Origin of the sequence: Enterobacter cloacae complex sp. P1B (genome assembly GCF_014982345.1) — a bacterium.
GTDB classification, from domain to species: domain Bacteria; phylum Pseudomonadota; class Gammaproteobacteria; order Enterobacterales; family Enterobacteriaceae; genus Enterobacter; species Enterobacter bugandensis.
Genome location: NZ_JADCLF010000006.1, coordinates 282,195 through 507,798 on the forward strand (window position 1 = coordinate 282,195; position 225,604 = coordinate 507,798).

Here is a 225,604-nt window from a genome sequence, read left to right on the forward strand (position 1 = left end):
TGTTTATTACTGCATCTTTTATTTATGTTGAAGCATCATATTCAGCTTTAGTGGTTTACGCATTAATTATGAAAATGCGATTTTCGATTAAGCTTATGCCGGATTTGATATATATAAGCAGCAGAAGGAATAGCGGTTAATTGCTTGCGCTCACAACGTTAAACGCTTCACAAATCTCCTGCTACACTGCCTCAACACATCACTAAAAAGGCAGGCCAACATGTCAGACAACACATATCAGCCACCAAAAGTATGGGAATGGAAAAAGAACGGCGGCGGCGCGTTCGCCAACATCAACCGTCCAATTTCCGGCGCAACGCATGAGAAGGATTTGCCCGTAGGCTCTCACCCGCTGCAGCTCTACTCGCTGGGCACACCGAACGGCCAGAAGGTGACGATCATGCTCGAAGAGCTATTGGCACTGGGCGTGACGGGCGCGGAATACGATGCGTGGTTGATCCGCATCGGCGAGGGCGACCAGTTCTCCAGCGGGTTTGTCGACGTGAACCCGAACTCGAAAATACCGGCGCTGCGTGACCACTCCACGAACCCGCCAACGCGCGTCTTTGAATCCGGCAATATCCTGCTCTATCTGGCGGAGAAATTCGGCCACTTCCTGCCGAAAGATCCGGCGGGACGCACCGAGACGCTGAACTGGCTGTTTTGGCTCCAGGGCGCGGCACCGTTCCTCGGCGGCGGCTTTGGCCACTTCTACAACTATGCGCCGGTAAAAATCGAGTACGCGATTGACCGCTTCACCATGGAAGCCAAGCGCCTGTTCGACGTGCTGGATAAACAGCTGGCGCGCGGTCGCTACGTGGCGGGTGAGGAGTACACCATCGCGGATATGGCGATTTGGCCTTGGTTCGGCTGCGTGGCGCTGGGCAGCGTCTATAACGCCGCCGAGTTCCTGGACGCGGAGAAGTACACTAACGTCCAGCGCTGGGCGAAGGACGTGGCGAACCGCCATGCGGTTAAGCGCGGTCGCATCGTTAACCGCACCAGCGGCGAGCTGAACGAGCAGCTCCACGAACGCCACGCGGCGAGCGACTTCGATACCAATACGGAAGACAAGCGTCAGGCGTAACGTTCCGCCGGGCGGCTCCCCGCCCGGCAGCCGCGATCCTTGCCCAGGGCATGATTAGCCTAAAGGTTGAGTGGCTATTGCTGGCACTATCTGGACGTTTTTCTCACCTCAGAATGAGAAACGCCGTATCAACTGACAGCAGTCACAAAGGATCTGTTATGAGACTTATTAAAACAACGCTGGTTATCAGCGCCCTCATTTTTTCCACCTCTGGAATGGCCATCGACAAAACCGCCGCCGGCGCGGTAGCAGGTGCTGCTATTGGCGCAGCCACGGGCAAAGATCTGAAATCAACCGTGGGTGGTGCCGTGGTTGGCGCAGGCACGGGTGCAATGTTCAAAAACGGCGAAAAAGGCAAAGACGCACGTAAGGGCGGTGCCGTGGGTGCCGTCGTTGGCGCGGGCGCGGCTGCGGTGACGGGCAATAGCGTGCTGAAAGGCGCGGCCGTGGGTGCCGGCACGGGCGCGCTGATTGGTGAAGCGACGCACTAACAGCATCGGGAAACGAAAGAAGTAAGGCCGCATCAGGCGGCCTGTTGTGTTATGCCGTCAGGCGGAACTTCTGCACCGAGCGTTGAAGCTCTTCGGTCTGGCGTTCCAGCGCTGCGGCTGCCGCGGAAACCTCTTCGACCAGCGAGGCGTTCTGCTGGGTGACGCCGTCCATCTGCGTAATGGCAATCCCGACCTGCGAAATGCCCTTACTTTGCTCCTCAGAAGCCGACGCGATTTGCTTCATAATGGTCGTCACCTCCGTCACGTCGCGCAAAATCGCATCCATGGTGGTGCCGGTGTCGCTCACCAGCTGCGCACCCTGCTCGACGCGGGTCACGGAATCGGTAATCAGACCCTCAATTTCTTTTGCCGCATTGGCGCTGCGGCTTGCCAGGTTGCGGACTTCACCCGCCACCACGGCGAATCCACGCCCCTGCTCGCCCGCGCGCGCCGCTTCTACGGCCGCATTGAGCGCCAGAATATTGGTCTGGAAGGCAATGCTGTTGATGACGTTGGTGATTTCAGCAATTTTCTTCGAGCTTTCCGAAATACCGCTCATGGTGGTGACCACCTCTTCCACCAGCGAGCCGCCGCGGCTGGCGGTGGTTGAGGCCACATCGGCAAGCTGGCTGGCCTGACGCGCGCTTTCGGCGTTCAGCTTCACGGTAGCGGTCAGCTGTTCCATGCTGGCCGCCGTCTCTTCCAGCGCGGCAGCCTGCTCTTCGGTACGGGAAGAGAGATCGTTGTTGCCGCTGGAGATCTCCGTCGCGCCGCGCCAGATATTCTCACTGCCGGAGCGAATGGTGCTGACCGCTTCACGCAGGCTGTCCTGCATGGCGCTCAGCAACGGCACCAACTGTCCCACGCAGTTGCGGCCGAAAGGCGCAATGGGCTGGCTGAGATCGCCCTGGGCAATCTGGCGAAACTGCTGGCGAATGCGCTCCAGCGGTTTGACCAGCATCGCCACCAGGTAGCGGTCGGTAAAGAGCAGGATCAGCAGGCCGATAATGGTGGCGACGATAATAACCGTGCGGGTCATGCTGGTCAGGCCGTCGACCACCATGCGGGTGCTGTCGAGCGTCTTCGCGGCGGCATTATTGAACTTCTCGGCGGCGGCACCGAACGCACGGCTTAGCGGCGGCGTAACGTTGTTGGCCTGCTGGCGGTAGCCGTCCAGGGTCGCCTGCTTCGCCTGCTCCATTTGCGGCGTCACGCCCTGTTCAAGCAGCGCCTGCCAGGCACCGATCACCTGTGCAGAGACCTGCTCATCCATTGGGCCAGGCGAGATCGCCTTCATTTCGGCCAGTTTCTTACCCATGTTGTCCAGCGCCTGTTGGGCAGAGGACAAATCCGGCGTGCCGCCAGCGGCTTTGACCTCCATGGCGCGGCTCAGACGGGTCACAAAGCGGAAATACTGATCGTTGCCCTGGCTGAGCACCATCATCTGTTTAACCAGCTGGCGATCGACTTCATTGCCGTCTGATACCCGTGACAGGGACCAGGTGCTGTACAGCCCGACGCCCGCCCACATTAAACAAAAAATCCCGAGGATCGTCAGCATGACGAAACGGATCGTGAAATTACGGAGCATATTCATAAGTCTTCCTTGCCGTGAGGGTGAATTCGCCCAGAGGCGAGTGCTACTCTCGTTATCGGCAGGGTGCAGGGAAATTATAACCTTTTGTGATTATTTTTAGTTAGCGTGGCTTCACAGGTCGCACAGCCACCGTTAACCCTTATCTTCGCACGACATCATGTGATAAGTTCAGAATGAAAACGACGTTTCAAAAAATCATCTATAAGAAAAGGAGACATCATGTCCTGGTACCCTGACGCTACCCGCTACGAGAATATGCAGTACCGCTACTGTGGCAAGAGCGGCCTGCGCCTGCCCGCGCTGTCGCTGGGCCTGTGGCATAGCTTCGGCCACGTTCAGCCCCTTGATTCCCAGCGCGCGCTGCTGCGTAAAGCCTTCGACCTCGGTATTACCCATTTCGATCTTGCCAACAACTACGGACCGCCTGCGGGAAGCGCGGAAGAGAACTTTGGCCGCCTGCTGCGTGAGGACTTTGCCCGGTATCGCGACGAGCTGATTATCTCCACTAAAGCCGGTTACGACATGTGGCCAGGCCCGTACGGTTCAGGCGGCTCACGCAAGTATCTGCTCGCCAGTCTCGACCAGAGCCTGAAACGTATGGGCATCGAATACGTGGATATTTTCTATTCCCACCGCGTGGATGAAAATACGCCAATGGAAGAGACGGCCTCCGCGCTGGCTCATGCTGTTCAGAGTGGGAAAGCGCTGTACGTGGGCATTTCCTCCTACTCTACCGAGCGCACACAAAAAATGGCCGCGCTGCTGCACGAGTGGAAGATCCCGCTGCTGATCCACCAGCCGTCCTATAACCTGCTTAACCGCTGGGTCGATAAAACCGGCTTGCTGGATACGCTGGAAGCAAACGGCACGGGGTGTATCGCCTTTACCCCGCTGGCGCAGGGTCTGCTGACCGGAAAATACCTGAACGGTATTCCGGAAGGTTCTCGCATGCAGCGCGAGGGGAACAAAGTGCGCGGCCTGACGCAGAAAATGCTGACGGAAGCTAACCTGAACAGTCTTCGTCTGCTTAATGAGATGGCGCAGGCGCGCGGGCAGACAATGGCGCAGATGGCGCTGAGCTGGCTGCTGAAAGATGCTCGCGTGACGTCGGTGCTGATTGGCGCGAGCCGCCCGGAACAGCTGGAGGAGAATGTTCAGGCGCTGGGTAATCTGCGCTTTACTGAAGATGAACTGACGCGGATTGACCAGCACGTGGCGGACGGGGAACTGAATTTGTGGCAGGCGTCGTCGGATAAATAGTGTGGTTCGTTGCTTTCTCCCCTCACCCTAACCCNNGGGTTAGGGTGAGGGGAGAAATGTGTACCTTATTTCTTACTGATCTTATCCAGATACCCCATCACAAACGCCGACAGCACAAACGTCAGGTGGATAATCACATACCACATCAGCTTATTATCCGGGACGTTTTTCGCGTCCATAAACACGCGTAACAGGTGGATAGAGGAGATTGCCACTATAGATGCCGCAACTTTATTCTTCAGCGACGAGGCGTCCATTTTCCCCAGCCAGCTGAGCTTTTCTTTATGCTCGGCGATATCAAGCTGAGAGACGAAGTTCTCATAACCGGAGAACATCACCATCACCAGTAAGCCGCCCACCAGCGTCATATCCACCAGCGACAGCAGAACCAGAATTAAATCGGCTTCCGCCACGGAGAAAATGTTCGGCAATACGTGGAAAATCTCCTGGAAGAACTTGATCGTCAGGGCGACCAGCGCCAGGGAAAGACCGAAATAGACGGGTGCGAGCAGCCAGCGAGAGGCATACATTGCGTTTTCAAAGAAGCGTTCCATAAAATCCTGTCTGCAAACGAAACCAGCGCTCAGTATATCTCAACGGCGCTGACTGTTTGCAAGAACTAACCAGTACGCCACTCAGACGTCGTCCGGGTTAACCTCAGGACGCGCATACTCCGGCCAGACCAGCACCACCAGCTCCGGGTAGGCTTCCAGGCTAAACTCGCGAAAACACTGGCGAAGGTTTAATACGTCCAGGTCGGAATACGAGACCTTCTCACCGTTAAGACAGCGCTTTTTGATGTTGTCGTAATATTTATAAACCGCTGAATTCAGATCGCTACAGCGACGCTGCGCCTCAAACAGACCGGGCGTGTCATTAATTTCCGACATTTTCATGCGCTTAATTGTCGCGTGTAAGAAGTCGATATATTCATGATTCACCCGCCAGTACCAGACAGGCGTAACGGAGTTCATCAAAACAGAGAAATGATCTTCTCCTTCCTCTTTTGTCATCAGTTCAGGTTGTGGCGGTTCACTGGTGTCTTTCGACACTTTCGTTTTATTGAACTCCTGCATCAATAAAAGCACACCAGCGGTCAGTAATAGTAATGTGATGACCGTAAAAAAGATGCTATTCATGGGTTGGCTCCATTTTTTTTGATTTTAAAATTGCCTCATGATATTGTCAACGAATCTCACGCCTTTACCAACCCCACCCTGTTGAAATTAAAGGAAATTAAAAATGCTGCCCGACTATCTCGTCCCGGCTAAGTACCACATTACGCCTGTGGAACAGCAACCGACGGAAGAAGAAAAAAAGGCCAGTTTCACTCAGGGGAAAAGAAAGCTCTCTGATTTCGAGCCTGATATATTAATTGGAGTTTCTCACACTGGCAAATCCCGTAATATGCTGCTGGAAGAGCACGATCGCCATATAAAAGACCGCTTATTTCGCGCTATAAAAATTGAAGCCTTCGTCCACCTGCTGAATGACCTGCAGGCAGAAGGCGAAATAGATGCGCAGAAACTAAGTCAAATAATGGCTGAAAAAACGAAAGAAATAAATGAGGCCGGCAATGAAATTTGGCTTAATCTAATTACGCGAGAAAAAAACAACCCTATTTTTTATACCCTGGGGGAAGATTAACGTGAAAGAAGTTAAAGACAATAACGTTTATTTGACTTTAGATGATAAAAAAAGTGATGAATTTATCTTAAAGCAAAATCTCGAAGCATTAAAAAAGAGTAAAAATGAAGAAATGACACGTATTACCCAGGATCTGGTATCGATCCCGGCCACGCTCGTGCGCCTGAAATGGCAGAACCGCCGCGAAATATACCCGTTACAGGTGAAAGAAGAGATCTACGGTGCCGTGATGAATGCCATCATTGAGCAGCGCCCGGAGCTGAAAGAGAAGCTTCTGGGACGTCTGGAGGCAAATTATCAGTATCTGCTGGCGAGAGAGACCGCGACGCTGCGCCTGACCCGTAAACTGTCTGAGGGGGATTATCACACCTCAAACGTCACCCACGTCGCGCTTGATGAAGACGCGCTGGCAACCCGCCCCCCCGAAACTAAAAGCTAAATACTCTTTTCTTCTTCCTGTTCGCAGAAAATCACAACTCCTGCGCGCTTGTTGTAATACGATTGCGCGCAGAAAAAATCACCGACTTAAATGATGTGTATCAATGTTCAAGGATTGATCATGGGTAAATATCCCCAAAAATCAAACTGCAAGGATGCAATTATGGCTGTACTGCCTCTCATGCCGACCAGAGGAACGAGCATTGTTTTAGACAACATGCGCGAAGCCAGCACGCATAGCGTGGGACGTAATATGGCGCTACCGCAAACCTATTACTGGTTTTATCAACAGGTCAGAAATCATGGTCCGTGGGATTACAAACAACAGCGCCGTGACCTGGCTAATTTTGGTAATTTTAATTATGGTGCTACCGGGTTTGCAGCGGGTATACCAGAAAAAATGCTTTATATGGGCGCAGGTTTCGCGCAAAGCAGGGCTGGAACATCAAACCCACAGTGGGGAGCATGGTACGGTGAACTACCTTATGGGGATGACCCGCACGACCAGTTTTGGATTAAACAAGGAATTGATTATGCCAGGCAGCACGGTTATTAAATGGTTGCATCGCGCGCTGACTGTCGCACTACTCGTTTTTGTGGTATTTCAGTATTACGCCAGCCAGCCGCCAGATGATGAACTTTATTCAGAACAACAAATTACATCTGATATGTATTTATACATCACTAAGTACAAGGGCGGAGGAGCGACGGTTTCAGACGTGTACCGCTATTATCTTGACGCTAAGCATCAGGTAAACCCGCTTAACCATCTGAAAAAGAGGACACCGTTTATGGTTGCTGATACCGGCAGCGCCAGAATCACTGGGTACGGTTCGCACGTCAACGCAACCATTACCGGACGTATTTATTCGTTTACTAATTCAGATCTCTTTTACGCCGGTAATGTGGCTATCATGCCCGTTATCAACCTCAACGCGACCGGAACACGTTGAGAGGAAACCATATACGCTATTACTCGTTAGATTGACCGTGCTCCCTCACACACAATGAAAAAAGCTGGCTTTCGCCAGCTTCCTTATCACTTCGCGGCCGCTTTTTCTTCGCCGACCAGACCAATCTTCAGGTACCCCGCCTGATGCAGCGTGTCCATCACCCTCATCATGGTTTCATAGTCGACGGTCTTATCTGCACGGAAGAAGACGGTGGTGTCTTTCTTGCCGCCGGTAAGCTGATCCAGCGCCGGAATGACTGACGCATCCGTGACCGGGTCGTTACCCAGGAACATGGATTTATCCGCTTTCACCGACAAATAAATTGGCTTTTCCGGGCGCGGCTGCGGCTGGCTGGATGAGGCCGGGAGATTCACCTTCACGTCGACCGTCGCCAGGGGTGCAGCCACCATAAAGATAATCAGCAGAACCAGCATGACGTCGATAAACGGCGTCACGTTGATTTCGTGCATTTCGCCGTTATCGTCCAGATTTTCGTTTAGACGCATTGCCATACAATCAACCTACGCGCAGTTTAGACGCCGCATGCACCGGCTTCACGGCGCTGGCATTCAGGTCGAGATCGCGGCTTTGCAGCAGCAGAACCTGAGCGGCAACGTCGCCGAGCGTGGCTTTGTAGTTGCCGATCATACGCGCGAAAATGTTGTAGATAACCACCGCCGGAATTGCCGCGACCAGACCGATTGCCGTCGCCAGCAGCGCTTCCGCGATACCCGGGGCCACTACCGCCAGGTTGGTGGTTTGGGTCTGAGCAATGCCGATAAAGCTGTTCATGATGCCCCAGACCGTACCGAAAAGACCGATGAACGGTGAAATCGCGCCGATGGTCGCCAGATACCCATTGCCGCGTCCCATGTGTCGGCCAACGGCCGCAACGCGACGCTCCAGACGGAAACCGGTACGCTCTTTAATGCCTTCGTTATCTTCACTGCCGGCGGAGAGTTCCAGCTCGTTCTGAGCTTCATTCACTAACAGGGTGGTCAGGCTTTTCGGGTGGAAGGATGAGGTCATCTCAGAAGCCTGATCCAGAGAGCGGGCGTCTGCCAGCTGCTGCTGTTCCCGCTTGAGGCGACGCTTCTGCGAAAGCAGCTCGGCGCTTTTGCTGAAGAAGATAGCCCAGGTGACAACGGACGCCAGAATCAGGCCGATCATCACAATCTTAACCACGATGTCAGCATGATGATACATGCCCCAAACGGAGAGATCCGTCTGCATCAAATTATTACCCACTCTGTATCTCCAGGACGCAAATCACAAAATCTGAACGTAATAATATCAAAAAGCCGTCGAATTGATAGTCGTTCTCATTAGTATTTACATGGTGCCGTAATTTTCGCTCAGTTTCCTTGCGCTTACGCAGTAAAAATTTCTTATGCGCTTTTTTGCTAATATTTTCTGCTTATTCGATAAGCATGCGGGTGCAGTTTTTTACAATCGTGGTAGTCTGGACGTCCAGACGTATAAAAACAGGGTTAGCGAACATGACCAAGAAGCATCTTGATACCACGCTGGTGCAGGCGGGACGCAGCAAGAAATACACTCAGGGATCGGTCAACAGCGTGATTCAACGCGCCTCCTCGCTGGTGTTTGATACCGTTGAGGAGAAAAAAATCGCCACGCGTAACCGCGCAAAAGGTGGGCTGTTCTACGGTCGCCGCGGCACGCTAACCCATTTTTCGCTGCAGGAAGCGATGTGCGAGCTGGAGGGGGGCGCAGGCTGCGCGTTGTTCCCGTGCGGTGCGGCGGCGGTCGCCAACACCATTCTGGCGTTTGTGGAACAGGGCGACCATATCCTGATGACCAACACCGCCTATGAACCCAGCCAGGATTTCTGCACCAAAATTCTCAGCAAGCTCGGCGTGACCACCAGCTGGTTTGACCCGCTGATTGGTGAAGGCATTGCTGAACTTATCCAGCCAAACACGCGCATTGTGTTCCTGGAATCTCCTGGCTCCATCACCATGGAAGTGCACGACGTTCCGGCTATCGTGAAGGCCGTGCGCAGCAAAGCGCCAGAGGCGATTATCATGATCGACAACACCTGGGCGGCAGGTGTGCTGTTTAAGGCGCTGGAATTCGATATTGATATCTCGATTCAGGCGGCAACGAAATACCTGATTGGACACTCTGACGGGATGATTGGCACCGCGGTTTCCAACGCGCGCTGCTGGGACCAGCTGCGGGAAAATGCCTACCTGATGGGCCAGATGGTGGATGCAGACACGGCATACATGACCAGCCGGGGCATTCGTACGCTCGGCGTGCGTCTGCGTCAGCATCATGAAAGTAGCCTGAAAATCGCTGAATGGCTGGCGCAGCATCCGCAGGTTGAGCGCGTGAACCATCCGGCGCTGCCGGGTAGTAAAGGCCATGAGTTCTGGCAACGTGACTTTACGGGCAGCAGCGGGCTGTTCTCGTTTGTGCTTAAAAAACGGCTAAGTAATGACGAGCTGGCAAGCTATCTGGATAATTTTGCCCTCTTCAGCATGGCCTACTCCTGGGGCGGTTTTGAATCTCTGATCCTGCCGAATCAGCCGGAGCAGATCGCGGCCCTGCGCCCCGGTGGTGAAGTGGACTTCAGCGGCACCCTCATTAGATTGCATATCGGTTTAGAAAATGTGGACGATTTAATTGCGGATTTATCTGCAGGCTTTGAACGTATCGTGTAGAGTGCGGGCTGAAAATGTACTCCCCGGACGCATTTGTGAACACTGCAAGCAGAAAAGTCTGCATGAGTTGCGCCTGCGATCAATCCCGACAGGTGAAATTGGGAGTACAATAGCGTTATCTCTGCTGTTCCACAGGAAAGTCCATGGCTGTTATTCAAGATATTATCGCGGCGCTCTGGCAACATGATTTTGCCGCCCTGGCGGATCCCCACGTTGTAGGCGTCGTCTATTTCGTGATGTTCGCGACGCTGTTTCTGGAAAATGGATTACTGCCAGCCTCGTTTTTACCCGGTGACAGTTTGCTTTTGCTTGCCGGGGCGCTGATCGGCAAAGGCGTCATGGACTTTACGCCAACGATGGTTATCCTTACCTCCGCCGCGAGCCTGGGCTGCTGGCTGAGCTATCTGCAGGGCCGCTGGCTGGGGAACACGCGCGTGGTGAAGGGCTGGCTGGCGCAGTTACCGCATAAATATCACCAGCGTGCGACCTGTATGTTTGACCGCCACGGCCTGCTGGCGCTACTCGCCGGGCGTTTCCTGGCGTTTGTTCGCACCCTTCTGCCCACCATGGCGGGTATTTCCGGGCTGTCTAACCGCCGCTTCCAGTTCTTCAACTGGCTGAGCGCCCTGCTGTGGGTTGGCGTGGTCACCACCCTCGGCTACGCGCTGAACATGATCCCCTTTGTGAAGCACCATGAAGATCAGGTGATGACCTTCCTGATGATCCTGCCGATATTCCTGCTGGTTGCTGGGCTGGTGGGTACCATTGCGGTGGTGATTAAGAAAAAGTATTGCAGTGCATAAACAAAAGCCGGGTGGCGCTACCGCTTACCCGGCCTACGTTTCCCCTCAGGCGCCCTGCATCGTTCTTATACGTGAGGCATCTTCTCCCGGCGTGACGCCGAAATAGCGCTTAAACTCCCGACTGAACTGCGACGCACTTTCGTAGCCGACGCGCATGGCCGCCGCGCTGGCCTTCATGCCGTCGTGGATCATCAACATCCGTGCCTTATGCAAACGGTAGGTTTTGAGGTACTGCAGCGGCGAGGTACTGGTCACCGACTTAAAGTTGTGGTGAAACGCCGAAACGCTCATGTTCGCTTCCGCCGCCAGCTGGTCAACGCTGAGGTTCTCCGTGTACTGGCTTTCAATACGCTTGAGCACGCGGCTGATCAGGCTGAAGTGGGTCTGTCGGCTCACCAGCGCGAGTAACGCCCCGCCGCCCGGCCCCAACAGCACGTGGTAAAGAATTTCGCGGATAATCTGCTTGCCGAGAATACGCGCGTCCAGCGGCCTTTCCATGACGTCCAGCAGGCGCTCAATGGCGCAGAGGATCTCTTCCGACAGCGTCGCCGAGTTAATCCCGCTGGAGGCCATCGACGGCTGGAAAAGCTCGTCTTCGCCAATCTCCATCAGCAGCTCCTGCAGTTGAAGAATATCGACGTTGACGCGAATACCCGCCAGCGGGACCGCCTCTGTCGCGAAGGTTTCACATTCGAAGGGTAAAGGTACCGTCAGGAGCAGATATTCATTGGTGTCGTAGCGGAACACCCGCTCGTTGATATAGCCAATCTTATGGCCTGAAAAGAGAAAAACGATGCCCGGCTGGTACATCACCGGCGTGCGCGTCCCGGGCTGCGTGCCGTAGAGCAGGCGAATGTCCGGCAGCAGGTCGCCAACATTATTTTCTTTATCTATCAGCCTTTTAATCTGCGAGGTAAGCTGAAGGCAGATCGCTTCACGGTTCATTTTACGTTACTCCGGGTACGGTTTCCGACCCTCACAGTCTGCGCATTTTTACGAAGTTTCTCCAGCGCTCTGTAGAAATGGGCAAGACATCGGCAGGAATGTGCATTGAGAGCCTGGCCCCGGACGGCCACAATGAGCAGCATCAGGTAGCCATCAGCGCCACCACGGTTTTTCACCCACTAAAGGGAACGAGCAATGAACAACTTTAATCTTCACACCCCAACCCGCATTCTGTTTGGTAAAGACGCTATCGCCGACCTGCGCGCGCAGATCCCTGCTGACGCCCGCGTGCTGATCACCTACGGTGGCGGCAGCGTGAAAAAAACCGGCGTGCTGGATCAAGTTTACAGCGCTCTGGACGGACTGGACGTGCGTGAGTTCGGCGGCATTGAGCCAAACCCGTCTTACGAAACGCTGATGAACGCGGTGAAAATCGCCCGCGAAGAAAACATAACCTTCCTGCTGGCGGTCGGCGGCGGCTCCGTGCTGGACGGCACTAAATTCATCGCGGCAGCAGCGCACTACGCTGATGGCATCGATCCGTGGCACATCCTGGAAACCCGCGGCAGCGACATCAAAAGCGCTATCCCGATGGGATCCGTATTGACCCTGCCAGCGACGGGTTCTGAATCCAACAAGGGCGCGGTGATCTCCCGCAAAACCACCGGCGACAAGCAGGCCTTTATGAACGAACACGTTCAGCCTGTCTTTGCCATTCTGGATCCGGTTTACACCTACACCCTGCCCGCGCGTCAGGTGGCGAACGGCGTGGTCGATGCCTTTGTACACACCGTCGAGCAGTACGTGACCTACCCTGTTAATGCCAAAATTCAGGATCGCTTCGCGGAAGGCATTCTGCTGACGCTGATTGAAGACGGCCCGAAAGCGCTGAAAGAGCCGGAAAACTACGACGTGCGTGCCAACATCATGTGGGCCGCGACGCAGGCGCTGAACGGCCTGATCGGCGCTGGCGTGCCGCAGGACTGGGCAACCCATATGCTGGGCCACGAGCTGACGGCGATGCACGGCCTGGACCACGCCCAGACGCTGGCCGTTGTGCTGCCTGCGCTGTGGAACGAAAAACGGGATACCAAGCGCGCCAAACTGCTGCAGTACGCCGAGCGCGTGTGGAACATCACCGAGGGTTCTGACGATGCGCGTATTGATGCCGCCATTGCAGCGACCCGTAACTTCTTTGAAAGCCTGGGCGTGCCAACGCGTTTGTCCGGCTACGGCCTGGACGGCAGCTCCATCCCTGCCCTGCTGGCAAAACTCGAAGAGCACGGCATGACCCAGTTGGGCGAGCACGGTGACATTACGCTGGACGTCAGCCGTCGGATCTACGAAGCGGCACGCTAAGCGTTTTTGGCATCCTGACTTTCGTTTTTTGACATTTCGTCCAGACTTAATGCACACCCCATCGCCGGAGTCCCCCTCCGGCGATGCGCACCTGAAGGAGGAAAAATGGCAAACCAAACCGTAATCAAGCTGCAGGACGGCAACGTGATGCCCCAGTTGGGGCTAGGTGTATGGAAAGCCGGTAACGACGAGGTCGTCTCCGCCATTCATAAAGCACTCGAAGTCGGCTATCGGTCGATTGATACCGCCGCCGCGTACAAAAACGAGGACGGCGTGGGGACCGCGCTGGCCAGCGCCGGCGTCCCCCGCGATGAGCTGTTCATCACCACTAAACTGTGGAACGACGATCAAAAGCGCCCCCGCGAAGCGTTGCAGGAGAGCCTGGAGAAACTCCAGCTTGATTTCGTCGATCTGTACCTGATGCACTGGCCGGTTCCGGCCATCGACCATTACGTTGACGCCTGGAAAGGGATGATTGAACTGCAGAAAGAGGGGCTGGTGAAAAGCATCGGCGTCTGTAACTTCCAGGTGCATCACCTGCAGCGCCTGATTGACGAAACGGGCGTCGCTCCGGTGATTAACCAGATCGAGCTGCACCCGCTGCTGCAGCAGCGCCAGCTTCACGCCTGGAACGCCACCCACAAGATCCAGACCGAGTCCTGGAGCCCGCTGGCGCAGGGCGGTGAAGGCGTGTTCGATCAGAAAATCATCCGCGACCTGGCGGATAAATACGGCAAAACCCCGGCGCAGATCGTCATTCGCTGGCATCTGGACAACGGCCTGGTGGTGATCCCGAAATCGGTCACGCCGTCGCGCATTGCCGAGAACTTCGACGTCTGGGATTTCCGACTGGACAAAGACGAGCTGGGTGAAATTGCGAAGCTGGATAAAGGTAAGCGGCTTGGGCCGGACCCGGATCAGTTTGGCGGGTAATCGCGTTAAAACGCCGGGTGGCGGCTTCGCCTTACCCGACCTACAAAAAACCCCGGCAAGCCGGGGTTTTCTTTTACGCTTTACGCTTCACAGGTTTCTTCACACTGGAATTACCGTTCGAACGCTGATGCACAATCGGCGTATGTTTGGTCAGCGCCGGGCGCGTATTGCGGTTCTGGCGACGCGCTTCGCGCATCTCATCCAGCGTAGGAGCCGGAACCAGGCAGTCGCGGCGCGAGCCAATAAGGTGTTTTTTGCCCATATCTTCCAGCGCCTGGCGGATCAGCGGCCAGTTTTTCGGGTCGTGGTAACGCAGCAGCGCCTTATGCAGACGACGCTGTTTATCCCCTTTCGGCACCACCACCTCTTCACTCTTGTAGCCAATCTTACTCAGCGGATTTTTGCCGGTGTAATACATGGTCGTCGAGTTGGCGAGCGGTGAAGGATAGAAGTTCTGCACCTGATCCAGACGGAAGCGACGCTGCTTCAGCCACAGCGCCAGGTTCACCATGTCTTCATCGCGCGTGCCAGGGTGCGCGGAGATGAAGTACGGGATTAAATACTGCTCTTTGCCCGCCTGCTTCGAGTAGGTGTCGAACAGCTGCTTAAAGCGATCGTAGCTGCCCATGCCCGGCTTCATCATCTTCGACAGCGGGCCTTCTTCGGTGTGCTCCGGCGCAATCTTCAGATAACCGCCGACGTGGTGCGTCGCTAGCTCTTTGATATAGCGAGGATCTTCCACGGCGATGTCGTAACGCACCCCGGAGGCGATGAGGATCTTTTTGATGCCCTTCAGGTCGCGCGCGCGGCGGTAGAGGTTGATCGTCGGCTCGTGGTTAGTATCCATGTGCTCGCAAATGCTCGGGTAGACGCAGGAGAGACGACGGCAGGTCTGCTCCGCGCGCGGCGACTTGCAGCGCAGCATATACATGTTCGCGGTTGGGCCGCCGAGATCGGAGATCACGCCGGTAAAGCCCGGCACCGAGTCGCGAATGGCTTCGATCTCATTGATGATCGAATCCTCAGAGCGGCTCTGGATAATACGGCCTTCGTGTTCGGTAATGGAGCAGAAGGAGCAGCCGCCGAAGCAGCCGCGCATGATGTTGATCGAGAAGCGGATCATCTCATACGCCGGGATACGGGCGTTGCCGTACGCCGGGTGTGGCACGCGCTTGTACGGCAGCGCAAAGACGCTGTCCATCTCTTCGGTGGAGAGCGGGATCGCCGGTGGGTTGATCCAGATGAAGCGCTCGCCGTGCTTCTGCATTAGCGCGCGGGCGCAGCCCGGGTTGGTTTCATGGTGCAGAATACGGGACGCGTGCGCGTAGAGCACCTTGTCGGCTTTCACCTTCTCGTAGGACGGCAGCAGCACGTAGGTCTTTCCCCACGGCTTCGGACGCGGCGGCTGCACAACGATAGCCTTCGCTTCCGCTTTCTTCGGTTCAACCGGCTTGTTATCGGCACACGGCAGATCTTCACCGTACGGGTGCGGGATCGGGTCGATTTTGCCCGGCATATCAATAATGCGTGAATCCACCCCGCTCCAGCCCGGCAGCGCTTCTTTCACCATGATCGCAGTATTGCGCACGTCGCGGATGCTGCTTACCGGCTCGCCCTGCGACAGACGGTGCGCCACTTCCACCAGCGGACGCTCGCCGTTACCGTAAATCAGCATGTCGGCCTTGGAGTCCACCAGCACCGAGCGGCGCACGGTATCTGACCAGTAGTCGTAGTGCGCGGTGCGGCGCAGGCTCGCCTCGATGCCGCCGAGGATCACCGGCACGTCTTTCCAGGCTTCTTTGCAGCGCTGGGTATAAACCAGGGTCGCGCGGTCCGGACGTTTGCCCGCCACGTTATCCGGCGTGTAGGCGTCGTCATGGCGCAGCTTACGGTCGGCGGTATAGCGGTTGATCATCGAGTCCATGTTGCCGGCGGTCACGCCGAAGAACAGGTTTGGTTTTCCCAGACGCATGAAGTCGTCTTTGCTGTTCCAGTCGGGCTGGGAGATGATCCCCACGCGGAAGCCCTGCGCTTCGAGCATACGGCCACAGATGGCCATGCCGAAGCTCGGGTGGTCAACGTAGGCATCGCCCGTGACCAGAATGATATCGCAGCTGTCCCAGCCCAGTTGGTCCATCTCTTCCCGGGACATCGGCAGGAACGGCGCCGGTCCAAAGCAGGCCGCCCAGTACTGGGGCCAGGAGAAGAGGTCACGATCCGGCTGGATCAGGGAAATTGCGCTCATAGTGCTTCCGAAGAAAAAATAGACAAAAGGGCGGGGATTATACGCTGGAACATTGTGGGAAATGAAGGGGTATTATGCGGGCTGTTGCCCTCACCCCAACCCTCTCCCACAGGGAGAGGGAGAAAAGCACGTTACGGCGCCGGATTCACCAGCATCTGCCCCACGGAACCCCTGTCCATCATCTCCAACGTCTGGCTGTGGAACAGGAACGGGAAGTGCGGCCACGAAGGCTGACCATAGTAGACAAGCAGTTCAACCTGGCCGTCCACCCACACGGTATCTTTCCAGCCGCGATCTTCCGGGAACGGCATCGCGCCATTAACGTTGCGGATCAGGAATGACACACCTTCAATATGGAACGACTGCGGCATGTCTGACCGGACCGTCCAGCGCTCCCAGGTGCCCTGCTGAGCGGTGATATCAATGCGATTTACATCCCACAGCGCGCCGTTGATGCCCGGATCGTCGCCCAGGCTGATATCACGGCTGCGCACCGGCGAGCCGCTCATGATCTCCTGCGGCAGCAGGCGCATCGGCAGGCTATCGGTGACCAACGGCAGCAGGCCGGTTGGACGCAGAGTAAGCACCAGCGTGGAGACCAGAATGCTCGACGGCTCAAAGAACCCGCGAATACGGTCAACGATGCTCGCGGCTTCACCACAGGTGACGGAGACTTCGTCCCCGTTGGTCATATCCACCAGAATTTCACGACGTTCACCCGGCGCCAGCGCAAGCTGTTTAACGGAGACCGGCGCAGGTAAAAAGCCCTGGTCGCCGGAGATCACGTGCAGCGGGCGGCCATCGCTCATCTGCAGCTGATAGCGACGCGAGTTAGAGGCGTTGAGCAGGCGCAGGCGCACCCAGCCGCGGGACACTTCCACGTACGGGCTCTGCGCGCCGTTAACCAGCAAGGTATCGCCGACGAAGCCACCGCTGCCCGGCTCGCTGTACTCCGGCGTGCCGAAGTTATCCAGACGTTTGTCCTGAATAATGACCGGGAAATCGTCCACGCCGTAGTGGTTCGGGATCGGCAGAGATTTACTGACCTCATCTTCCACCAGCCACATGCCGGCCAGACCGTTATAGACCTGCTGCGCCGTACGGTTAGGGGTATTGGCGTGATACCACAGGGTTGCCGCGCTCTGGCGAATCGGCAGGACGGGCGCCCAGTCGGCGTTGGGGGACATCATTCGCGCCGCGCCGCCAATCAAAGGGCCAGGAACCTGTAAGCCGCTGATGGTCATGGCAACATTTTCCGCCGTACGGTTGCTGTAAATGAGCTTAACGTCATCGCCGTTCCACACGCGGATGGTCGGCCCGAGGTAGCGCCCGTTAATGCCCCACACCGGCGCGCGCGTGCCCTGGGTAAAGGACCAGTGGCTGCGCTGAAGCGTGAGGAAAAGCGGCTGCCCGCGACGGGATTCAATCAACGGCGGAATGGGCAGCGGCTGCTGCTGCCCGGCGGCGCTGGCTGTCAGCGGCATCGCACCCGCACAAAGGGCAATCCCCGAAGCCTGAATAAACTGACGCCGACTGAGTGACATATAAGCTCCATCTGAAACGACTAACAACGCGGGAATTCTTTTTCCCTTTAACGCCGAATTAAACCTTACCGGCGGCTTCTCTTTCTGCGACTTCTTTATCCAGCAGCGCAATATGCTGAGCCATGAGCTCGCGGCAGTGTGCTGCCAGTTCGCGCACCTGGTCTTTACCGTATTTGCTGGTATCGACGGGTGGCAGCATTTCGACAATCACCAGACCATTATTCAGGCGGTTAAGATTAATCTTATTAGAAGTATTGGAAACGCACACGGGAATAATTGGAACACCTGCCGCAATTGCGGCATGAAACGCGCCGGTTTTAAACGGCAGCAGGCCGCGGCCGCGGCTGCGCGTCCCTTCCGGGAACATCCAGATTGAGATCCGGCGCTTTTTAAAATGATTCACCACTTCTGCAATGGTGCCGTGCGCTTTTGCACGGTTGTTACGGTCGATCAGCAGGTTACCGGTCAGCCAGTACAGCTGGCCAAAAAACGGGATCCACAGCAGGCTTTTTTTCCCCACCGTCACGGTCGGAGGCAGAACAATATTGGAGGCCGTCACCATATCGTAGTTGTTCTGATGGTTGGCGATATAGATGGCGTTACCGAAGTTCTCCGCTCCTTCAGGCAGGCGTTTTTCAACCTTCAGACCAAACAGCGGCGCAAGGCGACCGAACATATGGCCAAAGGTGGCAACATGCTTCGGATTACGCGGGCTGAACAGGCAGTAAATAGAGCCGAAAATACAGACCAGAATGCAGTAAATAACGGTAAGAATGAGACGAACAATGTATAGCATAGCGACCTCTGAAGCCCTGACAGCTGACAATTATACTTCACCTGTGGCCAGGTAAGGACTTTATTACGAGCGCGTATTGTTAATCGCAACGCACGAATTAACAACGATTTTACGGGAAATTTTATTGAAATACCCCCTCCGGACAGAGGGGGTGTTATGACATTACTCTTCGCTGTCGCCCGCGCTGCTGCGCGCAGGCGAATCAATATCCACGCGGTCGATACGCTGCAGGCCGCGCATCAGCGAACCGCGGCGACCGCGCTCGCCCACCACTTTCTGCAGCTCCTCCGGGCGAAGCTTGATTTTACGCTTGCCAACGTGGATGGTCAGCGTGCTCTGCGGCGGCAGCAGGAAGAGGTGCGCCAGGCCATCTTCACCTTTCGCGGCTTCCGCCGACGGGATGTTGATGATCTTGTTGCCCTTACCTTTCGACAGCTCCGGCAGATCGCTGACCGGGAACATCAGCATGCGTCCGGCAGAGGTGATCGCCAGCAGCATGTCGCTCTCGTTCTCAATCACCAGCGGTGTCATCACGCGGGCATTGTCCGGCAGGCTGATCAGCGCTTTACCGGCACGGTTACGCGACACGAGGTCGTTAAAGGTACAGATAAAGCCGTAGCCCGCATCGGACGCCATCAGCAGCTTCTGGTCGTCGGCCTCCATCAGCATGTGGTCAACCGTTGCGCCCGGCGGCAGCGTCAACTTACCGGTGAGCGGTTCGCCCTGGCCGCGCGCGGAAGGCAGCGTGATCGGGTCGATAGCGTAGCTGCGGCCCGTGGAGTCGATAAACGCCACCGGCTGGTTGCTCTTGCCTTTCACCGCCGCTTTAAAGCTATCGCCCGCTTTGTAGCTCAGACCCGGCGCGTCGATATCGTGGCCTTTGGCGCTGCGCACCCAGCCGCTCTGGGACAGGACAATGGTCACCGGCTCGGACGGCTGCATGTCGTGCTCGTTCATCGCCTTCGCTTCTTCGCGCTCGTGCAGCGGAGAACGACGGTCGTCGCCGAAGGCATCGGCATCCGCCTGCAGCTCTTTCTTCAGCAGGGTGTTCATCTTGCGTTCGGAGGCGAGGATCGCCTGCAGCTGATCGCGCTCTTTTTCCAGCTCGCTTTGCTCGCCGCGGATCTTCATCTCTTCCAGCTTAGCGAGATGGCGCAGCTTCAGTTCGAGGATCGCTTCGGCCTGGGTTTCGCTGATGCCAAAGCGCGACATCAGCGCAGGCTTCGGCTCGTCCTCGGTACGGATGATCTCAATCACTTCATCGATATTGAGGAACGCCACCAGCAAACCTTCGAGGATATGCAGGCGCTTAAGCACTTTCTCCAGACGATGGTTCAGACGACGGCGCACCGTATCGCGGCGGAACGTCAGCCACTCGCTGAGGATCTCCAGCAGGTTTTTCACCGCCGGACGACCGTCCAGACCAATCATGTTCAGGTTGATACGGTAGCTTTTTTCCAGATCGGTAGTGGCGAACAGGTGGTTCATCACCTGCTCCATGTCCACGCGGTTAGAGCGCGGCACGATCACCAGACGGGTCGGGTTCTCGTGGTCCGATTCGTCGCGCAGATCGTCCACCATCGGCAGCTTTTTATTGCGCATCTGGGCGGCGATCTGCTCCAGCACTTTGGCACCAGAAACCTGGTGCGGCAGCGCGGTGATCACCACGGCGCCGTCCTCTTTATTCCACACCGCGCGCATGCGCACGGAGCCGCGACCGTTCTGGTAGATTTTGCGGATTTCTGCACGCGAGGTGATGATCTCGGCTTCGGTCGGGTAATCCGGCCCCTGCACGATATCCAGCAGGTCGTCCAGCGAGGTTTTTGGCTGCTCGATCAGGGTGATGGCGGCTTTCGCCACTTCACGCAGGTTGTGCGGCGGAATGTCCGTCGCCATGCCGACCGCAATACCGGTGGTGCCGTTCAGCAGGATGTTCGGCAGACGCGCAGGCAGCATCTTCGGCTCCTGCAGCGTACCGTCGAAGTTTGGCACCCAGTCAACGGTTCCCTGACCCAGCTCGCCCAGCAGCACTTCGGCGTATTTGGACAGACGGGATTCGGTATAACGCATCGCTGCGAAGGATTTCGGATCGTCCGGCGCACCCCAGTTCCCCTGCCCGTCCACCAGCGGATATCGGTAAGAGAACGGCTGGGCCATCAGCACCATCGCTTCATAGCAGGCACTGTCGCCGTGCGGATGGTATTTACCCAGTACGTCACCGACGGTACGGGCGGATTTCTTGAACTTAGCGGTGGCGTTCAGCCCCAGTTCGGACATCGCATAGACGATGCGGCGCTGAACGGGCTTCAGGCCATCCCCGATAAACGGCAACGCCCTGTCCATGATGACGTACATGGAATAGTTCAGGTAGGCGTTTTCCGTGAATTCATGTAGCGCGAGGCGCTCTGCCATATCGCTCATTACGTGTGATTCCTCAACTCAGAAACCGAAGGGTTTCAGGCAATATTGCCGCAGATACTACCTCATCTGACGAATTGAGTCACAAAGAAAAAGGGCCGCATACGCGGCCCTTTTCGGGTTATTTGTTCAGCTTGATAACCTGCTTCACGTCGATTTCAAACTCGTTCCAGTCTTTGTCGACTTTACCCTGCAGTTCTACTTTATCCTGCGGGGTGACGGTCACGCCGTTCCAGCGCTTGTGGTCAATCTCAACCACCACCGTGCCGGACTCGTCGCGGAAGGTGTAGCGGTCATCGGACAGGCGCTCGGTAATGTTCCCGCGCAGCTTCACCCAGGCATCGTCCTTCAGATCTTTCACTTTAGCCGCGGTGGTGAGGTTGGCGTTGTTATCGACAAAACCGCCCTGCTGGGTTTGCGTCTGGGTCTGTGTCGCAGATGGGCCAGTAAAGCCGCCCTGTGCAGCAAAGACCGGCGCGGTGGTCATCATCATGATGGCAGCAATTGCAGCGAATTTTTTCATCTTCATCTCTCCCTTTAATGTCGTTTCGCAATCCATTAAACAGGGTAAACCTTAACAACTTCTTAAGGGGAAAATTTATTTATTTTTACTGTACAGCAGGCGCTTGCAGAGGGTTTACTGACGGCATCAAGGAGGGAACATGCGCATTTTACTGGTAGAAGACGACAGGTTAATCGGCGATGGCATCAAAGCAGGCTTAAGCAAACTGGGCTTTAGCGTGGACTGGTTTACCGACGGGAAAACCGGGCAGGCCGCGCTCGCCTCAGCGCCCTATGATGCCGTGGTGCTTGACCTGACCCTACCGGGAATTGACGGTCTGGAGATCCTGCGCGCCTGGCGCGAAAGCGGCCGCAGCGAGCCGGTACTGATCCTGACCGCGCGGGATGCGCTGAACCAGCGCGTTGAAGGGCTGCGCCTCGGTGCGGACGATTATCTCTGTAAGCCGTTCGCGCTGATAGAAGTGGCCGCCCGTCTGGAAGCGCTGGTGCGCCGCAGCCACGGCCAGACCCGCAGCGAGCTGCGCCACGGCAAGGTGACGCTCGATCCGGCAAGCCTTGTCGCCACGCTGGAGGGCGAAACGCTGACGCTTAAACCGAAAGAGTTCGCCCTGCTGGAGCTGCTGATGCGCAACGCGGGCCGGGTGCTGCCGCGCAAGCTGATCGAGGAAAAGCTTTATACCTGGGACGATGACGTCTCCAGCAACGCCGTCGAAGTCCATGTCCATCATTTACGCCGCAAGCTCGGGAGCGAGTTTATCCGCACCGTGCACGGCATCGGCTACACCCTGGGTGACGCATGAAGCTGAGCCTGAAGCTGCGCCTGACGCTCCTCTTTTTAGCGCTGTCTCTGACGGCCTGGTTTGCCGCCAGCCTGGTGGCGTGGCAGCAGACCACCCACAAGCTCGATAAGCTGTTCGACACCCAGCAGATGCTGTTTGCCAAACGGCTGCTGACGATGGATCTGGACGAGATCCGCGCGCCGGAGCGCATGCGCGAGGTGCCGAAAAAGGCCAAACACGGGCATCTGGACGATGACGCACTGGCCTTCGCTATTTACGCTTCAGACGGCACGATGCTCCTTAACGACGGCGAAAACGGGCGCGATATCCCGTATCACTATCGTCGTGACGGCTTTGATGACGGACGGCTTCAGGATGACAACGATGAATGGCGCTTTTTATGGCTGACGTCGCCAGACGGAAAATACCGCGTGGTGGTCGGCCAGGAGTGGGAGTACCGGCAGGATATGGCGCTGGACGTGGTCAGCTCGCAGCTGACGCCGTGGCTGGTGGCGCTGCCGGTGATGCTGCTGTTGCTTATTGTCCTGCTGAGCCGGGAGCTGAAGCCCCTTAAAAAGCTGGCCCAGACCCTGCGCTCCCGCTCGCCGGACGCCACCGACGCCCTGCCCACTCAGGGCGTGCCGGCGGAAGTGCGCCCCCTGCTCGACTCGCTGAACCATCTTTTTACCCGTACCCAGGAGATGATGACCCGCGAGCGCCGCTTTACCTCCGACGCCGCCCACGAGCTGCGCAGCCCGCTGGCGGCGCTGAAGGTGCAAACCGACGTGGCGCAGCTTTCTCAGGACGATCCGCAGGCGCAGGAAAAAGCGCTGGCGCAGCTGCACGCGGGTATCGACCGCGCCTCCCGGCTGGTGGATCAGCTCCTCACCCTGTCGCGCCTGGACTCGCTGGATAGCCTGGACGGCGTAGAACAGATAGCGATGGCTGACCTGCTGCAGTCTGCGGTAATGGATACTTATCCTTCGGCACAGCAGGCGGGTATTGATATTCGCCTGCACATCAACGCGCCGGAGGTGACCCGAACGGGTCAGCAACTGCTTCTGAGCCTGCTGGCACGCAACCTGCTGGATAACGCCACCCGCTACAGCCCGCGCGGCAGCGTGGTAGACGTGACGCTGAACACCCGTAGCGTTACCGTGCGCGACAATGGCCCGGGCATTTCGCCCGATGCGCTGGCGCGTCTCGGCGAGCGCTTTTATCGTCCACCGGGTCAGGACGCCACGGGCAGCGGGCTGGGGCTATCCATTGTGAAACGCATTGCCGCGCTGCACGGCATGCGCGTCTCACTGGGCAATGCGCCAGAAGGCGGCTTTGAAGTGAAGGTTAACTGGTAAGGGATTATTGCATTTAGCGCAAAAGACTTTGCACATTTTGCTTATTTTTCCGCTCCGTCCTCGCGCGTAGAATACCCGGCATACTCTCATCACCGAGGACAAATAATGAGCAATATTCTGATTATCAACGGCGCGAAAGAGTTCGCGCACTCTAAAGGCCAGCTGAATGACACCCTGACCGAGGTCGCGGACGGTTTCCTGCGCGACGCCGGGCATGATGTTAAGGTCGTGCGCGCGGACAGCAACTATGACGTGAAGGCCGAAGTGCAGAACTTCCTGTGGGCCGATGTGGTTATCTGGCAGATGCCGGGCTGGTGGATGGGCGCGCCGTGGACTGTGAAAAAGTACATGGACGACGTCTTCACTGAAGGTCATGGTTCGCTGTATGCCAGCGACGGACGCACCCGCTCAGACGCCTCTAAAAAATACGGCTCCGGCGGCCTGATTCAGGGCAAAAAATATATGCTCTCCCTTACCTGGAACGCCCCTCTGGAAGCCTTCACCGAAAAAGATCAGTTTTTCGAAGGCGTGGGCGTAGACGGCGCGTATCTGCCGTTCCACAAGGCGAACCAGTTCCTGGGGATGGATCCGCTGCCGACCTTTATCGTCAACGACGTGATTAAAATGCCTGACGTCCCGAGCTATATCGCAGAATATCGCAAGCATCTCGCGAAAATTTTTGCTTAACTGGTAGCCTGGAATTAAAGGAGTAGTAACCATGCTTACAGTAATCGCAGAAATCCGTACTCGTCCAGGTCAACATCACCGCCAGGCGGTGCTGGATCAGTTCGCGAAAATCATCCCAACCGTACTGAAAGAAGAAGGCTGCCACGGCTACGCGCCGATGGTGGACGCCGCTACCGACGCAAGCTTCCAGGCCACTGCGCCAGACTCCATTATCATGGTTGAGCAGTGGGAAACCGTCGCGCACCTTGAAGCACACCTGCAGACCGCGCACATGAAAGCGTGGAGCGATGCGGTGAAGGGTGACGTGCTGGAGACCCACATCCGTATTCTGGAGCAAGGGGTTTAAAACCTGCCTTCCCTCTCCTTCCGGGGAGGGAATTCTCTCTGACCTGCTATGCTTATTCTGACTTCATGATTAACAGGAGGATGGAATGGGTCTTTTTAACTTCGTGAAAGAAGCAGGCGAAAAGCTATGGGATAACCTGACCGACCACAAAGGTCAGAGCGACAAAATCACCGAGCACCTCAAGAAACTCAACATTCCCGGTTCAGACAAAGTTCAGGTTAACGTTACCGACGGCAAGGCCAGCGTGACGGGTGACGGGCTGACCCAGGAGCAGAAAGAAAAAATCCAGGTCGCCGTCGGCAACATCGCCGGCGTCAGCGAGGTGGAGAACAACATCACCACGACCGATGCCAAAGATGAAGCCACCTACTACACGGTAAAATCCGGCGACACCCTGAGCGCTATCTCCAAAACCGTGTACGGCGATGCCAACCAGTACAACAAGATTTTTGAGGCTAACCGCCCGATGCTCTCCAGCCCGGATAAAATCTACCCCGGCCAGACGCTGCGTATTCCTAAAGCGTGATCCGCGAGTCGGGGGTCGCCCCCCGACCGTTTTTACCAGTACAGTTTCCAGCTCTGCGTAAAGCGCACCAGCGCCTCCACGTAGAAGTAATCTCCCCAGCTCGCACACTCGTCCACCCCTTTGTTGCTCGCCAGGTGATAGACCGAGTGCTTCAGCAGCCCGGTGCCCTTCTCCTCTTTGCCCATCAGGTAGAGCTTCGTCAGCGACGACATAATGCCTTTGGCCCATTCCAGATAACGCTCCCGGTCCGGATCCGTCACGGGCAGGTGCTTCACCAGCTCCAGCAGCCCGCACACCGCAATCGCCGCCGAGGACGAATCGCGCAGCGCGTCGGTCCCCACCAGCGCCAGATCCCAGTGGCAGACGTAGTCTTCCGGGAGGCGGTTGAGGAAGTAGTTCGCCAGCCGCTTCGACAGGGCGATCATCGTCTCGTCGCCGGTATAGATATAGCTCAGCAGGAAGCCGTAAATCCCCCACGCCTGCCCGCGCGACCAGCAGGAGTCATCGGCATAGCCCTGCTGGGTATTGCCGTAGCGCGGCGCGCCGGTTTGTACGTCCATATAATAGGTGTGGAACGTGGAGGCATCGTCGCGGATGAGATAGTTTGCCGCCTGCATGACGTGCGCTTTTGCGGCGTCAGCAAAGCGCGGATCCCCCGTCTGCTCCGTCGCCCAGTAGAGCAGCGGCAGGTTCATGTTGCAGTCGATGATCATCCGTCCGGCCTGCTCCGGGTCTGAAAGATCGCCCCACGCCTGAATGATTTTCGCCTTCTCATGAAAGCGCTCCAGCAGGGCTTCAGCCGCCAGCAGGGAGAAACCGCGCGCCTCGCGGCTGCCGGTAAGTCTCCAGGCCGCCACACAGGAGAGCGTGTACAGGAAGCCCAGATCGTGAGTGTTGGTGTCGCTGCGCCCGGCGATGCGCAGGCCGAAGGTGCGCACGTGTTTTTCCGCCATCGAGCGGAATTTCTCCTCGCCGCTCATCTCCCACGCCAGCCACAGCTGGCCGGTCCAGAAGCTGGTTGTCCACTCTACGTTGTCGGTCAGCGGGTAATAACCGTTCCGGCAGGTTTCCGCCGGGAACTGCTCTCCGAATGCCGTTAAATGACGGCTAATCAACTCGAGGACGTGGCTACGCGCAGAGATCAGTTCATCGCTAAACAGGCGCGAGTCTACGGGAGCAGGAATGGCAGACAGGCGTTCCTCTCTGATACGACTTAACATATTTCGGTTCCTTGTGGTCAGCGTGATGAAGGTTCTGCTACGTTCAGCGGGCGGGGGCCGCGCCATTTGCTCTGGCAGGCGGATAACGTAAAGGCAGAAATAAAGGTAAAGATCAGCGCCGTCGCCCCCATGATGATATAGGTCTGTTCAAAGCCGATGCGGTCATACATATATCCGGCAGGCGAGGAAACCACCACGTTCCCCACGTACAGCATCGCCTGATAGCCCAGTAAATACATGGTGGCGTTCACGCGCTTGTCGAAATGCTCCGCAATATATTTAAAGACCGACACCAGCAGCAGGCAAATTTCTATACCGTATAGCGGCTTGAGCACGGAAATTAACAGATGCGAGTCGCACATCCCGGAAATAATCAAACGCGCCCCGACGATCAGCCCGACAATTAATAGCCCGCGCCTGGCGCCAATAAAGTTAACGAACAGCGGGACAACCATATACATGACGAATTCTATGCCCGACTGCACGGTACCGAGATAGCCAAACACCGCGTTGCCCTCATGAATATCGTCAAAGAAGGTAACGAAATAGCGCGAGAACTGCTGCTCGGCGATAAACATCATCCACGCCACGCCCGCCACGTACAGGCAAAAAGCCCAGAATTTACGGTTACGCAGCAGGGCGTACACATCTGCGGAGGCAATTTTCTCTTTGGTCAGTACCGCATCGGCATGAACGGAGTTAGTGTTCACTTTCAGGCTGAGCAGGACAACCAGCATCACGATCGACGTCACGCTGCCCATAATGAAGTTATAGGTCGGTGAGAGGTTGAACAGCAGGCCGGAGAAGGACGATGCCACCGCCCAGCCGAGCGAGCCCCACATACGAATTTGCCCGAACTCCATGCCGTTTAAGCGGCTGAAGCGGTCGGAATAAGATTCACACGCCGCCACGCCCGCATACCAGGCAAAGCTTAAATAGAGCGCGCCGATAACAATCCCCAGCAAGGTGCTGGACATTAACAGCGGCTGATAGACGTAAATAAAAAACGGCGCCATCAGGGCCGACATGGCGACCACAAAATAGAGCAGGTATTTGCTCATGCCGATTTTATCGAGAATATAGCCGTAGATGGGTTTGAGGATAACGGAAAATATTCCGTTCACCGCGAACACGGTTCCAATTACCGTCCCGCTGAGATTCGCTTTTTGACCCAGCCAGATCGCCAGCAGGCCAATACTCGCGGACCAGGTAAAGAAATAGAGAAAAATAAAGCTGCTGATTTTGTAATATTCGGTTCTGTTGGTTGTCGATGTATTTTTCATACCATCCTCGCCGAGGTGTAGGGTCAGAATTTTATAACGTGAACGACAGCAGACGTTCGCCTCCAGGGTCGCGGATTACGACCCGGTTATGGTTCATATCCAGCTGCGGCGCGGCCGCAACGTTCTGTTTTTCACTGGCAATGACGGCGCAGCAGAGCCAGCGCTCTCCCGGATGGAGATCGGTTTTTAACAGCGGAATGGAGGCGCACTCCGGGAACATGATGCTGCTGTTCGGCGGCGTGACGATGCTATCCGGGGTGCGTTCAATGAAAGGCGATAGATCGACAATCGCACTGCTGCCGTTCTCAGCCGCCAGATAGCTGCCGCGCGCGCGGATTTGGTGCTCCGTTTTCATCACGGCGAAACCGCCCTCCGCCGTTTGCAGCGTGCGCGCGCTGTTGATGCGGTGCAGGCGCAAATGCCACTCGCCGAAGGGGATTTGCCAGGTCTCGATGTGCACGTCGTGCCACGGCGACCAGCGTGAATAGATGTAGTTTTCATCCACCCGCACCGCGGCGCACTCGCGACGTCCGCGGAAATAGTTATCCCCGTCCGCCAGCAGCAGCATGGAATCACAGGCCGCATGCTTCAGGCCAAAGCGCCCGCGCTCAATGGTGAAGCCAAAGCGGCTGGAGTAGGCAAATTTGGTGTATTTCGCTTCGGTGTTGACGTAGTTGTTCAGCTCCAGCTGACCGGCGGTGAGCATGGTGACGTGCTGAGAGTTCGTCGAATGCATCAGGATCTGCTGCGCGTGCGGGATGACGTGCTTCTCCGCCAGCGTGGGCAGCGGCTGTTCTTCTGCCTGCCAGAACGGATGCGTCTCCGGCAGCGCCAGAATCAGGTAGCTTTTTAGCGCCCAGTAGGGCGAGCCGGGAGAGTTATAGTCCTCACACATGGCGAGGTTCGGACAGGCAAAACCGAGGGTCAGAATGCCGTCCCGGTCGGTAATTGTCCGCTGCTGCCACCAGCGGAGATGGCGCAGGATAATGCCCTTCACAATACCCGGCGTGAACACGTCAAGTTCAGAGAAGGCAACCGCGCTCCAGAAGGCGACCATCGCAAAGCGGTAGGTCAGGCTGCGGCCAAACGGTACCGACGCGCCGTCCGCGGCGGACCAGTAGATAAAGTCTTCCGCAAACAGACGCGAGCGCTCGCGCAGCACCTCCGCCCTCGCCTCGTCGCCGCTTAAAGTGGCGTAAATCAGGCCGTAGAAGTGGAACGCCATGGAGATGTAGTAATCTTTCGGGCGACCCGCGCCGTCGGAATACCAGCCGTCACCCAGGTAATAGGCCTCCATCAGCGCAAACCGATGGTCGATGGCGGCCTGGTCGTACGGCAGCCCGGCGCGTTTGAAGCCCAGCTGGACCATAATGGCAAAGTAGTTCCAGTTGCTGTCGGGCATCTGCGCGTCGGCAATCTGATTCAGCCACGCGCGCAGGTTCATCACCTCGCGCTCGCTGAAGCAATCGGTGAGTTTATTCCCCAGCAGGGAAAGCCCCAGACCGTAGGACGCCATCTCGACCAGACGCTGATCGTACGGACCGGTTTCGCCCCAGTAGCCCGGACTTAGCGGATCGGTGCCGATCCTGATGGCCTGCATGTACTTCTCGCTAAACGGCGAAGCATCGCCCGAAGCCAACAGCGGAAACAGCCCCCATAGCGCGCGGGAGAGCCCCTCCATCTGCGCGATATCCGTCGCGTAGTGCGCGCAGGTATCACCCAGCGAGAACCGCGAATGATTTACCGGAAACTGCTTATCCAGCGCGCCAAGTAAGGTATTCAGAGACGCCACGACGTCCTGGCGTGAAGACAACAGATTTGATTTTTCTTCGCTTTCCGCCCGCATAGTTCCACCCTCGTCATCAACTGCGGCCAAGCATAGTGAATGCGTAAGGTGGAGAAATGTTAGCCACGTCACAGGTGAGAACGTTCGACAAACCTGCGGTTGATAAAATTTAAAAAGGTGGTTTATAAATCTCTTCTGACGGGGAAAAGTTGAGTTTTATTGCACTATGCATGACGCGCCCATAACCGATCGTCTTGAACTCATTACCTTAAACGACACCGTAGCGTCGTTCAGCCGCCTGTTTGCTAACACGGTGCGTTACCACCACTGGCATCAGTGTCTTGAAATTCTCTATGTGGAAGAAGGGTTTGGCGTCGCGATTGTCGATAACCGTCACTACACCATGCGCCCCGGACGCCTGTTTTTCTTTCCGCCGTTCACCCTGCATAAAGTCAGGGTGGACGAACAGGCGGAAGCGATTTACCGGCGCACGATTATTCACCTCGACCACCACGCGGTACTGAAGTGCCTGCGTGATTTTCCGCACACGCAGCAGCGGCTGGAGAAACTCTCGCGTCGCGGCTCAGAGGCGTGGGTGGTTGACCTGGCACACTGCCACAGCCATGTCGATCATCTGTTCAGCTGTTATCCGCCGCCGATGAGCAGCGAAAGCATCGCCGGGCTGCTGATTAGCCTGTTTGCTATGTTGCCTGACGATCGTACCGGCGCACCGGGCAGCAGCTCGGGGATCGCCAGCCAGGTGATGTTCTGGCTGGACGAGCATTATCAGGAGAAATTCCGCCTCGACGCACTGGCAGCGGAACTGGGCAGATCGCGCAGCTACGTGTCGCGAAAATTTCATGCGGAGACGGGGGAGAAAATCCACCACTACCTGGACACGCTCCGCCTGCGTAAGGCGTGCGAATGCCTGTTGCACAGTGACGCGAGCGTGCGGGAGATTGCCGCGCGGGTGGGATTTTCTGACGTGACCTGGTTTATCAGCGCGTTTAAGAAGGGGATTGGTGAGACGCCGCTGCAGTACCGGAAGAACCATCGTGCGGTATGACACCCTCACCCGCCCCTCTCCCGCGGGAAGAGGGAGACAATCAACTGCTTTTCTTGCCCGGCTTTAGCCCACGGTGAAGCTCGTTGATGCGCTTCATCGACTTGATGGTGCGCTGCGGCTCGGTGGAGGCGACGGATAAAACAATCATCTCCAGGCACAGCAGCACCGTGCCGTGGAGCGGGATTTTACCCTTCTCGCCACCGCGCGGAACGTGGATCACCACGCTGGCCTCTTTGCTGAATCGGGAGTCGGTGGCATTGGTGAGCAAAATGGTGGGGATCCCCAGCCGTTTCGCTTCGCGCAGCGTGGTCTGTCCTTCCCGATGCGCGGATTTTTGCGCCATCATGATCAGCACATCCCCGCGCTGGAGACCTATCAGCTGCTCGGCCAGCCCTATTCCGGTGCGGTTAAGCGGCGTGGCGGGTAGCCCCATCCGACTGAACAGCCTGGCGGTGTAGTCGGCCAAAATCCCGGACGCGCCAATCCCAAATATGGCAACCTGCCTCGCCTGCGCCAGCAGCGAGACCGCCTGCGCCATCGCGAAGCGGTTGTGGGGTTCAGACAACACTTCACACGTATGCTGATGCCCCTCCAGCACGAAATCAATGCTCGCATTGACGTCGCTGGTCAGCGTATTCACCGTGGTGGAGATCTTTTCGCTGGAGGTCACAACCGGGCCAAACCACTGCTCCAGCGTCTGCTTGAGATCGCGCAGCCCGGCGAAACCCAGCGCCTGGATGGCGCGAACGACGGTGGCGTCCGACGTTTTGAGCAGCGTCGCGATCTCCATTGCCGTCTGCTCCATCACCGCTTCACGATTTTCATTGATATAGCGCGCCACCTGCAGCAGGCGCGGCGTGAGCTGGTGCGACCGGGAGCGGAGGCGGTCACCGAAGAGATCAACTTTACGGCTCATCGTGACGCCTCCGGCAGCGGACGTCCGGCAATCTGCGACTGGACCTGCGCGGCCATCAGCCCTAACGAGGCGAACGAGTTCGAGATGGCCTCTTCACGCGAGATCAGCACGTAATGTCCGGTGCGACAGGCATTCAGGAACTGACACCAGCCCGGCATCACCGCATCCATCGCCGCCAGCTCATCCTGCGGTTTGCCGCCCGTATCCCCGCGCCAGGTGGCGAAAACGAAATCCGCATCCAGCTCCGGCAGCCGCTCGGCGCTGACGTCAATGCGTCCCCCTTCCGGGATGGACTCAATCAGCGGCGGGAAGGTGAACCCGGCATCACGCAGCACGCGGCCCAGCGAGTGATAGCTGTGCATGGCGTTGATTTTCCCCTGATTGGCCTGAATCACCGACACGCTCACTTTGCGGGTATCAATAGTCGCTTTCAGCGCCTTAATTTGCTCCTGATAGCGCCGCTCCAGAACCTTGAGCCGCGCCTGCGTGCCCGTCAGCTGCGCCAGCTTGCGGTAGATCTCCGGCGCGCCGCCATCGAGATGATCGATACTCACCGTCGGGGCAATTTTCTCCAGCTGTTCCACCGGGGTATTTCGCGTCGGCTCGGTAATGATCAGGTCAGGCTTTGCGGCGGCGATGGCTTCAATGTCGATATCCGCAGTGCCGATAAACTTGATGTCGGAATTATCGAAGTCGACGCCGGTCAACATGCCGCTGGAGCGCAGAAAATGGCTGCCGTCCGGCCGGGTGCGGCCATGGCTCGCCACCGGCGGTACGCCAAGCTCAATCAGCGGAATAGTAATGTCCAGGTCGTGTAGCGAGACGATCCGTTTCGGATGCACCGGCACCGCCACCTTACGGTTCAGATCGTCAGTAAACGTCTGCGTCGGCTCGGTCGCGCTCGCCGCAAATCCCACCAGCAACAGCAATGAAAACAGTATGCGCATGTTAATCCCCTAAAATCTGTCCCGACGCTGCCAGAGCAGCAGCAGGAAAAACGGTCCGCCAATTAGTGAAATCACAATTCCCGCCGGTAGCTGCAGAGGGAGGAATGCCAGCCGCCCGACGTTATCCGCCAGTAGCACCAGCAGCGCCCCCAGCACGGCGCTACCCGTCAGGAGCGCCGTTTGCCCGCCGCGGAGCAGCAGGCGCGCCATGTGCGGCGCAATCAGCCCGACAAAACCAATGCTGCCCACGCAGGAGACGCAGGCCGCCGTCAGCACTACCGGGGCGAGAACCCTTAGAAGCGCCAGCCGGTTTGTGCGCACGCCAAGGCCCGCTGCGGTGTGGTTACCAAGCAGCGCCACGTCCGCAGCGCGGGCGGTAAACAGCAGCAGCGCAAACGCCGGAAGCGCCCAGGCAGCGGCAATGCAGACCAGCGTCCAGTTTGCCGCGTGGAGGCTGCCCGCCAGCCATAGCATCGCCGTCTGCACGTCGCGCACGTCCGCCGTGGTCATAAAGACGCCCATTGCGGCGGCAAAGACCCACGACACGCCGATGCCGATCAGGATGAATCGCGGACGTGAGATATCGCGCGCCAGGGCCACCACCAGCAGCGCGGTGAGCAGCCCCCCGGCCATGCCAACCAGCGGCCGCCAGGCCAGGCTCAGCGCCGGGAACTGAAATATCAGCAGCAGTACCGCCGCGCTACAGCCCTCTTTCACCCCGATAAGCCCCGGATCGGCCAGGCCATTGCGGGTTATGGACTGCATTGCTGCCCCCGCCATGCCGAGCATCCCACCGCACAGCGCCGCCATCAGCAGGCGCGGCAGGCGGATATCCATCACGATGTAGCGCGTCTCTGACGTCAGGGTTTCTGGATAAAACAGCGCGCGCCCGATGGCGGAAGTGGGGATGGGCAGAGAGCCGTGCGTCAGGCCAAACCCCGTCAGCAGGCAGGCGGCCAGCGTCAGGATGACCAGACATACCAGCGCCTTTGGGCGGACCAGCGCCGAGAAGGCGCCAACGCGTAGCGCACGCAGTCCGGCGCGGTTCATTTAAACATCCTCGAGGCCATGAAGATAAAGACCGGGGCGCCAACCAGCGCGGTCATGATGCCGGTTGCCAGCTCCCAGGGCGAAAACAGCGTGCGGGCAGCGATATCCGCCAGCAGCAGAACCAGCGCCCCGCACAGGGCGGACAGCGGCACCATCACGCGCAGATCGACCGACACCAGACGGCGAACGAGCTGAGGCACCACGAGCCCAATAAAGCCGATCGGCCCGGCGAGGGAGACTGCCGCACCGCAGAGCAGCGCGATAGCCATCAGGGCAAGCAGCCGCGTTTTCAGCAGCGATACGCCAAGCCCCTGCGCCATTCTGTCGCCCAGCGCCAGCATGTTGAGCGAGGGCGACAGCCAGAGCGCCAGCGCAAAGCCCACGCCAGCCACCCACAGGGCAGCGGCAATCGTTTCACCGCTGACCCCCGCTAAATCCCCCGCCAGCCAGGTGCGCATGGCAAGCAGCGTCTGTTCATCGAGGATGAGCACCGTGGCGGTAATCGACGAGGCAAACGCCGACATCGCCACGCCGCACAGCGTGACCTTCATCGGCGTAAGCCCGGTGCGTCCGGACGAGGAGAACGTGAGCACCAGCAGAAACAGCGCCGCGGCTCCGGCGGCGGCAATCAGCGGGCGCCCAAACGGCAGCGTCATCCCCAGCGCGCTCGTCAGCACCACCGCCAGCGCCGCCCCGGCGTTGAGCCCCAGAATATGCGGTTCGCCGAGCGGGTTGCGGATCGTGGATTGCAGCAGCACGCCCGCCACGCCGAGCGCGGCCCCCGTCACCATCGCGGCGCAGAGGCGCAGCAGTCTGAGCTTGATGATGATGTTATGGTCGAAATTGCGCGGATCGAAGTGGAGGATGGCCTCCACCACCGTTTGCGGGGCGATAAAGCGGGCGCCGATCCCCAGATGGGCAATCGCGCCGGTTGCAAGCAGCAGGGCGAACATCAGGAAAGCCAGAGAGGTGCGCATCATGGCTGTTTTGCGACCTGGCGAAACGGCATAAAGAACGGTTTACCGGTCAGCGGATTGATGGACATATGCACGTCGACATCAAACACCGCTTTAATCAGCTCCGGCGTGCAGGCGTCCCCTTCATGCAGTACGCCCTCGACTTTTCCCTGGCGTAAAAAGACCAGCGAATCGCCGTAGCTCACGGCGAAGTTGAGATCGTGCAGCACCACCACCACGGTACGTCCGTGCTCGCGCGTCAGCGTATGCAGCAGTTCGAGGATCTCCACCTGGTAGCGGAGATCGAGGAACGTGGTGGGTTCATCCAGCAGGATATAGGGCGTTTGCTGCGCCAGCGCCATGGCGATCCAGCAGCGCTGACGCTGGCCGCCGGACAGGCTTTCGACGGGCATGTGGGCAAACTCGGCCGTGCCGGTCAGGCGCAGGGCCTCCTCCACCGCCTGCTCGTCCTCGTCGCGCCACTGGTGCATGACGTTCTGCCAGGGAAAACGCCCGCGCGAGACCAGTTCAAAGACGGTTAACCCTTCCGGCAGCAGCGGAGACTGCGGCAGGATGCCAAGCTGGCGGGCGACGGCTTTCGTCGGCTGCGCGTGGATCGCCTTGCCGTCGAGAACCGCCGCGCCGCCAAGCGGCTGAAGCAAACGTGCGATGGTACTCAGCAGCGTGGATTTTCCGCAGCCGTTCGCCCCCACCAGAACGGTGATTTTCTGCTGGGGGATCGCAAGGGAAATATCATCAACGATGATTTTTTTCTGATAACCGGCAGAAAGATTCTCCAGAACCAGACCCGGTTTTGTCGTGTTGTGAGCCACGTGCATGCCAACGTAATAAAAAAGGGAAACAAATATAAATAAAAATCATTCTCTTTTGAGAGTTTGAGGCCGAGCCATGTAGTAGTCAAGGGAAGAAACACCCTGAAAAAAACAGGGGTAACGGTGTGCTACTACACTGGCCGGTAAAACAATAAAGACTTAATTTTCAATTGATTAATTGATTACCCCTGTGCTTTTCCGTTACGTTTCAGAGATGTAGTCGATTTTTAGCTTTTTTCATTTACTACTACATTTCCGCATGATTGAATGATTCTCAATTACATGTTCGATGCCAGTTTTGGCTAACGGGCAGACCATAAAGGGCAATGACTCACAGGTTCTTCCGTGAAGGTGCTTCACGGATATTTTGGGATAACAGTTGTAATGGCTACGTTCACACCTTCACTCTCTGGGATAAAAGGGCGCGCGCTCTTTTCACTGCTGTTTATGGCGCCGCTGTCGCAGGCAGCAGACACCACGGCTAAAGACGGCGAAACGCTTACCGTCACCGCCGATCCAAATGCTACGGCGGAGGCCACCAACGGCTACCAGCCGCTGAATACCTCCACCGCCACGCTGACCAACATGCCGATGCTGGATATCCCGCAGGTGGTGAATACCGTCAGCGATAAGGTGCTGGCGGATCAGCACGCCACCACGCTCGATGAAGCGCTCTATAACGTCAGCAACGTGGTGCAGACCAACACTCTGGGCGGTACGCAGGATGCCTTCGTACGCCGCGGGTTTGGCGCAAACCGCGACGGCTCGATCATGACCAACGGCCTGCGCACCGTGCTGCCGCGCAGCTTTAACGCCGCAACCGAACGCGTGGAGGTGCTGAAAGGCCCGGCCTCAACGCTGTACGGCATTCTCGATCCGGGCGGCCTGATTAACGTCGTCACGAAGCGCCCGGAGAAAATCTTCGGTGGCTCGATTTCTGCCACCTCTTCCAGCTTTGGCGGCGGCACCGGACAGATCGATGTCACCGGTCCGATTGAGGGCACGCGCCTGGCGTATCGCCTCACAGGCGAGTATCAGGACGAGGATTACTGGCGCAACTTCGGCAACGAACGCAGCACCTTTATCGCCCCGTCGCTGACCTGGTTCGGCGACGATGCCACCGTGACCGTGCTCTATTCGCATCGCGACTATAAGACGCCGTTCGATCGCGGAACGATCTTCGATCTCAACACTAAAAAGGCCGTCGACGTCGATCGCAAAACCCGCTTTGACGAGCCGTTTAACGTGACCGACGGGCAGTCCGATCTCGCTCAGCTTAACGCGGAATACCGCCTCAACAGCCAGTGGACCGCGAAGTTCGACTACAGCTACAGCCAGGATAAATACAGTGACAACCAGGCCCGCGTCATGGCCTACGATTCAAAAACCGGCACCCTGACCCGCCGGGTGGATGCAACCCAGGGCTCGACCCAGCGCATGCACAGCACCCGTGCGGATCTGCAGGGCAACGTGGATATCGCGGGCTTTTATAATGAGATCCTCACCGGCGTGTCGTATGAAAATTACGATCTGCTGCGCACGGACATGATGCGCTGTAAGAACGTCAAAGGTTTCAATATCTATAATCCGGTTTACGGCAAACTCGACGAGTGTACAACCGTCTCCGCCGCTGACAGCGACCAGACGCTCAAGCAGGAGAGCTACTCGGCCTACGCCCAGGATGCCCTGTACCTGACGGATAAATGGATTGCCGTCGCCGGGCTGCGCTACCAGTATTACACCCAGTACGCGGGCAAAGGTCGTCCGTTTAACGTCAATACCGACAGCCGCGACGAGCAGTGGACGCCGAAGCTGGGGCTGGTTTACAAACTGACGCCAGCAGTCTCGCTGTTTGCCAACTATTCGCAGACGTTTATGCCGCAGTCGTCCATTGCGAGCTACATTGGCGACCTGCCGCCGGAAACCTCAAACGCGTACGAAGTAGGCGCAAAGTTCGATCTGTTCGACGGCATAACCGCCAATATCGCGCTGTTTGATATTCACAAACGCAACGTGCTGTACACCGAAAGCATCGGGGGCGAAACCATCGCCAAAACCGCGGGCCGCGTGCGCTCTCAGGGCGTGGAGGTGGATCTCGCAGGATCGCTGACGGAGAACACTAACATTATCGCCAGCTACGGCTATACCGACGCGAAGGTACTGGAGGACCCGGATTACGCGGGTAAACCGCTGCCGAACGTGCCGCGCCACACCGGCTCACTCTTCCTCACCTACGATATTCATAATGCGTTTGCCGGGAATACCCTGACGCTCGGCGGCGGCGGGCACGGCGTAAGCCGCCGCTCGGCGACCAACGGCGCGGATTATTATCTGCCGGGCTATTTCGTGGCGGATGCGTTTGCGGCGTATAAGATGAAGCTGCAGTATCCGGTGACGCTGCAGGTGAACGTGAAGAACCTGTTTGATAAGACCTACTACACGTCGTCGATTGCGACCAACAACCTGGGCAACCAGATTGGCGACCCGCGCGAAGTGCAGTTTACGGTGAAGATGGAGTTTTGATGTAAAAAAGCCCGGTGGCGCTAATGCTTACCGGGCCTACGATCCATTCCCTCTCCCTGTGGGAGAGGGTTAGGGTGAGGGCATCAGGCCTCAATATCCGCCATATCCCCTTTCTCCTGCAGCCAGTTACGTCGGTCTTCCGAACGTTTCTTGGCGAGGAGCATATCCATCACGGCGTTGGTTTGCTGTTCGTCTTCGTCGCTGATCGTCAGCTGCACCAGGCGGCGCGTGTTCGGATCCAGCGTCGTTTCGCGCAGCTGCATCGGGTTCATTTCGCCCAGCCCTTTAAAGCGCTGCACATTTGGTTTGCCCTTCTTACGCTTAAGCTGCTCCAGCACGCCCGCCTTCTCTTCTTCCGTCAGCGCGTAGTACACCTCTTTGCCGAGGTCGATACGGTAGAGCGGCGGCAGCGCCACGTGGACGTGACCGTTTTTCACCAGCGTGCGGAAGTGCTTCACAAACAGCGCGCACAGCAGCGTGGCGATGTGCAGACCATCGGAGTCCGCATCCGCGAGAATACATATCTTGCCGTAGCGCAGCTGGCTCAGATCCTCGCTGTCCGGATCGATGCCGATCGCAACGGAGATGTCGTGCACTTCCTGCGAGGCCAGCACTTCGTCTGAAGAGACTTCCCAGGTGTTCAGGATCTTTCCCTTGAGTGGCATGATCGCCTGATATTCACGATCGCGCGCCTGTTTGGCCGACCCACCCGCCGAATCCCCTTCCACGAGGAACAGCTCGGTGCGGTTGAGATCCTGCGCGGTGCAGTCTGCCAGCTTGCCCGGCAGCGCAGGGCCGCTGGTCAGCTTTTTACGCACCACTTTCTTCGCGGCACGCAGACGACGCTGGGCGCTGGAGATGGCCATTTCAGCCAGCATCTCAGCCGCCTGAACGTTCTGGTTCAGCCACAGGGTAAACGCATCTTTCACCACGCCGGAGACGAACGCCGCGCACTGGCGCGATGACAGACGTTCTTTGGTCTGACCGGCAAACTGCGGATCCTGCATCTTCACGGAGAGCACGTAGGCGCAGCGGTCCCAGATATCTTCCGCCGAGAGCTTCACCCCGCGCGGCAGAATGTTGCGGTATTCGCAGAACTCACGCATCGCGTCCAGCAGTCCCTGACGCAGGCCGTTGACGTGGGTTCCGCCGAGCATGGTTGGGATCAGGTTGACGTAGCTTTCGGTCAGCAGCTCACCGCCTTCCGGCAGCCACAGCAGCGCCCAGTCCACCGCTTCGGTATCACCGCTAAAGTTACCGACGAACGGTTTTTCCGGCAGCGTTGGCAGGCCGTTTACCGCTTCGCACAGGTAGTCGTTCAGGCCATCGGCGTAGCACCAGGTCTGCTCGGTGTTGTTGACGTGATCTTTAAAGGTAATTTCCACGCCCGGGCACAGTACCGCTTTGGCTTTCAGCAGGTGCGTCAGGCGAGAAACGGAAAAACGCGGGCTGTCGAAGAAGCTTTCGTCAGGCCAGAAGTGGACGCTCGTGCCGGTGTTGCGTTTAGCGCACGTGCCGACAACCTGCAGATCCTGCACCTTCTCGCCGTTTTCAAACGCGATGTTGTAGACCTGGCCGTCGCGACGGACGTTCACTTCCACGCGTTTGGACAGGGCGTTCACCACGGAAATCCCCACGCCGTGCAGACCACCGGAGAACTGATAGTTCTTGTTGGAGAACTTACCGCCCGCGTGCAGTCGGCAGAGAATCAGCTCAACGGCAGGCACGCCCTCTTCAGGGTGGATGTCCACCGGCATGCCGCGACCGTCGTCGATGACCTCCAGCGACTGATCGGCGTGCAGGATGACGTCAACGCGTTTGGCATGGCCCGCCAGCGCTTCGTCCACACTGTTATCAATAACTTCCTGGCCCAGATGGTTCGGGCGCGTCGTATCGGTATACATCCCCGGGCGGCGGCGAACCGGCTCAAGCCCGGTGAGTACCTCAATGGCATCAGCGTTATAGGTTTGCGTCATGATTTAAACTAGCAATTCGCATTGATTGTCAGTGGCTGTGCAGTCCAAGAAAATCGACAATCTGGGTGAAATGATCCTCAAAGCCCGTGAAAGCATGGTTTCCGCCCTCTTCTATAGTCTGGCGGCAGGAGGCGTAATACGCCACTGCCTGGCGGTAATCCAGCACTTCATCACCCGTCTGCTGCAGCAGCCAGATGAGATCCGGCGCTTCAAGCGGGTCGACCTGCATAACTTTGAGATCGTAAATATGGCGTGACTCTAGCACATATTGCTGCCCGGTGTAGGGGTTCTCGTTTTCGCCAAGAAAGTCCCTCAGCAGCTCAAATGGCCGTACCGCCGGATTAACCACAACGGCGGGCAGCATAAAGCATTGTGAGAGCCAGGTGGCATAGTACCCGCCCAGCGATGAGCCGACTACGCCAAAGGATTCACCGCCGTGTTCAAGCACGATCGATTCGAGCATTTCCGCCGCCTCCGCCGGGTACGGCGGCAGCTGCGGGATAATCATCTCAACGTGGGGGTGATGCTCGCTCAGCCACTGGCGAAACTGCGTCGCTTTTGCGGAGCGCGGCGAGCTGTTGAATCCGTGCAGATAAAGGAGCGTAGACATCAGTAGCCTTCTGAAGCGGTATCCGGGCGGAACTCTGCGCCTGCCAGACGGCAGACTTCCGTGGTCAGCGTGCCGTCGGCATGCAGTTCCAGCCAGCGCCAGCCTGGCGCGATGGTATCCAGCGTAAAGTTGGCGCAGTGCGGCTTAAACTGCACACAGGTTGACGGCGTTGCCAGCATGCGACGTCCGTTCCAGTCGAGATCCTGTTCCTGATGGATGTGTCCGCACAGCAGGTGTTTCACGCGCGGGTATTTCGCCAGCACGCTATCCAGCGCCGCGGAGTTACGCAGGCTGTGCTGATCCAGCCAGCTGCAGCCCGCCGGCAGCGGATGATGATGGAGCAACAGCAGCGTATGACGTTCAGGTTCGGCAGCCAGTTTGGTCTCCAGCCAGTCGAGTTGAAACTCGCTTAATTCACCGTGCGGGACGCCAAATACCTGGCTGTCCAGCAGCAGGATCTGCCACTGTTCACCCGCAAATACGCACTTCGCCGGAGAAATCCCCGCATCCTGAAGGGAGCTGTACATTGCGGGCTGGAAATCGTGGTTTCCGGGCAGCCAGACGCAAGGCACGCTAAAGCTCGCGATGCCTTCAGCAAAATGCTGGTAGGCCGCGGAGGACTGGTCCTGCGCCAGATCGCCCGTTGCGACAATCAGGTCGCAGTCGCGATGTTCAGCGTGAATGGCGCTCAGTACCGCCTGATAACTCTCCCAGGTATTAACCCCCAGCAAAGTTTCATGCTTTTCGGCAAAAAGGTGGGTATCGGTGATTTGTAATATCCTGACTGGCGCCCCACCAGCAACAGTCAGGTTCAACAGGCTTTCCAAATGGTGTCCTTAGGTAGGTTTATGACGCTAACAAACCGGAATCGCCATTGCTCCATGTGCTAAACAATATCTTAGCCAGTCGGCTAAAAACTGGTTAATTTGATGCTTTTCGTCGCGTTGATGCAACTTTTTATTCGGATAATCATACCGCGCCTTGAAGCGAAAGATCTGCTGACTTGAACACACTTCAGCGACCATCGCGTCATGATAGAGACGCACCGTCATCGACGGCAGGCTCCAGTAGCTGATGCTGGGCGCTGTTTGTTCTATTTCCACCAGCGTAGTGTAGCGCGTTGATTCTGTTATCGTTAACCGATACTGCGCGTTGCTCACCTGATAGCTTACCGTTTCGCCGGGTGCGTCGTTTCTCGGCAGCAGGCGGCGCAGCTGTGCGAAATTGGTTTCGCACAGGCGCATCATTTCTGGGAAGTCAGGCGTATAGCGCTTCATTTTTTCCACTCGTTTCGTAATGTCTGATAATGCAGCTGCAGCCATTGCAGGGCGATGACAGACGCTGCGTTGTCGATTTTCCCCTCTTCTACCCACTGATAAGCCTGTTCCCGGCTCACCACATGAACCCGAATATCTTCGTTTTCATCAGCCAGACCGTGAATACCTTCTGCGGTCGTGGCGTCCACTTCGCCCACCATAATGGATAAGCGTTCGCTGGTGCCACCCGGACTCGCCAGATAGCTTAACACCGGTTTTGTGCGGCCTACCACCAGCCCGGCCTCTTCCAGCGCCTCGCGACGGGCGACGTCTTCAACCGACTCGCCCTCTTCGATCATCCCTGCCACCATCTCCAGCAACCACGGGCTTTCACTGGTGTCATACGCGGCAATGCGGATCTGCTCCACCAGCACGACTTCGTCACGCACTGGGTCAAAGGGTAGCAAGACAGCCGCATGCCCGCGCTCAAAAATTTCACGTCTGATTTCGCCGCTCATTTCACCGTTGAACAGGCGATGCCTGAAACGGTAAAGATCCATCGAAAAAAAACCGCTATAAAGCGTTTCTCGTGCAATAATTTCTACATCGTTTTTGGCGAATGTCACGGGCAACTTTTCTGGTTTTTGCATGAGTCGAGTCCTGGTAGCAATGGTGATGAAATTATGAATTTCAAGGCTGTTTGGCTGCCGTTTGTAAGGCTATATGGTAGATTGGTGCAAATTACCGCCAGATGGCACGTAACGCCAACCTTTTGGTGTGGATGATTCTGTTAGAATCGGCAATTATTTTTTAATTAGATCAGCGCTAATACTGCTTCACAACAAGGAATGCAAATGAAGAAATTGCTCCCCATCCTTATCGGCCTGAGCCTGACGGGCTTCAGTGCAATGAGCCAGGCGGAAAACCTGTTACAGGTCTACCAGCAGGCACGTCTGGGCAACCCTGATTTACGTAAATCAGCGGCCGATCGTGATGCTGCGTTTGAAAAGATTAACGAAGCGCGTAGCCCACTGCTGCCGCAGTTAGGTTTAGGTGCAGATTATACCTACAGCAACGGTTTCCGCGACGCTAACGGCGTTAACTCCAATGCTACCAGCGCCTCACTGCAATTAACACAGACGCTGTTTGATATGTCCAAATGGCGCGCCCTGACCCTGCAGGAAAAGACCGCAGGCATCCAGGATGTGACCTATCAGACCGACCAGCAAACGCTGATCCTGAATACTGCCACCGCGTACTTCAACGTGCTGAGCGCCATTGACGCGCTCTCCTACACCGAAGCGCAGAAACAGGCGATCTACCGTCAGTTAGATCAAACCACCCAGCGCTTCAACGTGGGTCTGGTGGCGATCACCGACGTGCAGAACGCCCGTTCACAGTACGACACCGTGCTGGCCAACGAAGTGACCGCGCGTAACAACCTCGACAACGCGCTGGAATCCCTGCGCCAGGTGACCGGGAATTACTACCCTGAGCTGGCTTCCCTGAACGTCGACAGCTTCAAAACGGATAAGCCGCAGGCCGTTAACGCCCTGCTGAAAGAGGCGGAAAACCGCAACCTGACGTTGCTGCAGGCGCGTCTGAGCCAGGACCTGGCCCGCGAGCAAATTCGTCAGGCGCAGGACGGCCATCTGCCAACCCTGAGCCTGAGCGCGTCCACCGGCGTTTCTGACACGACCTACAGCGGCTCTAAAACCAATTCTGCCCAGTATGACGACAGCAATATGGGTCAGAACAAAGTGGGCCTGAGCTTCTCTCTGCCACTGTACCAGGGCGGTCAGGTCAACTCTCAGGTGAAACAGGCGCAGTACAACTTTGTTGGCGCGAGCGAGCAGCTGGAAAGCGCGCACCGCAACGTGGTGCAGACCGTGCGTTCGTCCTTCAATAACGTGAATGCTTCCATCAGCAGCATCAACGCCTATAAACAGGCCGTGGTGTCAGCTCAGAGCTCCCTGGACGCGATGGAGGCCGGTTACTCCGTTGGTACACGTACTATCGTTGACGTGCTCGACGCGACCACCACGCTGTACAACGCGAAACAGCAGCTCTCCAGCGCACGTTACCAGTACCTGATCAACCAGCTGAACATTAAGCAGGCTCTGGGTACGCTGAACGAGCAAGACCTGCAGATGCTGAACAGCGCGCTGGGCAAACCGGTCTCTACCTCTCCGGACAGCGTTGCACCGGAGAACCCGGAGCAGGTTGCCGCCGTTGATAACTTCAACGCTAACGGCAGCGCCCCTGCCGCACAGCCAGCGGCCGCGCGTAGCACGGCACCTGCAAGCAGCGGTTCTAACCCGTTCCGTAACTAAGAGTGTTATCACGCCCTCTCTCACCGGGAGAGGGCGCAGCTGAATCACACCCGAACGTAAGCCAACGTAAAGATCCCCCTGATTCCGCCCCTCTTCGCTTCATTTTCAACCACTCATCCACTATCCTGAGCGTTATTACCACTGGGTCCTGGAAGACAAACATGAAACGGACAAAAACGATCAATCACGCGTCGTTCCGCAAAAGCTGGAACGCACGTCATCTCACCCCTGTTGCGCTGGCAGTAACCGCGGTCTTTATGCTGGCAGGCTGTGAGAAAAACGACGAAACGGTTTCGCTGTATCAAAACGCGGACGACTGCTCCGCAGCAACCGGCCAGGCAGCAGAATGTAAAACCGCCTACACCAACGCCCTGAAAGAAGCGGAACGCACCGCGCCGAAATACGCCTCACGCGAAGACTGCGTGGCGGAATTTGGTGAAGGACAGTGTCAGCAGACGCCAGCTCAGGCAGGTACTGCGCCGGAAAATCAGGCGCAGGCGCAGTCCAGCGGCAGCTTCTGGATGCCATTAATGGCAGGCTACATGATGGGACGCCTGATGGGCGGCGGTGCGGGCTATCAGCAGCAACCGCTGTTTAGCTCGAAAAACCCGGCCAGCCCGGCTTATGGTCAATATACCGATGCCAGCGGCAAAGGTTATGGCGCAGCGACCCCGGGCCGCACCGTGACCGTCCCGAAAACCGCGATGGCGCCGAAGCCTGCGACCACCAGCACCATCACCCGAGGTGGGTTCGGTGAGTCTGTGGCGAAACAGACCAGCATGCAGCGTAGTGCAACAGGCACTTCCACTCGCTCAATGGGCGGCTGATCATGGAACGAGTCGGTATTACCGAGCGCCCGGACTGGCGCGAAAAAGCCACTGAATACGGTTTTAACTTCCACACCATGTACGGCGAGCCGTACTGGTGTGAAGATGCTTACTACAAACTGACGCTCGACCAGGTGGAAAAACTGGAAGAGGTGACGGCCGAGCTGCACCAGATGTGCCTGAAGGTGGTGGATAAAGTCATCGACAGTGACGAGCTGATGACTAAATTCCGTATTCCGAAGCACACCTGGAGTTTCGTCCGTCAGTCGTGGAAAACGAATCAGCCTTCGCTTTACTCTCGCCTCGATCTGGCATGGGATGGCGTGGGTGAGCCGAAGCTTTTAGAAAACAACGCGGATACGCCGACCTCTCTTTACGAAGCGGCATTCTTCCAGTGGATTTGGCTGGAAGATCAGATGAACGCCGGAAACCTGCCGGAAGGTAGCGACCAGTTCAACAGCCTGCAGGAAAAGCTGATTGAGCGTTTCGCCGAACTGCGGGAACAGTTTGGCTTCAATCTGCTGCATCTTGCCTGCTGTCGCGACACGGAAGAAGACAGGGGCACGGTTCAGTATCTGCAGGACTGCGCGGCCGAAGCGGAAGTGGCGACTGAATTCCTCTATATCGAGGATATCGGCCTGGGTGAAAAAGGTCAGTTTACGGATATGCAGGATCAGGTGATCAGCAACCTGTTCAAGCTCTATCCGTGGGAATACATGCTGCGTGAAATGTTCTCCACCAAGCTGGAAGACGCGGGCGTGCGCTGGCTGGAACCGGCGTGGAAGAGCATTATCTCCAACAAAGCCCTGCTGCCGATGCTGTGGGAGATGTTCCCGAACCACCCTAACCTGTTGCCAGCTTACTTTGCCGAAGATGAGTTCCCGCCGATGGAGAAATACGTCGTTAAGCCTATCTTTTCCCGCGAAGGCGCGAACGTCTCCATTATCGAAAACGGTAAAACGCTGGAAGCGGTTGAAGGGCCATACGGTGAAGAAGGGATGATCGTCCAGGAGTTTTATCAACTGCCTAAGTTTGGCGACAGCTATACGCTGATCGGCAGTTGGCTTATTAATGATAAACCTGCCGGGATTGGTATTCGCGAAGATCGCGCGTTGATTACGCAGGATCTGTCACGGTTCTATCCGCATATTTTTGTTGAATAAAACTTGCCCGGTGGCGCTACGCTTACCGGGCATGTTTTTACCCCACCTGCACCGACAGCATACTCAAACTGCCCATCTCAATGCCGTCAACCGGAATGGTAACCGGCTCCTGACCGTCCCATGCACCTAACACATACAGCAGCGGCAGGAAGTGTTCCGGCGTCGGGTTAGAGAGCGAACCGCCTTCGTGATCCAGATAGTTCACTAACGGATGCTTCTCAACCGGGCCTTGCCAGGTCAGGTTCGCTTTGACGTAGGCGTTAAAAGCGCTCGCCCACGGATATGGCGTGTTCTCACCGTGCCAGCGCGCCGTACGCAGGTTATGCACCACGTTGCCGCTTGCCACCAGCATGATGCCCTCATCACGCAGGGTCGCCAGTTTGCGGCCCATTTCCAGATGCCAGGCCGCCGGTTTAGTGCTGTCGATGCTTAACTGCACCATCGGAATATCTGCATCAGGGTACATCTTAATCAGTACGCCCCACGAGCCGTGGTCAAATCCCCAGGCTTCTTTATCCAGCGTCACTGGAACAGGTGCGAGCAACTCTACCAGCCGCTGTGCCAGCGCAGGCGAGCCGGGAGCCGGATAATGCGTATCATACAGCGCCTGCGGGAAGCCGCCGAAATCATGAATGGTTTTAGGCGTTTCCATGGCCGTCACGCCGGTACCACGGGTAAACCAGTGCGCAGACACCACCACAATCGCCTTCGGACGCGGCAATGTCTCCCCCAGATGACGCCAGGCGCGGGTATAAACGTTGTCTTCCAGAACGTTCATTGGGCTGCCGTGGCCTAAAAACAGTGCAGGCATACGAGAAGAAGACATGGTGGTATCCTTAGAGAAGGTGTCAATTTGATGGTTCTACATTACGCGCATTCAGGTGAAGATAAACGCAGATAACCGTGAAGATCATCATCAGGAAATTTGAACGTAAGATATCGCTTAAGGAGAGTGCATGTCAGTACCCTTAATTTTGACCGTGCTTGCGGGTGCCGCGACCTTTATCGGTGCGTTCCTCGGCGTGCTCGGGCAAAAACCGTCTAATCGTCTTCTGGCGTTCTCGCTGGGCTTCGCCGCTGGGATCATGCTACTTATCTCGCTGATGGAGATGCTGCCAGCAGCACTTCACACCGAGGGAATGTCTCCGGTTCTGGGCTACGGCATGTTCATCGGTGGTCTGCTGGGCTATTTTGCGCTCGACCGTATGCTGCCCCACGCCCACCCTCAGGATTTGATGCAAAAAAGCGTTACTCCAATCCCCGGCAACATCAAGCGCACGGCGATCCTGCTGACGCTGGGTATCAGCCTGCACAACTTCCCGGAAGGTGTCGCCACGTATGTCACGGCCAGCAGCAATCTGGAAATGGGATTTGGTGTCGCGCTGGCCGTAGCCTTACACAATATTCCTGAAGGACTTGCCGTGGCCGGGCCGGTTTATGCCGCAACGGGTTCAAAACGTACTGCCGTCTTCTGGGCGGGGATTTCCGGGATGGCCGAAATTCTCGGCGGCGTGCTGGCGTGGCTGATCCTTGGAAGCCTCGTTTCCCCTGTCGTGATGGCGGCGATTATGGCTGCCGTGGCCGGGATTATGGTTGCGCTCTCTGTCGATGAGCTGATGCCGCTGGCGAAAGAGATCGATCCTAACAATAATCCCAGCTACGGCGTGCTGTGCGGCATGTCGGTGATGGGGCTAAGCCTGGTTCTGCTGCAAACGGCAGGTATAGGCTGACACGGATGCCCTCATCGATGAGGGCAATTCTTTGATGCGCCCCAGCGCAGCCGTTGCATTTTACACTGTCTGCGGCTCTGTATTTACAATTGGAAAATCAAGAGTTTTTATGAATATTTTTAATCGCAATATTTCCCAATTAAATTGCGCTTAAAAAACCGCTGCTGCATGAAATATTAATCGGTTACGATAATAATAAATTATATATTAACCTCCTCTAAAAATATCTTTAAGCCTCATTAATCGTAAAAGCCGCCCTCAACCCGTTATACTTTGCGAGTATTCTGAAAATTAATATTCAGATTATGAATTCAATTGAAAAAGGATATTTTCATGTATATGGGTAAAAAAGTATTGTTAGCGGTTGCGATGGCTGCCATCGTTTCGGGTTCTGCTTTTGCTGATGACCAGGGTTCCGGCAAAATCAAATTCAAAGGCGTGGTCATTGATGCACCGTGCAGCATTGCACCAGACAGCGTTGATAAAGAAGTGGACCTGGGTGAAGTTACCACTGCCGTGATCAACGCTAACAAAAAGTCTACCGCTGTTCCGGTTGATATCAATCTGGAGAACTGCCAGCTTGACGATCCGGCGGACGAAACGGATACGCCAGTGACCAAAGTTGACGTGACCTTCACCAGCGCAGCAACTGACGCTACTGACACCAGCCTGATGAGCAACACCTATGCTAGCGGTGCTCAGAACGTCGGTGTTCGTCTGCTGGATAACAACGAAGCCAACATCACCCTGGGTTCGGCTCAAACGGTCGATCTGCTGGCGGGTTCCACCACTCAGACTCTGCACTTCAAAGCATTAATGGAAGTTGCTCAGGGTAAAACTGCCACAGCGGGTCAGGTTGAAGCGACTGCCAACTATGTGCTGATGTACAAATAAGGCAATGCATCACGATAAAACCGGCTGGCATTATTTGCCAGCCGGTATGTGATATTATTTTGGTAACAGGATGATGACATATAAATTACAATCTAAAATCATCATTGCGTCCCTGTTAATGACGAAGATTGCCTCTGCCACCGAGTTTAATATCAATGCCATTGATAAAGACCAGCGGGGCAGCGTTGACCTCTCCCTTTTTAAAAATGAAATAGCGGTTACCCCTGGCAGCTATTTTGTTACCGTATCCATTAACGACACACCACTGGCTAACGGCTGGCAGCTTAGCTGGAAAGAGGTAAATAACACGGTACAGGTGTGTATTCCTCCTGAACTGGCGGATACGTTTGCCCTGAAAGAGGAAGTCCGCGACGCCTTACCTGAAAAAGAGGGATGCGTCGACTTTTCCTCCAGACCGGATATCACCTTTAATTTTGAACAAGCGACCCAGACGCTGAAGGTCACCGTACCCCAGGCATGGTTGCAGTACCGCGCCGCCGACTGGATGCCACCCGCAACGTGGGACAATGGCGTACCGGGCGTGATTCTGGATTACAACCTGTTCGCCAGCCACTATCAGCCCAGCGACGGCAGCAGCACCAACAACGCCAACACCTATGGCACGGCAGGCGCGAATATGGGCGCATGGCGCCTGCGCAGTGATTATCAGTACAGCCAAACGCATACCGATGCAGGTTCGGATCATGACGGACGCTTTTCGCGCGTCTACATGTTCCGCCCTCTTCCTTCGCTTGGTGCTAAGCTGACGCTGGGTGAAACGGACTTCCAGTCCTCAATCTTTGACGCTTTTACCTATACCGGCGCCTCCCTGATCAGCGATGAGCGCATGCTCCCCTGGTCGCTGCGTGGCTATGCGCCACAAATTACCGGTATCGCGCAAACCAACGCGACCGTCACCGTCAGCCTGGCCGATCGCGTAATTTATCAAAGTAAAGTTCCGCCTGGCCCCTTTGTTATTCAGGATCTTAACCAGTCCGTTCAGGGGACGCTGGACGTAAAAGTGACGGAGGAAGACGGGCGCGTCAGCACCTTCCAGGTCTCGGCGGAATCGGTGCCTTTTTTAACGCGTAAAGGGCAGGTTCGCTACAAGCTGGCGGCGGGTAAAGCGCGTAAAGACGCCTCTCATGACGTCGAAGACACCGGTTTTATGAGCGGTGAATTCTCATGGGGAATGCTGTCAAACACCTCGCTCTATGGCGGGACGCTTGCCGACGGGGATCATTACCGTTCCATTGCCGCCGGGGTCGGGCAAAATATGGCGCATCTGGGTGCTCTCTCTTTTGACGTCACGCAGGCCACCAGCCAGCTCCCCTTCCAGGATAGCCAGACGGGTTACAGCTACCGTTTTAACTACAGTAAGCGTTTCGATACCACCGGCAGCCAGCTTACGCTTGCCAGCTACCGCTACTCCGATCGGAAATTCCTGAGCTATGCCCGCTTCCTTGATTATGACGACAACGATCGTCAGACAGAAAAGCAGACGCTGAGCGTAACCGCCAGCCAGTACATCAGCTCGTTATCGCTCAACCTCTACGTCAACGTACTGCGTCAGACCTGGTGGAACGAAGCCCCGTCCACGACCGGAAGCATTACCGCAGGCTATAACTTTGATCTGGGGCGCTGGAAAAACCTCGGCGTCACCCTCTCCTGGAGCAAGACGCATTACGAAGATGAAGACGACGATACGCAGTTTTACCTGTCCCTGAGCGTACCGATCGATCCGGATCATCGCCTCAGTTACGATCTGCACAACAGCGATAGCCTGAGCCAAAATGTCTCCTGGTACGACACGTCCGATCGCAATAATACCTGGGGCGTCTCCGCGGGAACGGAGAGTGAACACGCGGACGCGGGCGCACAGATGAGCGGCAACTATCAGCACTATTCACCGTTTGGCGATCTGAATATCTCCGGAAGTTATAAAGCTGATGAATATAACTCCCTGAGCGCCAGCTGGAATGGCTCGTTTACCTCAACGGCCAAAGGCGCGGCGCTGCACCGTCGCAGCTACGGAAACGAACCGCGCGTGATGGTCAGCACCGACGGCGTCGGCAACATTCCGCTGAACATGTCGCGGGATGAAACCAACCGCTTTGGTATCGGCGTTTTACCGTCGGTTTCCAGTTACTCTCCCGCCAGCGTACAGGTCAATCTGGATAACCTGCCTGACGGCGTCGATGTGGACAACCGCATTACGACCACCACCTGGACCGAGGGGGCGATTGGCTATCGCCAGATTGCGACGCGCGCAGGCAACGATATTGCCGGCATTCTACGTACGCCAGCCGGCACCCCGCCGCTGGGCGCGATTGTTCATCTACTGGAAAGTGACCAGCAAATCGGCATGGTCGCCGACGAAGGCCACGTCTGGCTGGGTGCGGTAGAGCCTGAACAACAATTCCGGGTAACGTGGGGTGACAATCAGCAGTGTCGCTTCTCGCTGCCTTCACACCTTGAAAACAGTATGCAGTTGATACTGCCATGTCAGTAAGAAACCATGATGAAACTCACCTCTTTTACCAGCCTGTGCCTGATGTTAATCGGCATCGCATTTACCACCCACGCTGCCGTTAACCTGGACCGCACCCGCATTGTGTTTCCGGAAAGCGATAAGGCCAGCAGCCTCAAGATTGATAATCAGAGCAAAACGTTGCCTTATCTGGCGCTCTCCTGGATAGAAGATGAAAACGGACGCAAGGAGGACAGCCATTTTATGGCGCTTCCGCCGATCCAACGTCTTGAAGCGGGCGCCTCGTCTCAGGTCCGGATTGTGAAGCAGGCCGCGACCGCCCGGTTGCCGAAAGACCGGGAATCACTGTTTTATTTCAACCTGCGCGAGGTGCCGCCGAAAAGTTCCAGCGCGAGCGAGGAACGCAGCGTAATGCAGGTCGCGATGCAGAGCAGGATCAAACTGTTCTGGCGTCCCAAAGCGATCGCCAAAAAGGCAGGCGATCAGGCAGAAATGCGTATGGAAGTCACCGCAAACGCGAAAGGGCTCACCGTGCATAACCCTACGCCTTATTACATCACGCTGGCGTGGCTGAGCAAAAATGCGAAAACCATGCTGCCCGGTTTTGACAGCCTGATGATCGCCCCGTTTGCGACGGCAACAACCTCTACCGGTGACTATCACGGCAGCTACTACAGCATCGGCTACATCGATGATTACGGTGCGCTGAAAAAGGTCGACGCGCAATGTTCAGGCACGGCGAAATGTACGCTCAGCGAGCATAAGGTCGATAAAAATGCGCAAGCTCGCTAATCTGCTGTTCCTGCTGCTGATATCCGCTCTGCCCGTAAGAGAAGCGCTGGCGCTGGACTGCTATCTTGGTGCTTCAGGCGGGCCGGTTGAAGAGACAAAAACCATCTCGCCCTTTGCTATCCCCAGCAACGCGCAGGTGGGGCAGAAAATCTGGGAATCAGATGACATTAAAATCCCGGTTACCTGCGATCACAACGTCACCAGCGGCTTTCAGCCGGAAGACGTTTACGCCTGGGTCAACCCTTACCCGGCCGCAACGGACCCTTACTATGAGCTTGGCGTAACCTACGAAGGTGTGGACTACGATGCCACGGGCCAGCCGAATGGCGTGGATACCCGCCAGTGTCTCGATAACAAGAACATCCTCATCTATACCCCGGCTCAGATCCGGCAGATGGGCTGGGAAAACCTGATCTGCTCCGGTAACCCGGATGACGTCCATACGACACGCACGTTTATTGCCCGCTTTCGCCTGTTTGTAAAAATTAAGGCGATTCCGCCTCACGGCTACGTGAGTTCCCTTGGCGATTACATCGTGGTGCAGTTTGACGGTAAAGGCGGGGTCAACCAGATGGCCGACGCGAAAAACCTGAAGTATCACATCAACGGCTTGCAAAACATTACCGTTCTGGACTGCGGGGCAACCTTCAGCATCTACCCTGAAAACCAGGAGATCGATTTTGGCACCTTCAGCGCTCGCGACATTGTGAACCAGAAAACGCGCGTTCGTGAATTTACGGTTAAAACCACCAAGGTGCAGGACGCGCAGTGCTCTGATGGATTCAAAATGGACTCGTCATTCTACACGAACGAAAAGCTCAGCGCTGACGATACGGCGCTGTTGATTGGCAACGGGCTAAAACTGCGTATTCTGAACGGAACGGATCCGTTTACCTTCAACCACTATCAGGAGTATGCCGACTTCACCGGGAGTACGTTGCAGTATGAGCAAAAGTACACGGCAGAGCTGTCGTGGGATGAGGGAAAAGCGATCCAGTCCGGACCGTTTGAAACCGTGGTGCTGTTTAAAATTAACTACCACTAGCGACAAAAAAAGCCGGGTTTCCCCGGCTTTTTCACATCAACGGTCTCAGCTGGCCTTGCGCTCGTGCGCCTGACGGTATTCCACCAGATCTTCAATTGTGACAACCGGCATGTTGTGCAGACGCGCAAAGGTGATGCACTCTGGCGCGCGGGCCATGGTGCCGTCATCGTTGGTCAGTTCACACAGCACGCCCGCAGGCTTAAAGCCCGCCAGGGTCACCAGGTCGATCGTCGCTTCGGTGTGACCACCGCGGGTCAGCACACCGCCCGCCTGCGCGCGCAGCGGGAAGACGTGGCCTGGACGATGCAGATCGGAGGGTTTCGCATCATCAGCAATGGCGGCACGCACGGTGGTCAGGCGGTCAGCCGCCGATACACCGGTAGTCACGCCATGCGCCGCTTCAATGGTCACGGTAAAGCCGGTACCAAAGGCGCTGGTGTTGTTCTCAACCATCATCGGCAGCTCGAGCTGCTTACGACGATCTTCGGTAATACACAGGCATACGATGCCGCTGCCGTGACGGATGGTCAGCGCCATCTGTTCAACGGTCATGTTTTCGGCGGCGAAAATCATGTCGCCTTCGTTTTCACGGTTTTCATCGTCAAGCACCATCACACCGCGGCCTTCGCGCAGTGCATCCAGTGCATGTTCAACACGTTGAGTTGAAGTGCCAAAAGAGGAAAGTAGCGTCTGATTCATGGTAAAAAAACCTCATTAACATTATGGTTACCAGAATCAGGGCAGTCTTAGGAGCGCCGTATAAGCGGCAAAAAGATAACGTGAGCGGGCCCATGCCCGACTGGATCGTTACTCTCTCCCATCCGGACTTTAACCGTCGGCCCCGGAATTACACCGGATCTGCTGACCTTTGAGAATTCACCCAAAGCGCTCGCGGGCTTTCAGCGCTAAGCTGATTTACCGCCGGTGGGGAATTTCGCCCCGCCCTGAGAATAAGCGAGATAACTATAACGCTATTGATTAACCTGGGCAATGCATAAGCTTCAAACAAATCTGCTTTATCCTGGGTCATGACGCGCTACAATGTTCATCAACACCGACTTATCAAGGGAAGCCATTATGATTGACCCGAAAAAAATTGAGCAGATCGCGCGTCAGGTTCATGAGTCCATGCCGAAAGGCATTCGTGAATTTGGTGATGACGTTGAGAAGAAAATCCGCCAGACGCTGCAGGCGCAGTTGGTTCGCCTTGATTTAGTCAGCCGCGAAGAGTTTGACGTGCAGACCCAGGTTCTGCTGCGCACCCGCGAGAAGCTGGCGCTGCTGGAACAGCGTCTGAGCGAGCTGGAAAACCGCAATGCGCCGGAAGAAGTGAAGCCGGCACCGGCCATTCCACCGGTGGACGACCAGGAGTAAGTGCGGCCTGATGCCCTCTCCCACAGGGAGAGGGTGAAAAAAAACGGGCCAACTGGCCCGTTTTTTACTGACTGTCTTTCTGGATCTTCTTGATGATGTTGGTGGTTGAACACCCGTCCTCAAAATTGAGCACCATCACCTCACCGCCGTTGGCCCAGACCTCTTCGCTACCTGCGATTTGCTCTGGCTTGTAATCGCCGCCCTTCACCAGCAGGTCTGGCAGGATCCCGGCAATCAGGCGCTGCGGGGTATCTTCTTCAAACGACACCACCCAGTCCACCGCTTCCAGCGCGCCAAGCACAATCATACGTTGCTCGAGCGGGTTCACCGGGCGCGTTTCGCCCTTCAGGCGTTTGGTCGACGCATCGCTGTTCACTGCCACAATGAGGCGATCGCCCAGCTTGCGCGCATTCGCCAGATACGACACGTGGCCCGCGTGCAGGATGTCAAACACGCCGTTGGTCATCACCACTTTTTCACCGCGCTTGCGCGCGGCGGCAACGGCCACCTTCAGCTCGTCTTCGGTCATCACGCCAAAACCGGTATCCGCACGCCCGCGCACCGCGTTTTCCAGCTCGATGGGCGAAACGGTTGAAGTACCCAATTTACCGACGACCACGCCCGCCGCGGCGTTCGCGAAGTAGCACGCCTCTTCCAGGGAGTTACCCGCCGCCAGCGTTGCCGCCAGCACGCCGATCACCGTATCACCGGCACCGGTCACGTCGTACACTTCCTGCGCCTGGGTTGGCATATGCAGCGGTGCCTTGCCCGGCTGCAGCAGAGTCATACCCTGTTCGGAACGGGTGACCAGCAGCGCGGACAGCTCGAAATCAGCGATGATTTTCATGCCGCGCTCAACCAGTTCTTCCTCGGTTTTACACTTGCCCGCCACCGCTTCGAACTCAGAAAGGTTTGGCGTCAGCAGGGTTGCGCCGCGATAGCGCTCAAAATCGGTGCCTTTCGGATCGATCAGCACCGGCACGCTGGCTTTACGCGCCAGCTGAATCATCGTTTGCACGCTCGCCAGCGCGCCTTTGGCGTAGTCAGACAGCACCAGCGCGCCGATGTTGCCCAGCGCCTGGTTAATGCGCTCGTGCAGCGGCTCGGGATCAACGCCTTCGAATCCTTCTTCAAAATCGAGGCGGATCAGCTGCTGGTTACGCGACAGCACGCGCAGCTTGGTGATGGTTGGGTGTGTCGGAACAGAAACGAAGTCGCACTTCACGTTCACGTCCGCCAGCGACTTGCTCAGCGCACGCGCCGCATCGTCAATGCCGGTCAGGCCCACCAGACGCGAGTGCGCGCCCAGCGAGGCTATGTTCATCGCCACGTTTGCCGCGCCACCTGGACGCTCTTCAATGGTGTCGACCTTAACCACCGGTACCGGCGCTTCAGGAGAGATGCGGCTGGTCGGCCCATACCAGTAGCGATCCAGCATCACATCCCCGACAACCATTACTCCAGCACGTTCAAACTCTGGCAGTGTTACTTTCATTCCTGACTCCAGAAAGATTCACAATTTGCGCGCGATAATATCACACTTGTTTTGTTACGCACGGCTCCACCAGCCATTTCTGCCAGCTTGCCGTCACCTGGGCGCGCTCTGCGGTAAAACAGTCCAGCGCCACGTGGCCCGGCTGTTCCTGCAACGCCAGGTGATGAAGTTCATCGCGCAGCGTGGTGTAGGCGCGGGTTAAGGCCTGCGCCTCCTGCTCGTCCATAATGTCGTTTTGCGCCAGCAGTTCCAGAATGCGCACGTTATCGGACCAGCGGGTTAACTTCGGCTTGTCGTGGGCATGCAGTAGCACCAGGTACTGAGTGATGAACTCAATATCGGTAATCCCGCCCTCATCGGCTTTGATATCAAAGCGATCGCGATGTTTATTACCCAAATGCGCGCGCATTTTCTCACGCATTTCGCGCACTTCAGTTTGCAGGGTGCTGCCCTCGCGCGGGGTCGTCATGACTGACTTGCGGATCGCATCGAACTGCGTTTTGAGCTGCGGATCGCCGTACACCACGCGGGCACGCACCAGCGCCTGATGTTCCCACGTCCAGGCTTCGTTCTTCTGATAATCGGCAAAAGCGTCCGTCGAGGTGACCAGCATGCCTGCCGCGCCGGACGGGCGCAGGCGCGCGTCCACCTCGTACAGAATGCCCGACGAAGTGCGGGTGCTGAACAGGTGCATGATGCGCTGGGCCAGGCGCAGGTAGAACTGCCGCCCGTCAATCTCACGTTCGCCGTCGGTCATCACGTCAACCGGGCAGTCGTGCAGGAAAATCAGATCCAGATCGGAGCTGTAGCCCAGCTCCCAGCCGCCCAGCTTGCCGTAACCGACCACGGCAAACCCTCGCCCCTCGCGGTCAGCAAGATGCTTCGGCTGGCCATAGCGGGCCACCACCTGCACCCACGCCTGGTGGACTACCGCGTCGATGATCGCCTCCGCCAGCCAGGTTAAGTGATCGCTCACTTTCATTACCGGCAGCGTACCGGCGATATCCGCTGCCGCCACGCGCAGCATCTGCGCCTGCTTAAACTGACGCAGCGCCTCGAGCTGCTGCTCTTCGTCCTCTTCCGGCACGCGCAGCAGATACTGGCGCAGCTCGTCGCGGTAGGCATCCGTCGCCGTCGGCTGATAGAGCGTGTTCGGGTCAAGCAGTTCGTCCAGCAGCAGCGGGTATCGCGCCAGCTTGTTGGCTACCATCGGCGACGCGGCACAGAGGGAAATCAGGTGCTTCAGCGCGCCGGGAAACTCGCTCAGCAGTTCCAGGTAGGTGGTACGCGTGATAATCCCGCTCAGCAGCGGCATCATGCGCGACAGCGGCACTGGCGCATCCTCGCGGGAGCAGACCTCGCTCAGCAGGTGCGGCATCAGATGATCCAGCACCTGACGACCGCGCGGGCCAATGGCGCGCTTGTTCAGTTCGAGACGAAAATCGGCAATCAAGGCCACCACGCGATGGCGGGCGTCGTCGCTTAAGTGCGCCAGCACCGGCGTGGTGTCATCTTCCTGGAGCGCGTCCTGCCACAGTTCGCGCCAGTGCTCGGAGAGCGCATCGTCCGGCGATTCACTTTCGTCGTCACCAATAAGATCGTTAAAGATGCGGCGCACGTCTGCCATATGGGCATCCAGCCGTTCGGTCAACGTTGACCAGTCATCCGCCCGCATGCCCCAGGCCAGACGCGCCCGGTTAAGGTCATCGCCCGGCAGGGTCTGGGTCTGTTCGTCGTTGATGCTTTGCAACAGGTTTTCCAGACGACGCAGGAACAGATAGGCGTCGCGTAGGGTTTGCGCGTCGCCGTCCGGCAGCAAATGCAGTTGCTCAATGGCGCTCAGCGTCGGCAGCAGCGAGCGGGACTGCAGCGACGGCTCGCGCCCGCCGCGGATCAGCTGGAAGACCTGAACGATAAATTCGATTTCGCGGATGCCGCCCGCGCCAAGCTTGATGTTGTCCTTCAGGCCGCGACGGCGCACCTCGCGGGCGATCATCCCTTTCATATTGCGCAGGGACTGGATCACGCTAAAGTCGATGTAACGGCGGAACACGAACGGGCGCAGCATGGCGCGCAGCTCATTGGCGTAAGCGTCGTCGCTGTCGCCCATGATCCGCGCTTTGACCATCGCGTAACGCTCCCAGTCGCGCCCCTGCTCCTGGTAATAATCTTCCAGCGCGGCGAAGCTCAGCACCAGCGGGCCGCTGTCGCCAAACGGGCGCAGGCGCATGTCCACGCGGTAAACAAAGCCGTCCTGCGTAGGCTGATCCAGCGCCTTAATCAGACGCTGCCCGAGTCGGGTAAAGAACTGGGCGTTATCCAGCTCGCGACGACCGCCTCGCGTGGCGCCATTCTCCGGCCAGGCAAAGATCAGGTCGATATCCGAGGAGAAGTTCAGCTCGCAGCCGCCTAGCTTGCCCATCCCCAGAATCAACAGCGGCTGCGGAACCCCTTCTTCGCTGCACGGCGTGCCCCACTCTTTACAGCAGGCGGCGTAGAGCCAGTCCCGCGCGGCGACAATCAGCGTCTGCGCCAGTTCGCTCAGCTGCTGCAAGGTGCTCTCTTCACTCACCAGCTCCAGCGCCTGCGCCCAGGCAATGCGCACCATCACCCGGCGACGGAACTGACGCAGAACGCGCATCAGCGTGGCTTCATCCGCCACCTCTGCCAGCGCGGTTTGCAGCCAGCCAGCATAGTGCCGCCACTCATCAGCCTGCGGCGGCGCGCTTTCCAGCTCTGCCAGCCAGTCAGGATTGGCGCTGACGCTCTCCTGCACAAAATCACTGAACGTGAGCACGCTTTTCGCCTGCTCGCTTAACGATGACGCGGGTAACGACTCGGGCAGACGTTCGCAAACGGTCTGCCAGTGCTGCTGTAACTGCGAAGAAAGCGGCATATCAGGGGTTCCTTGCCAGAATTAACGTTTTCCGCTGTGCAGCCAGTACGGATCCTGCGAAATGGCCTCGTTGCGGAAATGCTCGATTTCGATCTGCTGACGGGTCTCTATGGCATGCTTCAGCCCCTGCCAGTTCTCCAGCCAGGCCTGCGCCTTCACGCCCTCATACGCACCTGACAGCAGCAACATGCTGTCGATGTTACGCGCCAGCCGGGGAAGCTGATCGCCATACTGGTCGCCCAGCGGATGCGCAAAGGTGGTTCTCAGCTCGGCGGCGTGACGGGAGAGGTGGATATCCGCAAAACGTTTGAAGTTTTCCGCGATTTTGGTCTGCCCTTTCGCATCGAGGAACGTGCGCCAGCCGCGCGTCACCAGAAACTCGGTCAGCGCCAGTTTCGCGCCGGCGTTTTGCGGGCTGTAGATCGCCGTTTGTGCCGACACGTCGGAAAGCATCAGCGTTTCGGTTTGAGTGAGCAAATCACGTAAGTGAGTGCTGGCTTTACGCGGTACGATACCGCCAAATAGCGTCAGGGTATGACGCACCAGTCCAATAGCGGCCAGCACCTGTTTTTTGGCATTTTTGACGTTACGCGCCCACAGTTCTTCATGGTACTGCCATTGGGAGAGCGCCAGCTCCAGCGCCGCTTCCATGCCCTGCTCAATGCTGGCTTTCGGGACGACGCGCAAAATCGGAGTCTCTCTCAGCACGCGTGGCGCATTTCCGGCAGCCAGGTGGTAGCCGCGCGCCGCTTTGCTCAAGCTGCCCTGACGTAAACCCGGCTGGCTTACCAGCTTGCGCGCCAGCTTCAGCACGTCGCTCGCATCCCCTTCCAGAAGTTCCAGCTCCAGCTCGCAGATCGGTTCCTGGAACTCACCCGCCTTCACCTCGCCTAAATCCAGCGCGATTTCAATGCGGCTCTTGCCTTCCGTCACCAGCCATTTCTCGCGAGCGAAATCGGTGCTGAACAGCGGCTGCACCTGCCCAGCCAGCGTGGCGGGCAGTTCGCCTTCCGGCCAGACTTCCGCCGGGAAACGTTCCAGCTCAAGTTCTGGCTTACTGATGTCGATATTGTATTCCGGGCGCTGATGCAAACCGCCGACCACGCGGCCGGCGATTTTCATCGTCATCTCGTAGCGTCCGTTCGCGCCGCGGATGCGCAGCCCCATATCGTGGTTGCGCAGCCAGTTGTCCGGCGTTTCGTAGTAGATGTTGAGCAACGGTACGGGTTCATGGTGCTCGCCGGAGAGCGTATTCAGATGCTGACGGAGCGCGTCAACGCTGTCTTTTTCGACGATAAATTTTAATTCGATTTCCTGAGCCATAGCCTTGTACTTTTGCGGGCGTCACAGACGCGTCAATGAGGGCGAACTTCCTCGCCATTTATTTGTCAGTACATAGTATTTTGCGCCAAATTGCCATGCAATGAGCAATTTGTCGGGCGTAAATGTGTAGAGTCGTGACACAGATGATTCTGATTGCTGATGAATGCTTTGCGTAGAGACACTGTTGCCACTACTATCGTTCCACTTTTTATGAAAATAACGACTAATGATGCTTAAATTACGCCTGATTGGACTTACTTTACTCGCTTTTAGCGCCGCAACCGCAGTGCACGCTGAAGAGAAGCGTTACGTTTCTGACGAACTTAACACCTGGGTGCGCAGTGGCCCCGGAGACAATTATCGCCTCGTGGGCACGGTGAATGCCGGCGAGGAAGTCACCCTGTTGCAGACCAACGCGGAGACCAATTACGGTCAGGTTCGCGACAGTTCCGGCCGTACCTCCTGGATCCCAATGAAAGAGCTGAGCACCGTGCCAAGCCTGCGCACCCGCGTGCCGGATCTGGAAAACCAGGTGAAGACCCTGACCGACAAGCTGAACAACATCGACGGGACCTGGAACCAGCGCACCGCTGAAATGCAGCAGAAAGTGGCGCAGAGCGACGGCGTGATCAACGGTCTGAAAGAAGAGAATCAAAAGCTCAAAAACGAGCTGATCGTCGCGCAGAAAAAAGTGAACGCCGCGAACCTGCAGCTTGATGACAAACAGCGCACCATTATTATGCAGTGGTTTATGTATGGCGGCGGCGTGCTGGGCGTTGGTCTGGTGCTGGGCCTGGTTCTGCCACATCTGATCCCAAGCCGTAAGCGTAAAGATCGCTGGATGAACTAATTCGTCTTCTCTGCCAGACTTACGTATCATTCTGGAAAAGAGAAAACGGGAGAGTTGGGCGTGAAGAGTTATCTGGTCGGTGGTGCGGTACGTGATGCGTTGTTAGGTCTGCCGGTCAAAGATAAAGACTGGGTGGTGGTGGGCGCCACCCCGGAAGAGATGCTCGACGCGGGCTACCAGCAGGTAGGCCGCGATTTTCCCGTGTTCCTGCATCCGAAAAGCCGGGAAGAGTACGCCCTGGCGCGTACCGAACGGAAATCCGGTTCCGGTTATACCGGCTTCACCTGTTACGCCGCGCCGGATGTGACGCTGGAGCAGGATCTGCTGCGCCGCGATCTCACCATTAACGCCCTGGCCCAGGACGAAAACGGCCATATCATCGACGCCTACGGCGGGCAGGACGACCTGCGCGATCGTCTTTTGCGTCACGTCTCCCCGGCATTTTCTGAAGATCCGCTCCGCGTGCTGCGCGTGGCGCGTTTTGCCGCGCGTTACGCGCATCTGAGCTTCCGTATTGCGGATGAGACGATGGCGTTGATGACAGCCATGACCGAGGCGGGCGAGCTGGAACACCTGACGCCGGAGCGCGTCTGGAAAGAGACGGAAAATGCCCTCACCACCCGCAACCCGCAGGTCTTTTTCCAGGTTCTGCGCGACTGCGGCGCGCTGAAGGTGCTGTTCCCGGAAATCGACGCGCTGTTTGGCGTGCCCGCACCGGCGAAATGGCATCCCGAAATTGATACCGGCGTGCACACGCTGATGACGCTGAGCATGGCCGCCATGCTCAGCCCTGAGGTGGACGTACGTTTTTCCACCCTGTGCCACGATCTCGGCAAAGGCTTAACGCCGAAAGAGTTCTGGCCGCGCCATCACGGGCACGGTCCGGCGGGGGTAAAGCTGGTTGACGGGCTCTGCCAGCGTCTGCGCGTGCCGAATGACATCCGCGATCTGGCAAAGCTGGTCGCCGAGTTCCACGACCTGATCCATACCTTCCCGATCCTGAAGCCCGCCACCATCGTGAAGCTGTTCGATAATATCGACGCCTGGCGCAAGCCGCAGCGCGTGGAGCAGATCGCACTCACCAGCGAAGCGGACGTGCGCGGCCGCACCGGGTTTGAAGCGTCCGATTATCCCCAGGGGCGTTTGCTGCGCGAAGCGTGGGAAGTCGCAAAAGCGGTGCCAACGAAAGACGTGGTTGAGGCAGGATTTAAAGGCCCGGAGATTCGCGAGGAGCTAACCAAACGGCGGATTGACGCGGTTAACGCGTGGAAGGAAAAGCGTTGCCCTCAGCCGAAAGAGTGAGGGCAATCGGTTATCAGAAGAAGACCACGTACACCGCAGCCGCGACGATAAAGCGGTAGATCGCGAACGGAATAAACGAGATACGCTTAATCAGCTGCAGGAAGGTTTTGATGGCAATCAGCGCCACGATAAAGGCGGTGATAAAGCCCACGGCAAACATCGGAATATCGCCTGTGGTCAGGAAGCCAATGCTTTTGTAAAGGTCCAGCGCGGTGGCGCCCATCATCATCGGCACCGCCAGCAGGAACGAGAACTCGGACGCCGCATAGCGGCTCACGCCCATCAGCATCCCGCCTGAAATGGTCGCACCTGAACGGGAGAAGCCCGGCCACAGCGCCAGACACTGGAAGCAGCCAATGATAAACGCCTGACGATAGGTCATATCGTCCAGGCCTTCCGCACGCGGGACTTTTGGCTTCAGCACTTCCGCGGCAATCAGCAGGAAACCGCCCACCACCAGCGCGTACATGACGTTAATCGGGTTAAACAGCGATTTAATGGTGTCGTGGAATACCAGCCCCAATACCACCGCCGGGATCATCCCGAGCAGGATGTGAATCAGCGTCAGGCGGCCTTTGCCCTCTCCTTCACGCTGCGGCAGACGGCCAAAGTGGATGCCGATCAGGCCAAACAGGCGACGCCAGAACATCACCACCACCGCCAGAATCGAGCCCAGCTGAATTACCACCTCAAACGTCTTTGCGGTATCGCCTTCGAAGCCCAGCAGATGGCCAACGATAATCATATGGCCCGTACTGGAAACCGGCAAAAACTCCGTCAATCCTTCGACCACACCCAGAATTGCCGCCACCAGCAGCGAGTGCATATCGCTCATCTATAAACCCCTAAAAAAGATATAAAAAAACGGTCGCCCCTAACGGCTACCGTGAAAGATACAGCCTTAAGACCGATATAACCTAAAATGGTTTAGCAATTATGACGTTAAATCTTTCCTTTCAGATTTGTGCCACGCTCGATAATCACGCCTACGTTGGCCGCGCGCGCCACTGCCCCCGGCTTGCTCAGCTTAATGCGTACCCACGGTGAGTTGAATTTGGTCAGCAGCAGATCCGCCACCTCTTCCGCCACCCGTTCCACCAACGCAAAACGCTGTCCTTCCACGTGGCCGATCACCGCTTCGCTGATGTCGGCATAGCTCAGACAGTCATTCACGTTATCGCTTTTTGCCGATTTGCGGTTATCCCATCCCATTTCGATATCGAACACCAGTTTCTGCTCGATGGTCTGTTCCCAGTCGTAAACACCAATTGTGGTGATTACCGAAAGTTGCTCTATAAATACAATATCCATCACGACCTGCCTGCTTTTTGGCTAAACCGGATACCACTTCCGGCGAATTATGCGTATTATCCACAGATGCTGAGAATACAGATACATTTTCAAAACGGAACAGCGTTATGAGTGCAATCGCGCCTGGAATGATCCTCCTCGCCTATCTTTGCGGCTCAATCTCCAGCGCCATTCTGGTCTGCCGCATTGCCGGGTTACCTGACCCGCGTGAAAGTGGTTCCGGGAATCCGGGAGCGACCAACGTGCTTCGAATTGGCGGCAAGGGAGCAGCCGTAGCGGTTTTGATTTTTGATGTTCTGAAGGGGATGCTACCCGTCTGGGGCGCGTATGCGCTGGGCGTCACGCCATTCTGGCTGGGGCTCATCGCCATCGCCGCCTGCGTCGGCCATATCTGGCCCGTATTCTTCGGCTTTAAAGGGGGCAAAGGGGTGGCGACCGCCTTTGGTGCCATCGCGCCCATCGGATGGGACTTAACCGGCGTCATGGCCGGGACCTGGCTGCTGACCATTCTGCTGAGCGGCTATTCGTCGCTGGGTGCCATCGTCAGCGCGCTGATTGCCCCGTTTTACGTCTGGTGGTTTAAACCCCAATTCACCTTCCCGGTATCGATGCTCTCCTGCCTGATCCTGCTGCGTCATCACGACAATATCCAGCGCTTGTGGCGACGCCAGGAAACGAAGATCTGGACGAAGCTCAAGCGAAAGAAAAAAGATCCCGAGTAGGCGGTTAGTTATGCCTTATAACCAAATGTGATTTTTGTCACCTTCTGCCTGTGGTAACTGTTAGAGACACAACACAACCACACAAAAAGAAAATGGCAGAAATCACAGACACCACTCCCCTTTCAACGGCAGGAATTCCCCCTGATGGCGACATTCAGTGGGTGCGCAGTGCATCGGACGTTTCACGTCTCGTTAATGACGGCTCACAGGGCCGGGCTAACGCCCGGATCGTGGTGGGTATCGCTCTGGGCGGGATTTTCCTCGATGCCTACGATCTGGGCGCGCTGGCGTTCGGCATTAAAGACATCACACGCGAATTTAACCTGACGCCCGCCGGTACCGGCATGGTGGCCTCGGCGATTACCTTTGGTGCGATTGTCGGGGCGCTGCTTGGCGGTTACCTCACGGATAAAATCGGGCGCTACCGCGTCTTTATGGCCGACATGGTATTCTTTGTCGTCGCCGCTATCGCCTGCGCGCTGGCCCCGAATGAATATGTGCTGGCGGGCGCGCGCTTTGTGATGGGCCTTGGCGTGGGGATCGACCTTCCCGTGGCGATGGCGTTCCTGAGCGAGTTTGCCAGGCTGAAAGGGCCGGGCAATAAGGCCTCCAGCGTCGCGATGTGGTGCCCTACCTGGTATGCGGCGATCAGCATCTCTTACCTTCTGGTTCTCTTTTTCTACGCAGTGCTGCCGGAAAGCCACAGCGACTGGCTCTGGCGTTTGATTCTCGGCTTTGGTGCAGTACCCGCACTGGTGATTATCGCCATCCGCAGCCGCTATATGAGCGAATCGCCGGTCTGGGCGGCGAATCAGGGCAACCTGAAAGAGGCGGCGTCCATTTTGCGGCAGTCGTACAATATTAACGCTCACGTCCCGCAGGATGCGCTCACCCAGCCTGCGCCTGTCGTGAATAAAGCCAAATGGTCGAACTATCTGAACCTGTTCCGCGGCATCTATCTGCGGCGTACCACGCTCGCCACGCTGCTGTCCGTCGTCTCCTCGTTCGCCTATAACGCCGTGGCCTTTGGCCTGCCGGTGATTATTTCAAGCTTCTTCGTGCAGTCTATGCTGACCACTATTGTGATCTCGCTGGCGCTGAACCTGCTTTTTGCGTTTATCGGCGGATTACTGGCGGTGCGCTACGTGCCGCGCTTCGGCGCGTGGCGGATGTCGCTGGCGGGTTACGCCTGTCAGCTTGTGGCGCTGCTGGGGCTGGCGCTGATTGGTCGACCGGACGGTGCCTCTGAAGGGGTGCTTGCCGTGGCGATGCTGGCGCTTTTCCTGTTCGGTCAGGGATTTGGCCCGGGCGCGCATACCATGACGTTCGCCTCGCTGAGCTACCCGACCTCGCTGCGCGGCGTGGGCGTGGGTCTCAACCAGACGCTGATGCGCAGCAGCTCCACGCTGTCGCTGTTCCTGTTCCCGCTGCTGGTCGCGTCTCTCGACACCGCCGTGTTCTGGGTGATTGCGCTGGCGCCGTTTATCGGTCTGGCATCATTGCTGGCGATCCGCTGGGAGCCGTCCGGGTATGATGTGGATGCGGAGGACTACCGGTAACGACACATCGCTTCGGTGGGTTGACCCCCACCGAAGTGCGCTTACAAATCTTCCAGCAGCGTTCGGGAGAGTTTTTTTAGCATTTCCAGCTCATCATCATTCATCCGCATGCTGCAACGAATCTGGTCCGGCAGCGCCATCACCTGCTTTTTCAGTTCATTCGCCTTATCGGTCAATACGACATTTTTCATCCTTTCATCCCCCACAACCGCGATACGGTTGAGAAAACCTTTTGCCTCAAGCTTCTGAACCAGCGGGGTCAATGTGCCTGAATCAAAATAGGTTTTATCGCTGAGATCGCGAAGCGGGATGTTGTCTTTCTCATAAAGAGCCATCAAAACAACAAATTGCGGATAGGTCAGATCCATCTCCTGCAGCAGGGGGCGATACTGGCGCACGAACGCATTGGTGACCGAGTACAGCGAGAAGCACAATAAATCATCTAGTGTTTTGTTTTCTTTCATTTTTCTATCAACCCTGAATCTGTTGTCTAAAAAAAATTATAAATAATGTTTGACTAAAAGTATCTTGCGCGCAAGTATTATATTAGCAACTAAGTAGCGCACTATTTAGTTATCCAATCAAATACGTTAAAAGGGGTACCACCATGAAAACATTAACCGCCATCCTGATTTCTTCCGTCTTCGCGTCAGCCGCGGCATCCGCTCAAACCACCAATACTCCAGCCCCGACCGCAGGCGTACAGGCATTTCTTGATGTCCTGAATGCTGGCAAAGGGAAACCGATGGAACAGATGACCCCGCAGGAGGCCCGCCAGGTACTGATCGGCGCACAGCAAGGAGCAAAATTGCCGCCCGCTCAGGTGACTGAAAAAACGATCCAGGTCAATGGCCAGACGATCGCCCTTAAAATTGTGAAGCCTGAACATGCTGCCGGTACGCTCCCGGTATTTATGTTCTTCCACGGTGGCGGTTGGGTGCTGGGTGATTTTCCAACCCACGAACGTTTAATCCGCGATCTGGTTCGTGCATCTGGTGCCGCAGCGGTTTACGTTGATTACACACCGTCACCTGAAGCCCATTTCCCGGTGGCAATCAATCAGGCCTATGAAGCGACAAAATGGGTAGCCGAGCACGGCCAGGAAATTGGCGTGGACGGCAGCCGTCTGGGCCTGGTTGGTAACAGCGTGGGCGGCAACATGGTGGCTTCAGTGGCGTTGCAGGCCAAACAGTTTAATGGGCCAAAAATTCGCTACAACGTGATGCTCTGGCCAGTGACGGACGCCAGCTTTGATACGGCTTCCTATCACCAGTTCGAAAATGGCTACTTCCTGTCAAAAAACATGATGAAATGGTTCTGGGACAACTACACCACCAGCGCTGCCGACCGTAACAATATCCTTGCCTCTCCGCTTCGCGCCAGCACTGCACAGTTGAAAGGCTTCCCGGAGACGCTGATTCAGACAGCTGAGCTGGACGTTCTGCGGGATGAAGGTGAAGCATTCGGGCGTAAACTGGATGCGGCTGGCGTCCCGGTGACCGTCACGCGCTATAATGGTATGATCCACGATTACGGCCTGCTTAACCCGCTGAGCCAGGAGCCAACGGTTAAAGTCGCCCTTGAGCAGGCAGGTGCAGCATTGCATGACCACCTGAAATAGGATCGTCATGCTTCACACAGAGCACGGCCCCGGGCCGTGCTTTTTAATTTCCTCTATCCATAAGCGACTCATATGACAGCCTTCATTTCCGCCAGGGCATACTGAAACGACCCCGATGATGCGCAGATGGAAGCAGCATGTTAGCAACTCAGGTCACTGATAATACGTATAAAGGCTGGCAGGCGTCGCTTGCCCTGCAGTTTTGTCACACCCCTGAGAAAACCCTCCTGCGTTCCGCTCGACACGTCGGGCCGCTCACCGTACAACGTCCGTTTTATCCCGAAGGAAAAACCTGCCACCTCTATCTGCTGCACCCGCCCGGCGGCGTCGTGGGCGGCGATACGCTGGATATTTCCGTTCGGCTCGATGCCAAAAGCCACGCGCTTATCACCATGCCCGGCGCCAGCAAGTTCTACCGCAGCAGCGGCCCGCAGGCGCGTCTGAGCCAGCACTTTTATCTTGATGAAAACGCCACGCTGGAGTGGCTGCCGCAGGACACCATTATCTTTCCCGGCGCGAACGCCGCGCTGCGTTCCGTCTTCCACCTTAAGGCCTCCAGCACGCTGCTGGCGTGGGAGCTGTACTGCCTGGGCCGCCCGGTAATCGGTGAGACCTTCAGCCACGGCACGCTGGAGAGCCGCCTTGAGGTGTGGGTGGATGACGAACCGCGCCTGATAGAGCGCCAGCACCTCTGCGATGGCGATCTCACGCCCGTTGCCGGACACCCGTGGATCGGCACCCTGCTGTTCTATCCGGCCCGGGAAGAACATCTCGACACGGTGCGCGCGCTGCTCGCTCCTCTGGGCCATTTTGCGGGGGCAACGCTCACCGACGATCTGCTGTCGGTGCGTTTTCTCTCCCACGACAACCTGATTTGCCAGCGGGCGATGCGCGACATCTGGCAGTCGCTTCGCCCGCTTCTTACTACCAAAACCGCCTGTTCGCCGCGCATCTGGCAGACATAAGAGAAACGTTATGGAACTGACCCCCAGAGAAAAAGACAAGCTGTTGCTGTTTACCGCCGCGCTGGTTGCCGAACGCCGCCTTGCGCGCGGGGTAAAGCTCAATTACCCGGAATCGGTCGCGCTGATCAGCGCCTTCATCATGGAAGGCGCGCGCGACGGCGAAACCGTCGCCGCGCTGATGGAGGCGGGCCGCCACGTCCTGACGCGCGATCAGGTGATGGAGGGCGTGCCGGAGATGATCCCGGATATTCAGGTGGAAGCCACCTTCCCGGACGGCTCCAAGCTCGTCACCGTCCACAACCCGATCGTGTAAGGAGCACGTGATGATCCCAGGTGAATACCAGATCCAGCCCGGCACTATTGCGATCAACGTCGGGCGAGACACTCAAAGCGTGATTGTGGAAAACCACGGCGACAGGCCGATCCAGGTCGGATCGCACTACCACTTTTACGAGGTCAACCCGGCGCTGAAGTTTGATCGCGAAGCCACCAGGGGCTACCGGCTGAACATTCCGGCGGGTACCGCCGTGCGCTTCGAGCCAGGCCAGAAGCGAGAGGTGACGCTGGTGCAGGTGACGGGCGCGCAGCGCATTTTTGGCTTTCGCGGCGAGGTAATGGGCGAGGTGAAACATGGCTGAAATTTCACGTCAGGCGTATGCCGACATGTTCGGCCCCACTACCGGGGATAAGGTGCGGCTGGCGGACAGCGAGCTGTGGATCGAAGTGGAAGACGATCTCACGGTCTACGGCGAAGAGGTCAAGTTCGGCGGCGGGAAGGTGATCCGCGACGGCATGGGCCAGGGGCAGATGACCGCTGACAGCTGCGTGGATCTGGTTCTCACCAACGCGCTGATCGTCGACCACTGGGGGATCGTGAAAGCCGATATCGGCGTTAAGAACGGTCGGATCTTTGCCGTCGGTAAAGCCGGCAACCCGGACATTCAGCCCGGCGTGACGATCCCGATCGGTGCCGCAACCGAAGTCATCGCCGCCGAAGGGAAGATCGTCACCGCAGGCGGGATCGACACCCACATCCACTGGATCTGCCCGCAGCAGGCGGAAGAGGCGCTGGTCTCCGGCGTCACCACCATGATTGGCGGCGGCACCGGACCGGCGGCGGGCACCAACGCCACCACCTGCACGCCGGGGCCGTGGTATATCGCCCGCATGCTGCAGGCCGCCGATACGCTGCCGGTGAATATTGGCCTGCTCGGCAAAGGTAACGGCTCCAACCCGGATGCCCTGCGCGAGCAGATCGCCGCCGGCGCCATCGGGCTGAAGATCCACGAAGACTGGGGCGCGACGCCCGCGGCGATCAACTGCTCGCTGGAGGTGGCCGAAGAGATGGATATTCAGGTGGCGCTGCACAGCGACACGCTGAACGAGTCCGGGTTTGTCGAAGACACGCTGGCGGCCATCGGCGGGCGCACCATCCACACCTTCCACACCGAAGGCGCGGGCGGCGGCCACGCGCCGGATATCATCACCGCCTGCGCGCACCCGAATATTCTGCCCTCTTCCACCAACCCGACCTTGCCCTACACGGTGAACACCATCGACGAGCACCTCGACATGCTGATGGTTTGCCATCACCTCGACCCGGATATCGCCGAGGACGTGGCGTTTGCCGAATCCCGCATTCGCCGGGAGACCATCGCTGCGGAAGACATGCTGCACGATATCGGCGCGTTCTCGCTCACCTCGTCAGATTCGCAGGCCATGGGCCGCGTCGGGGAAGTGATTATCCGCACCTGGCAGGTGGCGCACCGCATGAAGGTCCAGCGCGGCGCGCTGCCGGAAGAGACGGGCGATAACGACAACTTCCGCGTGAAGCGCTATGTCGCCAAATACACCATCAACCCGGCGCTGACCCACGGCATCGCCCATGAAGTGGGCTCGATTGAGGCGGGCAAGCTGGCGGATCTGGTGGTCTGGTCCCCCGCCTTCTTTGGCGTAAAACCGGCCACCATCGTCAAAGGCGGGATGATCGCCTGCGCGCCGATGGGCGACATCAACGCCTCGATCCCCACGCCGCAGCCGGTGCATTACCGCCCGATGTTTGGCGCGCTGGGCGCAGCACGTCACGCCACGCGGCTGACGTTTGTTTCTCAGGCGGCCCACGCGAACGGCATCCCACAGCAGCTCAGCCTGCAGAGCGCCACGGCGGTGGTAAAAGGCTGCCGGACGGTGAAAAAGGCCGACATGATCCATAACGCCCTGCAGCCGAATATCACCGTTGACTCGCAAACCTACGAGGTGCGCATCGACGGTGAACTGATTACCAGCGAACCGGCTGACGTTCTGCCGATGGCGCAACGCTATTTCCTGTTTTGAGGAGTGAAGATGCTCTATTTGACCCAACGCCTGGACCACGCGCACCCGATCACCGCCAGCGTCACGCTGCCGATTGACGTGCGGGTGAAAAGCCGCGCTCGCGTGGCGCTTAACGACGGGCGCGAAGCCGGACTGATGCTGCCGCGCGGCCTGCTGCTGCGCGGGGGCGACCTGCTCAGTAACGAAGACGGCAGCGAGGTGATTGAGGTGATCGCCGCCCCGGAGTCGGTTTCCGTGGTGCGCTGCGCCGATCCGTTCCTGCTCGCCCGCGCCTGCTACCACCTGGGCAACCGCCACGTGCCGCTGCAGGTCATGCCCGGCGAGCTGCGCTATCACCACGATCACGTTCTCGACGACATGCTGCGCCAGTTCGGGCTGGAGGTAACCTTCGCCAGCCTGCCGTTTGAACCGGAAGCGGGCGCTTACACTAGCGATGCCCACAGTCACTCTCACGCTCATTCACATTAAGGATCAATCATGCGTAAGTATTTACCGCTGTTACTGCTGGCTTTTTCCGTTCCCGCGCTCGCGCATCCCGGCCACGGCGCCGACAGCTTTCAGGCTGGTTTTTTCCATCCGCTGACCGGGCTGGATCACCTGCTGATGCTGACCGGGGCTGGCGTGCTGTCTGCCCTGAGCGGCCGCAAGCTCCTGCTGCCGTTTGCCACCCTCGGCATGATGCTTGTCGGCGCCGTCGCGGGCAGCCTGCTCGGCGGCTTTAGCGGCATGGAGATGCTGATTATCGCCTCGCTGGCGGTCTGCGGCGTGATGATGTTTAAAACTGAAAACCGCCTGCTGCTGGCGGTGCCTGCCCTGGCGATGTTCCACGGCTGGGCGCACGGCGTGGAGATGTCCGGCCACAGCTTCTGGCTGTTCACCAGCGGTTTTATGCTGGCCAGCGCGACGGTGCTGTGCGCCAGTTTCGCCGCAGGCTTGCTGCTGCGCCGCCACGACGGGCTGCGTAAAACCTTCGGCGGCGGGCTGATCGTCTCCGCCCTGCTGGCGCTGATGAGCTGATGGAGCACGCCCGCCAGTGGCTGCGCCTGATGCAGCTCTCGAGCAGCAGCCTGCCGGTCGGGTCGTTTACCTGGTCGCAGGGGCTGGAGTGGGCCGTAGAGGCGGGCTGGGTTACGAGCACCGACGCCTTCAGACGCTGGCAGATCCAGCAGATGGAGCAGAGCTTTTTCTGCGTCGATCTGCCGATGTTTATCCGGCTGTTCCGGGCCTGCGAACAGCAGGACATCGCGGCAGCAAAACGCTGGACGACATATCTGCTCGCCTGCCGGGAAACGCGCGAGCTGCGCGAAGAGGAGCGCAACCGTGGTGCGGCCTTTACGCGCCTGATTAAAAGCTGGGAGCCGAGCTGCCCGCCAGAGTGGCAGCCGCTGTTTGCGCAGAGCCAGCTCTGCGGCATGGCGTGGCTCGGCGTGCGCTGGGGCATTGGCGCGCGCGAGCTGGCGCTGAGCCTCGGCTACAGCTGGATAGAGAGCGCGGTGATGGCGGGCGTCAAGCTCGTCCCCTTCGGACAGCAGGCGGCGCAGCAGCTGATTATCGAGCTGAGCGACCATTTTGCCGCCGGGTTTGAACAGGCATTTTTACGTGGCGACGACGCGCTGGGGGCAGCTACGCCACTGTCGGCCATCGCCTCCGCGCGCCACGAAACACAATATTCACGACTATTCCGTTCCTGAGGAGTCAACATGGCTGATTACAAACATCCCCTGCGCGTGGGCGTGGGCGGTCCGGTAGGATCGGGCAAAACCGCGCTGCTGGAAGCGCTCTGCAAGGCGATGCGCGACACGTATCACCTGGCGGTGGTGACCAACGATATCTACACCAAAGAGGATCAGCGCATCCTCACCGAAGCGGGCGCGCTGGCGCCGGAGCGCATCGTGGGCGTGGAGACCGGCGGCTGCCCGCATACCGCCATCCGAGAAGACGCCTCGATGAACCTGGCGGCGGTGGAAGCGCTCAGCGAGAAGTTCGGCAACCTGGATCTGATCTTCGTTGAAAGCGGCGGCGACAACCTGAGCGCGACCTTCAGCCCGGAGCTGGCGGATCTGACCATTTACGTGATTGACGTGGCCGAAGGGGAAAAAATTCCGCGCAAGGGCGGGCCGGGGATCACCAAATCCGATTTTCTGGTGATCAACAAAACCGACCTCGCGCCGTACGTGGGGGCCTCGCTGGAGGTTATGGAGCGCGATACCAACCGCATGCGCGGCGAGCGTCCATGGACCTTTACCAACCTGAAGGCGGGTGACGGTCTGGGGACGATTATTGCGTTTCTGGAAGAGAAAGGGATGCTGCGGGTGTAGTCAAAGGATCCCCTCTCCCTGTGGGAGAGGGTGAGGGATTACGCCTCAGGCAGTTCCGCCAGCGGCCAGCGCGGACGCACGGACACGCTCAGGTCAGCCGTGGCGCCAGCGTTCAGGCGCACCATGCCGGCGTAGGCGATCATCGCCCCGTTATCGGTACAGAATTCCGGACGCGCGTAGAACACTTCCCCGCGACGCTTTTGCATCATCTCCGCAAGCTTCGCGCGCAGCGTGCGGTTGGCGCTGACGCCGCCCGCCATCACCAGGCGCTTAAACCCGGTCTGATCCAGCGCGCGCTTGCACTTGATCATCAGCGTATCCACTACCGCATCTTCGAACGCGCGGGCGATATCGGCGCGGGTCTGCTCGTCGTTGTCGTTATTGCGGATAGTATTCGCCGCGAAGGTTTTCAGCCCGGAGAAGCTGAAATCCAGCCCCGGACGGTCGGTCATCGGGCGCGGGAAAACAAAGCGCCCTTCCGTTCCCTGCGACGCCATTTTAGAGAGCATCGGGCCGCCTGGGTAATCCAGACCCAGCAGCTTGGCGGTTTTATCGAACGCTTCGCCGGCGGCGTCGTCGATCGACTCGCCCAGCAGCTCGTACTTGCCAATACCCGTTACGCTAATCAGCTGGGTATGCCCACCGGAGACCAGCAGCGCCACAAATGGGAACTCAGGCGGATTGTCTTCCAGCATCGGCGCCAGAAGATGCCCTTCCATGTGGTGAACCGGAATGGCGGGAACGTCCCACGCGAAGGCCAGCGAACGCCCTACCGTTGCGCCGACCAGCAGCGCACCGACCAGACCCGGCCCTGCGGTATAGGCTACGGCGTCAATATCGGTTGAGCTTAGTCCGGCCTCTTTCAGTGCCGCCTGAATCAGAGGAACCGTTTTACGCACGTGGTCACGAGAGGCCAGTTCAGGTACGACGCCGCCGTAGTCAGCGTGCAATTTCACCTGACTATACAGCTGGTTGGCCAGAAGCCCTTTTTCGTCGTCGTAAATGGCGATGCCGGTTTCATCGCAGGATGTTTCAATACCCAGTACACGCATGACTTGTTTTACCTCGTTTCAATACCGCGCAGTGTAGAGCCTGGGCGGGTTGATGTAAAACTTTGTTCGCCCCAGGAAGAAGGCTCGTGTATACTCCTCACCCTTATTAAAGTCCCTTTCAAAATCGCATCGGTGCTTTACAAAGCAGCAGCATTTGCAGTAAAATTCCGCACCATTTTGAAATAAGCTGGCGTTGATGCCAGCGGCAAACCGAATTTATTAAAGGTGAGAGTTACATGCCGGTAATTAAAGTACGTGAAAACGAGCCGTTCGACGTAGCACTGCGTCGCTTCAAACGTTCATGCGAGAAAGCAGGTGTTCTGGCTGAAGTTCGTCGTCGTGAGTTTTATGAAAAACCAACGACCGAACGTAAGCGCGCTAAAGCTTCCGCTGTGAAACGTCACGCGAAGAAACTGGCTCGCGAAAACGCACGCCGTACTCGTCTGTACTAATCTGTTGAGGGCCAACGCCCTCAATTGACAGACAGAGTAGTAGTCGTAAGGCCGTGCTTCCGGAAGGAATGCGCGGCTTGTTTTCGTTTATAAGTCGCTTAAATTTTTGGGGCATATGGCCGGAAGAATCCCACGCGTTTTCATCAATGACCTGCTCGCCAGAACCGACATCGTCGATCTCATCGACGCGCGGGTAAAGCTGAAAAAGCAGGGCAAGAACTACCATGCGTGCTGTCCGTTCCATAACGAAAAAACCCCCTCCTTCACCGTAAACGGTGAAAAGCAGTTTTACCATTGCTTCGGCTGTGGCGCACACGGTAATGCCGTCGATTTTTTAATGAACTACGACAAGCTCGAGTTCGTTGAAACCGTCGAAGAACTGGCGGCGATGCATAATCTTGAAGTGCCGTATGAAGCAGGCAGTGGGCCAAGTCAGATCGAGCGCCATCAGCGGCAAACGCTGTATCAACTGATGGATGGCCTGAATTCGTTTTACCAACAGTCTCTTAAGCACTCTGCGGCTGAGCCTGCGCGTCAGTATCTGAACAAGCGCGGACTGAGCGACGATGTGATTGCGCGTTTCGCTATTGGTTACGCCCCGCCCGGCTGGGACAACGTGTTAAAGCGTTTTGGCGGCAATAGCGAAGATCGTAAATCCCTCATCGACGCAGGCATGCTGGTCACTAACGACCAGGGACGAAGCTACGACCGCTTCCGTGAACGGGTGATGTTCCCGATCCGCGACAAGCGTGGCCGGGTAATTGGTTTTGGTGGTCGCGTGCTGGGTGATGCCCTGCCGAAATACCTCAACTCTCCGGAAACCGATATTTTCCATAAGGGCCGCCAGTTGTACGGTCTTTATGAGGCGCAGCAGGACAATGCGGAACCTCCGCGTCTGCTGGTCGTCGAAGGCTATATGGACGTCGTTGCGCTGGCGCAGTACGACATTAACTACGCGGTTGCGTCGTTAGGTACGTCCACCACTGCCGATCATATTCAACTGCTGTTCAGGGTGACCAACAACGTCATCTGCTGTTACGACGGTGACCGAGCCGGACGCGACGCCGCCTGGCGAGCGCTGGAAACCGCGCTGCCGTATATGACCGACGGACGTCAGCTACGCTTTATGTTCCTGCCCGACGGTGAAGACCCGGATACGCTGGTGCGTAAAGAGGGCAAAGCGGCATTCGAAGCGCGGATGGAGCAGGCACAGCCGCTCTCGACGTTTCTGTTTAACAGCCTGATGCCGCAGGTGGATTTGAGTACCCCTGACGGGCGCGCGCAGCTCAGTACCCTGGCGCTGCCGTTAATCAGCCAGGTGCCCGGCGAAACGCTGCGCATCTACCTGCGTCAGGAGTTAGGCAACAAGCTCGGCATTCTGGATGACAGCCAGCTTGAACGTTTAATGCCTAAACAGGCTGAAAACGGCACGGTTCGCCCCGCGCCTCAGCTAAAACGCACAACCATGCGTATACTGATAGGGTTACTGGTGCAAAACCCCGAGCTTGCTCCGCAAGTGCCGTCGCTGGCGGGTTTGAACCACGAAAAGTTGCCCGGACTTGGCTTATTTTCAGAACTGGTCAACACTTGTTTGTCTCAGCCAGGTCTGACCACCGGACAACTTTTAGAGCATTATCGCGGCACAAAAGAGGCCGCTACCCTTGAAAAACTGTCGATGTGGGACGATATAGCAGATAAGGAAATTGCAGAAAAAACGTTCACCGACTCGCTCAACCATATGTTTGATTCGATGCTTGAGTTGCGCCAGGAAGAGTTGATAGCTCGCGAGCGCACCCATGGCTTAAGCAGCGAAGAACGCCGGGAGCTCTGGATGATTAACCAGGAACTGGCGAAGAAATAAAAAATTTAACGGCTTAAGTGCCGAATATCGATCGGGAAGCCCCCGGCAGCCGCACTGAGAGGCAGCGGCAAAAATATAAGTACGCCCTCGCTTTAAAGGTTGGCAGCACCATCGCCGACACCAATCAAACGAATTAAGTGTGGATACCGTCTTATGGAGCAAAACCCGCAGTCACAGCTGAAACTTCTTGTCCAACGCGGTAAGGAGCAAGGCTATCTGACCTATGCCGAGGTCAATGACCATCTGCCGGAAGATATCGTCGATTCAGACCAGATCGAAGACATCATCCAAATGATCAATGACATGGGCATTCAGGTGATGGAAGAAGCACCGGATGCCGATGATCTGTTGCTGGCTGAAACCTCCAACAACACTGACGAAGATGCGGAAGAAGCTGCTGCACAGGTCCTGTCCAGCGTGGAATCTGAAATCGGGCGTACCACTGACCCGGTCCGCATGTACATGCGCGAAATGGGTACCGTTGAACTGTTGACCCGCGAAGGCGAAATTGACATCGCAAAACGCATCGAAGACGGGATCAACCAGGTTCAGTGCTCTGTTGCCGAATACCCGGAAGCGATTACCTATCTGCTGGAGCAGTACGATCGCGTTGAAGCGGAAGAAGCGCGCCTGTCTGACCTGATCACCGGTTTTGTCGACCCGAACGCTGAAGAAGATATGGCGCCTACCGCCACTCACGTCGGTTCTGAGCTGTCTCAGGAAGAGATGGATGACGACGAAGATGAAGATGAGGAAGAAGACGACGACAGCGCGGACGATGACAACAGCATCGACCCGGAACTGGCGCGCGAGAAGTTTGCCGAGCTGCGTACCCAGTACGAAGTAACGCGTGACACCATCAAAGCGAAAGGCCGCAGCCATGCTGCCGCTCAGGAAGAGATCCTGAAGCTGTCTGAAGTATTCAAACAGTTCCGCCTTGTGCCAAAACAGTTCGACTACCTGGTAAACAGCATGCGCGTGATGATGGATCGCGTACGCACCCAGGAACGCATCATCATGAAGCTGTGCGTTGAGCAGTGCAAAATGCCGAAGAAGAACTTCATCACCCTCTTCACCGGCAACGAAACCAGCGAAACCTGGTTCAACGCGGCTATCGCGATGAACAAGCCGTGGTCTGAAAAACTGCACGACGTGAAGGACGATGTCTATCGCGGTCTGCAGAAGCTGCAGCAAATTGAAGAAGAGACCGGCCTGACCATCGAGCAGGTCAAAGACATCAACCGTCGTATGTCCATCGGTGAAGCGAAAGCCCGCCGTGCGAAGAAAGAGATGGTTGAGGCGAACTTGCGTCTGGTTATCTCTATCGCCAAGAAATACACCAACCGCGGTCTGCAGTTCCTGGATCTGATTCAGGAAGGCAACATCGGTCTGATGAAAGCGGTAGATAAGTTTGAATACCGTCGTGGTTACAAGTTCTCTACTTACGCGACATGGTGGATCCGTCAGGCGATCACCCGCTCTATCGCGGACCAGGCTCGCACCATCCGTATTCCGGTTCATATGATTGAGACCATCAACAAGCTCAACCGTATCTCCCGCCAGATGCTGCAGGAGATGGGCCGCGAGCCGACGCCGGAAGAGCTGGCCGAGCGCATGCTGATGCCGGAAGACAAGATCCGTAAAGTGCTGAAGATCGCCAAAGAGCCAATCTCCATGGAAACACCGATCGGTGATGATGAAGATTCGCATCTGGGGGATTTCATCGAGGATACCACCCTCGAGCTGCCGCTGGACTCGGCTACTACCGAGAGCCTGCGTGCCGCCACGCACGACGTTCTGGCTGGCCTGACCGCCCGTGAAGCGAAAGTGCTGCGTATGCGTTTCGGTATCGATATGAACACCGACCACACGCTGGAAGAAGTGGGTAAACAGTTCGACGTGACCCGCGAACGTATCCGTCAGATCGAAGCGAAGGCGCTGCGTAAGCTGCGTCATCCAAGCCGCTCTGAAGTGCTGCGTAGCTTCCTGGACGACTAAACTGTCGTGACCGTGAAAAAGCTCCCTTCGGGGAGCTTTTTTATTGCCTCTTGCTGTGGGAGAGGACCAGGGTGAGGACATCAGGCCGCAGAGGCTCCTAAAGCCCCCGCACCATCAGCGCCTCATCCAGCTCCCGATACGCCTCTACCAGCTTATCCAGCGTTGCCCTGTTGAGCCCGCTCGGATTCGGCAACACCCACACCTGCGTAACGCCGATGGTGATGTTCTGCTTACCCCACTTAGCCCCGCGCTGGCTAAACGCCTGCTCGTAGGCCTGCTTACCGAGGATCGCCAGCGCGGCGGGCTGATAGTCTTCAATCTTCTTTACCAGTTCCCGCCCGCCGCTGCGCAGCTCATGCAGGTTGACCTCGCTTGCCTGTACCGTCGGCCTCTCGACCAACATGGTAATTCCGCAGCCCGTGTCCAGCAGGTGCTGCTCCTCTTCCGGCTTGAGTAACCTGTCGGTAAACCCGGCCTGATAGATCACCTTCCAGAAGCGATTGCCCGGATGGGCGAAGTGAAAGCCGGTGTGCGCCGAGGACTTTCCTGGATTGATTCCGCAAAACACCACCCGCAGGCCAGGGGCCAGAATGTCGTTGATCATCTTTACTCCCGCTGATACGTCGTAATGGAAGTATAAAGGATTGATAATGCGTTGTTTATAAAAACAGCAGGCAGGTGTGAATGGCTGGATTGCTGCGGGGAGTTACTTTATAATTCACCGCCACGGCCCCTTAGCTCAGTGGTTAGAGCAGGCGACTCATAATCGCTTGGTCGCTGGTTCAAGTCCAGCAGGGGCCACCAAATTTTAGCTATAGAATCATATAATTAAGTCACTCGCAAGAGTGGCTTTTTTGTTTTCTAATTCTGGAGTAGCAATAAAATGGCGGTAGGTATTGCAGCGCAGTGTGATTGGTTCAACCTTTTGACTAACGGTTCACTCATTCCTTTGTCCGCATTAGTTGCGATTTGTCTTTTCATTATAAGAGAATTGTTGGATTGTTATCGTAAGTCACAATCCAAGAAAAATGAGATCAGGGCTCTAAAAAAGATTTTTGCTAGAGAGTGTCAACTCGCCTGGAGTGTATGTGTAACAATTAAAGAACTATGTGAGCAGTTTGCGCCCTACGAAGCACGTCCTATGAACGAGTGTCCGCTCAACTTCAGCATCACGAGAACGACAGCTGGTAAAACGCGTTATGCCGTCAAAGAAAATGATAATTTGAGTTCAGGAGGAGTTCTTAACAAGCCATCTGTAGAAACTTTCAAAAAACACCTCTACGATATCCTGAAACTTGATTCTTCCTTCTATAAAGAGGCAAACTCAGCCTTTTCAGCTGTGATAGAGCTGCAACATTTTTACGAATCTTTAGTCGATAATGATGATACTGCTCAGCTATTGGGACTTAATAGCGTAATGTATGGCTTTTCAGGGTATGCCATTGAAGAAATCGTGTGGATTGAAAGAGATATTAAGGGGCTCTATCAATACTGTACTGATGAAGAACTGACTGAAGGCCTTTTACGTTAAAACCCGCCGAAGCGGGTTTTATCAGAGCCACAATGACCGCTGACCACCAATAGTCGGGTGAGGTGGGGCTGGAGTTATAGTTCCGGGTGTAACAATAAAACGCTCTACCGACTCCATCGTCACAAACGTACAACTGCAATTTATATTTTTGCATTGATGGTAGCGCTCTTTGGTATTCTCACTTAGATATCTACTGGTTCGAGCATGCGCCCCGTGCTGGCATTTCGGACATAGAAAAATTATTACGCTCTCAATTCACAATTTGTGAATAAATGATACGCCACATCTCACAAACTGAGAATGGTTTATATTTATTCACCTCTTCGGTAAAATACCCCACATCCGAAACCTTAAGCTCTAAGCCCGTCGTGTAGCTGTTTCCGTTAAGGTTATGCACCACCCGGCTGATTATCCAAGTCTGTTCGTCTATAACGCGCTTAAAGTCTAAATAGACCCGTTTTAGTTCCAAGAGTTTTTTGAGATCCTGGCCAGATAATGGTGCTGTCGGTATTCCTCCGGTGTCATATTGTTCAGCGATTCATGCGGGCGTTCACAGTAGTATTCTGATAACCATTTATCTGTGATTTCCTGCACCCCATTCAGCGTTCTGAGCAGATAAAAATCGAGTATTTCTGTAAGGTATATCCGGTTAAAAAGCTCAATGAAAGCGTTCTGCGTTGGCTTACCCGGCTGGATAAACTCCAATTTTACTGCATGTTTATCTGCTCATTCAGCCAGTTAAGGTTGCGGATCGCGCAAGCGATATCCTTCAGAGAAGTTAGATTGTTCATGGAGGGCAGGATGCCGTCGGGGTAGAGATAGGGCAATAAAGCGGGGTTTTATGAAGGATGAAACAACAATCATACCCTAAGTTTTAACCAACGAATTTGGCGAACTCAGTTTGACAAAAGTGGTGACTAGAATGGTAAGTTGTGATGAGGTTACTAGCATGACCTACGCTATTGATTCTAAATTCAATTAGACTTACATTAAAGTTATCTGAGTAGAAACAAGGGACGTAAAATGAATGGTCTGCAAAAAATAGAATTATTAGAAGAAATCGGCACAAAATTACAATCACGGATGACATTTTCGGATATTGATATTTATTTCCGCGGACATGGAGTACCAACTCAGGATAATTACCCAAATAATAGCAAAAGATCCTATGCAAAAGATATGCTGGCTAATGCAAATGAAAATCTATTATTGGTCATTGCGAGCGAATTGGGGCTTCTGGAGCAAGTAAATGATCATGAAACAAAGGATGTCGAAGTTAGTTTTTGGCAGCCAGGCTATTTCAGGTTGTTTTTAAGTCATTTAGCTTCATTCAAAGTTCAAACCTCACACCTCCAGTCCGCATTACGAAAGTTTGCAATATCAAGTTTTGTAGCACATGAAGATATTGAGCCAACTAAAGAATGGCAAAATGAAATTGAAGCTGGCCTTAAAACCATGGATGCTTTAGTGGCAATTTTAATGCCTGGATTCCCTGAGAGCAAGTGGTGTGATCAAGAGGTTGGAGTTGCAGTGGGGCGTGATATTTTAATAATACCTGTTCGCAGAGGACTTGACCCATACGGTTTCATTGGAAAATATCAAGGCATTCAGGCTCAGGGAAAGAAAACGGGAGAAGTTGCAGAAGCTATCTTCAACACCCTTGTGAAATCACCTAAGACGAGGAATAAAATCCTTCTCGCCCTCTCTGGTTCACTCTCAAATGCAATCACAGTAAAGGATGCAATCGAGAAAATAGAAATTTTCAATTCTCTTACATTGGTACCTCCTGACATTTTGGAAAGTCTTAAACAACAAATCATAAAGAATAAAAGACTAGTCGATTCAAAAGAACTCCTAAATAAGTTAAATTTAATGTTAGAAAAATTCAATGTTGAAAAACTTAAAACAGGAAATATCGAACAAGAAACTCATTGGGACGACATTCCTTTTTAACAAAACCTTATCGAATCACATTTTTGATATTATATAGCAAATAAAAAACTCCAGCGAGGATTAAATATGAGTTCAATGGATTATGATTCCTACATGAAAAAATTAATGGCCGAATCTGGGGTCAAAAGCACATTGGAAATATTGACGATGAAATCTCTGTTTATCGAAATGTTCTTCGATGAACAAAAACTTAGCTCGGGAACCGCTTTTTTAGCAGCAAATGATACGACTTCCCATTGTGCCTTGATAACTAACAGGCATAACGTTACAGGCAGAAATCAAGAAACAGATTAATGCCTTAGCAGGCTAGGCGCCATTCCTAATAACATTGTTATCCATTTTCATAAAAAAGGTTCAATAGGAGAATGGCATAAAGTTAACTTGCCATTATATAGAGAGAATGGCGAACCATATTGGATAGAAGATCCACTTCATGGAAAAAAGGCAGATGTAATAGCTTTAAATCTAAATTGGGGAAGTGATGTAAACAAATTACCTTACTACATGAAAACCACCTTAGACCGAGACAACTTATATGTTGGCCCGTCTGACACTGTAAGTGTGATAGGGTTTCCTTTTGGGATAAGTAGTTCTGGGAAATTCCCTGTATGGGCTACGGGTTTTATGGCTCAAGAATTACTTCTGATAACAAAGGAAAATCCAGTTTTTTTAATTGATTGCAGAGCAAGGCAAGGTCAATCAGGTTCACCTGTAGTTGCATATCGGTCAGGCGGATTTAGAAAAATCGATGGGGATAAAATAACCTCGATTCTATCCGCCGCACCGAAATGGGAGTTTTTAGGGATTTACAGCGGGCGAATTAATAACGAATCAGATTTAGGGAGGGTATGGCATGCATCTGTTATTGAGAGGATTTTAAATGCAGCAGAAAAAGACTTTCAAGATAGAATGACCAAATCAAAAGAAAAGAATTAAACCCATTTCATAGACCTACGAGCCTTTATCACAGAAAATGATTAAGGCTTCTATTCCTGAAAGCATTTCCACCACACAAATTATCAAAAAAAACCAACACCTTTTAAATTAACCCGGCACCTCTTCAAGGCCAATCCATTATATCTAACGTGCAATTTAGTATTTTTAATATCTCAATTGGAATATTTCATAATTACCTCCTCAATAAGCTGCGGCCGTCATCGAACGTGCAGATATCCGGCTGATTTTCCCTGAGCCATACGGCCACCGGCACTAAAATCAAGTCAGGGTCGCCCACGCAGTCACACACGAGCACATTCAGGATGTAAATTTTCTCATGCGACAGCGAGGCCGTGAGCCGCGCATCGATATTCCCCTCATCGGCAAAGATGCGCATCATTTCGGGATTTGTTTCAAGCTGCGGGACGGCTTTAATCAGCGCTTCGCTCAGGCTGCGTGCTTTCTTCATCGAGTACCTGACAGTCTTTGACGGTTTCAACCTGCAGCGCGCAGGCGGCGAGCGCGTGCTCAAGCCTGCGAATATCGGCGCTGAGGTCGTTATTAGTGGCTGGGTCACTTGTCGGCATCGGGCAATAGCTCACCTTCGGGCAGGCGCTGTAAACAATGACCGGCGCGGGTGTGCAGCCTGCGCACAACATCAGGCAGCTCAGCGCTATACCAGCGGCGTAACGTTTCATTCCAATTTATCAGCCTCGTAATGGTTTCTTCACTCCGCACGACCATCGCACCAGCGGCCAGCAGTTCGCCGCATAAACTGACCTGCGCGGTTTCATTTCGCTTGGCAATTCCCTGCGAAACGGAAAGCTGATTTTTCAGTATCCCGATCACGTTTTCCTGTTCACCTGCGATCTTGTTTGCCCGTTCAAAAGAACGCGTCAGGTTCCCACGTTGAATGAGAAGCAGACCAGCGCGTCGTAAACGTACTGCGGCATTTTAACCGGCGCGCATACCCAAACGGTGCAAAAGGCAAACGTATCAGAAAGAAATTCGCTACAAAGGGCGAGGCTCTGGCGTTTGAACAGTACACCGTTCAAAACCCGTGGCTGAAGAAAAGTAAGACAGGCGCACGTTAAAAGAACTCGTTGATTCATGGTATAGGGCTCATGGTATTACATTGAAAGACGGCTTGAAGTGCCAGCTAACCATGCACCATGCTTTTGAGTGTATGGGCGAACCACTTGCACGCGATTTCGATGCCCAGATGTTTTCCCGCTACCGAGAAAAACGGTTAAAAGGTGAATACGTCCGTTCAAACAGAGTGAAAGACGTTTCGCCTCGCACGCTTAATCTTGAACTGGCCTACTTCCGGTCTGTATTCAATGAGCTAAACCGCCTCGGAGAATGGAAGGGTGAAAACCCACTGAAAAACATGCGCCCATTCCGCATATAAGAAATGGAAATGGCCTGGCTAACTCACTACCAGATATCGCTACTGCCAGGAGAGTGTAAACGGCATGACTACCCTGATTTAGAAACTGTGGTAAGAATTTGTCTCGCCACTGGCGCACGGTGGTCTGAGACCGAGAGCCTGAGAAAAAGCCAGCTTGCGAAATACAAAATCACATACATCAACACGAAAGGCAAAAAAAAACCGCACCGTTCCAATTAGCAAAGAGCTCTATGAGTCTCTGCCTGATGATAAAAAAGGGAAATTGTTTAGTGATTATTATGGCGCGTTCCGGTCTGCGCAGGAAAGAACAGACATCGAATTACCGGCAGGGCAACTTCCCCATGTTTTACGCCACACCTTCGCCAGTCACTTTATGATGAATGGAGGTAATATTCTGGTCTTGCAGCGCGTGCTCGGTCATACCGACATCAAAATGACAATGCGTTACGCACATTTCGCACCAGACCATCTGGAGGATGCTGTGAGGCTAAACCCACTGAACAACAACAGAGATTAGCTCCATTAAGTCATTTGCCGAGCATCTCTCTTAAATCTTGAGCCCAATGCGTATCGTCAGATTTGATCGTTCCTTCAACATCAGTAAGCAGTTTTTGCTCAAGAATTGTCTCGGCATTTCGACTCTGGCTAAAGTATCTTACTGTTTCGGCAAAGTCCCAATTCTCATCTGCAAGCAGGCGCGGCTGGAAAGAATGACAGTAGATTGCAGCTATATCTTTACCCATAAAGTTAAAATCAGAAATCAATTCGCAAATTTTCATATCACGTGCAAATTCGACCTCAGGGCCATGCAAGGTTTCATATCCAATATGAATTATTGTTGATTCTCCAATCGGTGCCTGCTTTACAGCCTGAACAAGTACCCTTTTTATATCTTTTGCTTTTTTATCGACAGACTCATCAGCGAGACAAATCCATTTTGCGCAGAAAGGCATTTCTATCTCATCAATGAATACGTTTATTGTACTAAGTTCATCATTGCTAAAAGTGCATAACTTGGCGTTGCAAACCATTGTATAACTTCCAAACGGGTCATACTGGTCATCTAATAAGGAATTTAACTGAGGAGAAGGATATTTCACATGCCACTTTCTTAAATGATTATCCACCCGTTCCATATCAATTAAGTTAGCCTGGACCAAAATAACATCGCTCTCACATACTGCAACCTTACCTTTCACAAGATGATCAGAGCCGTAAATTTTTGCTACAGCACCGAGAAGCACATCGATACGTGTTTGTACTATTTCAGTTTTAAAAATCACATCAAAAAAAACTGGCTTATGGTATCGAGTAATCAATGGTCGAGCCATTTCCCACCGCTTCAACCACTCCGCCCTTTCTTCTTCTGAATACTGAGTCACCTTTGCTAATCGCTTGCACTCAACATAAAAAATATCAGCGCCTTTAACAACTTTGAGGTCTGGTGTTTTATGAGCACCTGTTTCTGGAATGAACTCAACTTGCCAGCCATTTTTCAAATAGCAGATAGCCACAATCAACTCAAACAAAATGGAATCAGGTTGATTAATTGTCTTAACAAGCAAGTCATTTAATTTGGATTCAATACCTTTGACCTGCTTCAACTTTTCGCTATGTTCACCGATAACTGCGAAAAAATGCCAAATTCTTGACGATTGAGCTGGCTCATCTACTGTTGGGCGATCAGCCAAAGATTCAACTAAGTACAAATACCATGCAATCCAGTCATCATAGAATGCCAGCCGTGCATCTTTCTCATGGAAAGAAACGTCAGATTTTCCTGTGAAAAGGCGCTCCGACATTTCGCGGAAGTAAGCCAAAACAGCCCCACGACGCTCAACCCATTTATCTTCACCCATTACATCAATAAACCAACGGTATGCTGTTTTTATCTCTTTGACTAATGGTGCATCATGTCTATGATTGAAGCGTTCAAAAAATGCAGCATACTCATCTTCAACATTTTGATTTTTAATATTTTTTTCACCCACCGTGATTCCACCTAGCTTATGCGGTTTATGCATTCAAGATTAACTAACTTGCATGTTATCATTTTTGATATCAGGCAAGTGTTAGTCACGCTATAAAGGCTAGGTTGTCGCTTAAAGGCAATTTGATAAGTGGCGATAAAGTGGCGGTAGAAATAGCTGATAATGTCTAATCACTGGCAAACGCTGGCAATTTATGTCAATAATAAATAACGCAAACTATTGATTTTCTATTGTTCAGGTAGGAACTCATAATCGCTTGGTCGCTGGTTCAAGTCCAGCAGGGGCCACCAAATTTTAGTTTTAGAATCATATGATTAAGCCACTCTAGCGAGTGGCTTTTTTGTTGGCTGAATAACGGGTACCATCTTGTTGTCCCCTGAGTTTTCCCCCAAGCATTCGCCAGGCTGTATCCCTCCTTTGATTTTGCTGCCCCCTATGCAAGCACATACGGAATCAATCACACGTAGCCCGGCCTGCAGCTCACCCTCACAAACTGCAAATCTAAAGAAATCCCCCATCGCGCCGATCATCATCCGTGTGTATTATTTCCTGTAGCTTTTACAACAACTACCCTTAACTCAAATACTTAAGCGCCAAAGCGAAAGGCATCATGAGCACACCGATCAAACGGCTAGAAATCATTAAAAATGCCATTGAACTGGAAGATGACGACATCATCCAGAGCCAGCTGACACGCCTGAAAAATGAAGCGTTTGACGATGAGCTACAGGCAATCGTCGTGGCGCTTGAGGAAAAGAACTATACCTCGGCCATGGCGGCCATAACCGCCTGGCTGCAGGGCCAACGCGCCGTGACCCAGTGGCGTGACCCACAGGTAGCCGCCAGCAAGCTGGAGCTGAAGGCGCTGGAAGAGCGTCTGCGCGATCTGATTGACCGCCGCAACGCGCGCGTGCAGCAGCTTGATGAGTTCAACGATCTCTATTTCTCCCGCCTCGGACCGCTGATGCAGCAGATCCTCGCCCTGCGTAAAACGCTGGCGGAGCTGAACCTGCGTCGTCAGCAGGCGGAGGCACGTCGTCGCGAGGAGGATTACCGCCGCTGTCAGCGCTATATGGCGCAGGCGGTGGAGGTGCTGGCGACGCTTACCCAGCGCTGGCGCGATCTCCCGGCTGACTCCGTCCAGGCCGCTCAGGCGCGTAAGCATCTGGAGCAGCAAAGCAATCTGATTGCCAACCTGCTGGCCGAAGCGCTCGAACTGGAAAGCGGCTTAACGCGCGAAGAAGAGCCCGCGCGTCAGGCGCGCGACGAGGCCAACGAAGAGTACGAGAAGTATCGCGAACAGCATCACGATGCCGAAGTGCGGCTGCGCAAGGGCAAACATCTCTCGGAAGAAGATCAGAACGAACTCAAGCGCCTCTGGCGGCAGGCGAGCAAGCTCTGCCATCCGGATTTAGTCGCAGACGATCTGAAAGAGGAAGCCAACGCGATGATGGTGCAGCTCAACCAGGCCAAACAGCGCGGCGACGTCAAAACCATTCGCTCGCTGGTGGCCCGCCTGCAGCAGGGGTTCGAGCCATTGATGGCGAGCGACAGGCTGAACGATCTGGAGCGTATCCGCAAAAAAATGGCGCAGGTCCGCGAGCAAATCGACACCTTAGTGAACGAGCTGGCGGAGCTGGAAAAAGAGGAGTCCTGGCTGCTGGTATCGTCGCTGAGCAATATGGAAGCGTACTTTGCTCAGCAGGAGAAAGCGCTAAAAGAGGTATGCGCCTCGCTCGAACACCAGGTTAACGAAGCGCAGATGGATTCGGCAGCCTGATTATTTAGCGTGCCAGTATGCGCTGGCACGCACCAGATGCTGGTCAATCGCGTTGGTTTCAAACTGGCGGCTCAGGCTTTTTACCACCTTCCCTTCTCCGGTCAGCCAGATAAAGTAATCCTCCGCCGGCACGGCCAGCGCCGCCAGACGGTCAGCCACTGCCTGCTCGCTGTGGCCCACCACCCAGGTGATGTTGAAATCACTCAGGTGCGCCAGATAGTCCTTATAAGATTCGTCACCTACGGTCACCACCGCGTGAATCTCCGGACAAACCGGCAGTTTAGCAATGCTCTCTAAACGTCGACGCAGCGCCGGCATGCCGGACTCGTCGCACACGTACAGCTGCCAGGCGTAATCCTCCGGCACTACCAGCGAACCGCGCGGGCCGCCGATCGTCAACCTGTCGCCCACCTTCGCCTCGACTGCCCAGCCGCTGGCAATCCCGCCGTCATGAATGAAGAAATCGAGCGCCAGTTCATGATTTGCCTCATCGTACAGCGGCGTATAGTCGCGCGCCTGTGGACGTACGCCGTCGCCCCAGTCGATGCCTTCATCGGTGACCTTCGGCGGGACAAACGTGGTGCCAGGTGCAGGGAAAAAGACTTTGGTGTGGTCGTCGAAGCCGCGGGAGCTAAAGCCCTCCAGCGCCTCGCCGCCTAAAACAATGCGCTGAAAGCCTGCGCTAACGCGTTCAACGCGGCGCACCGTCAACTCGCGAAAGCGCAGGTCATTACGCACGCGCTGTGGGTAACGGGTAGATGCCATTTTTAGCCTCTTCTCTGGTAAATACGATATATCGGAATTGATTTTTAAATGATAATGATTACTAATCAGTAAAAAAGCAAGATTTTTTAGATTGCATCTGAATATATCTTAGATATAGTTTAGATATATCAAATTAAGAGACACAACATGCGACATGAACACGACGGCGGCGGACGCCGACCGCGCTTTTTCGGCCACGGCGACCTGCGACTGGTGATTCTGGATATCCTGACCCGCAGCGCCAGCCACGGCTATGAGCTGATTAAAGAGATCGAGAACCTGACCCAGGGGAACTACACGCCGAGCCCCGGTGTGATCTACCCGACGCTGGAATATCTGCAGGATCAAACCTTTATCACCATTACGGAAGAAGAGAGCGGTCGTAAGAAGATTGCGATTACCGCTGAAGGACAGCGCTGGCTGGACGAAAACCTGGAACAGCTGGAACAGATCCAGGTGCGTATTAAGGCGCGCAGCGTCGGCTTTGAGCTGCGCAAAAACCCGCAGATGAAGCGGGCGCTGGATAATTTTAAAGCGGTGTTAGACCTGAAGGTAAATCAGGGGGAGCTCAGCGACGCGCAGCTCAAGCAGATTATCGGCATAATCGACCGCGCGGCGCTGGAGATCTCCCAGCTGGATTAAGCCGGCGCGTGCTCGCTCACTCGAAATACGCGTACCAGCTCTTTCAGGTGCATCGCCTGCTCGTTAAGGGATGCCGCCGCCGCGACGGACTCCTCCACCAGCGCAGAGTTCTGCTGGGTGGTGGCATCAATCAGGCCAATCGCGCTGTTGATCTGCGAGATCCCCTCCGTCTGCTCGTGGCTGGCCTGGCGGATCTCGCGCAGGATCGTGTCCATCTCCTCCACGTTGCCGACCATGCCGTTGATCAACGCGCTCGCTTTTTCCACCAAATTCATCCCATCCTGGGTCTGGCTGGTGGAGCTCTCGATCAGCTCGCGAATTTCACTGGCAGACGACGCGCTCTTCTGGGCAAGCTGGCGAACCTCACCGGCAACCACCGCGAAGCCGCGGCCGTGCTCGCCCGCACGCGCCGCTTCCACCGCCGCGTTCAGCGCCAGAATGTTGGTCTGGAACGCAATAGCGTCGATCAGGTCGATAATGTCGGACATCCGGTTCGACGTCTCGTTAATCAGGCGCATTTTGCTGGTCACCTGCTTCATCATCTCCCCGTTGTTTTTGACCACCGTGGCGGCATCTGCCGAAAGATTAGTCGCTTCCCCGGTGTGCGAGGCAGTGTTTTTCACCGTCGCGGTGATCTGCTCCATCGAGGCGGCGGTCTGCTCAACGGAACTTGCCTGCTCCTCGGTGCGCGCGGCAAGATCCTGGTTACCAGCGACAATCTGCGCGGCTGCGCTGGAGATATTCTCCGAGCCCGTTTGCACCTGCTGCACAATATCCAGCAGGCGGTTTTTCATCTCCATCAGCGCGTGCAGCAATAGGCCCGTTTCGTCTTTGCCGTGCGGCGTGATGCTGCCCGTCAGGTCGCCCTCTGAAATGGCATTGGCAAAATTCACCGCCTCGCCGAGTGGGCGGGTAATAGCGCGCACGATAAACCAGCCAATCAGGCTGCCAGCGGCGACGCTAAAGAGGGTGATCAGGATCAGCAGCAGTCGGCTAGACCTGAAGTCTCCTTCCACCTGCGCCCCCGCGCTCTGCATCTCATGGTTCTGAATCGCAATCAGCTCCTGCACTTTAGCTTTATAGGCCTGCTGCACGGTGAGGGTATGGGTCATCATCTCCTGGATAGCACCCGCACGGTCATTATTCTGCACCGCCTGCAAAATGCGATAGCGCGAGTCCAGATACTGCTGACGAACGTCGCGGATCTCGGCAAGGACCTGCTGCGATTTCGGGTCCTGCAACACCGTATTCAGCTCGCCCAAAATCACCGTGATATGCTCGCTGATCTCTTTAAGATGCTGCTGCGACTGTGCCGTGTACGTTCCCTGTTCATCCAGCAGCATGAGCTGCTGAGTGCTAATAAATTCCTGGAAGTTGTCGATTAACTGGTTCGCTTTTACCGTGGTGGGATAATCATGGGTAATGATGGATTGCATCCCGTTGTTAGCCCGGTTCAGGCTCAGTAAGGACATACTGGCGCTGATCACCATCAGGACAATAAAGAATCCAAACGCCAGAAATAATTTCGTGCCGATCTTTACGTCATGTAAGAACATATTTACTCCATCGATGTGATTATTTCTCAGACGATCGCTGTTATCGGTAACGAATCCGCTAACTTTATGACTTTGATCGTTTTTTTATTTCATAACCATCACAATGGATAGGTAGAGACTATTAATTCCGCCCCATCGATCGTTACCAGACCACCAGAACAGGGTTTTGCAAAATAGCATCGGGGAAAACTGACTTAGGCAGGGATAAATAACTGAGACACTTTCTTTAGTTATTTAATATCTCATTAACAATAAAAAACATTAATAGTCACAACCACAAATAAAAAAGCCGTTTATTCCTTACGGTATAAACGACTTTTCCGGAACATTACTGGCTCAATGGAGCACCGTCACCGCATCCTTAAGACGCCCGGCGCGGTGTTTCACCATGGCAGAGATGTGCGCGCTCTCCTCGACCAGGTCGGCATTTTTTTGCGTAATGCTGTCCAGTTCCGCCACCGCGCGGGTTAGCTCTGACAACCCGGTCGCCTGTTCGGACGTCGAGTGGCTGATCTGCGCGATGAGCTGCGTGACGTTTTTCACCTGCTCGACAATGTCATCCATCGTGCGGCCTGCGGCGTGCACCTGCTCCGAGCCGGACTGTACCCTGCTGGCGCTGGCATCAATCAGCTTGCGGATATCGTTAGCCGCATTCGCGCTGCGGCTGGCAAGGTGGCGAACTTCCCCCGCGACCACGGCAAAGCCTTTCCCCTGCTCGCCGGCTCTTGCCGCTTCAACGGCCGCATTCAGCGCCAGGATATTGGTCTGGAAAGCGATGTCGTTAATCAGGGAGGTAATCGAGCCGATGCGCTGCGTGCTATCGGCGATGTCATCCATCGTTTTCACCACGGTCTGCATCGCGTTGCCGCCTTTCGTCGCCGCGCTGCTCGCGGCGACGGAGAGTTTGTCCACTTCGGCGGCGGTTTCTGAGTTGCTCTGAACGGAAGCGGCCATCTGGTTCATCGTTGCGACGGTCTGCTGCACGTTCGCCACGGTCTGACGCGTACGATCGTTCAGCGCTTCGTTCCCCTGCGCCAGCCTGTCGCTGCCGTCACGGACGCTCATCACCTGGCTTGAGACGTCATTGATGAGCCAGCGGCACATCAGCCCCAGCTGTCCTACCGCGCGCAGGGTCAGCCCCAGCTCGTCGCTGCGGTTCAGATGCTGCACGCTGTTGCGCTCGCCGGTCGCCACCTTCAGCGCCTGATGCGCGACGTTTTCGATCGGGCGGACTATTTGCTGCTCAAACAGCAGCGTTCCCAGCAGCGTTATCACGGCGGCCGCTGCGAGCGGCACCCAGCCTGCGGAGGTGGTCACCAGGGTAGCGGCAAGCGCGGCAAAGAGCGCCGCCATCACGCTGCGTACGCGCCAGCGTAGCGGCATGGAAGGAAGTTTACCCAACCAGCCCTTGCGCACCACCAGTCCTTTATGGATGCGTTTTTTACAGCTCCCGTCATTCAGCGCCCGGTAGAGCGGCTCTACGGCAGCGATCTCTTTCTCCGTGGCTTTGGTGCGGATCGACATATACCCCGTCACCTGCCCATTCCGCACCATCGGTACCGCATTCGCGCGCACCCAGTAATGATCGCCATTTTTACGCCGGTTTTTGACAATGCCGCTCCACGGCTCACCCTGCTGCAGGGTGTACCACATATCGGCAAACGCCGCTTTTGGCATGTCGGGATGGCGCACCAGATTGTGCGGCTGGCCCATCAGCTCATCAAGCTGATAGCCGCTCACCTGCACAAAGGTGTCGTTTGCATGGGTCATATAGCTGTGGACGTCGGTGGTCGACATTAAGGTGGTGTCATCGTCCAGAGGATAATTATTCTGGGTGACAAAGGAAGGAGAAGACATGACGGGCATTCCTTGCAGGTTATTCGAATGTTAATTTTGTGGTTTATTGTTTTTTCGGCGGTAAACAATTTATCTTTAGTTGTTAAACTTGATGGAGATCGCAGATTTCACTTAAACCGCACTTTTTGTGAGATTTTATAATTCATTGATTCCAAATACTTTCGTAAAGAAATTACCTATAAAGCATGACCTGTTAACGCCCACTTAAGCCGCAAGCCATGCACTCCTTTAGTGCAATTGCCTTTTTGTGCACCTGAGAATGCGGGTTGCCCTGTCCCCCTAAATCCCGTTTCGATTGCTCCGGCATGATTAAATATTGCGCAACATAATTTTAACCTGGCGTTTATCCCGATTTTCGTTAAGTCATCTGAAGTGGCGTAATCCCTGCAATACTTAACTCAGTATCATGTGATACGCGATCCCCGGGAGCATATTTTGAACAGGTTACCTTCCAGCGCCTCGGCTCTTGCCTGTACCGCGCACGCACTGAATCTCATTGAGAAGCGAACGCTCGATCATGAGGAGATGAAACAACTTAACCGAGAGGTCATTGATTACTTTAAAGAGCATGTGAATCCTGGTTTTCTGGAGTATCGCAAATCTGTTACCGCCGGCGGGGATTACGGAGCCGTAGAGTGGCAAGCGGGAAGTCTCAACACGCTTGTCGACACCCAGGGACAGGAATTTATAGATTGCCTGGGTGGTTTCGGTATCTTTAACGTGGGGCACCGTAATCCAGTAGTGGTTTCCGCCGTACAGAATCAACTTGCGAAACAACCTCTCCATAGTCAGGAACTGCTCGACCCGCTTCGCGCCATGCTCGCGAAAACGCTGGCGGCCTTAACGCCCGGCAAGCTGAAATACAGCTTCTTCAGCAACAGCGGCACCGAGTCGGTCGAGGCGGCGATCAAGCTCGCCAAGGCGTACCAGTCGCCACGCGGGAAATTCACCTTTATCGCCACCAGCGGCGCGTTCCACGGGAAATCCCTGGGGGCACTGTCTGCGACCGCCAAATCCACCTTCCGCAAACCGTTTATGCCGCTGCTGCCGGGCTTCCGCCACGTGCCGTTCGGCGACATTAACGCCATGCGCACCGTGCTGAGCGAATGCCGTAAAACCGGCGATGACGTGGCGGCGGTGATCCTCGAGCCGATTCAGGGTGAAGGCGGCGTGATTTTGCCTCCACAGGGCTACCTGCCCGCCGTGCGTCAGCTGTGCGATGAGTTTGGCGCGCTGCTGATCCTCGACGAAGTGCAGACCGGGATGGGGCGCACCGGCAGGATGTTTGCCTGCGAGCACGAGAACGTTCAGCCGGACATACTGTGTCTTGCGAAGGCGCTCGGCGGCGGCGTGATGCCGATTGGTGCGACGGTTGCCACCGAGGAGGTGTTCTCGGTGCTGTTCGACAATCCGTTCCTGCACACCACCACCTTTGGCGGTAACCCGCTGGCCTGTGCGGCGGCGCTGGCCACCATCAACGTGCTGCTGGAGCAAAACCTGCCTGCGCAGGCGGAGCAGAAAGGCGACATGCTGCTGGACGGCTTCCGCCAGCTGGGGCGTGAGTACCCGGATCTGGTGCAGGAGGCGCGCGGCAAAGGGATGCTGATGGCAATCGAGTTTGTCGACAATGAAATCGGCTACAGCTTCGCGAGCGAGATGTTCCGCCAGCGGGTGCTGGTAGCCGGCACGCTCAACAACTCGAAAACCATCCGCATTGAGCCACCGCTGACGCTGACCATTGATCAATGTGAGCAGGTGCTGAAGGCGGCGCGCAAGGCGCTGGCAGCGCTGCGGGTAAGAGTAGAAGAAGTATGATTTAATCCCTCCTCTTATGGAGGAGGGAGTTATATCCACTCTAATTTCATTTCAATTTGTAATTAAACATGGCATATTGAAAATTACTCTTACATTGCCCTAAAGAACAATTCCCGTTTTAAATTAATATTTAATTTTAATAAAAGGATAGCGTTCAATAACAATGCAGAAATATCACTCTCGGCGATTGCACCTTACTAAATCAGGCTAAATAGCGCATCAAACATACCCTCCCATTCTAAAAACTAATAAATTTTTAATTAAAACCCATTTAAGAATTTCTAAGCAAAAATCAACCAGCAATAGATTGATATAATATGCCTCGCCTCATAAAATACGCTTTCGGAACATCACGAGAATGTGCAAAACACAGCGTACTGTATGATTCTGTATATTCATGATTTTTAATCTGAATAGTCTTGTATTAAGTCACCTTTAATTTTGTTTCAACTTGACAGAAAACTGTTTATTTAAAAGGATTTGTATGAAAAAGCATGTTTTAGCAATGGTTGTTGCTGCATCTATGGCAAGCGGCGTGATGATGAACGCACAGGCAGACACCACCACAGTAAGCGGCGGTACCGTTAATTTCGTCGGTCAGGTTGTTAACGCTGCCTGTTCAGTTGCTGCCGATTCTGTTGACCAGACCGTTATCCTGAGCCAGGTTCGTACCGTGAAGCTGACTCAAAGCGGAATGCTGGCGAATCAGAAAGAAGATTTCAACATTAAACTGGAAGATTGCGACACCACTGTCAGCCAGAACGCAGCGGTTATTTTCAACGCGCAGCAGGATGCAACTCAGCCGGGCGCTATGGCGAATACCGCAGGTGCAGGTTCCGCACAGAACGTGGCTCTGCAGCTGTTTGGACCGGACGGTAAAAACCTGGATCTGGGTACCACCTCTTCTGCAATCGGCCTGATCAACGGTGAAAACATTATCCCACTGAGCGTTGACTACATCGCTACAGGCGCAGCAACACCAGGTAACGTAGCATCTACCGCTACCTTCCAGATGGTTTATTCCTAATCGAATTAGGATGCTGTCATCCCTCCTTCGTACGCCTGTACGAAGGAGGGATTTTTAATATAACTGACCGTTTTATATAGATTAAATACATAGGCTTAAACGGCATGTTTTATTCTATGTATTTGATTATGTATTCAATGAAGTGATATATAAATGAAACGAATTAATACTGTATCTTTGATAACGAAGCTGATTACGCATTCTTTTTTATTCGCAGCTACGGTGCTGACTACGGCTCACGCTGGGGGGATAGGCCTGGGCGCAACGCGTATTATTTACCCTCAGGGTGATAAACAGATTTCGTTACCTATTACGAACTCGTCTCAAAGCAATGCTTTCCTGGTGCAATCGTGGGTTGCGAACGCCGATCAATCGAAGTCCACAGACTTTATTGTTACGCCTCCACTTTTTGTTATGCATCCTAAAAAAGAAAACACCATCAGGATTATGTACGCTGGCCCAGATTTGCCGAAAGACAGAGAAAGCGTTTTTTATTTCAACAGCAAAGCTATCCCGGCCGTGGATAAAAGTAAGTTGCAGGGAAATACATTGCAGATTGCGACGCAGAGCGTCATTAAGCTTTTTATTCGCCCAAAAAAATTGCCTACCCCGTCAATTGACGCGCCAAAGGCGCTGCGCTGCACGGTCAGTAACGGCAAGTTGACCATCAAAAACGCGTCGCCTTATTACGTGTCGCTGGTGCAATTCAAAGCGGGAAACGCAAAGTTAACCAATAACATGGTTCCGCCAATGAACAGCCTGGTCGTTGATCTACCTGCCGGTAGCGGGAGCCAGGTGACGTTCCAGACCGTTAACGATTTCGGTGCTACCACCCCTGTTCAGACATGCCCTGGAGCATAATTTTCCCGGAAAAATACCGAACATAGCGCGTTGAAGCAGGCAGAGAAAAATGAAGTTTCGCAAGTATCAGACAAGGATAGTCAATCATCGTTTGGCCCCTCTCACGCTGGCCATGCTCGGCGCATTCGCATCCGTTAATGCGGATGCGGGCTATTATTTCAACCCTGCCTTTCTTTCAAGCGATCCTGCGGCGGTTGCTGATTTATCACGTTTTAGTAATGCTGGTCAGGCGCCAGGGGTCTATCGCGTGGACGTATGGCTGAATGACAATTTTTTAGCCACGCGCGACGTCACGTTTAACGTGCGCAAAAATTCAACACCTACGGATGACGATACGGGGCTGACGCCCTGCCTCTCGCGTAAGTCACTTGATGCGATGGGGGTAAATGTCGATGTCTTACCCGGTCTTAAGGACGAAAAAGCGGGCAACTGTGTCGATTTGCCGGCAGCCATTCCCGCTGCCACCACATTTTTTGATTTTGAACACCAGCGCCTGAATATCAGTATTCCGCAAGCGGCGCTGCGTAATAACGCGCGCGGGTACATTCCCCCTGAGCAATGGGACGAAGGCATTAACGCCCTGTTGCTGAATTATGACTTTTCGGGTTCGCATAGTCACAATAGCGGTGATTACGGTTCGACGACAGACAACTATTTTCTGGGACTTAACAGTGGATTAAACCTGGGGCCGTGGCGGCTGCGGGATTTCTCTACATGGAGCTACAACAGCAGCGGCTCAGAGACCTACACCAACTGGGAACACATTAAAACCTATGTTGAACGTGCCGTTATCCCGCTAAAAAGCAAGCTAACAATCGGCGAGAACTATACCACTTCGGATGTCTTCGACAGCCTGCCATTCCGCGGGGTGCAGATCAATTCTGATGACAACATGCTGCCTGATAGTATGAAAGGTTTTGCGCCAACCATTCATGGGATCGCTAAATCCAACGCCCAGGTCACCATCAAACAAAACGGTTACACCATTTATCAAAGCTATGTGCCGCCCGGGGCGTTTGCCATTAACGATCTGTACCCCACCTCCTCCAGCGGTGACCTGAATGTAGAGGTCAAAGAATCTGACGGAACGATCAGCAGCTACTCTGTGCCCTATTCCGCGGTTCCGGTTTTGCAGCGTGAAGGCACCGTAAAATATGCCGCCACCGCGGCCCGCTATCGCAGTAACAGCGATCAGCAGGAGGACACAAACTTTGTCCAGGGAACGCTTATCTGGGGGTTACCAAAAGGATTTACCGTCTACGGTGGTACGCAGCTGACGGAAAAATACTCTGCCTTTGCGTTGGGTACCGGGATGAACCTGGGGAATTTTGGCGCCGTATCGGCCGATCTCACCTCCGCACAAAGCGAACTGAGCGACGGTAGCTCACATAACGGGCAGTCAATACGTTTCTTATATGCAAAATCGTTGAACGGCATGGGCACCAATTTCCAGCTGTTAGGCTATCGCTATTCCACATCCGGTTTTTATACCCTGGATGAAACCACCTATAAGCAAATGAAAGGTTATGTCGGCCAGGACGATCCCAACGACCACACCGACGACAATCAGCCCGTGTGGACCGATTATTACAATTTGTACTACACCAAACGCGGCAAGCTGCAGGCCAATATTTCCCAACAGCTGGGCACTGCCGGGTCGATTTTCCTCAACGGCAGCCAGCAAACGTACTGGCATACCGATGAAAAAAATACGCTTATTCAGCTGGGTTATAGCGGAACGGTTGCGGGCGTAACCTATAACCTGACCTACAACTACAATAAATCCCCTGGCATGAGTGAAAGCGATCGTATTTATTCTTTAACGCTCTCCTTCCCGCTCAATCTGTGGCTTCATCCAGGTGGAGATGTGACCAAACGTTTAAACAGCATTTACGCCACATACGGCATGAGCACCGATAACGACGGCAGGGTCAATAATACTGCCGGCATCAACGGAACACTGCTTGAAGACAATAACCTCAGCTACAGCGTTCAGCAGGGGTATCAGAACCAACACACTGGCGCCAGCGGAAGCATCAGCACGGAATATGATAGCGCCTACGGTAATGCGAGCCTGGGGTACAACTACAGTAACAATGGCGATTATCAACAGATCAACTACGGCCTCAGCGGCGGTATCGTCGCGCATCGCAACGGCATCACCTTAAGCCAGCCGTTGGGGGATACCAATGTCCTGATCGCCGCGCCTGGCGCAAGCAACGTGAAGGTCGAAGACGGCCCAGGGATCCACACCGACTGGCGTGGTTATGCGGTTGTGCCGTATGCCAGCGCATACCACCGTAACCGCATGGCGCTGAACACCAACTCGCTCAGCGACGATCTGGACATTGACGAGGCTGTAACCCACGTTGTTCCAACCCAGGGCGCCCTGGTTCGCGCCACCTTTAAGGCGCGCTCCGGAACGCGCGCGATGATTGCACTCATGCATAACGGGCGCCCTGTGCCCTTTGGCGCGGTTGTTACGCGCAGCGATGAAGGTGGGGACACCATCGTAGGCGATAACGGCGAAGCGTATCTGTCTGGGCTGGGCGAGACAGGGAGTCTGACAGCGCAATGGGGCGACACAGATGATAAAAAATGTGTTGCCGTTTACAAGCTAAGTGAAACAAAGCAGTCCCTCGTGCGTTTAAAAGCGGAGTGCCGATAAGTGAAAGTACGCATTATTTTTTTATTACTCAGCCTTACGGCTTCTACGCAAAGTCTGGCAGCGGTCTGCCATAACTTTGATCACAGCATTACGAATGTGAATTACGATCTGACGGCCACGCTGACAAAAGAACAAAACCAGCTGGGGCAGGCAGTTGAACTGGTTAAATCACAGGATGTGGGCGTAAACGCCATATGTGACTATCATCCTGATGGCGATTCCCGTACCTATCGCTCATACAGGAATACCTACCCGGTGATTTTCACGGAAGACCAGTGGCAGTATATGAATCTTGACCCGATCTATATTGCAGGGGCGATGCGGATAACCGATTCCGAAATTGGTGAATATTTTCCGCCTGGAGACTATATCCATATGGGTAAAGATTACAGGGTGGATAAAGAGGATATGAACATACCTTTCCCGGTATATGACTCCAACCTGGTATTCCGGTTAAAAATTATCAAACCTTTTATCGGCACGGTCATTATCCCCAGTAAAGTGATGTTTAATGTTTATATCACCACCGAAAATACCGACCCGTTGAATGATATTGTTTATCAAATAACATACAGCGGCGCGGTCACGGTGCCGCAAAACTGCATCATTAATGCGGGACAAATCATTACGGTTGACCTGGGAAAACTCAACAGTTCTTCATTCACGAAAGCGGGTGAGAAACCTTCTAATGCGCCGGTAAAAACCTTTAATGTTCCCATCGAGTGTAATGCGGACGTGATTTCGCCTGCGCATCTTACGCTTCGACTGGTCGCCAACGCAGACAGCAACGTCGGCCAGGCGATCGCTACGGATAATAAAGATGTCGGCGTGGTGGTAACCAACGAAAATGGCACCGTCATGATACCTAACGACGCCTCCAGCACCGCTGATTTTATTACTGATAGTTCGGGCCATGCTGATGTCACGTTAAAAACCTACCCCATCAGCACGACAGGGAAGGCCCCGGCAGAAGGTCTGTTTACTGCGTTGGCCTGTTTACGTATCGATTTTGCGTAAAGGTGAAAAATGAGAGTCTTGTATTTTGTCGCCCTGGCGACGCTGTTCTCTGGCATAGCAACAACGTACGCCGATGAGGGTTTTACAGTTAACCTCCAGATATACGGCACAATTATCGGCGAATCGTGTGAAGTTGATGTGAACAGTAAAGAACAAACGGTTGATTTAGGCGCATTCGATATATCTGAATTTCCCGCAACCGGAACAACGACGCCGGAAAAAGCGTTCACGATCGATCTTAAAAATTGTTCACGCGCCATTCAGGGTACAAAAATCTGGTTCAGCGGTATGCCGGATACCAATAACTCGGACCTGCTGGCGCTCAGCGACACGGGTAAAGGAACGGCTGGCGAAATGGCGACGGGCATTGGCGTAGAGCTTCTCAATGCCGGAATGAATCCGATTAAAATAAATAATACGGAATCCGAAATTTATCCCTTAAAGCAGGGAGATAATAGCCTGACGTTTAATTTACGGTACAAATCGACCCTGCCCGAGGTTACGACAGGGAATGCTACGGCCATCATGTATTTTGATCTGCTCTATCAGTAGGATGCGGAAATGAAAAAGTTTTTCACAATAATATTCACCGCGCTTTTTCTGGTGCCATTTTTTTCAGCGCGTACACTGGCGCACGACGGTACAATTTATATCACTGGCGTGATCCATAAAAAGACGTGCAGTATCGCGCCTGATTCTCAGAACCTGACCGTCACAATGGACAGCGTGCAAAGTAAATATTTCACCCAGTCAGGTATGGGCGCTGATTATCATCCGTTTGCTATTAATGTGGAAAACTGTGCCGGAACAGAAGGCTCAGTCAGTATTACCTTTGACGGCACACCCGATACAGCAAACCCGGATTTACTGACGCTCATCGGCGGTGAAGGCTACGCAACCGGTATCGGCGTAGGAATTTACAACCAGGACAAGTCGCTCATCTCTATGGGAAGTAAAAGCCAGAAGACGATGATTATTCCTAATCAAAGCGACGCGACTCTTCAGTTTTACGCCCGCTATGTTGCCACCGCAAACAAGGTCACCACGGGAACGGCAAATGCGACGACAACCTTTATTCTCAATTATGCGTAAGTGTGTTTATCCGGCGAAGATCCTGCTTCTCTTTTTTCTCTCCACCATCATGCTTCAGGCGCAAGCTGGCGTGGTGATCGGCGGAACGCGGTTTGTCTATCCGGAACGTGAGAAATCGATCAGCTTTTCCGTGCGTAACCCTTCTGACGAATCGTATCTGATCTACACCAAAGTCGAGCCGGGTGGCCTGTGGACTGGGGCGGATGCCCCACACGGGGTTCAATCCGCATTTGTGGCCACGCCGCAGCTGTTCTCATTGCGTCCGCAACGCGAAAACACGATTCGGCTGATATTTACGGGAGGAAAGTTACCCGAGAACCGGGAAACGCTGTTCACGTTAAACGTTGCGGCGATCCCTTCCGCTAATCCGCACACCACGGGTGTGCAAACGGCGGTACGTTCACGCTTTAAACTTTTTTATCGGCCCACCGGGCTCACCGGCAATCCTGATGATGCTTATCAGGCCTTACGCTGGTCACGAAACAAAAATAACGTCGTTGTGAATAATCCGACGCCTTACTACATCACGCTTTATCAGCTCAGCCTCGGCGGTAAGCGCATCGCTGATGGCGGCCTTGTCGCCCCTTTTAGCGAGCGAGCGCTCGAGGGTTGTCCAGACCCAGGGGTATGCCAGGTGCGCTGGCAAGCGATTAATGACTATGGACGCATTATGCCTGTTCGTACACAGGCACTGGCGTCCTAGTCCCGTCTCTCTCTTTTACGGAATAATATCAATGGAAGTTTCAACCTCCCTTCGTCGCCTTTCGCTTCTGCTGGCTGCGACTCTGACTTTCTCAGCCGCAGCGCAGGCAGAGCAAGCAACGCCACAGCAGATTGAACAAACAGGAAAAGCCGCCGAAGCGTATTTCGCCGCCCATCCTGAAAAAATGGGTGAAATTGTCTCTACCTATCTCGCTGAACATCCTGAATTTTTAGTTGCGGCAGGGGAAAGCCTTCGCCAGCGTCAGGAGATAGCGCAGCAACAGGCCATGGTGCAAAATGTCATCCTCCATCGCGAGCAGCTGCTTGCTGGCGGCGATCCTGTTGTCGGGCCCGCCAACGCAAAAGTCGCCGTGGTGTCTTTTGTGGATGAGCAATGCGTGAACTGCAACGTCACAGAAACGCTTATCCATGCCAACCCGGATATCCGTTTTATCTTTAAAAAATTGCCTTCGGCCGGGTCGGCAAACAAAGTGTTACAGGACAATGTGAAGCTCGTGAAGCAGATCGGTTTTGCCAACGCGCCGGCGTTTGTGGTTTTACCTCAGGAAAAAGATCCGGTCATTCAGCGCATTAGCGTGATGTCAGGAAACGTCTCTTCCGATGCATTAATCATGGCGATCCAGAAAGCCAAAGGATAAGCCAGGATGCCCGATGACGCGCATGAGTGCGTCATCGGGCATCGAATTACTCCGGCAACAGCCCCACAAAACTGCGTTTTTTGCGCGGCTCCGACATCAGCTCCTCAAGCTTGTCCACGCACGCCAGATAGTGCGGGGTTTGCTTATGCGCCAGCACCGCCGCTTCGTCCTTATAAGCCTCGTAGATAAAGAACCGGGTTTTCACCCTCGGGTCCTGCAACACGTCAAAGCGCAGGTTCCCCGGCTCCCTGATGGCTCCCTCATGGTTGGCGCGAAACACCTCAAGAAACTCGTCCACCCGCTCGGGCTTGATGTTAATCTCAACCAGCGTCACGTTCATTTTGCTTCTCCCTGTTTCTCTTCCTGCCAGAACTGAAACGCCTCCCGGGCGCTCACGTTCTCGTGAACCACTTTTTTCACCGCTTTCAGCATGGCGAGCGGCGCGCTGGACTGGAAGATATTGCGCCCCATGTCCACGCCGGACGCCCCCTGATCAATCGCCCGCCAGCACATCTCCAGCGCCTCAAGCTCCGGCAGCTTTTTGCCCCCGGCGATGACGATCGGCACCGGGCAGCTGGCGGTCACTTTTTCAAAGCCCTCGTCCACGTAGTAGGTTTTGACAAACTGCGCCCCCATTTCGGCGGCGATGCGGCTGGCGAGCGAGAAGTAGCGCGCGTCACGCGCCATCTCCTTGCCGACGCCCGTTACCGCGAGCGTTGGCATGCCGTAGCGCGCCCCTGCATCGACAAGCTTGATGATGTTGTTGATAGACTGATGCTCAAACTCGCTTCCGATGTACACCTGCGCCGCTACCGCGCAGACGTTCAGGCGCAGGGCATCTTCCATCGCCACCGCCACGCACTCGTTCGAGAGTTCCCCCAGAATCGAGTTACCTCCGGAAGCGCGCAGCACCACCGGTTTGTTTGTCGCGGCGGGCACCTGGCTTCGCAGAATGCCGCGGGTACACATCAGCACGTCGGTTTCGCCAAACAGCGGGGCGATGGAGAGATCAATACGCTCAAGGCCGGTGGTCGGCCCCTGAAAGTAGCCGTGGTCAAAGGCCAGCATTACCGTGCGGTTGCTCTGCGGGTTAAAGATGCGCGCCAGGCGGGACTGCATGCCCCAGTCCAGCGAGCCGCAGCCCTTCAGCGTGAACGGCACATTCTGCTGCGGCGTGCCGATGCCAAAATCCTTGCCGTCTTTGATGTCGTCTAAATCAGCCATTTGCTCCCCCGTCAGAAATCGTATTTGCTGATGTTTTCTTTGGTGAACACCACCCGCTCCGGCAGCAGCACGATGCCGTTGCCCTTCGCCTCATACTGATAACCCTGCACGCTGTTCGGCTCCACCTTCAGGGCGCCGATACCTTTTACGTCCACGCTGTCGCCAGGGTTAAGATCGCCTTTTTTCAGCAGACGATCGGCGACATTGACCGCAATTTTGCCCTGTTGTACGACATCCCACAGGCCGAAGGCTTTCACCGTCCCGCGCTCAACGTACGGACGCATGACGTTCGGCGTGCTGAAGCCGACAATCGCCACCCCTTCCCGCTTCAGGTTTTCCGCCGCCTGCGCCGCCGCCGGCAGGGCATTGGCGTCCGGCGCGATGATCGCGTCCAGATCCGGATACGCTTTTAAGATCCCCTCGGCGGTCTGCAGAGATTTGGTGGCGTCGTTATAGCCAAACTGGGTGGTCACGATCTGCCACTGGGGGTGATCTTTCTCGATTTTCGCCTTCGCCTCTTTCACCCACTGGTTCTGGTCGGTGACGGTTGGGCTGGAGTAGAAGAACGCCACTTTGGCATTCGGTTTGGTGACCTGCTTGCCCGCCATCTCTACCAGCAGGCCGCCGAGCTGTTCCGGCGTCCCCTGGTTGATATAAATGCTGCGGCACTCCGGTTTGGTGTCGGAATCCCAGGTCAGCACCTTCACGCCGCGCTGCATCGCGCGCTTCAGCGCCGGGCAGAGACCGTCCGGCGACACGGCAGAGACGATAATGGCGTTATAGCCCTGGTTGACGAAGTTATTGATGAGCTGCACCTGGCCGGAAACGCTCGGCTCTGTCGGGCCGTCGTAGGTCACGTCCACGCCAAGATCTTTCCCCGCCTCTTTCGCGCCGTTGCCGCCGCTGGTGAAGAAACCCACGCCCACCAGCTTGGGGATAAAGGCAATGCGGTCCGCCGCCTGCGCCGAAGCGAAGCTGAGGGCCATTGCCAGGACGAGCAGTTTTGTTTTCATCTTACGCTCCGGATAGTTTTCTGAAGAGAGATCGCACCCATTCGCGGTGCAGACTTAGCGAACGTCCCATCACCACCACAACCAGCAGCGCCCCCGACAGCGCGCTCGACACTTGGTTGGGGATGCCGACCATCTGTAATCCCTGCTGGAGATACCCCACCAGCAGCGCCGCCAGCGCCGTACCCAGCACCGACCCTGACCCCCCGTAAATATTTGCCCCGCCGAGTACGGCGGCGGTGAGTGCGGGCATCAGCAAATCGCGCCCCAGATCCGAACGCGCAGAGCCGAAATAGGAGACCATCACCAGCGCGGCCACCGCCGACGCCACGCCCACCAGACCGTACAGCGCGTAGGGCATGCCGTTCACCGACAGCGCCGCATAGCGCGCCGCGCGCGGATTCTGGCCGATTAAAAACAGATGGCGGCCAAAGCGCCCGCGATGGGTAATCAGCCAGAAGAAGGCGGTAATCACCGCGAACAGCACCAGCGGGATCGGCAGCCCCAGCACCGTGAGGTTAGCGAACGCGGTAAAACCGTCCGGGAAGCCGCTGATGCCCTCGTAGCCCGTCGCCCCCGCCATGCCGGAGAGCAGCAGCGCGCCGCCGCCGTAGAGGTAGAGCGTGCCGAGGGTAATGACTAAAGGGCTAATGCCGGTGTAGTGGATCAGCGCCGCATTCACCAGCCCACACAGCAGGCCAAGCAGCAGCGTCAGCGGAACGGCGATCGTCATGGGCCACCCCGCTTGCATCATCACCCCCAGCGCGATGGCGCACAGGCCGATGGTGGAGCCCAGCGAAATGTCGATCCCGCCACTGATAATCACCAGCGTCAGCGGCAGCGCCACGATGCCGATGCAGATGAAATCGCTGGTGCTGAACAGCAGCATGTTAACGTCGAGCATGCGCGGGTTAATGGCGCCGAAGAGCAGGATCTCCAGCACCAGCAATATCAGCAGCGCGATTTCCCAGTTGAGCCTCATTTACGCCACCTCTTTGTTGCGTTTGGGAAAGGGGGTGACGTGCTTTCCCCCTCTGTTGCCAGGCTGGAACCGGCCGTACTTCAGCGCCCGCTGATGGCGTGACAGCGCCTGGCGCAGCCGCCCGTCGAGCACCAACACGCCCAGCAGCACCAGCCCGGCGATGAAGTCGTTCCACCACGCCGGTAGCCTGAACAGCACCAGCACGGTGTCGATTTGAGTAAGGAAAAACGCGCCGAGGAACGCACCGACCAGCGTGCCGGTGCCGCCCAGCAGCGAAATGCCGCCGAGCACGCAGGCGGCAATGGCCTTCATCTCCAGCCCGCTGCCGGTCTGGTTGGGCACAAAGCCGATCTGCGCGGCAAAGACAATCCCGGCGCAGGCTGCCAGCATGCCGTTGAGGGTGAAGGCGATCATGCGCGTGCGGTTCACCGCCACGCCCAGCTGGCGCGCGGCGGCGAGGTTATCCCCCACCGCGTAAAAATCACGCCCGAACGAGGTGCGCGATAGCCCCCACGCGCCAACGACAACGAGAATCAACACTCCCACGCCGAGCGGTGAAATGCCGATGGCGGCAGGCTCGGAGAGAGATTTCAGCCCCGGCGGCAGCCCCTCAATCCACTTTCCGCCCGTCCAGAGCAGCATCGCGCCGCGGTACAGCCCCAGCGTGCCGAGGGTGGCGACAATCGCCGGAATGCGCAGCCCCACCACCAGAAAACCGTTGAACGCCCCCGCCAGCGCGCCAATCGACAGTGCAAAAAGTATCGATACCGGCAGGCTGTAGCCACCGTTGAGCGCCACGCCGACGGCAATCGCGGACAGCCCGACGGTCGAGCCCACGGAGACGTCGATATTGCGGGTCAGCATCACCAGCGCCGCGCCGATGGCCAGCAGGATCAGGATCTGCGCGCTGGCGAAGATCATCCCCAGCGTTTGCAGGCTGAAGTAGGACGGATTCAGCGCCACCAGCACGGCGAACAGCGCCAGAATGGCAAGAAACGCGCTCAGCTCGCGGTTTTTGAGTAAGATCTTCATGATTGTCCTCCAAACGCCAGCGCCATCATCCGATCGAGACTGACGGCGTGGCGCGGCAGCTCGCCGCTGAGTACGCCCTGATGCATCACCAGCACGCGGTCCGCGAGGCCGGGGAATTCATCGAGATCGCTTGAGATCATCAGCACCGCAACATTCTGCGCCGCCACGCTTTTAATGAGCTGGTAGATATCGGCGCGCGCCGACACGTCCACGCCGCGCGTCGGCTCATCGACGATCAGCAACAAAGGATTGGCCTCCAGACAGCGCGCCAGCAGCACCTTCTGCTGGTTGCCGCCGGAGAGCGTGCGCACGGTTTGATCCGCATGATTGAGCTTGATCCCCAGCGCCCGGTGATAGCGCTCCACCACCGCAGACTCCCGCTTTCGCTGCTGCCAGAGCGACGGCTCGTTCAGTGCCACCGTGTTCCAGCGGACAGGCGCGTCGAGAAACAGGCCGGACACCTGCCTGTCTTCCGGCAGATAAACCAGCCCTTTTTCCAGACGTGAACCCACCGGATCGGAGGTGATCTCCCGGCTCTCCAGCCACACCCGCCCGCCGCGTACGGGACGCAGGCCGTAGAGCGTTTCGGCAAACTCGGTGCGCCCGGATCCGACCAGTCCGGCAAGGCCAACGATCTCCCCGGCGTAAATCTCCAGGCTGAGATCGATAAAGCCCTCTCCGGTGAGATCTTCCACGCGCAGCACCGGAAAATCCTGCGGCTGGGTGCGGCGATTGCCCGGCAACGCCAGCCACAGCTTTTGCGCATCGCTTAAGCCTTTCTCGCGGCTGACCGGCGTCATGGCGGCGATCAGGGCGCTGTCGTCAAACTGGACGGTTTCGCCGCTGAGCACCACCGCGCCGTCGCGCATCACCGAAACGTGGCTCGACAGCGTGCGGATTTCCGGCAGCTTATGCGAGATAAAGACAATCCCGACGCCGAGCGCCTGTAAGGCGCGGATCTGGCGAAACAGCCGTTCAGTTTCGCCGGGCGTCAGCGAGGCCGTGGGCTCGTCGAGGATCAGAATTCTGGCGTTGCGCATCAGCCCGCGCAGGATCTCAACCATCTGCTGGTCCGCCACTTCCAGGGTGCTGGCCGTTGCGTCGAGATTAAGCTGACATTGCAGCTGCTGGAGTTTCTCCGCCAGCCGCTTTTCCCGATCGCGCTCGCGCGGCAGGCGGAACAGGATGTTTTCCCGCACGGTCAGGTTGGGGAAAAGCAGAGGCTCCTGCGGCACCAGATAAATGCCTAACCGATGCGCCTGCGCCGGGGTAAGCCGTGCAAAAGACTCGCCCGCAACCGAAAGTTCACCGCTATCCGGCGTTTCCACCCCAGCGATGATCTTCATCAGCGTCGATTTTCCCGCGCCGTTACCGCCCATCAGCGCATGCACCTGCCCCGCAAGCAGCGTGAAATCAATGCCTTTTAAGACCGGCACGCCTGAGAACTGCTTGCTGATATTTCGCGCGTTGAGAAGTGGTGTCATCATCGCTCCGCTATTGAACAAATGATTTTTAGATTTAATAATGTTCAAAAGCGTAGACGGTGAACTATATTTACAACCGTGCAGGGATCACAGTTTTATCGATTGAGATTCAGATTAACCAGAAACGATCTAAAAGATCCGTTTTGCCGCGTGGCTCACATTTTCACGCCGCGCCATTACGAACATATGATCTAAATTTTTATAAGAGTTCAATTATGAGCGATAAACGCACTGCGGAAGAAGGACGGTTTGCCGGGCTGGCGCTGGCGGAAGAGGAGCTGGTGGCGCGCGTCGCCTGGTGCTACTACCACGACGGGCTGACTCAGAATGATATCGGCGAACGGCTCGGTCTGCCGCGCCTGAAGATCTCCCGCCTGCTGGAGAAAGGCCGCCAGTCGGGGGTGATCCGCGTGCAGATCAACTCCCGCTACGAGGGCTGCCTGGCGCTGGAAACTGAGCTACAGCAGCGCTTTGGGCTGAAGCTGGTGCGCGTGATGCCTGCCCTAAATACCCCGCCGATGAACGTGCGGCTGGGCATTGGCGCGGCGCAGTCGCTGATGGGCGTGCTGGAGCCCGGCCAGCTGCTGGCGGTGGGGTTCGGTGAAACCACCATGAGCAGCCTGCAACACTTAAGCGGCTTTATCAGCTCGCAGCAGATCCGCCTGGTGACGCTTTCCGGCGGCGTGGGGCCGTATATGACCGGTATCGGCCAGCTGGATGCGGCCTGTAGCGTCAGCATGATCCCCGCCCCGCTTCGCGTCTCATCTGCGGAAGTCGCCGGGATCTTAAAACGTGAGACCAGCGTTCGGGACGTGATCCTCGCCGCGACCGCCGCTGACGTGGCGGTGGTCGGCATTGGTTCCGTGAACCAGCGCCGTGACGCGACCATACTGCGCTCCGGCTATATCAGCGAAGGTGAACAGCTGATGTACGCCCGTAAAGGGGCGGTGGGCGATATCCTCGGCTATTTCCTTAACGCCGAAGGGGAATGCGTCGAGGAGCTGGAGATCCATAAAGAATTACTCGGCGTCACGCTCGATGAACTGGCGCAGCTGCCCACCATCGTCGGCGTGGCCGGAGGGGAAGAGAAAGCCGATGCGATTTATGCCGCACTGAAAGGTCGCCGTATTAATGGCCTGGTGACGGAAGAGACGACAGCCCGCGCGGTGCTGGCTCTGGCCGAATAAGAGTCGCCCTGCGCTAATAGCGAGGCAAGCTCATGAGTTACCTTTTAGCGTTAGATGCAGGGACAGGCAGCGTTCGCGCCGTGATTTTCGATTTACAGGGCAACCAGATTGCCGTCGGCCAGGCCGAGTGGAAGCACCTGAGCGTGGAGCACGTGCCGGGGTCGATGGAGTTCGATCTCGACACCAACTGGCAGCTGGCCTGCCGGTGCATTCATCAGGCGCTGTCGCGCGCGAATCTGACCGCGGCGGATGTTCAGTCCGTCGCCTGCTGTTCGATGCGCGAAGGGATCGTGCTGTACGACCGCAGCGGCGAGGCCATCTGGGCCTGCGCCAACGTTGACGCCCGCGCCAGCCGCGAGGTGGCTGAACTCAAAGAGATCCACGACTACCGTTTTGAATCCGAAGTGTATGACGTTTCCGGCCAGACGCTTGCCCTTAGCGCCATGCCGCGCCTGCTCTGGCTGGCGCATCACCGTCCGGACATCTACCGCAAGGCCGCGACCATCACCATGATCAGCGACTGGCTGGCGGCAAAGCTCTCCGGCGAGCTGGCGGTCGATCCGTCTAATGCGGGCACCACCGGCATGCTGGATCTCTTTTCACGCGACTGGCGTCCGGCGCTGCTCGACATGGCCGGGCTGCGCGCCGATATTCTCTCGCCGGTGAAAGAGACCGGCACCGTGCTGGGGGCCATCACGAAAGAAGCCGCACAGCAGAGCGGTTTACGCGAGGGCACGCCGGTAGTGATGGGCGGCGGCGACGTGCAGCTGGGCTGCCTGGGGCTGGGCGTTGTCCGCGCCGGACAAACGGCGGTGCTGGGCGGCACCTTCTGGCAGCAGGTGGTTAACCTGCCGCAGGTGCGCACCGACCCTGAGATGAACATCCGCGTGAACCCGCACGTTATCCCCGGCATGGCGCAGGCGGAGTCGATCAGCTTCTTTACCGGGCTGACCATGCGCTGGTTCCGCGACGCCTTTTGTGCCGAAGAGAAGCTGATTGCCGAGCGGATGGGGATGGACACCTATTCCCTGCTGGAAGAGATGGCGGGCCGCGTACCCGCTGGCTCCCACGGCGTAATGCCAATCTTCTCCGACGCGATGCATTTCAAGCAGTGGTACCACGCCGCGCCGTCGTTTATTAACCTCTCTATCGACCCGGAAAAGTGCAACAAAGCGACGCTGTTCCGCGCCCTGGAGGAGAACGCGGCAATCGTCTCGGCCTGTAACCTGACGCAGATTTCGCGCTTCTCCGGCGTGACGTTTGATAGCCTGGTGTTTGCGGGCGGCGGCGCAAAGGGCGCCCTGTGGAGCCAGATTTTAAGCGACGTCACCGGCCTGCCGGTGCGCGTGCCGGAAGTCAAAGAGGCAACGGCGCTCGGCTGCGCCATTGCCGCCGGAACGGGCGCGGGGCTGTTTGCGGATATGGCCTCGACGGGCGAGCGGCTGGTGAAGTGGAGCCGCGAGTTTACGCCAAACCCGCAGCACCGGGAGCTGTACGACGGCATGATGAAGAAGTGGCAGGCGGTGTACGCGGATCAGCTCGGGCTGGTGGACAGCGGGCTGACCACGTCGATGTGGCAGGCGCCGGGGTTAGCGCGTGCAGCGACGCCGTAAATAACGCCGGATGGCGCTGCGCTTATCCTTCCTGGGGTTTTGTAGCCCCGGTAAGCGTAGCGCCACCGGGGAAGTTCTTTGAGATCTATCACAATCATTCGATCCCGCTTTTACCTTTCTGCTGCCGCTGGCTAAATTAGTAACTCATCCGACCACATAACAATAATTTTACACTGGAAGAGACTATGAGCCGCTACCCGTCGCTATTCGCCCCCCTCGATCTGGGGTTTACCACCCTTAAAAACCGCGTGTTAATGGGCTCGATGCACACCGGGCTGGAAGAGCGTCCGGACGGGGCCGAGCGCCTGGCGGCCTTCTACGCCGAGCGCGCGCGCCACGGGGTGGCGCTGATTGTCACCGGCGGCGTAGCCCCTGCCCCTTCAGGTGTGACGATGGAGGGCGGCGCAGTTCTGAATGATGCGACACAGCTGCCGCATCACCGCATTGTCACGGACGCGGTGCATAACGAAGGCGGTAAAATCGCCCTGCAAATTCTGCATACCGGGCGCTACAGCTATCAGCCAAAGCTGGTTGCGCCATCGGCTATTCAGGCGCCGATTAACCGCTTTACCCCTCACGCCCTCAGCCACGACGAGATCCTGGCGCTGATCGACGATTTTGCCCGCTGCGCCGCGCTGGCGCGTGAGGCGGGCTACGACGGTGTGGAGGTGATGGGCTCTGAAGGCTATCTGATTAACGAATTCCTCGCCGCACGCACCAACCAGCGCGACGATGAATGGGGCGGTGACTATGCCCGCCGGATGCGCTTTGCCGTGGAGGTGGTGCGCGCGGTGCGCGAACGTGCGGGCGCGGACTTTATTATTATCTTCCGCCTGTCGATGCTCGACCTGGTGGAGGGCGGCGGCACGTTCGACGAAACCGTGCAGCTGGCGCAGGCGATTGAAGCCGCAGGTGCCACCATCATCAACACCGGGATTGGCTGGCACGAAGCGCGCATCCCGACCATCGCCACGCCGGTGCCGCGCGCGGCGTTCAGCTGGGTAACGCGCAAGCTGAAGGGCAAAGTCTCCGTTCCGCTGGTAACGACGAATCGCATTAACGACCCGCAGGTGGCGGACGATGTGATCTCACGCGGCGACGCCGATATGGTATCGATGGCGCGTCCGTTCCTCGCGGACTCCGAACTGCTCTCCAAAGCGCAAAGCGGCCGTGCGGATGAGATCAACACCTGCATCGGCTGTAACCAGGCCTGTCTGGATCAGATCTTCGCCGGCAAAGTCACCTCATGCCTGGTGAACCCCCGCGCCTGCCATGAAACGAAAATGCCGGTCGTCCCCGCGGTCAGTCAAAAACGCCTGGCCGTCGTGGGAGCCGGCCCCGCTGGGCTGGCGTTTGCGGTGAATGCCGCCTCACGCGGGCACAGCGTGACGCTGTTTGATGCCGCCGGTGAAATTGGCGGGCAGTTTAATATCGCCAAACAGATCCCCGGCAAAGAGGAGTTCTATGAAACCCTGCGCTACTACCGCCGGATGATCGATCTGACGGGTGTTGATCTGCGGCTTAACCAACTTGTCAGCGCGGCGGATCTGATCGGTTTCGACGAGGTGATCCTCGCGAGCGGGATCGCACCGCGCACGCCTGCAATCGAGGGTATCGATCATCCGAAGGTGTTGAGCTATCTGGACGTATTGCGTGACAAAGCGCCCGTTGGCGAGAAGGTGGCGATTATCGGCTGCGGCGGGATCGGCTTTGATACCGCGATGTATTTAAGCCAGCCGGGCGAGGCCACCAGCCAGAACATCGCCGAGTTTTGCGTAGAATGGGGCATTGATACCAGCCTGAGCCAGTCCGGCGGATTACGGCCGGAAGGGCCGCAGCTGCCGAAAAGCCCGCGCCAGATCGTGATGCTCCAGCGTAAGGCCAGCAAGCCGGGTGAAGGGCTGGGCAAAACCACGGGCTGGATCCACCGCGCCACCCTGCTCTCGCGCGGAGTGAAGATGATCCCGGGGGTGAGCTACCAGAAGATCGACGACGACGGGCTGCATGTGCTGATCGGTGGTGAACCGCAGCTGCTGCGCGTGGATCATGTGATTTTGTGCGCCGGACAGGAGCCAAAGCGCGATCTGGCCGATCCGCTGCGCGAAGCGGGTAAAACGGTGCATTTGATCGGCGGGTGCGACGTGGCGATGGAGCTGGATGCGCGGCGGGCGATTGCGCAGGGCACCCAGCTTGCACTGGTTATTTAGCGACGGCGACCCAGCTTCACCGCTTTCAGCACCACAAACTTGTTATTGGTCGCAATGGTGACGCAGTTGCCGAAAATCTTTTTCAGCTTGTGGAAGTAGTCCAGGTGGCGGTTCGCCACGATATACAGCTCGCCGTTGATTTTCAGGCAGCGGCGCGCGTGGTGGAACATCTCCCACGCGACGTTATCCGTCAGGGCGTGCTTCTGGTGGAACGGCGGGTTGCAGAACACGGCGTTGAAGCGGAAAGGCTCAACGCCGGAGAGCGCGTTGTTGATCATAAATTCGCAGCGATCCACCGCTTCCGGCATGTTGGTTTCTACGTTAAGACGGCTGGAGGCCACCGCCATCGGCGACTCGTCGCTGAACACCACGCTGGCTTCCGGATTCTTCGCCAGCAGCGTCAGGCCAATCACGCCGTTGCCGCAGCCCAGATCGACAATCTCCCCTTCCAGGTTTTCCGGCAGGTGCTCCATAAAGAAACGCGCCCCAATATCCAGCCCGGTGCGGGAGAAAACGTTCGCATGGTTATGGATGGTCCAGTCGGTGCCTTCCAGTTTCCAGCTCAGCGTCTCCGGCGCGTCGGCCAGCTCCGGTGCGCTGAAGGTGCAGTTGATCAGGCGCGCTTTTTTCCAGGCAAGCGTGGTAGTGGTCGGGCCGAGGACCTTCTCGAACAGCTCCAGCGTCGACGTGTGAATATCGCGCGCTTTGGCACCCGCAATGATGCGGGTTTCCGGCGTGACGACTTTGCGCAGCGCGCACAGCTGCTGCTCCAGCAGTGCCATGGTTTTTGGCACCTTGATCAATACCACGCCCGGCGCCTGCGGGTAGTCCGCGGTGCTGTCGAGGAACTTCACGCTGGACTCGTCGATGTCGTTATGGCGCAGGTTTTCACGCGTCGCCAGTTCGCTCAGGTAGGAATCGCCAATGCTGTACGGCGTGTGCTCTGCCAGGGCGCAGCCCAGGGCACCAAACGCGTCATTCAGGATCAGAACCGGGCCGCGGATTTCAGTCTCATCCAACTGCTGCAGCAGATATTCATCCGCCGCTTCCCACGCCTGAAGCGGGTTTACGTCGTCCGTTTCCGGGAAACGTTTAAGGTTGAGTGAACGGAAACCGTTGTCTAAGTGGCTCATCGGCCCTCCTGAATGGTAAAATTTGGCGTATCCCTGAAAAGGGTGCGTGAGTATACCCGTTTTCGCATTAATTTGGGCTTTTGATGAACCAACTTACTTATCTCCAGGGCTACCCGGAGCATTTACTGACTCAGGTTCGCAGCCTGATTGCCGAGCAGAAGCTCGGCGCGGTGCTGGAAAAACGCTATCCCGGCACGCACGATTTCGCGACCGATAAGGCGCTCTGGCAGTATACGCAGGATCTGAAAAGCCGATATCTGAAGAGCGCGCCGCCGATCAACAAGGTGATGTACGACAACAAGATCCACGTGCTGAAAAATGCGCTCGGCCTGCACACCGCCATCTCCCGCGTACAGGGCGGCAAGCTGAAGGCTAAGGCGGAGATCCGCGTGGCGACGGTTTTCCGTAACGCGCCGGAAGCCTTTCTGCGGATGATCGTGGTGCATGAGCTGGCGCACCTGAAAGAGAAAGAGCACGACAAAGCGTTCTATTCCCTGTGCTGCCACATGGAGCCGCAGTATCACCAGCTGGAGTTTGATACCCGCCTGTGGCTTACGCATTTATCGTTAAATGGTAATGCGGAATAGCGCACTGGTTTTGCAATAATCCCGTGCTACAGTGGCTAAAGGTTCCCCGCTACGGAGTACGTAAACGTTTATGATACGTTTCGCAGTCATTGGAACGAACTGGATCACGCGCCAGTTCGTCGACGCCGCCCACGAAACCGGCAAACTTAAACTCACCGCAGTCTATTCCCGCAGCCTTGAGCAGGCGCAGAGCTTTGCTAACGATTACCTCGTCGAGCATCTCTTCACCTCCCTGGATGAAATGGCGCAAAGCGACGCCATTGACGCGGTTTATATCGCCAGCCCGAACTCCCTGCACTTCCCGCAAACGGCGCTGTTTCTCGGCCACAAAAAGCACGTAATTTGCGAGAAGCCGCTGGCCTCGAATATTGAGGCAGTGGAAGCGGCCATTGCGCTTGCCCGCGAAAACCAGGTGGTGCTGTTCGAAGCGTTCAAAACCGCCAGCCTGCCGAATTTCCTTCTGCTGCAGCAGTCCCTGCCGAAAATTGGCAAAGTGCGCAAAGCCTTTATCAACTACTGCCAGTATTCGTCGCGCTATCAGCGCTATCTGGACGGCGAGAATCCGAATACCTTTAATCCGGCCTTCTCAAACGGCTCGATTATGGATATCGGTTTTTACTGCCTGGCCTCTGCCGTAGCGCTGTGGGGCGAGCCGCACGGCGTTACGGCCACCGCCAGCCTGCTGGAGAGCGGCGTGGATGCACACGGTTTGGTGGTGCTGGACTACGGTGATTTTAGCGTCACGCTGCAGCACTCCAAGGTGAGCGATTCCGTGTTGCCGAGCGAAATTCAGGGCGAAGCCGGGTCGCTGGTCATCGAGAAGATCTCCGAATGCCAGAAGGTGAGCTTCGTGCCGCGCGGCGGCAAAGCGCAAGAACTGACGCAGCCTCAGCATATTAACACTATGCTCTATGAGGCAGAGGTCTTCGCCCGTCTGGTGGAAGATAACGAAGTGAATCACCCAGGCCTTGCGGTAAGCCGCACCACGGCGAAGCTGCAAACCGAGATCCGACGCCAGACCGGCGTGGTGTTCCCGGCAGACGGCGTCGGCGCGGAAGCGATCGCGTAAAGCTGTGTAATGAAACGGCGCAGACCATTGACGAAACCGATGGTCTGACATATTTTGTTACCTGCAAAGGGGAGTAACTTCTTCGTCGGTGGATCGTCATTACGATGCGTAAAATATGCATCCGGTCGCCGGGCAACCTTCGTGGTTGTAAGTGAGACCTTGCCGGAAGGCGAGGTCTATGCATAAAAAGCTAACGGCTATCGTCTTCTGACCATGGCCGTTTTTGTTTTTTATGTGTAAGGAAAATAGTATGCATTCTGTCGGCACTCCAATGCTGTGGGGCGGATTCGCGGTTGTCGTGCTCATCATGCTGGCGATCGACCTCTTTTTGCAGGGTCGTCGCGGCGAGCACGGCATGAGCGTTAAGCAGGCCGCCGTCTGGTCGCTGGTCTGGGTTACCCTCTCGCTCCTCTTTTGCGCCGCCTTCTGGTGGTATCTGGCCTCGACTGAAGGCCGTGCGGTGGCCGATCCTCAGGCGCTCGCCTTCCTCACCGGTTATCTGATTGAAAAAGCCCTGGCGGTTGATAACGTCTTCGTCTGGCTGATGCTGTTCAGCTACTTTGCTGTGCCTGCAGCATTGCAGCGCCGCGTGCTGGTCTACGGCGTGCTGGGTGCCATTGTCCTGCGTACCATCATGATCTTCGCCGGCAGTTGGCTAATTACCCAGTTCGAATGGCTGCTGTACGTGTTCGGCGCGTTCCTGCTGTTTACCGGGGTCAAAATGGCGCTGGCGAAAGAAGACGATACCGGTATCGGTGATAAGCCGCTGGTGAAGTGGATCCGTGGTCATCTGCGCATGACGGACAAGATCGAGAGCGAGCACTTCTTCGTGCGTAAGAACGGCCTGCTGTTTGCTACCCCGCTGCTGCTGGTGCTGATTCTGGTCGAGCTGAGCGATGTGATTTTCGCGGTAGACAGCATCCCGGCAATCTTCGCGGTGACGACTGATCCGTTCATCGTGCTGACTTCTAACCTGTTTGCGATCCTCGGTCTGCGCGCGATGTACTTCCTGCTGGCAGGCGCGGCAGAGCGCTTCTCGATGCTGAAGTATGGTCTGTCGGTGATTCTGGTGTTTATCGGTATCAAGATGCTGATCGTGGATTTCTACCACATCCCGATCGCCATTTCGCTTGGCGTGGTGTTCGGCATTCTGCTGGTGACGCTGGTTATCAATACCTGGGTTAACCGCCAGCACGATAAAAAGCAGCAGGCGGAGTAATCCCCTCACCCTAACCCTCTCCTCAAAGGGGAGAGGGTTAACACACTTTTGTGACTCAATAGTTAAAAAATATGATGTGACACGTAAAATCCAGCATTTTACTCTTCCGCCTTTCCCCGCTTTCCTTGATACTCAACCAGGCAAACAAATATTTACATCCTGAAATAAATGTGACTTAGAGCACATCCAGGATGGAACACAATTTCACTTAGGAATTTAGTATGAGCACACAATCTAAGGGCCTGCTTGCGCGTCTGACGCAGGGTAGCCTGGTTAAACAAATCCTGGTAGGTCTGGTTCTGGGTATTCTGCTGGCCCTGGTGTCAAAACCTGCCGCGGAAGCGACGGGGCTTCTCGGAACGCTTTTCGTGGGCGCGCTGAAGGCCGTTGCGCCGGTGCTGGTACTGATGCTGGTCATGGCTTCTATCGCCAATCACCAACACGGACAAAAAACCAACATTCGCCCGATTCTCTTTTTATATCTGCTGGGCACGTTTTCTGCTGCGCTGACCGCAGTGGTCTTTAGCTTCCTCTTCCCCTCCACGCTACATCTGACCTCTGCGGCGGGCGACGTCACGCCGCCTTCAGGCATTGTGGAAGTGCTGCGCGGCCTGCTGATGAGCATGGTTACGAACCCCATTGATGCCCTGCTGAATGCCAACTACATTGGCATCCTGGTGTGGGCGATCGGCCTGGGCTTCGCCCTGCGTCACGGCAACGAAACGACGAAAAACCTGGTCAACGACATGTCCAACGCCGTGACCTTTATCGTTAAGGTCGTGATTCGCTTTGCACCCATCGGTATCTTCGGCCTGGTGTCGTCTACCCTGGCCACAACCGGCTTTGACGCGCTGTGGGGCTACGCGCAGCTGCTGATGGTGCTGGTCGGCTGTATGCTGCTGGTGGCGCTGGTGATCAACCCGCTGCTGGTGTTCTGGCAGATCCGCCGTAACCCGTATCCGCTGGTGCTGACCTGCCTGCGCGAGAGCGGTGTATACGCCTTCTTCACCCGCAGCTCGGCGGCAAACATTCCGGTCAACATGGCGCTGGCGGAGAAGCTGAACCTGGACCGCGATACCTATTCCGTGTCGATCCCGCTGGGTGCGACCGTGAACATGGCAGGTGCGGCGATCACCATCACCGTGCTGACCCTGGCGGCCGTGCAAACGCTGGGTATTCCTGTGGATCTGCCAACGGCGCTGCTGCTAAGCGTGGTGGCGTCGCTGTGTGCCTGTGGCGCATCCGGCGTGGCGGGCGGTTCGCTGCTGCTGATCCCGCTGGCGTGCAATATGTTCGGCATCCCGAACGAGATCGCCATGCAGGTTGTGGCCGTCGGCTTCATCATCGGCGTGCTGCAGGACTCCTGCGAAACCGCGCTGAACTCCTCTACCGACGTGCTGTTCACCGCAGCGGCCTGTCAGGCGGAAGACGCGCGTTTAGCGAAGAATGCCCTGCGAGGTTAACAGCAAAACGGCAACCCTGAGGTTGCCGTTTTTAGTGTTTGTACCCTCTCCCCGTGGGAGAGGGTCAGGGTGAGGGCATCAGGCCGCACCGATTAAAGTTCAGTAGGTCGGGTAAGCGCTAGCGCCACCCGACAAAACACTTAAAGCGTCACACCACTCTTAAAGATCGCCAGCTCGCGGAAGTCGTTCTTCTCGTTACAGGTCTGCCTGCCGTTAGCAAACTCCACGATAGTTTCCACGAACTCCGTCAGCAGCTGCGGCATCGCTTTGCCGTGGATCAGCTGGCCTGCGTCGAAATCGATCCAGTGCTTTTTCTTCGCCGCCAGCTCGCTGTTGGTGGCGATTTTCACCGTCGGCACAAAACCGCCGTACGGCGTACCGCGACCGGTGCTGAACAACACCATGTGACAGCCCGCCCCCGCCAGCGCGCTGGTGGCGACCGCATCGTTACCCGGTGCGCTCAGCAGGTTCAGGCCGTGGGTTTTCAGGCGTTCGCCGTAGCGCAGAACGTCCACCACCTGGCTGGCCCCCGCTTTCTGGGTGCAGCCGAGGGATTTCTCCTCCAGCGTGGTAATTCCGCCCGCCTTGTTCCCCGGCGATGGGTTCTCGTAAATCGGCTGATTGTGGGCAATGAAGTACTGTTTGAAGTCGTTCACCATGGTGACGGTCTTCTCAAACGTCTCTTCGTCGCGGCAGTGGCTCATCAGAATGCGCTCCGCGCCAAACATCTCCGGCACTTCGGTGAGCACCGTGGTGCCGCCGTTGGCAATCACGTAATCCGAGAAGCGGCCCAGCATTGGGTTAGCGGTAATGCCGGAAAGACCGTCAGACCCGCCGCACTCCAGGCCAAACTTCAGCTCGCTCAGCCTGCCCGGCTCGCGCCTGTCGTGGCGCATCACCTCATACAGCTGATGCAGTTGCTCAACGCCCGCTTCCACTTCGTCGTCCTGATGCTGGCACACCATGAAGTGAACGCGCTCAGGGTCGAATTCTCCCAGCGTCTCGCGGAAGGCGTCGACCTGGTTGTTCTCGCAGCCGAGGCCGATCACCAGCACTGCGCCCGCATTCGGGTGGCGCACCATGTTTTGCAGCATGGTGCGGGTGTTAATGTGGTCGTCACCCAGCTGGGAGCAGCCGTAGGTATGGCTGAACAGATGTACCCCGTCGATGCCCTCGGCATCGTGGGTCTCCTTCAGAAAGCGGGTCTGGATCTGACGCGCAATGCCGTTCACGCAGCCGACGGTCGGCAGGATCCACAGCTCGTTGCGGATCCCCACATCACCGTTTGCGCGACGGTAGATTTGCACCTCACGATCCCCCGCCTGCACGCCTGCCTTCGGTAGTTCAGGCTGATAGCTGTACTCGTCCAGATCGCTGAGATTGGTGCGGGTATTGTGGGAATGAATATATTCACCCGGCGCAATATCCGCCAGCGCATGGCCGATGGGCAAACCGTACTTCACCACGTTCTCCCCTTTTGCAATGGGGATCAGGGCAAACTTGTGTCCACGTCCAATGGCCTGGCGCAACGTGACCAACTGGTTATCGAAGGCCACTTCCGTGCCTTCGGTTAAATCTGCCAGCGCGACGGCCACGTTATCCAGCGAATGGATTTTGATGTATTGCATATCAACCTCAGACGGCCTTAGTTCAGTTCAATGGCGAAGTAGTCACGCGCATTGTTAAAGCAGATGTTTTTCACCATTTCGCCCAGCAGCTGGATATCCGCTGGCGCTTCACCCGCGTGCACCCAGCGGCCAATCATCTGGCACAGGATGCGGCGGAAATATTCGTGGCGAGTGTAGGAGAGGAAGCTGCGGCTGTCGGTCAGCATACCCACGAAGCGGCTTAACAGACCGAGCTGAGCCAGCTGCGTCATCTGACGCTCCATGCCGTCTTTCTGATCGTTGAACCACCAGCCGGATCCGAACTGCATCTTGCCCGGCATACCTTCGCCCTGGAAGTTGCCCACCATGGTGCCCAGCACTTCGTTATCGCGCGGGTTCAGGCAGTAGAGAATGGTTTTTGGCAGCAGGTTTTGCTCGTTCTGTTTGCTCAGCAGTTTTGACAGCTCTTCCGCCAGCGGGCGGTCGTTGATGGAGTCAAAGCCCACGTCCGCGCCCAGCAGTTTGAACTGGCGCTGGTTGTTATTGCGCAGCGCGCCGATGTGGTACTGCTGTACCCAGCCGCGACGGGCGTATTCCGCACCGAGGAATACCAGTACCGCCGTTTTGAACTGCGCCACTTCGTGCTCGCTAAGCGATTCACCGGAGAGGCGACGCGCCAGGATGCTGTCCAGTTCGGCTTCGTTGGATTCCGCGAACAGCACCACGTCCAGCGCATGGTCAGAGACTTTACAGCCGTGCGCCGCGAAGTGGTCCAGACGTTTGGTCAGCGCGGTTTGCAGATCGGCGAAACGACGGATGTCGGTATCGGACACTTCCGCCAACTTCGCCATATAGTCGTTGAACGTGGCCTGCTCAATATTGAAGGCTTTGTCCGGGCGCCAGCTTGGCAGCACTTTAATGTCAAAAGAGGCGTCTTTGGCGACAACGGCATGATGCTCCAGGGAGTCAATCGGATCGTCGGTGGTGCCCACCATCTTCACATTCATCTGCTTCATGATGCCGCGCGCGGAGAAGTTATCCTGCGCCAGCAGTTCGTTGCACTGGTCCCAGATTTCATCCGCCGTAGCGGGAGAAAGCAGCTTGCCGGTGATACCAAACGGACGACGCAGTTCGAGGTGCGTCCAGTGGTATAGCGGGTTGCCGATAGTGTGCGGAACGGTCGCCGCCCAGGCGTCGAACTTCTCGCGATCGGTCGCGTCGCCGGTACACAGGCGCTCGGCCACGCCGTTGGTGCGCATTGCGCGCCATTTATAGTGGTCACCCTTCAGCCAGATATCATACAGGTTTTTGAAACGGTAATTTTCGGCAACCTGCTGCGGCGGTAAGTGGCAGTGGTAGTCGAAAATTGGCTGGTCTTTAGCGTAGTCGTGGTACAGGCGGCGGGCAAATTCGGTATCTAACAGAAAATCGTCGGTCATAAACGGCGTCATTATCGTCTTCCTCATTACGGGAGCGTCAGAAAGCGTATGTTCATATGCTGCAAAGTTATCACACCAATTTCCACCCACCGAAGCTTTTTTCGTGAGTGAGATCAATAAACGCTAACAAATAAATTACCCTCAATGGAGTAAACCCTTCTACAGGCCGCGCCGTTTCTGGCTTTGCGCGCAGCGATTAATGTCCCTACAAAGAATCATACATTTGTGATGTCACTCACCTTTTAAAGCTGTATGACAAGTTATCGTTTCGCCGTCGCAAACACTAAGCCGACGGAATGCGTTACCGGTGTGAGACACATCGGATTTAACGGTACGGATACCGACTTATGCACGCTTACTTATGGCAAGGTTCGGGCCGTTCCGGGACATTCTCCCGGCTACGCCCCTCCCGTTACACAACTGCTCCCGGCAACGGTTGAGAGGTTGCCGTGCTCTGGCGCGGAAATAACATAACGATGAGGTTTTAGATGCGTAAAATTAAAGGGTTACGTTGGTATATGATCGCACTGGTGACGCTGGGTACCGTGCTGGGCTACCTGACACGTAACACCGTGGCAGCCGCGGCGCCAACGTTGATGGAAGAGCTGCATATCTCCACGCAGCAATACTCTTACATCATCGCGGCCTATTCTGCCGCTTACACCGTCATGCAGCCTGTTGCTGGGTATGTTCTCGATATTCTGGGTACCAAAATCGGCTATGCCTTCTTCGCCATCGCCTGGGCGGTATTCTGCGGTGCAACCGCACTGGCAGGCAGCTGGGGCGGCCTGGCGCTGGCCCGTGGCGCGGTCGGTGCGGCAGAAGCCGCAATGATCCCGGCGGGGCTGAAAGCCAGCTCTGAGTGGTTCCCGGCAAAAGAGCGTTCCATCGCGGTGGGTTACTTCAACGTGGGCTCGTCCATCGGCGCAATGATTGCGCCGCCGCTGGTGGTGTGGGCCATCGTGATGCACAGCTGGCAGATGGCATTCATTATCTCTGGCGTGCTGAGCTTTGCCTGGGCAATGGCGTGGCTGGTTTTCTATAAACACCCGCGCGATCAGAAAAAACTCTCCGAGGAAGAACGCGAATACATTATTGGTGGTCAGGAAGCGCAGCATCAGACCAACAATGGCAAGAAGATGTCCGTCTGGCAGATCCTGGGCACCCGTCAGTTCTGGGGTATCGCCCTGCCGCGCTTCCTGGCTGAACCGGCCTGGGGTACCTTCAACGCGTGGATCCCACTGTTTATGTTTAAAGTCTACGGCTTTAACCTGAAAGAGATCGCGATGTTCGCCTGGATGCCGATGCTGTTCGCTGACCTGGGCTGTATCGTGGGCGGCTACCTGCCACCTCTGTTCCAGCGCTGGTTTGGGGTGAACCTGATTGTTTCCCGTAAGATGGTGGTGACCATGGGCGCCCTGCTGATGATTGGCCCGGGCATGATCGGCCTGTTCACCAGTCCGTATGTGGCTATCGCCCTGCTGTGCATCGGTGGGTTTGCGCACCAGTCCCTGTCCGGCGCGCTGATTACGCTCTCGTCTGACGTCTTCGGTCGCAACGAAGTGGCCACCGCCAACGGCCTGACCGGGATGGCCGCGTGGACCGCGAGTACGATGTTCGCGCTGGTCGTCGGCGCGCTGGCGGATACCATCGGCTTCAGCCCGCTGTTCGCGGTGCTGGCAATCTTCGACCTGATGGGCGCGGTGGTTATCTGGACGGTGCTGAAAAGCAAATCCGCAGAGGAGCTGGCGAAAGAGTCTCTCGGGCGACCGGCTACGCAGAGTTAGCGAAAATGCGTTTCACCGAAGCCGCCCCCGGGCGGCTTTTTTAATGGCAAAATCTGGAGAGTATTCCGTGAAAGTGGTATAACAAATCATCTGCCGTACCCTGCCTGGAGCGCATATGGAAATCACCGAACCACGTCGTTTATATCAACAACTTGCTGCCGAGCTGAAAGATCGCATCGAGCAAGGGGTCTATCTTGTCGGTGATAAACTTCCTGCCGAGCGCTTTATCGCGGATGAAAAAAGCGTAAGCCGAACCGTGGTGCGCGAAGCGATTATCATGCTGGAAGTGGAAGGCTACGTTGAGGTACGCAAAGGTTCCGGCATTCACGTTATTTCTAATCAGCCTAAACACTCTCCGGTGGCGGATGAAAGTCTAGAATTCGCCAGCTACGGTCCGTTTGAGCTGCTCCAGGCTCGCCAGCTGATCGAAAGCAATATTGCCGAATTTGCCGCCACGCAGGTGACCAAGCAGGACATCATGAAGCTGATGGAGATTCAGGAGAACGCTCGCAAGGAAAAATGTTTCCGTGATTCCGAGTGGGACCTGCAGTTTCACGTTCAGGTCGCCCTGGCAACCCAAAATACAGCGCTGGCGGCAATCGTTGAGAAAATGTGGACTCAGCGCGTTCACAACCCGTACTGGAAAAAACTGCACGATCATATTGATTCGCGTACCGTGGACAACTGGTGTGACGACCACGATCAAATTCTTAAGGCGCTGATTCGTAAAGATCCCCACGCCGCGAAGCTCGCCATGTGGCAGCACCTGGAAAACACCAAGCAGATGCTCTTCAATGAAACCAGTGACGACTTCGAATTTAACGCTGACCGTTATCTTTTTGCCGATAATCCTGTCGTTCATCTCGATACGGCCCCGAGCGGCGCAAAATAGGCGACCTTTCTACCGGCAGGCGCTTCGCTGCGCCTCCCCGCCTGAATGGGTAAGCAAAACATATATAGTGTCAGCCTTTGTAAAATCCCTCGCTCACTTTCAGGGCTTACGCCAAAATCACCTCACCCTGCAAATTCTGTGACGCAGAACGTTGGGCTTTGTTACAATTGGATTCACTTCGTTATTTTGAAAGTTAGTGCTTGCTAACCAGCCAATTAACAGGGAACAGTGTTGGCCACACCGCAATGTGTCCGCGAGCGACCATAATGAAATCACAACAATGTCGCCGTGCTGTTTGTCCCGGATAACAGGCGAGACGTTAACCGATTTCCAGGAACACTGAATGGAACTTTTGACCCAACTGCTGCATGCCCTTTGGGCGCAGGATTTTGAAACGCTGGCCAACCCTTCCATGATTGGCATGCTCTATTTTGTCTTGTTTATGATTCTGTTCCTTGAGAATGGTTTGCTGCCTGCAGCCTTCTTGCCGGGTGACAGTTTGCTGGTGCTTGTCGGCGTGCTGTGTGCTAAAGGCGCAATGGCGTTCCCGCAAACCATTTTATTACTGACCGTCGCGGCCAGCCTTGGCTGCTGGGTGAGCTATATCCAGGGAAGATGGCTGGGCAATACCCGAATAGTACAGAACTGGCTTTCCCATCTGCCTGCGCACTATCACCAGCGGGCACACCACCTGTTCCATAAGCATGGGCTTTCCGCGCTGCTGATTGGCCGCTTTATCGCCTTTGTGCGCACCCTGCTGCCCACCATTGCCGGGCTGTCCGGGTTGAGCAGCGCACGCTTCCAGTTCTTCAACTGGATGAGCGGCCTGTTATGGGTTCTGATCCTGACGACGCTGGGCTATGCGCTGGGTAAAACGCCGGTCTTCATGAAATATGAAGATCAGCTGATGTCCTGCCTGATGCTGCTGCCTGTTGTTCTGCTGGTCTTCGGCCTGATCGGCTCGCTGGTTGTCCTGTGGAAGAAAAAATACGGAGCGCGAGGTTAACGATGGTTATCTCACCGCTCGCCATGCGCCGCTTTGCCTGTGCCTTTATTGCACTGGTGATGCTCAGCGCCGTACTGCTGGCCTGGAACACGCTTTCACATCAGGACGCTACGCTGGCCATTCGCCCGGTAAACCAGGGGGGCGGTGTGCCTGACGGTTTTTCTGTCTGGCATCATCTGGATGCAAACGGCATCCGCTTTAAAAGCATCACCCCGCAGGACGATGTTTTACTGATTAAGTTTGATTCCCGTGCGCAGAGCGCTGCCGCGAAAGCGGTTCTTGACCGTACGCTGCCGCACGGCTATATCATTGCCCAGCAGGAAGATGACAACGCGCCAGCCGCGTGGTTATCATTGATTCGCGATACGTCGCATCGGTTTGGATAACTTCCTGGATTCCGAATCTTTTCACTCACTTTGGTGAATCCCCCGTTTACTTACTATGCTTAAGTACGCGGAGCACCCCTCGAATGTACTCCGCATCATTTTGGATAGCGGCTAACCCCGCAGCACAATGGAAGGTTTCGATAATGAAATTCCGCATGACCCTGGCTCTGGCCCTTTTTTCTTTAAGCACAACGACCTTCGCAAACTCTCTCTGTCAGGAGAAAGAACAGGATATTCAGCGTGAGATCGGTTATGCCGAAAAGCATAACAATCAGCACCGTGTTGATGGTCTCAAAAAAGCGCTGAGCGAAGTGAAAGCGAACTGTTCAGACAGCAAGCTGCGTGCCGATCACCAAAAGAAAATCGCTGAACAGAAGGACGAGATAGCCGAGCGCCGTCAAGACCTGCAGGAAGCGAAAGAGAAAGGGGATGCGGAAAAAATTGCTAAGCGCGAGAAGAAGTTGAAAGAGGCGCAGGACGACCTGAAAGCGCTGGAAGCTCGCGATTATTGAGTTAACGGAAATCTCAACAGGAGAGAATCATGTCAAAAGATACGACGTCTGAACATCTGCGCGCTGAACTGAAATCCCTGGCCGATACCCTTGAAGAGGTGCTGAACTCCTCTGCCGATAAGTCGAAAGAAGAAGTAAGCAAGCTGCGCAGCAAAGCGGAGCAGGCGCTGAAAGAGAGCCGCTACCGCCTGGGTGAAACCGGTGATGCACTGGCGAAACAGACCCGTGAAGCGGCTGCGCGCGCAGATGAATATGTGCGCGACAATCCATGGACGGGAGTTGGTATTGGTGCCGCAGTGGGTGTGGTACTGGGTGTCCTGCTGACGCGTCGTTGATATGGAAGATCCTCGTCACGCACAAGGGCCTGCTAATAACGTCCTCGGCATCGGCCAGCGTATTTTAACGACGCTGGTTGGGATTGCCGAAACGCGCGTCCGGCTGGCAGTGGTCGAACTGGAAGAGGAGAAAGCGAACCTCTTCCAGATGCTGCTGATGCTCGGGCTGACCATGCTCTTCGCCGCGTTTGGTCTGATGAGCCTGATGGTGTTAATCATCTGGGCCATTGACCCGCAGTATCGACTTAACGCGATGATTGCCACGACCGTCGTTCTGCTGGTCGCGGCGCTGATTGGCGGCATATGGACGATGCGTAAAGCGCGCAGGTCCACTTTCCTGCGCCACACGCGCCAGGAACTGGCTAACGATCGCGCCCTGCTGGAGGATGACAAGCCGTGAGCGATAAAGCGGAACGTCAGAAGCGAAAAGCGTACCTGTTAAGTCAGATCCAGCAGCAGCGGCTGGATCTGTCTGCCAGCCGCCGTGACTGGATCGACGCGACGCGACGGTTTGACCGTGGCTGGAATACCTTCCTGAGCCTGCGTTCGTGGGCGCTGGTCGGCAGCAGCGTGATGGCTATCTGGACGGTTCGTCATCCGAATATGCTCATCCGCTGGGCCCGACGCGGTTTTGGTGCCTGGAGCGCCTGGCGCCTGGTCAAAGCAACGCTGCGGCAACAACAGCTGCGGTGATAAACGCAAAACGGTAACTCAGGTTACCGTTTTTTGTTTTTGCCCTTCTCCCCGTGGGCTGAGGGCACCAGCGCGCACCTGCCCTTACTCAATATCTTTGAAGAAGATTGACAGTTTTCCTTGCTAACAATTGCTACCCGCCCCGTTTACACTCCTCTCCATCGACAGCAGAGCCGCGGTATCTACCCGGAATTGCAGACAAATAATGTTCAGCCGCTTATGTGGTTTCCTGGAGAGTAAAATGAAAAAATTAGAAGATGTTGGTGTACTGGTCGCGCGTATTCTGATGCCAATTCTGTTTATCGTGGCAGGCTGGGGCAAAATCACCGGATATGCGGGTACCCAGCAGTATATGGAAGCCATGGGCGTTCCGGGGTTCCTGCTGCCGCTGACCATTCTGCTTGAGTTTGGCGGCGGCCTGGCGGTTCTGTTCGGCTTCCTGACCCGCACCACAGCGCTGTTTACCGCAGGCTTCACCCTGCTGACCGCGTTCATCTTCCACAGCAACTTTGCTGAAGGCGTGAACTCACTGATGTTTATGAAAAACCTGACCATCGCGGGTGGCTTCCTGCTGCTGGCGATCACCGGCCCAGGCGCATACAGCATCGACCGCGTTCTGAATAAGAAATGGTAAGCACGCTATACTGAATAAACACAAAGCGAGGAGACATCTCCTCGCTTTTGCTATCTGACGGAGGAGTAAAAAATGGGACAACTCGTAGACGGCGTCTGGCAGGATGTCTGGTATGACACCAAATCCACCGGTGGACGCTTTAAGCGCTCTGTTTCGGCCTTCCGTAACTGGCTGACCGCCGACGGCGCACCCGGCCCGAGTGGCGAAGGGGGCTTCGCGGCGGAGAAAGATCGTTATCATCTGTACGTTTCCCTCGCCTGTCCGTGGGCGCACCGCACGCTGATTGTGCGCAAGCTAAAAGGCCTCGAATCCTTCATTCCGGTTTCAGTCGTCAACCCGTTGATGCTGGAAAACGGCTGGACGTTCGACAGTGATTTCCCCGCTGCGACCGGTGATGACCTGTATCACCACGATTTCCTCTACCAGCTCTATCTGCGCGCCGATCCGCACTACACCGGACGCGTGACCGTGCCGGTGCTGTGGGACAAGAAAAACCAGACGATCGTCAGCAATGAGTCCGCGGAAATCATCCGCATGTTCAATACCGCGTTTGATGCGCACGGCGCCCGCGCCGGGGATTACTACCCGGTTGAACTGCGCGATAAGATTGACGAGCTGAACAGCTGGATTTACGACAACGTCAACAACGGTGTCTATAAGGCCGGTTTCGCCACCAGCCAGGAAGCCTATGACGAAGCGGTCGGAAAGGTGTTTGAATCGCTGGAGCGCCTGGAGCAGATCCTGGGCCAGCATCGCTACCTGACGGGCGATCGCCTGACGGAAGCGGACATTCGCCTGTGGACCACGCTGGTTCGCTTTGACCCGGTCTATGTCACCCACTTTAAGTGCGATAAACACCGCATCAGCGACTACCTGAACCTGTATGGTTTCCTGCGAGACATCTACCAGATGCCGGGGATCGCGGAGACGGTCGATTTTGACCATATTCGCACTCACTATTTCCGCAGCCACAAGACCATCAACCCGACGGGCATCATCTCCATTGGCCCGTGGCAGGATCTGGATGAACCGCACGGGCGCGACGTGCGTTTCGGATAATTATTTAGGGAATCAAGTGATTCCCTTTTTTAATTCACAGCATACATCTATCCTTACCTCGATCGCTTAGAAAACAAGTGATTGACTGATTAAGAGGCAAGGAAAATGGACTGGTATTTAAAAGTACTGCGCAACTACGTTGGATTTGGTGGCCGCGCCCGCCGCAAAGAGTACTGGATGTTCGTTCTGGTGAACTTCGTCCTGATTATGGTGCTGGGCATCGTGGATAAAATCCTCGGCTGGGAGCGCGCCGGCGGTGAAGGCGTACTCACTACGATTTATGGCTTGCTGGTTTTGCTGCCTTCATGGGCCGTGCTGTTTCGTCGTCTCCACGACACCGATCGTTCGGCGTGGTGGCTGCTGTTGCTGTTGATCCCGCTTGTCGGCTGGATCGTGATTTTAATTTTCAACTGTCAGAACGGGACGCCGGGCGAAAACCGCTTTGGTCCGGATCCTAAGATCGGCGCGTAAATTACTGCCCGGTGGCGCTTACGCTTACCGGGCCTGCTCGCTTATTTGTTGTGATGCGCAAAGAGCTTTGGAATTTCGCGCAGGCACCACGATTTGGCTTCGCCCATGCTGTCGCGGCGCCACGCCATAATAATGTCCACTTCGCTGGTGTACTCCGGGCTCACCACCCTCAGTCGTCCTTCCGCAATATCTTTTTCGACAAACGGGTAGGGCATCGTCGCCACGCCCAAACCGGCAAGCAGCGCCTGCCGCTTGTTTTCCAGTGACGTGACCGTCAGACGAGGCTGTTTATCCAGCAGCTGAACCGTCAGCACCGGACGCTCACGCGCGGTATCCGCCACCGCCACGCCGCGGTACTTCACGCGCGTCACTTCAGAGAGCGGCTCCGGCTCCTGGTGAATCGGGTGATCCGGCGCGGCGACGTAAACGTTCATGACGCTGTAGAGCTTGCGCGAGTTGATTTCTGACGATGAGCGGAAATGCATGTCAGGCGCAATGACGATATCCGCCCTGCCCGTCTCCAGACGCTCCCACGCCCCGGCCAGCACCTCGGTGATGATTGACAGCTGCGTATTGGCCTTCGCCGCCAGGCGGTCCACCAGAGGGAACAGCGCTTCGGTCGGCACCAGCGCTTCGGTCACGAGCGTCAGATGCGTTTCCCAGCCACGCGCCAGCGCTTCGGCGTCTGTCGTCAGCTTATCCGCAGCTTCCAGCAGCACGCGGCCTCGCTCCAGCAGCATTCGACCGACATTGGTGAATTTTGTTCGATGACCGGAGCGGTCAAAAAGCACCACGTCCAGCTCTTCTTCCAGCTTCTGCATGGTGTAGCTCAGCGCAGACGGAACGCGCCCCAGTTCATCGGCCGCCGCCGCAAAACTGCCGCGCCGGTCAATCGCGTCCATGACGCGAAGCGCCTCAAGCGTCAATGCTCTCTCTTTAGCCATCTCGTTCTCATTCAGGAAATTTGAACATACCAGGCAGAATATCTGGCTAACAATGCAGCGTCCATACCTTTACCATTGTTTTAGTGTAAAGAGAGGTCAAGTTTATGATTACGACAAGAACAGCGAAACAGTGCGGACAAGCCGATTTCGGTTGGCTGCAGGCCCGCTACACCTTTTCCTTTGGACACTACTTTGACCCTAAACTCCTCGGTTACGCTTCACTGCGCGTGTTGAACCAGGAAGTGCTCGCCCCGGGCGCCTCCTTCCAGCCGCGTACGTATCCGAAAGTCGATATCCTGAACCTGATCCTGGAAGGCGAGGCAGAATACCGCGATAGCGAGGGCAATCATGTCCAGGCAAAGGCTGGCGAAGCGTTGTTAATTTCCACGCAGCCGGGCATCAGCTACAGCGAGCATAACCTCAGCAAAGACAAAACGCTGACGCGCATGCAGCTGTGGCTCGACGCCTGCCCTGAGCGAGAAAACCCGCTGGTGCAGAAAATAGATCTGAAGGGCGATAAACAGCAGCTGATTGCCTCGCCTGACGGCAGCAAGGACAGCTTGCAGCTGCGACAGCAGGTATGGCTGCACCATATCGAACTGAAAAAAGGTGAACAGGCAAGCTTCCAGCTGCACGGCCCGCGCGCCTATTTGCAGTCCATTCACGGTACGGTGCATGCGGTAACGCACGCGGAAGAGAAAGAAGCGCTCACCTGCGGCGACGGGGCGTTTATTCGTGACGAAGCGAATATCACCCTGGTGGCAGATACGCCGCTGCGCGCGCTGCTGATTGATTTGCCGGTGTAAGAGTTGCTCGATCGGTCCCTCTCCCCTTTGGGAAGAGGGACGAATGCCAATCGCTACACCTTACTCGCCATAATCTCAATAATCTGCCGGTCCGTTGCCTGCATTGAGCGGCACGCCAGCGCGCACAGGTTCGCGATCGACTGCTCCACGTCGTGCGCTACAATCCCCTCGTTGCCCGTCACGCCCGACTCATCCAGCGCCATCATCACGGCTTTCCAGGCGCTGGTGACGCTGGTCGAGACTTTCATGGCGCAGCTGTTAGACGCCCCGTCGCAGATCATCCCGCTGACGTCACCGATCATACTGCCGATGGCCATTGCAATCGTCTGATAGCTTCCGCCCAACAGCCACGCCATCCCTGCGGCGGCCCCCATACCGGCCGTTGTCGCCGCACATAGCGCGGACAAACGCGGAAGCTGGTAATGGATGTAGATAGCCGACAGATGCGAGAGCATCAGCGCCCGCGCCAGCCGTTCGTCATCGGCCTGAACATGTTCAGCGACCACGACAACCGGCATGGTGGCTGTAATTCCCTGATTCCCGGAGCCCGAGTTGCTCATCGCCGGCAGCGTCGCGCCGCCCATGCGGGCATCCGAGGCCGCGCTGGTGCGGATAACGATGTCTGAACCCAGATCCTGCGCCATCCATCCGCGTGCGCGCTGCTTATTGAGGGTGGCGCCAATGTGTAGCCCCCACTTCCCGCTAAGCCCTTCACGAGAGAGCGCGTCGTTCAGTTGCCCTGCTTCCAGGATAAAGCGGATCGCCTCGAACGGTACCTGTTCGACAAACTCCAGGATCTGCGAGAGCGTGGTGTTTGACAGTACAGCCAGCGGATCGTTACTTACCTCGGCCTGCCGCTCGTCAAGACTGAAGCGCGTTTCGCAGTGACAAACCACCTCCACCACGCGGGTATGTCCGCCCGCAATGGTCACCATGGCCGAGGCCTCACCGGCGTAGACGCAGGCACGTGAATAGAGGATCTCATCGCACGGCTCCTGCAATTTCACCTGCACCAGACCGGCGTTAAGCATTGCTTTGGCCCGCGCCAGCGCATCGGCGGTGACATCTTTCAGCACTTCCAGCCCCGCCTGCGCATTGCCACCGATGGCACCCAGCGCCGCCGCAATGGGCAGCCCGACCATGCCGGTGCCCGGCACCGTTACGCCAAGCCCGTTCTTCATCAGATTCGGCGATACCCACGCCTCAATCTTCGTGACGTCGCCGGGCAGTTGCTCTGCGGCAATCGCACAGGCAAGGGCCAGAGAAACGGGCTCGGTGCACCCCAGCGCAGGCTTAACTTCTTCCTGCACTACGCGAATAAATTGATTCCATAAAGGATGAGTTTGCTCAGACATCGTTACGACCTTATTTGCCCTCAGGAAAATGCGAGGAAAGGAGAAACACAAAGCAGCAGCCCGGTGATGACAATAATCACCAGCGATACGCCCTTATATTTATGCAGCGCCGGTACCTTGTAGACCAGCCACGCAGGGATCAGGCAGCCCACCATGCCGAAGATAGGGCTACAGATAGAGGTGAAGCTCAGTACCGGCGCGTTTAACACGATCGCGCTCCAGGCCAGCAGGATAGCGAACAGCATGATCCCGCGCTGGACGATGCTTTCATTAATACGTTCAGCCGGCATTTTACGGCGCAGGATATTCATCACGATCCCCTGCGTGGCTTCGCGGAAGCCGAGATAGACGCCGAAGAAGGCGGTCATCACGGCAAAAATATTGAGGATCACGCTGACGATTTTGACCCAGCCCGCGCCGTCGCCGCTGATAAACTGCGCCGCAATCGCCAGGGCGGAAATGTTCTGCTCGTAGGCTTTCACCGCTTCGTCGTGTCCCATCGCCAGGGTGAAAGAGACGGCGTAGAAGAAGACCGTGACAAAGAGTATGCCAAAGGCGATATTCATCGCCCGCAGCGCCTTATGACGCGCCACCTCAACGGATTTTTCCCGTGAACGATAGGAAATCACCATCGGGCTTAATGTCTGGATAAACAGAATGGAGGTTAAGGTAAAGGGCAGCGTAATAATGGCATTTTTTATCAGCAACCCCATCGGCGGCAGCATACCGACGTTGGCTAAATACCAGAGGCCGATCATTGAAAGCCCCAGCGCCGCCACCACAAATAATTTGGTCAGCACCATCAGGCTGGAGACTTTAAACAGCAGCTTTTCACCGCGCGAAGAGATGGCGACCAGAATACAGATCAGGAATAAGCCGTAGAAGGGATTTTCCGACAGCAACCCCTCGGTGAACCCGAAGGTGTGCAAATAGGATGCGCTGTCGTTGGTGATAGCCGTGGAATAGACAAACATCCAGATGACCAGCATCACGAAATAAAGTGCACCTAATAAGATGCCCCAGTTTTTACCTAAATAACCGCTAATCACGCTCGGGTAGTCTTTACATTCCGGGGATTCCGCCAGCGTATTAATAAATAATCGCTGGAAGAGGTACATGGCCGGATAGCCAATAATCGAGGAGAGCAAAAAGACCCACAGCCCCATTAATCCAACCTGCACCGGAAGAAAAACGATACCCGCGCCGATAGCCATCCCGATACTCATGATGACCCAGCCCGTGTCGGTGCTGTCGAATTTGATCGCCTCTCGCCATTCGCTTTCGCTCATTCCCGCCCGCCTTGCCGCAGGGGAATCACTCACAATCACACTGCTGTTTGTTGCCATATTCATTGGGCACTCGCTTATTTTGTAGGGTAAACAATTGTTTTTATTAGGTTCCGATCGCCAGCGATTGCGAGTCAGAGAGCAGCAGGTGTTTGTTATTGGTGTGAGGAAATCATAGCCGGAGCAAGGGAGAAAAAAGTCACAAGTTTTATAGGGATTTCCTGACACTGGAGGAAAAATTGCTACTGGAGGTGGAAACGAGGAGGGTATTTTCTAAATGTGACAATATTCACGAAATTAAAAGCCTCCTCTAAGGAGGAGGCACAATGGCAATTGGAATTACATCGCTTGCGTAAACGTCCGCGAAATCACGTCCTGCTGCTGCTCGCGCGTCAGAGCGTTAAACCGTACTGCATAGCCGGATACGCGAATTGTCAGGTTCGGGTAGTTCTCCGGATGGGCAATGGCATCCAGCAGCATCTCCCGGTTCATGACGTTGACGTTCAGGTGCTGCCCGCCCTCAATAGACGCTTCGTGATGGAAGTACCCATCCAGCAACCCCACCAGGTTGGTTTTGCGCACCAGTTCATCCTTGCCCAGCGCCTGCGGCACAATGGAGAAGGTATAGGAGATCCCGTCTTTCGCGTAGGTAAACGGCAGCTTGGCGACCGACGTTAGCGAAGCCACCGCCCCTTTCCTGTCGCGACCGTGCATCGGGTTGGCGCCAGGCGCAAACGGCGTGCCGCCGCGGCGTCCGTCCGGCGTGTTGCCCGTTTTCTGGCCGTAGACCACGTTGGAGGTGATAGTCAGGATCGACTGAGTCGGCACCGCGTTGCGATACGTCGGCAGCGCCTGGATCTTCTTCATAAATCGCTCCACCAGGTCGCAGGCGATGCTGTCCACGCGATCGTCATTATTGCCGTACTGCGGATAGTCCCCTTCGATGACGAAGTCCACCGCCAGGCCGGTGTGGTCGCGCACTGGTTTCACCGTGGCGTACTTAATCGCCGACAGGGAATCCGCCGCCACCGACAGCCCGGCAATGCCGCAGGCCATGGTGCGATAGACGTCACGATCGTGCAGCGCCATCAGCGAGGCTTCGTAACTGTACTTATCATGCATGTAGTGAATGAGATTCAGCGCGCTGATGTACTGCACCGCCAGCCAGTCCATAAAGTGGTCGAGGCTCGCCATCACGGTGTCGTAATCCAGCACCTCATCCAGCAGCGGCTCGGTTTTCGGGCCGACCTGGATCTTCAGCTTCTCGTCCACCCCGCCGTTGATCGCGTACAGCAGCGTTTTGGCGAGGTTGGCGCGTGCGCCAAAGAACTGCATCTGCTTGCCGATCACCATCGGGCTGACGCAGCAGGCAATGGCGTAGTCGTCGCTGTTGAAGTCGGCGCGCATAAGATCGTCGTTCTCATACTGCAGCGACGAGGTGACGATCGACACCTGCGCGGCGTATTTCTTAAACGCGATCGGCAGCTGTTCGGACCAGAGGATCGTCAGGTTTGGCTCCGGCGCAGGCCCCATGGTGTGCAGGGTATGCAGGTAGCGGAAGCTGTTTTTGGTCACCAGCGTACGGCCATCCAGCCCCATGCCGCCGATCACTTCCGTGGCCCAGATCGGATCGCCGGAGAAGAGCGTGTCGAACTCCGGCGTGCGCAGGAAGCGCACCATGCGGATCTTCATGATGAAGTGGTCGATCAGCTCCTGGGCCTGCACCTCGTTCAGCCGCCCCGCCTGCATGTCGCGTTCAATGTAGATATCAAGGAACGAGGCCGTGCGCCCCAGCGACATCGCCCCGCCGTTCTGAGATTTCACTGCGGCAAGGTAGGCAAAGTAGACCCACTGCACCGCTTCCTGCGCGTTCATCGCCGGACGTGAAATATCAAAGCCATAGTTCGCCGCCATCTGCTGGATCTGCAGCAGCGCGCGCCTGTGCTCCGCCAGCTCCTCGCGCAGGCGGATCGTTGCCTCCAGATCTTCGCCGCGCTCTAGCCTCCCCTGAAGATCGGCGAACTGAAGTTCACGCTCGCGCACCAGATAGCTGATGCCGTACAGCGCCACACGGCGGTAATCGCCGATAATGCGCCCGCGCCCGTAGCCGTCCGGCAGACCGGTCAGCACGCCAGATTTACGGCAGCGCATCATCTCCGGGGAGTAAACGTCAAACACGCCCTGGTTGTGGGTTTTACGCAGGTCGGTAAACAGGTATTCGAACTGCGGATCCATTTCCCGCCCGTAGGCTTCGAACGAGCTGCGGATCATATTGATCCCGCCGTACGGATGCAGGGCGCGCTTGAGCGGCTTGTCGGTTTGCAGGCCGACGATCGTCTCAAGATCCTGGTCGATATAGCCCGGTCCGTGGGCGGTAATGGTCGTGGCAATGTTGGTGTCGAAATCCACCGGGGCGTGGGTGGCATTCTCCTGGCGAATGCCGACCATCACCTTCTGCCACAGCGCCGTCGTTGCTGGCGTCGCCTGCGCGAGGAAAGCTTCATCGCCTTCATAAGGGGTGTAGTTATGCTGAATAAAATCGCGGACGTTAACGGCATTTTTCCACTCTTCACCGCGAAACCCGGCCCATGCGTCGCTGTAGGGCGCGACGCCCGTATCGATTGTTACTTTCATATGATTCTCGCTTTATCAGGCGTAAGCCGCAGCCGGGATGACCTTCCCAAGACGGAGGGCGTCCAGCGCGATCATTTTTTCTTCGTTGGTAGGGATAACCGCGCAGGTCACGCGGGACGACTCGGTGGAGATGACGCGCTCACCCGCGCTGCCCGGCAGAGCGTTTTTCGCCTCGTCGAGCGCGATGCCAAACACCTTCAGATGTTCCGCCACCAGCGCGCGGATCAGCGTGGAGTTTTCACCGATGCCGCCAGTGAAAATCACGCCATCCAGACGGTGCAGAGACGCGGCATGACCGGCGATATGCCGCGCTATGCGGTGGACAAAGGTATTTATCGCCAGCTGCGCCCGGTCATTGCCGTCATGCCAGGCTTTCTCCAGCGCGCGTAATTCGGAGGAGATACCGGAGATGCCCAGCAACCCGGACTCTTTGTTGACCACGCGCTCCAGATCCTCGAACGACTGACCGGTCTGCTGGGCAATCCACGCCATTGCGCCGAAGTCCACGTCGCCGCAGCGCGTGCCCATCACCAGCCCTTCCAGCGGCGTCATCCCCATTGAGGTATCGACGCTTTTACCGTTGCGCACCGCGCAGATGGACGCCCCGTTGCCGAGATGGGCAATCACCAGGCCGCTGTCATCGGGGGACAGCCCGAGGAGCGCGTGCGCCTGCCCGGACACGTAGCGGTGAGAGGTGCCGTGGAAACCGTAGCGGCGCACGCCCAGCTCTTCAAAATAGCGGTACGGCAGACCGTACAGATACGCCTGCGGCGCCATGGTCTGGTGGAAGCTGGTGTCAAATACCGCCACCTGCTGCACGCCGGGGAACAGGCGCTCTGCGGCTTCCACGCCGCTCAGATTGGCGTAGTTATGCAGCGGCGCCAGCGGGGAAACCAGGCGGATCTGCTCAATGACCTCTTCCGTGATGAGGGTCGACTCGCTGAAGAGATCGCCGCCGTGAGCGATGCGGTGGCCAATCAGGGCCACGCTGCTCATCAGGTCGCGCTTCTCCAGCTCGAGGGCGATGGCGGCCAGTGCCCCTTCGTAGTCCTGGTGAGCCAGTCTGACTGGCTCACCCCCGTTCACGGAAATAAAGGCTTTTTCAGTGTTGATGCCTTCCGCAATGCCCGTCAGCAGGGCATCGCAGCCTGCTGCGTCCAGCACCGAAAACTTAACGGAGGACGATCCGCAGTTAATAACCAGTACTACCGGAAATTCAGTCATGTGTTACTCCGCTCTTCCTGAGCTTTGGGTTAGAACAGTTTGTAAACGATATTCAGAATGGTCAGCAGGCCGACCACGGTCACGAAGATGTTCTCGGTCCGGCCTTTGTATTTCGCCAGCGCGGGCGCTTTACGAATGGCGTACATCGGCAGCAGACACAGCAGAGAGGCGATAATTGGCGCTCCCATGGCTTCAATAAGGTCGAGAATGTTCGGGTTGGCGTAGGCCACAATCCAGGTGGAGCCCATGATGAAAATCATGCTGATGGTGTTCAGCTTGCCGACGGAGACGTTCTTCTTATCGCCCTTGTAGCCGAACTTGAGGATCAGGCCGTTCAGCCCCTCCAGCGTGCCCAGGTAGTGGCCGAAGAAGGATTTAAAGATAGCGACCAGCGCGATGATGGAGGCGCCGTATTCCAGCACCGTGGCGAACGTGGATTTACTGCCCGACATCGAGGCAAAGTGGTTCGCCAGGTAAGAGAGCACCGGAATGTTCTGTGCTTTGGCATCCGCCATGTTCTGCGGAGAGAGCGTAAACAGGCAGCTAAAGGCGAAGAACATCACCACCGCCACCATCAGCAGGCTGGCGCGACCGATGATTTTGGAACATTTCTGCTCGGTGAATTCTTTCCCGAACTTCGGCTCGTACTCTTCGCGCTTGGAGACCACAAACGAGGAGACGATGGGCGAGAAGTTAAAGGAGAAGACCATGATGGAGATCCCCAGCCACACCGTGACCAGAATGCCGTCATGACCGGTAAAGGCGATATCGCTCAGGTTGACCTGGTCGATCACCGCCGAGTTCCAGTACGGGATCAGCGACAGGGAAATCAGCACCAGGCTGGCAATGAACGGGAACACCAGGTAGCTCATCACCTTAACCATCAGGTCTTTCCCGAACCAGATCACAAAGGCCATCAGCAGCAGCAGGAACAGCGCCACCACGCCGCGGTTCAGCGCAGGCATCTGGAGCTGGTTTTCCCAGAAGGTCATAAAGGTGTTAGTAATGGTGACGCCGTAAATCCACAGCAGCGGGCAAATGGCGAAGAAGTAGAGGAAGGTGATCACCACCCCACCGGTTTTCCCGAAGTGCTCTTCCACCGTCTCGGTGATGTTGCCGGAGACGTTGCTGCCGGACAAACAGAGGCGCGCCAGCGCACGGTGGCAGTAAAACGCAATCGGGAAGGCGAGTACCAGCATCAGCAGGATGGGGATCAGTCCGCCAAAGCCTGCGCGAATGGGGAAGAACAGCACGCCTGCGCCAATGGCGGTACCAAACAGGCCGAGCGTCCATGTGGTGTCAGACTTACGCCAGGAGGACGTTTTTGTCTGGCCAACGATAATGCTTTCTGTGTTGCTCATAGGTCACCTTTATGCGTCAACGAAGCCGGTAATTTGGGAAACACGGGAGAGATCGATATTGCCGCCGGAAATAATGCAGACGGTTTTACGGCCCTGAATATAGTGGTCAAGCTTGCCGCTTAATAACGCCGCGCAGGCCAGCGCGCCCGCACCTTCCGTCACCACTTTATTTCGCTGAATAAGGGCAATCATACTGTTGCGAATATCGTCTTCACTCACCAGCACAATGTCATCGACCAGTTCACGAACAATTTCGAAGGTTAATTTACCCGGACGAGACACGTCGCAGCCGTCGGCTAATGTGCCGGTAACGCGATGGTTGGTTATTTCTCCGGCCTGCCAGGAAGCCGCCATGCCGTGAACGTTTTCAGACTGTACGCCGATAATATTGATTGTCGGGTTGATGGATTTAATTGCCGTTGCAATACCGGCAATTAAGCCGCCGCCGCCGATAGGGACAATCACGTTATCCACGTCGTAGAGATCTTCGAGAATTTCGAGGCCGATGGTGCCCTGCCCGGCAATGACTTTCGGATCGTCATAAGGCGGAATAAATATGCGCCCTTCCATCTCGACGATTTCGCTCACCTTAGCGATGGTGTCGTTAAAGTTCTCGCCGTGCAGCACCACTTCCGCCGAATAGTCGCGGGTAGCGGCGACCTTGGATTTTGGCGCGCCCATCGGCATCACCACTTTACCGTCGATACCGAGCATGGCGCAGGAGAGCGACACCCCCTGAGCGTGGTTTCCTGCGGAGCAGGCCACTACCCCTTTGCGTTTTTCTGCGTCCGTCAATGAACTTAACTTATTAAACGCCCCGCGTATTTTAAACGAACCGGTACGCTGCATATTTTCAAATTTCAGGAATATCTCACCCTTACAGCGTTCGCTGAGATAATTTGAGCGCGGCATGCCGGTTTTATAAATTTTCCCCGCCAGGCGTTTTCTGGCGTCCTGAATATCTTCAATGGTCACCGGGAGATCGTAGGTAATGTGCATAATATCCTCGTTATAATAATTCATTCTTTTCAGGCAAAGTCAGGGTATCAGAGCGTTAAAAAGCGTCGCTCCGGGTGTTTTAAAACTTAATTATTTCTATCGTCGTTTATCGATATCCATCGACGAATATTGTTTTGCCAGTTCAACTAATACTGACGCCGATTTTTTAATACTGTAATTTTTCGACCACACGGCGGCATAGCGCGCCACGGGTAATTCATCTTCCACGGGCAGCACAATAAACTGGTCTGAGCCGAACGGCGCAATCATGTCGCGGGGGATCACCGTCAGATAATCGGCATTCAGGACAAGGTTATAGATAGTGACGACGGAATCGGTCTGGACGATGTTTTCAATGCTGATGCGGTTGTCTTGCAGGGTGGTCAGGAGTTCGTTGTAGTAGCCCATATCGGTTTGCGGCATCACCCACTGCTCATGCGTAAGTGATGCCAGTCTGGTCGGGCCGGTGCACGTTCGTGATTTACTCGCCACCAGCACAAACTCGGATTCAAACAGTGGCTCAACGTGAAGATCCTGAAGCAACATTCCGTCGCTCAGCGTGCCGATGGCAAAATCCAGCCGACCGTCGCGAATGGCGGGCAGGAATGAAGAGAGCTGCGCTTCATACATGGAGACGCGCGCTTTCGGGAACACTTCCCTGAATTTTTTGATCATCTCAGACAGGAAGGTGAAGCCAATCAGCGACGGATAGCCAAAGGAGACGTCCATGACGGTACTGAAACTGAGGCTGTTGATTTCGCTCACCATGTTTTTCATTTCGCGGGTGATCGACTCAGCGTATGACAGCAGCACCTGACCAGCGGCAGTGAGTTTTACGCCGGTGTTTTTACGCACCATCACTTCCACCCCGAAGTAGGATTCGATGTCGCTGATGATTTTGCTGACGGCGGGTTGCGTCAGGCCTAGTTGTCTTGCGGCAGAACCTATGGAGCCACTTTTAATGACTTCCTGAAATACCACGAGGTGCTGAGTTTTCGGTAGAATAATAGTGTTCATAATATTCTGCGCTTATTTCCCTATGACGCAGCGGATTCTACCCAATAATGTTTCAGGGGGTATGTGCTGTTACTCACAATTTGCTTCCCCGCGCATTTTACGGGCACAACAAGAACCTAAAAAAATACTTTATAATCAATGCCATATAAAATTAAAAGCACACCATTACGCTGATATCGATCAATAAAATCAGCAGTAATAAATTTATTTTATGGCGATAACCTTGATAAATTTCCCTGCGTTAAATAAATCAATAAAGACGAACTTTCAGACAATTAAAGGCCAATAAATAACCGTTATTCCTTTTAAACATTCTTTCAAATTATCAAATTTTGCAGAGGATTTTTGGACAGCTTTTTATAAACAGTGGAATACGTCACACATTCATAGCCTGAATGTTTTTAATTTCAATATGTTTATATCAAATAAGAAAATATTTGCGATCGTTCAGTTAACATTCGCAACAAATTAACAATACTGTAAATTCACCATTTTTTAGGGTGAAATTTTGTGATAGTGATCGTTTGCGGTAGGCATAGCGATGCCTGAAAGGGTCATGCAGTGAAATGTGCTTAATGTCGCAAATATGAGAATTGATGTCGTTTGTGCGAGTTGCCGGGTAGCGATGCGCATACCTGGGCTACGAAACCCTAAAAGCAAAAACCCCGCCGAAGCGGGGTTCTGGAAGAAGTTGAAGCTGACCGATAAGCCGGGTTCTGTCGTGGACAGTCATTCATCTAGGCCAGCAATCGCTCACTGGCTCAAGCAGCCTACCCGGGTTCAGTACGGGCCGTACCATGTGAACCCCTATTTGGCCTTGCTCCGGGTGGAGTTTACCGTGCCACGGACTGTTACCAGCCGCGCGGTGCGCTCTTACCGCACCCTTTCACCCTTACCTGATCCCGCTTGCGCGGGCCATCGGCGGTTTGCTCTCTGTTGCACTGGTCGTGGGTTTCCCCCCCAGGCGTTACCTGGCACCCTGCCCTATGGAGCCCGGACTTTCCTCCCCTCCGCCCGTCTCCCCCGAAAGGGACGACGACGAAGCGGCGACTGTCTGGTCAGCTTCGGCGCGCAGTATAGAGGGTTTGCACGCCGCTGTCACCCTCAGGTGCGGGCAAGATGCTATTAACGCGCCACTTCCACCTTCGCCAGTTTTTCGTAGTAGCACGCAATCGCGCTGTGATCGGCCGTGCCTAGGCCATCCGCACGCAGCGCCTGCATCATCTCCATAACCGCAGCGGTCAGCGGCAGCTGTGCACCCACGCCGTGAGACGTATCCAGCGCGTTCGCCAGATCTTTGATGTGCAGATCAATGCGGAAACCGGGTTTGAAATTACGATCCATCACCATCGGCGCTTTGGCATCCAGCACCGTACTGCCCGCCAGACCGCCACGGATTGCCTGATAGACCAGGTCCGGATTGACGCCCGCCTTCGTTGCCAGCGTCAGCGCTTCAGACATGGCGGCAATGTTCAGCGCCACAATCACCTGGTTCGCGAGCTTGGTAACGTTGCCCGCGCCAATGTCTCCGGTATGCACTACGGAGCCTGCCATCGCTTTCATCAGGTCATAGTATTTGTCGAACACGGCCTTATCGCCGCCCACCATCACCGACAGGGTACCGTCGATGGCTTTCGGCTCGCCGCCGCTGACGGGCGCATCCAGCATCTCTACGCCCTTCGCTTTTAACGCCTCGCTGATTTCACGGCTCGCGAGCGGGGCAATAGAGCTCATATCAATCAGCACCAGGCCCGGCTTCGCACCCTCGATGATGCCGTTCTCCCCAAGCGCGACCTCTTTGACGTGAGGGGAATTTGGCAGCATGGTGATGATGACATCGCACCGCTCAGCAATGGCTTTAGGGGTAGTAGCTGTTTCCGCGCCCGCCGCCATCACCTCAGCCACAGACTGTGGATTGTGATCGGATACCACCAGTGAGTAACCCGCTTTAATCAGGTTCTTACTCATTGGTTTACCCATGATCCCAAGACCAATAAAACCCACTTTCAGCGTCATAATCTGTTTCCTCAATGATGGTTATTTTTTAAAAGCGTCCGCTAATTTCTGCGTAGCTGAGCGGAACACGCCGAGGTCGCTGCCGACGGCAACGAACGTGGCTCCCCACTCCAGGTAGCGGCGGGCATCGGCTTCAACCGGCGCCAGAATGCCGCACGGTTTGCCGTGCGCTTTGGCGCGGGCAAAGATGTGCTGGATTGCGCGCTGTACGTCCGGGTGGCTGGCGTTGCCCAGATGCCCAAACGCCGCAGCCAGATCGCTTGGACCGACGAAGATACCGTCCACGCCGTCTGTGGCTGCAATCGCATCGACGTTATCAACGCCCTGCTGGCTTTCAATCTGAACCAGAATAGTGATGTTGCTATTGGACTGGGCGAAATAGTCCGGCACGGTGCCAAACATGTTGGCGCGGTGCGATACCGAGACGCCGCGGATCCCTTCCGGCGGATAGCGCGTTGAGGCCACGGCCAGCGCCGCCTGTTCTTCCGTTTCCACAAACGGGATCAGGAAATTGTAGAAACCGATATCCAGTAGACGCTTGATAATCACCGGCTCGTTCGTTGGCACGCGCACTACCGGAGTGCTGGGGCTACCTTTCAGCGCCATCAGCTGCGGAATAAAGGTGCTGATATCGTTCGGCGCGTGCTCGCCGTCCAGCACCAGCCAGTCGAATCCGGCCAGGCCTAACACTTCGGTGCTGATAGGGTTTGCCAGCGCGGACCAACAGCCAATCTGAATCTGGTGCGCCGCGAGGGCAGCTTTAAACTTATTCGGGAAGATATCGTTATTCATCACTTAACCCTTTTTTAATTCCGCAGTTTTCGCCAGTAATATTTATTCCAGAACAGATTCTTTATATTTATTTCTCTGACTGAATGGTGGCGTTATAAAATCGTCATTCAGTATAATCGGCTCTACACGTCAGCACATTGTTTTGATGCTCAAGTATTGCGTTACATCTCAATGCTATTTTGAGCATATGCACAAAGCAGTGGGCGCTAATGCACAGAATCAAGGATTAGTCCGCCTGAAACGATCGCGATCACATTTTCACTTTTCTTCTCCTGACATGCTTTATTTCTACGTTAAGAAAACGATTATCCAACGAGTTATTTTTCATAGCTAAAACTTTGCCGGAGAAGAGTGAATAATGACCGATATTGCAATTAGAGAGGCACCCCCGACGGCGTTTTATATTAAGGTTCACGATACGGATAACGTGGCGATTATTGTCAACGACAATGGCTTAAAAGCAGGCACCCGCTTCCCGGACGGGCTGGAGCTAATTGAGCATATTCCGCAGGGGCACAAGGTCGCGTTGGTCGATATTCCTGCCCACGGTGAAATCGTACGCTACGGCGAAGTCATCGGCTATGCGGTAAGCGCTATCCCGCAGGGTAGCTGGATTGAGGAGTCGCTGGTGGCGCTGCCAGAAGCACCGCCGCTGAATACGCTTCCGCTGGCGACCCGCGTTCCTGAAGCTTTGCCGCCGCTGGAGGGCTATACCTTTGAAGGCTACCGCAATGCGGACGGTAGCGTCGGCACCAAAAACCTGCTCGGCATTACCACCAGCGTGCACTGCGTGGCGGGCGTGGTGGATTACGTGGTGAAAATCATTGAACGCGATCTGCTGCCAAAGTACCCGAACGTCGACGGCGTGGTGGGACTGAACCACCTCTACGGCTGCGGCGTGGCAATTAACGCGCCCGCTGCGGTGGTGCCTATCCGGACCATCCACAATATTGCCCTGAACCCCAACTTTGGCGGCGAGGTGATGGTAATCGGTCTCGGCTGTGAAAAATTGCAGCCAGAGCGCCTGCTTCAGGGCTCCGAAGATGTCAAAGCCATCCCGGCTGACGGGGCCAGCATCGTGCGCCTGCAGGACGAGCGCCACGTTGGTTTTCGTTCAATGGTCGACGATATTTTGCAGGTAGCAGAGCATCATCTGGACAAACTCAACCGCCGCCAGCGCGAAACGTGTCCGGCGTCGGAACTGGTGGTGGGAACACAATGCGGCGGCAGCGATGCGTTTTCCGGCGTGACGGCCAACCCGGCAGTGGGCTATGCGTCCGATCTGCTGGTTCGCTGCGGCGCCACGGTGATGTTCTCCGAGGTAACCGAAGTGCGTGACGCCATCCATCTGCTGACGCCGCGCGCAGTCAACGAAGAGGTGGGCAAACGCCTGCTGGAGGAGATGGCCTGGTACGATAACTATCTCGATATGGGCAAAACGGACCGCAGCGCCAACCCTTCGCCGGGCAACAAGAAAGGCGGCCTGGCGAACGTGGTGGAAAAAGCCCTCGGTTCGATTGCCAAATCCGGCCAGAGCGCCATTGCAGAGGTGCTCTCTCCGGGACAGCGCCCGACGAAACGCGGCCTGATCTACGCGGCAACGCCGGCCAGCGATTTTGTGTGCGGCACGCAGCAGGTCGCATCCGGCATTACGGTGCAGGTCTTTACCACCGGGCGCGGCACGCCGTACGGCCTGATGGCGGTGCCCGTGATCAAAATGGCGACACGCACCGCGCTGGCAAACCGCTGGTATGATTTGATGGACATCAACGCGGGCACCATCGCCACTGGAGAAGAGAGTATTGAGGACGTGGGCTGGAAGCTGTTCCATTTTATTCTGGACGTAGCGAGCGGGAGGAAGAAAACTTTCTCGGACCAGTGGGGATTGCATAACCAGCTGGCGGTATTTAACCCGGCACCGGTGACGTGATGGCCCCTCAGCCTTCCCTCTCCCCATAGGGGAGAGGGTAAAAACCTTAAACCAACACCACCTCAATCCCGCTTTTCCGTAATCCTTCCAGACTCTCCGCCGGAATGCCTTCATCAACGATAATCATATCAATCCTTTGCGTATCAATGATTTTATGCAGGCTTGAGCGGTTAAACTTGCTGGAGTCGGTCACGACAATAATACGCTCTGCCACCTCGCACATTTTGCGGTTCAGGCGTGCTTCATCCTCGTTGTGCGTGCTCACACCGCGATCGAGATCGATAGCGTCGACGCCCAGGAACAGCAGATCAAAGTGATAATTCTGTAAGGACTGTTCCGCCTGGTCGCCGTAGAAGGACTGCGACTGACGCCGCAAGTGCCCGCCGGTCATCAGCAGCTCTACCCCTTCAGCTTCCAGCAACGCATTCGCCACGTTCATCCCGTTAGTCATCGCAATGACATCCGTGTGCTGGCGCAGCATACGAGCGATCTCAAAAGTCGTGGTGCCGGAATCCAGAATAATGCGGTGCCCCGGCTTCACCAGCGCGGCGGCGGCCTGAGCGATGCTGCGCTTCACCGCCGTATTGAGCGAGCTTTTATCCTCAACGGAAGGCTCGATGCCAGGCGCATTCCCTTCGCAGATCAGCGCCCCGCCGTAGGCACGAACGGCGATGCCCTGCTTTTCCAGAAACGCCAGATCGTTACGGATCGTCACCGTCGATACGCCGTACAGATGAGACAGATCGTTAACCTGCACGCTTCCCTGCGCCCGCAACCGCTGAATGATCTGCTCCCGCCTTTCACTGGTGCCGGTGATGCGCTTCTCTGCGGATGAATCGCTGCTGCTCATACGAGATCCTTAATCAATAAACTTTCATTTCATTTCGTTTTGTCTATTAACGCCTTTCTTTTTAGCGAATGCAAGCGCTGTCTGGAGGACATACGCAAGCCTGTGAACAGCTGAAACCTTTCATTGTGTTTCTTTTGTGAAACAGATCGGAAAACCATTATCTTTCGTTTTATTTTTACACCGCCATAATGCAGGATTAAATGAAACAAAACGAAAGATAAAAATCATTACCATCCGAAATGGAGAGGAAAGTGAAACATCTGACAGAAATGGTGGAACAACATAAACGGGGGAATGCAAACGGGATTTATGCCGTCTGTTCCGCACATCCACTGGTACTTGAAGCTGCCATTCGTTACGCCCATTCACGCCAAACGCCACTGCTGATTGAAGCCACCTCAAACCAGGTGGATCAGTTTGGCGGCTATACCGGCATGACGCCCGCCGACTTTCACGGGTTCGTCTGTAAGCTGGCACAATCGCTTGGTTTCCCGACGTCACAGCTGATCCTCGGCGGCGACCATTTAGGGCCCAACCGCTGGCAAAACCTGCCGGCTTTGCAGGCGATGGCGAACGCCGACGATCTGATCAGGCACTACGTGGCGGCCGGATTTAAAAAAATTCACCTCGATTGCAGCATGTCCTGCGAAGACGATCCGGTTCCTTTAACCGATGCGATCGTTGCCGGGCGCGCCGCGCGTCTGGCAAAAATTGCCGAAACAACCTGTCTTGAGCAATTTGGTGTAGCCGATCTGGTCTACGTTATCGGCACGGAAGTTCCGGTTCCCGGCGGCGCGCACGAAACGCTGACCGAGCTTGAGGTCACGACGCCAGAGGCGGCGCGCGCCACGCTTGAGGCACACCGCCATGCATTCGAGAAGGAAGGGTTAAGCGACATCTGGCCGCGCATTATTGGCCTGGTGGTTCAGCCCGGCGTTGAGTTCGATCATGCGCACGTTTGCGACTATCAGCCACATAAAGCCGTCGCCCTGAGCAAAATGGTTGAAGCCTACGACACGCTGGTATTTGAAGCACACTCTACCGATTACCAGACGCAACAGGCGCTGCGCCAGCTGGTGAACGATCACTTCGCTATTTTAAAAGTCGGCCCTGCCCTGACCTTTGCCCTGCGTGAAGCGCTGTTCTCACTGGCCACCATTGAAGAAGAACTGCTCCCGGCGAAAGCTAGCTCGGGCCTGCGTCACGTTCTGGAAAACGTGATGCTCGATCGCCCGGAATACTGGCAAAGCCACTATCACGGTGACGGCAACGCCCGACGCCTGGCCCGCGGCTACAGCTACTCCGACCGCGTGCGCTATTACTGGCCGGACAGCCAGATTGACGATGCCTTTGAACGACTGGTGCGCAATCTGGCAGACGAACCTATTCCGCTGCCGCTTATCAGCCAGTATTTGCCGTTGCAGTACAGCAAAGTTCGCGAGGGCGCTCTCAAGTCAACGCCGCGGGAACTCATCATTGACCACATTCAGGACATACTCCAGCAGTACCATGCCGCCTGCGAAGGCGTAACGACTCCACACGCATAATTAAAAAGAGGAAAACGCTATGCCAAACATTGTCTTATGCCGCATTGATGAACGCCTGATCCACGGACAGGTGGGCGTGCAGTGGGTGGGGTTTGCGGGGGCAAACCTGGTGCTGGTGGCAAATGACGAGGTTGCAGACGATCCGGTTCAACAAAACCTGATGGAAATGGTGCTCGCGGAAGGGATCGCCGTGCGTTTCTGGTCGCTGCAAAAAGTGATCGACAACATTCACCGTGCCGCTGACCGCCAGAAAATTCTGCTGGTCTGCAAATCACCCGCCGATTTTCTGAAGCTGGTTGAAGGCGGCGTGCCCATCACCCGTATCAATGTCGGAAACATGCACTACGCCAGTGGCAAACAGCAAATTGCCAAAACGGTCTCTGTCGACGCGAACGATATCGCTGCGTTCAACGGCCTGAAAGCGGCCGGGGTGGAATGCTTTGTTCAGGGCGTCCCAACAGAGACCGCTTTGGATCTCTTTAAACTGCTTTGAGGGATTCACAATGGAAATCAGTCTGTTGCAGGCATTCGCGCTGGGGCTTCTTGCCTTTATCGCGGGCCTGGATATGTTTAACGGCTTAACACACATGCACCGCCCGGTGGTGCTTGGTCCTCTGGTCGGCCTGATACTGGGCGATCTGCATACCGGGATCCTGACCGGCGGTACCTTAGAGCTGGTCTGGATGGGTCTGGCGCCGCTGGCGGGCGCGCAGCCGCCAAACGTGATTATCGGCACCATCGTCGGCACCACGTTTGCCATCACCACGGGCGTGAAGCCGGATGTCGCCGTTGGGGTCGCGGTGCCGTTTGCCGTGGCGGTGCAGATGGGTATCACCTTCCTCTTCTCCGTGATGTCCGGCGTAATGTCCCGCTGCGATCGCATGGCGGCCAACGCGGACACCGACGGCATAGAGCGAGTCAACTATCTGGCGCTGCTGGCGCTCGGCATTTTTTATTTCCTGTGCGCGTTTCTGCCCATCTACTTTGGCGCTGAACACGCGAAAACCGCCATTGCTATCCTGCCGGAGCGTCTGATTGACGGTCTCGGCGTCGCGGGCGGCATCATGCCAGCGATCGGCTTCGCCGTGCTGCTGAAGATCATGATGAAAAACGTTTACATCCCTTATTTCATTATCGGTTTTGTCGCCGCGGCCTGGCTGAAGCTTCCGGTACTGGCGATTGCCGCAGCGGCGCTGGCGATGGCGCTGATCGACCTGCTGCGTAAATCGCCTGAACCGACGGCGCCCGCGGCCCAGAAAGAGGAATTTGAAGATGGCATCTAATCAAACCACCCTGCCGGGCGCGTCTGTCAGTGAAGAGACGCTGCTGAGCGGCGTGAATGAAAACGTCTATGAAGACCAGACCATTGGCGCGGAGCTGACCAAAAAAGACATTAACCGCGTGGCCTGGCGCTCCATGCTGCTGCAGGCCTCGTTCAACTATGAGCGTATGCAGGCCTCCGGCTGGCTGTACGGGCTGCTGCCCGCGCTGAAAAAGATCCACACCAATAAGCGGGACCTGGCGCGGGCGATGAAAGGTCATATGGGCTTCTTTAACACCCACCCGTTTCTGGTGACCTTCGTTATCGGCATTATTCTGGCAATGGAGCGTTCCAAGCAGGATGTAAACAGCATTCAGAGCACCAAAATTGCGGTCGGAGCCCCGCTCGGAGGCATTGGTGACGCCATGTTCTGGCTGACCCTGTTACCCATCTGCGGCGGTATTGGTGCCAGCCTGGCGCTGCAAGGTTCCATTCTTGGCGCGGTAGTTTTTATCGTGCTGTTCAACGTGGTGCATCTCGGCCTGCGCTTTGGCCTGGCGCACTACGCATACCGAATGGGCGTTGCCGCCATTCCGCTGATCAAAGCCAACACCAAAAAGGTGGGCCACGCGGCCTCTATTGTCGGGATGACGGTGATCGGCGCGCTGGTGGCGACCTACGTCCGACTCAATACGACGCTTGAAATCAAGGCGGGTGATGCGGTCGTTAAACTGCAAACCGACGTGATCGACAAGCTGATGCCCGCGTTCCTGCCGCTGGTCTACACCCTGACCATGTTCTGGCTGGTGCGCCGCGGCTGGAGCCCGCTGCGGCTGATCGGTATTACCGTACTGCTGGGCGTTGTCGGTAAATTCTGTCACTTCCTGTAAAAGCAAAGAGGTTGCGATGTTAGGCATAATTTTGACGGGTCACGGCGGCTTTGCCAGCGGGCTTGAACAGGCGATGAGGCAGATCCTTGGCGAGCAGCCGCAGTTTATCGCCATCGATTTTCCGGAAAACTCCACCACTGCCAGGCTGACCGCTCAGCTTGAGCAGGCGGTGAGTGAGCTGGACCCAGAGCAGGATATTATTTTCCTCACCGACCTTCTCGGCGGCACGCCGTTTCGCGTGGCCTCGACGCTCGCGATGCAAAGACCGGGTAGCGAAGTGATTACCGGCACCAACCTGCAGCTTATGCTGGAAATGGTGCTGGAACGTGACGGATTAAGTAGCGAAGCGTTTCGTCTGCAGGCGCTGGAGTGCGGCCACCGCGGCCTGACCAGCCTGGTGGATGAGCTTGGTCGCTGTCGCGAGGAAGCCACCGTAGAGGAAGGAATATGATTCGGTTACTTTCACAGCGTTCACCTTCGTAGTTTACATTGCGTGTCCCGGCGGCCTTACAGCATCAGATCGTAAGGCCTTTCTTTTCCTTTCCTTGGCTTTACCCTTTCCTTTCACGATCACACTTTTCGTTTTATTCCTTTTCCATTATTGAACTTTCGATTTCTTTCCTATAGATTTTGTTTAACTGCTAATGTGAATAAGTGAAACGAAACGAAAGATAGCGACACGTTTGCCAGCGTCTGATGTGGAATTCACACGACTAAGGACTGAGTTATGCAACAAACCACCGCCGCCACAACCGGCACCTGGACCGAAAAAGAGATCCGCCAGCAGCCTGCCTGCTGGATCCGCTCACTCAACAACATCGATAATCTGCGCACCTCGATTGACGGTTTCCTGACGCCGCTGCTGCGTAAGCGAGACCTGCGGATCGTCCTCACCGGCGCGGGCACCTCCGCGTTTATTGGCGAGATAATTGCCCCCTGGCTTGCGAGCCACACCGGTAAAAACGTCTCCGCCATACCGACAACCGATCTGGTCACCAACCCGATGGATTACTTCAGCCCGGCACACCCTCTGCTGCTGGTCTCTTTTGCCCGCTCCGGCAACAGTCCAGAGAGCGTCGCCGCCGTTGAGCTGGCGAACCGGTTCGTGCCCGAGTGCTACCACCTGTCGATCACCTGCAACGAGGCGGGAAGCCTGTACCAGAACGCCGTCGAGAGCGATAACGCCTTTGCCCTGCTGATGCCAGCCGAAACGCACGATCGCGGGTTCGCGATGACCAGCAGCATTACCACCATGATGGCGAGCTGTCTGGCCGTATTCGCACCAGAGACGATCGGCAGCCAAAGCTTCCGGGACGTAGCCGATCGCTGCCAGGCGATCCTCACCTCGCTCGGGGATTTCAGCGAGGGCGTCTTTGGCAACGAACCGTGGAAACGGATTGTTTACCTGGGAAGCGGCGGTCTGCAGGGAGCGGCGCGCGAGTCTGCGCTGAAGGTGCTGGAGCTGACCGCGGGCAAGCTGGCGGCGTTCTACGATTCACCAACGGGCTTTCGTCATGGGCCTAAGTCACTGGTGGATAACGAAACGCTGGTGGTGGTGTTTATCTCCAGCCATCCGTATACACGTCAGTACGATCTGGATCTGCTGGCCGAACTGCGCCGCGATCGTCAGGCCATGCGCGTGGTCGCCATCGCCGCCGAAAACGATCCAGCCATTGAAGCGGGGCCGCATATCCTGCTGCCGCCTTCCCGTCCGTTTAGCGATATAGAACAGGCGTTCTGCTTCCTGATCTATGCCCAGGTCTTTGCGCTAACCCAGTCTCTGCATGTTGGCAACACGCCGGACACACCATCCGCCAGCGGAACGGTCAACCGTGTGGTACAGGGCGTGGTTATTCATCCGTGGCAGGCTTAAGAGGATCGTATTATGAGTATTATTTCGACCAAATATCTTTTGCAGGACGCGCAGACAAAGGGCTATGCCGTTCCGGCCTTTAACATCCATAACGCCGAGACGATCCAGGCGATCCTCGAAGTGTGCAGCGAAATGCGATCGCCGGTGATCCTCGCCGGGACGCCGGGTACTTTTAAACACATTGCGCTGGAGGAGATCTACGCTCTGTGCAGCGCATACTCCCTCAGCTACGACATGCCGCTGGCGCTGCATCTCGATCATCACGAATCGCTGGATGACATTCGTCGCAAGGTACATGCCGGCGTACGCAGCGCAATGATCGACGGTAGCCACTATCCCTTTGAAGAAAACGTGAAGCTGGTGAAATCGGTGGTCGATTTTTGCCACCTCAACGACTGTAGCGTTGAGGCGGAACTGGGCCGTCTGGGGGGGGTTGAAGATGACATGAGCGTCGACGCCGAAAGCGCATTCCTGACCGACCCGCAGGAGGCGAAACGCTTCGTTGAGCTGACCGGCGTGGACAGCCTCGCCGTCGCCATCGGCACCGCGCACGGCCTCTATACCAAACGCCCCAAAATTGACTTCCAGCGCCTGGCTGAGATCCGCGAGGTGGTAGCGGTTCCGCTGGTGCTGCACGGTGCGAGCGATGTTCCGGATGATGATGTGCGCCGCACTATTGAACTGGGCGTGTGCAAAGTTAATGTCGCAACCGAGTTGAAAATCGCCTTCTCTGATGCGGTCAAAGCCTGGTTTGCCGAGAACCCGCAGGGCAACGATCCGCGCTTCTACATGCGCGTTGGGATGGACGCCATGAAAGAGGTGGTCCGAAGCAAGATCGCCGTTTGCGGTTCGGCTAACCGTCTGCGTCTTCCGGCAGAAGCATAACAAAGAGGATCTTACTTTAATGAAAAAAGTGCTCACCCTCTCAATGCTTGCCCTGTGCGTTTCCCATGGCGCGATGGCAGCGAACTATACGCTCACTAACGACAAGATTGCCCTGTCCTTTGATGACGCCAATTCAACGGTGGTGGTAACTGACAAAAAGGCCAACCACCCCATCACCCCGCAGGAACTGTTCTTTCTGACGCTGCCGAACAAAACCAAAATCCACACCGCTGATTTCAAAATCAAGCATGTCGAAAAGCAGGACAGCGCCATTGTCATCGACTTTTCGCGTCCGGATTTTAACGTGACGGTAAAGCTCAACCTGGTGAAAGATAAATACGCCAGCATCGATTACACCCTCGCGGCGGTAGGCCAGCCGCGTGACGTGGCAAAAATCACCTTCTTCCCGACGAAAAAACAGACGCAGGCACCTTACGTTGACGGGGCGATCAACAGCTCGCCGATTGTCGCGGACTCGTTCTTTATTCTCCCGGACAAGCCCATCGTTAACACCTACGCCTATGAAGCGACGACCAACCTCAACGTAGAGTTAAAAACGCCGATTCAGCCCGCAACGCCGGTCAGCTATACCACGTATTTCGGCACTTTCCCGGAAACCAGCCAGCTGCGCCGCAGCGTAAACCAGTTTATTAATGCCGTGCGCCCGCGTCCGTATAAGCCTTACCTGCACTACAACAGCTGGATGGATATTGGCTTCTTTACCCCCTATTCCGAACAGGACGTGCTGGGGCGGATGGATGAATGGAATAAGGAATTTATCGCCGGACGTGGCGTGGCGCTGGACGCCTTCCTGCTGGACGATGGCTGGGACGACCTGACCGGGCGCTGGCTGTTTGGCCCGGCATTCGGCAACGGTTTTGGCAAGGTACGGGAAAAAGCCGACAGCCTGCATAGCTCGGTCGGGCTGTGGCTCTCACCGTGGGGAGGGTATAACAAACCGCGTGACGTTCGCGTCTCGCATGCAAAAGAGTATGGGTTCGAAACCGTCGACGGGAAGCTGGCCCTGTCAGGGCCTAACTACTTTAAAAACTTCAATGAGCAGATCGTTAAGCTTATCAAAAACGAGCACATTACCTCGTTCAAGCTGGACGGGATGGGTAATGCCAACGCGCATATCCCGGGCAGCCCGTTCGCCTCGGATTTTGACGCCTCCATCGCTCTGCTGCATAACATGCGCAGCGCCAACCCGAATCTGTTTATCAACCTGACGACCGGCACCAACGCCAGTCCGTCCTGGCTGTTCTATGCGGATTCCATCTGGCGTCAGGGTGATGACATCAACCTGTACGGTCCCGGCACGCCGGTGCAGCAGTGGATGACCTACCGCGATGCCGAAACGTACCGCTCCATTGTGCGCAAAGGCCCGCTGTTTCCGCTGAACTCGCTGATGTATCACGGCATTGTCAGCGCTGAGAATGCCTATTACGGGCTGGAGAAGGTGCAAACGGACAGTGATTTTGCCGATCAGGTCTGGAGCTACTTCGCCACCGGCACCCAGTTGCAGGAACTGTATATCACCCCTTCAATGCTGAACAAGGCGAAGTGGGATACGCTGGCGCAGGCCGCAAAATGGTCGCGTGACAATGCCAGCGTGCTGGTGGATACGCACTGGATTGGCGGAGACCCGACGGCGCTGCAGGTTTACGGCTGGGCTTCGTGGAGTAAAGAGAAAGCCATACTCGGCTTGCGTAACCCCTCGGACAAGCCGCAAAGCTACTATCTTGATTTAGCGAAAGAATTCGAAATACCCACGGGAGACGCGGCGAAGTTTAGTCTCAAAGCGGTGTACGGCAGTAATTCAACCGTACCTGAGGAGTACAAAAACGCGGTGGTGATTACGCTGCAGCCGCTGGAAACGCTGGTATTTGAGGCGATGCCTGGGAAATAGAAGAGTAAATAAATCTGTAGGCCGGGTAAGGCGCAGCCGCCACCCGGCAAAACAGTATCAGAAATTACTCCCCCTGCTGCTCCAGCGCATACTTGTACAGCGCATTTTTCTTCACGCCGTGAATCTCTGCTGCTAATGCCGCCGCTTTCTTCAGCGGCAGTTCGGCCTGCAGCAAGGCCAGCGTGCGCAGCGCATCAGCAGGCAGGGCATCCTCTTCCGCCCTATGCCCTTCGACAATCAGCACCATTTCGCCTTTGCGGCGGTTTTCGTCTTCCTTCACCCACGCCAGCAGTTCACCGACTGGCGCGCCGTGAATGGTTTCCCAGGTTTTGGTCAGCTCGCGCGCCAGCACCACGTAGCGGGATTCGCCCCAGACGGTGACCATATCTTCCAGGCTTTCCAGCAGGCGGTGAGTGGATTCGTAGAAGATCAGGGTACGCGGCTCGGCTTCCAGTTCCTTTAATACATCGCGACGGCCTTTGGATTTGGCAGGGAGGAAGCCTTCATAGCAGAAACGGTCAGACGGCAGACCTGCAGCGCTTAACGCAGCAATCGCGGCGCACGGCCCCGGCAGCGGCACAACGCGAATCCCGGCTTCGCGACAGGTGCGCACCAGATGGTAGCCAGGATCGTTAATCAGAGGCGTCCCGGCGTCAGAGACCAGCGCGATGTTCTGCCCCTCTTTGAGCTTCGCCACCAGCGTTTCGGCTTTTTGTTGCTCATTGTGATCGTGCAGGGCAAACAAACGGGCGTTAATCGCGAAATGTTGCAGCAGTAAACCGGTGTGTCGGGTGTCTTCAGCGGCAATTAAATCAACAGCTTGCAATACGTTCAGCGCACGTTGGGTAATATCAGACAAATTCCCGATAGGAGTAGGTACAATATAAAGCTGGCCTTGAGAATTATCTGCCGTTTCGTGTTGTTTCATTGTTTCGTCCGTATTGCCGATTTAATATTGAGCATTGCGTAAAAAAAATCACTGGATACAGTATGGTACCGTTAACGTTTCTTCGAAAAAAAGCCACGCGCAGCGTGCCGCTGCTGCTCGCAGCCCTGATTTTTGCAGGCTGTGGCACCCAGGCACCTGACCAGAGCACCGCCCATCTTCAGGGCTCCGCTCAGGCTGATTCTGGCTTTTATCTGCAACAAATGTCGCAGAGTACAAATGATACCAGGATCAACTGGCAATTACTCGCCATTCGTGCACTGCTGAAAGAGGGCAAAACCCAGCAGGCTGCCGAGCTGTTCGGCCAACTGCCGAAAGAGCTTAACGATACTCAGCAACTTGAGCAGAGCCTGCTCTCTGCCGAGCTGAAGGTCGCGCAGAAAGATTTTGATGGCGCGAAAAAGATCCTGGGGAGCATCGACCTGAGCGCGCTGGATAAAAACCAGCAGGCGCGCTTCTGGCAGGCGGGCATTACCGCTGAGCAGGGGCGCCCTTCCCTGACGCTCCTGCGTGCCTTGATTGCCCAGGAGCCGCTGCTCGCCGGTGCCGACAAGCAGAAAAACATTGATGCCACCTGGCAGGCGCTTGCCTCGATGACCCAGGATCAGGCAAAGGCGCTGGTCATTAACGCGGACGAAAACGTGCTTCAGGGCTGGCTTGATCTGCAGCAGATGTGGTTTAACAACCGCAGCGATCCAAAAATGCTGAAAGCCGGTATTACCGACTGGCAGACCCGTTACCCGCAGAACCCGGGCGCGAAAATGCTGCCAACCCAGCTGGTGAATGTGCAGAACTTTAAGCCTGCGTCGACAAGCAAAATTGCGCTGCTCCTGCCGCTGAATGGCCAGGCGGCAGTGTTTGGCCGTACGATTCAACAGGGCTTTGAAGCAGCGAAAAACGGCACCACGCCGGTAACGGGCAGTGCGGTTCCGGTGCAGGCAGCGCAGGCGGCCAACGTGAACGACGTTGTCAGCCCCTCTGCCGCCGAGACCAGTGACCTGACCACCGCACAAACCCCGGCGCAGGGTACAATGCAAAACCCGGTTACCGCACCGACTACCCCTCCAGCGACGGCAGCACCAGCAGCACAGGCTCCGGTTGAGGCACAAGCGACGCCTGCACCAGAGGCTACGGCAGAACAGCCTCAACAGCAGCCGGCACAACCTACCGCTCAACCTGCAGCACAGCCGCAGGCCGTGGCGACCGCTAGCGCGAACCCTGGCGCTGAGCTGAAAATCTACGACACCAGTTCGAAGCCGCTTGACCAGGTGCTGGCGCAGGTTCAGCAGGACGGGGCAAGCATCGTTGTCGGCCCGCTGCTGAAAAACAACGTGGAAGAGCTGATGAAGAGCAATACCACGCTGAACGTACTGGCACTCAACCAGCCGGAACAGGTTCAGAACCGGGCCAATATTTGCTACTTCGCACTCTCTCCGGAAGATGAAGCCCGCGATGCGGCGCGTCATATCCACGAGCAGGGTAAACAGGCCCCGCTGCTGCTGATCCCACGTAGTACGCTGGGCGATCGCGTGGCTAATGCTTTTGCCGATGAATGGCAGAAGCTGGGCGGCGGCATCGTGCTGCAGCAGAAATTCGGTTCCGTCTCTGAACTGCGTGCGGGCGTTAACGGTGGGGCGGGTATCGCGCTTAACGGCAGTCCGGTTTCCGCCAGCCTGCCGCAGCAGCAGAGCGTGACCATTGGCGGCCTGACCATCCCTGCCCCGCCAACCGACGCGCAGATAAGCGGTGGTGGTAAAGTGGATGCGGCCTATATCGTTGCCACGCCGCAGGAGATCGCCTTTATCAAGCCGATGATCGCGATGCGTAACGGCAGCCAGAGCGGTGCAACGCTCTACGCCAGCTCCCGCAGCGCACAGGGCACCGCAGGCCCGGATTTCCGTCTGGAAATGGACGGCCTGCAGTACAGCGAAATCCCGATGCTGGCGGGCAGCAACCCGGCGCTGATGCAGCAGGCGCTAAGCTCCGTACGTAACGACTACTCTCTGGCGCGTCTGTATGCGATGGGTGTTGATGCGTGGGCGCTGGCAAACCACTTTACCCAGATGCGTCAGGTGCCGGGCTTTGAGCTTAACGGCAACACCGGCGATCTGACCGCCACTCAGGACTGTGTGATTAACAGGAAGTTATCATGGCTCAAATACCAGCAGGGGCAAATCGTCCCGGCCAGTTAAGCCGTAAAGAGACCGGCGATGCGTGGGAGTTAAAAGCGCGTCGCTGGCTCGAAGGCAAAGGACTGCGCTTTATCGCCGCCAACGTCCGCGGGCGTGGCGGCGAAATTGATCTGATCATGAAAGACGGTCAGGTGATTGTGTTTGTAGAAGTCCGCTTTCGACAGTCTTCCCGTTTTGGCGGTGCTGCCGCCAGCGTGACGCTCGCCAAACAACATAAATTATTACAGACTGCCCACTTGTGGCTTGCCCGCCATAATGGGAGCTTTGATACTGTGGATTGCCGTTTCGATGTGATAGCCTTCACCGGAAATGAGATCGAATGGCTTAAAAACGCTTTTGGCGAAGACGCATAATTAAGATTTAAAAGGGATAACGTGCTCGAAAGAATTAAAGTGTGCTTCACAGAAAGCATCCAGACTCAGATTGCCGCGGCGGAAGCCCTTCCGGACGCGATCTCTCGCGCTGCAATGACGCTGGTGCAATCCCTGCTTAACGGCAACAAAATCCTCTGTTGTGGCAACGGAACCTCAGCCGCCAACGCACAGCATTTTGCTGCCAGCATGATTAACCGTTTTGAAACCGAACGCCCGAGTTTACCTGCCATTGCACTTAATACCGATAATGTGGTCTTAACAGCGATTGCTAACGATCGTCTGCATGACGAAATTTACGCAAAGCAGGTGCGCGCCCTGGGGCATGCCGGCGATGTGCTGCTGGCGATCTCCACGCGCGGCAACAGCCGGGACATCGTCAAAGCCGTTGAAGCCGCCGTTACCCGCGACATGACCATCGTCGCCTTAACCGGCTATGACGGCGGTGAGCTGGCGGGTCTGCTCGGGCCGCAGGATGTGGAAATCCGCATTCCGTCTCACCGTAGCGCACGTATCCAGGAGATGCATATGCTCACGGTGAACTGCTTATGCGATTTGATCGATAACACGCTTTTCCCTCACCAGGATGATTAAGGAGTTTTTATGAAGGCTTTATCGACCCTCGCAGTCCTTATGTCTGCATTACTGCTTCAGGGATGTATTGCTGCGGCCGTTGTGGGTACTGCCGCAGTAGGCACCAAAGCGGCGACCGATCCGCGCTCAGTGGGAACGCAGGTGGATGACGGTACGCTGGAGCTGCGGGTCAACAGTGCGCTGTCGAAAGACGAACAAATCAAGAAAGAAGCGCGTATCAACGTGACGGCCTATCAGGGCAAAGTCCTGCTGACGGGTCAGGCACCGAATACCGAACTCTCCAGCCGCGCGAAGCAGATCGCAATGGGCGTTGAGGGCACCACGGAAGTCTTCAATGAAATCCGCCAGGGTCAGCCAATCAGCCTGGGCACCGCGTCGTCTGACACCTGGATCACCACCAAAGTCCGCTCCCAGCTGCTGGGTTCAGACCAGGTGAAATCCTCAAACGTGAAGGTAACGACCGAAAACGGTGAAGTGTTCCTGCTGGGTCTGGTGACCGATCGTGAAGGGAAAGCGGCGGCGGATATCGCCAGCCGGGTGAGCGGCGTGAAGCACGTCACCACCGCGTTTACCTACATTAAGTAATCCACGTCTGACTAAAGGCCCGGTAGGCGCGAGCGCCACCGGGCTTTTTTTACATCAACGCAATACTCCCCACCATCACTCCGCTCAACGCCACCAGCCCCGCCGTCAGCCACAGCGCTTTCGCCGGGAAAGACTTACGCAGCATGATGAGCGACGGCAGGCTGATTGCCGGCAAGGTGATAAGCAGCGCCAGCGCCGGTGCGGTACCCATACCGGCCAGCATCATGGTCTGGACAATCGGAATTTCTGCCGCCGTGGGGATCACAAACAGGCAGCCTGCAACGGCCATCGCAATCACCCACATCAGCGTGTTGTCGATCGCGCCATCCGCATGCGGGAAGAGCCAGACGCGCGCCGCGCCCAGAACCAGTACCGCCAGGATATAGACCGGAATGGTGCTCCAGAAAAGCTGCCACAGCGCCTTACCCCAGCGAGTGAAGAAACCGCCCTGCGGTTCGCTGACGTCCAGTTCAACGGCTGCGGGTTCGACGGCAGTATCCTTCACCAGTTTTTGTACCAGCGTCGCCACCACCAGCACCGTCAGCAGCCCGGCAACCAGACGGATAGCGGCAAAATGCCAGCCGAGCACAAAGCCCATAAACACCAGCGTCGCCGGGTTGAGCAGCGGGTTCCCCATCCAGAATGCCAGCGCACCGCCCATGGATACGCGCTGGCGGCGCATACCCGCCGCTACCGGTGCGGCACAGCAGGAGCACATCATGCCCGGCAGAGAGAAAATCGTCCCCAGCAGCGTGCCCTGAAAGCGCGGCTGCCCGAGTGTTTTCACCAGCCAGTTTCGCGGAATAAGTACCTGAATCAGCGATCCCAGGATTACCCCTAAGACGGCAGCTTTCCACACCGCCAGGAAGTAGACCATGGCGTAATCCCATGCCGCCTTCAGCGGGCTGGCATCAGCCTGAGCGAGTATAGATTTACCGATGCTGTGCGTTTCGGCGGCGGTGAAGGCTTTGCCGTAGTACGGCTGCCATTTCACATACCAGAGGCCAATGATGACCACGAGAAAGAAGAGTGCGGGCTTCCACCATTGGACAGGTGTTGCCGCCTGAGATGAAGACTGACCAGTCATACCATTCCCCGGAGAGTGTTATTTAATAAGCCGGAGAAGTTTACGCCTCGCCCTGCGCGATTTCACGCAGTTTTGCCGAAGGGATGATATTGACGCCCTCCTGCGACGGTGCCAGCGCCTCTTTCAGCATCGCCTGCGCGACGTCCCGCGCCTCGATGGACTTCCAGTTACCCGGCAGGATGCGAAACAGCGGGGCGAAGAAGGATTCGTTAAAACGCCGTTCGTCGCGGTGGCCCATCAGCATGGAAGGCCGCACGATTGTCAGGCGCTCCCACTTCTGCGCAATCAGCGCCTCTTCCATTTTGCCCTTCACCTGATTGTAAAAAAACGGTGAGCCGGTGCTGGCACCGTGCGAACTCACCACCAGGAAATGTTTTGCCCCCAGCTTTTTCGCCGTCAGGGCGGTATCCACCACCAGCGTGTAGTCCGCATGGACGAACGCTTCTTTACTGCCCGCCTCACGCCGCGTCGTGCCCAGGCAGCAAAAGGCGATATCTATAGGATCCTGCACCTGCGCCAGCGCGTCGGTGAGCTGGGGATCGTGCGGGTTATAGACGCCAGTGATATCCAACAGCGGGCGGCGCGTCGGGGCGGCAATATAGTTGATATGCCGGTCCTGGATCAGCAGCCGCAGCAGATGTCCCCCCACCAGCCCGGTTGCGCCGGTAATCAGTACCTGACTCATCTTATCCCCTTTACAGAATTGTCCGTTTGCGATCTGGACCTGCTCTACCACACTTAAAAGTCTGTTACCGGTAAGTATTTACCACAAACGGGAAAAAAACAGTCTGAAGCGAAAACAACGGAGGAAGCATGGGTAAAAAAATCGCAGTCTTGATTACCGACGAGTTTGAAGATTCAGAATTTACGTCGCCAGCTGAGGCATTCCGCAAGGCAGGCCACGAGGTCATCACCATTGAGAAAGAAGCGGGTAAAACCGTGAAGGGCCACAAGGGCGAAGCCAGCGTGACCATCGATGAGTCCATCGATAACGTCAGCCCGTCAGATTTCGACGCCCTGCTGTTACCGGGCGGCCATTCACCGGATTCCCTGCGCGGGGACGAGCGTTTCGTCACCTTTACCCGTGACTTCGTCGGCACCGGCAAGCCGGTCTTTGCCATCTGCCACGGCCCGCAGCTGCTGATCAGCGCTGAAGTGGTCCGCGGGCGTAAGCTTACGGCGGTGAAACCGATCGTTATCGATCTGAAAAACGCAGGGGCCGAGTTTTACGATCAGGAGGTGGTCAACGATAACGACCAGCTGATCACCAGCCGGACCCCGGACGATCTCCCGGCGTTTAACCGCGAAGCACTACGCCTGCTCGGCGCGTAGCCAGTGAAGCTTCTTGCCAAAGCCCAGGGTGTTGTCGGTAAATTTCAGCTCATCAACGCGGATTTCCCACACCGGGGCTTTTAGCGCAGCAGCAACCGGGAAGCGGCGCGTGTAGCGTTTACGCTGTGCGTCGCTTTCTTCACCTTCCAGACGACGAATTTCGCCTTTGAACTGCACGCCGCGGATCAGCGCGACGGTTTTGGGCTGGCCGTTGACCGTGCCCGCCACTTTTGCCTGCTGGCCGGTCATCTGGGCATGCCGCGTTTTGTCCTCACTCATGACGTAAAAAGCGACGCGTTCAGGATCGTAGTAGTAAAAGGCGTTGGCGCACCACATTTCGCCCTCGCTATATACGCACCAGGTCACGACGTGCTGCTTTGCCAGCCAGCGGTTAATGGCGGCCAGTGTTTCCATTTTCGTTCTCTCTCATGCTATGGTGCGTTCACCTTAACATACTGAATCTGTTTACCGTGTGCTGGTTTCTCTATCTTGTCCGAACCGCTGATAACGCACTCTACACTGGGATCACCACCGATGTGGCGCGGCGTTTTTTACAACATCAAACGGGGAAAGGGGCAAAAGCGCTGCGGGGGAAAGGCGAACTGCAGCTGGCTTTTTCTGCCGCCGTGGGGGACAGATCGCTGGCACTCAGGCTGGAGTACCGTATTAAGCAACTAACGAAGCGCCAGAAGGAGCGCCTCGTGACCGGAGACGGCTCCTTTGAGGCGCTACGCGAGAGCCTGATTAAAAGCGATTAAAATGGGCGTGGTAGTCCACCAGACCATTTACGCCGTTCAGGGCATCATCCGCCAGGCGATGCACCTGGAAGGCGGATTCGGTACCCGGCCAGCGGCAGCGAAGATCGTAATGCGCGGCCTGCTCGAAGCCTAAACGGCCATAGAACGCCGGATCGCCCAGCGTGACCACGGCGGCATAACCAAACTCATTCAGCGAGTCCAGCCCTTCATAGACCAGCTGGCGCGCCAGGCCCTGCCCGCGGTAGTTTTCATCTACCGCCAGCGGTGCCATGCCCACCCACTGAAGATCTTCACCCTGAACGATCACCGGGCTGAAGGCAACATAGCCGACAACCTGACCTTCGTCATCGGTGGCAACCAGCCCCAGCGTGATCAGGCCGTCTTCACGGAGATCGTGGACCAGTTGGGCTTCCGCATCGCTCTCAAAAGAGCGGCGTAATAACGCATCGATACCCGGTGCATCAATCCCTATTTCGACTCGAATCAGCATGGCTCACCTACTGAAGTGTGTTTACTGTCCGGCGGGGATTTCAGCCCCGCCTCAACAAAATCTGCCATTTGCATCAACATCACGCGCAGCGCTTTCGGCATCTGCTCCAGCTCAATGGCATCCATTAAATTCTTAACGTACAGGCCAAGCTCCGTGTCGCCCTCAATCACCAGACGGCGCTGGAAGAAGAGTGTGTCCGGGTCCTGCTTACGCGCGACAATCATCAGCAGGTCGCTGGCGTTGGCGCTAAAGCTCACGTCTGCCTCGGCAGACTCACGAACGATCAGCTGGTCGTTCTCTACGGAGGTAAACCAGCGCAGCCCGATGTCACGCACCTCAATGCTTAACCAGCGCCCTTCCAGAAACTCCAGCTCGCCATCCTGCAGCGCCTGACGGAACTGCCAGCTCAGAACCTGCTCCAGCACCTGGCGTTTAAGCGCGAACGGCGCCAGCCTGACCGGCACGCTCAGCATTGATGGACCGAATTGTACGAGACGTGAACGCAGTTTATCCAGCACGAGCTTTACTCCCTGATAGCTATAGTCCCGCTATTTTGCCACATCCGTTCCAGAACATAGCGGCGTAAATCAACAAACCATCGTCGGACGTACCCCATTATTGGTGCCATCAATACGCCATTAGCTGCCTTAAATCAAAAATTGTCGCGTATGGGTTAATTAAAATCCCAGCTCGTTAACAATTTTGCTATCGACTACATCAGGATAATTTATGGAGCTGCTCTGCCCTGCCGGAAACCTTCCGGCGCTTAAGGCGGCCATCGAGAATGGGGCCGATGCGGTCTATATCGGGCTGAAAGATGACACCAACGCCCGCCATTTTGCTGGCCTTAACTTTACGGAGAAAAAGCTTCAGGAAGCCGTTAACTTCGTTCATCAGCACCGCCGCAAGCTGCATATTGCCATCAACACGTTTGCCCATCCTGACGGCTACGCCCGCTGGCAGCGCGCGGTGGACATGGCAGCACAGCTGGGCGCCGATGCGTTAATCCTGGCCGACCTCGCCATGCTTGAGTATGCGGCAGAACGCTATCCGCATATTGAGCGCCACGTCTCTGTTCAGGCATCTGCCACCAACGAAGAGGCGGTGCGTTTTTACCATCAACACTTTGACGTCGCTCGCGTGGTGCTGCCGCGCGTGCTCTCTATTCATCAGGTTAAGCAACTCGCGCGCGTCACGCCAGTGCCGCTGGAGGTTTTTGCCTTTGGTAGTCTGTGCATCATGGCCGAAGGCCGTTGCTATCTTTCTTCTTACTTAACCGGTGAATCGCCGAATACCGTCGGGGCCTGCTCCCCTGCCCGCTTCGTCCGCTGGCAGCAGACCCCACAGGGGCTGGAGTCGCGTCTGAATGAAGTTCTGATCGACCGCTATCAGGACGGTGAAAACGCGGGTTATCCGACGCTGTGCAAAGGCCGCTACCTGGTCGACGGCGAGCGCTACCACGCGCTGGAAGAGCCCACCAGCCTTAACACGCTGGAGCTGCTGCCGGAGCTGCTGGCCGCCAATATTGCCTCGGTGAAAATTGAAGGTCGCCAGCGCAGTCCGGCCTATGTGAGCCAGGTGGCGAAAGTGTGGCGTCAGGCCATCGACCGCTGCATGGCGGACCCGCAGAGCTACGCCCCACAGGCGGCGTGGATGGAGACACTCGGCTCGATGTCCGAAGGCACGCAAACCACGCTGGGCGCGTATCACCGTAAATGGCAGTGAGATAACCATGAAATATTCATTAGGGCCGGTGCTCTACTACTGGCCAAAAGAGACGCTGGAAGATTTTTACCAACAGGCCGCCACCAGCAGCGCCGATGTGATTTACCTCGGTGAAGCAGTATGCAGCAAACGCCGCGCAACCAAAGTGGGCGACTGGCTGGAGATGGCGAAAAGCCTGGCCGGGAGCGGCAAGCAGGTGGTGCTGTCAACGCTCGCGCTGGTGCAGGCTTCGTCCGAACTGGGCGAGCTGAAGCGCTACGTCGAAAACGGTGAGTTTCTGCTGGAGGCGAGCGACCTGGGGGTAGTGAACATGTGCGCCGAACGCAGGCTGCCGTTTGTCGCAGGCCATGCGCTGAACTGCTATAACGCCGTCACCCTGCGCCTGCTGCTCAAACAGGGAATGACCCGCTGGTGCATGCCGGTGGAGCTCTCCCGTGACTGGCTGGCAAACCTGCTGAATCAGTGCGACGAGCTGGGCATTCGCCATCAGTTCGAAGTGGAAGTGCTGAGCTACGGTCATCTGCCGCTGGCCTACTCTGCCCGCTGCTTCACCGCGCGATCGGAAGACCGCCCGAAAGATGAATGTGAAACCTGCTGCATCAAGTACCCGAACGGGCGCAGCATGCTGTCGCAGGAGAACCAGCAGGTATTCGTCCTGAACGGCATTCAGACCATGAGCGGTTACGTCTATAACCTCGGCAACGAGCTGGCGTCGATGGACGGGCTGGTGGACATGGTGCGTCTGTCGCCGCTGGATACCAGCGTTTTCGCGATGCTGGACGCCTTCCGCGCCAACGAAAACGGCGCGTCGCCGCTGCCGCTGACGGCAAACAGCGACTGCAACGGTTACTGGAAACGTCTGGCCGGGCTGGAACTTCAGGCCTAAAAAAGGCTCACTTTGTTAACAACGGTTATCATTTTTTAATGCAGTATTAAAGATTGACCGTCGACAAAGTGAGCTGTTATGACTGACAAAACCATTCCGTTTTCGGTGCTGGATCTGGCGCCGATCCCACAAGGCTCCTCGGCAAGAGAAGCCTTCACGCACTCTCTCGATCTGGCTCAGCTGGCCGAAAAGCGTGGCTATCACCGCTACTGGCTGGCAGAACATCACAACATGGTCGGCATTGCCAGCGCCGCTACATCGGTGCTGATTGGCTACCTGGCAGCGAATACCACCACTTTGCACCTTGGCTCCGGTGGCGTGATGCTGCCGAACCACGCCCCGCTGGTGATAGCCGAGCAGTTCGGGACGCTGAACACCCTCTATCCGGGCCGTATTGACCTGGGGCTTGGCCGCGCGCCGGGCAGCGACCAGCCGACCATGCGCGCCCTGCGCCGCCATATGAGCGGCGATATCGATAACTTCCCGCGCGACGTGGCGGAACTGGTGGACTGGTTCGACGCGCGCGATCCGAACCCGCACGTGCGCCCGGTGCCGGGCTATGGCGAGAAGATCCCGGTGTGGCTGTTAGGCTCGAGCCTGTATAGCGCGCAGCTCGCCGCGCAGCTGGGGCTGCCGTTCGCGTTCGCCTCCCACTTCGCGCCGGATATGCTCCATCAGGCGCTGCACCTCTACCGTACGAACTTCAAACCGTCCGAGCGTCTGGAGAAGCCGTACGCGATGGTGTGTATCAACATCATTGCCGCTGACAGCAATCGCGACGCGGAATTCCTGTTTACCTCTATGCAGCAGGCGTTTGTGAAGCTGCGCCGCGGCGAGACGGGCCAGTTGCCGCCTCCGGTGGAAAATATGCATCAGCTGTGGTCGGCCTCCGAGCAGTATGGCGTGCAGCAGGCGTTGAGCATGTCGCTGGTGGGTGATAAGGCAAAAGTGCGTCACGGGCTGGAAGCAGTGCTGCGTGAAACGCAGGCGGATGAAATTATGGTCAACGGCCAGATTTTCGATCACCAGGCGCGTTTACATTCGTTTGACCTGGCGATGCAGGTAAAAGAAGAATTGGTGGGGTAGTTTTTTGCCGGATGGCGGCTTCGCCTTATCCGGCCTACGCGGTCCCTGTAGGCCCGGTGAGCGTAGCGCCACCGGGCAATGTGTTTACTGGTACACAGGCAACAGGTTAAAGCTCGACAGCACGTGAACCAGCGCGTTACCCACCCCAAATACCAGGATCAGCGCAATCATCGGTTTACCGCCCCAGACGCGGAATTTCGGGCTGCCGAAGCGTTTACGTGATTTACGTGCCAGCAGCGCTGGCACAATCGCCGCCCAGATGGTGGCCGCCAGCCCTGCATAGCCGATGGCATAGAGGAACCCGTTCGGCCACAGCAGACCGCCGACAATCGGCGGCAGGAAGGTCAGCAGCGCCGTCTTGAAACGCCCCATCGCAGAATCGTCAAAGCCAAACAGATCCGCCAGGTAGTCAAACAGGCCCAGCGTCACACCGAGGAATGAACTCGCCACCGCAAAGTTGGAGAAGACCACCAGCAGCAGATCCAGACTGCGGCTGTTCAGTACGCCGCTCAGCGCCTGCACCAACACGTCAATGTTACCGCCCTTTTGCGCAATGCCGATAAACTCCGGGCGCGGGATGTTGCCCATTGTCCCCAGCAGCCAAATCACATACAGCCCAAGCGCCAGCAGCGTGCCGTAGACCAGGCACTTCACGATGGTGCGCGGATCCTTGCCGTAGTACTTCATCAGGCTCGGCACGTTGCCGTGGTAGCCGAACGACGCCAGACAGAACGGCAGGGTCATTAGCAGATACGGCGTGTAGGAGGTATTAGCTTCCGCAACGTTAAACAGCGTGGCGGGCGTAACGTGCCCCAGCAGGCTGCCGAAGGTCAGGAAGAAAGTGATGACCTTCGCGCCCAGCACAATCGCCGTCATGCGGCTCACCGCTTTGGTGCTCATCCAGACGATAAACGCCACGCCCAGCGCAAAGCAGAGTCCCGCCAGACGCGCCGGAACGTTCAGCGACATCTCCGAAAAGGTGTGATGCAGAATCGAGCCGCTTGCTGAGATGTACGCGTAGGTCAGGATGTAGAGCACAAATGCGATGGAAAGGCCGTTCACCAGGTTCCAGCCTTTGCCCAGCAGATCTTTGGTGATGGTGTCGAAGCTGGAGCCAATGCGGTAGTTCAGGTTCGCTTCAAGGATCATCAGGCCGGAATGCAGCATGCAGAACCAGGTGAACACCAGCGCGGCCAGCGACCAGAAGAACCACGCACCGGACATGACCACGGGCAGGGAAAACATCCCGGCACCTATAATGGTTCCGCCGATGATCACCACGCCGCCAAGCAGCGAAGGTGACGTTTGGGTGGTGGTTAGTGTCGCCATACAGCCTTTTCTCCAGTTAATCATGCGGTTCTGCATTTTAGTGTGATGCACTGTACCAGTACAAGAGTACAAAGGGAATAAAAAAAGCCCCGATAGCATGTATCGGGGCTGTATATTTTACTTTACGTCAAAAGCGAAAGGCTTACGCGTCACCGAAACGACGACGGCTGGTGCCTTCTTCACGACGTGGGCCACGGCTTTCGCGGCGCTCGCCGGAGAAACGACGACCTTCACCACCGCGACCTTCACTGCGACCGCCTTCACGACGCTCGCCGCCGAAACCGCGACCACCGCCACGACGTTCGCCACCGCGGTCAGGACGTGGCTGTGCATCGCCCAGCAGCTGCATGTTCATCGGCTTGTTCAGGATGCGGGTGCGAGTAAAGTGCTGCAGTACTTCGCCCGGCATGCCTTTTGGCAGTTCGATGGTAGAGTGGGATGCAAACAGCTTGATGTTACCAATGTAACGGCTGCTGATGTCGCCTTCGTTAGCAATCGCGCCAACGATGTGACGAACTTCAACACCATCATCACGGCCCACTTCAATGCGATACAGTTCCATGTCGCCAGCGTCACGACGCTCACGACGTGGACGGTCTTCACCACCACGCTCTGGACGGTCGCCGCGTGGACCACGGTCGTTACGGTCGCCACGGCGTTCGAAACGATCGTCACGGTCACGGAACTCACGCTTAGGACGCATCGGTGCATCTGGTGGCACGATCAGGCTACGTTCGCCCTGAGCCATTTTCAGCAGTGCTGCAGCCAGAGTTTCCATGTCCAGCTCTTCGCCTTCAGCGACAGGCTGGATCTGCGACAGCAGCGCGCGGTACTGATCCAGATCGCTGCTTTCCAGCTGCTGCTGTACTTTCGCGGCGAATTTTTCCAGACGGCGTTTGCCCAGCAGATCTGCGTTTGGCAGGTCGGCTTCTGGAATGGTCAGCTTCATGGTGCGTTCAATGTTGCGCAGCAGACGACGCTCGCGGTTCTCAACGAACAGCAGCGCACGGCCAGCACGACCCGCACGACCGGTACGACCGATACGGTGAACGTAAGACTCGGAGTCCATCGGGATGTCGTAGTTTACAACCAGGCTGATACGCTCAACGTCCAGACCACGTGCTGCCACGTCGGTTGCAATCAGGATATCCAGACGACCGTCTTTCAGACGCTCCAGCGTCTGCTCACGCAGGGCCTGGTTCATGTCGCCGTTCAGCGCTGCGCTGTTGTAGCCGTTACGCTCCAGCGCTTCAGCCACTTCCAGGGTCGCATTTTTGGTACGCACGAAGATAATCGCCGCATCAAAATCTTCCGCTTCCAGGAAACGGACCAGCGCTTCGTTTTTGCGCATGCCGTACACGGACCAGTAGCTCTGGCTGATGTCCGGGCGAGTGGTCACGCTGGACTGAATACGCACTTCCTGCGGCTCTTTCATGAAGCGGCGGGTAATGCGACGGATCGCTTCTGGCATGGTTGCAGAGAACAGAGCGGTCTGGTGACCTTCCGGGATCTGCGCCATGATGGTTTCTACGTCTTCGATGAAGCCCATACGCAGCATTTCATCTGCTTCATCCAGTACCAGGCCGCTCAGTTTAGAGAGGTCCAGAGTACCGCGCTTCAGGTGATCCAGCAGACGGCCCGGCGTACCGACGACAATCTGTGGGCCCTGGCGCAGGGCGCGTAACTGCACGTCATAACGCTGGCCGCCGTACAGGGCTACCACGTTTACGCCGCGCATATGTTTAGAGAATTCCGTCATTGCTTCAGCAACCTGAACAGCCAGTTCACGAGTTGGAGCCAGGACGAGGATCTGCGGTGCACGCAGGTCCGGATCGATGTTGTTGAGCAGCGGCAGCGAGAACGCTGCAGTTTTACCGCTACCAGTCTGGGCCATGCCCAGCACGTCACGACCAGAAAGCAGATGCGGGATACATTCTGCCTGGATCGGAGATGGTTTTTCGTAACCCAGATCGTTAAGGGCTTCAAGGATAGGAGCCTTCAGGCCCAGATCTGCAAAAGTGGTTTCGAATTCAGCCATGTAGTACGAGTGCCTCAATGTCAATGGCGGCCAGTCTACTTAGCTCATCGTGAAAATGATTAGCAATTTTCATTGAAAAGTGTGAACCGGCTCAAAGTAGGTGTATTGACGAACAACAACGCCCTCACCAGTGAAGGTGATGGCAATCAAAAGATTACGGGCTGATGTTTATGTCGTCAGCTATTGCTGGTCCGATTCTGCCAGGTCGTCTTGCTCCTGGCCCAAGAGCGATAATTCCAACAATGCATAACGGTGCTCAACGAAGTTATGTACGTTGTTAGCAACCGCTAATTTGAACAGTGCCGTAGCGCTGTCCATATCCCCCAGACTTAGGTAGTACTTACCTAAATAGAAGTTGGTTTCACTGAGATGCTCAGCGAGCGAGGTGTTATCCGTTGCGTCCGCCTTGAGGCGTTCCATCAGCGTTGCTTCGCTAATGTTGCCCAGGTAGAACTCGACAATGTTCCATCCCCACTGTTCCTTATCCGATTTCTCGAAGCGCTGTTGTAGTGCTTCTTTTGCCTGCTTCTCATCGAGCTTCCGCTCAACGATGTAAAGCCACAGGCTACGGAAAGGATCATTAGGATCGTCTTGATAAAACGCCAGCAGATCATCTTGCGCTAACTTATCACGACCGCCGTAATACAATGCGATACCGCGATTCAAGTGCGCGTAGTTGTAAGTTGGATCAAGCTCAAGTACAGAATCAAACGCTTCATAGGCAGCATCAAAATTGCCTGCCTGCGTTAAATAAATGCCTAAGTAATTGAATACTTCAGGCATATCAGGTCGGATAGCCAGCGCTTGTGAAAAATCATTTCGCGCTAATGCCCTCAGACCGAGACTATCATACAACACTCCGCGCTCATATAAAAGCTGTGCGCGTTCGTCATCGGTTAAAGCCCGACTGGCAAGTATTTGTTCCATGCGTGCCAGAATCACTTCCTGCTGCAAAGTCGGTTGCAATGGCACTGCGAGGACTTCGCTCTTACGCCAGGCAGAGTTGCTGCATCCTGCCAGCGTTAAAGCTGTCGCAACGAAACACCAGCGCAAAAAAGGCTTCATTTCCCACTCCCGAAGACAACTATTGGATGAACGTCCTGTCCCCCGGCGGCTTAACAAGGCGTCCTGCCTGATAACAGGCCCTCCGCAAAGCGGAGGGCAAATGGCAACTTACTCGCCTTGCTGTTCAGCAGCCGGAGCTTCCGGTGCCGCAGCAGGTTGAGACTGCTCGGTTGCTTCTTTAATGCTCAGACGGATACGGCCCTGACGGTCAACTTCCAGAACCTTAACCGGCACTTCCTGACCCATCTGCAGGTAATCGGTCACTTTCTCAACGCGCTTGTCAGCGATCTGAGAGATGTGAACCAGACCTTCTTTACCGCCACCGATGGCAACGAACGCACCAAAGTCAACGATACGGGTCACTTTACCCGCGTAGACGCGGCCCACTTCGATTTCAGCAGTGATTTCTTCGATGCGACGGATAGCGAATTTCGCTTTCTCGCCGTCGGTTGCTGCGATCTTCACAGTACCGTCATCTTCGATTTCGATGGTGGTGCCGGTCTCTTCGGTCAGCGCGCGGATAACAGAACCGCCCTTACCGATAACATCTTTGATCTTGTCTGGATTGATCTTGATGGTGTGAATACGCGGAGCGAATTCAGAGATATCACCGCGTGGCGCGTTGATAGCCTGTTCCATCACGCCCAGGATGTGCAGACGCGCACCTTTAGCCTGGTTCAGAGCAACCTGCATGATCTCCTTGGTGATACCTTCAATTTTGATATCCATCTGCAGGGCAGAGATACCGTCGCGGGAACCCGCTACTTTGAAGTCCATATCGCCCAGGTGGTCTTCGTCACCCAGAATGTCAGACAGAACAACGAAGTTGTCGCCTTCTTTCACCAGACCCATTGCGATACCCGCAACGGCGGCTTTGATCGGCACGCCTGCATCCATCAGCGCCAGAGAAGCACCACATACGGAAGCCATGGAAGAAGAACCGTTGGATTCGGTGATTTCAGAAACCACGCGAACGGTGTACGGGAATTTGTCAGCTTCCGGCATCACTGCCAGCACGCCGCGCTTCGCCAGACGACCGTGACCAATTTCACGACGCTTCGGTGAGCCAACCATACCGGTTTCGCCCACAGAGTACGGAGGGAAGTTGTAGTGGAACAGGAAGTTGTCAGTACGCTCGCCCATCAGTTCGTCGATGATCTGCGCGTCACGTGCGGTACCCAGGGTTGCGGTAACCAGCGCCTGCGTTTCACCACGGGTGAACAGCGCAGAACCGTGAGTACGCGGCAGTACGCCAGTGCGTACGTCCAGACCACGAATCATGTCTTTTTCACGGCCATCGATACGCGGCTCGCCTGCCAGTACGCGGCTACGAACAACGTTTTTCTCGATAGCGTGCAGAATTTCGCCAATTTCGTTAGCGTCCAGCGTTTCGTCTTCGGCAACCAGGGTCGCGGTTACTTCAGATTTGATCGCGTCAACCTGAGCGTAACGCTCCTGTTTGTCGGTGATGCGGTAAGCGTCGCTCAGACGAGATTCTGCCAGTGCCGCAACGCGTGCGTTCAGCGCATCGTTTGCTGCTTCTGGCTGCCAGTCCCAACGTGGCTTACCGGCTTCTTTCACCAGGTCGTTGATGTTCTGGATAACAATCTGCTGCTGCTCGTGACCGAACACCACAGCGCCCAGCATCTGGTCTTCGCTCAGCAGTTCAGCTTCGGATTCAACCATCAGCACAGCCGCTTCAGTACCGGCAACAACCAGGTCCAGCTTACTTTCTTTCAGCTCTTCCTGAGTTGGGTTCAGCACGTACTGGTCGTTGATGTAACCGACGCGCGCGGCACCGATTGGGCCATTGAATGGAATACCAGACAGTGACAGGGCAGCGGAGGCACCGATCATCGCAACGATGTCCGGGTTAACCTGTGGGTTAACGGAAACAACGGTCGCAATAACCTGCACTTCGTTAACGAAGCCTTCCGGGAACAGCGGACGAACCGGGCGGTCAATCAGACGCGCGATCAGGGTTTCGCCTTCGCTTGGACGGCCTTCACGACGGAAGAAGCCACCCGGGATTTTGCCGGCAGCGTAGGTACGCTCCTGGTAGTTAACGGTCAGCGGGAAGAAGTCCTGACCTGGTTTAGCTTTTTTCTGGCCCACAACGGTCACGAATACCGCGGTGTCATCCATGCTTACCATAACGGCAGCAGTCGCCTGGCGTGCCATCATGCCGGTTTCCAGCGTGACGGTATGTTGACCATACTGGAATTTACGAACGATCGGATTCAGCAAAATTCTATCCTTTCTTAAATGTATGACAGCACACCGCCGGCGTGCTGTCGATTTAACCCGACCTTCTTCGCATCCTCGCGACTAATGACAACCGACACCCCCATGGGTGAAGCCTCTCATTAGCCGCGCGAACCTCTGCAATGAAGATCATTTATAGCAACAATACAATAGTTTCCATTGAATTGCTGCCGTCTGGTTGAAAAAAGGGGCCATCAGGCCCCCTTTTCTGAAACTCGCAAGACTTAGCGACGCAGACCCAGACGCTCGATCAGCGCGGTGTAGCGTGCAACATCTTTACGCTTCAGGTAGTCGAGCAGTTTACGACGCTGAGAAACCATGCGCAGCAGACCACGACGGCTGTGGTGATCTTTTTTGTGCTCTGCAAAGTGACCCTGCAGGTGGTTAATCTGTGCAGTCAGCAGTGCAACCTGAACTTCGGTAGAACCGCTGTCGTTAGTACCACGACCAAACTCAGAAACGATTTTAGCTTTAGCTTCAACGCTTAGAGACATTTTCAAACTCCAAAGTATAAAAAATGTAAGGGTGCCGATCTCTAATTCAGCGACCCCATGTACGCCCCGCAGATTGTTAAACAATTTACCGGGCGTTAAGCGGCGATATTCTACTCGTCTCCCCTGCTTATCGCAAGGTGAGGCGTAATCACCGTCACGCGTCGACCGGATATTCGACGACCAGACGACGCGGCGCAACGCGCCCTTCACCGTCCATTTCGCCCATACCGATGAATTTCCCTTCGTCACCTTCCGTCACGCGTACCAGTCCATCCAGCGGCGCATCCGTCGTACGAACCGGGTTTCCGTTCTTAAAGTAAACGGACGATGTTAAAGGAAGATTAACGATCGGGAAGTCCGCTGCCGGACTGTCCATTGGCATCAGCAGTGGATCCAGCAAATCTGCTGGTTCCACTCCCTGCGCTTGTGCCTGCTCAGCCAGCGCGCGCAGCTGCTCAAGCGTCACCATGCGTTCTACCGGATATTTACTGACCGCCAGACGACGCAGATAAATCACATGCGCTCCGCAGCCCAGCTTTTCACCCAGGTCGTCGATGATGGTGCGAATATAGGTCCCTTTCGAACAGTGGACTTCCAGCTCCAACTCGTCACCTTCGTGGCGAATGAACAGCAGCTCATACACGGTTATCGGACGCGCTTCGCGCGGGACGTCAATTCCCTGGCGGGCATATTCGTAGAGCTTCTTGCCCTGATATTTCAGCGCCGAATACATCGACGGCACCTGCATCGTGTCTCCGCGGAAGCTCTCCAGGGCCGCATCAAGCTGTTCGGCGCTGAAGGTTACCGGGCGCTCTTCCACCACCTGACCATCCGCGTCGGAGGTATCCGTACGCTGGCCAAGTTTAGCGATAACGCGGTAGCGTTTATCGGAATCGAGCAGATACTGGGAAAACTTTGTCGCTTCACCCAGGCAAATCGGCAGCATGCCGGTCGCCAGCGGATCCAGTGCGCCGGTGTGGCCCGCACGGTTAGCGTTATAAATACGCTTCACTTTTTGCAGCACATCGTTACTGGATGCACCTTGCGGTTTATCCAGCAGCAGCACGCCATGCACGTCGCGACCGCGACGACGAGGACGACTCATCAGTCCTCCTTGCTGTCGTCCGTCGGGTTAACACGACGTTCGTCGTCATGTTTCACCACGCTGGTCACCAGGTTGGACATGCGCATACCTTCGACCAGCGAGTTGTCGTAGAAGAAGGTCAGCTCGGGAACAATACGCAGGCGCATCGCTTTGCCGAGCAGAGAGCGGATGAAACCAGAGGCTTCCTGCAGTGCTTTAATGCCGTTCTTCACCGCCGCTTCGTCCTGATCGTTCAGGAAGGTCACGAACACTTTGGCATAGGCCAGGTCACGAGACATTTCCACGCCAGAGACGGTGGTCATCATACCGATACGCGGGTCTTTGATTTCGCGTTGCAGGATGAGTGCGATCTCTTTCTGCATCTCCTGCGCCACGCGCTGTGGGCGACCAAATTCTTTCGCCATAATAAATTCTCCAGACAAAAAAGGGGCTAAAAGCCCCTTTTAAAATTATTGCCGGGTGGCACGAGGCGATCCCGGCCTACATATGGACTTATCCCTAAGGATTAGTCGATGCTGCGTTGGATCTCGATGATTTCGAACACTTCGATCATATCGCCAACGCGAACGTCGTTGTAGTTCTTAACGCCGATACCACATTCCATGCCGTTACGGACTTCGTTAACGTCATCTTTGAAGCGGCGCAGGGATTCCAGCTCGCCTTCGTAGATAACCACGTTGTCACGCAGTACGCGGATTGGGTTGTGACGCTTGATGGTACCTTCGGTAACCATACAGCCCGCAATCGCACCGAATTTCGGTGATTTGAACACGTCACGCACTTCAGCCAGACCGATGATCTGCTGTTTCAGCTCAGGAGACAGCATACCGCTCATCGCGGCTTTCACTTCGTCGATCAGGTTATAGATGACGGAGTAGTAGCGCAGATCCAGGCTTTCCGCTTCGATCACGCGGCGAGCAGATGCATCAGCACGCACGTTGAAGCCAACCAGGATAGCGTTGGATGCCGCAGCCAGGGTTGCGTCGGTTTCGGTGATACCACCTACGCCAGAACCGATGATCTTCACTTTCACTTCGTCGGTAGACAGTTTCAGCAAGGAGTCGGAGATCGCTTCCACAGAACCCTGAACGTCCGCTTTCAGAACGACGTTCACTTCGTGCACTTCGCCTTCAGCCATGTTCGCAAACATGTTTTCAAGTTTAGATTTCTGCTGACGCGCCAGCTTAACTTCACGGAATTTGCCCTGACGATACAGTGCCACTTCACGCGCTTTCTTCTCGTCACGCACAACGGTCACTTCATCACCGGCAGCCGGAACACCGGACAGACCCAGGATTTCCACTGGAATGGACGGACCTGCTTCCAGCACTTCCTGACCCAGTTCGTTACGCATCGCACGAACGCGGCCGTATTCGAAGCCACACAGAACGATGTCGCCCTTGTTCAGCGTACCTTCGCGAACCAGAACCGTTGCAACCGGACCACGACCTTTATCCAGGAAGGATTCGATTACCGCACCGCTCGCCATACCTTTACGAACGGCTTTCAGCTCCAGAACTTCGGCCTGAAGCAGAATAGCGTTCAGCAGGTCGTCGATACCAGTACCCGCTTTTGCAGATACAGGGATGAACTGCGCTTCGCCGCCCCACTCTTCCGGCATAACACCGTACTGAGACAGTTCGTTCTTCACGCGGTCCAGATCGGCTTCTGGCTTATCGATTTTGTTGACCGCAACAACCAGAGGCACCTGCGCCGCTTTCGCGTGCTGGATAGCTTCAATGGTCTGTGGCATAACGCCATCGTCTGCTGCAACAACCAGTACAACGATATCCGTAGCCTGAGCACCACGAGCACGCATTGAGGTGAACGCTGCGTGGCCTGGGGTATCCAGGAAGGTGATCATGCCGTTTTCGGTTTCTACGTGGTAAGCACCGATGTGCTGGGTAATACCACCCGCTTCGCCGGAGGCAACTTTCGTAGAACGAATGTAGTCGAGCAGAGAGGTTTTACCGTGGTCAACGTGACCCATGATGGTCACAACCGGTGCACGCGGTTCAGCCGCAGCGCCAGTGTCACGGTCGCTCATTACTGCTTCTTCCAGCTCGTTTTCACGACGCAGGATAACTTTGTGGCCCATCTCTTCGGCAACCAGCTGTGCGGTTTCCTGGTCGATAACCTGGTTGATGGTCGCCATTGCGCCCAGCTTCATCATCGCTTTGATGACCTGAGAGCCTTTAACCGCCATCTTATTCGCCAGATCGCCAACGGTGATGGTTTCGCCAATCACGACGTCACGGTTAACCGCCTGAGCTGGCTTCTGGAAGCCCTGCTGCAGAGAAGAACCTTTACGCTTACCGCCTTTACCACCGCGAACCGCTGCACGAGCTTCTTCGCGATCAGCTTTAGATTCAGCGTGTTTGTTACCTTTCTTAGCCGGACGCGCGGCTTTTGCATTACGACCACGGCCACGGCCGCCTTCTACTTCACGGTCGTTATCATCTTCAGCCTGACGCGCATGCTGAGAAGTGGTCACGTGATAGTCGCTGGTGTCTTCAGTCGGTTCAGCGGTATTCACGCCATTCTTCTCGTTTTCTTCTGCCATACGGCGCGCTTCTTCAGCGACGCGGCGAGCTTCTTCTTCCAGCTTACGGCGGGCTTCTTCTTCCGCTTTACGCTTCAGCTCGGCAGCTTCATTTTCACGGCGGGCTTTTTCAGCCTGGGCGGTTTTGGTCATTTCGTCTGTCTGTTGATTGCTCACTTTGTCTTTTTCCGCAGCGTCACGCTTCACTTTATCACTGGCGTCGCGTTTCGCTTTTTCTGCGGCCTCACGTTCAGCTTTTAATTCTGCTTCACGTTTGGCGGCTGCTTCCGCCTCACGCTGAGCTTGTTCTTCCGCTTCACGCTGTGCCTGCTCTTCCGCGGCAAGGCGTTCTGCCTCTTGCGGATCACGTTTTACAAAGGTGCGCGTCTTGCGGACTTCAATTTGTACCGATTTGCTTTTGCCACCGGTACCAGGAATGTTTAACGTGCTGCGCGTTTTGCGCTGCAGCGTTAACTTGTCAGGCGTAGAACCGTGTTCGCGGTTCAGGTGCGTTAACAAGGTTTGTTTTTCTTGCGCGGTCACCGAGTCATCAGCGGACTTCGGGATCCCTGCATCAGCAAATTGCTGTACCAGGCGGTCCACGGAGGTCTGAATCTCAGCAGCCAGCGATTTTACAGTTACATCAGTCATGCTGTTCCTTCCTGCTACAGTTTATTACGCTTCGTCGCCGAACCAGCAAATATTACGTGCGGCCATGATGAGTTCGCCGGCTTTCTCGTCGGTTAAACCTTCGATATCGGCCAGGTCATCAACGCCTTGCTCAGCGAGATCTTCCAGCGTACAAACACCACGGGCAGCCAGCTTGAACGCAATCGCACGATCAAGACCTTCCAGATTCAGCAGGTCATCAGCCGGCTTCTTATCGCCAAGGCTTTCTTCCTGAGCCAGTGCCAGGGTGGTCAGTGCGTTTTTAGCGCGTTCACGCAGGGCTTCAACGGTTGGCTCATCCAGACCGTCAATTTCCAGCAGCTCTTTCATTGGCACATAGGCCAGTTCTTCCAGCGTAGAGAAACCTTCTTCTACCAGAACAGTGGCGAAGTCTTCGTCAATGTCGAGGTATTTGGTGAAGGTATCGATCGCCGCATGGGCTTCAGCCTGATGCTTAGCCTGCAGGTCATCAACGGTCATGACGTTGAGTTCCCAGCCGCTCAGCTGTGACGCCAGGCGTACGTTCTGACCGTTACGGCCAATCGCCTGCGCCAGGTTGCCCGCTTCAACAGCGATATCCATGGTGTGTTTGTCTTCGTCAACAACGATAGACGCGACATCAGCCGGAGCCATTGCGTTGATCACGAACTGCGCCGGGTTGTCGTCCCACAGAACGATATCAATACGCTCGCCGCCCAGTTCGGTAGAAACCGCCTGAACGCGCGCACCGCGCATACCGACGCAAGCACCGACCGGGTCGATACGCTTGTCGTTGGTTTTCACCGCAATTTTCGCACGAGAGCCTGGATCGCGAGCTGCTGCTTTGATCTCAATAACTTCTTCGCCGATTTCCGGCACTTCGATGCGGAACAGTTCAACCAGCATTTCTGGTTTAGAACGGGTCACGAACAGCTGTGCACCACGCGCTTCAGGGCGCACGGCGTACAGAACACCACGTATACGGTCGCCCGGGCGGAAGTTTTCACGCGGCAGCATGTCTTCACGCAGGATCACGGCTTCAGCGTTGCCCGGCATCCCTTCGGATTTAATTTCCAGAGAGATGTTGTCACGGTTCACTTTCTTCACCACGCCAGTGATGATTTCGCCTTCCTGATCGCGGAACTGATCGACAACCAGCGCGCGCTCGGCTTCGCGCACTTTCTGCACGATAACCTGCTTAGCGGTCTGGGTGGTGATACGGTCGAAGGTCACAGATTCAATCTGATCTTCAACGTAGTCACCCACGTTCAGACTTTCGTCTTCAAAACGTGCCGCTTCCAGGGTGATCTCTTTGGTCGGCTGGGTCACTTCTTCAACGATTACCCAACGACGGAATGTATCGAAGTCACCGCTTTTACGATCGATTTCTACGCGAACATCGATCTCTTGTTCGTATTTTTTCTTGGTTGCTGTAGCCAGTGCACTTTCCAGCGCTTCGAAAATTTTCTCACGCGGCAGTGATTTCTCGTTGGAGACGGCTTCAACAACAGCCAAAATTTCTTTGTTCATCGCGGGCTTTTCACCTCAATCCAGACTGTTAAAAGTGGGGAACCAGGTTCGCCTTCTGGATATTACTCAGCGCGAACACTTCATCTTTGCCTTCGACTGTTACCGTGATCATTTCACCATCAACGGCTTTGATAATTCCCTGCCATTTACGGCGGTTCTGTACGGCCATACGCAGAACGAGAGCCACTTCTTCACCGGTAAAGCGCACATAGTGCTCGGCCGTGAACATCGGGCGATCCAGGCCAGGTGAGGAAACTTCCAGGTTGTACGCAACGGTAATCGGGTCTTCAACATCAAGAACCGCACTCACCTGGTGGCTGACATCAGCACAATCATCAACATTGATGCCATCTTCACTATCAATATAGATGCGCAGCGTCGATGTACGGCCGCGAACGAATTCGATGCCGACCAGTTCGTAGCCCAGTGCTTCGACCGGTGCAGTAATCATCTCTGTTAATTTTTGCTCTAATGTGGACAAGCCCACCCCCAAGACATAAAAAAAGGGCGTAAAGCCCAGTTATTCTGTAGTCAGATAACAAAAAACCCCGATAAATCGGGGCTTTAGATAACTGAACCCTATAGCCACAACTGTGGCCTGGAGCACTCTCCGAAAGAATTTTTTCAAATCCAGCTACGAAGGCTCTAAGTCTTCACAGTATATTTGAAAAAGAACTTTATGGGAAAGTGGTTGCGGGGGCCGGATTTGAACCGACGACCTTCGGGTTATGAGCCCGACGAGCTACCAGGCTGCTCCACCCCGCGCCTGAAACGTGGCAAATTCTACGCGTTTTGGACAGAATTTGCAAATAATGCTGGGATTTGGTACCGAAGACGGGACGTAAAATCGGCGTTTAGTATATTGATAGTTGACCCCACCTGTCAACCCAGCTTCCGCCAGAGAGAACAGACCAAATTTTTTACAAAAAACGCATGAGTCTCTTCCGGTATTCGATAAAAGATGATTAAATGAATACTCACTTATTTTGCATAAAAATGCACAAGAGAACGAAAGCGGTCTCTAATCAGTCAATCAAGCAGGGTTTTATTCTATGACGACGATTCTCAAGCATCTTCCGGTAGGACAACGTATTGGCATCGCTTTCTCAGGCGGCCTGGATACCAGCGCTGCACTGCTGTGGATGCGCCAGAAGGGAGCGGTTCCGTATGCATATACTGCGAACCTGGGTCAGCCGGATGAGGACGATTACGATGCTATTCCTCGTCGCGCTAAAGAGTATGGCGCAGAAAACGCGCGACTGATTGACTGCCGTAAGCAACTGGTTGCTGAAGGTATCGCCGCTATTCAGTGCGGTGCGTTCCACAACACCACGGGCGGCCTGACCTATTTCAACACCACCCCGCTGGGTCGTGCCGTCACCGGCACCATGCTGGTTGCCGCCATGAAAGAAGATGGCGTAAACATCTGGGGTGACGGCAGCACCTATAAAGGCAACGATATCGAACGTTTCTATCGTTATGGCCTTCTGACCAACGCGGAGCTGCAGATCTACAAGCCGTGGCTGGACACCGACTTCATCGACGAGCTGGGTGGTCGTCATGAGATGTCTGAGTTTATGATTGCCTGCGGCTTTGACTACAAAATGTCCGTTGAGAAAGCCTACTCTACCGACTCCAACATGCTGGGCGCGACGCACGAAGCGAAGGACCTGGAGTTCCTGAACTCCAGCGTGAAGATCGTTAACCCGATCATGGGCGTGAAGTTCTGGGACGAGAGCGTGAAGATCCCGGCAGAAGAAGTGACCGTGCGTTTCGAACGTGGTCATCCGGTTGCCCTGAACGGCAAGACCTTCTCTGACGACGTTGAACTGATGCTGGAAGCCAACCGCATCGGCGGTCGTCACGGTCTGGGCATGAGCGATCAGATTGAAAACCGTATCATCGAAGCGAAAAGCCGCGGCATCTATGAAGCTCCAGGGATGGCGCTGCTGCACATCGCTTACGAGCGTCTGCTGACCGGTATTCACAACGAAGACACCATCGAGCAGTATCATTCTCATGGTCGTCAACTGGGCAAACTGCTGTATCAGGGTCGCTGGTTCGATCCGCAGGCGCTGATGCTGCGTGACGCGCTGCAGCGTTGGGTAGCGAGCGCGATCACCGGTGAAGTGACGCTGGAACTGCGTCGTGGTAACGACTACTCCATTCTTAACACCGTGTCGGACAACCTGACCTATAAAGCCGAGCGTCTGACCATGGAAAAAGGTGAGTCTGTGTTTTCTCCGGACGACCGTATTGGTCAGTTGACCATGCGTAACCTGGACATCACCGATACCCGTGAGAAGCTGTTCAACTACGTTGAGAATGGTCTGCTCTCCGCGAATTCCGGTAACGGCCTGCCGCAGGTTGAAAACCTGGAGAATAGCGATAAGAAGTAATCGCTGATGTAACATGCAAAAGGCGCCCAATGGGCGCCTTTTTGTTTGGCTTTTGTAGGGCGGGTAAGCGCAGCGCCACCGGGCCTACGAAAGGCAAAAGCTACAGACGAAAAAAAAGACGTCTTGCGACGTCTTTCTTCTGGAATATTGGTACCGAGGATGGGACTCGAACCCACAAGCCCGTTAGGGCACTACCACCTCAAGGTAGCGTGTCTACCAATTCCACCACCTCGGTACGGAATACTTACTGCGGGATATCGCTGGTTGGCTTAGCCGGTGCAGCTGGCTGAGTCTGCTCAGTTTTGGCTGGCGCGCTCAGATTTTCCCACTCGCTTCCTTTGCTGGTCTTGTTGCTGTTGATATTGCCCAGCACCAGACTGATGATGAAGAACAGCGTAGCCAGAATCGCCGTCGTGCGGGTCATGAAGTTCGCAGAACCACTTGAACCGAACAGCGTACCGGAAGCGCCTGCTCCGAAGGAGGCTCCCATATCAGCGCCTTTACCTTGCTGCAGCATAATCAGCGCTACGAGAGCGATGGCTACAATAAGGAAAATAACTAAAAGAGCTTCGTACATAATCAACCTGTTCCTTGCGGATTTGCCGCATACCAATGCTTCGACCAATTAGCAGGATTTCTGTTTCCCACTGAAGCGGGTGTGAATACTAACCAAAGCGAATCACCTTCGCAAGGGCATTTTCGACGCATTGTATCAACTGCGGAAAAAAACAGCAAAAAGCCATTAATTGCTTAAAACAAAGGCGGCAAACGCCGCCTTTTTAAACATTTAGCATGCAAGATTATGCAGCTTTTACGGCATCCGCAATACGGTGCGCAAATTCGGTGACCTGCGCTTCGTCTTCGCCTTCCACCATCACGCGGATCAGTGGTTCGGTACCAGACTTACGCAGCAGCACGCGCCCACGGCTGCCCAGCGCCGCTTCAACGTCAGCCATCACCGCTTTCACGTTCTCATTTTCCAGCGGGTCGCCTTTACCCGCAGTGAAACGCACGTTCACCAGGATCTGCGGGAACATTTTCATCCCGCTGCACAGATCGTGCAGGCTCATATGGTTGCGCGCCATCGCGGCAACCACCTGAAGCGCAGCAACAATGCCGTCACCGGTAGTGGTTTTGTCGAGCAGGATCACGTGGCCGGAGTTCTCAGCACCAATGCGCCAGCCCTTCTCCTGCAATTTTTCCAGCACATAGCGGTCACCCACCTTCGCGCGGACGAACGGAATACCGAGCTGTTTCAGCGCCAGCTCCAGACCCATGTTGCTCATCAGCGTCCCAACCGCGCCGCCGCGCAGCTGGCCCTGGCGCAGGCCTTCACGGGCAATGATGTAGAGGATCTGATCGCCGTCGACTTTATTACCTTCGTGGTCAACCATGATCACGCGGTCACCGTCGCCGTCCAGGGCAATACCCAGATCGGCTTTTTCCGCCAGCACACGCGCCTGCAGGGCGCGCACGTCCGTCGCCCCGACTTCTTCGTTAATGTTCAGACCATCCGGCTCGCAGCCGATGGCGATCACTTTCGCACCCAGCTCGCGGAAGACATTCGGCGCAATGTGATAGGTCGCACCGTTCGCACAGTCCACCACAATTTTAAGATGCGCCAGGCTCAGCTCGTTCGGGAAGGTGCCTTTGCAGAATTCGATATAACGACCCGCCGCATCGACGATACGGTTCGCTTTACCCAGCTCGGCGGAATCAACACAGGTGATCTCTTTTTCCATTTCGGCTTCAATGGCCTCTTCCACCTCGTCCGGCAGCTTGGTGCCGTCAATGGAGAAGAACTTGATGCCGTTGTCGTAGAACGGGTTATGAGACGCCGAAATCACAATTCCCGCTTCCGCGCGGAAGGTGCGCGTAAGGTAGGCAACAGCAGGCGTTGGCATTGGGCCAGTAAAAGAGGCTGAAAGCCCTGCCGCTGCCAGACCCGCTTCCAACGCAGATTCCAGCATATAGCCCGAAATACGGGTATCTTTACCAATAATGATCTTACGTGAGCCATGACGCGCCAGCACCTTGCCGGCAGCCCAGCCGAGCTTCAGAACAAAATCAGGGGTAATTGGAGCATCGCCTACGCGCCCACGGATACCATCGGTACCAAAATACTTACGATTACTCATAGCGTTTGTTTTCCTTCGCTGCCAGTGTGGCTTCCACCACACGCATGGCTTCTACTGTTTCTTTGACGTCATGGACACGGATAATGTGCGCGCCTTGCATCGCCGCAATTACCGCGCAGGCCAGGCTGCCACTCAGGCGCTCGCTCGGTCCTACATTCAGCAATTGGCCAATCATCGACTTTCTCGACATACCCACCAGCAGTGGCAGACCAAAGTGATGAAATTCCGATAAGCGCGCAAGCAACGCATAATTGTGTGAGAGATTTTTACCGAAACCGAACCCCGGGTCGAGCAGCAATTTCTCTTTTGGGATGCCTGCACGCTCACAGCGTTCAATATGCTCAATAAAGAAGCGATTCACGTCGGCAAAGACATCATCATACTTCGGCGCTTCCTGCATGGTTTTCGGTTGCCCCTGCATGTGCATCAGGCATACCGGCAGGCCGGTTTCTGCAGCGGCCTCGATCGCACCCGGTTCGGTCAGCGAGCGGATATCATTAATAATGTGAGCACCCACTCTCGCCACTTCACGGATCACTTCTGGTTTGGACGTGTCGACGGAGATCCACACCTCGAAACGTTGCGCGATTGCCTCAACCACCGGCACCACGCGCGCCAGCTCTTCTTCCACCGAAACATCTGCCGCGCCGGGACGCGTCGATTCACCGCCCACATCAATGATGGTGGCACCCGCGTTGATCATTAGATTTGCGTGCTTAACCGCGTCGATAAGCGTGTTATGCGTGCCGCCGTCAGAGAAGGAGTCAGGGGTAACATTCAGGATCCCCATCACGTGCGGATGTGAAAGATCGAGATGCGAGTCCTGGGCGAAGAGTTTCATGGTTAAATCCCTGGTTTTAGTATGGTTTAACGGAAAAGAAAAACCCCGGAGCAAGCTCCAGGGTTTGGGGTACAGACAAACGCTTCAACAGCAGTGACTTACTTGTCGCCCAACTGCTCTGACATGGTGTTGCCCGGGTTTGGCGTACGCGGTTCATCGACCGGACGCGGCGCGCGCGGGGTACCATTGTTGTCAGAATTGTTGGAAGCGCCTGGGTCTTCCCAGCCTGCTGGCGGACGCACTTCGCGGCGAGCCATCAGGTCGTCAATCTGCGGTGCATCGATGGTCTCATATTTCATGAGCGCATCTTTCATCGAATGCAGAATGTCCATATTGTCGTTCAGGATCTGACGCGCGCGACCGTAGTTACGTTCAATCAGCGCTTTCACTTCCTGGTCGATGATACGTGCCGTCTCATCGGACATATGTTTTGCTTTCGCCACGGAGCGGCCCAGGAATACTTCACCCTCTTCCTCTGCATACAGCAGCGGACCGAGTTTGTCGGAGAAGCCCCATTGAGTCACCATGTTACGCGCCAGGTTTGTCGCCACTTTAATGTCGTTCGACGCACCGGTAGAAACATGTTCTGGACCGTAGATGATCTCTTCTGCCAGACGACCGCCGTACAGGGTCGAAATCTGGCTTTCCAGCTTCTGACGGCTGGCGCTGATCGCGTCGCCCTCAGGCAGGAAGAAGGTCACACCCAGCGCACGGCCGCGCGGAATAATCGTTACCTTGTGTACCGGATCGTGTTCCGGCACCAGGCGACCGATAATCGCGTGACCCGCTTCGTGGTAAGCCGTGGACTCTTTCTGCGCTTCCGTCATCACCATGGAGCGACGTTCCGCACCCATCATGATTTTGTCTTTCGCTTTCTCGAACTCCACCATGGAGACCACGCGCTTGTTACCGCGAGCGGCAAACAGTGCAGCTTCGTTGACCAGGTTAGCCAGGTCCGCACCGGAGAAGCCCGGGGTACCGCGCGCAATGATTGCCGCGTCGATATCTGGCGCCAGCGGTACGCGACGCATGTGCACTTTCAGAATCTGTTCACGACCACGAACATCCGGCAGACCGACAACAACCTGACGGTCGAAACGGCCTGGACGCAGCAGCGCAGGGTCAAGTACGTCCGGACGGTTAGTCGCCGCGATAACGATAATACCTTCGTTACCTTCGAAGCCGTCCATCTCAACCAGCATCTGGTTCAGGGTCTGCTCACGCTCATCGTGACCACCGCCCAGGCCCGCGCCACGCTGGCGGCCTACGGCGTCGATTTCATCGATAAAGATGATGCACGGTGCTGCCTTCTTGGCCTGCTCGAACATGTCACGCACACGAGATGCACCGACACCCACGAACATTTCAACGAAGTCAGAACCTGAAATAGTAAAGAACGGCACCTTCGCTTCACCCGCGATGGCTTTCGCCAGCAGGGTTTTACCGGTACCCGGAGGGCCTACCATCAGGACGCCTTTCGGGATCTTACCGCCCAGTTTCTGGAAACGGCTCGGCTCGCGCAGGTATTCAACCAGTTCACCCACTTCTTCTTTTGCTTCGTCACAACCGGCGACGTCAGCAAACGTGGTCTTGATCTGGTCTTCCGTCAGCATACGCGCCTTGCTCTTACCGAACGACATGGCACCTTTGCCACCGCCGCCCTGCATCTGGCGCATAAAGAAGATCCAGACGCCGATAAGAAGCAGCATCGGGAACCAGGAAATGAAGATAGAAGCCAGCAGGCTTGGTTCTTCTGGCGGCTCGCCTACCACTTTGACGTTTTTGGTCAGAAGGTTATCAAGCAGCTTAGGATCGTTCACCGGGATGTAAGTCGTGTAACGGTTACTATCTTTCTTGGTAACGTTGATCTCACGTCCGTTGATACGCGCTTCGCGAACCTGGTCCTGATTGACCTCTTGCAGGAAGGTAGAATAATCCACCTTGCGGCCATTCGACTCGCTGGGCCCAAAGCTCTGGAATACTGACATCAGCACAACGGCAATGACCAGCCAGAGTATTAGGTTTTTCGCCATGTCACTCAAGGGATTAACCTCATATTACAACTGTGTTAAAAACAGCGTCAGGATACTCTATATCCAGTTTCATTCAAACTTTCGTCTGAAATCTCCCGGTTATCATTTTCGCCCGGTCGCTACAATATACACTTCACGGGAACGGGCCCGGGAAGAGTCCGGCTTACGAACTTTGACCTTCGCAAACAGGGAGCGAATTTCCTTAAGATACTCCTCGAAACCTTCGCCCTGAAACACCTTCACAACAAAACTACCACCAGGCGCTAGTACATCACGACACATTTCTAACGCTAGCTCCACCAGATACATGGCGCGGGGGATATCCACCGCCGGTGTTCCGCACATATTTGGTGCCATATCCGACATGACAACCTGGACCTTACTGTCACCAACACGATCAAGTAACGCTTTCAGCACTAATTCATCACGAAAGTCGCCCTGAAGGAAGTCGACACCAACGATGGGATCCATTGGTAAAAGATCGCACGCGATGATTCGGCCCGTTCCGCCGATCTGCGTTACCGCATACTGGGACCATCCGCCAGGTGCCGCACCGAGGTCGACAACCGTCATCCCCGGCTTAAAAAGTTTGTCACTTTGCTGTATTTCATCAAGTTTAAACCAGGCACGGGAACGTAACCCCTTTTTCTGTGCCTGTTGAACATATTTATCGCTAAAGTGTTCCTGAAGCCAGCGGCTGGAACTGGCAGAACGCTTTTTACCTGTCATTTAACATTTCCGTCCTGGTTCATCGTTGCTTGCCTGTGACGTAAATTTCTACGCAGCTATTTGGCGATATAAGGGAGATGGCGGTAGAATGAACCGTTTTCAATCCCAACGTAAGCAAAAATATACGATGAATCTGAGTACTAAACAAAAACAGCACCTTAAAGGTCTGGCACATCCGCTCAAGCCTGTAGTCATGCTTGGCAACAATGGTTTGACCGAAGGGGTGCTTGCCGAGATTGAACAAGCGCTGGAACACCACGAGCTGATCAAGGTGAAAATCGCCTCTGAAGACAGAGACACTAAAAACCTGATCGTGGAAGCCATCGTGCGCGAAACCGGCGCCTGTAATGTACAGGTCATCGGTAAAACGCTGGTGCTCTATCGCCCATCTAAAGAGCGTAAAATCTCGCTGCCACGCTAAGGATATCCTGAATCAATCACATTTTCTGTGTGAAACGAGGGATTTCTTTCAGCAGGCTCAGCAAAATGCCATGCTCCTTGAGTTGATAAAAGGCCGCTATGCGGCCTTTTTCTTTTCTTTACAATGTATCAACATCTTAGTAGAGAAGCGAATTACAGGTATTCAACCTTGATAATTTCGTATTCCACTTCACCGCCAGGGGTGCGGATGGTGACAACATCGTCCTGCTCTTTGCCAATCAGGCCGCGAGCAATGGGTGAGTTCACCGAAATCAGGTTCTGTTTAAAGTCTGCTTCATCATCGCCCACGATGCGATAGGTTTGCTCTTCATCGTTGTCGAGGTTCAGAACGCTGACGGTAGAACCAAAGATCACGCGACCGTTGTTAGGCATTTTGGTGATATCGATAACCTGCGCATTAGACAGTTTCGCTTCGATATCTTTAATGCGCCCTTCACAGAAACCCTGCTGCTCGCGCGCCGCATGGTATTCAGCATTCTCTTTCAGGTCGCCATGCTCACGGGCTTCCGCGATAGCGGCGATGATTTCAGGGCGACGCACGGATTTCAGGAAATCCAGCTCTTCGCGCAGTTTTTCGGCACCACGTAAGGTCATCGGAATAGCTTGCATTTGTTATACCTCTTAAACATTCCTGTTGGGAGCAGTGTTCCCTGCTCCTGCCCCCCGAAGCGGGCAAGAAGCAAAAAGAAAACCGACCCGGGAGCGACGCCCCAGGTCAGCAGCAATTTTTCAATTTGATACGCATTTTACCGCGAAGTTCACTATGGGTCATCGTTTACTTTGCAGTGCCATGCACCGTAGTATGACGGTTTGTTTTCGGGTTGTTAGCGCGAGATTATGCGATTTTCCAGTTTTATCATCGGATTGACTACCAGTATAACGTTCACCGCCCAGGCCGCGAATGTTGATGAGTACATTAATCAGCTCCCCGCAGGCGCGAACCTCGCCCTGATGGTGCAGAAGGTTGGCGCACAGGCTCCCGAGATTGACTATCACAGTCAACAGATGGCGCTGCCTGCCAGTACCCAGAAGGTGATCACTGCCCTCGCCGCCCTGCTCCAACTCGGGCCTGACTTCCGTTTTACCACCACGCTTGAAACCAAAGGTAACGTCGACGGTGGCGAACTGAAAGGCGATCTTATCGCCCGTTTCGGTGGCGATCCCACCTTTAAGCGCCAGGATATCCGCAACATGGTAGCGGTGTTGAAAAAATCCGGCGTGACAAAAATCGATGGCAACGTGCTGATCGATACCTCCATTTTTGCCAGCCACGATAAAGCACCAGGCTGGCCGTGGAACGACATGACGCAGTGCTTTAGCGCCCCGCCAGCCGCCGCGATTGTTGACCGCAACTGCTTCTCGATCTCCCTTTACAGCGCGCCCAAGCCAGATGATTTAGCGTTCATTCGCGTGGCATCTTACTATCCGGTGACCATGTTTAGCCAGGTGCGAACGCTGGCTAAAGGCTCCCCTGATGCCCAGTACTGCGAACTGGACGTGGTGCCTGGCGATCTTAACCGCTACACCCTCACCGGCTGCCTGACGCAGCGCGCCGATCCCCTGCCGCTGGCCTTCGCGATTCAGGATGGCGCAAGCTATGCGGGTGCGATTCTCAAGGATGAGCTGAAGCAGGCGGGAATAACCTACTCCGGCACGCTGCTACGCCAGACGCAGGTCAACCAGCCCGGAACGGTCATTGCCAGCAAACAGTCGCCACCGCTGCACGATTTGCTGCGAATTATGCTGAAAAAGTCTGACAACATGATTGCCGACACCGTGTTCCGCATGATTGGCCACGCGCGTTTCGGCGTGCCGGGAACCTGGCGCGCGGGCTCAGACGCTGTTCGTCAGATCCTGCGCCAGCAGGCGGGGATCGATCTGGGTAACACTATCGCCGTTGATGGTTCAGGATTATCGCGTCATAACCTGATTGCCCCGGCCACCATGATGCAGGTGCTTCAGTACATTGCACAACATGACACTGAGCTAAACTTTATCTCAATGCTGCCGCTTGCCGGACACGACGGTTCGCTGCAGTACCGCGCCGGGCTTCACGCGGCGGGTGTGGATGGCAAAGTCTCCGCGAAAACAGGTTCACTGCAGGGGGTGTATAACCTGGCAGGGTTCATCACGACCGCCAGCGGACAGCGCATGGCATTCGTGCAGTATCTTTCCGGCTATGCCGTCGAACCGACCGACCAGCGCAACCGCCGTATTCCACTGGTTCGCTTCGAAAGCAGGCTTTATAAAGACATCTACCAGAATAACTAGCGATGAAACTACTTATAGTTGAAGACGATCTGTTATTACAGGAAGGACTGGCTCTGGGACTCGCCAATGAAGGCTATGCCCTGGACTGTGCCGGCACCGCGGCAGAAGCAGATGCCCTGATCCAGAGCGGCGAATACAGCCTGGTGATCCTTGACCTGGGCTTGCCGGACAAAGACGGCGCGACGCTGCTTACCCAGTGGCGTCGTCGGGGCATCGCCAATCCGGTGTTAATCCTGACGGCACGCGACGCCATTGAAGATCGTATTACCGGCCTTGATGCTGGCGCCGATGATTACCTGGTGAAGCCCTTTGCGCTTGCAGAACTTCAGGCTCGGGTGCGAGCGTTAATACGCCGTTATCAGGGCCATAGTGATAACTTACTAACCGACGGGGACATTACCCTGAATCTGCAAACCCAGCAGGTATTGCGCCAGTCCCAGCCCGTTGAAGTTACACCAAAAGAGTTCGCCTTGCTGACGCGTCTGATCATGCGCAGCGGACAAACGGTACACAGAGAAACCCTTCAGCAGGATATCTATTCCTGGCAGGACGATCCGGGGTCAAATACCCTGGAAGTCCACATCCACAACCTGCGTCGTAAGCTCGGCAAAGACCGGATTAAAACCGTCCGCGGCGTTGGCTACCGCCTGGAGAGCCAGAAATGAACAGCATGCGTCGGCGATTAATGGTGTTGCTGGCGGTCATTCTGTTATTTTTCCAGCTGATAAGCGTCATTTGGTTGTGGCACGAAAGCCGCGAGCAGATTGGCTTTCTGGTGAACGAAACGCTGTCGGCAAAATCGCGTAACAACCACGTCGAGAAAGAGATCCGCGAAGCGATTGCCTCGCTGCTGGTTCCTTCCCTGGTGATGGTTGGGTTTACGTTATTTTTCTCGTTCTGGGCGGTCACCTGGATAACCCGACCGCTGAACAAACTGCGCGTGAGCCTGGCTAACCGTTCGGCGGATAACCTAACCCCACTTCCTATGTATTCCGACATGGAAGAAATCGGCGCCGTTACCACCTCGCTCAATCAGCTACTCGCCAGGCTGGACAGTACCATTCAGCAGGAGCGTCTCTTCACGGCTGACGCCGCCCATGAACTGCGAACGCCTCTTGCCGGAATCAGGCTCCATCTGGAGCTCATGGCCCAGTCAGGCTCTACGCAGGCCACGACGCTCATCAGCCGTATTGACCAGCTAATGCACACCGTTGAGCAACTGCTGATGCTGGCCCGTGCAGGACAGGCAATGGCGAGCGGCCACTATGAAACCATCAACTGGACGGACACCATTATCACGCCTCTTGGTCTTGAGCATGAAGCCAAAGAGCATACGGTGATTTGGCCTGCTAAAAGCGCGCTCACTGTTCAGGGAGACGCGGTACTGCTGCGGCTGATGCTGCGCAACCTGCTGGAGAATGCCGGGCGCTACAGCCCGACAGGCACCACGATTACCGTGACGCTTACCGCGGTCGAAGGCGGTACGCAGCTCAGCGTTATCGATCAGGGGCCTGGTATTGACGAAGCGCATCGACAGTCGATCACGGAGCCGTTCCGTCGCCTCGATCAGCGTTACGGCGGCAGCGGCCTGGGCCTGAGTATCGTACAGCGCATCCTGCAGCTTCATCACGGTAAGCTGATGCTGGAGAATGGTGCTGAAGGCGGCCTGATAGCAAGCTGCTGGCTGCCCTCAACGCTGGAATGAAAAAAGCCCCCTGATGGGGGCTTTGGACAGATATTAGTGCTTGTAGATGAACTCGACGCCTTCTTCGTCGTCTTCATCCCAGTCATCGTCCCAGTCGTCTTCCTCTTCCGCTTCCAGCTCTTCGAGCTGCTGGCGGTGGTAGTCATCCCACATGAATTCGACTTTTTCTGGCTGTTTCGCTTCTTCAGCCTGAACGACAGGGTTCTCGATGATGAAGGTCATCACATCCCAGCAGAGATCTTTCACGCCAACCTGGCTTGCCGCGGAGATAAGGTAGTATTTATCTTCCCAGCCCATCGCTTCGGCAATCGCTTTGGCTTTCGCTTCGGCTTCCGCTTTATCCATCAGGTCGATCTTGTTGAAGACCAGCCAGCGTGGCTTACTCGCCAGTTTTTCGCTGTATTTTTCCAGCTCACCGATAATGATACGGGCGTTTTCAACCGGATCGGAACCGTCGATCGGATCGATGTCGATGAGGTGCAACAGTACGCGGCAACGCTCAAGGTGCTTCAGGAAGCGAATACCCAGGCCAGCCCCTTCCGCAGCGCCTTCAATCAGGCCCGGAATATCGGCGACCACAAAGCTCTTCTCGTTATCCATACGGACAACGCCGAGGCTTGGTACCAGCGTGGTAAACGGATAGTCCGCTACTTTTGGCTTGGCCGCAGAGACGGCGCGAATAAAGGTCGATTTACCTGCGTTTGGCATACCCAGCATGCCCACGTCAGCCAGCAGCATCAGTTCAAGTTGCAGGTCGCGCTTATCACCCGGGGTACCCATCGTTTTCTGACGCGGGGTACGGTTAACGGAAGATTTGAAACGGCTGTTACCCAGACCGTGCCAGCCGCCTTTTGCGACCATCAGGCGCTGACCGTGTTTGGTCATATCGCCCATGGTTTCACCGGTGCCCTGATCGATAACGCGCGTACCAACCGGAACCTTAATGGTCACGTCTTTACCGCGTTTACCGGTACAGTCACGGCTCTGGCCGTTCTGTCCGCGTTCTGCGCGGAAGGATTTTTCAAAGCGGTAGTCGATCAGCGTGTTGAGGTTTTCATCCGCCTCCAGCCACACGTCACCACCATCGCCACCGTCACCGCCGTCAGGGCCGCCACGAGGAATATATTTTTCACGGCGGAAGCTGACACAACCGTTACCGCCATCACCTGCCACGACCAGAATCGTCGCTTCATCAACAAACTTCATTTTACTCTCCGTAACTCATTCGCCTGAGCGGGGGACTACTACGACCGCTTCATTTTTGCGCCAACGTCCCCAAAGACGATGACCAATGGCGGAATACATCGCGCCCGCAACCACGACAAACGCACCGAGATAGCCCAACAGGTTGAGCATCGGTCTGACGAAGACATCGGGCCAGGCCATTGATAACAAATCTGAAAATAACAGCGTAAACAGCGGAGTAAGCGTGATCAAAGCGCTCACCTGTGCTGCCTGCCAGCGCGCCATCGCTTCCGCCAGCGCGCCATAACCGACCAGCGTGTTAAGCCCACAAAAAATGAGGCACGCCAGTTGCCAGTCGCTCAGCTGGGTAATGACGCCCGGCTTCGCTAACGGCAATAATGCCACTGTACACAAAGTGTACAGCAAAAAAAGGATCTGCTGTGAGGCCAGGCGACGCAATAACACCTTTTGCGCGACGCCATAGCTCACCCAGACCGTTGCTGCACCCACGCCGAAGATCACGCCCCAGGTGTAGTCCGTAAGCCGGGTAAAAATCTCGATCAGGCTGGTGTTGAAGAACATCACCAGGCCGCATAGCAGCATGCTTGCCCCGATAATCTGCGTCCCGCGCATCTTCTCTTTGAGGATGAACACGCTCGCGACCATCATGCCCACAGGCGAAAGCTGACCAATCACCTGAGACGCCGTAGGGCTCAAATACTGCAGGGAAGAGCTGAACAGGATAAAGTTACCGAACAGACCGCCCGTCGCAATGGCCAGTAACACCAGCCATCGAGGTTTGCGGAAGAGCCGTAGCGGTGGAAGCTTGCCTTTAACTGCAAGGATGGTCCCGAGACCAATGCTTGCCATCAGGAAGCGATAAAAGACCACCGTAGGCGGCTCCATCACTTCCAGTACCTGCTTCATTGCAATTGGCAGCGCACCCCAGCACATTGCGGTCGTGAGCGCCAAAAGAATACCAATGCCGGCCTGCTGCTTCATGCCCGTTTTCCCTACAGAAAATTTTCCGGGTTTCCAATGTAAAAAGCCCCGCAACACGTTGCGGGGCTTTAATCCGTTACCGGACCGAGAAAACCTTACTCAGCAACGATGCTGATGTATTTACGGTTGTTCGGGCCTTTAACTTCAAATTTCACTTTACCGTCTGCTTTAGCAAACAGAGTGTGGTCACGACCGCAACCTACGTTGTTGCCAGCGTGGAATTTGGTACCACGTTGACGAACGATGATGCTACCCGCCAGAACGGATTCGCCACCGAAACGCTTAACGCCCAGGCGTTTAGCTTCTGAATCGCGACCGTTACGTGTGGAGCCGCCAGCCTTTTTATGTGCCATTTAAATCTCTCCTCAGGTCTTAGGCGCTGATGCCAGTAATTTTCACATCAGTGAACCACTGACGGTGGCCCTGCTGCTTACGGTAGTGTTTACGACGACGAAACTTAACGATTTTAACTTTCTCGCCACGACCGTGTGCAACAACTTCAGCTTTGATAACGCCGCCATCAACGAAAGGAACGCCGATTTTGACTTCTTCACCGTTTGCGATCATCAGAACTTCTGCGAACTCAACAGATTCGCCAGTTGCGATGTCCAGCTTTTCCAGGCGAACGGTCTGACCTTCGCTTACTCGGTGTTGTTTACCACCACTTTGGAAAACCGCGTACATATAAACTCCGCTTCCGCGCACGTCCTCGTATGAATCAGAGTGCGCTATAAATATTCACAATAGGGCGCGAATATTACGCAAAACGCGAGCCTTTGACAAGTGCTACCGTCAATACATGAAGAAAAAAAACACAACACGTACGGTAACGTTTATCTGAGCCGTTTTTTCAGTACAATCAGCACTACTATTGATAAACCGAAACCCTTCGTTACCCCATTGAAGATGGGATCAACAGGATAAAAAGCCCGGCTTTTGCGATGAATTTAGAAAAAATCAACGAGTTAACCGCGCAAGATATGGCGGGTGTAAATGCAGCAATCCTGGAGCAACTCAACTCTGACGTTCAGCTGATCAATCAGTTGGGCTATTACATTGTCAGCGGCGGCGGTAAACGCATTCGCCCGATGATTGCCATTCTGGCTGCCAGAGCCGTTGGCTATCAGGGAAATGCCCACGTGACGATCGCCGCGCTGATCGAATTTATTCACACCGCGACGCTTCTGCATGACGATGTTGTGGATGAATCCGATATGCGTCGTGGCAAGGCCACGGCAAACGCTGCCTTCGGGAACGCCGCCAGCGTTCTGGTCGGGGACTTTATCTATACCCGCGCCTTCCAGATGATGACCAGCCTGGGCTCTCTGAAAGTGCTCGAGGTGATGTCCGAAGCCGTCAACGTCATCGCTGAAGGCGAAGTGCTGCAGCTGATGAACGTCAACGACCCCGATATCACCGAAGAAAACTACATGCGCGTTATCTACAGCAAAACAGCGCGCCTGTTTGAAGCGGCCGCCCAGTGTTCCGGCATCCTGGCTGGCTGTTCCGAGGCGCAGGAAAAAGGACTGCAGGATTATGGACGCTACCTGGGTACTGCCTTCCAGCTGATTGATGATTTGCTGGACTACAGCGCGGACGGCGAAACGCTCGGCAAAAACGTTGGCGATGACCTGAACGAAGGCAAACCGACCCTGCCGCTGCTTCACGCGATGCGTAACGGAACGGCCGACCAGGCGAAAATGATCCGTGAGGCGATCGAACAGGGAAATGGTCGCCATCTTCTGGAACCTGTACTGGAAACGATGGCCATCTGCGGCTCGCTGGAATGGACCCGCCAGCGCGCTGAAGAAGAGGCTGACAAAGCCATCGAAGCTCTCCAGGTTATTCCAGACAGCCCATGGCGCGATGCCCTGATTGGTCTTGCCCACATCGCTGTTCAACGCGACCGTTAATCTTGCCCCCACCTCCCCGTATCCATCGCGGGGAGGTTCAAAAACGCACCAGTAAATTCCACATTCATGTAAATGAATCGGGTTAGAGCCCGCATGAATAAAGCCATGTCTTATTCTGAATATCCCTTCAAGTAACGCGAACTTTTTAGAACAAGAAGTCGAAATGGGTATAGTAAGCCAGTCGTTTCAGAAGAAACGGCGTAGGTGAATCCGAACTTAAGGACAGCGTTATGGATACGAAATTTATCGACTGGCATACGGCAGATATCATTGCGGCACTGCGCAAAAGAGGTACGTCACTTGCAGCAGAGTCCCGCCGCCATGGTCTGAGTTCTTCCACCCTGGCCAACGCCCTGACCCGCCCCTGGCCAAAGGGAGAATTGATTATCGCGACGGCGCTGGAGACGCACCCGTGGGTGATCTGGCCTTCACGTTATCACGATCCTGTTACTCATGAATTTATCGACAGAACGCGCATGATGCGCCAGAGAAAAGCAAAAACAGAACCGCAGGGATAACGGTTTTTTTGACAGGAATAGCAACCCCCCGGTCATTTCTGGCAGGGGGCTGCCGGAACGATTACTCGCCCTTCACACGCTCGATATTGGCACCCAGCGCGCGCAGTTTGTCTTCAATACGTTCATAGCCACGATCGATGTGATAAATACGATCCACCACCGTTGTGCCTTCCGCGATACAGCCCGCCAGCACCAGGCTTGCAGACGCACGCAGATCCGTTGCCATTACCTGAGCACCGGACAGTTTCTCAACGCCATGGCAAATCACGGTGTTACTTTCGATCTCAGCATGTGCACCCATACGGATCAGTTCAGGTACGTGCATAAAACGGTTTTCGAAAATCGTCTCGGTAATCACACCGGTTCCTTCGGCAACCAGGTTCAGCAGAGTGAACTGTGCCTGCATATCGGTCGGGAATGCCGGATGCGGAGCCGTACGCACGGTCACCGCTTTAGGACGCTTGTCGTGCATGTCGAGGCTGATCCAGTCTTCACCGGTTTCAACATCGGCACCCGCTTCACGCAGCTTCGCCAGAACGGCATCCAGAGTGTCTGGCTGTGCATTACGGCAGACAATCTTACCGCCAGAGATCGCCGCAGCCACCAGGAAGGTGCCTGTTTCGATACGGTCCGGCAGAACGCGATACACACCACCGCCCAGACGCTCAACGCCTTCAATGGTGATGCGGTCAGTACCCTGGCCGGAAATCTTCGCGCCCAGCGCCACGAGGAAATTGGCGGTATCCACGATCTCCGGTTCGCGCGCGGCGTTTTCGATGATGGTGGTACCTTCTGCCAGCGTTGCCGCAGACATGATGGTGACGGTAGCGCCTACGCTCACTTTGTCCATGACAATGTGCGCGCCTTTCAGACGACCGTTGACGGAGGCCTTAACGTAACCCTCTTCCAGCTTGATCTCTGCGCCCAGTTTCTCCAGGCCAAAGATATGCAGGTCAACAGGACGCGCGCCGATGGCGCAACCGCCCGGCAGCGAAACCTGACCCTGACCGAAACGTGCCACCAGCGGGCCAAGCGCCCAGATAGATGCACGCATGGTTTTCACCAGATCGTAAGGCGCAGAGAAGTTGTTCACGTTGCTGGCGTCGATCCAGACGGAACCGTTGCGCTCAACTTTAGTGCCCAACTGGGTGAGCAACTTCATGGTCGTGTCGATATCTTTCAGCTTCGGTACGTTCTGAATTTCTACCGGCTCTTCCGCGAGCAGCGCAGCAAAGAGGATTGGCAGCGCGGCGTTCTTCGCGCCAGAAATTGTGACTTCGCCCTGGAGACGCGTTGGCCCCTGTACACGAAATTTATCCATTGTGTGCTCTCTTATAAATTCAACCGTGCTGCGGGCCTGTCGCCCTCAGCTCAAAAACCGTTTAGTTTGCGATCGCGTGCCCACTCTTGCGGGGTGAACGCTTTAATCGACAGGGCGTGGATGCGGTTATCCGCAATATATTCCATCAGCGGCGCGTACACAGCCTGCTGCTTCTTCACACGGCTCATACCGTCGAACATCTCACCCACAGCAATAACCTGGAAGTGACTGCCATCGCCAGTGACGTGGGCTTCCTGAAGGGAGAGTGCATTCATCAGCACTGTCTGGATTTCATGATTTTCCATGGGCTCTTAATCATCTGATAGTGAAAACAAGCCCAACATCTTAGAGCAAAGTGGCGTCGTCTTAAACAAGCAAAAAGCCCCGACGATGAAACTGTCAGGGCTTTCAGAAGTAACGCACTGAAAATATTAACGAGGCAGTACATCCTGAGGCAGATTGTAGAGTTGCGCAAGGGTAACGACATTGTCACTCGCGCCATGAAGCATGACGCTTGTTCCCTGCTTTTTGCCCACGGCAACCAGATGGGCGAGCAGCGCAACGCCTGCCGTATCCACCCGCGTGACGTCGGTTAAGTCGATAAGCGTCACGCCCTGCATCGCCTCATGGCGTTTATCCCACAGTGGGTTCAGCAGATCCTGGTCCAGCTCACCGGACAGCCTTAACGTCTCACCTTCACGCGACCAGCGAAGTTGCTGCGACATTACTTCTTCTCGTCCAGGGTAATTTTCTGACGAGCAATGGACTGCAGCTGTGCGGTCAGGCCATCAATGCCCTTGGTGCGCAGCAGGTCGCTCCACTCGTTCTGCTTGGTGGTGATCATGCTTACGCCTTCGGCGATCATGTCATACGCCTGCCAGTGGCCGGTCTGGCTGTTTTTACGCCACTGGAAATCCAGGCGCACCGGCGGACGGCCGTTAGGATCGATGATCGTTACGCGAATAGGCACGATGGTCGCATCACCCAGCGGCTGCTCCGGGGCGATCTGATAGGTCTGACCGTGGTACATCGCCAGCGCCTGACCATACGCCTGCTTCAGGTATTCACGGAATGCGGCAAAATAGGCCTCACGCTGCGCAGGCGTCGCGTCTTTGTAATAGCGGCCCAGCACCAGCGCTCCCGCATATTTGATCTGCACATACGGCAGCAGTTCCTGGTCAACCACGTCACGCAGATAGTCAGGATTCGCGCGAATTTTTGGCTGTTCGTTTTTGAGACGGTCGAAGGTTTTCTTCGCAGCTTCGTCCATCAGTTTGTACGGGTTGCTCTGATCCGCAGCATGTACCGCAGTGAGAGGGGCAATGACCAGCATGGCAACCATTAACAGTCGTTTAAACATGAATGACTTCTCCTGAATTAATTCGCAGCACCAGGGGTCGGCGCAACGTTGGTATGGTCTTCACTCTGCGCAGGGGCATCGTCAGACTTTTTATCATCCCCTTTACTGTTGTAAAGGAACTGACCAATCATGTCCTCCAGCACCATCGCGGACTTAGTATCCTGGATAACGCTACCGTCTTTAAGGATAGTCGTTCCCAGCTCAGGATCTTCAAAGCCGACGTTAAGTGCCAGATATTGTTCACCCAGCAGGCCGGAAGTACGGATAGAAAGGGAGCTGGTGTCCGGAATGTGGTTGTAACGTTCTTCGATATCCATCGCGACGCGCGGCAGATACGTTTTCTCATCAAGCGTAATGTCAGATACGCGGCCGATCACCACACCGCCAATGCGGACCGGTGAACGCGCCTTCAGCCCGCCGATGTTATCGAACGTGGCATAGATGCGATACGTCGGCTCGGTGCGTACTGAGGTGATATCCGCCGCTCTCAGGCAGATAAACAGCGCCGCCAGCAGCGCCAGCAGCAGGAAAACGCCGACCCAAATTTCATTTTTTCTCGTTTGCATGAACTCAATTCCCAAACATCAGTGCGGTGAGCACAAAATCCAGGCCCAGTACGGCCAGCGACGAATGTACGACAGTACGTGTAGTTGCACGGCTAATGCCCGCCGACGTCGGGATAGCATCGTAACCATTGAACAATGCAATCCAGGTGACCGTAATGGCAAACACCACGCTTTTAATCAGGCAGTTAACCAGATCCATTCGCAGGTCGATGGCGTCCTGCATCGCGGACCAGAAGAAGCCGGCATCGATGCCTTTCCAGTTGACCCCAACCAGCGAACCGCCCCAGATCCCCACGGCGACAAACAGAATAGTCAGTAGCGGGAGCGAGATCACCCCCGCCCAGAAACGCGGCGAGATCACGCGACGCAGCGGATCGACCGCCATCATTTCCATGCTGGATAGCTGCTCGGTGGCACGCATCAGGCCAATCTCAGCCGTTAATGCCGACCCAGCGCGCCCGGCGAACAGCAGTGCCGCCACAACCGGACCCAATTCGCGCAGCAGCGAAAGCGCCACCAGCATTCCGAGGCTGGTTTCCGCACTGTAGGTTGTCAGAACAAGGTAGCCCTGCAGCCCCAGCACCATGCCGATAAACAGACCGGAAACAATAATGATGAGCATCGACAGCACGCCGACATTATAAAGCTGACGCACCAGCAGAGGGGCGTGCTTACTAAACTCCGGCTTGCCGACCAGCGCGTTGAATAACATCAATCCGGCACGCCCGAACGTCCTGATGGTTTTTATGCCACGGTGTCCGAGAGCGGCCAACGCATTTAACAGCATGAGTGGCTTAACTCCCTATTCCCAGTAAATCGTCACGATAATCGCCCGCCGGGTAGCGGAACGGTACGGGTCCGTCAGCAATACCGTCGAGGAACTGCCGCACGCGTGGATCGCAATTTTCCTGCAGCGCCTGGGCGCTGCCGTGTGCAACGATCTTTTTGTCCGCCACGATATAGGCGTAATCGGCAATGCTCAACACTTCCGGTACATCGTGAGACACCACGATACAGGTGACGCCGAGCGCGCTGTTCAGTTCAGATATGAGCTTTACCAGCACGCCCATCGTGATGGGATCCTGCCCGACGAACGGTTCGTCGAACATGATTAAATCGGGCTCTAATGCAATGGCTCGCGCCAGCGCGGCGCGGCGCGCCATCCCGCCGGACAGCTCCGAAGGCATTAGCTTCGCGGCTCCCCGCAACCCCACAGCTTCAAGCTTCATCATCACCGTGCTTTTCAGCAGCTCAGGCGGCAGGCTGGTATGCTCGCGCAGCGGATAGGCCACGTTATCAAAGACGTTCATGTCGGTGAACAACGCCCCCGACTGAAAGAGCATACTCATACGTTTGCGGACAGTATACAGGCGCGAGCGCGACATCTCCGGGACGTTTTCGCCATCGAAGAGGATTTCACCGCTATCCGGTGGGATCTGACCACCAATAAGACGCAGGAGGGTCGTTTTACCGATCCCGGACGGCCCCATGATGGCGGTGATTTTGCCACGCGGTACGGTCAACGAAATATCATCGAATATCAGTCGATTGCCGCGAGAAAAACTCACACCGCGGACATCGACGATATTCGCCATCGTTTGGCTCATTTATAGTTCCTTTCTTACCCTGCTCACGTTAAGACGTGCAGCCTGAATCAGCCCTTAACCCCGCATTTTTACAGAATATTAGCCGTTGAGGTTAGCGAAAGCTGGCATTTGTTTTACTTTTCCGGCGCATAAAGTCAAAATTAGGAATTCGTTACGCCTCAGACCGTATGCAGTCCAGCCATTCCCGCGCGATGGACCGACAAGTATACCTGAAGAAAGGACTTTTGATGCTTTTAGCAACAGCACTGTTAATCATTGGTTTACTGTTAGTGGTCTACAGTGCTGACCGTTTAGTCTTTGCTGCATCTATCCTGTGTCGCCTGACGGGTGTACCGCCTGTAGTCATCGGGATGACCGTGGTCAGCGTTGGCACGTCACTTCCTGAAATCATCGTCTCCGTCTCGGCGTCGCTGCATGGTCAGTTAGACCTGGCAATTGGCACCGCGATTGGCTCTAACATCGTCAATATATTACTGATTTTGGGCCTTGCGGCACTGCTCCATCCATTTCGCGTGCATTCTGATGTTCTGCGCCGTGAATTGCCGCTAATGTTAGTCGTAAGCCTGCTGGCAGGGTGCGTATTTTATGATGGCGTATTGAGCTATAGCGACGGCATTTTCCTGCTGGCGTTGGCCGTCATCTGGTTACTGTATAGTGTTAAAATTGCCCGCCAGGCGGAAAAACAGGGTCAGGATAGCCTGACGCGTGAACAGGTTGCCGAACTCCCGCGTGAAGGCACGCTGCCGGTCGCCCTCCTCTGGCTTGGCGTTGCGCTGATCATCATGCCGATGGCAACGCGCATGGTCGTGGATAACGCGACGGTACTGGCGAACTATTTTGCCATGAGCGAACTGACGATTGGCCTGACGGTTATTGCTATCGGCACCAGCCTGCCGGAGCTGGCCACCGCCATTGCGGGGGCACGTAAAGGGGAAGATGACATCGCCATTGGTAATATCATCGGCTCCAACATATTTAATATCGCGATTGTCATGGGCCTGCCGGCTCTGATTACGCCGGGGCCGTTTAATCCTCTGGCGTTTTCACGCGATTACGGGGTGATGTTGCTGGTCAGCGTGATATTTGCCCTGCTCTGCTGGCGGCGGCAACGCCAGATCGGCAAAGGCGCAGGCGCGCTGCTGACGGGTGGATTTATCGTATGGATGGCGATGCTGTACTGGCTCTCGCCTCTTCTCTCTGGGTAAACGGAAACGCATTATGTCGCAAATAGAATTGCAGCCGGGTTTTGACTTTCAGAAAGCAGGCAAAGAGGTTCTGGAGATTGAACGTGAAGGTCTGGCGCAGTTAGATCAGTACATTAATCAGGATTTTAGTCTGGCATGTGAGAAGATATTCTACTGTGCCGGGAAAGTCGTGGTGATGGGGATGGGCAAGTCCGGCCACATTGGGCGCAAAATGGCGGCAACGTTTGCCAGCACCGGAACCTCGTCCTTCTTTGTACACCCGGGGGAAGCCGCGCACGGCGACCTGGGGATGGTCACGCCGCAGGATGTCGTTATCGCGCTGTCCAACTCCGGTGAGTCCAATGAAATTCTGGCATTGATCCCCGTACTGAAGCGTCTGCAGGTGCCGCTGATTTGCATGACCAGCCGTCCGGAAAGTAGCATGGCGCGTGCGGCCGATATTCATCTGTGCGTTAAAGTACCGAAAGAGGCCTGCCCGCTCGGCCTGGCACCAACGTCCAGCACCACCGCCGCGCTGGTCATGGGCGATGCGCTTGCCGTCGCGCTGCTTGAAGCCCGCGGTTTTACGCCGGAAGATTTCGCGCTCTCCCATCCGGGCGGCGCGCTGGGGCGCAAGCTGCTGCTGCGGGTAAACGATATTATGCACACCGGGGATGAGATCCCTCACGTCAGCAAAGAAGCCTCCCTGCGTGATGCGCTGCTGGAAATCACCCGTAAGAATCTGGGTATGACGGTCGTGTGCGACGATCTGATGAAAATTCAGGGGATCTTCACCGATGGCGACCTGCGTCGCGTGTTCGACATGGGTGTAGATGTCCGCACGCTCGGCATTGCCGATGTGATGACGCCCGGCGGCATTCGCGTGCGTCCGGGAACGCTGGCCGTGGATGTGCTGAACCTGATGCAGTCCCGCCATATCACCTCCGTTATGGTTGCCGATGGCGACCAGTTGCTGGGTGTGGTACATATGCATGATCTGCTGCGCGCTGGCGTAGTGTAATAAAGGATAAGACAATGAGTAATGCGGGTGCATCCCTTGCAACCTGTTATGGTCCGGTCAGTACCCAGATGATGGCAAAGGCGGAAAATATTCGTCTGCTCATTCTGGATGTGGATGGCGTACTTTCCGATGGCCTGATTTACATGGGCAATAATGGTGAAGAGCTGAAAGCGTTTAACGTTCGCGACGGCTACGGTATCCGCTGTGCGCTCACCTCGGGTATTGAGGTTGCTATCATCACCGGACGAAAAGCTAAACTGGTAGAAGACCGCTGTGAAACCTTAGGCATTACCCATCTTTACCAGGGTCAATCCGATAAGATGGCAGCGTTCAATGATTTACTGGGTAAACTGGCTATCGCACCGCAAAACGTGGCCTACGTCGGGGACGACCTGATTGACTGGCCGGTGATGGCTGAAGTCGGTCTCAGCATCGCGGTTGCTGATGCTCATCCGCTGTTGATCCCGCGCGCTGACTACGTTACCCACATCAACGGTGGCCGGGGTGCCGTCCGTGAAGTCTGCGATCTGCTTCTGCTGGCGCAGGGCAAGCTTGATGAAGCCAAAGGGCAATCGATATGAGTAAAACCAGACGTTGGGTTATCATTCTGCTTTCGCTTGTCGCACTGGTATTGATTGGCGTGAACCTTGCCGATCGCGACGATACGCAAACGGAAGTCGTCAACAATAACGATCCAACCTATAAAAGCGATCACAGCGACACCGTGGTCTATAGCCCGGAAGGTGCGCTGAATTATCGCCTGATTGCCCAGCACGTTGAATACTTTTCCGATGACGGCGTTTCGTGGTTTACCCAACCTGTCATGACCACTTTCGATAAAGACAAAGTGCCGACGTGGTCAATTAAGTCAGATCGGGCCAAACTGACAAATGACCGTATGCTTTATCTGTATGGCCACGTTGAAGTCAACGCCCTGACCGCTGACTCGCAACTGCGAAAAATTACGACGGATAATGCCCAGATCAACCTGGTAACCCAGGACGTGACGTCGCAGGATCTAGTCACACTGTATGGCACAACATTTAATTCCAGCGGTTTAAGAATGCGCGGGAACTTACGCAGCAAGAACGCCGAGCTGATTGAAAAGGTTAGAACCTCCTATGAAATTCAAAACAAACAAACTCAGCCTTAAAGTAATTATCGCCAGCGCGATGCTGGCGGCCAGTCTCCCCGCGCTTGCTGTAACGGGCGATACCGACCAGCCGATCCATATCGAGTCCGACACCCAGTCTCTCGATATGCAGGGTAACGTCGTCACCTTCACGGGTAACGTCGTCATGACTCAGGGGACCATCAAAATTAACGCCGATAAAGTGGTCGTTACCCGTCCGGGCGGCGAGCAGGGCAAAGAGATCATTGATGGTTACGGCAACCCGGCCACCTTCTACCAGATGCAGGACAACGGCAAGCCGGTGAAGGGCCACGCCTCGCATATGCACTATGAGCTGGCGAAGGACCTGGTCATCCTGACCGGAAACGCGTATCTGGAACAGCTGGACAGCAATATTACCGGTGACCAGATTACCTATCTGGTGAAAGAGCAAAAAATGCAGGCCTCCAGCGAGAAAGGCAAACGCGTAACCACCGTGCTGGTTCCGTCGCAGCTGCAGGACAAAGGCAAGGGCCAGGCCCCGGCACAGAAGAAGAGTAACTAATTCGCTATGGCAACATTAACTGCAAAAAATCTCGCGAAGGCCTATAAGGGCCGCCGTGTCGTAGAAGATGTCAGTCTGACCGTCAACTCCGGCGAAATTGTGGGCCTGCTTGGCCCGAACGGTGCGGGTAAAACCACCACCTTCTACATGGTGGTGGGTATTGTGCCGCGCGATGCCGGCAACATTATTATTGACGATGAAGATATCAGCCTGCTGCCGCTGCACGCCCGCGCGCGCCGTGGCATCGGCTATCTGCCGCAGGAAGCCTCTATTTTCCGTCGTCTGAGCGTCTTTGATAACCTGATGGCGGTCCTGCAAATTCGCGACGACCTGACCAACGAACAGCGTCAGGATCGCGCCAACGAGCTGATGGAAGAGTTTCATATCGAACACCTGCGCGACAGCCTGGGCCAGGCCTTGTCCGGGGGGGAACGCCGTCGTGTTGAGATTGCGCGCGCGCTGGCCGCCAATCCGAAGTTTATCCTTCTGGATGAACCGTTTGCGGGCGTTGACCCGATCTCCGTTATCGACATTAAACGCATTATCGAGCATCTGCGTGACAGCGGACTTGGCGTGCTGATCACCGACCACAACGTTCGTGAAACGCTGGCGGTATGTGAACGCGCGTATATCGTGAGCCAGGGCAATCTGATCGCTCACGGTACGCCGCAGCAGATCCTCGAAGACGATCATGTTAAGCGCGTCTATCTTGGGGAAGACTTCAGACTCTGATAGGGTAGAGGTAACGTAACGCCGAACCGGAGAAAAATGCTCTGAACATGAAGCAAGGTTTGCAATTAAGGCTCAGCCAACAACTGGCGATGACGCCGCAGTTACAGCAGGCAATTCGTCTGTTGCAACTGTCCACCTTAGAACTCCAGCAGGAGCTCCAGCAGGCGCTGGACAGCAATCCCCTGCTGGAGCAAGCCGATCTTCATGACGAGGTAGATACCCAGCAGTCACAGGACACAGAAGCACTCGACACCGCGGATGCACTCGAACAAAAAGAGATGCCGGACGAGCTTCCGCTGGATGCCAGCTGGGATGAAATCTATACTGCCGGTACCCCTTCCGGCACGCGTGCAGACTACCAGGACGACGAGCTACCGGTCTACCAGGGCGAAACCACCCAGTCGCTGCAGGATTACCTGATGTGGCAGGTAGAGCTTACCCCCTTCTCCGATACCGACCGCGCCATTGCCACCTCGATTGTCGACGCCGTTGATGACACCGGTTATTTGACCGTCACGCTGGACGACATTCTGGAAAGCATGGGCGATGAAGAGATTGAGATTGAGGAGATTGAAGCGGTACTGAAACGCATTCAGCGCTTCGATCCGGTCGGGGTGGCCGCGAAGGATCTGCGAGACTGTCTGCTGATCCAGCTTTCTCAGTTCAGCAAAGAGACGCCGTGGCTCGACGAGGCACGCTTAATCATCAGCGATCATCTGGATCTTCTGGCTAACCACGATTTCCGCACCCTGATGCGCGTGACGCGCCTGAAGGAAGAGGTGCTGAAAGAGGCGGTAAATCTGATCCAGTCCCTCGATCCGCGTCCCGGTCAGTCGATCCAGACCAGCGAACCTGAGTACGTTATCCCGGACGTGCTGGTCAGAAAACACAATGACCGCTGGGTCGTTGAACTGAACTCTGACAGCATCCCTCGCCTGCAAATCAACCAGCAGTACGCCTCCATGTGTACCAGCGCGCGCAACGACTCCGACAATCAATACATTCGCAGCAATCTTCAGGAAGCGCGATGGCTGATCAAGAGCCTGGAGAGCCGGAATGATACCCTGCTTCGCGTGAGCCGCTGCATCGTCGAACAGCAGCAGGCCTTCTTTGAGCAGGGCGAAGAGTATATGAAACCGATGGTGCTGGCGGATATCGCCCAGGCCGTCGAGATGCATGAATCCACTATTTCCCGCGTTACTACGCAGAAGTATCTGCACAGTCCGCGCGGTATTTTTGAGCTTAAGTATTTCTTCTCCAGCCACGTGAACACCGAGGGTGGCGGCGAAGCCTCCTCAACGGCGATTCGCGCCCTGGTGAAGAAGTTGATCGCCGCGGAGAATCCCGCGAAGCCACTAAGTGACAGTAAGTTGACCACCATGCTGTCCGATCAGGGTATTATGGTGGCACGTCGTACTGTTGCGAAGTATCGAGAGTCTTTATCCATTCCGCCGTCTAACCAGCGTAAACAGCTGGTCTGACACAACCGATAAGGAAGACACTATGCAGCTCAATATCACAGGACATAACGTCGAGATTACTGAGGCTTTACGTGACTTCGTGAACGCTAAGTTCGCGAAACTCGAGCAGTATTTCGAAAGGATCAATCAGGTCTACGTTGTGTTAAAAGTGGAGAAAGTGACTCATATCTCGGATGCAACCCTGCATGTTAACGGGGGTGAACTCCATGCCAGTGCGGAAGGGCAAGACATGTACGCGGCTATCGACGGCTTGATTGACAAGCTTGCGCGACAGCTCAATAAACATAAAGATAAACTGAAACAACACTAATTGTCCGGGCAGTTAACGGGTGCAGGACGGCCTGTTGTGAAACACAACGGGCCATTTGTACAGTTAGCGCTTAGGTGAAATTATGATGAACAACGATTCCGCTCTTCAACTGAGCAATGTCCTTAACCAGGAATGTACCCGCAGTGCCGTTCACTGCCAGAGCAAAAAACGTGCGCTGGAGATCATCAGTGAATTAGCTGCAAAACAGCTGGGCCTGCCGCCGCAGGTGGTGTTCGAAGCCATTCTGACCCGTGAAAAGATGGGCAGTACCGGTATCGGCAACGGCATCGCGATCCCGCACGGCAAGCTGGAAGAGGATACCCTGCGTGCCGTCGGTGTGTTTGTGCAGCTGGAAACCCCAATCGCTTTTGACGCCATTGATAACCAGCCCGTCGATCTCCTCTTCGCGCTGCTGGTGCCTGCCGACCAGACCAAGACCCACCTGCATACGCTTTCGCTGGTTGCTAAACGTCTGGCGGATAAAACCATCTGCCGTCGACTGCGCTCAGCCCAAAGTGATGAAGAGCTTTATCAAATTATCACTGAAGCAGAAGGCAATCAGGATGACGCATAACCAGGTGATGGCCTTCACATCTGTTGTCCTGAGGAGAAACGGAACATGGTGCTGATGATTGTCAGCGGTCGTTCAGGGTCGGGGAAATCCGTTGCTCTGCGCGCGCTGGAAGACATGGGTTTTTACTGCGTCGATAACCTGCCGGTCGTGTTATTGCCCGATCTGGCACGCACGTTAGCGGAGAGACAAACCTCCGCCGCCGTCAGTATCGACGTTCGTAACATGCCGGAATCGCCAGAGATCTTCGAACAGGCAATGAGTAACCTGCCTGACGCGTTCTCGCCTCAGCTGCTGTTCCTTGATGCCGACCGCAATACCCTGATCCGCCGCTACAGCGACACCCGTCGTCTGCACCCGCTTTCCAGCAAGAATCTCTCGCTGGAGAGCGCCATCGACGAAGAGAGCGATCTGCTTGAGCCGCTGCGCTCTCGTGCCGATCTGATTGTCGACACCTCAGAGATGTCCGTTCACGAGCTGGCGGAAATGCTGCGAACCCGGCTGCTGGGCAAACGCGAGCGCGAGCTGACGATGGTGTTCGAGTCCTTCGGCTTTAAGCACGGTATTCCGATTGATGCGGACTATGTTTTCGACGTGCGCTTCCTGCCGAACCCGCACTGGGATCCTAAACTGCGTCCAATGACCGGTCTGGATAAGCCCGTGGCGGCGTTCCTCGACCGACACACAGAAGTTCACAATTTTATCTACCAGACGCGAAGCTACCTTGAGCTATGGTTACCTATGCTGGAGACAAACAATCGTAGCTACCTGACAGTGGCGATTGGCTGTACCGGCGGTAAACATCGTTCGGTCTACATCGCCGAACAGCTGGCCGACTATTTCCGCTCGCGCGGTAAGAACGTTCAGTCCCGTCATCGCACGCTGGAAAAACGTAAAACATGACCGTAAAACAAACCGTTGAGATCACCAATAAGCTGGGCATGCATGCACGCCCGGCGATGAAGCTGTTTGAGCTGATGCAGGGTTTCGATGCAGAAGTGCTGCTGCGTAATGACGAAGGCACCGAAGCGGAAGCCAACAGCGTAATTGCGCTGCTGATGCTGGACTCCGCCAAAGGGCGTCAGATTGAGGTTGAAGCCACCGGTCCTCAGGAAGAGGAAGCTCTGGCAGCGGTAGTTGCGCTGTTTAACGCCGGGTTCGACGAAGATTAGGCCTGCTATTCTGGCGGGTGGCGCTGCGCTTACCCGCCCTACATTAACGCATTTCTCTCCATAAACCCTTCCCCACCCAGCTGGCGCATCTGGCGCATGATCCACGCCTGACGGCTTCGCACGTACCCTGACGGGGCGCTGGCCTTGAAGCGGACAGGATTAGGCAGAACAGCCGCGAGCAGCGCCGCCTCCGACATGCTCAGCCTGCTGGCAGGTTTATTAAAATAGCGTTGTGATGCAGCTTCGACACCAAATACCCCGTCGCCGAACTCGGCGATATTAAGGTAAACGGTCAGAATACGCTTTTTGCTCCAGACCGTTTCCATTCCCAGGGTCAGACCCGCTTCCAGCCCTTTTCGCACCCAGCTTCGGCCATCCCACAGGAACAGGTTTTTAGCCGTCTGCTGCGACAGCGTTGACGCACCGCGCACACGGTTTTCGTGACGTTCGTTATGGGCCAGCGCCTTTTCAATCGCAGCCACATCGAACCCCCAGTGCTCCGGGAATTTCTGGTCTTCCGCCGCGATAACCGCCAGCCCCATGAAAGGAGAAATTTCATCCATGCTCACCCAGTCAGAATGGGCAACATAGCCGAAATCACCGGAGAACCACGCGCTAAGCTGGCGCTCAACCATGACCGCTGAAAACGGTACCGGCAAAATGCTGAACACGGCCAGCCCGCCTCCCCAGAACACCGCCAGGACGAGAACGATGCGTAAAAGAAGGCGTTTCACCCATGCGCCTGCGGAAGACTGACGCCTCATTCCGTCAGCACCAGCACTCGGGCGACCAGCTTTTCAATGCCCACGGCGGCTTCCGCAATATTCTTCGCCAGCATATACGCGGGCGTGGTGACAACTTTGTTGTCTTCATCCACCACAATGTCATCGACCGGGCACGGAACGTGTTCGCCCCCCATATCCTCGACGACCTCTGCGGTATCAATATCGGTTCCGATCGTCAGCCGTAACGGAAAATCGAAAATATTTGGCAGCATGGCTGGTGCAATACAGATAAAGCCCAGCGGCTTGCCCGCGGCATGCATCGCCAGCGTCAGCGCTTTTAGATCAGGGTCCACCGTGCATGCGGCACCCTCGGCAGCAAAGGTGCTGAGATTTTTCGCGGCGCCGAAGCCGCCCGGCACAATGAGCGCATCCAGTTCAGCGGCATCTGCCTTCGCCAGCGGATGAATCTCTCCCCGGGCAATACGCGCGGCTTCAATCAGCACGTTACGCGTTTCGGCCATCGGCTCGCCGGTCAGATGGTTAATCACATCCGACTGATTTTTGTCGGGCGCAAAACAGATAACCTCTGCTCCCTGTTTCGTCAGGGCCAGCAGCGTGATTACGGCTTCATGTATTTCTGAACCATCAAAAACACCGCATCCGCTCAGGACAACACCAATTTTTTTCATCTTGACGATCCTTCTTTGCAACTCGCTGAAGCACATTAATAATTTTGATTAAAACGCTATGCTTCACACATTTCACTGATTCATGTAACAAACCATTTAAGATTTGCTATCTTATCTGCGTGCGGCCTAAATTTTTACGGCGGCGCCCATTAGAAAATTACTTTAAAAAACAGGCGCAGCCACGATTTCCCTGGTGTTGGCGCAGTATTCGCGCACCCCGGTCTAGCCGGGGTCATTTTTTTCTGGCATCCACCCAGGCTTTAAGCACCGCAACATCGTTCTGCCACTCTTGTTTCATCTCTTCAACCCAATCACCAACGTTATCTTCCCAAGCTGGTAAATCAGGCGACTGAATCTGTTGACCCAGCTGCTGCAGGTGGCGTAACCCGACCGAGCCGGCTGCGCCTTTGATTTTATGCCCTTCTTCCACGATGCCCTTCTGGTCACGCGCCGTCAGGTTTGACTCCAGCACGCTCAGATAACCCGGCATCATTTTTTCAAACACCGCCAGGCCGTCGGTAATCAGTTTCGGGCCGACCAGATCGATATACTGCTCCAGCATCGCGGTATCGAGTATCGTTTGGGCTTTTGCGCTATCAACAGACGTCATGGTGCTCTCCTCTTCATCGTGGGTATCCCAGAACTTCTTGATCATGGCGGTCAGAGCAGGCACCGCCAGAGGCTTGCTGAGTACATCGTCCATACCGGCGTCGAGATACTCTTTTTTATCTTTCAGCACGTTCGCCGTCAGCGCCACCAGCGGCGGCAGTTCATCAGCCGCGTACTGACGCGTCAGTTCACGCGAGATATCCAGCCCGGTCATATCCGGCAACTGGATATCCAGCAGAACGAGGTCATATTCACCCGGTGTAAACATCTCCAGCGCGGCTTTACCGGTCATCGCGACATCCACGCTGTTGCCCAGTTTTTCCAGCACCGAGCGCGCTACAATCACGTTAAGCTCAATATCCTCCACCAGCAGGACGTGCAGCGCAGGCAGCGGCATATCGTCGTTTTCAAAGGTATCCTCTACCTCTTCCGCCACCGCCGGCGCATGCACCGTCAGCGTGAAGGTTGACCCTTTGCCCGCCTGGCTGGCAACGGTGATGTCACCACCCATGCTCTTCGCCAGCCGCTTAGACACCGCCAGGCCGATTCCGGTACCAGTGGCCGGTTTTCCACCGTTGCTGTCCTTCACCTGGTAGTACATCGCGAAAATCTTGTCCTGCTCCTCCTGCGGAATACCAATCCCGGAGTCCTCCACCTCGAAGTGCAGCATGTCGCCGTCGTCATAGCGAATACGCACCACCACCTGCCCCTTCTGGGTAAATTTCACCGCGTTGCTGATGAGGTTCCACAGGATCTGACGCAGGCGCGTGCCGTCGGTAATCACTTTATGCGGCAGCGGCAGGGTGGGCTCCATGACAAAATTGAGCCCCTTCTGCTGGGCCTGCAGACCAGACAAGTTTTCCAGATCGGCAAGGAAGCTGGTGAAATCAACCGGCTGGTTATCAAGCTGAACCTTTCGGCGCTCCATCTTATCCATGTCAATAATATCGTTGAAGATATTACCCAGCGTGACCGCCGAGACGTGAATCGTTTTGAGGTATTTTTCCTGCTCTGCGGTCAGGTCGGTATCCAGCAGAATGCGGCTCAGCCCCACAATGCCGTTAAGCGGCGTACGAAGCTCATGGCTGATGGTGGAGATGAAGGTGGTCTTGTCGCGACTGGCGCGCTCCAGCGCATCCTGATAGCGCTTACGCTCGGTAATATCACGGCCGAAGCCCATCAGGCCGTGGCGCTTCCCGACGCGGTCATAGTACGGCACCTTACGGATCTCAAAGCAGGCTTTGCGCCCGTCCGGGTAATCCAGCCACTGTTCGTAGGTCAGCGAGACGTTATGGCGGAACACTTTTTCATCCGTCTCCATGACCTTGGCGGCCGCCTCTTCGGAGTAAACGTCCTGCGGCTTGAGGTGAATCAGCTGCTTCTCGCTTTTCCCGGTCAGGAGCTCCATCGCGCGGTTACAGCCTGAAAATTCTTTATCTTCGTTACGGTAGAATACCAGATCCGGCGAAGCGTCCAGGAACGAACGCAGGAAGGAGGATTGCTGCTCAAGCTGGATCTGCGTCACCTCGCGCTCTTTCATTTCGATTTTCAGCTGTTCCAGCGTGGCCTGACGCTCTGCCTCCGCCTTCTCACGATCTGAAATTTCCTGATTCAACTGAGCAATGTTGTCTTTAAGCTGAACGTTGAGCTTCAGGTCGCGCTCGCGCATCTCCTCCAGCTTATCGACCAGTTTTGATAAGCGCTGTCGGGACTCCTCCAACTGCTCGACCACCACGGAAAGGAAATAGACCGCCCAGGGGGTAATGAGCAGGCCGAAGAAGATAGAGCGGATAACGTCGATACTCTCGACCTGACCATGCAGAACCATCGTAACGGCCATCTGCACGACAATCGCCAGAACGACCAGCGCCAGCGCCAGCAGCATGGAGAAACGCACCAGCCCAAGCTTCATCATCAGGTCGACGTAGTACTGGGCTAGCATTCGAATTTGCTTCATAGAGGATCCCTTCACGACTTTATCGCTCAATAATACTCAAATTCGAGGCGGGACGTTGAAGGTTGTGAGAAAAAGTGCGGGGTGAAACAGGAGATTAGCCTCGCCTCCGGTTCACCGGAAGCGAGGAGAGGTCAATCAGGAGCGTTTCAGCAGCAGCCAGAGGCTGATCAGGAAGAAGCTGGCGCTCGGCAGCAGCGCACCGATAATCGGCGGAATGCCATAAACCAGCGTCAGCGGACCGAAGATCTGATCGAGTACATAGAAGACAAAGCCGAAGCTAATACCGGTCACGACGCGCACGCCCATCGGCACGCTACGCAGCGGGCCGAAGATAAACGACAGCGCCATCAGCATCATCACCGCCACGGACATCGGCTGGAAGATTTTGCTCCACATGTTGAGCTGATAGCGTCCGGCATCCTGCCCGCTCGACTTCAGGTACTTCACATAGTTGTGCAAGCCGCTGATAGAGAGCGCGTCAGGATCCAGCGCAACAACCCCGAGCTTATCCGGCGTGAGGTTGGTCTTCCAGGTGCCGGTCACCGTCTGTGACCCGGTAATCTGTTTTGGATCGGTCAGGTCAGATTCATCAACCTGCGACAAACGCCACTGCTTATGTTCAGCGTCAAACTTCGCGGAAGAGGCGTGTCGGACAGACTCCAGACGGCGCTGGTCGTTGAACGCGTAGATGCTCACCCCGCCCAGTTCATCATTACCCTTTACCCGTTCGATGTAGACGAAGTTTTTCCCGTCTTTCGCCCATAAACCTTGCTGAGTCGAGAGCAGTGAACCACCGTACATTGCCTGAGCACGATAGTTACGCGCCATCTGCTCGCCCTGCGGTGCCACCCACTCGCCAATCGCCATGGTCAACAGCACCAGCGGGATTGCGGTTTTCATTACCGACAGCGCAACCTGCATACGGGTAAAGCCTGAGGCCTGCATCACCACCAGCTCGCTGCGCTGAGCCAGCATCCCCAGCCCCAGCAGCGCGCCCAGCAGAGCCGCCATCGGGAAGAAGATCTGCACATCTTTTGGCACGCTGAGCAGGGTGTACATCCCCGCACCCATCGCGTCATAGCTGCCCTGCCCGGCTTTTTTCAGCTGATCGACAAATTTGATAATGCCGGAGAGCGACACCAGCATGAACAATGTCATCATGATGGTGGTGAAAATGGTTTTACCGATATAGCGATCAAGAACGCCAAACGCCTGCATTAGATGGCTCCTTTACGCGAGAATCGGGCACGTATGCGGCGCACAGGCACCGTATCCCACAGGTTTAATCCCAGCGCCAGTAAGATGTACAGGCTGTTAACGAACCACGTCCAGACCATCGGATCCAGTTTACCCTTCGCGCCGTTAGAGCGAATCGAGGTTTGCAGCAGGAAGTAGATCAGGTAAAGCAGCATCGCTGGCAGCATAGAGAGCACGCGGCCCTGGCGCGGGTTCACCACGCTCAGCGGCACGACAATCAGTGCCATCATAAACACGGTGAATACGAGCGTAATACGCCAGTGGAACTCAGCCCGCGCTCTGTCGGTATCGGTATTCCACAGCGTGCGCATATCCATTTGCTCGGTATCCGTCGGATCGAGCGCCACCGCCTGATGACCAATAATGGCCTGATAGTTCTGGAAATCCGTAATACGGAAGTCACGCAGCATCGCGGTGCCTTCGAAACGGGTGCCTTTATTCAGCGTGACGACCTGAGAACCGTCTTTGCGCTGAGAAAGCTGGCCAGAATCGGCAACCACCACTGACGGACGCGCGTTACCTTTAGGACGCAGCTGTGCCAGAAATACATCGTTGAATTTACTGCCGTCAACGCTCTCAATAAACAGCACGGAGTTTCCGTCAGTCGCCTGCTGGAACTGCCCCTGCGCGAGCGCCGCCATGCCGGGGTTTGCTTTCGCCTCGGCCAGCACTTCGTCCTGATGACGGGAAGACATAGGGCCCGCCCACATCACATTCACCGCCGCAACAATGCCCGTGAACAGCGCCAGTATCATCGCCGCTTTCACTAGTACGGCTTTACTCAGGCCGCAGGCATGCATCACCGTAATTTCACTCTCGGTGTACAGCTTACCGAGGGTCATCAGCAGGCCGAGGAATAGACTCAGCGGCAGAATAAGCTGCGCCATTTCCGGGATCCCCAGCCCAAGCAGGGAAAGCACCAGATTCGTTGGAATTTCGCCGTCAACGGCCGCACCGAGGATCTTAACCAGCTTCTGACAGAAAAAAATCAGCAGCAGGATGAAGAGGATCGCCAGTTGGCTTTTGAGCGTCTCCCGCACCAGATATCTTATGATTATCACTTTAAATACGCCCGTAAAAACCCGTCTCTTTGCTGGAAAATCGCTTGTTTCATGGCTTAAACGTCATTTATTCTCTTGAGTCGTCGAAATCGTCGCTAAGATTAAAACATCCGGCGGATTCACGCTTCAGGACTTTTTCTGACGTGTCGAAACCGTAGTAACGTAAGATTAACACGAAGTCACCACAACAGCGGACATGAGTTACGAAAGGTTTCAATTCTATCCGTAGCAGCCGCCGTTGTCTTTAAGATTCAGGAGCGTAGTGCATGGAGTTCAGTGTAAAAAGCGGTAGCCCGGAGAAACAGCGGAGTGCCTGCATCGTTGTGGGCGTCTTTGAACCGCGCCGACTCTCCCCGATCGCCGAGCAACTCGATAAAATCAGTGACGGCTATATCAGCGCCCTGCTGCGCCGTGGCGAACTGGAAGGCAAACCTGGGCAGACGCTGTTACTGCACCATGTTCCGAACGTCCTGTCAGAGCGTATTCTGCTGATTGGCTGCGGCAAAGAGCGCGAGCTGGATGAACGTCAGTATAAGCAGGTTATTCAGAAAACCATTAATACGCTGAATGACACCGGTTCAATGGAAGCCGTCTGCTTCCTGACCGAGCTGCACGTCAAAGGCCGTAACACCTACTGGAAAGTGCGTCAGGCCGTCGAAACGGCAAAAGAGAGCCTTTACAGCTTCGATCAGCTTAAGACCAACAAAAGCGAGCCGCGTCGCCCGCTGCGCAAAATGGTCTTTAACGTGCCAACCCGTCGCGAACTGACCAGCGGCGAGCGCGCCATCCAGCATGGTCTGGCGATTGCCGCCGGTATCAAAGCGGCAAAAGATCTCGGCAACATGCCGCCAAACATCTGTAACGCCGCTTACCTCGCCTCTCAGGCGCGCCAGCTGGCTGACTCCTACAGCAAAAACGTCATCACCCGCGTCATCGGCGAACAGCAGATGAAAGAGCTGGGGATGCACTCTTATCTGGCGGTGGGTAACGGCTCGCAGAACGAATCCCTGATGTCGGTCATCGAATACAAAGGCAATCCGTCTGAAGACGCGCGTCCGATCGTGCTCGTCGGTAAAGGGCTGACCTTTGACTCCGGCGGTATCTCCATCAAGCCTTCAGAAGGCATGGACGAGATGAAGTACGACATGTGCGGCGCGGCGGCGGTTTACGGCGTCATGCGCATGGTTGCGGAGCTTCAGCTGCCCATCAACGTAATCGGCGTGCTGGCAGGCTGCGAAAACATGCCTGGCGGTCGCGCGTATCGCCCGGGCGACGTCCTGACCACCATGTCCGGCCAGACCGTTGAAGTGCTGAATACCGACGCCGAAGGCCGTCTGGTACTCTGTGACGTGTTGACCTACGTTGAGCGCTTCGAACCTGAAGCGGTTATCGACGTGGCCACCCTGACCGGTGCCTGCGTGATTGCCCTGGGCCATCACATCACCGGCCTGATGTCGAACCACAACCCGCTGGCGCACGAGCTTATCGGCGCGTCCGAGCAGGCCGGTGACCGTGCATGGCGTCTGCCGCTGGGTGACGAGTATCAGGAACAGCTGGAGTCTAACTTTGCGGACATGGCTAACATTGGTGGTCGTCCTGGCGGCGCAATTACCGCAGGCTGCTTCCTGGCGCGCTTCACCCGTAAATATAACTGGGCGCACCTGGACATCGCGGGTACCGCATGGCGCTCCGGTAAAGCCAAAGGCGCTACCGGACGTCCGGTGGCCCTGCTGTCGCAGTTCCTGCTTAATCGTGCGGGTTTTAACGGCGACGAGTGATGTAATGTGCCGGGTGGCGGCTTCGCCTTACCCGGCCTACACGCCGCTCAACCGTAGGCCGGGTAAGCGAAGCGCCACCCGGCTTTGCATTTAAATCCACGACAAGAAGCCCCATATATGAAGAATGCAACGTTCTACCTTCTGGACAACGACACCCATCAGGATGGCCTCAGCGCCGTTGAACAGCTGGTGTGTGAAATTGCCGCAGAACGTTGGCGCGCAGGTAAACGCGTACTGATTGCCTGTGAAGATGAGCAGCAGGCGATTCGCCTGGATGAAGCGCTATGGGCACGCCCGCCGGAAAGTTTTGTTCCGCATAACCTGTCGGGCGAAGGTCCACGCGGCGGGGCACCGGTCGAAATAGCCTGGCCGCAAAAGCGCAACAGCAGCGCGCGCGATATTCTCATTAGCCTGCGGACAGACTTTGCAGATTTTGCCACCGCTTTCACAGAAGTGGTAGACTTTGTCCCTTACGAAGAATCCTTGAAACAACTGGCGCGCGAACGCTATAAAGCGTACCGCCTGGCCGGTTTTAACCTGAATACGGCAACCTGGAAATAATGGAAAAGACATATAACCCACGCGATATCGAACAGCCGCTTTACGAGCACTGGGAACAGCAGGGCTATTTCAAGCCTAACGGCGACGAAAGCAAAGAGTCCTTCTGCATCATGATCCCGCCGCCGAACGTCACCGGCAGTTTGCATATGGGGCATGCTTTCCAGCAGACCATCATGGACACCATGATCCGCTACCAGCGCATGCAGGGCAAAAACACCCTGTGGCAGGCGGGGACTGACCACGCGGGTATCGCGACCCAGATGGTGGTTGAGCGTAAAATTGCCGCTGAAGAAGGTAAAACTCGTCACGACTACGGTCGCGATGCGTTCATCGACAAAATCTGGCAGTGGAAGGCAGAATCCGGCGGCACCATTACCCGTCAGATGCGCCGTCTCGGCAACTCCGTGGACTGGGAGCGCGAGCGCTTCACCATGGACGAAGGCCTGTCCAACGCCGTAAAAGAAGTGTTCGTCCGTCTGTACAAAGAAGACCTGATTTACCGCGGCAAACGCCTGGTAAACTGGGACCCGAAACTGCGCACCGCAATTTCTGACCTGGAAGTGGAAAACCGCGAGTCTAAAGGCTCCATGTGGCACATCCGCTATCCGCTGGCCGACGGCGCAAAAACCGCAGACGGTAAAGATTACCTGGTGGTGGCGACCACCCGTCCGGAAACCCTGCTGGGCGATACCGGCGTGGCCGTTAACCCGGAAGATCCGCGCTATAAAGATCTGATCGGCAAATTTGTGGTACTGCCGCTGGTGAACCGCCGCATTCCGATTGTGGGCGACGAACACGCCGACATGGAAAAAGGCACCGGCTGCGTGAAAATCACCCCGGCGCACGACTTCAACGACTATGAAGTGGGTCGTCGTCACGCCCTGCCGATGATCAACATTCTGACCTTCGACGGCGATATCCGCGAAAGCGCAGAGGTGTACGATACCAAAGGCAACGAATCCGACGTTTACTCCAGCGAGATCCCGGCGGAGTTCCAGAAGCTGGAGCGCTTTGCTGCACGTAAAGCCATCGTAGCCGCCGTTGATGCCCTCGGCCTGCTGGAAGAGATTAAGCCTCACGATCTGACCGTGCCGTACGGCGACCGTGGCGGCGTGGTTATTGAGCCAATGCTGACCGACCAGTGGTACGTGCGTGCCGACGTGCTGGCAAAACCGGCTGTGGAAGCGGTTGAGAACGGCAGCATTCAGTTCGTGCCGAAGCAGTACGAAAACATGTACTTCTCCTGGATGCGCGACATTCAGGACTGGTGTATCTCCCGTCAGCTCTGGTGGGGTCACCGCATCCCGGCATGGTACGACAACGAAGGCAACGTCTACGTTGGCCGTAGCGAAGACGAAGTGCGTCAGGAAAATAACCTGAGCGCTGACGTGGCCCTGCGCCAGGATGAAGACGTTCTGGATACCTGGTTCTCCTCCGCGCTGTGGACCTTCTCTACCCTCGGCTGGCCGGAAAACACCGACGCGCTGCGTCAGTTCCATCCAACCAGCGTAATGGTGTCCGGCTTCGACATCATCTTCTTCTGGATTGCCCGCATGATCATGATGACCATGCACTTCATCAAAGACGAAGACGGCAAGCCGCAGGTTCCGTTCCATACCGTCTATATGACCGGCCTTATCCGCGACGACGAAGGGCAGAAGATGTCCAAGTCCAAGGGCAACGTGATTGACCCGCTGGACATGGTTGACGGGATCTCCCTGGAAGACCTGTTGGAAAAACGTACCGGCAACATGATGCAGCCGCAACTGGCTGAGAAAATCCGCAAGCGTACCGAGAAGCAGTTCCCGAACGGGATCGAATCTCACGGTACCGACGCCCTGCGCTTCACCCTGGCGGCGCTGGCCTCTACCGGCCGCGACATCAACTGGGACATGAAGCGTCTGGAAGGTTACCGTAACTTCTGTAACAAGCTGTGGAACGCCAGCCGCTTCGTCCTGATGAACACCGAAGATCAGGACTGCGGCTTCAACGGCGGCGAGATGACCCTGTCTCTGGCGGACCGCTGGATCCTGGCGGAATTCAACCAGACGGTGAAGGCGTTCCGCGAGGCGCTGGACAGCTACCGCTTCGACATCGCAGCGGGCATTCTGTATGAATTCACCTGGAACCAGTTCTGTGACTGGTATCTGGAGCTGGCGAAGCCGGTCATGAACGGCGGTTCTGAAGCAGAGCTGCGCGGCACGCGCAACACGCTGATTACCGTCCTGGAAGGCCTGCTGCGCCTGGCGCATCCGGTCATTCCATTCATCACCGAAACCATCTGGCAGCGCGTGAAGGTCATTGCGGGCATCAACGCCGATACCATCATGCTGCAGCCGTTCCCGGAATTCGATGCGGCTAAGGTTGATGAAGCCGCGTCAGCGGATACCGAGTGGCTGAAGCAGGCGATCGTTGCGGTACGTAACATCCGTGCCGAAATGAACATCGCCCCGGGTAAACCACTGGAGCTGCTGCTGCGCGGTTGCAGCGACGCTGCCGTTCGTCGCGTCACCGAGAACAACACTTTCCTGAAAACCATGGCGCGTCTGGAAAGCATCACCGTGCTGCCTGCCGATGACAAGGGTCCGGTTTCCGTGACTAAAATCATCGACGGTGCGGAGCTGCTGATCCCGATGGCAGGCCTGGTCGACAAAGACGCAGAGCTGGCGCGTCTGGCGAAAGAAGTGGCGAAAGTCGATGTGGAAATTGGCAAAATCGAAAGCAAGCTGGCGAACGAAGGCTTTGTTGCCCGCGCGCCGGAAGCAGTCATTGCCAAAGAGCGTGAGCGTCTGGTTGCCTTCGCCGATGCGAAGACCAAACTGATCGAGCAGCAGGCCGTTATCGCGGCCCTGTAATGCTTTTACCCCTTACGCTTCAGGGCGTAAGGGGTAACCTTCCTGAAAACTCCTCGCTTGCACTCCCTTTTCTGCGGTGCTATTAACAGCAACTGTGTGTCAATTTTTGTAATGAGTAATGCTATGAGCGTGATTACCCCCGTCGCGACGACGATGCGTCGGATCACTGAGCAGGACAATCCGGCTATCGCCGCCGTTATCCGCACCGTTTCTGCAGAGTTTGGGCTGACGGCGGATAAAGGTTACACCGTTGCCGACCCGAATCTTGACGAACTGTTTAAGCTGTACAGCCAGCCGGGCCACGCCTACTGGGTCATTGAGCAGGACGGTCAGGTTGTGGGCGGCGGCGGCGTTGCACCGCTGAGCTGCAGCGAGCCGGATATCTGTGAGCTGCAGAAAATGTATTTCCTGCCGTCGGTTCGTGGACAGGGTCTGGCGAAGAAGCTGGCGCTGGTCGCCCTGGAGCACGCGCGCAATCAGGGTTTTAAACGCTGCTACCTCGAAACCACCGCCTTCCTCAAAGAGGCCATCGGCCTGTATGAACATCTGGGCTTTGAGCATATCGATGCGCCGCTGGGCTGCACGGGCCACGTTGACTGCGAAGTCAGAATGCTGAAAACTCTGTAAGTTTCGTTCCTGCCCCCTTCTGTTAAGCGGCTGTAAACTGAATGCTCTACACTCTCAGTTCACACCACAACGGGGGAAACACGATGTCGAAGATAAAAAGCTACGCCGCACCGCAGGCGGGTGCAGAACTTGAGCTGTACGAGTACGATGCGGGCGAACTAAAAGCAGAAGACGTCGAAGTACAGGTTGATTACTGCGGGGTCTGCCACTCAGATCTCTCGATGATCGACAACGAATGGGGCTTCTCCAGCTATCCGCTGGTTGCCGGGCACGAAGTGATTGGCCGCGTCGTCGCGCTCGGCAGCGCCGCGCAGGACAAAGGGCTGAAGGTTGGCCAGCGCGTGGGCATTGGCTGGACAGCACGGAGCTGCGGCCACTGCGACGCCTGTATCAGCGGCAACCAGATCAACTGCCTTGAAGGCGCAGTGCCCACCATCCTGAACAAGGGCGGTTTCGCCGATAAGCTGCGCGCCGACTGGCAATGGGTCATCCCGCTGCCGGACAGCATTGATATTGAATCTGCTGGTCCACTGCTGTGCGGCGGGATCACCGTCTTTAAACCGCTGCTGATGCACCACGTCACCGCCACCAGCCGCGTGGGCGTGATCGGTATCGGTGGTCTGGGCCACATCGCCATCAAGCTGCTGCACGCGATGGGCTGTGAAGTGACGGCGTTTAGCTCGAATCCGGCGAAGGAGAAAGAAGTGCTGGCAATGGGCGCGGACAAAGTCGTGAACAGCCGCGATCCGGACGCGCTGAACGCGCTGGCTGGGCAGTTTGACCTGATCATCAACACCGTGAACGTCGATCTCAACTGGCAGCCGTACTTTGAAGCGCTGGCCTACGGCGGTAACTTCCACACCGTGGGTGCGGTGATGAAGCCGCTGCCGGTTCCGGCCTTTACCCTGATCGGCGGGGATCGCAGCGTGTCAGGCTCCGCGACCGGTACGCCATACGAGCTGCGCAAGCTGATGAAGTTTGCCGGCCGCACCAAAGTGACGCCGACCACCGAGCTGTATCCAATGTCGAAAATTAACGAAGCCATCCAGCACGTGCGCGACGGCAAAGCCCGTTATCGCGTGGTGTTGAAAGCGGATTTCTGATGTGAGTTTGCCGGGTGGCGGCTTCGCCTGACCCGGCCTACTTTTGCTACTGCGCCAATGTATTAAACACTTCCGCCACCGCGACCGCCCCCGGGTCCATTACCCCATCCAGATTCTCTTTATTCACATACGATGAGCGCCCTGCTCCGGCTTTCGCCATTTTCGCCGTTGCCTCCGCTCCCTGCTGCGCAGCCTGCGCTGCCGCCTGAAGATCTTTTTTCTTCAAGGCTTCCAGCGCCGGTTGCAGCGCATCGATCAGCGTACGATCGCCGAGATCTGCCCCGCCATACTGCTTCATCTGCGCCAGTCCGCTCAGCAATGCTTCAGGTAGCGGCTGTCCATCGTGAAGCTTTTGCCCCGCCGCCGTGAAGAAGATCGACATGAGTACACCGCTCGATCCGCCCATCACCGTGGCCAGTCGTTCCCCCACCAGCAACAGCAGCTTAGGCACGTCATTCAGCGGGAGAGTGTTTTCTTCCAGGCGCTGCGCAATATCCCGTGCACCTTGCGCAAACGTAGAGCCGGTATCGCCATCGCCCACTTTGGCATCCAGCGCATTCAGGCGGTTTTCAAGCTGTATGAGCGTCTTCGTCACCTGTGAAACAGACTCCTTCACCTGCGGATTGTCGGACGCGGCATATTCCACGCTATCGTGAATAGCGCTTTGCGGAACGGTACGCAGAGGGGCAAACGCCACAGGCTTCTGCCAGCCCAGCGTCTCGACCTCGGCGTGAATCGCCTTTTCAAAGTAATCGTTGAGCTTTAGCAGCGTCAGAGAAAAGCCCTTCATATCCAGCGCGCTCACCAGCGGCGCAGGGCCAATCAGGTACGCAATATTCTCTTTCAGCGCTGAATGTGCCAGCTCTTTGGTGAGCAGAGCCATCTCCAGCGCGGACACGCCGCCGAGGTTGTTGATCAGCACCGCGAAACGCCCCTCGCCCGCCTGCGCTTTGAGCGGCGACACCAGCGTGTCGATAATCGCTTTGCTGTTTTGCGTATCAACCACCGAGGCACCCGGCTCCCCGTGGATCCCCAGCCCCAGCTCGACATGGCCCTGCTTGATGCGCCCCTCTTCATCGTCGCTGCCCGGCAGGTTGCAGGTTTGCATCGCAACGCCCAGGCTCCAGAGGTTATCGCAGGCCTGCTGCGCAATATCCCGCACCTCGCTCAGCGATTTTCCTTGCTCCGCTGCATAGCCCGCAATCTTGTGCACCAGCGCCGTGCCGGCAATGCCGCGCGGCTGCTTGTTGTCGGGCAGCGCGATATCGTCCGCCACAATCACCATCTCGACCTTCAGGCCGTAGCGTTTGGCCTTTTCTGCTGCCAGGCCAAAGTTAAGCCGGTCACCGGTATAGTTTTTGACGATCAGCAGGCAGCCGCGATCGCCCGTCACCGCCACAATAGCGTTCAGCACCGCATCCACGCTCGGGGAGGCGAACAGATCGCCACACACTGCCGCCGTCAGCATGCCTTTACCGACAAATCCGGCGTGCGCCGGTTCGTGCCCGGAGCCACCGCCGGAGATCACCGCCACGCGGCTTTTATCCCAGTCGCCGCGGGCGACAACCCTGATAGCTGGATCGATATCAAGTTTGACGAGATTCGCATGTGGCGCAGAAAGCAGTATGCCTTCAATGGCGTCATTGACCAGCTGTTTGCGATCGTTAAAGAAGAATCTGGACATTGTTTTCCACTATTTTATGAACCGTATGCAAAA

The 225,604-nt window shown here is 55.8% G+C and carries 220 protein-coding genes, 3 tRNA genes, 1 other RNA gene, 4 pseudogenes and 1 riboswitch; of the genes and pseudogenes, 120 read left to right on the forward strand and 108 right to left on the reverse strand.

Translation table 11 applies throughout. The annotated features are described in order from the left end of the window. Window positions 1–220 precede the first annotated feature (220 nt). Entirely contained in the window at window positions 221–1,087 is an 867-nt protein-coding gene (gene yghU / locus INF77_RS06005; protein WP_028014407.1) for a glutathione-dependent disulfide-bond oxidoreductase, read from the forward strand. Window positions 1,088–1,245: 158 nt separating this feature from the next. Beyond that, window positions 1,246–1,578: a glycine zipper domain-containing protein gene (locus INF77_RS06010; RefSeq protein WP_028014408.1), complete on the forward strand. Its 333-nt coding sequence runs from the start codon at window positions 1,246–1,248 to the stop codon at window positions 1,576–1,578. A 49-nt stretch (window positions 1,579–1,627) separates the two neighbouring features. Here INF77_RS06010 and INF77_RS06015 read toward each other — a convergent pair whose 3' ends face one another. Further along, complete coding sequence (locus tag INF77_RS06015) at window positions 1,628–3,175, reverse strand: methyl-accepting chemotaxis protein (RefSeq protein ID WP_045260793.1); 1,548 nt, start codon at window positions 3,173–3,175, stop codon at window positions 1,628–1,630. A gap of 219 nt (window positions 3,176–3,394) precedes the next feature. On the opposite strand from INF77_RS06015, the gene INF77_RS06020 reads away from it, so the two are divergent. Further along, the gene (locus INF77_RS06020) at window positions 3,395–4,435 is read left to right on the forward strand and encodes an aldo/keto reductase (protein ID WP_047367399.1); all 1,041 of its coding nucleotides are present in this window, start codon (window positions 3,395–3,397) and stop codon (window positions 4,433–4,435) included. A gap of 65 nt (window positions 4,436–4,500) precedes the next feature. Here the strand turns inward: INF77_RS06020 and INF77_RS06025 are convergent, their stop codons facing one another. Continuing rightward, window positions 4,501–4,989, reverse strand: coding sequence for a TIGR00645 family protein (locus tag INF77_RS06025; protein WP_003862473.1), 489 nt, complete (start codon window positions 4,987–4,989; stop codon window positions 4,501–4,503). Between the two features lie 81 nt (window positions 4,990–5,070). Further along, the gene (locus tag INF77_RS06030; protein WP_041908140.1) at window positions 5,071–5,574 is read right to left on the reverse strand and encodes an ESA_00282 family adhesion-associated protein; all 504 of its coding nucleotides are present in this window, start codon (window positions 5,572–5,574) and stop codon (window positions 5,071–5,073) included. A gap of 103 nt (window positions 5,575–5,677) precedes the next feature. On the opposite strand from INF77_RS06030, the gene INF77_RS06035 reads away from it, so the two are divergent. The 4 genes from INF77_RS06035 (at window position 5,678) to INF77_RS06050 (ending at window position 7,473) form a co-directional block, all read left to right on the forward strand. Continuing rightward, window positions 5,678–6,082 (forward strand): hypothetical protein, encoded by a 405-nt coding sequence (locus tag INF77_RS06035; protein WP_041908138.1) that lies wholly within the window; start codon window positions 5,678–5,680, stop codon window positions 6,080–6,082. Between the two features lies 1 nt (window position 6,083). Next, window positions 6,084–6,521 (forward strand): hypothetical protein, encoded by a 438-nt coding sequence (locus INF77_RS06040; RefSeq protein ID WP_063943081.1) that lies wholly within the window; start codon window positions 6,084–6,086, stop codon window positions 6,519–6,521. Window positions 6,522–6,641: 120 nt separating this feature from the next. Continuing rightward, a complete protein-coding gene (locus INF77_RS06045) occupies window positions 6,642–7,076 on the forward strand; it encodes a polymorphic toxin type 44 domain-containing protein (protein WP_224066002.1) in 435 nt (144 codons plus the stop codon). Beyond that, complete coding sequence (locus INF77_RS06050; protein ID WP_028014415.1) at window positions 7,054–7,473, forward strand: hypothetical protein; 420 nt, start codon at window positions 7,054–7,056, stop codon at window positions 7,471–7,473. Before INF77_RS06045 ends, INF77_RS06050 begins: the two co-directional genes overlap by 23 nt. Before the next feature lie 86 nt (window positions 7,474–7,559). Here the strand turns inward: INF77_RS06050 and exbD are convergent, their stop codons facing one another. After that, window positions 7,560–7,985, reverse strand: coding sequence for a TonB system transport protein ExbD (gene exbD, locus INF77_RS06055; protein ID WP_010435590.1), 426 nt, complete (start codon window positions 7,983–7,985; stop codon window positions 7,560–7,562). A gap of 4 nt (window positions 7,986–7,989) precedes the next feature. Further along, a complete protein-coding gene (gene exbB / locus INF77_RS06060) occupies window positions 7,990–8,721 on the reverse strand; it encodes a tol-pal system-associated acyl-CoA thioesterase (RefSeq protein ID WP_047367394.1) in 732 nt (243 codons plus the stop codon). Between the two features lie 251 nt (window positions 8,722–8,972). Between exbB and metC the strand changes: the two genes are divergently transcribed. Together metC and yghB are read left to right on the forward strand one after the other, a co-directional pair. Further along, window positions 8,973–10,160 (forward strand): cystathionine beta-lyase, encoded by a 1,188-nt coding sequence (gene metC, locus INF77_RS06065; RefSeq protein WP_193532084.1) that lies wholly within the window; start codon window positions 8,973–8,975, stop codon window positions 10,158–10,160. A 143-nt stretch (window positions 10,161–10,303) separates the two neighbouring features. Further along, a complete protein-coding gene (gene yghB, locus INF77_RS06070; RefSeq protein ID WP_028014419.1) occupies window positions 10,304–10,963 on the forward strand; it encodes a DedA family general envelope maintenance protein YghB in 660 nt (219 codons plus the stop codon). A 45-nt stretch (window positions 10,964–11,008) separates the two neighbouring features. On the opposite strand, the gene INF77_RS06075 is transcribed toward yghB, so the two are convergent. After that, complete coding sequence (locus INF77_RS06075) at window positions 11,009–11,908, reverse strand: AraC family transcriptional regulator (protein WP_047367392.1); 900 nt, start codon at window positions 11,906–11,908, stop codon at window positions 11,009–11,011. Between the two features lie 195 nt (window positions 11,909–12,103). Here INF77_RS06075 and yqhD point away from each other — a divergent pair, with 195 nt between their 5' ends. Beyond that, complete coding sequence (gene yqhD, locus INF77_RS06080) at window positions 12,104–13,267, forward strand: alcohol dehydrogenase (RefSeq protein WP_048959529.1); 1,164 nt, start codon at window positions 12,104–12,106, stop codon at window positions 13,265–13,267. Window positions 13,268–13,372: 105 nt separating this feature from the next. Further along, window positions 13,373–14,200 carry a 2,5-didehydrogluconate reductase DkgA gene (gene dkgA / locus INF77_RS06085; RefSeq protein ID WP_021242117.1) on the forward strand — a complete coding sequence of 276 codons (828 nt, stop codon included), beginning with the start codon at window positions 13,373–13,375 and terminating at the stop codon, window positions 14,198–14,200. Between the two features lie 73 nt (window positions 14,201–14,273). On the opposite strand, the gene INF77_RS06090 is transcribed toward dkgA, so the two are convergent. From INF77_RS06090 to INF77_RS06110, 5 genes are all read right to left on the reverse strand, one after another. Next, a complete protein-coding gene (locus INF77_RS06090; protein WP_227413918.1) occupies window positions 14,274–16,445 on the reverse strand; it encodes a YgiQ family radical SAM protein in 2,172 nt (723 codons plus the stop codon). 131 nt (window positions 16,446–16,576) lie between these two features. Beyond that, the gene (gene ftsP / locus INF77_RS06095) at window positions 16,577–17,989 is read right to left on the reverse strand and encodes a cell division protein FtsP (protein WP_028014423.1); all 1,413 of its coding nucleotides are present in this window, start codon (window positions 17,987–17,989) and stop codon (window positions 16,577–16,579) included. Window positions 17,990–18,047: 58 nt separating this feature from the next. Then, window positions 18,048–18,785, reverse strand: a complete 738-nt coding sequence (plsC, locus tag INF77_RS06100) for a 1-acylglycerol-3-phosphate O-acyltransferase (RefSeq protein ID WP_028014424.1) — start codon at window positions 18,783–18,785, stop codon at window positions 18,048–18,050. Between the two features lie 162 nt (window positions 18,786–18,947). Next, window positions 18,948–21,206: a DNA topoisomerase IV subunit A gene (parC, locus tag INF77_RS06105; protein ID WP_193532085.1), complete on the reverse strand. Its 2,259-nt coding sequence runs from the start codon at window positions 21,204–21,206 to the stop codon at window positions 18,948–18,950. A gap of 118 nt (window positions 21,207–21,324) precedes the next feature. Further along, on the reverse strand, window positions 21,325–21,726 hold the full coding sequence (locus INF77_RS06110) for a YgiW/YdeI family stress tolerance OB fold protein (RefSeq protein ID WP_023309189.1): 402 nt from the start codon (window positions 21,724–21,726) through the stop codon (window positions 21,325–21,327). 139 nt (window positions 21,727–21,865) lie between these two features. Here INF77_RS06110 and qseB point away from each other — a divergent pair, with 139 nt between their 5' ends. The 5 genes from qseB (at window position 21,866) to lysM (ending at window position 25,418) form a co-directional block, all read left to right on the forward strand. Next, window positions 21,866–22,525 carry a quorum sensing response regulator transcription factor QseB gene (qseB, locus tag INF77_RS06115; RefSeq protein WP_047364588.1) on the forward strand — a complete coding sequence of 220 codons (660 nt, stop codon included), beginning with the start codon at window positions 21,866–21,868 and terminating at the stop codon, window positions 22,523–22,525. Next, the gene (qseC, locus tag INF77_RS06120; protein ID WP_193532086.1) at window positions 22,522–23,859 is read left to right on the forward strand and encodes a quorum sensing histidine kinase QseC; all 1,338 of its coding nucleotides are present in this window, start codon (window positions 22,522–22,524) and stop codon (window positions 23,857–23,859) included. Before qseB ends, qseC begins: the two co-directional genes overlap by 4 nt. 105 nt (window positions 23,860–23,964) lie before the next feature. Next, complete coding sequence (locus INF77_RS06125; protein ID WP_024906501.1) at window positions 23,965–24,546, forward strand: NAD(P)H-dependent oxidoreductase; 582 nt, start codon at window positions 23,965–23,967, stop codon at window positions 24,544–24,546. A 31-nt stretch (window positions 24,547–24,577) separates the two neighbouring features. Next, window positions 24,578–24,892, forward strand: a complete 315-nt coding sequence (locus INF77_RS06130) for a putative quinol monooxygenase (RefSeq protein ID WP_008502984.1) — start codon at window positions 24,578–24,580, stop codon at window positions 24,890–24,892. A gap of 85 nt (window positions 24,893–24,977) precedes the next feature. After that, window positions 24,978–25,418 (forward strand): peptidoglycan-binding protein LysM, encoded by a 441-nt coding sequence (gene lysM / locus INF77_RS06135; RefSeq protein ID WP_028014428.1) that lies wholly within the window; start codon window positions 24,978–24,980, stop codon window positions 25,416–25,418. 32 nt (window positions 25,419–25,450) lie between these two features. Here the strand turns inward: lysM and INF77_RS06140 are convergent, their stop codons facing one another. From INF77_RS06140 to INF77_RS06150, 3 genes are read right to left on the reverse strand one after another with little or no spacing between them, the layout of a single operon-like run. Next, complete coding sequence (locus INF77_RS06140; protein WP_193532087.1) at window positions 25,451–26,638, reverse strand: glycoside hydrolase family 88 protein; 1,188 nt, start codon at window positions 26,636–26,638, stop codon at window positions 25,451–25,453. A gap of 17 nt (window positions 26,639–26,655) precedes the next feature. Next, window positions 26,656–27,921, reverse strand: a complete 1,266-nt coding sequence (locus tag INF77_RS06145; RefSeq protein WP_193532088.1) for an oligosaccharide MFS transporter — start codon at window positions 27,919–27,921, stop codon at window positions 26,656–26,658. A gap of 31 nt (window positions 27,922–27,952) precedes the next feature. Then, on the reverse strand, window positions 27,953–29,767 hold the full coding sequence (locus tag INF77_RS06150) for a DUF2264 domain-containing protein (RefSeq protein ID WP_193532089.1): 1,815 nt from the start codon (window positions 29,765–29,767) through the stop codon (window positions 27,953–27,955). Window positions 29,768–29,933: 166 nt separating this feature from the next. Here INF77_RS06150 and INF77_RS06155 point away from each other — a divergent pair, with 166 nt between their 5' ends. Beyond that, window positions 29,934–30,773, forward strand: a complete 840-nt coding sequence (locus INF77_RS06155) for an AraC family transcriptional regulator (protein ID WP_193532090.1) — start codon at window positions 29,934–29,936, stop codon at window positions 30,771–30,773. Window positions 30,774–30,813: 40 nt separating this feature from the next. Here INF77_RS06155 and INF77_RS06160 read toward each other — a convergent pair whose 3' ends face one another. The 5 genes from INF77_RS06160 to INF77_RS06180 are packed head-to-tail and all read right to left on the reverse strand — an operon-like array spanning window position 30,814 to window position 35,475. Continuing rightward, on the reverse strand, window positions 30,814–31,689 hold the full coding sequence (locus INF77_RS06160; RefSeq protein WP_028014433.1) for a MurR/RpiR family transcriptional regulator: 876 nt from the start codon (window positions 31,687–31,689) through the stop codon (window positions 30,814–30,816). After that, complete coding sequence (locus tag INF77_RS06165; protein ID WP_193532091.1) at window positions 31,686–32,636, reverse strand: iron-siderophore ABC transporter substrate-binding protein; 951 nt, start codon at window positions 32,634–32,636, stop codon at window positions 31,686–31,688. The genes INF77_RS06160 and INF77_RS06165 overlap by 4 nt, the downstream gene beginning before the upstream one ends. A 9-nt stretch (window positions 32,637–32,645) precedes the next feature. Then, window positions 32,646–33,686 carry an iron ABC transporter permease gene (locus tag INF77_RS06170; RefSeq protein WP_193532092.1) on the reverse strand — a complete coding sequence of 347 codons (1,041 nt, stop codon included), beginning with the start codon at window positions 33,684–33,686 and terminating at the stop codon, window positions 32,646–32,648. Then, window positions 33,683–34,666 carry an iron ABC transporter permease gene (locus INF77_RS06175; RefSeq protein ID WP_047364596.1) on the reverse strand — a complete coding sequence of 328 codons (984 nt, stop codon included), beginning with the start codon at window positions 34,664–34,666 and terminating at the stop codon, window positions 33,683–33,685. Before INF77_RS06175 ends, INF77_RS06170 begins: the two co-directional genes overlap by 4 nt. After that, complete coding sequence (locus tag INF77_RS06180; RefSeq protein ID WP_193532093.1) at window positions 34,663–35,475, reverse strand: ABC transporter ATP-binding protein; 813 nt, start codon at window positions 35,473–35,475, stop codon at window positions 34,663–34,665. The genes INF77_RS06175 and INF77_RS06180 overlap by 4 nt, the downstream gene beginning before the upstream one ends. A 384-nt stretch (window positions 35,476–35,859) precedes the next feature. On the opposite strand from INF77_RS06180, the gene INF77_RS06185 reads away from it, so the two are divergent. Continuing rightward, a complete protein-coding gene (locus INF77_RS06185; RefSeq protein WP_048959957.1) occupies window positions 35,860–37,998 on the forward strand; it encodes a TonB-dependent siderophore receptor in 2,139 nt (712 codons plus the stop codon). An 83-nt stretch (window positions 37,999–38,081) separates the two neighbouring features. On the opposite strand, the gene parE is transcribed toward INF77_RS06185, so the two are convergent. The 5 genes from parE to nudF are packed head-to-tail and all read right to left on the reverse strand — an operon-like array spanning window position 38,082 to window position 42,490. Beyond that, window positions 38,082–39,974 carry a DNA topoisomerase IV subunit B gene (gene parE, locus INF77_RS06190; protein ID WP_028014439.1) on the reverse strand — a complete coding sequence of 631 codons (1,893 nt, stop codon included), beginning with the start codon at window positions 39,972–39,974 and terminating at the stop codon, window positions 38,082–38,084. A gap of 28 nt (window positions 39,975–40,002) precedes the next feature. Continuing rightward, on the reverse strand, window positions 40,003–40,584 hold the full coding sequence (gene yqiA, locus INF77_RS06195) for an esterase YqiA (RefSeq protein WP_041908103.1): 582 nt from the start codon (window positions 40,582–40,584) through the stop codon (window positions 40,003–40,005). Then, window positions 40,584–41,411 (reverse strand): 3',5'-cyclic-AMP phosphodiesterase, encoded by an 828-nt coding sequence (cpdA, locus tag INF77_RS06200; RefSeq protein ID WP_028014441.1) that lies wholly within the window; start codon window positions 41,409–41,411, stop codon window positions 40,584–40,586. The genes yqiA and cpdA overlap by 1 nt, the downstream gene beginning before the upstream one ends. 27 nt (window positions 41,412–41,438) lie before the next feature. After that, window positions 41,439–41,861 (reverse strand): DUF1249 family protein, encoded by a 423-nt coding sequence (locus tag INF77_RS06205; protein WP_003862516.1) that lies wholly within the window; start codon window positions 41,859–41,861, stop codon window positions 41,439–41,441. Beyond that, on the reverse strand, window positions 41,858–42,490 hold the full coding sequence (gene nudF / locus INF77_RS06210) for an ADP-ribose diphosphatase (RefSeq protein WP_028014443.1): 633 nt from the start codon (window positions 42,488–42,490) through the stop codon (window positions 41,858–41,860). The genes INF77_RS06205 and nudF overlap by 4 nt, the downstream gene beginning before the upstream one ends. Window positions 42,491–42,694: 204 nt before the next feature. Here nudF and tolC point away from each other — a divergent pair, with 204 nt between their 5' ends. From tolC to INF77_RS06225, 3 genes are all read left to right on the forward strand, one after another. Beyond that, window positions 42,695–44,173: an outer membrane channel protein TolC gene (tolC, locus tag INF77_RS06215; protein WP_150145059.1), complete on the forward strand. Its 1,479-nt coding sequence runs from the start codon at window positions 42,695–42,697 to the stop codon at window positions 44,171–44,173. A gap of 161 nt (window positions 44,174–44,334) precedes the next feature. Continuing rightward, the gene (locus INF77_RS06220) at window positions 44,335–45,000 is read left to right on the forward strand and encodes a DUF1190 family protein (protein WP_028014445.1); all 666 of its coding nucleotides are present in this window, start codon (window positions 44,335–44,337) and stop codon (window positions 44,998–45,000) included. 2 nt (window positions 45,001–45,002) lie between these two features. Then, window positions 45,003–46,163 (forward strand): glutathionylspermidine synthase family protein, encoded by a 1,161-nt coding sequence (locus INF77_RS06225; protein ID WP_150145060.1) that lies wholly within the window; start codon window positions 45,003–45,005, stop codon window positions 46,161–46,163. A 37-nt stretch (window positions 46,164–46,200) separates the two neighbouring features. Here the strand turns inward: INF77_RS06225 and ygiD are convergent, their stop codons facing one another. After that, on the reverse strand, window positions 46,201–46,989 hold the full coding sequence (gene ygiD, locus INF77_RS06230; RefSeq protein ID WP_063943071.1) for a 4,5-DOPA dioxygenase extradiol: 789 nt from the start codon (window positions 46,987–46,989) through the stop codon (window positions 46,201–46,203). 130 nt (window positions 46,990–47,119) lie between these two features. Here ygiD and zupT point away from each other — a divergent pair, with 130 nt between their 5' ends. The 5 genes from zupT (at window position 47,120) to INF77_RS06255 (ending at window position 53,115) form a co-directional block, all read left to right on the forward strand. Next, on the forward strand, window positions 47,120–47,893 hold the full coding sequence (gene zupT, locus INF77_RS06235; protein ID WP_150145062.1) for a zinc transporter ZupT: 774 nt from the start codon (window positions 47,120–47,122) through the stop codon (window positions 47,891–47,893). 333 nt (window positions 47,894–48,226) lie between these two features. Beyond that, window positions 48,227–48,787, forward strand: coding sequence for a fimbrial protein (locus INF77_RS06240; protein WP_045261131.1), 561 nt, complete (start codon window positions 48,227–48,229; stop codon window positions 48,785–48,787). A 73-nt stretch (window positions 48,788–48,860) separates the two neighbouring features. Next, on the forward strand, window positions 48,861–51,299 hold the full coding sequence (locus INF77_RS06245) for a fimbria/pilus outer membrane usher protein (RefSeq protein ID WP_193532119.1): 2,439 nt from the start codon (window positions 48,861–48,863) through the stop codon (window positions 51,297–51,299). Between the two features lie 9 nt (window positions 51,300–51,308). After that, window positions 51,309–52,070, forward strand: a complete 762-nt coding sequence (locus tag INF77_RS06250; protein ID WP_193532120.1) for a molecular chaperone — start codon at window positions 51,309–51,311, stop codon at window positions 52,068–52,070. Next, entirely contained in the window at window positions 52,054–53,115 is a 1,062-nt protein-coding gene (locus INF77_RS06255; RefSeq protein WP_028014452.1) for a fimbrial protein, read from the forward strand. Before INF77_RS06250 ends, INF77_RS06255 begins: the two co-directional genes overlap by 17 nt. A 45-nt stretch (window positions 53,116–53,160) precedes the next feature. Here the strand turns inward: INF77_RS06255 and ribB are convergent, their stop codons facing one another. Then, on the reverse strand, window positions 53,161–53,814 hold the full coding sequence (gene ribB, locus INF77_RS06260) for a 3,4-dihydroxy-2-butanone-4-phosphate synthase (protein WP_028017147.1): 654 nt from the start codon (window positions 53,812–53,814) through the stop codon (window positions 53,161–53,163). A gap of 106 nt (window positions 53,815–53,920) precedes the next feature. Beyond that, window positions 53,921–54,071, reverse strand: a riboswitch (FMN riboswitch). 121 nt (window positions 54,072–54,192) lie between these two features. On the opposite strand from ribB, the gene ubiK reads away from it, so the two are divergent. Beyond that, a complete protein-coding gene (gene ubiK / locus INF77_RS06265) occupies window positions 54,193–54,489 on the forward strand; it encodes a ubiquinone biosynthesis accessory factor UbiK (protein WP_028014454.1) in 297 nt (98 codons plus the stop codon). A gap of 64 nt (window positions 54,490–54,553) precedes the next feature. Here ubiK and hldE read toward each other — a convergent pair whose 3' ends face one another. Genes hldE through INF77_RS06280 form a run of 3 tightly spaced genes read right to left on the reverse strand, consistent with a single transcriptional unit; the run spans window position 54,554 to window position 60,203 of the window. Beyond that, window positions 54,554–55,984 (reverse strand): bifunctional D-glycero-beta-D-manno-heptose-7-phosphate kinase/D-glycero-beta-D-manno-heptose 1-phosphate adenylyltransferase HldE, encoded by a 1,431-nt coding sequence (gene hldE, locus INF77_RS06270; RefSeq protein WP_003862540.1) that lies wholly within the window; start codon window positions 55,982–55,984, stop codon window positions 54,554–54,556. Between the two features lie 40 nt (window positions 55,985–56,024). Continuing rightward, the gene (gene glnE / locus INF77_RS06275) at window positions 56,025–58,880 is read right to left on the reverse strand and encodes a bifunctional [glutamate--ammonia ligase]-adenylyl-L-tyrosine phosphorylase/[glutamate--ammonia-ligase] adenylyltransferase (RefSeq protein WP_193532094.1); all 2,856 of its coding nucleotides are present in this window, start codon (window positions 58,878–58,880) and stop codon (window positions 56,025–56,027) included. 21 nt (window positions 58,881–58,901) lie between these two features. After that, window positions 58,902–60,203 (reverse strand): inorganic triphosphatase, encoded by a 1,302-nt coding sequence (locus INF77_RS06280; protein WP_193532095.1) that lies wholly within the window; start codon window positions 60,201–60,203, stop codon window positions 58,902–58,904. A gap of 229 nt (window positions 60,204–60,432) precedes the next feature. Between INF77_RS06280 and INF77_RS06285 the strand changes: the two genes are divergently transcribed. Beyond that, window positions 60,433–61,053: a TIGR04211 family SH3 domain-containing protein gene (locus tag INF77_RS06285; RefSeq protein ID WP_028014457.1), complete on the forward strand. Its 621-nt coding sequence runs from the start codon at window positions 60,433–60,435 to the stop codon at window positions 61,051–61,053. Between the two features lie 60 nt (window positions 61,054–61,113). Then, window positions 61,114–62,355, forward strand: coding sequence for a multifunctional CCA addition/repair protein (locus tag INF77_RS06290; RefSeq protein WP_193532096.1), 1,242 nt, complete (start codon window positions 61,114–61,116; stop codon window positions 62,353–62,355). Window positions 62,356–62,368: 13 nt separating this feature from the next. Here the strand turns inward: INF77_RS06290 and bacA are convergent, their stop codons facing one another. Both bacA and folB read right to left on the reverse strand, forming a co-directional pair. Next, window positions 62,369–63,190: an undecaprenyl-diphosphate phosphatase gene (gene bacA, locus INF77_RS06295; RefSeq protein ID WP_028014459.1), complete on the reverse strand. Its 822-nt coding sequence runs from the start codon at window positions 63,188–63,190 to the stop codon at window positions 62,369–62,371. A gap of 107 nt (window positions 63,191–63,297) precedes the next feature. Beyond that, complete coding sequence (gene folB, locus INF77_RS06300) at window positions 63,298–63,666, reverse strand: bifunctional dihydroneopterin aldolase/7,8-dihydroneopterin epimerase (protein ID WP_193532097.1); 369 nt, start codon at window positions 63,664–63,666, stop codon at window positions 63,298–63,300. Between the two features lie 107 nt (window positions 63,667–63,773). Between folB and plsY the strand changes: the two genes are divergently transcribed. Together plsY and INF77_RS06310 are read left to right on the forward strand one after the other, a co-directional pair. Continuing rightward, window positions 63,774–64,388 (forward strand): glycerol-3-phosphate 1-O-acyltransferase PlsY, encoded by a 615-nt coding sequence (gene plsY, locus INF77_RS06305; protein WP_014833311.1) that lies wholly within the window; start codon window positions 63,774–63,776, stop codon window positions 64,386–64,388. A 92-nt stretch (window positions 64,389–64,480) separates the two neighbouring features. Then, window positions 64,481–65,947: an MFS transporter gene (locus INF77_RS06310; RefSeq protein ID WP_028014461.1), complete on the forward strand. Its 1,467-nt coding sequence runs from the start codon at window positions 64,481–64,483 to the stop codon at window positions 65,945–65,947. A gap of 41 nt (window positions 65,948–65,988) precedes the next feature. Here INF77_RS06310 and INF77_RS06315 read toward each other — a convergent pair whose 3' ends face one another. After that, on the reverse strand, window positions 65,989–66,411 hold the full coding sequence (locus INF77_RS06315) for a MarR family winged helix-turn-helix transcriptional regulator (RefSeq protein WP_063943065.1): 423 nt from the start codon (window positions 66,409–66,411) through the stop codon (window positions 65,989–65,991). A 143-nt stretch (window positions 66,412–66,554) separates the two neighbouring features. Between INF77_RS06315 and INF77_RS06320 the strand changes: the two genes are divergently transcribed. From INF77_RS06320 to ureG, 9 genes are all read left to right on the forward strand, one after another. Continuing rightward, window positions 66,555–67,568, forward strand: coding sequence for an alpha/beta hydrolase (locus INF77_RS06320; RefSeq protein WP_028014463.1), 1,014 nt, complete (start codon window positions 66,555–66,557; stop codon window positions 67,566–67,568). A gap of 137 nt (window positions 67,569–67,705) precedes the next feature. Beyond that, complete coding sequence (locus INF77_RS06325) at window positions 67,706–68,533, forward strand: urease accessory protein UreD (RefSeq protein WP_193532098.1); 828 nt, start codon at window positions 67,706–67,708, stop codon at window positions 68,531–68,533. A 10-nt stretch (window positions 68,534–68,543) separates the two neighbouring features. Continuing rightward, window positions 68,544–68,846, forward strand: coding sequence for an urease subunit gamma (locus tag INF77_RS06330; RefSeq protein ID WP_041908071.1), 303 nt, complete (start codon window positions 68,544–68,546; stop codon window positions 68,844–68,846). A gap of 10 nt (window positions 68,847–68,856) precedes the next feature. Then, window positions 68,857–69,171, forward strand: coding sequence for an urease subunit beta (locus INF77_RS06335; protein ID WP_049000594.1), 315 nt, complete (start codon window positions 68,857–68,859; stop codon window positions 69,169–69,171). Continuing rightward, the gene (gene ureC / locus INF77_RS06340) at window positions 69,164–70,867 is read left to right on the forward strand and encodes an urease subunit alpha (protein WP_193532099.1); all 1,704 of its coding nucleotides are present in this window, start codon (window positions 69,164–69,166) and stop codon (window positions 70,865–70,867) included. Before INF77_RS06335 ends, ureC begins: the two co-directional genes overlap by 8 nt. A gap of 9 nt (window positions 70,868–70,876) precedes the next feature. Then, a complete protein-coding gene (gene ureE / locus INF77_RS06345; RefSeq protein ID WP_193532100.1) occupies window positions 70,877–71,335 on the forward strand; it encodes an urease accessory protein UreE in 459 nt (152 codons plus the stop codon). 9 nt (window positions 71,336–71,344) lie between these two features. After that, window positions 71,345–71,884: a HupE/UreJ family protein gene (locus tag INF77_RS06350; protein WP_047364615.1), complete on the forward strand. Its 540-nt coding sequence runs from the start codon at window positions 71,345–71,347 to the stop codon at window positions 71,882–71,884. Further along, window positions 71,884–72,558, forward strand: a complete 675-nt coding sequence (locus INF77_RS06355; RefSeq protein WP_193532101.1) for an urease accessory protein UreF — start codon at window positions 71,884–71,886, stop codon at window positions 72,556–72,558. Before INF77_RS06350 ends, INF77_RS06355 begins: the two co-directional genes overlap by 1 nt. A gap of 9 nt (window positions 72,559–72,567) precedes the next feature. Next, the gene (gene ureG, locus INF77_RS06360; protein ID WP_008503187.1) at window positions 72,568–73,185 is read left to right on the forward strand and encodes an urease accessory protein UreG; all 618 of its coding nucleotides are present in this window, start codon (window positions 72,568–72,570) and stop codon (window positions 73,183–73,185) included. Window positions 73,186–73,223: 38 nt separating this feature from the next. On the opposite strand, the gene tsaD is transcribed toward ureG, so the two are convergent. Then, entirely contained in the window at window positions 73,224–74,237 is a 1,014-nt protein-coding gene (gene tsaD, locus INF77_RS06365; RefSeq protein WP_063438607.1) for a tRNA (adenosine(37)-N6)-threonylcarbamoyltransferase complex transferase subunit TsaD, read from the reverse strand. A gap of 236 nt (window positions 74,238–74,473) precedes the next feature. Between tsaD and rpsU the strand changes: the two genes are divergently transcribed. The 3 genes from rpsU (at window position 74,474) to rpoD (ending at window position 78,548) form a co-directional block, all read left to right on the forward strand. Beyond that, complete coding sequence (rpsU, locus tag INF77_RS06370) at window positions 74,474–74,689, forward strand: 30S ribosomal protein S21 (RefSeq protein WP_001144069.1); 216 nt, start codon at window positions 74,474–74,476, stop codon at window positions 74,687–74,689. A gap of 115 nt (window positions 74,690–74,804) precedes the next feature. Continuing rightward, the gene (gene dnaG / locus INF77_RS06375) at window positions 74,805–76,550 is read left to right on the forward strand and encodes a DNA primase (protein WP_028014472.1); all 1,746 of its coding nucleotides are present in this window, start codon (window positions 74,805–74,807) and stop codon (window positions 76,548–76,550) included. A 153-nt stretch (window positions 76,551–76,703) separates the two neighbouring features. Then, window positions 76,704–78,548: an RNA polymerase sigma factor RpoD gene (gene rpoD / locus INF77_RS06380; RefSeq protein ID WP_028014473.1), complete on the forward strand. Its 1,845-nt coding sequence runs from the start codon at window positions 76,704–76,706 to the stop codon at window positions 78,546–78,548. Window positions 78,549–78,645: 97 nt separating this feature from the next. On the opposite strand, the gene mug is transcribed toward rpoD, so the two are convergent. Then, entirely contained in the window at window positions 78,646–79,152 is a 507-nt protein-coding gene (mug, locus tag INF77_RS06385) for a G/U mismatch-specific DNA glycosylase (RefSeq protein ID WP_048998545.1), read from the reverse strand. Between the two features lie 124 nt (window positions 79,153–79,276). Here mug and INF77_RS06390 point away from each other — a divergent pair. Together INF77_RS06390 and INF77_RS06395 are read left to right on the forward strand one after the other, a co-directional pair. Next, window positions 79,277–79,352 (forward strand) — tRNA-Ile (locus INF77_RS06390). Between the two features lie 79 nt (window positions 79,353–79,431). Further along, complete coding sequence (locus INF77_RS06395; protein WP_063155318.1) at window positions 79,432–80,079, forward strand: hypothetical protein; 648 nt, start codon at window positions 79,432–79,434, stop codon at window positions 80,077–80,079. 21 nt (window positions 80,080–80,100) lie between these two features. On the opposite strand, the gene INF77_RS06400 is transcribed toward INF77_RS06395, so the two are convergent. The 3 genes and pseudogenes from INF77_RS06400 to INF77_RS06405 all read right to left on the reverse strand — a co-directional run. After that, complete coding sequence (locus INF77_RS06400; RefSeq protein WP_063155317.1) at window positions 80,101–80,319, reverse strand: DNA-binding transcriptional regulator; 219 nt, start codon at window positions 80,317–80,319, stop codon at window positions 80,101–80,103. A 76-nt stretch (window positions 80,320–80,395) separates the two neighbouring features. Then, window positions 80,396–80,521: pseudogene (locus tag INF77_RS23195) on the reverse strand (late control protein); the annotation flags it as partial. Window positions 80,522–80,538: 17 nt separating this feature from the next. Further along, window positions 80,539–80,805: pseudogene (locus tag INF77_RS06405) on the reverse strand (transposase); the annotation flags it as partial. A 297-nt stretch (window positions 80,806–81,102) separates the two neighbouring features. Here INF77_RS06405 and INF77_RS06410 point away from each other — a divergent pair. The 3 genes from INF77_RS06410 (at window position 81,103) to INF77_RS06415 (ending at window position 82,968) form a co-directional block, all read left to right on the forward strand. After that, entirely contained in the window at window positions 81,103–82,032 is a 930-nt protein-coding gene (locus INF77_RS06410; protein ID WP_063155316.1) for a toll/interleukin-1 receptor domain-containing protein, read from the forward strand. Between the two features lie 66 nt (window positions 82,033–82,098). Further along, the gene (locus tag INF77_RS23200; RefSeq protein WP_227413920.1) at window positions 82,099–82,326 is read left to right on the forward strand and encodes a hypothetical protein; all 228 of its coding nucleotides are present in this window, start codon (window positions 82,099–82,101) and stop codon (window positions 82,324–82,326) included. A gap of 87 nt (window positions 82,327–82,413) precedes the next feature. After that, complete coding sequence (locus INF77_RS06415) at window positions 82,414–82,968, forward strand: serine protease (protein WP_227413921.1); 555 nt, start codon at window positions 82,414–82,416, stop codon at window positions 82,966–82,968. A 211-nt stretch (window positions 82,969–83,179) separates the two neighbouring features. Here the strand turns inward: INF77_RS06415 and INF77_RS06420 are convergent. The 3 genes and pseudogenes from INF77_RS06420 to INF77_RS06430 form a co-directional block, all read right to left on the reverse strand. Then, a pseudogene (locus tag INF77_RS06420) lies at window positions 83,180–83,437 on the reverse strand (phage tail protein); the annotation flags it as partial. Further along, window positions 83,400–83,627: an Rz1-like lysis system protein LysC gene (gene lysC / locus INF77_RS06425; protein ID WP_237764636.1), complete on the reverse strand. Its 228-nt coding sequence runs from the start codon at window positions 83,625–83,627 to the stop codon at window positions 83,400–83,402. The gene lysC and the pseudogene INF77_RS06420, both read right to left, overlap by 38 nt. Further along, window positions 83,542–83,892 (reverse strand): hypothetical protein, encoded by a 351-nt coding sequence (locus INF77_RS06430; RefSeq protein WP_063155315.1) that lies wholly within the window; start codon window positions 83,890–83,892, stop codon window positions 83,542–83,544. Before INF77_RS06430 ends, lysC begins: the two co-directional genes overlap by 86 nt. A 20-nt stretch (window positions 83,893–83,912) precedes the next feature. Here INF77_RS06430 and INF77_RS06435 point away from each other — a divergent pair. Continuing rightward, a pseudogene (locus INF77_RS06435) lies at window positions 83,913–84,896 on the forward strand (tyrosine-type recombinase/integrase). Between the two features lie 10 nt (window positions 84,897–84,906). On the opposite strand, the gene INF77_RS06440 reads toward INF77_RS06435, so the two are convergent. Then, on the reverse strand, window positions 84,907–86,370 hold the full coding sequence (locus tag INF77_RS06440) for a hypothetical protein (protein ID WP_136431118.1): 1,464 nt from the start codon (window positions 86,368–86,370) through the stop codon (window positions 84,907–84,909). Window positions 86,371–86,980: 610 nt separating this feature from the next. Here INF77_RS06440 and INF77_RS06445 point away from each other — a divergent pair. Further along, window positions 86,981–88,150: a DNA repair protein gene (locus tag INF77_RS06445; RefSeq protein ID WP_041908017.1), complete on the forward strand. Its 1,170-nt coding sequence runs from the start codon at window positions 86,981–86,983 to the stop codon at window positions 88,148–88,150. On the opposite strand, the gene INF77_RS06450 is transcribed toward INF77_RS06445, so the two are convergent. Next, entirely contained in the window at window positions 88,151–88,915 is a 765-nt protein-coding gene (locus INF77_RS06450; RefSeq protein ID WP_048958934.1) for a siderophore-interacting protein, read from the reverse strand. It abuts the gene before it with no gap. Window positions 88,916–89,062: 147 nt separating this feature from the next. On the opposite strand from INF77_RS06450, the gene INF77_RS06455 reads away from it, so the two are divergent. After that, the gene (locus tag INF77_RS06455) at window positions 89,063–89,557 is read left to right on the forward strand and encodes a PadR family transcriptional regulator (protein ID WP_063155313.1); all 495 of its coding nucleotides are present in this window, start codon (window positions 89,063–89,065) and stop codon (window positions 89,555–89,557) included. Here the strand turns inward: INF77_RS06455 and INF77_RS06460 are convergent. After that, window positions 89,554–91,113 (reverse strand): methyl-accepting chemotaxis protein, encoded by a 1,560-nt coding sequence (locus INF77_RS06460; protein WP_028014479.1) that lies wholly within the window; start codon window positions 91,111–91,113, stop codon window positions 89,554–89,556. The two genes, INF77_RS06455 and INF77_RS06460, sit on opposite strands and share 4 nt — an antisense overlap. Window positions 91,114–91,449: 336 nt before the next feature. Then, window positions 91,450–92,970, reverse strand: a complete 1,521-nt coding sequence (locus tag INF77_RS06465) for a PAS domain-containing methyl-accepting chemotaxis protein (protein ID WP_193532102.1) — start codon at window positions 92,968–92,970, stop codon at window positions 91,450–91,452. A gap of 435 nt (window positions 92,971–93,405) precedes the next feature. On the opposite strand from INF77_RS06465, the gene ygjG reads away from it, so the two are divergent. The 9 genes from ygjG (at window position 93,406) to INF77_RS06510 (ending at window position 102,811) form a co-directional block, all read left to right on the forward strand. Further along, window positions 93,406–94,785, forward strand: coding sequence for a putrescine aminotransferase (gene ygjG / locus INF77_RS06470; protein ID WP_063155311.1), 1,380 nt, complete (start codon window positions 93,406–93,408; stop codon window positions 94,783–94,785). 484 nt (window positions 94,786–95,269) lie between these two features. Beyond that, window positions 95,270–95,812, forward strand: a complete 543-nt coding sequence (locus INF77_RS06475) for a fimbrial protein BcfA (protein WP_028014482.1) — start codon at window positions 95,270–95,272, stop codon at window positions 95,810–95,812. A gap of 153 nt (window positions 95,813–95,965) precedes the next feature. Next, a complete protein-coding gene (locus INF77_RS06480) occupies window positions 95,966–96,673 on the forward strand; it encodes a fimbria/pilus periplasmic chaperone (RefSeq protein WP_028014483.1) in 708 nt (235 codons plus the stop codon). Window positions 96,674–96,722: 49 nt separating this feature from the next. Continuing rightward, on the forward strand, window positions 96,723–99,341 hold the full coding sequence (locus INF77_RS06485; protein WP_193532103.1) for a fimbrial biogenesis usher protein: 2,619 nt from the start codon (window positions 96,723–96,725) through the stop codon (window positions 99,339–99,341). Further along, window positions 99,342–100,358, forward strand: coding sequence for a fimbrial protein (locus INF77_RS06490; RefSeq protein WP_047367092.1), 1,017 nt, complete (start codon window positions 99,342–99,344; stop codon window positions 100,356–100,358). Between the two features lie 9 nt (window positions 100,359–100,367). Continuing rightward, window positions 100,368–100,910: a fimbrial protein gene (locus INF77_RS06495; protein WP_049137051.1), complete on the forward strand. Its 543-nt coding sequence runs from the start codon at window positions 100,368–100,370 to the stop codon at window positions 100,908–100,910. Window positions 100,911–100,919: 9 nt separating this feature from the next. Further along, window positions 100,920–101,450: a fimbrial protein gene (locus INF77_RS06500; protein ID WP_028014487.1), complete on the forward strand. Its 531-nt coding sequence runs from the start codon at window positions 100,920–100,922 to the stop codon at window positions 101,448–101,450. Further along, complete coding sequence (locus tag INF77_RS06505; protein ID WP_074171846.1) at window positions 101,416–102,153, forward strand: molecular chaperone; 738 nt, start codon at window positions 101,416–101,418, stop codon at window positions 102,151–102,153. The genes INF77_RS06500 and INF77_RS06505 overlap by 35 nt, the downstream gene beginning before the upstream one ends. A gap of 31 nt (window positions 102,154–102,184) precedes the next feature. Beyond that, a complete protein-coding gene (locus INF77_RS06510) occupies window positions 102,185–102,811 on the forward strand; it encodes a hypothetical protein (RefSeq protein WP_049137050.1) in 627 nt (208 codons plus the stop codon). Window positions 102,812–102,857: 46 nt separating this feature from the next. Here INF77_RS06510 and lsrG read toward each other — a convergent pair whose 3' ends face one another. Genes lsrG through lsrA form a run of 6 tightly spaced genes read right to left on the reverse strand, consistent with a single transcriptional unit; the run spans window position 102,858 to window position 108,543 of the window. Continuing rightward, window positions 102,858–103,151, reverse strand: coding sequence for a (4S)-4-hydroxy-5-phosphonooxypentane-2,3-dione isomerase (gene lsrG / locus INF77_RS06515; protein ID WP_028014490.1), 294 nt, complete (start codon window positions 103,149–103,151; stop codon window positions 102,858–102,860). Continuing rightward, complete coding sequence (gene lsrF, locus INF77_RS06520; RefSeq protein ID WP_028014491.1) at window positions 103,148–104,035, reverse strand: 3-hydroxy-5-phosphonooxypentane-2,4-dione thiolase; 888 nt, start codon at window positions 104,033–104,035, stop codon at window positions 103,148–103,150. Before lsrF ends, lsrG begins: the two co-directional genes overlap by 4 nt. A gap of 11 nt (window positions 104,036–104,046) precedes the next feature. Next, window positions 104,047–105,048, reverse strand: coding sequence for an autoinducer 2 ABC transporter substrate-binding protein LsrB (gene lsrB / locus INF77_RS06525; protein WP_047367089.1), 1,002 nt, complete (start codon window positions 105,046–105,048; stop codon window positions 104,047–104,049). 1 nt (window position 105,049) lies between these two features. Then, window positions 105,050–106,027: an autoinducer 2 ABC transporter permease LsrD gene (gene lsrD, locus INF77_RS06530; RefSeq protein WP_193532104.1), complete on the reverse strand. Its 978-nt coding sequence runs from the start codon at window positions 106,025–106,027 to the stop codon at window positions 105,050–105,052. Then, a complete protein-coding gene (gene lsrC, locus INF77_RS06535; RefSeq protein WP_063155307.1) occupies window positions 106,028–107,059 on the reverse strand; it encodes an autoinducer 2 ABC transporter permease LsrC in 1,032 nt (343 codons plus the stop codon). It lies immediately after the preceding gene. Next, on the reverse strand, window positions 107,056–108,543 hold the full coding sequence (gene lsrA / locus INF77_RS06540) for an autoinducer 2 ABC transporter ATP-binding protein LsrA (protein WP_193532121.1): 1,488 nt from the start codon (window positions 108,541–108,543) through the stop codon (window positions 107,056–107,058). Before lsrA ends, lsrC begins: the two co-directional genes overlap by 4 nt. 215 nt (window positions 108,544–108,758) lie before the next feature. Between lsrA and lsrR the strand changes: the two genes are divergently transcribed. From lsrR to INF77_RS06555, 3 genes are all read left to right on the forward strand, one after another. Beyond that, window positions 108,759–109,730, forward strand: coding sequence for a transcriptional regulator LsrR (gene lsrR, locus INF77_RS06545; RefSeq protein WP_193532105.1), 972 nt, complete (start codon window positions 108,759–108,761; stop codon window positions 109,728–109,730). 32 nt (window positions 109,731–109,762) lie between these two features. Further along, window positions 109,763–111,343 (forward strand): autoinducer-2 kinase, encoded by a 1,581-nt coding sequence (lsrK, locus tag INF77_RS06550; RefSeq protein ID WP_193532106.1) that lies wholly within the window; start codon window positions 109,763–109,765, stop codon window positions 111,341–111,343. A gap of 185 nt (window positions 111,344–111,528) precedes the next feature. Further along, on the forward strand, window positions 111,529–113,550 hold the full coding sequence (locus INF77_RS06555) for an NADPH-dependent 2,4-dienoyl-CoA reductase (protein ID WP_193532107.1): 2,022 nt from the start codon (window positions 111,529–111,531) through the stop codon (window positions 113,548–113,550). Here INF77_RS06555 and rlmG read toward each other — a convergent pair. Next, the gene (gene rlmG, locus INF77_RS06560; protein WP_193532108.1) at window positions 113,547–114,683 is read right to left on the reverse strand and encodes a 23S rRNA (guanine(1835)-N(2))-methyltransferase RlmG; all 1,137 of its coding nucleotides are present in this window, start codon (window positions 114,681–114,683) and stop codon (window positions 113,547–113,549) included. The genes INF77_RS06555 and rlmG overlap by 4 nt on opposite strands. Window positions 114,684–114,766: 83 nt before the next feature. Between rlmG and INF77_RS06565 the strand changes: the two genes are divergently transcribed. The 4 genes from INF77_RS06565 to sstT all read left to right on the forward strand — a co-directional run bounded on the left by INF77_RS06565 (window position 114,767) and on the right by sstT (window position 119,021). Continuing rightward, a complete protein-coding gene (locus tag INF77_RS06565) occupies window positions 114,767–115,270 on the forward strand; it encodes a YgjP-like metallopeptidase domain-containing protein (RefSeq protein ID WP_023333531.1) in 504 nt (167 codons plus the stop codon). A gap of 70 nt (window positions 115,271–115,340) precedes the next feature. Then, entirely contained in the window at window positions 115,341–116,339 is a 999-nt protein-coding gene (locus tag INF77_RS06570) for a Gfo/Idh/MocA family protein (protein WP_193532109.1), read from the forward strand. Between the two features lie 250 nt (window positions 116,340–116,589). Further along, window positions 116,590–117,558, forward strand: a complete 969-nt coding sequence (locus INF77_RS06575; protein WP_047367080.1) for a TerC family protein — start codon at window positions 116,590–116,592, stop codon at window positions 117,556–117,558. 221 nt (window positions 117,559–117,779) lie between these two features. Beyond that, entirely contained in the window at window positions 117,780–119,021 is a 1,242-nt protein-coding gene (sstT, locus tag INF77_RS06580) for a serine/threonine transporter SstT (protein ID WP_041907970.1), read from the forward strand. Between the two features lie 140 nt (window positions 119,022–119,161). On the opposite strand, the gene INF77_RS06585 is transcribed toward sstT, so the two are convergent. Both INF77_RS06585 and uxaC read right to left on the reverse strand, forming a co-directional pair. After that, complete coding sequence (locus tag INF77_RS06585) at window positions 119,162–120,649, reverse strand: UxaA family hydrolase (RefSeq protein WP_193532110.1); 1,488 nt, start codon at window positions 120,647–120,649, stop codon at window positions 119,162–119,164. Window positions 120,650–120,666: 17 nt separating this feature from the next. Then, window positions 120,667–122,079 carry a glucuronate isomerase gene (gene uxaC, locus INF77_RS06590; protein ID WP_088204362.1) on the reverse strand — a complete coding sequence of 471 codons (1,413 nt, stop codon included), beginning with the start codon at window positions 122,077–122,079 and terminating at the stop codon, window positions 120,667–120,669. Window positions 122,080–122,555: 476 nt separating this feature from the next. Between uxaC and INF77_RS06595 the strand changes: the two genes are divergently transcribed. From INF77_RS06595 to INF77_RS06645, 11 genes are all read left to right on the forward strand, one after another. Beyond that, window positions 122,556–123,854: an MFS transporter gene (locus INF77_RS06595; RefSeq protein ID WP_028014505.1), complete on the forward strand. Its 1,299-nt coding sequence runs from the start codon at window positions 122,556–122,558 to the stop codon at window positions 123,852–123,854. A gap of 115 nt (window positions 123,855–123,969) precedes the next feature. Next, complete coding sequence (gene exuR, locus INF77_RS06600) at window positions 123,970–124,746, forward strand: transcriptional regulator ExuR (RefSeq protein WP_028014506.1); 777 nt, start codon at window positions 123,970–123,972, stop codon at window positions 124,744–124,746. Between the two features lie 343 nt (window positions 124,747–125,089). After that, entirely contained in the window at window positions 125,090–125,752 is a 663-nt protein-coding gene (yqjA, locus tag INF77_RS06605) for a DedA family general envelope maintenance protein YqjA (RefSeq protein ID WP_008503144.1), read from the forward strand. 2 nt (window positions 125,753–125,754) lie between these two features. Further along, complete coding sequence (mzrA, locus tag INF77_RS06610; protein WP_193532111.1) at window positions 125,755–126,138, forward strand: EnvZ/OmpR regulon moderator MzrA; 384 nt, start codon at window positions 125,755–125,757, stop codon at window positions 126,136–126,138. Window positions 126,139–126,281: 143 nt separating this feature from the next. After that, on the forward strand, window positions 126,282–126,650 hold the full coding sequence (locus tag INF77_RS06615) for a DUF1090 domain-containing protein (protein WP_028014508.1): 369 nt from the start codon (window positions 126,282–126,284) through the stop codon (window positions 126,648–126,650). A 29-nt stretch (window positions 126,651–126,679) separates the two neighbouring features. Then, on the forward strand, window positions 126,680–126,985 hold the full coding sequence (locus tag INF77_RS06620) for a YqjD family protein (protein WP_008503141.1): 306 nt from the start codon (window positions 126,680–126,682) through the stop codon (window positions 126,983–126,985). A 1-nt stretch (window position 126,986) separates the two neighbouring features. Further along, window positions 126,987–127,385, forward strand: a complete 399-nt coding sequence (locus INF77_RS06625) for a phage holin family protein (RefSeq protein ID WP_041907961.1) — start codon at window positions 126,987–126,989, stop codon at window positions 127,383–127,385. Then, window positions 127,382–127,678, forward strand: a complete 297-nt coding sequence (locus tag INF77_RS06630; RefSeq protein WP_014885330.1) for a YqjK-like family protein — start codon at window positions 127,382–127,384, stop codon at window positions 127,676–127,678. The genes INF77_RS06625 and INF77_RS06630 overlap by 4 nt, the downstream gene beginning before the upstream one ends. Window positions 127,679–127,919: 241 nt before the next feature. Next, on the forward strand, window positions 127,920–128,312 hold the full coding sequence (locus INF77_RS06635) for a DoxX family protein (RefSeq protein WP_014833394.1): 393 nt from the start codon (window positions 127,920–127,922) through the stop codon (window positions 128,310–128,312). A 72-nt stretch (window positions 128,313–128,384) separates the two neighbouring features. Next, the gene (locus INF77_RS06640; RefSeq protein ID WP_048999509.1) at window positions 128,385–129,371 is read left to right on the forward strand and encodes a glutathione S-transferase family protein; all 987 of its coding nucleotides are present in this window, start codon (window positions 128,385–128,387) and stop codon (window positions 129,369–129,371) included. Window positions 129,372–129,476: 105 nt separating this feature from the next. Next, a complete protein-coding gene (locus INF77_RS06645; protein WP_193532112.1) occupies window positions 129,477–129,842 on the forward strand; it encodes a DUF805 domain-containing protein in 366 nt (121 codons plus the stop codon). Window positions 129,843–129,883: 41 nt separating this feature from the next. On the opposite strand, the gene yhaJ is transcribed toward INF77_RS06645, so the two are convergent. After that, the gene (yhaJ, locus tag INF77_RS06650; protein WP_041907956.1) at window positions 129,884–130,786 is read right to left on the reverse strand and encodes a DNA-binding transcriptional regulator YhaJ; all 903 of its coding nucleotides are present in this window, start codon (window positions 130,784–130,786) and stop codon (window positions 129,884–129,886) included. 104 nt (window positions 130,787–130,890) lie between these two features. On the opposite strand from yhaJ, the gene INF77_RS06655 reads away from it, so the two are divergent. Continuing rightward, window positions 130,891–131,592, forward strand: coding sequence for a pirin family protein (locus INF77_RS06655; protein ID WP_028014512.1), 702 nt, complete (start codon window positions 130,891–130,893; stop codon window positions 131,590–131,592). A gap of 53 nt (window positions 131,593–131,645) precedes the next feature. Here INF77_RS06655 and INF77_RS06660 read toward each other — a convergent pair whose 3' ends face one another. The 10 genes from INF77_RS06660 to garL all read right to left on the reverse strand — a co-directional run bounded on the left by INF77_RS06660 (window position 131,646) and on the right by garL (window position 144,276). Next, window positions 131,646–132,947, reverse strand: a complete 1,302-nt coding sequence (locus INF77_RS06660) for a serine dehydratase subunit alpha family protein (protein ID WP_193532113.1) — start codon at window positions 132,945–132,947, stop codon at window positions 131,646–131,648. A 20-nt stretch (window positions 132,948–132,967) separates the two neighbouring features. Continuing rightward, entirely contained in the window at window positions 132,968–134,299 is a 1,332-nt protein-coding gene (locus INF77_RS06665) for an amino acid permease (protein ID WP_193532114.1), read from the reverse strand. Between the two features lie 273 nt (window positions 134,300–134,572). Then, window positions 134,573–136,867: a formate C-acetyltransferase gene (pflB, locus tag INF77_RS06670; RefSeq protein WP_150145176.1), complete on the reverse strand. Its 2,295-nt coding sequence runs from the start codon at window positions 136,865–136,867 to the stop codon at window positions 134,573–134,575. Window positions 136,868–136,882: 15 nt separating this feature from the next. After that, on the reverse strand, window positions 136,883–138,091 hold the full coding sequence (gene tdcD / locus INF77_RS06675) for a propionate kinase (protein WP_193532115.1): 1,209 nt from the start codon (window positions 138,089–138,091) through the stop codon (window positions 136,883–136,885). 29 nt (window positions 138,092–138,120) lie between these two features. Further along, the gene (gene tdcC, locus INF77_RS06680) at window positions 138,121–139,452 is read right to left on the reverse strand and encodes a threonine/serine transporter TdcC (RefSeq protein ID WP_045260100.1); all 1,332 of its coding nucleotides are present in this window, start codon (window positions 139,450–139,452) and stop codon (window positions 138,121–138,123) included. A gap of 9 nt (window positions 139,453–139,461) precedes the next feature. After that, window positions 139,462–140,451 (reverse strand): bifunctional threonine ammonia-lyase/L-serine ammonia-lyase TdcB, encoded by a 990-nt coding sequence (gene tdcB / locus INF77_RS06685; protein ID WP_045260157.1) that lies wholly within the window; start codon window positions 140,449–140,451, stop codon window positions 139,462–139,464. A 96-nt stretch (window positions 140,452–140,547) separates the two neighbouring features. After that, window positions 140,548–141,468: a transcriptional regulator TdcA gene (gene tdcA / locus INF77_RS06690; RefSeq protein WP_045260099.1), complete on the reverse strand. Its 921-nt coding sequence runs from the start codon at window positions 141,466–141,468 to the stop codon at window positions 140,548–140,550. Between the two features lie 689 nt (window positions 141,469–142,157). Further along, an RNA gene (gene rnpB, locus INF77_RS06695) (RNase P RNA component class A) lies at window positions 142,158–142,534 on the reverse strand. Window positions 142,535–142,593: 59 nt separating this feature from the next. Further along, window positions 142,594–143,484, reverse strand: a complete 891-nt coding sequence (gene garR, locus INF77_RS06700; RefSeq protein WP_136343815.1) for a 2-hydroxy-3-oxopropionate reductase — start codon at window positions 143,482–143,484, stop codon at window positions 142,594–142,596. Between the two features lie 21 nt (window positions 143,485–143,505). After that, the gene (gene garL, locus INF77_RS06705) at window positions 143,506–144,276 is read right to left on the reverse strand and encodes a 2-dehydro-3-deoxyglucarate aldolase (RefSeq protein WP_028014520.1); all 771 of its coding nucleotides are present in this window, start codon (window positions 144,274–144,276) and stop codon (window positions 143,506–143,508) included. A 358-nt stretch (window positions 144,277–144,634) separates the two neighbouring features. On the opposite strand from garL, the gene garD reads away from it, so the two are divergent. Continuing rightward, complete coding sequence (garD, locus tag INF77_RS06710) at window positions 144,635–146,206, forward strand: galactarate dehydratase (protein WP_193532322.1); 1,572 nt, start codon at window positions 144,635–144,637, stop codon at window positions 146,204–146,206. 46 nt (window positions 146,207–146,252) lie between these two features. Here the strand turns inward: garD and INF77_RS06715 are convergent, their stop codons facing one another. Continuing rightward, window positions 146,253–147,056, reverse strand: a complete 804-nt coding sequence (locus INF77_RS06715) for a DeoR family transcriptional regulator (protein WP_048999518.1) — start codon at window positions 147,054–147,056, stop codon at window positions 146,253–146,255. A gap of 239 nt (window positions 147,057–147,295) precedes the next feature. On the opposite strand from INF77_RS06715, the gene kbaZ reads away from it, so the two are divergent. The 8 genes from kbaZ (at window position 147,296) to INF77_RS06755 (ending at window position 155,421) form a co-directional block, all read left to right on the forward strand. Further along, on the forward strand, window positions 147,296–148,603 hold the full coding sequence (kbaZ, locus tag INF77_RS06720; protein WP_193532321.1) for a tagatose-bisphosphate aldolase subunit KbaZ: 1,308 nt from the start codon (window positions 147,296–147,298) through the stop codon (window positions 148,601–148,603). A gap of 19 nt (window positions 148,604–148,622) precedes the next feature. Beyond that, window positions 148,623–149,096, forward strand: a complete 474-nt coding sequence (agaV, locus tag INF77_RS06725; protein WP_028014524.1) for a PTS N-acetylgalactosamine transporter subunit IIB — start codon at window positions 148,623–148,625, stop codon at window positions 149,094–149,096. 10 nt (window positions 149,097–149,106) lie between these two features. Beyond that, window positions 149,107–149,886 carry a PTS N-acetylgalactosamine transporter subunit IIC gene (gene agaW, locus INF77_RS06730; RefSeq protein WP_028014525.1) on the forward strand — a complete coding sequence of 260 codons (780 nt, stop codon included), beginning with the start codon at window positions 149,107–149,109 and terminating at the stop codon, window positions 149,884–149,886. Next, window positions 149,876–150,754: a PTS N-acetylgalactosamine transporter subunit IID gene (agaE, locus tag INF77_RS06735; protein WP_045260092.1), complete on the forward strand. Its 879-nt coding sequence runs from the start codon at window positions 149,876–149,878 to the stop codon at window positions 150,752–150,754. Before agaW ends, agaE begins: the two co-directional genes overlap by 11 nt. Window positions 150,755–150,770: 16 nt before the next feature. Further along, window positions 150,771–151,205 (forward strand): PTS galactosamine/N-acetylgalactosamine transporter subunit IIA, encoded by a 435-nt coding sequence (gene agaF / locus INF77_RS06740; protein ID WP_193532320.1) that lies wholly within the window; start codon window positions 150,771–150,773, stop codon window positions 151,203–151,205. A 276-nt stretch (window positions 151,206–151,481) separates the two neighbouring features. After that, window positions 151,482–152,627: an SIS domain-containing protein gene (locus tag INF77_RS06745; protein ID WP_193532319.1), complete on the forward strand. Its 1,146-nt coding sequence runs from the start codon at window positions 151,482–151,484 to the stop codon at window positions 152,625–152,627. A gap of 12 nt (window positions 152,628–152,639) precedes the next feature. Further along, on the forward strand, window positions 152,640–153,512 hold the full coding sequence (gene kbaY, locus INF77_RS06750) for a tagatose-bisphosphate aldolase subunit KbaY (RefSeq protein WP_063155282.1): 873 nt from the start codon (window positions 152,640–152,642) through the stop codon (window positions 153,510–153,512). 19 nt (window positions 153,513–153,531) lie between these two features. Next, window positions 153,532–155,421, forward strand: coding sequence for an enterotoxin (locus tag INF77_RS06755; RefSeq protein ID WP_193543068.1), 1,890 nt, complete (start codon window positions 153,532–153,534; stop codon window positions 155,419–155,421). A gap of 64 nt (window positions 155,422–155,485) precedes the next feature. On the opposite strand, the gene rsmI is transcribed toward INF77_RS06755, so the two are convergent. After that, a complete protein-coding gene (rsmI, locus tag INF77_RS06760) occupies window positions 155,486–156,349 on the reverse strand; it encodes a 16S rRNA (cytidine(1402)-2'-O)-methyltransferase (protein WP_047364705.1) in 864 nt (287 codons plus the stop codon). 62 nt (window positions 156,350–156,411) lie between these two features. Between rsmI and INF77_RS06765 the strand changes: the two genes are divergently transcribed. The 4 genes from INF77_RS06765 to dolP are packed head-to-tail and all read left to right on the forward strand — an operon-like array spanning window position 156,412 to window position 160,109. Further along, window positions 156,412–158,559, forward strand: a complete 2,148-nt coding sequence (locus tag INF77_RS06765) for a penicillin-binding protein activator (protein ID WP_193532317.1) — start codon at window positions 156,412–156,414, stop codon at window positions 158,557–158,559. Beyond that, complete coding sequence (locus INF77_RS06770; RefSeq protein ID WP_028014533.1) at window positions 158,517–158,912, forward strand: YraN family protein; 396 nt, start codon at window positions 158,517–158,519, stop codon at window positions 158,910–158,912. Before INF77_RS06765 ends, INF77_RS06770 begins: the two co-directional genes overlap by 43 nt. A 21-nt stretch (window positions 158,913–158,933) precedes the next feature. Next, window positions 158,934–159,524 (forward strand): DnaA initiator-associating protein DiaA, encoded by a 591-nt coding sequence (gene diaA / locus INF77_RS06775; RefSeq protein WP_003861754.1) that lies wholly within the window; start codon window positions 158,934–158,936, stop codon window positions 159,522–159,524. A gap of 9 nt (window positions 159,525–159,533) precedes the next feature. Beyond that, window positions 159,534–160,109, forward strand: a complete 576-nt coding sequence (dolP, locus tag INF77_RS06780; protein WP_028014534.1) for a division/outer membrane stress-associated lipid-binding lipoprotein — start codon at window positions 159,534–159,536, stop codon at window positions 160,107–160,109. 49 nt (window positions 160,110–160,158) lie between these two features. Here dolP and INF77_RS06785 read toward each other — a convergent pair whose 3' ends face one another. Both INF77_RS06785 and INF77_RS06790 read right to left on the reverse strand, forming a co-directional pair. Then, window positions 160,159–161,196, reverse strand: a complete 1,038-nt coding sequence (locus INF77_RS06785; RefSeq protein WP_028014535.1) for a permease — start codon at window positions 161,194–161,196, stop codon at window positions 160,159–160,161. Between the two features lie 40 nt (window positions 161,197–161,236). Then, on the reverse strand, window positions 161,237–161,881 hold the full coding sequence (locus INF77_RS06790; protein ID WP_032644919.1) for an NAD(P)H-binding protein: 645 nt from the start codon (window positions 161,879–161,881) through the stop codon (window positions 161,237–161,239). 128 nt (window positions 161,882–162,009) lie between these two features. Here INF77_RS06790 and INF77_RS06795 point away from each other — a divergent pair, with 128 nt between their 5' ends. After that, complete coding sequence (locus INF77_RS06795) at window positions 162,010–162,528, forward strand: type 1 glutamine amidotransferase domain-containing protein (protein ID WP_028014537.1); 519 nt, start codon at window positions 162,010–162,012, stop codon at window positions 162,526–162,528. Here the strand turns inward: INF77_RS06795 and INF77_RS06800 are convergent. After that, entirely contained in the window at window positions 162,508–162,942 is a 435-nt protein-coding gene (locus tag INF77_RS06800) for a YhbP family protein (RefSeq protein ID WP_047364709.1), read from the reverse strand. The two genes, INF77_RS06795 and INF77_RS06800, sit on opposite strands and share 21 nt — an antisense overlap. A 14-nt stretch (window positions 162,943–162,956) precedes the next feature. Between INF77_RS06800 and INF77_RS06805 the strand changes: the two genes are divergently transcribed. Then, entirely contained in the window at window positions 162,957–163,286 is a 330-nt protein-coding gene (locus INF77_RS06805; RefSeq protein ID WP_045260079.1) for a GIY-YIG nuclease family protein, read from the forward strand. On the opposite strand, the gene INF77_RS06810 is transcribed toward INF77_RS06805, so the two are convergent. Further along, window positions 163,273–163,776 carry a GNAT family N-acetyltransferase gene (locus INF77_RS06810; RefSeq protein WP_193532316.1) on the reverse strand — a complete coding sequence of 168 codons (504 nt, stop codon included), beginning with the start codon at window positions 163,774–163,776 and terminating at the stop codon, window positions 163,273–163,275. The two genes, INF77_RS06805 and INF77_RS06810, sit on opposite strands and share 14 nt — an antisense overlap. Then, a complete protein-coding gene (locus INF77_RS06815; protein ID WP_193532315.1) occupies window positions 163,770–164,294 on the reverse strand; it encodes an SCP2 domain-containing protein in 525 nt (174 codons plus the stop codon). Before INF77_RS06815 ends, INF77_RS06810 begins: the two co-directional genes overlap by 7 nt. 211 nt (window positions 164,295–164,505) lie before the next feature. On the opposite strand from INF77_RS06815, the gene INF77_RS06820 reads away from it, so the two are divergent. The 3 genes from INF77_RS06820 to INF77_RS06830 all read left to right on the forward strand — a co-directional run bounded on the left by INF77_RS06820 (window position 164,506) and on the right by INF77_RS06830 (window position 167,473). After that, entirely contained in the window at window positions 164,506–165,501 is a 996-nt protein-coding gene (locus INF77_RS06820) for a peptidase U32 family protein (protein ID WP_048999528.1), read from the forward strand. Window positions 165,502–165,508: 7 nt separating this feature from the next. Then, a complete protein-coding gene (locus tag INF77_RS06825; protein WP_028014542.1) occupies window positions 165,509–166,387 on the forward strand; it encodes a U32 family peptidase in 879 nt (292 codons plus the stop codon). A gap of 78 nt (window positions 166,388–166,465) precedes the next feature. Next, window positions 166,466–167,473, forward strand: a complete 1,008-nt coding sequence (locus tag INF77_RS06830) for an LLM class flavin-dependent oxidoreductase (protein WP_047367057.1) — start codon at window positions 166,466–166,468, stop codon at window positions 167,471–167,473. 84 nt (window positions 167,474–167,557) lie between these two features. On the opposite strand, the gene mtr is transcribed toward INF77_RS06830, so the two are convergent. The 12 genes from mtr to INF77_RS06890 all read right to left on the reverse strand — a co-directional run bounded on the left by mtr (window position 167,558) and on the right by INF77_RS06890 (window position 181,254). Further along, a complete protein-coding gene (gene mtr, locus INF77_RS06835; protein ID WP_193031359.1) occupies window positions 167,558–168,802 on the reverse strand; it encodes a tryptophan permease in 1,245 nt (414 codons plus the stop codon). A 142-nt stretch (window positions 168,803–168,944) separates the two neighbouring features. Beyond that, a complete protein-coding gene (locus INF77_RS06840) occupies window positions 168,945–170,840 on the reverse strand; it encodes a DEAD/DEAH family ATP-dependent RNA helicase (protein WP_041907893.1) in 1,896 nt (631 codons plus the stop codon). Next, complete coding sequence (gene yrbN / locus INF77_RS23435; RefSeq protein WP_100122156.1) at window positions 170,833–170,913, reverse strand: protein YrbN; 81 nt, start codon at window positions 170,911–170,913, stop codon at window positions 170,833–170,835. Before yrbN ends, INF77_RS06840 begins: the two co-directional genes overlap by 8 nt. 107 nt (window positions 170,914–171,020) lie before the next feature. After that, complete coding sequence (gene nlpI / locus INF77_RS06850) at window positions 171,021–171,905, reverse strand: lipoprotein NlpI (protein WP_028014546.1); 885 nt, start codon at window positions 171,903–171,905, stop codon at window positions 171,021–171,023. Window positions 171,906–172,013: 108 nt separating this feature from the next. Next, window positions 172,014–174,152: a polyribonucleotide nucleotidyltransferase gene (gene pnp / locus INF77_RS06855; RefSeq protein ID WP_028014547.1), complete on the reverse strand. Its 2,139-nt coding sequence runs from the start codon at window positions 174,150–174,152 to the stop codon at window positions 172,014–172,016. Window positions 174,153–174,394: 242 nt separating this feature from the next. Continuing rightward, complete coding sequence (gene rpsO, locus INF77_RS06860) at window positions 174,395–174,664, reverse strand: 30S ribosomal protein S15 (protein ID WP_003861789.1); 270 nt, start codon at window positions 174,662–174,664, stop codon at window positions 174,395–174,397. Between the two features lie 154 nt (window positions 174,665–174,818). Beyond that, window positions 174,819–175,769 carry a tRNA pseudouridine(55) synthase TruB gene (gene truB, locus INF77_RS06865; protein ID WP_028014548.1) on the reverse strand — a complete coding sequence of 317 codons (951 nt, stop codon included), beginning with the start codon at window positions 175,767–175,769 and terminating at the stop codon, window positions 174,819–174,821. Beyond that, window positions 175,769–176,173: a 30S ribosome-binding factor RbfA gene (rbfA, locus tag INF77_RS06870; protein ID WP_041907887.1), complete on the reverse strand. Its 405-nt coding sequence runs from the start codon at window positions 176,171–176,173 to the stop codon at window positions 175,769–175,771. Before rbfA ends, truB begins: the two co-directional genes overlap by 1 nt. Window positions 176,174–176,274: 101 nt before the next feature. Then, on the reverse strand, window positions 176,275–178,962 hold the full coding sequence (gene infB / locus INF77_RS06875) for a translation initiation factor IF-2 (protein ID WP_041907885.1): 2,688 nt from the start codon (window positions 178,960–178,962) through the stop codon (window positions 176,275–176,277). A 24-nt stretch (window positions 178,963–178,986) separates the two neighbouring features. Further along, window positions 178,987–180,489, reverse strand: a complete 1,503-nt coding sequence (gene nusA / locus INF77_RS06880) for a transcription termination factor NusA (protein ID WP_014885374.1) — start codon at window positions 180,487–180,489, stop codon at window positions 178,987–178,989. 28 nt (window positions 180,490–180,517) lie between these two features. Further along, window positions 180,518–180,970 (reverse strand): ribosome maturation factor RimP, encoded by a 453-nt coding sequence (gene rimP / locus INF77_RS06885; RefSeq protein ID WP_014833432.1) that lies wholly within the window; start codon window positions 180,968–180,970, stop codon window positions 180,518–180,520. A gap of 207 nt (window positions 180,971–181,177) precedes the next feature. Continuing rightward, a tRNA-Met gene (locus INF77_RS06890) sits at window positions 181,178–181,254 on the reverse strand. Window positions 181,255–181,541: 287 nt separating this feature from the next. Between INF77_RS06890 and argG the strand changes: the two genes are divergently transcribed. Further along, window positions 181,542–182,888 (forward strand): argininosuccinate synthase, encoded by a 1,347-nt coding sequence (gene argG, locus INF77_RS06895; RefSeq protein WP_028014551.1) that lies wholly within the window; start codon window positions 181,542–181,544, stop codon window positions 182,886–182,888. 148 nt (window positions 182,889–183,036) lie between these two features. Here argG and INF77_RS06900 read toward each other — a convergent pair. From INF77_RS06900 to rlmE, 6 genes are all read right to left on the reverse strand, one after another. Beyond that, window positions 183,037–183,123, reverse strand: a tRNA-Leu gene (locus INF77_RS06900). A gap of 9 nt (window positions 183,124–183,132) precedes the next feature. Then, window positions 183,133–183,465, reverse strand: coding sequence for a preprotein translocase subunit SecG (gene secG, locus INF77_RS06905; protein WP_003861803.1), 333 nt, complete (start codon window positions 183,463–183,465; stop codon window positions 183,133–183,135). Window positions 183,466–183,688: 223 nt separating this feature from the next. Beyond that, window positions 183,689–185,026: a phosphoglucosamine mutase gene (gene glmM / locus INF77_RS06910; RefSeq protein WP_047367055.1), complete on the reverse strand. Its 1,338-nt coding sequence runs from the start codon at window positions 185,024–185,026 to the stop codon at window positions 183,689–183,691. After that, window positions 185,019–185,867 carry a dihydropteroate synthase gene (gene folP / locus INF77_RS06915; protein ID WP_014885377.1) on the reverse strand — a complete coding sequence of 283 codons (849 nt, stop codon included), beginning with the start codon at window positions 185,865–185,867 and terminating at the stop codon, window positions 185,019–185,021. Before folP ends, glmM begins: the two co-directional genes overlap by 8 nt. A 98-nt stretch (window positions 185,868–185,965) precedes the next feature. Further along, complete coding sequence (gene ftsH, locus INF77_RS06920; protein ID WP_013098921.1) at window positions 185,966–187,900, reverse strand: ATP-dependent zinc metalloprotease FtsH; 1,935 nt, start codon at window positions 187,898–187,900, stop codon at window positions 185,966–185,968. 102 nt (window positions 187,901–188,002) lie between these two features. Next, complete coding sequence (gene rlmE, locus INF77_RS06925) at window positions 188,003–188,629, reverse strand: 23S rRNA (uridine(2552)-2'-O)-methyltransferase RlmE (RefSeq protein ID WP_003861812.1); 627 nt, start codon at window positions 188,627–188,629, stop codon at window positions 188,003–188,005. Window positions 188,630–188,756: 127 nt separating this feature from the next. Between rlmE and yhbY the strand changes: the two genes are divergently transcribed. Then, window positions 188,757–189,050 (forward strand): ribosome assembly RNA-binding protein YhbY, encoded by a 294-nt coding sequence (gene yhbY, locus INF77_RS06930; RefSeq protein WP_003861814.1) that lies wholly within the window; start codon window positions 188,757–188,759, stop codon window positions 189,048–189,050. 152 nt (window positions 189,051–189,202) lie between these two features. Here the strand turns inward: yhbY and greA are convergent, their stop codons facing one another. Then, window positions 189,203–189,679: a transcription elongation factor GreA gene (gene greA / locus INF77_RS06935; protein ID WP_006812122.1), complete on the reverse strand. Its 477-nt coding sequence runs from the start codon at window positions 189,677–189,679 to the stop codon at window positions 189,203–189,205. Between the two features lie 228 nt (window positions 189,680–189,907). Here greA and dacB point away from each other — a divergent pair, with 228 nt between their 5' ends. From dacB to pmrB, 3 genes are read left to right on the forward strand one after another with little or no spacing between them, the layout of a single operon-like run. Then, window positions 189,908–191,341, forward strand: coding sequence for a serine-type D-Ala-D-Ala carboxypeptidase (dacB, locus tag INF77_RS06940; RefSeq protein ID WP_028014554.1), 1,434 nt, complete (start codon window positions 189,908–189,910; stop codon window positions 191,339–191,341). A 2-nt stretch (window positions 191,342–191,343) separates the two neighbouring features. After that, window positions 191,344–192,006, forward strand: a complete 663-nt coding sequence (gene pmrA / locus INF77_RS06945) for a two-component system response regulator PmrA (RefSeq protein WP_028014555.1) — start codon at window positions 191,344–191,346, stop codon at window positions 192,004–192,006. After that, on the forward strand, window positions 192,003–193,046 hold the full coding sequence (gene pmrB, locus INF77_RS06950; protein WP_063155275.1) for a two-component system sensor histidine kinase PmrB: 1,044 nt from the start codon (window positions 192,003–192,005) through the stop codon (window positions 193,044–193,046). The genes pmrA and pmrB overlap by 4 nt, the downstream gene beginning before the upstream one ends. A 33-nt stretch (window positions 193,047–193,079) precedes the next feature. Here the strand turns inward: pmrB and cgtA are convergent, their stop codons facing one another. From cgtA to rplU, 4 genes are all read right to left on the reverse strand, one after another. Then, window positions 193,080–194,252: an Obg family GTPase CgtA gene (gene cgtA / locus INF77_RS06955; RefSeq protein WP_014885381.1), complete on the reverse strand. Its 1,173-nt coding sequence runs from the start codon at window positions 194,250–194,252 to the stop codon at window positions 193,080–193,082. 15 nt (window positions 194,253–194,267) lie between these two features. After that, the gene (locus INF77_RS06960) at window positions 194,268–195,233 is read right to left on the reverse strand and encodes a DMT family transporter (RefSeq protein WP_028014557.1); all 966 of its coding nucleotides are present in this window, start codon (window positions 195,231–195,233) and stop codon (window positions 194,268–194,270) included. Window positions 195,234–195,328: 95 nt separating this feature from the next. Continuing rightward, on the reverse strand, window positions 195,329–195,586 hold the full coding sequence (rpmA, locus tag INF77_RS06965) for a 50S ribosomal protein L27 (RefSeq protein ID WP_004385076.1): 258 nt from the start codon (window positions 195,584–195,586) through the stop codon (window positions 195,329–195,331). 19 nt (window positions 195,587–195,605) lie between these two features. Further along, complete coding sequence (rplU, locus tag INF77_RS06970) at window positions 195,606–195,917, reverse strand: 50S ribosomal protein L21 (protein WP_003025032.1); 312 nt, start codon at window positions 195,915–195,917, stop codon at window positions 195,606–195,608. 257 nt (window positions 195,918–196,174) lie between these two features. Between rplU and ispB the strand changes: the two genes are divergently transcribed. After that, window positions 196,175–197,146, forward strand: coding sequence for an octaprenyl diphosphate synthase (ispB, locus tag INF77_RS06975; RefSeq protein WP_028014558.1), 972 nt, complete (start codon window positions 196,175–196,177; stop codon window positions 197,144–197,146). Between the two features lie 230 nt (window positions 197,147–197,376). After that, window positions 197,377–197,664, forward strand: coding sequence for a DNA-binding transcriptional regulator SfsB (gene sfsB, locus INF77_RS06980; RefSeq protein WP_028014559.1), 288 nt, complete (start codon window positions 197,377–197,379; stop codon window positions 197,662–197,664). A gap of 61 nt (window positions 197,665–197,725) precedes the next feature. On the opposite strand, the gene murA is transcribed toward sfsB, so the two are convergent. From murA to mlaF, 7 genes are all read right to left on the reverse strand, one after another. After that, window positions 197,726–198,985 carry a UDP-N-acetylglucosamine 1-carboxyvinyltransferase gene (murA, locus tag INF77_RS06985; RefSeq protein WP_193532314.1) on the reverse strand — a complete coding sequence of 420 codons (1,260 nt, stop codon included), beginning with the start codon at window positions 198,983–198,985 and terminating at the stop codon, window positions 197,726–197,728. A 50-nt stretch (window positions 198,986–199,035) separates the two neighbouring features. After that, the gene (gene ibaG, locus INF77_RS06990; RefSeq protein ID WP_008501458.1) at window positions 199,036–199,290 is read right to left on the reverse strand and encodes a BolA family iron metabolism protein IbaG; all 255 of its coding nucleotides are present in this window, start codon (window positions 199,288–199,290) and stop codon (window positions 199,036–199,038) included. 126 nt (window positions 199,291–199,416) lie between these two features. Further along, complete coding sequence (gene mlaB, locus INF77_RS06995; protein ID WP_045630728.1) at window positions 199,417–199,710, reverse strand: lipid asymmetry maintenance protein MlaB; 294 nt, start codon at window positions 199,708–199,710, stop codon at window positions 199,417–199,419. Continuing rightward, entirely contained in the window at window positions 199,710–200,345 is a 636-nt protein-coding gene (gene mlaC / locus INF77_RS07000; protein ID WP_047367051.1) for a phospholipid-binding protein MlaC, read from the reverse strand. The genes mlaB and mlaC overlap by 1 nt, the downstream gene beginning before the upstream one ends. Window positions 200,346–200,362: 17 nt before the next feature. After that, complete coding sequence (mlaD, locus tag INF77_RS07005; RefSeq protein WP_041911946.1) at window positions 200,363–200,911, reverse strand: outer membrane lipid asymmetry maintenance protein MlaD; 549 nt, start codon at window positions 200,909–200,911, stop codon at window positions 200,363–200,365. 4 nt (window positions 200,912–200,915) lie between these two features. Beyond that, window positions 200,916–201,698 (reverse strand): lipid asymmetry maintenance ABC transporter permease subunit MlaE, encoded by a 783-nt coding sequence (mlaE, locus tag INF77_RS07010; RefSeq protein ID WP_045630729.1) that lies wholly within the window; start codon window positions 201,696–201,698, stop codon window positions 200,916–200,918. A gap of 7 nt (window positions 201,699–201,705) precedes the next feature. Then, window positions 201,706–202,518 carry a phospholipid ABC transporter ATP-binding protein MlaF gene (mlaF, locus tag INF77_RS07015; RefSeq protein WP_028014565.1) on the reverse strand — a complete coding sequence of 271 codons (813 nt, stop codon included), beginning with the start codon at window positions 202,516–202,518 and terminating at the stop codon, window positions 201,706–201,708. 227 nt (window positions 202,519–202,745) lie between these two features. Here mlaF and INF77_RS07020 point away from each other — a divergent pair, with 227 nt between their 5' ends. The 11 genes from INF77_RS07020 to npr all read left to right on the forward strand — a co-directional run bounded on the left by INF77_RS07020 (window position 202,746) and on the right by npr (window position 210,665). Continuing rightward, on the forward strand, window positions 202,746–203,723 hold the full coding sequence (locus INF77_RS07020) for a calcium/sodium antiporter (protein WP_028014566.1): 978 nt from the start codon (window positions 202,746–202,748) through the stop codon (window positions 203,721–203,723). Between the two features lie 13 nt (window positions 203,724–203,736). After that, window positions 203,737–204,723: an arabinose-5-phosphate isomerase KdsD gene (gene kdsD, locus INF77_RS07025; protein WP_028014567.1), complete on the forward strand. Its 987-nt coding sequence runs from the start codon at window positions 203,737–203,739 to the stop codon at window positions 204,721–204,723. Window positions 204,724–204,737: 14 nt separating this feature from the next. Beyond that, window positions 204,738–205,304, forward strand: coding sequence for a 3-deoxy-manno-octulosonate-8-phosphatase KdsC (kdsC, locus tag INF77_RS07030; RefSeq protein ID WP_193532313.1), 567 nt, complete (start codon window positions 204,738–204,740; stop codon window positions 205,302–205,304). After that, window positions 205,301–205,876, forward strand: coding sequence for an LPS export ABC transporter periplasmic protein LptC (lptC, locus tag INF77_RS07035; protein WP_028014568.1), 576 nt, complete (start codon window positions 205,301–205,303; stop codon window positions 205,874–205,876). Before kdsC ends, lptC begins: the two co-directional genes overlap by 4 nt. Then, window positions 205,845–206,399, forward strand: coding sequence for a lipopolysaccharide ABC transporter substrate-binding protein LptA (lptA, locus tag INF77_RS07040; protein ID WP_028014569.1), 555 nt, complete (start codon window positions 205,845–205,847; stop codon window positions 206,397–206,399). Before lptC ends, lptA begins: the two co-directional genes overlap by 32 nt. 6 nt (window positions 206,400–206,405) lie before the next feature. After that, window positions 206,406–207,131 carry an LPS export ABC transporter ATP-binding protein gene (gene lptB, locus INF77_RS07045; RefSeq protein ID WP_028014570.1) on the forward strand — a complete coding sequence of 242 codons (726 nt, stop codon included), beginning with the start codon at window positions 206,406–206,408 and terminating at the stop codon, window positions 207,129–207,131. 47 nt (window positions 207,132–207,178) lie between these two features. Continuing rightward, window positions 207,179–208,612: an RNA polymerase factor sigma-54 gene (gene rpoN, locus INF77_RS07050; RefSeq protein ID WP_028014571.1), complete on the forward strand. Its 1,434-nt coding sequence runs from the start codon at window positions 207,179–207,181 to the stop codon at window positions 208,610–208,612. Window positions 208,613–208,634: 22 nt separating this feature from the next. Continuing rightward, window positions 208,635–208,922 carry a ribosome hibernation promoting factor gene (gene hpf, locus INF77_RS07055; RefSeq protein ID WP_014171818.1) on the forward strand — a complete coding sequence of 96 codons (288 nt, stop codon included), beginning with the start codon at window positions 208,635–208,637 and terminating at the stop codon, window positions 208,920–208,922. An 82-nt stretch (window positions 208,923–209,004) separates the two neighbouring features. Further along, window positions 209,005–209,496 carry a PTS IIA-like nitrogen regulatory protein PtsN gene (ptsN, locus tag INF77_RS07060; protein ID WP_008501443.1) on the forward strand — a complete coding sequence of 164 codons (492 nt, stop codon included), beginning with the start codon at window positions 209,005–209,007 and terminating at the stop codon, window positions 209,494–209,496. A 45-nt stretch (window positions 209,497–209,541) separates the two neighbouring features. Next, the gene (gene rapZ / locus INF77_RS07065) at window positions 209,542–210,396 is read left to right on the forward strand and encodes an RNase adapter RapZ (RefSeq protein WP_014885397.1); all 855 of its coding nucleotides are present in this window, start codon (window positions 209,542–209,544) and stop codon (window positions 210,394–210,396) included. After that, a complete protein-coding gene (gene npr / locus INF77_RS07070; RefSeq protein ID WP_025756690.1) occupies window positions 210,393–210,665 on the forward strand; it encodes a PTS phosphocarrier protein NPr in 273 nt (90 codons plus the stop codon). Before rapZ ends, npr begins: the two co-directional genes overlap by 4 nt. Window positions 210,666–210,703: 38 nt before the next feature. On the opposite strand, the gene mtgA is transcribed toward npr, so the two are convergent. The 6 genes from mtgA to INF77_RS23440 all read right to left on the reverse strand — a co-directional run bounded on the left by mtgA (window position 210,704) and on the right by INF77_RS23440 (window position 217,086). Next, window positions 210,704–211,429 (reverse strand): monofunctional biosynthetic peptidoglycan transglycosylase, encoded by a 726-nt coding sequence (gene mtgA, locus INF77_RS07075; protein ID WP_126817009.1) that lies wholly within the window; start codon window positions 211,427–211,429, stop codon window positions 210,704–210,706. Next, window positions 211,426–212,079, reverse strand: a complete 654-nt coding sequence (gene elbB, locus INF77_RS07080) for an isoprenoid biosynthesis glyoxalase ElbB (RefSeq protein WP_047364720.1) — start codon at window positions 212,077–212,079, stop codon at window positions 211,426–211,428. The genes mtgA and elbB overlap by 4 nt, the downstream gene beginning before the upstream one ends. A gap of 232 nt (window positions 212,080–212,311) precedes the next feature. Continuing rightward, window positions 212,312–214,645: an aerobic respiration two-component sensor histidine kinase ArcB gene (arcB, locus tag INF77_RS07085; RefSeq protein WP_193532312.1), complete on the reverse strand. Its 2,334-nt coding sequence runs from the start codon at window positions 214,643–214,645 to the stop codon at window positions 212,312–212,314. Between the two features lie 135 nt (window positions 214,646–214,780). After that, window positions 214,781–215,863 carry an LPS export ABC transporter permease LptG gene (gene lptG, locus INF77_RS07090; RefSeq protein ID WP_028014575.1) on the reverse strand — a complete coding sequence of 361 codons (1,083 nt, stop codon included), beginning with the start codon at window positions 215,861–215,863 and terminating at the stop codon, window positions 214,781–214,783. Further along, entirely contained in the window at window positions 215,863–216,963 is a 1,101-nt protein-coding gene (lptF, locus tag INF77_RS07095; RefSeq protein WP_028014576.1) for an LPS export ABC transporter permease LptF, read from the reverse strand. Before lptF ends, lptG begins: the two co-directional genes overlap by 1 nt. 63 nt (window positions 216,964–217,026) lie before the next feature. Further along, window positions 217,027–217,086, reverse strand: a complete 60-nt coding sequence (locus INF77_RS23440) for a hypothetical protein (RefSeq protein WP_213743486.1) — start codon at window positions 217,084–217,086, stop codon at window positions 217,027–217,029. Between the two features lie 143 nt (window positions 217,087–217,229). On the opposite strand from INF77_RS23440, the gene pepA reads away from it, so the two are divergent. The 5 genes from pepA (at window position 217,230) to INF77_RS07120 (ending at window position 223,887) form a co-directional block, all read left to right on the forward strand. Further along, complete coding sequence (pepA, locus tag INF77_RS07100; RefSeq protein WP_028014577.1) at window positions 217,230–218,741, forward strand: leucyl aminopeptidase; 1,512 nt, start codon at window positions 217,230–217,232, stop codon at window positions 218,739–218,741. Between the two features lie 117 nt (window positions 218,742–218,858). Further along, complete coding sequence (gene holC / locus INF77_RS07105) at window positions 218,859–219,302, forward strand: DNA polymerase III subunit chi (RefSeq protein ID WP_003861884.1); 444 nt, start codon at window positions 218,859–218,861, stop codon at window positions 219,300–219,302. Beyond that, the gene (locus tag INF77_RS07110) at window positions 219,302–222,157 is read left to right on the forward strand and encodes a valine--tRNA ligase (RefSeq protein ID WP_045630735.1); all 2,856 of its coding nucleotides are present in this window, start codon (window positions 219,302–219,304) and stop codon (window positions 222,155–222,157) included. The genes holC and INF77_RS07110 overlap by 1 nt, the downstream gene beginning before the upstream one ends. 123 nt (window positions 222,158–222,280) lie before the next feature. Further along, a complete protein-coding gene (locus tag INF77_RS07115; protein WP_193532311.1) occupies window positions 222,281–222,784 on the forward strand; it encodes a GNAT family N-acetyltransferase in 504 nt (167 codons plus the stop codon). Between the two features lie 83 nt (window positions 222,785–222,867). Then, a complete protein-coding gene (locus INF77_RS07120; RefSeq protein ID WP_028014580.1) occupies window positions 222,868–223,887 on the forward strand; it encodes an NAD(P)-dependent alcohol dehydrogenase in 1,020 nt (339 codons plus the stop codon). A 46-nt stretch (window positions 223,888–223,933) separates the two neighbouring features. Here INF77_RS07120 and INF77_RS07125 read toward each other — a convergent pair whose 3' ends face one another. Further along, on the reverse strand, window positions 223,934–225,571 hold the full coding sequence (locus INF77_RS07125; protein ID WP_048999213.1) for a dihydroxyacetone kinase subunit DhaK: 1,638 nt from the start codon (window positions 225,569–225,571) through the stop codon (window positions 223,934–223,936). Window positions 225,572–225,604: the final 33 nt, after the last annotated feature.

What these genes read in the sequence shown, in the direction of transcription:
- yghU (WP_028014407.1), top strand. Translation starts at nt 221, where the DNA reads ATGTCAGACAACACATATCAGCCACCAAAAGTATGGGAATGGAAAAAG.
- INF77_RS06010 (WP_028014408.1), top strand. Translation starts at nt 1,246, where the DNA reads ATGAGACTTATTAAAACAACGCTGGTTATCAGCGCCCTCATTTTTTCC.
- INF77_RS06015 (WP_045260793.1), bottom strand. Translation starts at nt 3,175, where the DNA reads ATGAATATGCTCCGTAATTTCACGATCCGTTTCGTCATGCTGACGATC.
- INF77_RS06020 (WP_047367399.1), top strand. Translation starts at nt 3,395, where the DNA reads ATGTCCTGGTACCCTGACGCTACCCGCTACGAGAATATGCAGTACCGC.
- INF77_RS06025 (WP_003862473.1), bottom strand. Translation starts at nt 4,989, where the DNA reads ATGGAACGCTTCTTTGAAAACGCAATGTATGCCTCTCGCTGGCTGCTC.
- INF77_RS06030 (WP_041908140.1), bottom strand. Translation starts at nt 5,574, where the DNA reads ATGAATAGCATCTTTTTTACGGTCATCACATTACTATTACTGACCGCT.
- INF77_RS06035 (WP_041908138.1), top strand. Translation starts at nt 5,678, where the DNA reads ATGCTGCCCGACTATCTCGTCCCGGCTAAGTACCACATTACGCCTGTG.
- INF77_RS06045 (WP_224066002.1), top strand. Translation starts at nt 6,642, where the DNA reads ATGGGTAAATATCCCCAAAAATCAAACTGCAAGGATGCAATTATGGCT.
- INF77_RS06050 (WP_028014415.1), top strand. Translation starts at nt 7,054, where the DNA reads ATGCCAGGCAGCACGGTTATTAAATGGTTGCATCGCGCGCTGACTGTC.
- exbD (WP_010435590.1), bottom strand. Translation starts at nt 7,985, where the DNA reads ATGGCAATGCGTCTAAACGAAAATCTGGACGATAACGGCGAAATGCAC.
- metC (WP_193532084.1), top strand. Translation starts at nt 8,973, where the DNA reads ATGACCAAGAAGCATCTTGATACCACGCTGGTGCAGGCGGGACGCAGC.
- yghB (WP_028014419.1), top strand. Translation starts at nt 10,304, where the DNA reads ATGGCTGTTATTCAAGATATTATCGCGGCGCTCTGGCAACATGATTTT.
- INF77_RS06075 (WP_047367392.1), bottom strand. Translation starts at nt 11,908, where the DNA reads ATGAACCGTGAAGCGATCTGCCTTCAGCTTACCTCGCAGATTAAAAGG.
- yqhD (WP_048959529.1), top strand. Translation starts at nt 12,104, where the DNA reads ATGAACAACTTTAATCTTCACACCCCAACCCGCATTCTGTTTGGTAAA.
- dkgA (WP_021242117.1), top strand. Translation starts at nt 13,373, where the DNA reads ATGGCAAACCAAACCGTAATCAAGCTGCAGGACGGCAACGTGATGCCC.
- INF77_RS06090 (WP_227413918.1), bottom strand. Translation starts at nt 16,445, where the DNA reads ATGAGCGCAATTTCCCTGATCCAGCCGGATCGTGACCTCTTCTCCTGG.
- ftsP (WP_028014423.1), bottom strand. Translation starts at nt 17,989, where the DNA reads ATGTCACTCAGTCGGCGTCAGTTTATTCAGGCTTCGGGGATTGCCCTT.
- plsC (WP_028014424.1), bottom strand. Translation starts at nt 18,785, where the DNA reads ATGCTATACATTGTTCGTCTCATTCTTACCGTTATTTACTGCATTCTG.
- parC (WP_193532085.1), bottom strand. Translation starts at nt 21,206, where the DNA reads ATGAGCGATATGGCAGAGCGCCTCGCGCTACATGAATTCACGGAAAAC.
- INF77_RS06110 (WP_023309189.1), bottom strand. Translation starts at nt 21,726, where the DNA reads ATGAAAAAATTCGCTGCAATTGCTGCCATCATGATGATGACCACCGCG.
- qseB (WP_047364588.1), top strand. Translation starts at nt 21,866, where the DNA reads ATGCGCATTTTACTGGTAGAAGACGACAGGTTAATCGGCGATGGCATC.
- qseC (WP_193532086.1), top strand. Translation starts at nt 22,522, where the DNA reads ATGAAGCTGAGCCTGAAGCTGCGCCTGACGCTCCTCTTTTTAGCGCTG.
- INF77_RS06125 (WP_024906501.1), top strand. Translation starts at nt 23,965, where the DNA reads ATGAGCAATATTCTGATTATCAACGGCGCGAAAGAGTTCGCGCACTCT.
- INF77_RS06130 (WP_008502984.1), top strand. Translation starts at nt 24,578, where the DNA reads ATGCTTACAGTAATCGCAGAAATCCGTACTCGTCCAGGTCAACATCAC.
- lysM (WP_028014428.1), top strand. Translation starts at nt 24,978, where the DNA reads ATGGGTCTTTTTAACTTCGTGAAAGAAGCAGGCGAAAAGCTATGGGAT.
- INF77_RS06140 (WP_193532087.1), bottom strand. Translation starts at nt 26,638, where the DNA reads ATGTTAAGTCGTATCAGAGAGGAACGCCTGTCTGCCATTCCTGCTCCC.
- INF77_RS06145 (WP_193532088.1), bottom strand. Translation starts at nt 27,921, where the DNA reads ATGAAAAATACATCGACAACCAACAGAACCGAATATTACAAAATCAGC.
- INF77_RS06150 (WP_193532089.1), bottom strand. Translation starts at nt 29,767, where the DNA reads ATGCGGGCGGAAAGCGAAGAAAAATCAAATCTGTTGTCTTCACGCCAG.
- INF77_RS06155 (WP_193532090.1), top strand. Translation starts at nt 29,934, where the DNA reads ATGCATGACGCGCCCATAACCGATCGTCTTGAACTCATTACCTTAAAC.
- INF77_RS06160 (WP_028014433.1), bottom strand. Translation starts at nt 31,689, where the DNA reads ATGAGCCGTAAAGTTGATCTCTTCGGTGACCGCCTCCGCTCCCGGTCG.
- INF77_RS06165 (WP_193532091.1), bottom strand. Translation starts at nt 32,636, where the DNA reads ATGCGCATACTGTTTTCATTGCTGTTGCTGGTGGGATTTGCGGCGAGC.
- INF77_RS06170 (WP_193532092.1), bottom strand. Translation starts at nt 33,686, where the DNA reads ATGAACCGCGCCGGACTGCGTGCGCTACGCGTTGGCGCCTTCTCGGCG.
- INF77_RS06175 (WP_047364596.1), bottom strand. Translation starts at nt 34,666, where the DNA reads ATGATGCGCACCTCTCTGGCTTTCCTGATGTTCGCCCTGCTGCTTGCA.
- INF77_RS06185 (WP_048959957.1), top strand. Translation starts at nt 35,860, where the DNA reads ATGGCTACGTTCACACCTTCACTCTCTGGGATAAAAGGGCGCGCGCTC.
- parE (WP_028014439.1), bottom strand. Translation starts at nt 39,974, where the DNA reads ATGACGCAAACCTATAACGCTGATGCCATTGAGGTACTCACCGGGCTT.
- yqiA (WP_041908103.1), bottom strand. Translation starts at nt 40,584, where the DNA reads ATGTCTACGCTCCTTTATCTGCACGGATTCAACAGCTCGCCGCGCTCC.
- INF77_RS06205 (WP_003862516.1), bottom strand. Translation starts at nt 41,861, where the DNA reads ATGAAGCGCTATACGCCTGACTTCCCAGAAATGATGCGCCTGTGCGAA.
- nudF (WP_028014443.1), bottom strand. Translation starts at nt 42,490, where the DNA reads ATGCAAAAACCAGAAAAGTTGCCCGTGACATTCGCCAAAAACGATGTA.
- tolC (WP_150145059.1), top strand. Translation starts at nt 42,695, where the DNA reads ATGAAGAAATTGCTCCCCATCCTTATCGGCCTGAGCCTGACGGGCTTC.
- INF77_RS06220 (WP_028014445.1), top strand. Translation starts at nt 44,335, where the DNA reads ATGAAACGGACAAAAACGATCAATCACGCGTCGTTCCGCAAAAGCTGG.
- INF77_RS06225 (WP_150145060.1), top strand. Translation starts at nt 45,003, where the DNA reads ATGGAACGAGTCGGTATTACCGAGCGCCCGGACTGGCGCGAAAAAGCC.
- ygiD (WP_063943071.1), bottom strand. Translation starts at nt 46,989, where the DNA reads ATGTCTTCTTCTCGTATGCCTGCACTGTTTTTAGGCCACGGCAGCCCA.
- zupT (WP_150145062.1), top strand. Translation starts at nt 47,120, where the DNA reads ATGTCAGTACCCTTAATTTTGACCGTGCTTGCGGGTGCCGCGACCTTT.
- INF77_RS06240 (WP_045261131.1), top strand. Translation starts at nt 48,227, where the DNA reads ATGTATATGGGTAAAAAAGTATTGTTAGCGGTTGCGATGGCTGCCATC.
- INF77_RS06245 (WP_193532119.1), top strand. Translation starts at nt 48,861, where the DNA reads ATGACATATAAATTACAATCTAAAATCATCATTGCGTCCCTGTTAATG.
- INF77_RS06250 (WP_193532120.1), top strand. Translation starts at nt 51,309, where the DNA reads ATGAAACTCACCTCTTTTACCAGCCTGTGCCTGATGTTAATCGGCATC.
- INF77_RS06255 (WP_028014452.1), top strand. Translation starts at nt 52,054, where the DNA reads ATGCGCAAGCTCGCTAATCTGCTGTTCCTGCTGCTGATATCCGCTCTG.
- ribB (WP_028017147.1), bottom strand. Translation starts at nt 53,814, where the DNA reads ATGAATCAGACGCTACTTTCCTCTTTTGGCACTTCAACTCAACGTGTT.
- ubiK (WP_028014454.1), top strand. Translation starts at nt 54,193, where the DNA reads ATGATTGACCCGAAAAAAATTGAGCAGATCGCGCGTCAGGTTCATGAG.
- hldE (WP_003862540.1), bottom strand. Translation starts at nt 55,984, where the DNA reads ATGAAAGTAACACTGCCAGAGTTTGAACGTGCTGGAGTAATGGTTGTC.
- glnE (WP_193532094.1), bottom strand. Translation starts at nt 58,880, where the DNA reads ATGCCGCTTTCTTCGCAGTTACAGCAGCACTGGCAGACCGTTTGCGAA.
- INF77_RS06280 (WP_193532095.1), bottom strand. Translation starts at nt 60,203, where the DNA reads ATGGCTCAGGAAATCGAATTAAAATTTATCGTCGAAAAAGACAGCGTT.
- INF77_RS06285 (WP_028014457.1), top strand. Translation starts at nt 60,433, where the DNA reads ATGCTTAAATTACGCCTGATTGGACTTACTTTACTCGCTTTTAGCGCC.
- bacA (WP_028014459.1), bottom strand. Translation starts at nt 63,190, where the DNA reads ATGAGCGATATGCACTCGCTGCTGGTGGCGGCAATTCTGGGTGTGGTC.
- folB (WP_193532097.1), bottom strand. Translation starts at nt 63,666, where the DNA reads ATGGATATTGTATTTATAGAGCAACTTTCGGTAATCACCACAATTGGT.
- plsY (WP_014833311.1), top strand. Translation starts at nt 63,774, where the DNA reads ATGAGTGCAATCGCGCCTGGAATGATCCTCCTCGCCTATCTTTGCGGC.
- INF77_RS06310 (WP_028014461.1), top strand. Translation starts at nt 64,481, where the DNA reads ATGGCAGAAATCACAGACACCACTCCCCTTTCAACGGCAGGAATTCCC.
- INF77_RS06315 (WP_063943065.1), bottom strand. Translation starts at nt 66,411, where the DNA reads ATGAAAGAAAACAAAACACTAGATGATTTATTGTGCTTCTCGCTGTAC.
- INF77_RS06320 (WP_028014463.1), top strand. Translation starts at nt 66,555, where the DNA reads ATGAAAACATTAACCGCCATCCTGATTTCTTCCGTCTTCGCGTCAGCC.
- INF77_RS06325 (WP_193532098.1), top strand. Translation starts at nt 67,706, where the DNA reads ATGTTAGCAACTCAGGTCACTGATAATACGTATAAAGGCTGGCAGGCG.
- INF77_RS06330 (WP_041908071.1), top strand. Translation starts at nt 68,544, where the DNA reads ATGGAACTGACCCCCAGAGAAAAAGACAAGCTGTTGCTGTTTACCGCC.
- INF77_RS06335 (WP_049000594.1), top strand. Translation starts at nt 68,857, where the DNA reads ATGATCCCAGGTGAATACCAGATCCAGCCCGGCACTATTGCGATCAAC.
- ureC (WP_193532099.1), top strand. Translation starts at nt 69,164, where the DNA reads ATGGCTGAAATTTCACGTCAGGCGTATGCCGACATGTTCGGCCCCACT.
- ureE (WP_193532100.1), top strand. Translation starts at nt 70,877, where the DNA reads ATGCTCTATTTGACCCAACGCCTGGACCACGCGCACCCGATCACCGCC.
- INF77_RS06350 (WP_047364615.1), top strand. Translation starts at nt 71,345, where the DNA reads ATGCGTAAGTATTTACCGCTGTTACTGCTGGCTTTTTCCGTTCCCGCG.
- INF77_RS06355 (WP_193532101.1), top strand. Translation starts at nt 71,884, where the DNA reads ATGGAGCACGCCCGCCAGTGGCTGCGCCTGATGCAGCTCTCGAGCAGC.
- ureG (WP_008503187.1), top strand. Translation starts at nt 72,568, where the DNA reads ATGGCTGATTACAAACATCCCCTGCGCGTGGGCGTGGGCGGTCCGGTA.
- tsaD (WP_063438607.1), bottom strand. Translation starts at nt 74,237, where the DNA reads ATGCGTGTACTGGGTATTGAAACATCCTGCGATGAAACCGGCATCGCC.
- rpsU (WP_001144069.1), top strand. Translation starts at nt 74,474, where the DNA reads ATGCCGGTAATTAAAGTACGTGAAAACGAGCCGTTCGACGTAGCACTG.
- dnaG (WP_028014472.1), top strand. Translation starts at nt 74,805, where the DNA reads ATGGCCGGAAGAATCCCACGCGTTTTCATCAATGACCTGCTCGCCAGA.
- rpoD (WP_028014473.1), top strand. Translation starts at nt 76,704, where the DNA reads ATGGAGCAAAACCCGCAGTCACAGCTGAAACTTCTTGTCCAACGCGGT.
- mug (WP_048998545.1), bottom strand. Translation starts at nt 79,152, where the DNA reads ATGATCAACGACATTCTGGCCCCTGGCCTGCGGGTGGTGTTTTGCGGA.
- INF77_RS06395 (WP_063155318.1), top strand. Translation starts at nt 79,432, where the DNA reads ATGGCGGTAGGTATTGCAGCGCAGTGTGATTGGTTCAACCTTTTGACT.
- INF77_RS06410 (WP_063155316.1), top strand. Translation starts at nt 81,103, where the DNA reads ATGAATGGTCTGCAAAAAATAGAATTATTAGAAGAAATCGGCACAAAA.
- INF77_RS23200 (WP_227413920.1), top strand. Translation starts at nt 82,099, where the DNA reads ATGAGTTCAATGGATTATGATTCCTACATGAAAAAATTAATGGCCGAA.
- lysC (WP_237764636.1), bottom strand. Translation starts at nt 83,627, where the DNA reads ATGTTGTGCGCAGGCTGCACACCCGCGCCGGTCATTGTTTACAGCGCC.
- INF77_RS06445 (WP_041908017.1), top strand. Translation starts at nt 86,981, where the DNA reads ATGAGCACACCGATCAAACGGCTAGAAATCATTAAAAATGCCATTGAA.
- INF77_RS06450 (WP_048958934.1), bottom strand. Translation starts at nt 88,915, where the DNA reads ATGGCATCTACCCGTTACCCACAGCGCGTGCGTAATGACCTGCGCTTT.
- INF77_RS06455 (WP_063155313.1), top strand. Translation starts at nt 89,063, where the DNA reads ATGCGACATGAACACGACGGCGGCGGACGCCGACCGCGCTTTTTCGGC.
- INF77_RS06460 (WP_028014479.1), bottom strand. Translation starts at nt 91,113, where the DNA reads ATGTTCTTACATGACGTAAAGATCGGCACGAAATTATTTCTGGCGTTT.
- INF77_RS06465 (WP_193532102.1), bottom strand. Translation starts at nt 92,970, where the DNA reads ATGTCTTCTCCTTCCTTTGTCACCCAGAATAATTATCCTCTGGACGAT.
- INF77_RS06475 (WP_028014482.1), top strand. Translation starts at nt 95,270, where the DNA reads ATGAAAAAGCATGTTTTAGCAATGGTTGTTGCTGCATCTATGGCAAGC.
- INF77_RS06480 (WP_028014483.1), top strand. Translation starts at nt 95,966, where the DNA reads ATGAAACGAATTAATACTGTATCTTTGATAACGAAGCTGATTACGCAT.
- INF77_RS06485 (WP_193532103.1), top strand. Translation starts at nt 96,723, where the DNA reads ATGAAGTTTCGCAAGTATCAGACAAGGATAGTCAATCATCGTTTGGCC.
- INF77_RS06495 (WP_049137051.1), top strand. Translation starts at nt 100,368, where the DNA reads ATGAGAGTCTTGTATTTTGTCGCCCTGGCGACGCTGTTCTCTGGCATA.
- INF77_RS06500 (WP_028014487.1), top strand. Translation starts at nt 100,920, where the DNA reads ATGAAAAAGTTTTTCACAATAATATTCACCGCGCTTTTTCTGGTGCCA.
- INF77_RS06505 (WP_074171846.1), top strand. Translation starts at nt 101,416, where the DNA reads ATGCGACGACAACCTTTATTCTCAATTATGCGTAAGTGTGTTTATCCG.
- INF77_RS06510 (WP_049137050.1), top strand. Translation starts at nt 102,185, where the DNA reads ATGGAAGTTTCAACCTCCCTTCGTCGCCTTTCGCTTCTGCTGGCTGCG.
- lsrG (WP_028014490.1), bottom strand. Translation starts at nt 103,151, where the DNA reads ATGAACGTGACGCTGGTTGAGATTAACATCAAGCCCGAGCGGGTGGAC.
- lsrF (WP_028014491.1), bottom strand. Translation starts at nt 104,035, where the DNA reads ATGGCTGATTTAGACGACATCAAAGACGGCAAGGATTTTGGCATCGGC.
- lsrB (WP_047367089.1), bottom strand. Translation starts at nt 105,048, where the DNA reads ATGAAAACAAAACTGCTCGTCCTGGCAATGGCCCTCAGCTTCGCTTCG.
- lsrD (WP_193532104.1), bottom strand. Translation starts at nt 106,027, where the DNA reads ATGAGGCTCAACTGGGAAATCGCGCTGCTGATATTGCTGGTGCTGGAG.
- lsrC (WP_063155307.1), bottom strand. Translation starts at nt 107,059, where the DNA reads ATGAAGATCTTACTCAAAAACCGCGAGCTGAGCGCGTTTCTTGCCATT.
- lsrA (WP_193532121.1), bottom strand. Translation starts at nt 108,543, where the DNA reads ATGACACCACTTCTCAACGCGCGAAATATCAGCAAGCAGTTCTCAGGC.
- lsrR (WP_193532105.1), top strand. Translation starts at nt 108,759, where the DNA reads ATGAGCGATAAACGCACTGCGGAAGAAGGACGGTTTGCCGGGCTGGCG.
- lsrK (WP_193532106.1), top strand. Translation starts at nt 109,763, where the DNA reads ATGAGTTACCTTTTAGCGTTAGATGCAGGGACAGGCAGCGTTCGCGCC.
- INF77_RS06555 (WP_193532107.1), top strand. Translation starts at nt 111,529, where the DNA reads ATGAGCCGCTACCCGTCGCTATTCGCCCCCCTCGATCTGGGGTTTACC.
- rlmG (WP_193532108.1), bottom strand. Translation starts at nt 114,683, where the DNA reads ATGAGCCACTTAGACAACGGTTTCCGTTCACTCAACCTTAAACGTTTC.
- INF77_RS06565 (WP_023333531.1), top strand. Translation starts at nt 114,767, where the DNA reads ATGAACCAACTTACTTATCTCCAGGGCTACCCGGAGCATTTACTGACT.
- INF77_RS06570 (WP_193532109.1), top strand. Translation starts at nt 115,341, where the DNA reads ATGATACGTTTCGCAGTCATTGGAACGAACTGGATCACGCGCCAGTTC.
- INF77_RS06575 (WP_047367080.1), top strand. Translation starts at nt 116,590, where the DNA reads ATGCATTCTGTCGGCACTCCAATGCTGTGGGGCGGATTCGCGGTTGTC.
- sstT (WP_041907970.1), top strand. Translation starts at nt 117,780, where the DNA reads ATGAGCACACAATCTAAGGGCCTGCTTGCGCGTCTGACGCAGGGTAGC.
- INF77_RS06585 (WP_193532110.1), bottom strand. Translation starts at nt 120,649, where the DNA reads ATGCAATACATCAAAATCCATTCGCTGGATAACGTGGCCGTCGCGCTG.
- uxaC (WP_088204362.1), bottom strand. Translation starts at nt 122,079, where the DNA reads ATGACGCCGTTTATGACCGACGATTTTCTGTTAGATACCGAATTTGCC.
- INF77_RS06595 (WP_028014505.1), top strand. Translation starts at nt 122,556, where the DNA reads ATGCGTAAAATTAAAGGGTTACGTTGGTATATGATCGCACTGGTGACG.
- exuR (WP_028014506.1), top strand. Translation starts at nt 123,970, where the DNA reads ATGGAAATCACCGAACCACGTCGTTTATATCAACAACTTGCTGCCGAG.
- yqjA (WP_008503144.1), top strand. Translation starts at nt 125,090, where the DNA reads ATGGAACTTTTGACCCAACTGCTGCATGCCCTTTGGGCGCAGGATTTT.
- mzrA (WP_193532111.1), top strand. Translation starts at nt 125,755, where the DNA reads ATGGTTATCTCACCGCTCGCCATGCGCCGCTTTGCCTGTGCCTTTATT.
- INF77_RS06615 (WP_028014508.1), top strand. Translation starts at nt 126,282, where the DNA reads ATGAAATTCCGCATGACCCTGGCTCTGGCCCTTTTTTCTTTAAGCACA.
- INF77_RS06620 (WP_008503141.1), top strand. Translation starts at nt 126,680, where the DNA reads ATGTCAAAAGATACGACGTCTGAACATCTGCGCGCTGAACTGAAATCC.
- INF77_RS06625 (WP_041907961.1), top strand. Translation starts at nt 126,987, where the DNA reads ATGGAAGATCCTCGTCACGCACAAGGGCCTGCTAATAACGTCCTCGGC.
- INF77_RS06635 (WP_014833394.1), top strand. Translation starts at nt 127,920, where the DNA reads ATGAAAAAATTAGAAGATGTTGGTGTACTGGTCGCGCGTATTCTGATG.
- INF77_RS06640 (WP_048999509.1), top strand. Translation starts at nt 128,385, where the DNA reads ATGGGACAACTCGTAGACGGCGTCTGGCAGGATGTCTGGTATGACACC.
- INF77_RS06645 (WP_193532112.1), top strand. Translation starts at nt 129,477, where the DNA reads ATGGACTGGTATTTAAAAGTACTGCGCAACTACGTTGGATTTGGTGGC.
- yhaJ (WP_041907956.1), bottom strand. Translation starts at nt 130,786, where the DNA reads ATGGCTAAAGAGAGAGCATTGACGCTTGAGGCGCTTCGCGTCATGGAC.
- INF77_RS06655 (WP_028014512.1), top strand. Translation starts at nt 130,891, where the DNA reads ATGATTACGACAAGAACAGCGAAACAGTGCGGACAAGCCGATTTCGGT.
- INF77_RS06660 (WP_193532113.1), bottom strand. Translation starts at nt 132,947, where the DNA reads ATGTCTGAGCAAACTCATCCTTTATGGAATCAATTTATTCGCGTAGTG.
- INF77_RS06665 (WP_193532114.1), bottom strand. Translation starts at nt 134,299, where the DNA reads ATGAATATGGCAACAAACAGCAGTGTGATTGTGAGTGATTCCCCTGCG.
- pflB (WP_150145176.1), bottom strand. Translation starts at nt 136,867, where the DNA reads ATGAAAGTAACAATCGATACGGGCGTCGCGCCCTACAGCGACGCATGG.
- tdcD (WP_193532115.1), bottom strand. Translation starts at nt 138,091, where the DNA reads ATGACTGAATTTCCGGTAGTACTGGTTATTAACTGCGGATCGTCCTCC.
- tdcC (WP_045260100.1), bottom strand. Translation starts at nt 139,452, where the DNA reads ATGAGCAACACAGAAAGCATTATCGTTGGCCAGACAAAAACGTCCTCC.
- tdcB (WP_045260157.1), bottom strand. Translation starts at nt 140,451, where the DNA reads ATGCACATTACCTACGATCTCCCGGTGACCATTGAAGATATTCAGGAC.
- tdcA (WP_045260099.1), bottom strand. Translation starts at nt 141,468, where the DNA reads ATGAACACTATTATTCTACCGAAAACTCAGCACCTCGTGGTATTTCAG.
- garR (WP_136343815.1), bottom strand. Translation starts at nt 143,484, where the DNA reads ATGACGCTGAAAGTGGGTTTTATTGGTCTTGGGATCATGGGTAAACCA.
- garL (WP_028014520.1), bottom strand. Translation starts at nt 144,276, where the DNA reads ATGAATAACGATATCTTCCCGAATAAGTTTAAAGCTGCCCTCGCGGCG.
- garD (WP_193532322.1), top strand. Translation starts at nt 144,635, where the DNA reads ATGACCGATATTGCAATTAGAGAGGCACCCCCGACGGCGTTTTATATT.
- INF77_RS06715 (WP_048999518.1), bottom strand. Translation starts at nt 147,056, where the DNA reads ATGAGCAGCAGCGATTCATCCGCAGAGAAGCGCATCACCGGCACCAGT.
- kbaZ (WP_193532321.1), top strand. Translation starts at nt 147,296, where the DNA reads ATGGAGAGGAAAGTGAAACATCTGACAGAAATGGTGGAACAACATAAA.
- agaV (WP_028014524.1), top strand. Translation starts at nt 148,623, where the DNA reads ATGCCAAACATTGTCTTATGCCGCATTGATGAACGCCTGATCCACGGA.
- agaW (WP_028014525.1), top strand. Translation starts at nt 149,107, where the DNA reads ATGGAAATCAGTCTGTTGCAGGCATTCGCGCTGGGGCTTCTTGCCTTT.
- agaE (WP_045260092.1), top strand. Translation starts at nt 149,876, where the DNA reads ATGGCATCTAATCAAACCACCCTGCCGGGCGCGTCTGTCAGTGAAGAG.
- agaF (WP_193532320.1), top strand. Translation starts at nt 150,771, where the DNA reads ATGTTAGGCATAATTTTGACGGGTCACGGCGGCTTTGCCAGCGGGCTT.
- INF77_RS06745 (WP_193532319.1), top strand. Translation starts at nt 151,482, where the DNA reads ATGCAACAAACCACCGCCGCCACAACCGGCACCTGGACCGAAAAAGAG.
- kbaY (WP_063155282.1), top strand. Translation starts at nt 152,640, where the DNA reads ATGAGTATTATTTCGACCAAATATCTTTTGCAGGACGCGCAGACAAAG.
- INF77_RS06755 (WP_193543068.1), top strand. Translation starts at nt 153,532, where the DNA reads ATGAAAAAAGTGCTCACCCTCTCAATGCTTGCCCTGTGCGTTTCCCAT.
- rsmI (WP_047364705.1), bottom strand. Translation starts at nt 156,349, where the DNA reads ATGAAACAACACGAAACGGCAGATAATTCTCAAGGCCAGCTTTATATT.
- INF77_RS06765 (WP_193532317.1), top strand. Translation starts at nt 156,412, where the DNA reads ATGGTACCGTTAACGTTTCTTCGAAAAAAAGCCACGCGCAGCGTGCCG.
- INF77_RS06770 (WP_028014533.1), top strand. Translation starts at nt 158,517, where the DNA reads ATGGCTCAAATACCAGCAGGGGCAAATCGTCCCGGCCAGTTAAGCCGT.
- dolP (WP_028014534.1), top strand. Translation starts at nt 159,534, where the DNA reads ATGAAGGCTTTATCGACCCTCGCAGTCCTTATGTCTGCATTACTGCTT.
- INF77_RS06785 (WP_028014535.1), bottom strand. Translation starts at nt 161,196, where the DNA reads ATGACTGGTCAGTCTTCATCTCAGGCGGCAACACCTGTCCAATGGTGG.
- INF77_RS06790 (WP_032644919.1), bottom strand. Translation starts at nt 161,881, where the DNA reads ATGAGTCAGGTACTGATTACCGGCGCAACCGGGCTGGTGGGGGGACAT.
- INF77_RS06795 (WP_028014537.1), top strand. Translation starts at nt 162,010, where the DNA reads ATGGGTAAAAAAATCGCAGTCTTGATTACCGACGAGTTTGAAGATTCA.
- INF77_RS06800 (WP_047364709.1), bottom strand. Translation starts at nt 162,942, where the DNA reads ATGGAAACACTGGCCGCCATTAACCGCTGGCTGGCAAAGCAGCACGTC.
- INF77_RS06805 (WP_045260079.1), top strand. Translation starts at nt 162,957, where the DNA reads ATGCTATGGTGCGTTCACCTTAACATACTGAATCTGTTTACCGTGTGC.
- INF77_RS06810 (WP_193532316.1), bottom strand. Translation starts at nt 163,776, where the DNA reads ATGCTGATTCGAGTCGAAATAGGGATTGATGCACCGGGTATCGATGCG.
- INF77_RS06820 (WP_048999528.1), top strand. Translation starts at nt 164,506, where the DNA reads ATGGAGCTGCTCTGCCCTGCCGGAAACCTTCCGGCGCTTAAGGCGGCC.
- INF77_RS06825 (WP_028014542.1), top strand. Translation starts at nt 165,509, where the DNA reads ATGAAATATTCATTAGGGCCGGTGCTCTACTACTGGCCAAAAGAGACG.
- INF77_RS06830 (WP_047367057.1), top strand. Translation starts at nt 166,466, where the DNA reads ATGACTGACAAAACCATTCCGTTTTCGGTGCTGGATCTGGCGCCGATC.
- mtr (WP_193031359.1), bottom strand. Translation starts at nt 168,802, where the DNA reads ATGGCGACACTAACCACCACCCAAACGTCACCTTCGCTGCTTGGCGGC.
- INF77_RS06840 (WP_041907893.1), bottom strand. Translation starts at nt 170,840, where the DNA reads ATGGCTGAATTCGAAACCACTTTTGCAGATCTGGGCCTGAAGGCTCCT.
- yrbN (WP_100122156.1), bottom strand. Translation starts at nt 170,913, where the DNA reads ATGAAAATTGCTAATCATTTTCACGATGAGCTAAGTAGACTGGCCGCC.
- nlpI (WP_028014546.1), bottom strand. Translation starts at nt 171,905, where the DNA reads ATGAAGCCTTTTTTGCGCTGGTGTTTCGTTGCGACAGCTTTAACGCTG.
- rpsO (WP_003861789.1), bottom strand. Translation starts at nt 174,664, where the DNA reads ATGTCTCTAAGCGTTGAAGCTAAAGCTAAAATCGTTTCTGAGTTTGGT.
- truB (WP_028014548.1), bottom strand. Translation starts at nt 175,769, where the DNA reads ATGAGTCGTCCTCGTCGTCGCGGTCGCGACGTGCATGGCGTGCTGCTG.
- rbfA (WP_041907887.1), bottom strand. Translation starts at nt 176,173, where the DNA reads ATGGCGAAAGAATTTGGTCGCCCACAGCGCGTGGCGCAGGAGATGCAG.
- infB (WP_041907885.1), bottom strand. Translation starts at nt 178,962, where the DNA reads ATGACTGATGTAACTGTAAAATCGCTGGCTGCTGAGATTCAGACCTCC.
- nusA (WP_014885374.1), bottom strand. Translation starts at nt 180,489, where the DNA reads ATGAACAAAGAAATTTTGGCTGTTGTTGAAGCCGTCTCCAACGAGAAA.
- argG (WP_028014551.1), top strand. Translation starts at nt 181,542, where the DNA reads ATGACGACGATTCTCAAGCATCTTCCGGTAGGACAACGTATTGGCATC.
- secG (WP_003861803.1), bottom strand. Translation starts at nt 183,465, where the DNA reads ATGTACGAAGCTCTTTTAGTTATTTTCCTTATTGTAGCCATCGCTCTC.
- glmM (WP_047367055.1), bottom strand. Translation starts at nt 185,026, where the DNA reads ATGAGTAATCGTAAGTATTTTGGTACCGATGGTATCCGTGGGCGCGTA.
- folP (WP_014885377.1), bottom strand. Translation starts at nt 185,867, where the DNA reads ATGAAACTCTTCGCCCAGGACTCGCATCTCGATCTTTCACATCCGCAC.
- ftsH (WP_013098921.1), bottom strand. Translation starts at nt 187,900, where the DNA reads ATGGCGAAAAACCTAATACTCTGGCTGGTCATTGCCGTTGTGCTGATG.
- rlmE (WP_003861812.1), bottom strand. Translation starts at nt 188,629, where the DNA reads ATGACAGGTAAAAAGCGTTCTGCCAGTTCCAGCCGCTGGCTTCAGGAA.
- yhbY (WP_003861814.1), top strand. Translation starts at nt 188,757, where the DNA reads ATGAATCTGAGTACTAAACAAAAACAGCACCTTAAAGGTCTGGCACAT.
- greA (WP_006812122.1), bottom strand. Translation starts at nt 189,679, where the DNA reads ATGCAAGCTATTCCGATGACCTTACGTGGTGCCGAAAAACTGCGCGAA.
- dacB (WP_028014554.1), top strand. Translation starts at nt 189,908, where the DNA reads ATGCGATTTTCCAGTTTTATCATCGGATTGACTACCAGTATAACGTTC.
- pmrA (WP_028014555.1), top strand. Translation starts at nt 191,344, where the DNA reads ATGAAACTACTTATAGTTGAAGACGATCTGTTATTACAGGAAGGACTG.
- pmrB (WP_063155275.1), top strand. Translation starts at nt 192,003, where the DNA reads ATGAACAGCATGCGTCGGCGATTAATGGTGTTGCTGGCGGTCATTCTG.
- cgtA (WP_014885381.1), bottom strand. Translation starts at nt 194,252, where the DNA reads ATGAAGTTTGTTGATGAAGCGACGATTCTGGTCGTGGCAGGTGATGGC.
- INF77_RS06960 (WP_028014557.1), bottom strand. Translation starts at nt 195,233, where the DNA reads ATGAAGCAGCAGGCCGGCATTGGTATTCTTTTGGCGCTCACGACCGCA.
- rpmA (WP_004385076.1), bottom strand. Translation starts at nt 195,586, where the DNA reads ATGGCACATAAAAAGGCTGGCGGCTCCACACGTAACGGTCGCGATTCA.
- rplU (WP_003025032.1), bottom strand. Translation starts at nt 195,917, where the DNA reads ATGTACGCGGTTTTCCAAAGTGGTGGTAAACAACACCGAGTAAGCGAA.
- ispB (WP_028014558.1), top strand. Translation starts at nt 196,175, where the DNA reads ATGAATTTAGAAAAAATCAACGAGTTAACCGCGCAAGATATGGCGGGT.
- sfsB (WP_028014559.1), top strand. Translation starts at nt 197,377, where the DNA reads ATGGATACGAAATTTATCGACTGGCATACGGCAGATATCATTGCGGCA.
- murA (WP_193532314.1), bottom strand. Translation starts at nt 198,985, where the DNA reads ATGGATAAATTTCGTGTACAGGGGCCAACGCGTCTCCAGGGCGAAGTC.
- ibaG (WP_008501458.1), bottom strand. Translation starts at nt 199,290, where the DNA reads ATGGAAAATCATGAAATCCAGACAGTGCTGATGAATGCACTCTCCCTT.
- mlaB (WP_045630728.1), bottom strand. Translation starts at nt 199,710, where the DNA reads ATGTCGCAGCAACTTCGCTGGTCGCGTGAAGGTGAGACGTTAAGGCTG.
- mlaC (WP_047367051.1), bottom strand. Translation starts at nt 200,345, where the DNA reads ATGTTTAAACGACTGTTAATGGTTGCCATGCTGGTCATTGCCCCTCTC.
- mlaD (WP_041911946.1), bottom strand. Translation starts at nt 200,911, where the DNA reads ATGCAAACGAGAAAAAATGAAATTTGGGTCGGCGTTTTCCTGCTGCTG.
- mlaE (WP_045630729.1), bottom strand. Translation starts at nt 201,698, where the DNA reads ATGCTGTTAAATGCGTTGGCCGCTCTCGGACACCGTGGCATAAAAACC.
- mlaF (WP_028014565.1), bottom strand. Translation starts at nt 202,518, where the DNA reads ATGAGCCAAACGATGGCGAATATCGTCGATGTCCGCGGTGTGAGTTTT.
- INF77_RS07020 (WP_028014566.1), top strand. Translation starts at nt 202,746, where the DNA reads ATGCTTTTAGCAACAGCACTGTTAATCATTGGTTTACTGTTAGTGGTC.
- kdsD (WP_028014567.1), top strand. Translation starts at nt 203,737, where the DNA reads ATGTCGCAAATAGAATTGCAGCCGGGTTTTGACTTTCAGAAAGCAGGC.
- kdsC (WP_193532313.1), top strand. Translation starts at nt 204,738, where the DNA reads ATGAGTAATGCGGGTGCATCCCTTGCAACCTGTTATGGTCCGGTCAGT.
- lptC (WP_028014568.1), top strand. Translation starts at nt 205,301, where the DNA reads ATGAGTAAAACCAGACGTTGGGTTATCATTCTGCTTTCGCTTGTCGCA.
- lptA (WP_028014569.1), top strand. Translation starts at nt 205,845, where the DNA reads ATGAAATTCAAAACAAACAAACTCAGCCTTAAAGTAATTATCGCCAGC.
- lptB (WP_028014570.1), top strand. Translation starts at nt 206,406, where the DNA reads ATGGCAACATTAACTGCAAAAAATCTCGCGAAGGCCTATAAGGGCCGC.
- rpoN (WP_028014571.1), top strand. Translation starts at nt 207,179, where the DNA reads ATGAAGCAAGGTTTGCAATTAAGGCTCAGCCAACAACTGGCGATGACG.
- hpf (WP_014171818.1), top strand. Translation starts at nt 208,635, where the DNA reads ATGCAGCTCAATATCACAGGACATAACGTCGAGATTACTGAGGCTTTA.
- ptsN (WP_008501443.1), top strand. Translation starts at nt 209,005, where the DNA reads ATGATGAACAACGATTCCGCTCTTCAACTGAGCAATGTCCTTAACCAG.
- rapZ (WP_014885397.1), top strand. Translation starts at nt 209,542, where the DNA reads ATGGTGCTGATGATTGTCAGCGGTCGTTCAGGGTCGGGGAAATCCGTT.
- npr (WP_025756690.1), top strand. Translation starts at nt 210,393, where the DNA reads ATGACCGTAAAACAAACCGTTGAGATCACCAATAAGCTGGGCATGCAT.
- mtgA (WP_126817009.1), bottom strand. Translation starts at nt 211,429, where the DNA reads ATGAGGCGTCAGTCTTCCGCAGGCGCATGGGTGAAACGCCTTCTTTTA.
- elbB (WP_047364720.1), bottom strand. Translation starts at nt 212,079, where the DNA reads ATGAAAAAAATTGGTGTTGTCCTGAGCGGATGCGGTGTTTTTGATGGT.
- arcB (WP_193532312.1), bottom strand. Translation starts at nt 214,645, where the DNA reads ATGAAGCAAATTCGAATGCTAGCCCAGTACTACGTCGACCTGATGATG.
- lptG (WP_028014575.1), bottom strand. Translation starts at nt 215,863, where the DNA reads ATGCAGGCGTTTGGCGTTCTTGATCGCTATATCGGTAAAACCATTTTC.
- pepA (WP_028014577.1), top strand. Translation starts at nt 217,230, where the DNA reads ATGGAGTTCAGTGTAAAAAGCGGTAGCCCGGAGAAACAGCGGAGTGCC.
- holC (WP_003861884.1), top strand. Translation starts at nt 218,859, where the DNA reads ATGAAGAATGCAACGTTCTACCTTCTGGACAACGACACCCATCAGGAT.
- INF77_RS07110 (WP_045630735.1), top strand. Translation starts at nt 219,302, where the DNA reads ATGGAAAAGACATATAACCCACGCGATATCGAACAGCCGCTTTACGAG.
- INF77_RS07115 (WP_193532311.1), top strand. Translation starts at nt 222,281, where the DNA reads ATGAGCGTGATTACCCCCGTCGCGACGACGATGCGTCGGATCACTGAG.
- INF77_RS07120 (WP_028014580.1), top strand. Translation starts at nt 222,868, where the DNA reads ATGTCGAAGATAAAAAGCTACGCCGCACCGCAGGCGGGTGCAGAACTT.
- INF77_RS07125 (WP_048999213.1), bottom strand. Translation starts at nt 225,571, where the DNA reads ATGTCCAGATTCTTCTTTAACGATCGCAAACAGCTGGTCAATGACGCC.